We start from the raw sequence: 230,686 nt of genomic DNA on the forward strand, positions 1-230,686 counted from the left end.
ACCATCGGCAGCATGTAGGAAACCCCGGTTAACAGGTGACGATAGGCACCCGCAGACTCTTTCTTACCTTCGCCAGGCGTCTTAGCCGCACCGGTCGCCTGATAAGGTTTGGCTTCCGCCAGCGCTTTATCAAACTCCTGCGCAGTTTTCTTCAGCGCCAGGCCGGTTGAGGTGCGGAACATCGGCTTACCGGCAAACTTCGCCAGATCCACTTCGATATCGGCCGCCACGATCACCAGATCGGCTTCGGCCACCTCTTCCGGCGTGATGGCATTACCCGCGCCAACAGAGCCGCGAGTTTCAACCTTCACCCACCAGCCGCGTTTTTTCGCTTCGGTTTCAATGGCTTCAGCCGCCATAAAGGTGTGAGCCACACCTGTCGGGCAGGCCGTTACCGCAACAATGCGTTTCGGCCCAGCGGTTGCGACCGGCGCGGCCTCAACGGGTGAGCTGTAAACCGTCGCATGACCTTTTGCTTCGCTCAGAAACAGTTCAGGGTGTGCCACCGCGCGGTTAATATCGCCCAGCCATACTTTTTTGCCGTTCAGGGCGCTGTCCGCGGGGATTCTGTCGCCCAGAACAATCGCCATTTCAGCATCACCCGGGTTATCAATGATATCCAGGTGCGCTTTTTGTGCCGCCGCGCCCAGCAGGGTCTTCGCCATATAGGCACGAGCCTGTCCGAGACCGGAGTCAATGATCAGCAGCGTTTTCATTATTCCTCTCCTGCTGTTAGTTAAAAGGTTTTAAGTCAACGCGCGCCATCATCGCGGCTAACTGGGTACGATCGGTAATACCGACATTGCTCTGGCTCACGGCCAGGGCCGCAACGGCGGTAGCAAGGCGCAGGGTATGTTCACTGGATTCGCGCATCAGCAGACCGTAGATCAGGCCGCCAACCATCGAATCCCCGGCACCCACGGTGCTGACCACTTCCATAGAAGGCGGTTTGGCAATCCATTCCCCGGAGGCGTTAACCCACAGGGCACCTTCTGCACCCAGCGAAATCACCACATGAGCGATACCCTGCTCGCGCAGCGCATGGGCAGCGTCAATCACATCCTTTAATTCTGGCAGCTTACGGCCCGCCCAGATTTCCAGTTCACGGCGGTTAGGCTTAACCAGCCATGGCGAGGCTTTCAGACCGGCGACCAGCGCGTCGCGGCTGCTGTCAAAAATAATGCACGGGCACTGGCTGCGCAGGCGCGTCATCCAGTCGGTGAACGCTTCCGGGCTGACGCCGGACGGCAGGCTACCGCTGACGCACACCATGTCAAACTGGCCCAGCCAGCTCAGGGAATCGGCAACGAAGCGCTCCCAGTCAGCCGGGGTCACTTCGAAGCCGGAGAAGTTCAGATCGGTCACTTCACCGTCTTTCTCGGTCAGCTTAACGTTAATACGGGTACGGCCCTGCACAACCTGAAAACGGTTAGCGATGCCCAGTTCACTGAACAACTGCTGAAAACCGTCCTGGTTGTCTTTGCCAAGGAAGCCGCCAACGGTGACGTCGATGCCGAGATCTTTCAGCACCTTCGCCACGTTAATCCCTTTCCCTGCGGCATGCAGGCCGGTGGTTCGCACCAGGTTAACTTCGCCACGCTCAATTTCCGGGCAGAAGCCCACCAGATCGTAAGCCGGGTTCAGCGTAATGGTCGCAACACGTCTGCTCATTATGCGCCCTCCCCCAGACCGGCCGCGATGGCGTCGCCAATCGCTTTCAGCGCCTGTTCAGCATCAGCACCCTGCGCGGTAAAACGCAGACGATGGCCTTTCTTCACACCCAGCGCGACAACTTTCATCAGGCTGCGCCCGTTGGCTGGTTTACCCGAACCGTCCAGATTGGTCACGGTGATCTCACTTTCAAATTGTTTAATGGTATTCACCAGCATGGTGCCCGGACGGGCATGCAGGCCGTGTTCGTTACGCACCACGTACTCCGCGCTCAGCAGGTTGTCCGTCAGCGCATCGTCGCTGGTCAACAGGGCCAGCACCGTCGCCGCGTCTGCGTTCAGCAATTTTTCAGCTTTATTGTTCAGCAGCAGATCGCCAAGGCGCTTCAGCACGGAAACCGGCTGATCGTCAGCCATGGCAACGGTTACCAGCATCGCGGCGCGTTCACCGTCTGTCTCAAAGGCAACCGCAGCACGGCTGACCGCGATAGCACTGCGCAGGTTGCCTTCAGCACTGTCGTTCAGCCAGATGCCCTGACCCAGGTTTAAAGGCTTATCATTGATGGTGCGGGTCACAAAGGCGGTATCAGCCGCCCCCACCTCTTTCAGGCGAGCCGCGTTCAGCGCCTGGAGCGTCACCAGATCGGACGCGACGACGTCCAGCATCAGGGTTTCATTATCCAGCTTCAGCGCTTCGCTCTGTTTTTCGCCCATCAGCAGGGCACGCAGCTCTTCAGCAGTGGTGGCGGATTTAAGCTGTTCCGCGACGGCATCATCGCTCAGCACGTGCGTCAACTGACGCAGCAGGCCCAGGTGTTCGTCACCGCTGGCCGCGATACCGATCGCCACGTAAGCCACCTGCCCCTCGCCCCAGAGCACGCCCTGCGGGAACTGGTAAACCTGCACGCCGGTTTTCAGCACCTGATCGCGGGTGTCCGTGGTGCCGTGCGGAATTGCAATACCGTTACCGAGGAAGGTGGAGGTCTGCTGTTCACGCGCCAGCATGCCGTTGACGTAGCCGTCAGCCACGTTGCCAGCCTGCACGAGCGCAGCGGCGACCTGGCGAATAGCCTCTTCTTTATTCCCGGCCTGTTCGCCCGGGTGGATATCCTGAACAGATAACTGGAACATGATTCTCCTCTCCTGCTGAAATTGAATCGTTTCAGCTTAACTGAGAAAATATGCGCTAACCTGCTTCTACAGGACATGCAAGATAGCGCTGAAACGTTTCAAGAAGTCTTGTCTTTTCTACAAAAGGTTGCAAGAAAAGTTACATTTCTTGTTGCAGAATTTAGAAGTGCAGCACATTTCTTCTTCAATAGGGAGGTTTTTGCTGATGTTCAGCAAACATGTTCAGCACGCTTCAGCGAAACAGCGTTAAACTGAAATGCTATTTTGATTTATTGTGGCAATCTTGATTTTGCCCTCTGTTTATTTAATGACAGGCGGCGTAAACTCCGCCTCTCTCTGTTACTCGCAAAGACTGAACATGCATAACACCCCCGCTGCCGCCTCACCAAAGCCCTTTGATTTGACGTCAACGGCGTTTTTGATTGTTGCTTTCCTCACCGGTATTGCCGGTGCGTTACAAACGCCTACGCTGAGCCTGTTTCTGACCAACGAAGTCCACGCGCGTCCGGCGATGGTTGGCTTCTTCTTCACCGGGAGCGCCATCATTGGCATCCTGGTCAGCCAGTTTCTGGCCGGGCGTTCCGACAGAAAAGGCGATCGCAAAAGCCTGATTGTTTTTTGCTGTCTGCTGGGCGTTTTCGCCTGCGTGTTGTTTGCCTGGAACCGCAACTATTTCATTCTGCTGTTTGTTGGGGTGTTCCTGAGCAGCTTCGGCTCGACCGCCAACCCGCAGATGTTCGCCCTTGCCCGCGAGCACGCCGACCGCACCGGGCGGGAAGCGGTGATGTTCAGCTCGATACTGCGCGCGCAGGTGTCGCTTGCGTGGGTGATTGGCCCCCCGCTCGCCTACGCGCTGGCAATGGGTTTTGGCTTTACGGTAATGTACCTCAGCGCGGCGGTAGCCTTCGTGGTGTGTGGCGCAATGGTATGGTTCTTCCTGCCTTCCATGCGTAAAGAGCCGAAAGTGGCGACCGGTACGCTGGAAGCACCGCGGCGTAACCGGCGCGACGCACTACTGTTATTCATTATCTGTACGCTGATGTGGGGAACGAACAGCCTCTATATCATTAATATGCCGTTGTTTATTATTGATGAGCTGCATCTGCCGGAGAAGCTGGCCGGGATCATGATGGGAACCGCCGCGGGGCTTGAGATCCCCACCATGCTGATTGCGGGCTATTACGCGAAGCGCTTCGGCAAGCGCTTTTTGATGCGCATCGCCGCCGTTGCCGGGCTGCTGTTTTATATCGGTATGCTGACGGTTCATACGCCAGCGCTGCTTCTTGCTTTACAGCTGCTGAACGCCATTTACATCGGTATTCTGGCCGGTATCGGCATGCTCTACTTCCAGGATCTGATGCCGGGTCAGGCAGGCGCTGCCACCACCCTTTATACTAATACCACCCGCGTGGGCTGGATTATTGCAGGCTCACTGGCGGGCGTTGTGGCTGAAATCTGGAACTATCATACGGTGTTCTGGATTGCGCTGGTGATGTGCGTCCTGACGCTGAGCTGCCTGACGCGGATTAAGGACGTTTAAGGCGCGGTGAGCGCTTCCAGCTCAAGCAGGTAAGTGATGGCCTGCTGGCGCGTACTGCCGCACATTTCGGCGTCAGGCTGGAGCCCGGAGCACACCTTCGGGCGTAAAGGCGAGCCAAAGATCATGCACAGGTTAGATTCAGAGAGCTGAACGCAGCGGGTATTGGCAGGCTTGCCTTGTGGCATGCCTGGAATGGGGCTTGAGATGGACGGTGCGGTACAGCACGCGCCACAGTCGGAACGACAATCCATACATGCTCTCTGTTGGTGGCAGATGCCCGCGCAGTCGGGCATTGCGCGCACAGTAACACCTTTTATGTATTGATAGCAAAACCCACGAATTCCGCTTGCCTGAAAGGCCGCGCGCGAGTAATTTGGCGCGATATTTTTTACCTCCCGTAAACAGGATTACTGCAATGCCAAGAGCGAACGAAATCAAGAAAGGTATGGTACTGAATTACAACGGCAAACTGCTGATTGTGAAAGATATCGACATTCAGGCACCCAGCGCCCGTGGCGCAGCAACGCTGTATAAAATGCGTTTCTCCGATGTCCGTACCGGCCTGAAAGTGGAAGAACGTTTTAAAGGCGACGATATCGTGGATACCGTGACCCTGACCCGTCGCTACGTTGATTTTTCTTATATCGACGGCAACGAATACGTGTTCATGGATAAAGAAGATTACACCCCGTATATCTTCACCAAAGATCAGATCGAAGAAGAGCTGCTGTTTATTCCTGAAGGTGGAATGCCGGACATGCAGGTGCTGACCTGGGATGGCGTGTTGCTGGCGCTGGAGCTGCCGCAGACCGTTGATCTGGAAATCGTTGAAACGGCACCGGGCATCAAAGGCGCGTCTGCAAGCGCGCGTAACAAACCGGCTACCCTGACTACCGGTCTGGTCGTACAGGTGCCAGAATACCTGTCAGCGGGCGAGAAAATCCGTATCCATATCGAAGAAAAACGCTATATGGGTCGCGCTGACTGATTGTGGCGTTTGCCGGGTGGCGGCTGCGCCTTACCCGGCCTACAAAAACACAAAAACCGGCCTCAGAGCCGGTTTTTCGTAGGCCCGGTAAGCGTAGCGCCACCGGGCAATCAGGCTTACAGAAGCTCTGGATACTTCGTCATTTTCAGCGCCAGCTCGATACCGCGCACTTCCGCCATCCCTTTCAGACGGCCAATCGCCGAATACCCTGGATTCGTTTTCTTGCGCAGATCGTCCAGCATCTGATGCCCGTGATCCGGACGGAACGGGATAGGACGTACATCCCCCGCCTGCTTACGACGTACTTCTTCAGAGAGAATGGCATCCACCACCGCAACCATGTTCACGTCGCCGCCAAGGTGGGCTGCTTCATGGAAGGTTTTTGGATTCTCTTCACGGCAGGTTGCACGCAGGTGAGTGAAATGAATGCGATCCCCAAAGGTTTCGATCATCCGCACCAGATCGTTATCCGCACGCACGCCGTAAGAGCCCGTACACATGGTAAAGCCGTTGTAGATGCTGTCCACCGTCTCTTTTAGCCACTGCATATCCTCAATGGTCGACACGATACGCGGCAGGCCGAGGATTGGGCGCGGAGGATCGTCCGGATGGACCGCCAGCCGCACGCCCGCTTCTTCTGCCACCGGCACGATAGCGCGCAGGAAGTGCGCCATGTTTTCACGCAGCTGGTTTTTATCGATATCGCCATATTCCGCCAGGCGCGCGCGGAACTGATCGAGGGTATAGCCCTCTTCCGCCCCCGGCAGGCCCGCGATAATATTGCGAACCAGCTTCTCAATGTCCGCTTCACTGGCGGCATTGAACCACGCCAGCGCCTGCTGCTGCTCTTCGGCGGTGTAGTCTGCTTCCGCCCCCGGACGCTTCAGAATGTGTAGCTCGAAAGCCGCAAAAGCGATTTGATCGAAACGCAGCGCCTTCGAACCATCGGCCATTTCATATTCCAGGTCGGTACGCGTCCAGTCCAGAATTGGCATAAAGTTATAGCAGACGGTATCAATACCGCAGGCCGCCAGGTTACGAATGCTCTGCTGATAATTCGCAATCCAGGTTTCACACTCACCGGAGTGGGTTTTGATATCTTCGTGAACCGGAATACTTTCCACGACAGACCAGGTTAGACCCTTCTCTGCCAGCTGTGCCTGACGCTTTTGGATTTCCTCCACCGGCCACACCTGACCGTTCGGAATATGATGCAGCGCCGTGACCACACCCGTTGCGCCAGCCTGACGCACATCATCAAGAGAAACCGGATCGTTCGGCCCGTACCAACGCCAGGTTTGTTCCATTGCCCCACCCTCTCAAGTTGTTATACCAATATGGATTACCTCAATGACGACTACCATACATGTTTAATCGAAGTGGTCAACACAGCGCGCGACATTGATTGATCAAACTCACATAACCGGGATATTTACGGCTTACCAATTTAATTTGTTGTCATATAACTTTACACTGGCATTGTTAATTAATGGTTAATCAGGTGTGTACTACATGAAGACTATTGCCTCCACCGCGCTTCCTGCTCATGTCCAGCAGCCCCGCTACGATCGCGAGCAGTTACGCTCCCGCATCGTCCATTTCGGTTTTGGCGCGTTCCACCGAGCGCATCAGGCGTTGTTAACAAACCGGGTGCTGAACGCCAAAGGAGGCGACTGGGGTATTTGTGAGATTAGCCTCTTTAGCGGCGATGTTCTCATGCGCCAGCTCCGCGCGCAGGATCATCTGTTTACCGTGCTGGAGAAAGGTGCCGAAGGCAATCAGCCCATTATTATCGGTGCGGTAAAAGAGTGCCTGAACGCAAAACTCGACTCGCTGGCAGCCATTATTGAGAAGTTCTGCGAACCGCAGGTTGCCATTGTCTCCCTCACCATTACCGAAAAAGGCTACTGCATCGATCCGGCGACGGGGAAACTGGATATGCACAACAGCCGCATTCTGCACGATCTTGAGCATCCGTCTGAGCCGCATTCCGCGCCGGGTATTCTGGTCGAAGCGCTTCATCGCCGCCGCGAGCGCGGCCTGCCGGCGTTTACCGTGCTCTCCTGCGACAACATTCCCGATAACGGCCACGTGGTGAAAAATGCCGTTCTCGGCATGGCCGGAAAGCGTTCCGCAGAGCTGGCCGGATGGATCGAGGCGCACGTGAGCTTCCCTGGCACCATGGTCGACCGAATCGTGCCCGCCGCCACTGACGCCTCACTCGCGGAAATCACCCAGGAACTTGGCGTTGAAGATCCCTGCGCCATCAGCTGTGAACCGTTCATTCAGTGGGTAGTGGAAGATAACTTTGTCGCCGGGCGTCCGGAATGGGAGGTTGCAGGCGTACAGATGGTTGAGGATGTCCTGCCCTGGGAGCAGATGAAGCTGCGGATGCTGAACGGCAGCCACTCCTTCCTGGCGTATCTGGGCTACCTTGCCGGCTACGCGCACATAAATGAATGTATGCAGGACGACAGCTTCCGCGAGGCTGCCCGCAGGCTGATGCTGAATGAGCAGGCCCCTACGCTGCGCATCACCAACGTCGATCTGACAGCCTATGCTGACAGCCTGCTTGACCGCTTCGCCAACCCGGCGCTACAGCACCGCACCTGGCAAATCGCTATGGACGGCAGTCAGAAGCTGCCTCAGCGCATGCTGGATGGGATCCGCATGCATCTTGAGCGTAACACCGCCTGGCCATTACTGGCGCTGGGCGTCGCAGGCTGGATGCGCTACGTCAGCGGGACGGACGACCAGGGCAACGCCATTGACGTGCGCGATCCGCTGAGCGACAAGTTTCAGGCCATTGTCGCTACCAGCAGTGACGCAGAACGCGTTAGCGCCCTGCTGACGCTAAAAGAAATCTTTGGCGACGACCTGCCGCAAAACCCTGTCTTTGTCGAGGCAATCACCGGCGCGTACCAGCGCCTCGTCCGGCTCGGCGCGCGTCAGGCCGTTATCGAAACGTTAAAAATTTAGCGATTATTGCGTTTAAGGCGAACGGTTTTGCGCTCCGTTCGCCCTCCCTCTTCTCAATGCCCGATTTTTTCGTCAGGATGATAGATAGTTGTTACTACATCACAATTATTTATCGGAGCGCACGTGACCAAAACCAACCTGATCACCGGTTTTCTCGGCAGCGGTAAAACTACGTCCATTCTGCATTTGCTGGACAATAAAGATCCGGCGGAAAAGTGGGCCGTGCTGGTCAACGAATTTGGCGAAGTGGGGATCGACGGCGCGTTGCTCGCCGACAGCGGCGCGATGGTGAAAGAGATCCCGGGCGGGTGTATGTGCTGCGTGAATGGTCTGCCGATGCAGGTCGGGCTGAATACGCTGCTGCGTCAGGGCAAGCCTGACCGTCTGCTGATTGAACCCACTGGGCTGGGTCATCCGAAGCAAATTCTTGATTTACTGACCGCCCCGGTCTACGAGCCGTGGCTTGAGCTGCGTGCGACGCTTTGCCTGCTCGACCCCCGCCAGCTGCTGGATGAAAAAGCGATCAATAACGACAATTTCCGCGACCAGCTCGCCTCGGCAGACATCATCGTGGCGAATAAATCCGATCGCGCGACGGCTGAGAGTCAGGCCGCGTTCAATGCCTGGTGGCAGCAGGCTGGCGGTGGACGTCAGTACGTGCAGACCACCCAGGGCAACATTGATGGCGCCCTGCTCGATCTTCCCCGCCTCAACCAGACGCAACTGCCTGCCAGCGCAGAGCATTCACATAGCCACGGCGCGAAGCAAGGTCTGGCAGCGCTGAGCCTGCCGGAACATCAGCGCTGGCGTCGAAATCTGAACAGCGGCCAGGGACACCAGGCCTGCGGCTGGATCTTCGATGCCGATACGGTTTTCGACACCATTGGTATACTGGAATGGGCGAGACTGGCGCCGGTTGAGCGGGTAAAAGGGATCATGCGCACCCCGGATGGTCTGGTGCGCATTAATCGTCAGGGCGAGGATTTCTTTATAGAAACCCAGAACGTCGCGCCACCCGACAGCCGGATAGAGTTAATTAGTGCGGTTAATACCGACTGGAATGCCCTCCAGTCAAGCCTGTTGAAGCTTCGTTTAAGTTTGGGCGGCTAACGTTGCCCCTGATTTCACACATTGCTGAAGACTATGACGACTCGACTTCCTGCTATTTTATTGCTCAACGCTGCCGGTCTGGCGATCTTTTTCTCCTGGTATATCCCGGCGGATCACGGATTCTGGTTCCCGCTGGATTCCGGGCTGTTCCACTTCTTTAACCAGGCGCTGGCGAAGAGTGAAGCCTTCCTGTGGCTGGTGGCGATCACCAACAACCGCGCGTTTGACGGCTGTTCGCTGCTGGCAATGGGCTGTCTGATGCTCTCCTTCTGGCTGAAGGAGGACAAAACGGGTCGTCGCCGTATTCTGATTATCGGCCTGGTCATGCTGCTGGCAGCCGTGATTATCAACCAGCTGGCGCAGCATCTGATGCCGGTTAAACGCGCCAGTCCGTCGCTCTCTTTCCCGAATATTAACCGCGTCAGCGAGCTGCTTCATATTCCAACCAAAGACGCCTCGAAGGACAGCTTCCCGGGCGACCACGGTATGATGCTGATGATTTTTGCTGGCTTCATGCTGCGCTATTTCGGTAAAAAAGCCTTCGCCATCGCCCTGGTTATTGTGGTGGTATTTGCATTTCCGCGGGTGATGATTGGCGCTCACTGGCTGACAGATATCGCCGTAGGCTCCCTCACGGCGGTGTTAATTGGTTTACCCTGGGTGCTGATGACTCCCCTGAGCGATCGCGTAATAGGTATTTTTGATCGCTATCTTCCCGGCAAATTTAAACAAGTCTGAAACAAATAAATAACGCTAATTAACACCATTCATCAGGGATCGTTTTCGATCCCTGAGTCACTTCTTTCCGGCATCATTCAGCGCTGTCATCATTCCGTCATACAATTCGTGATAAAAATGAAGCAATTGCAGGGATTACCGGTATGAATGGCGGCATTTTGAGCAATTCCGCGCTGTAACGTTGTGTATCACATTTTCTTATAAAAAAACGGTCTTTTTTGCTCGCAATGCCCTTTGCAATCGGTTAACCTCGAACTCGTTTTGCCCCATTGAGATAATTATTATCGTGGTGAATAATTTTGTGCGTTGTGCCACAGATTTCACCATAAAGAATTGTCTCATTGTGAACAGATAATTAGTCTCGTCACGGTTGGCATTTTTATAACGATATTTTCGTTAAGGACTTCAAGGGAAAACAAACAAAATGGTCAAATCTCAACCAATTTTGAGATATATCTTGCGGGGGATCCCGGCGATTGCAGTGGCGGTTCTGCTTTCGGCATGTAGTACGACGAACACCGCGAAGAATATGCATCCTGAGACGCGTGTTGTGGGAATGGAAGATTCCTCTTCACTGCAAGCCTCTCAGGATGAATTTGAAAATATGGTACGTAATCTCGACGTTAAGTCGCGTATTATGGATCAGTATGCTGACTGGAAAGGCGTGCGTTACCGCCTGGGCGGCAGCACCAAGAAAGGCATCGATTGCTCCGCATTCGTACAGCGTACTTTCCGTGAGCAGTTTGGGTTAGACCTTCCGCGTTCTACTTATGAACAGCAGGAAATGGGCAAGTCCATTTCGCGCACTAAACTGCGTACGGGCGATTTAGTCCTGTTCAGAGCAGGTTCAACCGGTCGACACGTTGGCATCTATATCGGTAACGATCAGTTTGTCCATGCTTCCACCAGCAGTGGTGTGACGATTTCCAGCATGAACGAACCTTACTGGAAGAAGCGCTACAACGAAGCTCGCCGCGTTCTGAGCCGTAGTTAATATTGCTGTCGTATCGTTGGTTATCCCTTGGCTGGCGATACGATTAAAAAAGCACTGCTCCGGCAGTGTTTTTTTTTGCCCGTTACACTGATAGACATCCCGCGTCATTTCAGGAATCACGACATCTATGTTTACCCGCTACTTCTCCAGCAACCGCAAGATACTGTTTCTCAGTATTCTGACGGGGTTGTTTACCGCCCTGCTTCTGAGTGCATTACAGTTTTACTGGAGTTATCACAAGCGAGAAGTCAGGTACGATACCCTCATTACGGATTTAAGCGTCTACATGGAGAGCTTTTTCGACGAGCTTAAAACCTCTATTGATACGCTCCAGCCGCTCACGCTGAACAGCTGTGAAGAGGTCAGTGCGGCGCTCACCTCACGCGCGGCCTTCAGTATTAACGTGCGCGCCTTTTTGCTGGTCCGGGATAAACAGGCCTTCTGCTCTTCGGCAACAGGTCCGATGAATACCCCAATGGAAACGCTTATCCCTCAGCTACACATCAGCAAACCTGTTGATATCGCGCTCCTGCCGGGTACGCCCATGCTGCCGGATAAACCCGCGATCGCTATCTGGTATCGCAATCCGCTGGTAAAAGACGGCGGCGTATTTACCTCCGTGAACATCAACCTGACGCCTTACCTTCTTTATACGTCACGTCAGGATGAATTTTCCGGAATATCGATCGTCATTGGCGACTCCGCGTTATCCACCCAGTCCGGAATGCTGGTTCAGGCGGGGGATTTGCCTGAGGTCCCTGCCCGCACCGCCACGCTGAAAAATATTCCTCTGACCGTTAACGTCTATGCGCAAGCCTGGAAGACCGATGAACTGCTCTACGCCGTGTTCTTCGGCCTGGTCTGCGGTATTGCGGCAGGTCTGCTGAATTTCTATATTCTCACTATCCGTCTGAATCCCGGGAAAGAGATCCTTACGGCCATCAAGCACGACCAGTTCTACGTGGTCTATCAGCCCGTCGTGGATGCGCAGTCGCTCAGAATGACCGGGCTGGAAGTCCTGATGCGCTGGAAGCACCCGGTGATGGGCGAAATTCCACCGGATGCCTTTATTAACTTCGCTGAAGCGCAGAAGCTGATTGTCCCGCTGACGCTGCATCTTTTTGACCTGATTATCCGCGATGCCCCTGTCCTGCAAACGGTGCTCCCGCCTGGTGCCAAGTTTGGGATCAACATCGCGCCCGGTCATCTGCATGCGGAAAGCTTTAAAGAGGATATGCGCGCGTTTGCCGCTGCCCTTCCGCCCGATCACTTCCAGATTGTGCTGGAAATAACCGAGCGCGACATGATCAACCACCGCGAGGCAAATCAGCTGTTTGAATGGCTGCACAATGAAGGTTTTGAAATCGCCATCGATGATTTTGGCACCGGCCACAGCGCGCTGATCTATCTGGAACGCTTCACGATGGATTACCTGAAAATTGACCGTGGCTTCGTGAATGCCATCGGGACTGAAACCGTTACCTCGCCAGTGCTTGACGCGGTGCTGACGCTGGCAGAACGCCTGAATATGTTAACCGTCGCCGAGGGTGTTGAAACGCCCGAGCAGGCGGCGTGGCTGCGCGAGCATGGCGTGAACTATCTTCAGGGCTACTGGATCGGCCGACCAATGCCGCTGGAGCAGTTCAGGACGTGGCAACCCGACATCACGCTCGGGGAATAATTTCACAATCACGACGCTGTCCCTTATTATTCTCCTCAACCGAGCCTGCCTGTGAACAAAGGGATCCGCCGCACTATGATTATGCGCGTTGTATTGATGCTGTTGGCGCTGGTGAGCCTGTCGGGCCAGGCGCAGACCATCAAAGAGAGCACGGCCTTTGCCGTCATTGGCGAGCCGAAGTATGCGGTCAACTTTACTCACTACGATTATGTGAACCCCGCCGCCCCGAAAGGCGGGAACGTGACGCTTTCCGCGACCGGAACGTTTGACAACTTTAACCGCTTCGCCCTGCGCGGCGTGGCGGCAGCGCGTACCGAATCCCTCTATGACACGCTGTTCGTCACCTCCGACGACGAGCCCGGCAGCTATTATCCCCTGGTCGCTGAGAACGTGCGTTACGCCGATGATTTTAGCTGGGCAGAAATCGCGATTAATCCGCGGGCGCGTTTTCACGACGGTACGCCGGTTAGCGCCCGCGATGTGGCGTTCACCTTTCATAAATTTATGACCGAAGGGGTGCCGCAGTTTCGTCTGGTGTACAAGGGCACCACGGTGAAAGCCATCGCCCCGCTGACCGTGCGAATCGAACTCCCTGAGCCAAACAAAGAGAATATGCTGAGCCTGTTCTCCCTGCCCGTCATGCCTGAATCATTCTGGAAAAACCATAAGCTGAGCGATCCCCTCTCTTCCCCGCCGCTGGCCGGAGGACCGTATCGCATTACCGACTGGCGAATGGGCCAGTACGTGATCTATTCCCGCGTGAAAGATTACTGGGCAGCCACGCTGCCGGTGAACCGGGGCCGCTGGAACTTCGATACAATCCGCTACGACTACTACCTGGATGATAACGTGGCCTTCGAGGCGTTTAAGGCAGGCGCATTTGATTTACGTGTCGAGAACAGCGCCAAAAACTGGGCGACCCGGTATATCGGAAAAAATTTCGCGAAAGGCTATATCGTTAAAGACGAACATAAAAACGAATCCGCGCAGGACACGCGCTGGCTGGCGTTTAATATTCAGCGCCCGGTTTTTTCCGATCGTCGGGTGCGTGAAGCTATTACCCTGGCGTTTGATTTCGAATGGATGAACAAAGCGCTGTTTTACGGAGCCTACAGCCGGGCGAACAGCTATTTCCAGAATACTGAATATGCCGCCCGCGATTATCCCCACGCGGACGAGCTGGTTTTGCTGGCCCCAATGAAAGCGGAGCTCCCGCCGGAAGTGTTCACCCGCCTATTTGAACCGCCAAAATCCGACGGAAACGGGTTCGACCGGGACAACCTGCTGAAAGCCAGCAAACTGCTGGATGACGCTGGCTGGGTGTTGAAAAATCGGCTACGAGTAAATGTTAAAACTGGTAAGCCGCTCAGCTTCGAACTGCTGATTGCCTCCGGCGCAAACGATCAGTGGGTGCTGCCGTTTAAGAAGAACCTTGCCCGTCTTGGGGTGACCATGAATATCCGCCAGGTCGATATTGCCCAGCTGACCAACCGCAAGCGCAGTCGCGATTACGACATGATGCAAACCCTGTGGGCTGCCCAGCCGTGGCCGAGTTCAGACCTGCAAATCTCCTGGGCATCGGGGTATATCGACTCCTCCTACAACGCTCCGGGGGTAAAGAGTCCGGTGATTGATGCGCTGATCGCGAAAATCGTTGCCGCTCAGGGCGATAAAGAGAAACTTCTGCCGCTCGGGCGTGCGCTTGACCGGGTGTTAACCTGGAACTATTACATGCTGCCGATGTGGTACATGGGTGAAGATCGCGTGGCCCGCTGGGACAAATTCTCCCTGCCCGCCGTTCGCCCGGTTTATACGCTTGGTTTTGATACGTGGTGGTATGACGTGAATAAAGCCGCAAAACTGCCCGCAGCGCGGCGTTGAGGAGTGACGATGGGCGCTTATCTTATCCGCAGGCTGCTGCTGGTTATCCCGACGCTATGGGCCATCATTACCATTAACTTTTTTATCGTGCAGATTGCCCCCGGCGGCCCGGTGGACCAGGCGATTGCGGCCATAGAATTTGGTCACGCTGGCGGCATGCCGGGCGGCGGCGGTGAAGGAATGGGGGCCAGCCATGCCCGGACGGGCGTGGGCAATATCAGCGAAAGCCACTACCGGGGCGGTCGGGGACTGGATCCGGAGGTGATCGCCGAGATCACCCATCGCTATGGTTTTGACAAGCCGCTGCACGAGCGTTATTTCAGGATGCTCTGGGATTATGTCCGTTTCGATTTTGGCGACAGCCTGTTTCGCAGCGCCTCGGTGCTAACCCTGATCAAGCAAAGCCTTCCGGTTTCCATCACGCTCGGACTGTGGGGGACGCTGATTATTTATCTGGTCTCCATTCCGCTGGGGATCCGCAAAGCGGTCTACAACGGTAGCCGTTTTGATATCTGGAGCAGCACGTTCATTATCATCGGCTACGCTATCCCGGCGTTTCTGTTTGCCGTGCTGCTGATTGTCTTTTTCGCTGGCGGCAGTTATTTCGACCTCTTCCCGCTGCGCGGGCTGGTCTCTGCGGATTTCAGCACGTTGCCGTGGTATCAGAAAATCACCGATTACTTCTGGCACATCACGCTTCCGGTGCTGGCGACGGTTATCGGCGGTTTTGCGGCGCTTACGATGCTGACCAAAAATGCCTTTCTTGATGAGATCCGCAAACAGTACGTCGTCACCGCGCGCGCCAAAGGCGTCGGTGAAAAGCAGATTATGTGGAAGCACGTTTTTCGTAACGCCATGCTGCTGGTGATTGCCGGTTTTCCCGCCACGTTCATCAGTATGTTTTTTACCGGCTCTCTGCTGATAGAAGTGATGTTCTCTCTCAACGGTTTAGGGCTGCTCGGCTATGAGGCCACCGTCTCCCGTGATTACCCGGTGATGTTTGGCACACTGTACATTTTCACCCTGATCGGCCTGCTGCTGAATATCATCAGCGATATCAGCTATACGCTGGTCGATCCCCGTATCGATTTTGAGGGCCGCTGATGTTGCGTTTAAGCCCCGTCAATCAGGCCCGCTGGGCGCGCTTTCGCCACAACCGTCGCGGCTACTGGTCGCTGTGGATCTTCGCCGTCCTGTTCGCCTTAAGTCTGTGTTCCGAACTGATTGCCAACGATAAACCCCTGCTGGTGCATTTCAAAGATCGCTGGTACGTGCCGGTGCTTACTACCTATAGCGAAAGCGATTTTGGCGGTCCGTTTGCGACGCCAGCCGAGTATCAGGATCCCTGGTTACGTGAACAGATCGCGGAGCACGGCTGGGCGCTTTGGGCACCGATTCGTTTTGGCGCGAACAGTATTAACTACGCCACGTCCACCCCCTTCCCTTCCCCGCCTTCCTCGCAAAACTGGCTGGGAACGGACGCCAACGGCGGCGATGTGCTGGCGCGCATCCTCTATGGCACCCGCATCTCGCTCCTGTTTGGGCTGCTTCTGACGCTCTTTAGCAGCGTGATGGGCGTCGTGGCGGGCGCCATGCAGGGCTATTACGGTGGAAAAATCGATTTGTGGGGGCAGCGCGTAATTGAAGTCTGGTCCGGTATGCCGACGCTGTTTCTGATTATCCTGCTGTCCAGCGTAGTACAGCCTGGCTTCTGGTGGCTGTTAGGCATCACCGTCCTGTTCGGCTGGATGGCACTGGTCGGCGTGGTGCGCGCGGAGTTTCTGCGCACGCGAAATTACGATTATATTCGCGCCGCGCAGGCATTAGGCGTGAGCGATCGCGCAATTATCTTCCGTCACATGCTTCCCAATGCGGTGGTGGCGACCCTCACCTTCCTGCCGTTTATTTTGTGTAGCTCCATTACCACCCTGACGTCGCTCGATTTTCTTGGTTTCGGTTTGCCGCTGGGCTCACCGTCTCTTGGCGAACTGCTGTTGCAGGGCAAAAACAACCTCCAGGCCCCCTGGCTGGGCATCGCCGCATTCCTCTCCGTGGCGGTGCTGCTTTCCCTGCTGATTTTTATTGGCGAAGCCGTGCGCGATGCCTTCGATCCCAACAAGGCGGTATGACATGACCCGGCCTCTTCTGAGCATAGAAAATCTGTCGATTGCGTTTTCAAAGCAGGGCGAATCTCGCCCGGTGGTGACGGATTTATCGTTGCAGATCCAGCGCGGAGAGACGCTGGCGCTGGTCGGGGAATCCGGCTCCGGTAAGAGCGTTTCGGCTCTGTCGGTGCTGCGCCTGCTCCCTTCCCCGCCGGTTAGCTATCCGCAGGGGGATATTCTGTTCCATGGACAATCCCTGCTGAACGCTGATGAGCAAACCCTGCGCGGCATTCGTGGCAATAAGATTGCCATGATTTTTCAGGAGCCGATGGTTTCGCTCAATCCATTGCATACGCTGGAAAAACAGCTCTATGAAGTGCTGTCACTTCATCGGGGAATGCGTAAAGAGGCAGCGCGGGGGGAAATTCTGGACTGCCTTGAACGCACCGGCATTCGTAATGCGGCGAAACGGCTGAACGATTTCCCGCATCAGCTTTCCGGCGGCGAGCGCCAGCGCGTGATGATCGCGATGGCGCTGCTGACGCGCCCCGAACTGTTGATTGCGGATGAACCCACCACCGCGCTGGACGTCACGGTGCAGGCGCAAATTCTGCAACTGCTGCGTGAACTGCGCGACGAGCTGAACATGAGCCTGCTGTTTATTACGCATAACCTGGGCATCGTGAAAAAGCTCGCTGACGCGGTGGCCGTGATGCAAAACGGCCGCTGCGTCGAACAGAACAGGGCAACTGCCCTGCTGAGCGCGCCTCAGCACCCGTATACACAGCGCCTGCTCGATAGCGAACCCTCTGGCGACCCGGTTCCGCTTAACGCTGACAGCGCACCGTTGCTGAAGGTTGAGGACCTGTCGGTGTCATTCCCGATCCGCAAAGGCATTTTGCGTCGCGTGGTCGATCACAATCATGTTCTGAAAAACATGAGCTTCTCTCTGCGTCCGGGCGAGTCGCTTGGGCTTGTGGGCGAATCCGGTTCTGGCAAAAGCACCACCGGCCTGGCGCTGCTGCGCCTGATCGCCTCGCAGGGAAGCATTCTCTTTGACGGCATGCCGCTGCAAAACCTGAGCCGCCGGCAAATGCTGCCCGTCCGCCCGCGCATGCAGGTGGTCTTTCAGGATCCGAACTCTTCGCTGAACCCGCGGCTGAGCGTATTGCAGATTATTGAAGAGGGCCTGCGCGTTCATCAGCCCGCGCTGACGGCACAACAGCGTGAAATCGACGTTAAGCGAGTGATGGCGGAAGTGGGTTTAGATCCCGAGACCCGGCACCGGTATCCGGCTGAGTTTTCCGGCGGACAGCGGCAGCGTATAGCGATTGCCCGCGCGCTGATCCTGAAACCGGAGCTGATCGTGCTGGACGAGCCTACCTCTTCACTGGACCGCACCGTGCAGGCGCAAATTCTGGCGCTGCTGAAGGGGCTACAGGAAAAGCATCGGCTGGCCTATATCTTTATCAGCCACGATTTACAGGTGGTGCGTGCGCTTTGCCATCAGGTGGTGGTATTGCGGCAGGGAGAAGTCGTTGAGCAGGGAGAGTGCCAGCGCGTATTCACTGCGCCTGCGCAGGATTACACGCGCCAGCTATTGTCCGCTGACTAGCACTCAGAAAGGATATTGACCGGAGAACGGTTCGGCAATCGCCACGCCGAAGTTTTTCAGACGGCAGGTCGCAGCAAATTCATCCTGGCTGTTAACAAACAGGCACGGCTCACCTTCGCATTCCAGCACGGAGCTGTCTACTTCGATGTCCGTCAGCGCCTGGCTGAGACGTTCCATAACCGGCCACGCATTTTCATCGCTCGGGCTAAGCAGCTTGAGCGCCACCAGACAATTATCCTCCCCGGCAACGCTTTGCGGAATCGGTTCAACTTTCGAACCTGCAAAACCCGTCGACCAGCGATAGCTCTGGGGCAAGCGATGGACAATGGAGAGTTGTAATGTATTCACGTTCAGATCCCCGGAAGCAAATTTACTTCACAATTTATTTACATTTATAGTAACACATCATCGCCAACCTGCACTGTTTAGCGGATTTTATAGGCGTTGCAGGCTCGCGTCGGCGCTATATGTACCCGTTTCTGCGATCTAACTCAACCTTTTTAAATACAATGATGTGACTTTTTACATAAATAGATTTTACATAAAAGAAACAAACACCGGGTAAACGAACCGAGGGTTGGTTGATATGGGTCAACAAAAAGGCCTGTTTCGGGCCTTAAGTGCTCATTTATGCGCCGTCTTACGGGGCCGGCTGGCGTAAAGATAGAAGAGGATGGAGCAAGTCGCGCAGAGGGCAATCGCCCACAGCATCGGCCAGGCAGTATTAAACGTCGCCATTGAGAGCAGCGCCCCGACAATCGCGCCAATCCCGAAACGGAACGTCCCTGCCAGCGACGAGGCGGTGCCCGCCATATGCGGGAATTCGTCGAGGATCACCGCCATCGCGTTGGATGAGACCATCGAGACGCAGCCAACAAACGCCGCTACGCCCACCACCAGCGCCCAAAAACCTACGCCCAACAATGCACTCAATACCAGCCAGATAGCCATCACGAACTGGATCCACAGCCCGGCGCGGAACATATTCAGCGCCCCGACCCGCCGGACAAAGCGGCTGTTGATAATGGTCATCACAAACAGGAACACGATATTCAGCGCGAAGTAGTAACCAAAGTGCTGGGGTGACACATGGTTCAGTTCGATGTACACAAACGGCCCCGCGCTCAGGAACGAAAACATCCCGGCAAAGCTAAAGCCGCTGGCCAGCATATAGCTCAGCACGCGCTTATGGCGAAACAGCGAGGCAAAGTTGCCAAGCGTGGTGCGGACGTGAAACTTCTGACGGCGCTCGACCGGCAGCGTTTCATCGATAAAGACGAAGATCATCACCGAGGCCAGCAGCGCGGCAATCGCCAGGATCCAGAAAATCGCATGCCAGCTGAACCACACCAGCACCGCCCCGCCCACCATGGGGGCGACCAGCGGCGCAATGGTTGTGACCAGCATGACGAACGACATCATGCGTGAGAACTCTTCCTTCGGGTAGATGTCGCGCATCAGCGCGTTAATCACCACGCTTGCCGCAGCCGCAGCCAGGCCATGGAAGAAACGCATCACGATCAGCTGATCGATACTCTGCGCCAGCGCGCAGGCCACCGCCGCCGCGGCAAATATCAACGTCCCGCCCAGAATAACGGGTTTGCGCCCCAGGCTGTCTGCCATTGGGCCATAAAAGAGCTGGCCGAGCGCAAAACCAAGAATGTAGGTGCTGAGCGTCATCTGTGCGCTGCCTGCCGGTACGCCAAACTGCGCGGAAATCACCGGCAGCGCGGGCAGATACATATCGATAGACAGCGGCATCAGCATGGCCAACAGGCCAAGGATAAATACGATTTTAAACGACGAGTGTGGCCTGGTGGTCACAGGGTTCTCCTGAATTTAGCGTGAAAGCAGCCCGACGCTGGCAATCTCTTCTTCCGTCAGCGGGCGATATTCCCCTGGCGCCAGGTCTGGATCGAGTTCAATCGCGCCGATACGTTCACGATGCAGCCCCACAACGTGGTTGCCCACGGCGGCAAACATCCGTTTCACCTGGTGGTAACGGCCTTCACTGATGGTCAGACGGACGTCCGTTGGGGTAATGACTTCCAGCACCGCCGGTTTGGTCAGATCTTTTTCACTATGCAGCTGAACGCCTTTCGCGAATTGCTCTGCCGTGTCATCCGAGACCGGCGACTCAAGTGTCACCCGATAGGTTTTCTCACAGTGATGGCGCGGGGAGGTGATGCGGTGCGACCACTGACCGTCATCGGTCATCAGCACCAGGCCGGTGGTATCAATATCCAGTCGCCCTGCCGCATGCAGCTTGTGCGCCACAGGTTCGTCGAGGAAGTAGAGCACCGTCGGGTGATCCGGATCGTCCGTTGAACAGACGTAACCTTCCGGTTTGTTGAGCATGAAGTAGCGCGGGCCATTCTGCTGGGTCAGCGGGTTGCCGTCATACTCCACCTGGTGGTCAGGCTGGAGTTTAAAAGCGCTGTCTTTCACAATGTCGCCGTCCACGGTTACGCGGCTGGCGCGAATTTCACGCCCGGCAATAGCGCGGCTTACGCCGAGTTGCTGAGCGATAAACTTATCAAGTCGCATGAAATCTTTTTAGCCTTAATGGTGCTGGAAGTCGGACTACGCGTCCGAAAAAGAAGCAGTCAGAAACAGTTCAGTATAATGGTCTGGTTGCGCCACTCAAGGGAAAAAGTTTCGTGGCATACTATATGCGAGTTAACTGAATAGAGAAGCCATGACGTTCACACTACGCCCCTATCAGCAAGAAGCCGTTGATGCCACCCTCGCCTGGTTTCGCAAGCACCGGGAACCCGCCGCCATCGTGCTCCCGACCGGAGCCGGTAAAAGCCTGGTGATTGCCGAACTGGCGCGCCTGGCTCGCGGGCGCGTGCTGGTGCTGGCGCACGTAAAAGAGCTAGTGGCGCAAAACCACGCCAAATATTGCGCGCTCGGCCTGGAGGCCGATATTTTTGCCGCCGGGCTGAAGCGCAAAGAGAGCCACGGGAAAGTGGTGTTTGGCAGCGTACAGTCCGTTGCGCGCAACCTGGACCTGTTTTGCAGCGAGTTTTCCCTGCTGATTGTCGATGAGTGTCACCGCATCAGCGATGACGACGACAGCCAGTATCAGCAAATCCTCACTCATCTGAGAGAGGTGAACCCTCACTTACGCCTGCTTGGCCTGACCGCCACGCCATTTCGTCTGGGCAAGGGCTGGATTTATCAGTTTCATTATCACGGCATGGTGCGTGGCGATGAAAAGGCCCTGTTCCGCGACTGTATCTATGAGCTTCCGCTGCGCTACATGATCAAGCATGGCTATCTGACGCCACCGGAGCGGCTGGATATGCCGGTCGTGCAGTACGATTTCAGCCGCTTACAGGCGCAGAGCAACGGGCTGTTCAGCGAGGCGGATCTTAACCATGAGCTGAAAAAACAGAAGCGGATCACGCCGCATATCATCAGCCAGATTGAAGAGTTTGCGCAAACGCGCAAAGGGGTGATGATTTTTGCTGCTACCGTCGAACACGCGCGTGAAATCACGGGGCTTCTGCCCACCAACGACGCGGCGTTAATTACCGGTGAAACCCCCGGGCCGGAGCGCGACAGCCTGATTGAGGCTTTCAAAGCCCAGCAGTTCCGCTACCTGGTGAATGTCTCCGTATTAACCACCGGGTTTGACGCACCGCACGTTGACCTGATTGCGATTCTTCGCCCGACCGAATCCGTCAGCCTGTACCAGCAGATTGTCGGCCGTGGCCTGCGCCTGGCACCGGGCAAAACCGACTGTCTGATCCTCGATTATGCCGGTAATCCGCACGATCTCTACTCCCCGGAAGTGGGCACGCCAAAAGGCAAGAGCGACAACGTGCCGGTACAGGTGTTTTGTCCGGCCTGCGGGTTTGCCAACACTTTCTGGGGCAAAACTACCGCCGACGGCACGCTGATCGAACATTTTGGCCGCCGCTGTCAGGGCTGGTTTGAAGACGATGAAGGCCATCGCGAACAGTGTGATTTCCGCTTCCGCTTCAAAAACTGCCCGCAGTGCAACGCCGAGAACGATATCGCTGCCCGCCGCTGTCGGGAATGTGACACGGTGTTGGTCGACCCGGATGACATGCTGAAAGCGGCGCTGAAACTGAAAGATGCGCTGGTGCTGCGCTGTTCCGGCATGGTCTTACAGCCCGGTGCGGATGAAAAAGGCGAGTGGCTAAAGATTACCTATTACGACGAGGACGGCGCAGACGTCAGCGAGCGGTTCAGGGTCCAGACGCCCGCCCAGCGCACCGCGTTCGAACAGCTCTTTATCCGCCCGCATACCCGCACGCCCGGCGTGCCGCTGCGCTGGATAACCGTTGCCGATATCGTGCGCCAGCAGGCGCTGCTGCGCCATCCTGATTTTGTTGTCGCCCGTAAAAAAGGGCAGTTCTGGCAGGTGCGTGAGAAGGTCTTTGACTATGAAGGACGCTTTCGCCGGGCAAACGAATTGCGCGGTTAACGGGACTTTTCGTTGATGCGCGAGCCATTTGAGTATAAAATGCCGCCCGCTTCACATCCGTGAGGCAGAACACTCACCTGCTGCTGGGTCGCCTGTAGCAGGGTTTTAAATACAGAGAGAAATCAATGTTCACTATCGAAGCAGAAGTACGTAACGTGCAGGGTAAGGGTGCGAGCCGCCGCCTGCGTAACGCTAACAAGTTCCCGGCTATCGTTTACGGTGGCGAAGCTGCTCCAGTTGCAATCGAACTGGATCACGACAAAGTGTGGAACATGCAGAACAAAGCTGAATTCTACAGCGAAGTTCTGACCATCGTTGTTGGCGGTAAAGAAGAAAAAGTGAAAGTTCAGGCTGTTCAGCGTCACCCGTTCAAGCCAAAACTGTCTCACATCGACTTCGTTCGCGCGTAATCGCAAACCTGTCGAGAAAAACCCCGCTTCTGCGGGGTTTTTTTATGGCCGCTACTTACCGCCTGAGGTGCGACGCTGGAGCTGATCGCGCAGATTCGGCGGCGTGCCTTTAATGGTCAGCGTGTCGGTCGCCGGATCCCAGAAGATACGTTCCCCGAGCAGCATGGCATCAAAGTTAATGGTTAACCCACCGCCGCTCCCGGCAAATTTCGTCAGCTGACGCAGCGTACTGCGATCCGCCGGGAAGCTCTCTTCCAGCTCATAGCCTTTTTCCGCGGTAAATTCCTGGAAGCTGACTTCGCTGACGCCCGCCAGCTCTTTGGACAGCGACTCCAGCTCAATCTCTTCCCCGGCCTGTAACTGCTCGTTACAGTAGCTGTAAACCTGCTGACGCACGGTCTGACGCTCAGATTTATCCAGCTGCGCCTCAGCGGTAAAGTCATCCACCGCCTGGAGCAGACCTTTGTTCTGCGCTTTGGCGTTCAGCCCTTCACTGGCACCGAGGAAGTCCATAAAGAAATCGGCCACTTTGCGGCCCACGCGGCCTTTAAGGAAGGTCAGGTAGCGCGTCGATTCCGGATTGGTTTCCCATTCGGTTAAATCAATACGCGCCACAATATCCGCATGGTTGATATCCAGATAGTGCGTTGAGCTGATATCCAACTGCTCGTTCACACGCATGCTGCTTAAATTATTCAGCACGGTGACCAGCAGATACTCTACCGCCAGATAGCGGTAGTGGCAGAACAGGACGATACCGCCATCGGCGAAGGGATATTTCGCCAGTTCGTCACGAAGACGGCCGGTTGCAGCGCGGCTGAATGCCAGGAAATCCTCTTCGCCCTGACGTTGCAGGCGCAGGCTATCCGCCAGCTCGCTCTCTTCGCTGAACAAGCCATAGGCTTTATTTTTCGCGCTGTAGACGCGATGCAACTCCGCCATCATCTCGACAACGGTAGGCGTTGGTTCCAGTAACGAATCGCGTAGCACCACTTCAAGGGTTTGCTCATCACGCTTGATAAGCTGGTGCAAGGCAATCTGGTTGATTTCCAGACTCATGATAAACTCTCCTTTTAGACCGGGCGGTATTCAACCACCACCAACGCATGTGTGCAACAGAAGATAAAAAAGGGGAAAAAAAGCTGTTGCTACGGTAATATGTCGCCCTTCTCTCAACAAACTGATTTTGATTTATGCCACAACATTCCCGCTACAGTGACGAACACGTTGAACAACTGCTCAGTGAGCTGGTCAACGTACTGGAAAAACATAAAACGCCAACCGATCTCTCCCTGATGGTTTTGGGAAATATGGTTACCAACCTGATCAATACCAGCGTTGCTCCGGCTCAGCGTCAGGCGATCGCCAAATCTTTCGCCCAGGCTTTGCAGTCATCCGTTAGCGACGACCAGGCACACTAAGGGAAACGAACAACAGTTTATGGTGACGAATCGTCAGCGCTACCGTGAAAAAGTCTCCCAGATGGTCAGCTGGGGGCACTGGTTTGCCCTGTTCAACATTCTGTTGGCGATGGTGCTCGGCTGCCGTTATCTGTTTGTGGCGGACTGGCCAACCACGTTAACCGGGCGTATCTACTCGTGGATGAGCCTTGTTGGTCACTTTAGCTTTCTGGTCTTCGCCACCTATCTGCTGATCCTGTTCCCACTGACGTTTATCGTCATGTCGCAGCGGCTGATGCGCTTCCTGTCCGCCATTCTTGCGACGGCGGGCATGACGCTGTTGCTTATCGACAGCGAAGTTTTTACCCGGTTCCACCTGCACCTGAATCCTGTCGTCTGGGAGCTGGTGATTAACCCGGATCAGAACGAGACCGCCCGCGACTGGCAGCTGATGTTTATCAGCGTGCCGATTATCCTGCTGATCGAAATGTTGTTCGCGACGTGGAGCTGGCAAAAGCTCCGCAGCCTGACCCGACGCCGACATTATGCGAAGCCCGTCGCGGCGCTCTTTTTCGCCTCATTTATCGGTTCGCACCTGATGTATATCTGGGCAGATGCGAACTTCTACCGCCCTATTACCATGCAGCGCGCGAATCTGCCGCTCTCCTATCCGATGACGGCGCGTCGTTTCCTTGAAAAACACGGTCTGCTGGACGCGCAGGAATATCAGCGTCGTCTGGTCGAACAGGGTAATCCGGAAGCGGTCAGCGTGCAGTATCCCCTGAGCGATCTGAAATATCGCGACATGGGGCGCGGTCAGAACGTGCTGCTGATTACCGTCGATGGCCTGAACTATTCTCGCTATGAGAAGCAGATGCCTGCCCTGGCTGAATTCGCTGAGAACAACATCGTATTCACTCAGCATATGAGTTCCGGTAATTCGACCGACGCGGGTATTTTCGGTCTGTTCTACGGCATTTCACCGAGCTATATGGACGGCGTACTGTCGGCCCGTATTCCGGCTGCATTGATTACCGGGCTTAATCAGCAGGGCTACCAGCTGGGGCTGTTCGCCTCTGATGGTTTCAACAGCTCGCTGTACCGCCAGGCGCTGCTGTCTGATTTCTCACTGCCAGCCGCGCAGAGCCAGTCTGACGATCGGACTGCTGACCAGTGGATAGACTGGCTGAAGCGCTATGCACAGGAAGATAACCGCTGGTTCTCCTGGGTTGCGTTTAACGGCACAAATCTTGATGACAGCAATCAGAAAGGCTTCGCGCGCCGCTATAGCCGTGCGGCGGGTGATGTCGATGCGCAGATCGCTCGCGTGCTGACCGCCCTGCGCGACGCGGGCAAGCTGGACAATACGGTCGTCATTATCACGGCGGGGCATGGCGTGCCGCTCGGCGACGAAGCGAAGGGCATGGACTGGTCGCGTCCGAACCTGCATGTCCCGCTGGTGATCCACTGGCCGGGCACTCCCGCGCAACGCATCAACATGCTGACCGACCATAAAGACGTCATGACCACGTTAATGCAGCGGCTGCTGCACGTTAGCACGCCGGCAATTGAATACTCGCAGGGACAAGACCTCTTTAGCGCCACGCGGCGTCATAACTGGGTCACGGCTGCTGGCGAAAACACGCTGGTGGTGACCACGCCGACGCTGTCCCTTGTGCTGAACAGCAACGGCAATTACCAGACGTACAGCCTCGAAGGTGAGAAGCTGAAAGACCAGAAACCGCAGCTCAGCTTGCTGTTGCAGGTGCTGACAGACGAGAAGCGCTTTATCGCTAACTGATTATTTATGAATCAGTTAGCGTTGCTTCCCCCTTGCAATCAAAAAGGAATCGAGTAGTATTCCTTTTATGCGTCGGCACGTAGCGCAGCCTGGTAGCGCACCGTCATGGGGTGTCGGGGGTCGGAGGTTCAAATCCTCTCGTGCCGACCAAAACTACACAAAAAAACCAGCCGCTTATGGCTGGTTTTTTATTGCCTGTCTTCGCATGCACAATGCTTAGTGCTTCTCACGCCCACCGAGAAAGAAAATCCCCAGCGGAATCGCCAGCAGAACGGTGAACACCAGACTGTAAACAAAGATCATCGCTGATTGCAGGACAAACATGCTGGTTGTCCACGCAGAGAGCGGGATGTTGTACTGCTCAATCACGCCGACAATGGTTGCTCGCCCCACGCATGCAGCAGCAATCATAAACACAACCAGTAACGCCAGCAGGAACTTGCGGCCTTCAGGTGTCTTCAGTTTTTCCCGTACCATCTCTTCTCCCTTTACAGATGAATAACAATAATTAACGCGTAAAATAACACGATCTCTGCACCGACTCCACCTCAGCATTAAACACCAATAAAAGAGCATAAAAGCAGTGCTTTACTCCGTTTAAAATGAAAATGTGAGTAAATTACGCCAACCATTCACATACATTATGTTAGTCTTTCCGGGATCGTTTTAACAAAAAGGAATGACAGTGAAAAACGCACCTAAATTTGCCATCGCCCTTATCGCCGCTGCGTGCGCCAGCACCAGCGCTTTCGCCAGCGAAACCCCAAAAGAGCAGCCGCTGGAAAAAGTTGCCCCGTATCCGCAAGCGGACAAAGGAATGAAGCGCCAGGTTATTCAGCTCCCGGCTCAGCAGAATGAAGGGAATTTCAAAGTCGAGCTGTTAATCGGCCAGACGCTGGAAGTGGACTGCAACCAGCATCGTCTGGGCGGCCAACTGGAAAGCAAAACACTGGAAGGCTGGGGTTATGACTACTATGTCTTCGACAAAGTAACCTCGCCAGTCTCCACCATGATGGCGTGCCCGGACGGCAAGAAAGAGAAGAAATTTATCACCGCCTATCTGGGTGATAACAGTCTGCTGCGCTATAACAGCAAGCTGCCGATTGTCGTTTATACGCCGGAAAACGTGGATGTGAAATATCGCGTATGGAAGGCGGATGAGACGGTAGGACAAGCAGTAGTTCGTTAAAAATAAGTCGGGTGGCGCTCACGCTTACCCGACCTGGAAAGGGTGCGTTCTGGTGCCCTCACCCCAACCCTCTCCCGGTGGGAGAGGGAGAAAACACGAAAAACGGTAACGGATGTTACCGTTTTGCGTTTAGCTTACAGCGCGATATCCGCCACCGGCTTGCTTTCCGCCTGCGGCTTCAGCTCTGCCTTCGGCGCAGCATCCGCAGCCTGCGGTTTGACGTATTGCAGTTGCAGAACGCGGCTGGTGTATTCCAGCTCTTGTTCCGTGGCGTCAACGTTACCGTTCAGCTTCGTACCGTAGGATGGAATAATGGTTTTCAGCTTCGCCTGCCATTCCGGGCTGGATACTTTGTCCTTAAACACTTTTTCCATCAGGTGTAGCATGATTGGCGCAGCGGTAGACGCCCCGGGGATGCTCCCAGCAGCGCGGCAATAGTGCCATCCTTATCGCTTACTACTTCGGTACCCAGACGCAGCACGCCGCCCTCTTTCGGATCGCGTTTGATGATCTGCACGCGCTGACCCGCCTGCCACAGGCGCCAGTCTTCTTTCTTCGCCTGCGGATAGTACTCTTTCAGCGCCTCGAAGCGTTCTTCATCAGAGAGCATCACCTGGCTAATAAGGTATTTCACCAGATCGAAGTTATCCAGTCCCACGTCCATCATTGGCTTGACGTTTGACGTCGTGGTCGCGCTCAGCAGATCCCACAGGGAACCGTTTTTCAGGAACTTGGTAGAGAATGTAGCGAACGGCCCGAACAGCACTACGCGCTTACCGTCCAGCATACGGGTGTCGATATGGGGAACGGACATCGGTGGCGCACCAACAGAAGCCTGACCGTACACTTTAGCCAGATGACGGTTAACCACTTCAGGGTTTTCCGACACCAGGAACTGGCCGCCAACCGGGAAGCCGGCGTAGTCGTCCGCTTCCGGAATACCGGACTCCTGCAACAGTTTCAGCGCCGCGCCGCCAGCACCGATAAACACGAACTTCGCCTTAATCACATGCTCGGCTTCGTTGTTTTTCAGATCGGCAACGGTCACGCTCCAGCTGTTATCCGCGTTGCGCTTGAAACCACGCACTTCGGAGCTGAGTTGCAGGTTAAAGTTCTCTTTTTTCTTCAGAGAGGCCACCAGCTGACGGGTGATTTCACCGTAGTTAACGTCAGTACCAATTTCAGTGCGGGTCGCCGCCACTTTCTGGTTCGGATCGCGGCCTTCCATAACCAGCGGCGCCCACTCTTTGATTTGAGCATGATCTTCAGAGTATTTCATCCCGCGGAACAGCGTGCTCTGTTGCAGGGCTGCGTAGCGCGCGCGCAGGAAGTTGACGTTTTGATCGCCCCACACAAAGCTCATGTGCGGAACGGTGTTGATGAAGGAGTGCGGATTGTGCAACACACCGCTGTTCACCTGGTGAGACCAGAACTGACGTGAGATCTGGAACGCTTCGTTGATCTCTACCGCCTTCTCGATACTAATGGAACCGTCCTTTTTCTGCGGCGTATAGTTCAGTTCCATAAGTGCCGAGTGCCCCGTCCCGGCGTTATTCCAGCCGTTAGAGCTTTCCTGCGCCACGCCATCAAGGCGCTCGACCATGGTCATGGACCAGTTCGGCTCTAATTCCTGAAGATATGTGCCCAGCGTGGCGCTCATGATGCCGCCACCAATTAAAAGGACATCCGTTTCCTGCTCTTTTGGTGCGTCAGCCTTCGCCGCCAGCGAGACGGCGTTCAGCCCCACGGCCAGAGAAAAGAGCACGGCAGTCATTTTTTTCATCATTTATGCCTTAGTTGAATAGTGCTTGATGCGTAGAAATTACAGGTGAAACACGCTGCGGTGGCACGGTAGCAACTTTTAAATATTGTTTAAAGGTTACGAAATTATTGTAATTGTGAAATTTAATGATGGATTGTTTGTAGGGTTTTGGCATACAGGCTGGCACCCGACGATTTTCCTGGCTATGATGCTGCACTTTGTGATCGCGCGCACGGAAGCCTGCCCCTACCAGCGAATTGTTATGTCATTACCTCACTCGTCTGTACCCCAAGAAGGCCATGTCGCCACCGTTTTACGTTCGCCTCAACGTCTGATGCGCGAAACCCTGGCCGGCGTGATTACCGCGCTGGCGCTGATCCCGGAAGTGATTTCGTTTTCCGTGGTCGCGGGCGTGGATCCGAAAGTGAGCCTTATCGCCTCCGTGGTGCTCTGTTTCGCCCTTTCCCTGATCGGCGGGCGTCCGGCCATGGTGACGGCGGCGGCCGGTTCCGTCGCGCTGGTGATTGGCCCGATGGTCCATCAACACGGCGTACAGTACATTCTGCCCGCGGTGGTGATGGCTGGCGTGATTCAGATCCTGTTCGGCGCGCTGGGAATGGCGCGGCTGATGCGCTTTATTCCCCAGTCGGTGATGACCGGGTTTGTTAACGCCCTTGGCATTTTGATTTTCTTTGCCCAGGTGCCCCATTTCTGGAGCCGAAGCCCGCTGATAGTAGGCCTGTTCGTGCTGACGCTGCTGATTGTGCTGTGGGTGCCACGCTATATTAAAAGCGTACCCTCCCCGCTGATTGCCATTGTGCTGCTGACTTTGTTCACCGTCACCAGCGGGCAAATCCTGCCGACGGTAGGGGATGAAGGCTCCATGAGCGGCGGTTTGCCGGGCTTTACGCAACTGCTGGTGCCGCTCAATCTGGAAACCCTGAGCATTATCTGGCCGTGTGCGCTAAGTATCGCTTTTGTTGGCCTGCTGGAATCCTTGCTGACGGCAAAACTGGTGGATGAACTGACCGTTACCCCTTCAAGCAAGCGCCGCGAGAGCATCGGTCTGGGCGTGGGGAATATTATGGCCGGGTTCTACGGCGGCATTGCGGGCTGCGCGATGATTGGGCAGACCATCGTTAACGTTGAGATGGGGAAAGGCAGAAGCCGTATCTCCACCCTTGCGGCGGGTATCGTACTGCTTGTGCTGGTTACGGCGCTCAGTGAGGTGATGGCCAAAATCCCGATGGCGGTACTGGCGGGTATTATGGCCATTGTGGCCTTCAAGACCTTTAGCTGGCATAGCGTTCAGCCCGGAACGCTGAAAAACGCGCCGGTGGCTGAAACCGTCGTGATGCTGGTGACGGTTGTGGCAACGGTTTCCACCGGCAACCTGGCGATTGGCGTGCTGGGCGGGATTGTGATGATGTTCATCCTCCCTGCCCGACTTAAGCAAAAAGCACTGGCTACAGAAGAAAAATCGTCGCCAGTCCAAGAAAAATAAAGAAACCGCCGGTATCGGTAATGGCGGTGATCATTACGCTCGACCCCACCGCGGGGTCGCGCCCCAGCCGGGTCATCGTTAATGGGATAATCACGCCCATCATCGCCGCCACCAGCAGGTTCAGCACCATCGCCAGCATCATGACCCCGCCCAGCGCCATATCATCGTACAGCCACCAGGTAATGCCGCCCATGATGCCGCCCCAGACCAGGCCGTTAATCAGCGCGACGCCCATCTCCCTGAAAATCAGCCACGAAAAATTACCCGGCTGAATGTTTTCCAGCGCCAGGGCGCGAACGATCATGGTGATAGTCTGGTTGCCGGTGTTCCCGCCGATCCCCGCCACAATCGGCATCAACGACGCCAGGGCCACCAGCTGGGAAATGGTATGTTCGAAGCCGTCAATAACGCGGGACGCCACGAACGCGGTGCATAAATTGATGGCGAGCCACGCCCAGCGGGTTTTGACGGCCTTGCCGACGGAGGCATGAACATCGTCTTCGGCACTGATACCGCCAAGGGCACGCAGGTCGTTATCGGTCTCTTCATAGACCACGTCAACGATCTCATCAATGGTCAGACGCCCCATCAGCTTGCCCACCGAATCCACCACCGCCGCGCTCACCAGGTCATCACGTTCGAAGGTACGCGCCGCTTTTTCGGCATCGTCTTCCGGCGAGAAGACCATCGGCTCGGTTTCCATGACCTCACTTACCTGCTGCTGGGTGCTGTTCAGCAGGATCGTTTTCAGCTCCAGCTCCCCGAGCAGGGTTTTATCCCGCGAGGTGACGAACAGTTTATCGGTGTTGTCCGGCATACTGCCCAGGCGACGAAGATAGCGCTGCACCGTACCCAGGGTGACGTCCGGACGCACGGTGATGACGCCAAACTCCATGATCGCGCCGACGCTGTTTTTCTCGTAGTGCATCACCTGACGCACGCGCGCCCGCTCCTCGGCAGGCAGGGAAGCCAGCAGGCGTCCGGTCAGGTTGCGCGGAAGATGCTGAACGAGGTAAATCTGCTCATCGATATCCAGCGTTTGCAGGGCGTCAAGAATGTCCCGATCGCTCATCTCATCGATAAGGTCATCCCAGACGTTTTCCGAGGCTTCAAGCAGCACCTGACCGCGCTCGTGATCCTGCACCAGCCGCCACAGGGCGTGGCGCTCCTCGGAAGGCAATGCCTCCAGGGTGTCCGCCAGATCCGGAGGCGGTAAATGTGCAACCAGCGCACCTACCTCAGCAATATCGTCGGCCAGCGTGCCGACATCATATTGCTCAGCCAGGGTTAGCTTACCCAATAACGTTGACGTGACCGCTTTATCGGTCGTCAGGAGCCAGATGAGCCGCGCACGCTCCTGGTCACGCTGCCTGGCGCTGTTTTTCTTTAATACCGACATCAATCATAAATCCATTAAATGAGTTGGCGTTAAGCATAGCGCGGGGATATGTAAATAAGAATAAACGGCGGGTCGGGATGGAGAAAAAAACGGCATATATGAAAAATGAGTGTGCCGGGGGCCACCCGGCACAATTGCAATCAGGCCGTGCGCGCCACCGCGTCCCGTGACGCCGCATCGCGCTCATCGCCGGTCAGCTCGCTCAGTTTGCCGTCGCGCATCTCCAGCAGACGGTCGGCGTGAATGAAGTAGTGATCGTCATGGCTGATGGCAAAAATGGTTTTCCCCATCGCCTGCATCAGCGGCAGCAGGACCTGATAAAACTCGCGACGGAAGTGCGGGTCCTGATCGGCGGCCCATTCATCCAGCAGGATGATGTCGCGCTCTTCGGCCAGCGCCAGCAGCAGCGCCACGCGCTTCTTCTGCCCTTTCGACAGCTTGAGATTCAGGATTTTGCCATCCTGTAGCTCCAGCTTGTGTGACATTTGCAGATGCGCAAGCCACTTCTCCACCAGCGCCGGATCCGCCTGCTGCCCTTCCGGGCCCAGCAGCCGGTCGAACAGCCAGACGTCGGTAAATACCGCCGAGAAGAGCTTGCGGTAGTCCTCCGGTTTCTCCGCGCTCAGCGCTTTGCCATCCAGCAAAATTTCGCCTGACTGCGGCTGGTAGAGGCCCGTCAGCAGCATCGCCAGCGTGGATTTGCCGCTGCCGTTACCGCCGATCAGGAACAGCAGTTCGCCGCGGTGAATGGTCAGATTTATCGGCCCCACGGAGAAGGCGTTATCCTGATAGCGGAAGGTCACGTTACGCAGCTCAAGCGTTTGCCAGTTCGGGAAGGCCTGCGGGCGCGGGAACTCAGCCTTAAACGGCGCAAGGTCGAACTTCTTCAGCTTGTTGAAGGCCACCTGTGCGCTCAGCAGCGTCGGCAGTGCGCCAACGGCCGACAGCAGCGGCGTGCGTAAAAACAGCAGCGTCAGGGAGTACGTTGCCGCCACGTTGGTATCCGCCCACCCCAGGCTGTTCGCCATCCAGAATACCAGGCCAATGGCACCCAGCATCATGATGTTGGACCAGTTCACGGCGCTCAGGTGGAACGTATCGGCGCGAATAATGTGATGACGATATTCGTGCGCATCCGGGATATAGAGATGGTTGAAGATATGTTCGGCGCGCTCGCGGTTCAGCGTCAGCTCTTTGCGCCCTTCCAGCACTGTCTGATAATCGTTATAGAGCTTGTCTTCCGTTTCGCGCAGCACCGCCATGTGCTTATAGACGCGTGATACCAGCAGGAACCCGCCCCAGATGGTAATAACAATCCACAGCGCCGTTACCGCCAGCATTTTGCTGGAGAGCCAGGCGAGATAGGCTGCCGAGCCAAAGGTCAGGATGATCCCCTGCACCAGCTCCGGCAGGCGCACAAAGGCGATGGTAATGGCGCGCACATCGCTGGTCAGCCCCGCCAGCAGAGAAGCACTTCCCAGCTGTTCGATGCGTTCCACTTGAGTATCAAGGATCCGTTTGATGAACTCGCTGCGCAGACGGAAAACGAAGTGGTGGCCGAGCGCGGTCAGCGCCAGCTGTGACCCGAGCGTGACTGCCATCAGCAGCAGCAGTAAACCCAGAAATTCCGGCAGGACGGAGAGTGACGTGTCGACCATTTCGATCAAACGCACGTTAATGAAGGCAATCAGGCCGATCCCCAGCGCCGCGCTGGCAAGGCTTAGCGCCATCACCGCGATAAAAGGCCAGCGATACTGCCGCCAGACAAGAAGAAGTAGTTGCATGCAGAGCAATCCGGACAAGAAAAATCAGCCAGCAGTGTAAACTGCCTTTCACACACATCAAGAATAATTCTTATTTTTATTCTCTGTACGCTGCCTGGCGGAACGTGAGGTTGTAGCGAAACGCCCCCGCCACCGGGTGATCGCCATTTTTAAGCGGCTGAATGCCGTGATAAAAAAGCCGTGATTCACCGCCCCAGACCACCACATCGCCATGCTCCAGCATCAGCCGTTTGAGCGGGTCGTTGCGCCGCAGGCCGCCAAACTGAAAGACAGCGGGCAACCCAAGGGATACCGAGACAATCGGCGCGCGCAGGTCAGGCTCGTCCTTATCCTGATGCAGGGAGAGCTTTGCCCCGACGGCATAGCGGTTGATCAGACAGGCATCGGGACGAAAATCAGGATAGCCGGCCGCGACGGCGGCATCGTGACACAGCGCCTGAAACGCCTCCGGCATCGGCGGCCACGGCCGATCCGTCAGCGGGTCGTTCGCGGCATATACATAGCCCCGCTCATTCGTCGCCCATCCCAGTTCGCCGCAGTTGGTCATCGCCACAGACATGGTATACCCGCCCGGCGTGACCATATGGCGAAACGGCGAACGGGCGGTGACGTTATCAATACCGTCGAACAGCGCCGCCGCGCGGGAAAGCGCAAAACGTCTCAGGATCGTCGCCCCCGGCGCGAGCGGCTCCTGCCAGGGTTCAGCATCAGCAAAAAGATCGAGCATTATCCCTCCGGGTTGTTCGCCTCACGTTTCAACAATAGCACCTTACGCGCTGCGCCCCAGCGATAACCCGACAGCGCACCGTCGTTACGCACCACGCGGTGACAGGGGATAACTATCGCCAGTTTGTTGGCTCCGCAGGCTCCTGCCACGGCACGTACGGCATTGGGTTTACCAATGGCCTTCGCCACCTGCTGATAGCTCGCCGTTTCACCGCAGGGGATAGCCCGCAGCGCCTGCCAGACCTGCTGCTGGAAGGCGGTACCCCGGATATCCAGCGGCAGCGTCAACGGCGTCGCGCGGCTGTCGACAGAGGCAATCACCTGACGAACACGCCCGGCAAATGCGCCTTCCATCGGTTCGCGGACGGCAAGCGGAAACAGTGACAGCAGCTCAGCCGTCAGCCCGGCGTCGTCATCACCCAGCAGTATTGCGCAGATCCCGCGCTCGCTTTCCGCCACCAGACAGTGGCCCAGCGAGCAGTCGCTGATGGCATAGCGGACCGCAGCCTCTCCGTTACGGTACTGTTTCGCCGTCATGCCCAGCGCGCCGTTGGCTTTACGGTAGTAGCTGCTGCCGTCCGGGAAGCCAGCGGCCAGTACGGCGTCGGTGATTTTACCGCCCTGTGCAAGCAGGCTACGCAGGCGTTGTTCACGCGCGGCCTGCTGCCATGCTTTCGGCGTCATGCCGGTGACGGATTTAAACAAGCGGTGGAAATGGAACGGACTCATGCCAACCTGCTGCGCCAGGGCCTCCAGGTTCAGCGCGGCATCCTGCTCAAGCAGTCGGCAGGCCAGCGCAACGTTGGACTTTTTCTGCGCCATAGGGTCGACCTGGTCCGGCCTACAGCGCTTACAGGGGCGGAAACCCGCCTGCGCGGCCTGGTGAGCATCAGGATAAAAGCAGACATTTTTACGCAGCGCGTGGCGGGCACGGCAGGACGGACGACAATAAATGCCGGTCGTCTGCACGGCAAAGACAAACTGGTTATCCGCACGCGGATCGCGGGCCAGAACAGCCTGCCAGCGATCCTCATCGGTAAGATAGGTTGTGTTTTTCATCATCGGCTCCTCTTACAAGCATACGCTCAGCTTGCCTGAACGCCACCGAACAAAAACCCGCAACCTTGCTTTTTAATTTTTTTCGCTCACCAGGAAGCTGTTGAACTGCGGTGAACTCCAGGTTTTAAACCCGTCAGCCTCTTTGGTGATCATATAAACGGCCAGCCCTTCCTGACGCACCACCTCTTTGGCCTTCTCCGTGCCGAGCACCATCAATCCGGTATCCCAGGCGTCGGCTTCCAGCGCAGTTGGCGCTATCACCGTCACGGACACCAGGTTGTGGGTAATCGGGCGTCCGGTTTGCGGATCAATCACATGCGAGATACGTTTGCCATCCAGCTCGTAATAGTTGCGGTAGCTTCCGGAGGTGCTGATACCGTGCCCGTTGATGTCGACAATCGCCTGCACCGCGTTCTGCTGATCGGTTGGTTTTTGGATGGCCACTCGCCACGGCCTGCCGCTGGCGTTCATGCCCCGGCTGACGAGCGCGCCCCCGACGGAAACCAGATAACGGGGAATACCTTCCTGCGCCATCAGGGCCGCGAGATGATCCGCAGCATACCCCTCGCCTACCGTGGAGAGATCCACAAACAGGTCGGGAATGTCTTTTTGCAGGTATTGCTGACCGTACTGGGAGATCACCGCCAGATGCTGTAACCCTGTACGCGCGCGGGCGTCGTCGATGGCGGCTTGATCGGGTGTGGTCACCGGCTGCTTGTTGGGGCCAAATCCCCACAGGTTCACCAGCGGCCCCACGGTCACGTCCATTGCGCCGTTGGTTTTGTAGCCCACGCGCATGGCTTCCGTGACGATATCGGCCATTGCTTCGCTCACCGGCCACAGCGAGGTGCTGCTGGAGCGATTGAAACGCATCAGCGCTGAGTCATTTTTATAGGTAGAGAGTAGCTGATCGTCGGCATCCAGCTGCGCCTGAATTTTACCGCGTAGTTCTTCAGCGCGGGACTTATCAATATCCATCACGCTGACGCGCCAGAAGGTCCCCATGGTTTTCCCTTCCAGCACCGTCGCGGCGGGTGCGTCGATTTTTGCGGGCTGTGTAGAAGAGTCACACGCGGTCAGGAGTAAAAAAGTCGCCAGAACGCTGGCGCGTAAAAAAGTCATATCCATTGGTTATTATCCTCATGCCAGGGCGGCAAGAGTACACTAAAACAGCGTATTTGTAAGACCCTAAAAAAGCATGAAAAAAGGGGCCTGATGGCCCCTTTGTCGCTGTATGAGCAATTAGAACTGGTAAACCAGACCCAGCGCGACGATATCGTCAGTACCGATACCTGCTGCGCGAGTGAAGTCGTTCTCATCAACCAGGTTGATTTTGTAATCAACGTAGGTGGACATGTTTTTGTTGAAGTAGTAAGTCGCGCCAACATCAACATATTTCAGCAGATCCTGGTCGCCGTAGCCGTTTTCCAGGTCCTTACCTTTAGATTGCAGGTACGCCACGGATGGACGCAGACCGAAGTCGAACTGATACTGCGCAACCACTTCGAAGTTCTGCGCTTTGTTAGCCCAGCCCAGGTCGCCCGCACGGGTCGCGTTGTAAGTCTGAGTATACTGTGCAGCCAGGTAGATGTTGTTCGCGTCATATTTCAGACCACCGGTGTAGGTCTCTGCGCGATCGCCTTCACCGTAGTAGCCCGCAGCGTTCTGGTCAGCAGTACGTTTAGAACTGGTGACTGCCGTACCGATAGCGAAGCCTTCGCCCAGATCATAGGTCAGAGAGCCGCCGTAGCCATCACCGTTCTGACGCAGTGCCTCACGACCGTTGTTGGTCTGGCCTTCGCCGCTTGCGCTGCCGTTTTTACCCTGGTACTGCAACGCGAAGTTCAGACCATCAACCAGACCGAAGAAGTCCTGGTTACGGTAGGTCGCGAAGCCGTTACCACGCTGCTGCATGAAGTTGTCAGAACCGTAGGTGTCGCCGCCGAATTCCGGCAGAACGTCGGTCCAGGAAGTCACATCGTAAACAACGCCGTAGTTACGACCGTAGTCGAATGAACCCGCATCAGCGAATTTCAGACCTGCGAACGCCACACGCGTCCATGCATTCAGTTCTGAATGTCTGTTTATCCCTAATTGAACCGGATGCTCCGCATTCGGTTTTTTTTTACCTTTCTTTACGTCAACAGACATTTTATGTGCTACCCGTCTGTAATGATAACGACTATTAACTAAATCCATCGCCCGGCGTTTACAGATTTTCCTTTTCACTTTCAAAATTAATTTCTTGTTAATTCGTGCTATTTTACTGCCGTTGTAACAGCATATTTGTACATTTCACTGGGTTTTGTACATCTTTCACACGGATGACGTTGAAGCGGGTTGCGACAGATAAAAAGTCAAGGTCATACCGATAACGACGCTGGAAATTCAGTTATTACCCTTTATACTGCCCTATCCCATTACCGCGCGGCCATTACGGGTTAAACACATCGATGAGTCAGACTGAAACTACCGCCCCGAGCAAATTCTCCCTTCTACCGGGCAGCATCACCCGTTTCTTTCTTCTATTGATCGTTGTGCTGTTAGTCACAATGGGAGTGATGGTTCAGAGCGCCGTGAATACCTGGCTTAAAGATAAAAGCTATCAAATTGTCGATATCACCCATGCGGTGCATAAGCGCATTGATACGTGGCGCTACGCGACCTGGCAAATCTACGACAATATCGCCGCCACACCTGCCACCTCATCAGGCGAAGGGTTGCAGGAAACGCGCCTTAAGCAGGATGTGTATTACCTTGAAAAACCGCAGCGTAAGACGGAAGCCCTGATTTTCGGCTCGCACGACAGCGCAACGCTTGAGATGACGCAGCGGATCTCCTCCTATCTGGACACCCTGTGGGGCGCCGAGACCGTACCGTGGTCCATGTATTACCTGAACGGTCAGGACAACAGCATGATCCTGATCTCGACCCTGCCGCTTAAGGATCTCTCGTCGGGCTTTAAAGAGACCACCGTTGGCAGCATTGTCGATTCCCGTCGGGCAGAAATGCTGCAACAGGCCAACGCGCTGGACGAGCGCGAAAGTTTCTCGTCATTACGCCGTCTTGCCTGGCAGAATGGCCACTACTTTACGCTGCGAACCACCTTTAACCAGCCGGGCCATCTGGCGACCGTGGTTGCCTTCGATCTGCCAATTAACGATCTTATCCCGCCGGATATGCCGCTGGACAGTTTCCGACTGGAGCCAGACAACAGCACCCAAAATATGCGCACGCCGTCGGATAAAGAAGGCCCGGACAGCGTAGCGATCTCATTTAATGGCTCGAAGATTGAGATTGCCTCATCGCTCAACTCAACCGGTATGCGGCTGGTGTGGCAGGTGCCTTTTGGCACCCTGATGCTTGATACCCTGCAAAACATTATGCTGCCGCTGCTGTTGAATATCGGCCTGCTGGCGCTGGCGCTGTTTGGCTACAGCACCTTCCGTTTCCAGTCGGGCCGCCAGAGCGACTCGACGTCGGTATCAGCCGGGACCAGCAACGAGTTGCGTGTTCTTCGTGCCCTGAATGAAGAGATTATTTCCGTGCTGCCGCTTGGGGTGCTTGTTCACGATCAGGAAGCAAACCGGACGGTGATGAGCAACAAAATTGCCGATCACCTTCTGCCGCATCTTAACCTGCAAAATATTACGGCCATGGCGGACCAGCATCAGGGAGTCATTCAGGCCACCATTAATAATGAACTGTATGAGATCCGTCAGTTCCGCAGTCAGGTCGCCTCGCGCACGCAAATCTTCATCATCCGCGATCAGGATCGCGAAGTGCTGGTGAATAAAAAGCTCAAGCAGGCGCAAAGGCTGTATGAGAAAAACCAGCATGGCCGCGCGGCGTTTATGCAAAACATTGGCGATGCCTTTAAACAGCCGCTGAAGTCACTCGCCACGCAGATTGCTGATTTAAGCACGCCGGAAAGCCGACAGCTTAGCAGCCAGGCCGACTCGCTGGTTCGTCTGGTGGACGAAATCCAGCTTGCGAACATGCTGGAGAATGACATCTGGAAGGGCACCCCTACGCTCTTCTCCATCCAGGATCTGATTGATGAGGTGGTTCCGGAAGTCCTGCCGGTGATCAAGCGCAAAGGGCTCCAGCTGCTGATCAACAACCATTTACCGGCCAACGACGAGCGTCACGGCGATCGCGACGCCCTGCGTCGCATCCTGATGATGTTGATTCAGTATGCCGTCACCACGACACAGATCGGCAAGATCACCCTTGAAGTCAGCACCGATGAGTCCACCGACGATCGTCTGACGTTCCGTATTCTGGATACGGGCGAAGGCGTCACCGTGAGCGAAATCGATAACCTGCACTTCCCGTTCCTGAACGATACCCAGCGCGACCACTACGGTAAGGCGAATGCCCTCACCTTCTGGCTCTGCGATCAGCTGGCGCGTAAGCTGGGCGGTCATCTGAACATTAAGGCGCGCGAATCCCTCGGCACTCGCTACTCCTTGCATGTTAAAATGGCGGCGAATCCTCAGGAAGAGGATGAAGAGCGTCTGCTGGATGATGTGGTGGTGATGGTGGACGTGACCTCCAGTGAGATCCGTAATATCGTCGTTCGTCAGCTGGAAAACTGGGGCGCGTCCTGCATTACCCCGGACGAAAGGCTCGCGAGTCAAGAATTTGATCTATTTTTAACTGATAATCCGTCTAATCTTACTGCCTCCGGCTTGCTTTTAAGCGATGATGAGCCAGGCGTGCGGAAAATCGGCCCTGGGCAGCTGCGCGTCAACTTTAATATGAGCAATGCAATGCAGGAAGCTGTATTACAACTGATTGAAGAGAATCTGGCGCAGGAAGAGATCCTGGAGTCACCGTTAGGCGGCGATGAAAATGCCGAACTCCATGCCAGCGGATATTATTCGCTCTTCGTTGATACAGTACCAGATGATGTTAAGCGGTTGTATACTGAGTCCGCTGCGCAGGATTTTGCAGCGCTGGCACAGACAGCACACCGGCTTAAAGGGGTGTTTGCCATGCTTAATCTGGTTCCCGGCAAGCAGTTATGTGAAACGCTGGAACATCTAATTCGTGAGAAAGATGCCTCTGGCATTGAAAAATACATCAGCGACATTGACGCTTACGTCAAGAGCTTGCTGTAGCAAGGTAGCCTTATACATGAACAATATGAACGTAATTATTGCCGATGACCATCCGATTGTACTGTTCGGTATTCGCAAATCACTTGAACAGATCGAGTGGGTGAATGTAGTCGGTGAATTTGAAGATTCCACAGCCCTTATTAACAACCTGCCTAAACTTGATGCGCACGTGCTCATTACCGATCTCTCCATGCCTGGGGATAAATACGGTGATGGGATTACGCTCATCAAATACATTAAACGCCACTTCCCGGACATTTCGATCATTGTTCTGACCATGAACAATAACCCGGCGATCCTGAGCGCCGTTCTGGATCTTGATATTGAAGGGATTGTGCTGAAACAAGGCGCACCTACCGATCTGCCTAAAGCGCTGGCGGCGCTACAGAAAGGGAAGAAATTCACACCTGAGAGCGTCTCACGCCTGCTTGAAAAAATCAGCGCAGGTGGCTATGGCGACAAGCGTCTCTCGCCTAAAGAGAGTGAAGTTCTGCGTCTGTTCGCTGAAGGTTTCCTGGTTACTGAAATCGCCAAGAAGCTGAACCGCAGTATCAAAACCATCAGTAGCCAGAAAAAATCCGCGATGATGAAGCTGGGTGTGGATAACGATATCGCCCTGCTGAACTATCTCTCTTCCGTGACGCTGAGCGCAACGGACAAAGATTGATCGTCGCTGTCTACGCCGGGTGACCCTCGCGGTTACCCGGTCTAAAGACCCCGTAGGCCCGCGCAAGCGCAGTGCCGTCGGACACATAAAAAAGGCCCTTTCGGGCCTTTTTTATTGTCTCGCTTTTCGCACCCGCTCCGCATACACGGATAGCGTCTGCTTCAGTACATCCAGCGTGACCGGCTTCGACAGGCAGCTGTCCATTCCCGACTCCAGACAGCGCTGCTTCTCCTCCGCCAGTGCGTTGGCTGTCACCCCCACCACCGGCAGCGTCAGCCCCAGCTGTCGGATACGCTGCGTCAGACGATAGCCGTCCATGTTAGGCATGTTCACATCACTGAGCACAATATCAATATGATTCTTACTTAAGACATTCAGGGCATCCACGCCATCATTGGCCGTTTTACACTGATAGCCCAGAGAGCCAAGCTGGTCTGCGAGCAGACGACGGTTAATCGGATGATCGTCGACGACCAGAATCATCATATCGTCATTCACCGATGCCAGCTCATCAGGGGAAGCCAGCACGGTAGCGCCATCGCTGTCCTCAAGCTGTACGCTGTAAATACGCGCCAGCAAGCCCAACATTTCGTGCGGTGTCGCCACACTGTGCACCCATACCCCGGGCGAACGCTCAATCGGAATACCGATATGACGGCGGCAGAACATCACCACGCCCCGCCCCGCCCACGCCTTGTCTGGCTCAACGTCAGTAATCAGCATGTCATCTGCGTCCGGCGTCTGGCCTTCATAGCGTGAGACCCGCACACCGCTGCTGGTCAGCATCGAGGTCAGGAAATCATGTAAGGAGGCGTTGTGCACCGCCAGCCAGCAGTGCTTTTCGCTCAGCCCGTCGACCGTGGTTTTCACCGGATAGTGTGCCGAGTAGAGCGGGATACGGATGGTGAACTGGCTGCCCATACCCGGCTCGGTATCGACGGAGATATCCCCGTCCATCATGCTGATAAGCTTCTCGCAAATCGCCAGACCCAGCCCGGTCCCCTGGAAATTACGCTGGACGCCCGTCCCCACCTGGAAGAACGGATCGAACAGGCGAACGACCTCTTTCGCCGGAATGCCAACACCCGTGTCGCGTACGCGAATAGTCAGGTACTCCCCTGCCCGGCAGACATGCAGCACAATACAGCCGATATCGGTGAATTTGATGGCGTTGCTTAGCAGGTTCGAGATGACCTGTTGCAGACGCATCGGATCGCCATGCAGCGTCAGCGGCACATCCGGCTCGATAAAGCAGTACAGCCCCAGCTGTTTGCGCACCACCAGCGGCAGATAGTTGGCGCTGATATGGTTCATCACCTCGCGCGGGGAGAACTCACGCGGTTCTATTTTCAACTGCTCGGATTCAATTTTAGAGAAGTCGAGAATATCGCTGATAATTTTCAGCAGCAGGCTGGACGAGTTGTTCATCGCCGTCACCAGGCGGTCGACCCCTTTCGGCAGCTCTTTGGTCTGGAGAAGATCGAGGTTACCGATAATGCCGTACAGCGGCGTACGCAGCTCATGGCTGACGGTCGCGAGGAACATCGATTTCGACTGGCTGGCCTGCTCCGCCGCCTGCGCCATATCCTGCAATGACTCTTCCATCTTAACGCGCGCGGAGACGTCCACCAGCACGCAAATCGCCACGTTTTCATTGCGGTAGCGCGAATGGACGAAGCTGATTTGCAGGTTGGTGTGGGTGCTGGTCAGCACATCCACAAAGTTAACCTGTTGCCCACAGATGATCTGCGTTAACCGCTGGCGGTCTTCATGCGTGAGCATGTTCAGGTAGTTATGGGCAAGCTCGTTACTGAGGATATTTGTCCCGTCCTGAGTACGCAGGATACAGATCCCTACCGGCGCCGAGGCGACAATCTTACGGTTAAACTGCTCGTGCTCCTCCAGACGCTGAGCATCCGCTTCCGCCGGAATAAAGATCCGCCGCTCATACATTCTCGCCAGCATAAACAGCGCGACGCCTACCGCGATGTTCAACAAAATGGCGTTAAGGATCAGGATGCGAATGCGCTCCAGCACCTTGTCCACCGGCAGCGAATAGACAATGCTCAGCGACGATGGCGGTAAACTTTTCTTCAGCACCAGCTCGCGGAACCCGGAGGTATAGCCAAACCATGACCGCTCCTGCATCCAGCTGGGCTCCACTTTCAGGCGGTTTTCAGGCCCGGTAAGGGAGATGAGTGGGTGGCCGTTCTCATCCAGAATGGTCACGCCCATCGGCAGACTGCCCGGCGTGAAGAAGTTTTCCATGCGGATGGTTTGTTCAATCCCCAGCAGCGCTTGCAGACGGTTTCCGAGGTAAACCGGAGTCAGGGCATAGAAATAGCCGACGCCCATGCGCGGCCCCTGGCTTATCCAGAAGATGTTGTTCCCGCGCTCTTCCTGAGGCGCATTGCGGTATTTCACTATGCGCTCATGCAGGCTTTTCAGCGCGTCTTCGCGTTCGACGGGCATATCTCGCAGACCGAAGTCCGCCATGCAAAGATTTTCGTTGCCAATCAGGTAGACGCGGTTTAGATCGTAAGCGGCCGAAAAATTATCGCGCCAGTAGCGCATAAACCATGACAGGGACTCCAGTGAGCCACGCCAGGCTTTGCCCATCGCGGAACAATCGGAGTCCGGGAAGAGCGGTTCGAAATCAGGTACTTCGGTTTTTTCATCCCGACCGCGGAGGGCAAGAATGCCGTTCTCCGCCGTCAGTCGATTCTCAGCGATATACTTAAGCTCTTTCATCACATCAGACGTGCGCTGGATATAGCGCTGGGCCTGATCCGAGCTTAAGTTAAACTCCTGGCGGATCTCCGCTTCTTTCTGGTGTAACGCGTTAACGATGTAAAACACCGAGAGCAGTGCCACCAGCAACCATAGCAGTAGCGCAAGCGCCCGAAACAGATAGCGAGAGACTTTTAACGTGGTACGAAAGGAGACGAGGTATTTCAAAGGGGCGAGGCTCCGCCATCGGGGAAAAAAGAATGTGGTTAAGGTAGCGGTAAACGCGGCTTGTCGCAACGTTCACTTGTCTGCTTGCGCAAAACAAAAGGGCCGGAAACCGGCCCTTTATGCGTCAGGAGACGTTACTCGTCAGCGTCATCCGCTGCTTCATCATCGGTGTCCGCTTCCGGGACGATTTCATCATCCCCTTCCGCGACGCTGCCGTCGATAGAGTCGAGCTCTTCGTCATCCACCGGCTCAGCAACGCGTTGCAGACCGACGACGTTTTCATCTTCCGCAGTACGGATGAGGATAACGCCCTGGGTGTTACGACCCACCACGCTGATCTCTGACACGCGGGTACGCACCAGCGTACCGGCATCGGTGATCATCATGATCTGGTCCGCGTCGTCCACCTGTACCGCGCCAACAACGGAACCGTTGCGCTCGGTCACTTTGATGGAGATAACGCCCTGCGTGCCGCGAGACTTGGTCGGGTATTCGCTTTCCGCCGTACGTTTACCGTAGCCGTTCTGGGTGACGGTCAGGATTGCGCCTTCGCCACGCGGAACGATCAGGGAAACCACGCTGTCTTCACCCGCCAGCTTGATACCACGCACGCCGGTCGCCGTACGGCCCATTGCGCGCACGGCGTTCTCTTTAAAGCGCACCACTTTACCGGCCGCAGAGAACAGCATCACTTCATCGGAACCAGAGGTCAGATCCACGCCGATCAGCTCGTCGCCTTCGTTCAGGTTCACCGCGATGATCCCGGCGGAACGTGGACGGCTGAATTCGGTCAGCGCGGTTTTCTTCACGGTACCGCTCGCGGTTGCCATAAAGACGTTCACGCCCTCTTCGTACTCGCGTACCGGCAGAATGGCGGTGATACGTTCGTTCGCTTCCAGCGGCAGCAGGTTAACGATAGGTCGACCCCGCGCGCCACGGCTCGCTTCCGGCAGCTGATAGACTTTCATCCAGTACAGACGGCCCCGGCTGGAGAAGCAGAGGATCGTGTCGTGGGTGTTGGCCACCAGCAGACGGTCAATGAAGTCTTCTTCTTTAATACGCGCCGCAGATTTGCCTTTACCGCCACGACGCTGTGCTTCGTAGTCGGTCAACGGCTGATACTTCACGTAACCCTGGTGAGACAGCGTCACGACCACGTCTTCGCGGTTGATCAGATCTTCAATGTTGATATCGGAGCTGTTGGCCGTGATTTCGGTGCGACGCTCGTCGCCGAACTGATCGCGAACCAGCTCCAGCTCTTCACGGATCACTTCCATCAGGCGCTCTGCGCTACCCAGGATATGCAGCAGCTCGGCAATCTGCTCCAGCAGCTCTTTGTACTCGTCGAGCAGTTTTTCATGCTCAAGGCCGGTCAGTTTCTGCAAACGCAGATCCAGAATCGCCTGGGCCTGCTGTTCAGTCAGGTAGTACTGACCGTCACGCACGCCGAATTCCGGCTCCAGCCACTCAGGACGCGCGGCATCATCGCCGGCACGTTCCAGCATCGCCGCCACGTTACCCAGACCCCATGGACGCGCAACCAGCGACGCCTTCGCTTCTGCTGGCGTCGGCGCACGGCGGATCAGTTCGATGATCGGGTCGATGTTCGCCAGCGCAACGGCCAGTGCTTCAAGGATATGGGCACGATCGCGCGCTTTGCGCAGTTCAAAGATGGTACGGCGAGTCACCACTTCACGGCGGTGACGCACAAACGCGCTCAGGATCTCTTTCAGGTTCATGATCTTCGGCTGGCCATGGTGTAGCGCAACCATGTTGATACCGAAGGAGACCTGAAGCTGAGTCTGGGAGTAAAGGTTGTTCAGCACAACTTCACCCACCGCGTCGCGCTTGATTTCAATCACGATGCGCATACCGTCTTTGTCAGACTCGTCGCGCAGCGCGCTGATGCCTTCAACGCGTTTTTCTTTTACCAGCTCGGCGATTTTTTCAATCAGACGCGCTTTGTTCACCTGATACGGGATCTCGTGAACAATAATGGTTTCACGGCCGGTTTTGGCGTCCGCTTCCACTTCGGCGCGGGCACGGATGTAAATCTTGCCGCGACCGGTACGGTACGCTTCTTCAATACCGCGACGGCCGTTGATGATTGCCGCCGTCGGGAAGTCCGGGCCCGGGATGTGTTCCATCAGCCCTTCAATGCTGATGTCTTCATCGTCGATGTAGGCCAGGCAGCCGTTAATCACTTCCGTGATGTTGTGCGGCGGAATGTTGGTTGCCATACCCACTGCGATACCGGACGAACCGTTCACCAGCAGGTTTGGGATCTTCGTTGGCATAACGTCAGGAATTTTTTCCGTGCCGTCGTAGTTATCAACGAAATCAACCGTCTCTTTTTCCAGGTCAGCCATCAGCTCATGGGCAATCTTCGCCAGACGGATTTCCGTATAACGCATTGCCGCGGCGGAGTCGCCGTCGATAGAACCAAAGTTACCCTGACCATCTACCAGCATGTAACGCAGCGAGAAAGGCTGCGCCATACGGACAATGGTGTCGTACACCGCGGAATCACCATGGGGATGGTATTTACCGATTACGTCACCAACGACACGGGCAGATTTTTTGTAGGCTTTATTCCAGTCATTGCCCAATACGTTCATGGCGTATAGTACGCGACGGTGTACCGGCTTAAGGCCATCGCGGACGTCCGGCAGCGCACGGCCAACAATGACCGACATCGCATAGTCCAGATAGGAGCTTTTCAGCTCTTCCTCGATGTTAACCGGTGTAATTTCTCTCGCAAGGTCGCTCATCTAACCGCTATCCCTCTACTGTATCCCGGATTCAAAGGTCGCAAATTATAACACAGCCGCGGTGATACAGGTAAACCTATACGCTTTATTCACAGGGATTGCCTGATATACTCATTTGTCTTGCTAAATAAGGAGTAAAAGCGCCCATGAATGCCGAAAAATCCCCGGTGGCTCACAACGTTGACCACGAAGAGATTGCCAAATTTGAAGCGGTGGCGTCCCGCTGGTGGGATCTCGAAGGTGAGTTCAAACCTCTGCATCGTATTAACCCGCTACGTCTGGGCTATATCGCGGAGCGTTCCGGCGGTCTGTTCGGTAAGAAAGTGCTCGACGTCGGCTGCGGCGGCGGCATCCTGGCGGAAAGCATGGCGCGCGAAGGGGCCACCGTCACCGGTCTGGACATGGGCTTCGAACCTCTACAGGTTGCGCGTCTTCATGCGCTGGAGTCCGGCGTACAGGTAGAATATGTCCAGGAAACCGTGGAAGAGCACGCGGCTAAACATGCGCACCAGTATGACGTGGTGACCTGCATGGAGATGCTGGAGCACGTTCCCGATCCGCAGTCGGTCGTCAGCGCCTGTGCACAACTGGTGAAACCGGGTGGACAGGTCTTCTTCTCGACCATCAACCGCAACGGCAAAGCCTGGCTGATGGCCGTGGTAGGCGCGGAATATGTGCTGCGCATGGTGCCGAAAGGGACGCACGACGTGAAGAAGTTCATCAAGCCTGCCGAACTGCTGGGCTGGGTTGACCAGACATGGCTTAAGGAGCAGCACATGACGGGTCTGCACTACAATCCTCTGACGGATAAATTCAAACTTGCCCCGGGCGTGGATGTTAACTATATGTTGCACACAACCGCCAAAAACGACTAACGTCATTCGTTATTCTTATAAAGATTGCGCGACATCATGTTGCGCAATTCTGACCTCCCGTTGAAGAAATCAGCACTCGATCAAATTTTGAATTTTTTTTCTGGAATATTGACATCTCTTCCAGGCCTTACGGTACGAGGACTTAGCCTTTTTTACCCTTTCACAACCTCAATTTAACGTCAAAATCAACCCTTGTGCTGAAAAGATTCGATACTAGAATACTCACCATATAGCGTTCTTCTTATCGCAAAACCCCTATATGTAGTATTTATCCACAGAGTTAGTCACAAGACGGTCCTGTGGATAAGCGGGGGATATTTTTTTATTTCACGGACAGGTAAAAACCCACATGAATCAGAGTCTGCTGGTGACAAAGCGCGACGGTACTACCGAGCGTATCAATCTGGACAAAATCCATCGAGTTCTCGACTGGGCAGCAGAAGGACTGAGCAACGTATCTATATCCCAGGTCGAACTGCGTTCTCACATTCAGTTCTACGACGGCATCAAAACGTCTGATATCCACGAAACCATTATCAAAGCAGCGGCAGATCTGATCTCCCGCGACGCACCGGATTATCAGTACCTCGCTGCGCGTCTGGCGATTTTCCACCTGCGTAAGAAAGCCTACGGCCAGTTCGAGCCGCCAAAGCTTTACGATCACGTAGTGAAAATGGTTGAGCTGGGCAAATACGACACGCATCTGCTGGAAGACTATACGGAAGAAGAGTTCGAGCAGATGAACGGGTTTATCGATCACTGGCGCGACATGAACTTCTCCTACGCGGCGGTGAAGCAGCTCGAAGGCAAATACCTGGTTCAGAACCGTGTGACGGGCGAAATTTACGAGAGCGCTCAGTTCCTCTATATTCTGGTGGCCGCCTGCCTGTTCTCTAATTATCCACGTGAAACCCGTCTGGACTACGTGAAGCGTTTCTACGATGCGGTCTCTACGTTCAAGATTTCTCTGCCTACGCCAATCATGTCTGGCGTGCGTACCCCTACCCGTCAGTTCAGCTCCTGCGTACTGATCGAGTGTGGTGACAGCCTGGATTCCATCAACGCGACCTCCAGCGCCATCGTGAAATACGTCTCCCAGCGTGCTGGTATCGGCATCAACGCTGGTCGTATCCGTGCGCTTGGCAGCCCGATCCGCGGCGGTGAAGCGTTCCACACCGGCTGTATCCCGTTCTACAAGCACTTCCAGACGGCGGTAAAATCCTGCTCTCAGGGCGGCGTGCGCGGTGGCGCTGCGACCCTGTTCTACCCAATGTGGCACCTGGAAGTGGAAAGCCTGCTGGTTCTGAAGAACAACCGCGGCGTGGAAGGCAACCGCGTGCGTCACATGGACTACGGCGTGCAGATCAACAAGCTGATGTACACCCGCCTGCTGAAAGGTGAAGATATCACCCTGTTCAGCCCATCCGACGTCCCGGGTCTGTACGACGCGTTCTTCGCCGATCAGGACGAATTCGAGCGTCTGTACACCAAATACGAAAAAGACGACAGCATCCGCAAGCAGCGCGTGAAGGCGGTCGATCTGTTCTCCCTGATGATGCAGGAACGTGCCTCTACCGGCCGTATCTACATCCAGAACGTTGACCACTGCAACACCCACAGCCCGTTCGATCCGGTGGTTGCGCCAGTGCGCCAGTCCAACCTGTGCCTGGAGATCGCCCTGCCGACCAAACCGCTGGACGATGTGAACGATGAAAACGGTGAAATCGCCCTGTGTACGCTCTCTGCGTTCAACCTGGGTGCGATTAAGAGCCTGGACGAGCTGGAAGAGCTGGCCGTGCTGGCGGTTCGTGCGCTCGACGCCCTGCTGGACTACCAGGATTACCCAATCCCGGCGGCAAAACGCGGCGCAATGGGCCGTCGCACTTTAGGTATCGGCGTGATCAACTTCGCCTACTGGCTGGCGAAAAACGGCAAGCGTTACTCCGACGGCAGCGCCAACAATCTGACGCACCAGACGTTCGAAGCCATTCAGTACTACCTGATGAAAGCCTCCAACGAGCTGGCGAAAGAGCAAGGCGCGTGCCCGTGGTTCAATGAAACCACCTACGCGAAAGGCATTCTGCCGATCGACACCTACAAAAAAGACCTGGATGCGATCGTCAGCGAGCCGCTGCACCTCGACTGGGAAGGCCTGCGCGAGTCCATTAAAACTCACGGCCTGCGTAACTCCACGCTCTCTGCCCTGATGCCGTCCGAGACCTCTTCGCAGATCTCCAACGCCACCAACGGTATTGAGCCACCGCGCGGCCACGTCAGCATCAAAGCGTCGAAAGACGGCGTGCTGCGTCAGGTGGTACCGGATTACGAAACGCTGGGCAACAACTACGAGCTGCTGTGGGAAATGCCAAACAACGATGGCTACCTGCAACTGGTGGGTATCATGCAGAAGTTTATCGACCAGTCGATCTCTGCCAATACCAACTACGACCCGACGCGCTTCCCGTCAGGCAAGGTTCCGATGCAGCAACTGCTGAAAGACCTGCTCACCGCCTACAAATTTGGCGTGAAGACCCTGTACTATCACAACACCCGTGATGGTGCGGAAGACGCCCAGGACGACCTGGCGCCGTCAATTCAGGATGATGGCTGCGAAAGCGGCGCATGTAAGATCTAATAAATTCCCTCACCCTAACCCTCTCCCACAGGGAGAGGGAACTCTTTCCCCCTCTCCCTGTGGGAGAGGGCCGGGGTGAGGGGAAATAACACCACAGGACTCACCGCAATGGCATATACCACCTTTTCACAGACGAAAAACGACCAGCTCAAAGAGCCGATGTTCTTCGGCCAGCCGGTCAACGTGGCACGCTACGATCAGCAAAAATATGACATCTTCGAAAAGCTGATTGAAAAGCAACTCTCTTTCTTCTGGCGTCCGGAAGAAGTTGACGTTTCCCGCGACCGTATCGATTTCCAGGCGCTGCCGGAACACGAAAAGCACATCTTCCTCAGCAACCTGAAATACCAGACGCTGCTGGACTCCATTCAGGGTCGTAGTCCGAACGTGGCGCTGCTGCCGCTGATCTCGATTCCTGAGCTGGAAACCTGGGTTGAGACCTGGGCGTTCTCCGAGACGATCCACTCCCGCTCTTACACCCACATCATCCGCAACATCGTTAACGATCCGGCGGTGGTGTTTGATGATATCGTCACCAACGAACAGATCCAGAAGCGCGCCGAAGGCATTGCGCACTACTATGACGAACTGATCGAGATGACCAGCTACTGGCATCTGCTGGGCGAAGGTACGCACAACGTGAACGGTAAAACCGTCACCGTAAACCTGCGGACCCTGAAAAAACAGCTCTATCTGTGCCTGATGAGCGTCAACGCCCTGGAAGCGATCCGCTTCTACGTGAGCTTCGCCTGCTCCTTCGCGTTTGCCGAGCGCAAACTGATGGAAGGCAACGCCAAAATTATCCGTCTGATTGCCCGTGACGAAGCCCTGCACCTGACCGGGACTCAGCATATGCTGAACCTGCTGCGCAGCGGTGCAGACGATCCGGAGATGGCGGAAATTGCGGAAGAGTGCAAACAGGAATGCTACGACCTGTTCGTGCTGGCGGCCCAGCAGGAGAAAGAGTGGGCAGACTACCTGTTCCGCGACGGCTCCATGATTGGCCTGAACAAAGACATTCTGTGCCAGTACGTTGAGTACATCACCAATATCCGCATGCAGGCCGTCGGTCTCGACCTGCCGTTCCAGACGCGCTCTAACCCAATCCCGTGGATCAACACCTGGCTGGTGTCCGATAACGTGCAGGTCGCGCCACAGGAAGTGGAAGTGAGTTCTTACCTGGTCGGTCAGATTGATTCTGAAGTCAACACCGACGACCTGAGCGATTTCCAGCTCTGATGAGCCGCGTAACGCTGAGCCTTTCGGGTACAGAGGTGTTGTGCCAGGAAGAGCACCCTTCTCTGCTGGTGGCGCTTGAAGCACATCAGGTAGAAGTCGAGTACCAGTGTCGTGAAGGCTACTGCGGCTCCTGCCGCTGCCGTCTGGTCGCAGGCCAGGTAGACTGGCTGACCGAACCGCTAGCCTTTATCAGTGAAGGGGAAATTTTGCCCTGCTGCTGCCGGGCAAAAGGCGATATAGAGATCGAGATGTGATGTTGTCCTTATCCCCTCTCCCGGTGGGCTGAGGGTTCCCCACAAATTAATGCGAGAACTGAGCAATCCCCTCGCCCCTCCGGGGAGAGGGTTAGGGTGAGGGCATCAGGCCGCAGAGCCTGATTGTCGGGTGGCGGCTTCGCCTTACCCGACCTACAAAACCTACTTCCGGTGAATGAATTCGACCGCTTTATCCGTGAAATCCGTAAACAATCCGTCCACATCCGCCTGGTTATACAGCACGTCGTAAAGCTGATCCACGTCCGTCGCATAATCCGGCAGCTGGTCTGCACGCACGGTATACGGATGCACCTGCATCTTGTTCGCATGCGCCTCTTTCACCATCGCCGTCAGCTTCACGTGGCCCGGCGTTGAGCCTTCCGCCACCAGCATGTGGTAATCCGGCCCGATGCCGTCGGCGTACTGCGCAATCTGCTTCATCGCGCCCGGCTTAAACATCCAGTCGTAGCTGTAGTTCACCCACTTCCCGTCCGGCTGTTTTTCCTGAGTTTCATTCCAGTCGGTATAGGCAATCAGCTGCACCAGATTGAGATCCATCCCCATCTTCGGCTCCAGCTCAGTTTTGATGCGCTTCAGTTCCGCGGCATCGAAACATTGCAGGAAAACCTTATCCTTCTTGCTGGTGTAGCCGTACTTTTTCAGTACCTCCAGCGTCTTCGCGGCAATGTCTTTTCCTTCCTGATGGTGGAACCACGGCGCTTTGATTTCCGGGTAGATACCGATATTTTTGCCCGTCGAGTGGTTCAGCCCCTGAACAAACTCGATCTCCTCTTCGAAGGTGTGAATACGGAAGTCAGACTTGCCCATCGGGAAACGCCCCGGATAGACCTGCACCTTCTTACCGTTCTCAATCTCGAAGCCCTCGGTAAACTTCAGCGAGCGGATCTCCGCCAGCGTGAAGTCGATGGCGTAGTAGCGGCCATCTTTACGGGCACGATCCGGGAAACGCTCCGCCACGTCCGTCACGCGGTCAAGATAATGGTCATGCAGAACGACCAGCTGGTCGTCCTTCGTCATCACCAGATCCTGCTCCAGATAATCTGCGCCCTGGGCATAGGCCATCGCTTTTGCCGGCAGCGTATGCTCTGGCAGATAACCGCTGGCGCCACGGTGGGCGATCACGATTTTATCCGCCGCCAGCGCGGAGCCTGTCATCAGGCCCGCCAGCAGCAGGCCTGTCGCTAACTGAGTTAATTTCATCGCAATGCTCCTTACTGACGACGCGCCAGCACCTCGGCATGGTGACGTTTTTCACCGATCATCACGACGATCAACAGCAGAACCGCCAGCACGCTGCCGCCAATCATCACCATAAAGCCACCGTCCCAGCCGAAGAAATCGACGGTGTAACCGACGATGGCACTTGCCGCCACTGAACCGCCGAGGTAGCCAAACAGACCGGTAAAGCCTGCCGCCGTGCCTGCCGCTTTCTTCGGCGCCAGCTCCAGCGCGTGCAGGCCGATCAGCATAACCGGACCATAAATCAGGAAGCCGATTACGATCATACAGGCCATATCCACACCCGGATTACCCGGCGGGTTAAGCCAGTAAACGACCGTCGCGATGGTCACCAGCGTCATAAAGAACACGCCCGTCGCCCCACGGTTGCCCTTAAACACTTTGTCCGACATCCAGCCGCAGATCAGCGTGCCGGGAATGCCCGCGTATTCATACAGGAAATAGGCCCAGGAGGATTTATCCAGCGCGAAGTGCTTCACCTCTTTCAGGTAAGTCGGGGACCAGTCGAGGATGCCGTAGCGCAGCAGGTAGACAAACACGTTCGCCACCGCGATGTACCACAGCAGCTTGTTTGGCAGCACATACTTCATGAAGATCTGTTTCGCGGTCAGCTCTTCTTCGTGCTTCTCGCTGTAATCATCCGGGTAGTCGTTTTTGTACTCTTCAATCGGCGGCAGGCCGCAGGACTGCGGCGTGTCGCGCATCAGGGCGAAGGCGATAATCGCCACCAGAATGGCGCCAAAGGCAGGCATATAGAGCGCCGCGTGCCAGTCGTTGAACCAGGCCATCCCCAGCAGGAACAGCAGCGGCGGAAGCCCGCCCCCGACGTTATGCGCGCAGTTCCAGACCGATACAATCCCACCGCGCTCTTTCTGTGACCACCAGTGCACCATGGTACGTCCGCATGGCGGCCACCCCATCCCCTGGAACCAGCCGCAGAGGAACAGCAGCACGAACATGACGGCAATGCTGGAGGTCGCCCATGGCACAAAGCCCATGAACAGCATCACCGCTGCCGCGAGGATCAGACCGGCGGGCAGGAACACGCGCGGATTCGAGCGATCCGACACCGACCCCATAATGAACTTCGAAAAACCGTACGCGATGGAGATCCCTGACAGCGCAAAGCCCAGATCGCCGCGGGAGAAGCCTTGTTCCACCAGGTATGGCATGGCGAGCGCAAAGTTTTTACGTACCAGATAGTACGCCGCATACCCGAAGAAGATCCCGAGGAAGATTTGCCAACGCAGACGGCGGTAGAGAGGATCAATCTCTGCCTCTGGCAGTCGCGCCCGGTGTGGCGCAGGTTTAAAGATACTGAGCATAACAGCCTCCGTGGCCTTTCAAAAAATGACCGGGCATCTCGCGCCCGGCTACAGAGGCGGCGATGTTAAGAAATCACGGTGAATGTTACTGTGAATCAACGCACAGATTGTTACAGAAATATGACAGAATGCGCAAAAAAGCGCATGAAATCACGTTTCACTTTCGAATTTCGCGCGTTTATGTTCGAAATCAAACAAACCACACGATCAATGTGGCTAAATGCTAAAAAACGAACATAGAGGAAAGGCAATGACTATTCACGATCCACGCTTCAGCGATGTGATTATCATTGGCGGTGGCGCGACGGGTGCCGGCATCGCACGCGACTGCGCCCTGCGGGGATTGAGCGTCACGCTTCTGGAACGCCACGACATCGCCACCGGCGCAACGGGGCGTAACCACGGTCTGTTGCACAGCGGTGCCCGCTATGCGGTCACTGACGCTGAGTCCGCGCGCGAGTGTATTGCTGAAAACCAGATCCTCAGGCGCATCGCCCGCCACTGCGTTGAACCGACCAACGGCCTTTTTATCACCCTTCCCGAAGATGATCTCGGCTTTCAGCAAACCTTTATCACCGCCTGCACGGCGGCAGGCATTCAGGCCGAGGCGCTCGATCCTGCGCAGGCGTGCCGTCTGGAACCCTCGGTGAACCCGGCATTACTGGGCGCGGTAAAAGTGCCTGACGGAACCATTGATCCTTTCCGCCTGACCGCCGCCAATATGCTCGACGCGCGGGAACACGGCGCACAGATCCTGACCGGGCATCACGTCACCGGGCTTATTCGTGAAGGTAATACCGTGCGCGGGGTGCGCGTGTGTGATACGCAGTACAATGAACACCGCGAGCTGTATGCCACCGTCGTGGTCAACGCGGCGGGGATCTGGGGCCAGCGCATTGCGGAATACGCCGATTTATCCGTCCGCATGTTCCCGGCCAAAGGCTCGCTGCTGATCCTCGACCATCGCATCAATAACCATGTCATCAACCGCTGCCGTAAACCGTCTGACGCCGACATCCTCGTGCCGGGGGACACCATTTCGTTGATCGGCACGACCTCAATGCATGTGGACTACAGCGAAATCGATTACAACCGCGTTACCGCCGAAGAGGTGGATATTCTGCTGCGCGAAGGGGAAAAGCTGGCCCCGGTGATGGCGCAGACGCGTATTCTGCGTGCCTACGCGGGCGTGCGTCCCCTCGTCGCCAGCGACAACGATCCGAGCGGGCGTAACGTCAGCCGCGGCATCGTGCTGCTCGATCACGCCGAACGCGACGGCATGGACGGGTTTATCACCATTACCGGCGGCAAGCTGATGACCTACCGGCTGATGGCGGAGTGGGCCACCGATGCCGTCTGCCGTAAGCTCGGTAACACCGCGCCGTGCGTGACGGCGGAGCGGGCCCTGCCCGGCTCGCAGCAATCGACAGAAAAAACGCTGCACAAAATCATTTCACTTCCTGCCCCGCTTCGCGGTTCGGCGATTTACCGCCACGGCGACCGCACCCCGACCTGGCTTGGTGAAGGGCGACTCAGCCGCAGCCTGGTGTGCGAATGCGAAGCCGTGACCGCAGGCGAGGTGCAATATGCCGTGGAAAACCTGACGGTGAACAACCTGCTTGATTTACGCCGCCGCACGCGAGTCGGGATGGGCACCTGTCAGGGGGAGCTGTGCGCCTGCCGTGCCGCCGGGCTGCTGCAACGTTTTCATGCCACCACCTCAACCCAGTCGCTCGCCCAGCTCAGCGATTTTTTAAATGAGCGCTGGAAAGGCATTCAGCCCGTCGCCTGGGGCGATGCCCTGCGCGAAAGTGAGTTTACCCGCTGGGTCTATCAGGGACTTTGCGGTCTGGAGAAGGAGCACAACCATGAAATTTGATACCGTGATTGTGGGTGGAGGGCTGGCGGGCCTGCTTTGCGGTCTCAAACTGACGCAGCGGGGTCTGCGCTGCGCCATTGTCACTCGCGGTCAAAGTGCCCTGCACTTCTCTTCCGGCTCGCTGGATTTACTGGGCGCGCTATCGTTCGCCGATCTGCCGCCTGAACATCCCTACCGCCTGACGGGCGCAGAGAATATGGCCCGCTTTGCCTGCGAAACCGAACACCTGCTGACCGCCTGCGGCGCACGCATGCAGGGTGACGCCGAGCAAAATCATCAGCGCGTCACGCCGCTCGGCACTCTGCGCGCCGCCTGGCTTAGCCCGGAAGAGGTGCCTGTAGCCCCCATCGCTGCCGGGCACGTGCGGGTGGTGGGGATCAGCGGTTTCCTCGATTTCCAGCCGCATCTTGCCGCCGCGTCTCTCAGACAGCAAGGGATTCAGGTGGATACGGCGGAGATTGATCTCCCCGAGCTCGACGTGCTGCGCGAAAACCCCAGCGAGTTTCGTGCGGTGAACATTGCCCGCCTGCTGGATAATGAACGCTACTGGCCGCAGCTGTACGCGGCGCTTCAACCGCTCGGCGAGACCTGCGACGCCCTGTTTATGCCCGCCTGTTTTGGCTTAACGGACAACCGGCTCTGGCGCTGGCTCTCGGCGCGCCTGCCCTGTACGCTCGGTTTACTGCCGACGCTCCCCCCTTCCGTGCCCGGCATTCGTCTGCATACCCAGCTTCAGCGTCAGTTTGTCGCCCAGGGTGGCGTCTGGATGGCAGGCGACGAGGTGAAAAAAATCACCCTGGCAGAGGGCGCGGTAAGCGAAATCTGGACCCGCAACCACGGCGACATCCCGCTTCGTGCACGCTATACGGTGCTGGCAAGCGGCAGTTTCTTCAGTAACGGTCTGCTGAGCAGCCGGGATGGCGTGCGTGAGGCAATTCTCGGGCTGGACGTCCGGCAAAGCGCTTCCCGCGCGGACTGGTATCAAAGCGATTTCTTCACCCCGCAGCCCTGGCAGCAGTTCGGCGTGATCGTCGATACCCAGCTGCGCCCGCAGCTGGGCGGGGAACCGGTTGAAAATCTTTACGCCATCGGCTCGGTTCTGGGCGGGTACGATCCCGTGGCACAGGGCTGCGGTGGCGGCGTCTGCGCCGTCACCGCGCTGCATGTCGCGGAGCAGATTATCCAGCGCAGGGAGGGAGCACAATGAACGACACCCGATTTGAAAGCTGTATCAAATGCACGGTCTGCACCACGGTTTGCCCGGTCAGCGGCGTCGATCCGCGCTATCCCGGCCCGAAACAGGCCGGCCCCGACGGGGAGCGTCTGCGCCTGAAGGACGGCGCGCTCTACGACGAGGCGCTGAAATACTGTATCAACTGTAAACGCTGCGAAGTTGCCTGCCCGTCGGACGTGAAAATAGGCGATATCATCCAGCGCGCCCGCGCCCGCTACAGTACGCAAAAACCGACGCTGCGCGACGCGATACTGAGCCACACCGATCTGATGGGCAGCCTCTCGACGCCTTTCGCGCCGGTTGTCAATGCCGCCACCGCCCTGAAGCCGGTGCGCAGGCTGCTGGATGCGACGCTCAAAATCGACCATCACCGCAGTCTGCCGAAATATTCTCACGGCACCTTCCGCCGCTGGTATAAATCCGTGGCGGCAGAACAGGCGCAGTTCGCTGAGCAGGTTGCCTTCTTCCACGGCTGCTACGTGAACTACAACCATCCGCAGCTGGGAAAAGACCTGCTGAAAGTGCTGAACGCCATGGGGACGGGCGTTCAGCTGCTGAGCAAAGAGAAGTGCTGCGGCGTTCCGCTGATTGCCAACGGTTTTACCGACAAAGCGCGCAGGCAGGCGAAAAGCAACGTCACCTCTTTGCGCGAGGCGATCGTCGACAACGGGCTCCCGGTACTGGCGACGTCGTCAACCTGTACCTTCACGCTGCGCGATGAATATCCGCATCTGCTGGATGTGGATAACACCGGCCTGCGCGAGCACATTGAGCTGGCGACCCGTTTTCTCTGGCGCAAACTTGACAGTGGGCAGACGTTACCGCTGGGCAAATTGCCGCTGAAGGTGGTGTATCACACGCCATGTCATATGGAGAAGATGGGCTGGTCGATCTATACGCTGGAGGTGCTGCGGCTGATCCCGGGGCTGGAGCTGACGGTGCTGGACTCACGCTGCTGCGGCATCGCTGGCACCTACGGATTCAAGCGTGAAAACTACCCAACGTCACAGGCCATTGGCGCGCCGCTGTTCCGGCAGATTGAAGAGAGCGGCGCAGATATCGTGGTGACGGATTGTGAAACCTGCAAGTGGCAGATCGAGATGTCCACCAGCAAACGCTGTGAACATCCCATTACCTTGCTGGCAAACGCACTGGCGTAACCGTTGCCGGGGACACTGCCCCGGCACATCCTCACTCTACGAACAGCGATTCCACGACGTTGATCCAGCCGTGCTCGCTGGCGACCTCTTTCCCGTTCAGCCAGCGGCGCAGCATGTTCAGCGCCATCATCGCGCACACCTCCTGACGCACGGCCAGGCTGTGGCGGGTAATACTCATCTTCACCCGCAGGGCGTGGGTCCCTTCCGGCGTTGCCAGGGCGAAGTTGAGATGCTCCTCATCCAGCCCGCCTACAAAAAGCGCCAGTCCGGCGAAATGCTTCACTCTGCGCTCGGATGCCCAGCGCGCCGTCTGCGCCAGCGTCTCCTGCTGGAACGGCACCACTTCACTGGCCAGCAGCGGCGCACCCGCCCGGGTAAGCTGAAGCGCCAGAAGCCCACCGGTAAACTGCTCGCTTAGCGTCACGCTCAGCTGGCGGGACTGCAAATGCGCTGCGATCTGCGCCGGCAGCCCTTCCGTTCCTTCGAAAATCAGGCTTTCCCCGGCGACGCGCTGCACTTCCGGCCACAGCGCCAGCATAGCGGCTTTCTCTGACGCCGGTCCGGTCAGCTTCAGTTCAATAATCGGCATGGAGGAGCGATAGCCCATCGACACGCCGGGAGGCAGTTGCAGGTGATCGAGGCTCTGAGCCAGATCGCTTTCCGAGCGGCCAAAGGTGGTCAGACGCAGGCACAGCGGCGGTTCAGGCAGCGTGAAGCGCGCACGCAGGCGCGGCAGGATCTGCTGCTCGACCATCACTTTAAATTCCGACGGCACGCCCGGGGTGAAGAACATCAGGCAGCGGTTCAGCTGAACGGCAAACCCGCAGGCGGTGCCGACCGGGTTATCAATCAGTTCCGCGCTGGCGGGAATTTCAGCCTGCTTGCGGTTGCTGGGGGCCATCACGCGGCCACGCTCGGAGAAAAATCGCTCCATCTGTGCCAGCCACGCCTCGTGCAGGACCAAGCCTTCACCTCTGGCCGTGGCGGCGGCCAGCGCGCTGAGATCGTCGCTGGTGGGCCCAAGCCCGCCGTTCACAATCAGCACGTCGCAGCGTTCGCTGCGCTCGCGCAGAACGTTGACCAGCGACTCAAGATTGTCACCCACGGTGTTGCGGCGCGTTAACGGTAATCCTTGCTCAAAGAAGAGATCGGCAAGCCAGGCGGCATTGGTATCAATGATTTGCCCATGCAGCACTTCGTCGCCAGTGGATAACATTTCCACGTTTATCATTGTGTTCTCCCATTTCAATGGTCAAAACACTATAGCGCAATCGAAGACCGGGGGAAGAGAGAAACTGGCGCGACTGAACGCCGCGCCGAAAGGATTAGAAACCTGCGCTCACACCGATGTAGGGACCATCTGCCAGCGCGTTGTCGCGGTGGCCGTCTTTACCCGCCAGGTTCAGATAACGATAACCCGCTTCGATGGTGACAGGACGGATGATGGTCCAGCGTCCACCCACGTTGGCTTCCTCATAGCTATCGATACCGCTGGAGAGGGAATCCGGAGAGTAGTAGTACTCACCGAACAGGCCAAAGCTGTCGCCGATTTTCCACTGCAAACCGCCGCCCACTGCCGCCGCGTAACCTTCGTCGCCGTCGTTCGGGTTGGTGTAAATCCCTTTACCGCCGACTGTCGCCAGGAAAGGACCCAAAGGTACGTTGAAGCCCAGCCCCAGGCTTGCCGCATCCCCATCGTCGTCGTTATGCGTCCAGCCGCCGGTCATCGCCAGGCCTGCGCTATCCGTGCCAAGACCAAAGCCCAGGTGGGTATAATCTTCGCCCGCCGAGCCGTTGAAGGAAATAGCGTTGGCTGCTGCCGATACAAACATCAGGCCTAAGCCCATTAATGCCACTTTTTTCATTGTCGTGATCCCGCACAATATATTCAGAGATGTCCAAAAACCGCGAGATTTTAACCTGACTGTCTGTGGGATCAATGCGCTCAGTGGACATCGGGCAATTAGTTTGTAACGATTTGATAATATCGGTATTTATATCATCAATAAAAAACGCATTTTTACGCACAAGCCGCCCAGATTTTCACTGGGCATCAGCTGAAGATGGCTGCGGTGCAGGCGGGCAATATCGTTGGCCAGCGCCAGGCCAATGCCGGACCCGGCGGCATCGCCCACGTTATCCAGCCGATGAAACGGCAGCATGGCCTGGGAGATCTGGTCTTCGGCAATACCCGGTCCGCTGTCCTCCACGCTCAGCTCAACGGCATCGTTATCCATGCGCAGGTACACCGTCACGATGCCCTGCTCCGGCGTGTATTTGATCGCGTTCTCCAGCAGGTTAGCGCAGAGTTCGCCCAGCAAAACGTCATCCCCCTCAATCATTACCGGCTGCTGTACGCCGTCATAACCGAGATCGATACCCTTGCTGCGCGCCTGCGCCAGCCGCGAAAAGCAGCAGTTTTGCACCACCTGTACCAGATCGACAGGGGCAAACTGTCGCTCCCCCTGCTCTTTCCGCTTCACCGCCGAAAGCTGTAAAAGCCTTTCCGTCAGCACGATGGTGTTATCCAGCGTAACGTTCATTGCCCGTAAGCTTTCCTGCCACAGCGCCGGATCGTTACGCGTCAGAGCAACGGATACCTGCGTTTTTAGCACCGCCAGCGGCGTTTTGAGCTGGTGTGAGGCATCGGCATTGAAGCGCTCCTGCCGCGAAAGTACGCCGCGCAACCGGTCGATGTAACGGTTAAACGCCACAATCAGCAGCCGCGTTTCCGACCAGGGCAGCAGCTCCGGCAGCGGGGCCAGCAGCCCGGGCTCACGGCGCACCATCAGCGAAGAGAGTTGCCGCATTGGGCGCAGCACGCGGCGCAGCAGCCAGGCGGTCAGGACCAGCGTCAGCAGCACCAGCAGCCCCTGCGACACGAGTGAGGAAAACAGCAGCTGTGTGGCCAGATAGCGCCGCGACTGCAACGTTTCTGCGACATAAATTTCCGCCATCCCGAACACATTATCTTCGTTAACCGGCTGGAGCAGCTTCGCCACGCGGATCGCCTGCCCGCGATACTCGGTATGATAAAACCACGCCAGCGCCGGATAGTGAGTGGTGCGCGACGTGGAGGGAGGCATATTTGGCAGATCGTCATAGCCGGAGATCGTCCGCCCGTCAGGGTCAACCACCTTGTAGTAGAGGCGATCGTTCATGTTCAGCTCAAAGCTGTCGAGCACGACCCAGGGCACGTTCACCAGCAGCTTGCCCTTGTGCACCACCAGCCGCTCAGACACGGTGCGCGCCGAGGATAACAGCGTACGGTCATAGGCCTGCGTCGCCGCCTGTAGCGCGCTAACGTAGCTGTTAAAGGCTGACAGCCCCCATAACAGCAGCAGCGGCAAACCCAGAAAAAGCAAAAGTTGCAGGTAAAGCGACTGCGGCTTAACCCACTTCATCGCCGCACTCCAGCACGTAGCCCAGTCCCCGGAGGGTGGTGATCCGCACGCCGCTGCCGGTCAGCTTCTTACGCAGGCGGTGAATATAGAGATCGATACTCTCGGGGCTGACGTCGTCGTTCAGGCTGAACACCTGGTCGAAGAGCTGTTGCCGGGAGACGGGACGGGTCCGGCGGTGCATCAGCACCTTCAGCAAAGAGAGTTCGCGTGGCGTGAGGGAAAGGGGTTCATCGCGCAGCAGAAAAAAACCTTCATCATCGTACTCCAGCTCTCCCAGCCGCTGGCGCTCCTGGGTTCGTCCTTCACTGCGGCGCAGCAGCGCACGCAGGCGGGCATCAAGCTCCTCCAGCTCGAACGGCTTCGGCAGATAGTCATCCGCCCCGGCATTCAGCCCTTTCACCCTGTCTGCCACGTTGCTGCGGGCGGTGAGAAACAGCACCGGCAGCGTCTGCCCGCGCTTTCTCAGACGATGCACCACTTCCAGCCCGTCGAAGCCGGGCATGCCGATATCAAGGATCGCGACGGCATAGTTTTCCCCCTGTAAAAGGTGATCGGCCGCCCGTCCATCGTTGACGCAATCCACGGCAAATCCGTTTTGTACCAGCGCTTTCTCCAGCCAGTGAGCCAGCTCACGATTATCTTCCGCCAGTAAGAGACGCATATCACATCCTGTAAAGTTGGTGTCGCAGTGAAAGGGAAATGAAAGGTTATTGTTTTAACAATCACGCAACGGAACCGCTACACGGTGGTTCACATAATCAGAAAAAAGACACCCGTACTCGTACTCCCGGTTCTCCGGCGTGAGGATAAACGATGAAAAAACAATTACTTTCTACCCTTGCTGCAAGCGCATTGCTGTTGAGTGCCTCTGTCGTCCAGGCGCAGGACACCCCGTCCCGCACCGAGTGTATCGCCCCGGCCAAACCCGGCGGCGGCTTCGACCTGACCTGTAAGCTGATTCAGGTCAGCCTGCTGGAGACGAAGGCCATTGAGAAACCGATGCGCGTCACCTACATGCCCGGCGGCGTGGGCGCGGTAGCCTATAACGCCATCGTCGCCCAGCGCCCTGCTGAACCCGGCACCGTGGTGGCCTTCTCCGGCGGCTCGCTGCTGAACCTGTCGCAGGGGAAATTTGGTCGTTATGACGTGAATGACGTGCGCTGGCTCGCCACCGTGGGCACCGATTACGGCATGATCGCCGTTCGCGCCGACTCCCCGTGGAAATCCCTGAAAGATCTGCTGACCGCCATGGAAAAAGATCCGAACAGCGTGGTGATTGGCGCAGGCGCCTCTATCGGCAGCCAGGACTGGATGAAAGCCGCGCTGCTGGCGCAGCAGGCCAAAGTAGATCCGCACAAAATGCGTTACGTGGCCTTTGAAGGCGGCGGTGAGCCGGTGACGGCGCTGATGGGCAATCACGTGCAGGCAGTATCGGGCGATCTCAGCGAAATGGTGCCCTACCTGAGCGGGGATAAGATCCGCGTGCTGGCGGTCTTCTCGGAAAACCGTCTGCCGGGCCAGCTGGCAGACGTCCCAACCGCCAAAGAGCAGGGTTATAACCTGGTCTGGCCGATCATCCGTGGCTTCTTCGTCGGGCCAAAAGTGACCGACGCCGAGTACCAGTGGTGGGTGGATACCTTCGCAAAACTTCAGCAAACCGAGGAGTTCAAAAAACAGCGCGATCTGCGCGGGCTGTTTGAGTTCAACCTGAACGGCAAGCAGCTGGACGAGTACGTGAAAAAACAGGTGAATGACTATCGCGAACAGGCGAAAGCCTTTGGTCTTGCGAAATAACCGGAGGCGCTATGAGCGATCGCATTTTTGCCGGGATATGGCTGCTGCTCTGCATTGGCGGCCTGTTCGTCGCCTGGCAGATCCACAGCGAATACAGCTATGAACCCGTGGGGCCACGCCCCTTTCCCGTCGGCATTGTTGGCCTGATGCTGCTCTGTTCGGTGGCCCTGCTGCTGCGCCATCCGGACACCGTGGAGTGGCCGCCACGCCGCACGCTGCAACGTCTGCTGGTAATGGTGATTGTTCTGCTGATGTACGCGTGGGGCTTTGAGTGGCTCGGCTTCCCGATCGCCACCGCCCTGCTGACGATGGTGATTGGCATACTGTTTAACGCCTCGCTGCCTGCGGCGGGGATCTCCGGGGTCGTACTGGGCATTTTACTCTGGTACGCCTTCGACCGCCTGCTGGACGTGACCCTGCCGCTCGGCGCATGGTTTAACTAACGGAGCACGCTATGGATACCTGGATCTATCTCTCTCAGGGGTTCGCGGTAGCGATGACCCCGGAAAACCTGGTGATCGCCCTGATCGGCTGTTTCGTCGGGACGATCGTTGGCCTGCTGCCGGGCCTTGGGCCTATCAACGGCGTGGCGATTTTACTGCCGCTGGCCTTTGCGCTGCACCTGCCTGCGGAATCGGCGTTGATCCTGCTGGCGACGGTTTATATCGGCTGCGAATACGGGGGGCGTATTTCCTCGATACTGCTTAACGTTCCTGGCGATGCCGCCGCCATTATGACCGCGCTGGATGGCTATCCGATGGCACAGCAGGGACGCGGCGGCGTGGCGCTCTCTATTTCCGCCGTCAGCTCGTTCTTTGGCTCCCTGATCGCCATTGGCGGCATCATCCTCTTCGCCCCGGCGCTGGCCCAGTGGTCGCTGGCATTTGGTCCGGCCGAGTATTTTGCCCTGATGGTATTCGCCATCGCCTGTCTCGGCAGCATGATGGCGCAGAATCCGCTGAAGTCGTTTTTGTCTGCGTTGATTGGCCTCAGTCTGGCCACCGTCGGCGTGGATGCCAACACCGGGGTTTATCGCTTTACCTTCGACAGCGTTCATCTCTCCGACGGCGTGCAGTTTATCGTCGTGGTGATTGGTCTGTTCTCTGTCTCAGAAATCTTACTGATGCTGGAACATACCAGCAGCGGGCAGACGCTGGTGCGTAAAACCGGACGTATGCTCTTTAATGCCAAAGAGGGGGCGCAGTGTGTGGGTGCCACCCTGCGTTCGGCGGTGATCGGTTTCTTCGTCGGCATTCTGCCAGGCGCGGGGGCGACTATCGCCAGCGCCATCACCTACATGACCGAGAAAAAGCTGAGCGGTAACAGCGACAGCTTCGGCAAAGGCGATATCCGCGGCGTGGCGGCACCGGAGGCGGCGAATAACGCCTCGGCCTGCGGCTCGTTTATCCCGATGCTGACCCTCGGCGTGCCGGGCTCCGGCACCACGGCGGTGATGATGGGCGCGCTGACGCTCTATAACATCACTCCCGGTCCGGCGATGTTTACCGAGCAGCCCGATATCGTCTGGGGTTTGATTGCCGCCCTGCTGATCGCCAACGTGATGCTGCTGGTGATGAACATCCCGCTGATCGGGCTATTCACCCGTATGCTGACCATTCCCCTGTGGTTCCTGGTCCCGGCCATCGCCGCCGTCTCTGCGGTTGGGGTATACGCGGTGCACAGCACCACCTTCGACCTGGTGTTAATGGTGCTGCTCGGCGTGCTGGGCTACATTCTGCGCAAGATGCACTTCCCGATGTCGCCGCTGATTTTAGGGTTTGTGCTGGGCGAAATGCTGGAGCAGAACCTGCGCCGCGCCCTCTCCATCAGCAATGGCAACATGGCGATCCTGTGGGAGAGCAGCGTGACGAAGATCCTGCTGGCGATGGCGATCATGGTGATTGTCGTGCCGCCGGTGCTGCGCTGGATGCGTCGACGCCAGCAGAAACCGCAGCCGGATATCGGCTGATTAGCCCCTCAACAGGGCATTGACCCACTGCCTTAACGACTGGCGGGAGATCTTTATCCCGCCATTTTTCAGTTCTGACGGCAGCGCCAGCCAGTGTACCGGCTGCTCAAAGCGCGCCAGCCTGCCCTGAACCCACTCCGGCAACAGCGTGATATCCGTGCCCGGCTCACATTCCACTACCGCCACCGGGCGTTGCCCGTATTCGGCGTCATCCAGCGGGACGATAAACACCTGGCTAACCTGCGGATGTGAGACGATAACGCGCTCCAGCGCTTCCGGCTGGATCCCTTCTCCGCCGCTGAAAAAGAGATTGTCCATTCGGCCCAGAATGGTCAGGCGTCCGTCATGCCACTCGCCGCGATCGCGGGTGGCGAACCAGCCCTGCTCGTTGACAAGCGGCAGTAAGGCGCCGTCTCGCCAGTAGCCCGCCGCCATGCTTTCCGCCCGGATCCAGACTTCACCGTTCACCACCTGAAGGTCTCTGCCCGGCAGCGCGCTGCCCACGTCCGGCGCGCCGTCGGCCTCTTTGGCGCAGACGGTGGAGGCGAACTCGGTCAGACCGTAGCCGCAGAACGTGCGGATCCCCTGCTTGCGCGCCTGTTCGGTCAGCTCAACGGGGATTTCCGCCCCGCCGAGCAGCACGGCTTTCAGCGCAACGGGATGGTGTGAATTGAGCAGCCGCCACAGCTGCGTCGGCACCAGCGAGGCGTGGGTACAGCCCTGCAGGGCCTGCTCCAGCGGCTGTTTTTCACGCACGGTGAGACGGCCTCCGCCCTGCAACCAGCGCCACAAAATCCCCTGACCGGAGACGTGAAACAGCGGCAAGGACAGCAGCCAGTCGTCATCACCGCCATAAGGCATCAGCGACAACACGCCTTTTGCGCTGGCAAGGTGGGCGGCACAGGTGTGCACCGCCGCTTTTGGCAAGCCGGTGGAGCCGGAGGTGAGCGTCATCGAGGCCAGCCGTTCTGCCTGCCACGTCACGCCGCCCTGCCCCTCACCCTCTCTTAATGCCAGCGCGGGCAGACCGTCATACTCACCGTTAAGCACCAGCGCAAAGCGCAGGGTCATCTGCGGCAGGAGGACGTCCAGCAGCGGACGGGGAAGCTGAGGGTTCACCGGCAAAATGCGGGCGCCGCACTGAAGCAACGCCAGCCAGGCCAGCAGGGTCTGCGGATGGTTGTGGGCGAGCAGCATGACGCCGTCACCGTCCCTGACACCCTGAGACTGAAAACCGGCTGCCAGACGATCGATACGCTCGCCCAGCTGTGACCAGTTGAGCGTTATATCGTCTAAACGCAGCGCGAGTGTATCAGCACTCCTGGAGCGCCAGTGCCGCCACGGCCAGTCGGTAAAAGTCATTGCAGCGGCTCCAGCGTCCCGACATCGAGGCACGGCAAGGTGCTGTCCGGCCACTGGCGAATCAGCTGGGCCTGCATCAGGTTTAGCGTATCAAGACCGGGAACGGTGTCCGGCGTTAACCATGCAGCGATGCGCGCCAGTTGCGTCAGCCCGAGGCTGGATTCGATGGATGAACTGATCACCGCCGTCAGCCCTGCGGCATGGGCCGCCGCAACCTGCTCGCGCACCTTGTCGAGGCTGCCGGTCAGCGTTGGCTTAATGACCACGGCACCGACGCCCGGCTCGGCGGCAAACGTAAAACCGGCTTCGCGCAGGCTCTCATCCCAGGCAATGGCAATGCCGGTTTCCCGGGCGAAGGCGCGAGAGTCGTCGCGCGTTTTGCACGGCTCTTCGAGAAACGCGATGCGGTTGCGGTACGCCGGGTTGACGTACTTCGCAAACTGCTGCGCCCTGAGCGGCGTCCAGGCGCGGTTGGCGTCCAGGCGCAGGTGCAGATCGGGAATGGCTTCCAGTAACAGGTTAACCACCATTCCGTCGCGCACCGCTTCGTACAGGCCGACCTTAATTTTCGCCACCTTCTCGCCAGGCATCCCTGAGAGCAGCGCGAAAAGTTCATCCGGATCGCCGGAACAGAGTGGCGCGGCGCGATAATTCGCCGCATCCGGCAAACGGCCGTCCAGCTCTGCCAGCGCGCAGCTGATGCCGAACGCGACAGAAGGAACGTCCGGCAGCGACGGATCTGCCCCCTCACGCCATTCGTGCGTCCAGGCCATCAGCGCCGCCTGCGCCTCATCCAGCGTTTCCAGGCTAAAGCCCGGAAGCGGGGCGATTTCGCCCCACCCTTCCCGCTCGCCCTGCCGGAGATGCACGAAAAAGCCATCACGGGTTTTTAACCGCCTTTCACGCAGTACCACGCCCGCGTCCATCGGTATCTGCCAGCGGTAAACCTGCGCGCGACGCATTACGGGTTCCGTTTGTATTTGCTGAAGTCTGGCTGGCGTTTTTCGTTGAACGCGTTGCGCCCTTCCTGACCCTCTTCGGTCATATAGAACAGCATGGTGGCGTTACCCGCCAGCTCCTGAAGTCCCGCCTGACCGTCACAGTCGGCGTTGAGGGCCGCTTTCAGGCAGCGCAGCGCCATTGGGCTGTTTTGCAGCATTTCGCGACACCAGCGCACGGTCTCTTTTTCCAGATCGGCGATCGGCACCACGGTGTTAACCAACCCCATGTCCAGCGCTTCCTGGGCGTTGTACTGACGGCACAGGAACCAGATTTCGCGGGCTTTTTTCTGGCCGACGATGCGCGCCATGTAGGATGCCCCCCAGCCGCCGTCGAAGGAGCCAACTTTCGGGCCAGTCTGACCGAAAATGGCATTTTCCGCCGCAATAGTCAGGTCACACATCATGTGCAGCACATGACCGCCGCCGATGGAATAACCTGCCACCATCGCAACCACCGGTTTTGGACAGGTCCGGATCTGGCGCTGGAAATCCAGCACGTTCAGGTGGTGCGTGCCGGCATCATCCTGGTATCCGCCGTAGTCGCCGCGGACTTTCTGATCGCCGCCCGAGCAGAAGGCTTTCTCCCCTTCCCCGGTGAGGACGATGACGCCGATGTTGTCGTCGTAGCGTGCATCCGCCAGCGCCTGGATCATCTCTTTTACGGTCAGCGGACGAAACGCGTTGCGTACCTGTGGACGATTGATGGTGATTTTGGCGATACCATCGGTAGATTTGTGGTAGCGAATGTCGGTGTAGCCTTCGGAGCAGTCCTGCCATTCAACCGGCGCGTAAAGCATGTTTTCATCAGGATAGATCATAGCGTGTCCTTTGTTCGATAACGCAGTATCTGAGCCAGACTCGCGGCAACCGCTTCCGGGTTGTCCCGGTGGGCGTTGTGTCCGGCATGAGGGATAGCATGACGCATGGCGTTAAGTTCAGCAGCGATGGCTGCAAACTTCCCGTCACGTTCGCCATAGAGATAGTCGAAAGAAAAATCACGCGCGGTGAGCGCGGGACGTAAATCAGGCTGAACGGCAAGCGAGGTGGCTTCCAGCATCTCAGCCAGCCTCGGGCCGTTGTTCCGGCTACGCAGCGCGATCAGCGCGTTGCGCTGTTCATTCGTAAGGGAGGTAAAGACCGGCTGTTGATACCAGTCGGCAAAGACGGCTTCAAGCGGCTCACTGCGAAAACGTGACGCCCAGCGGCGGTCCGAGGTCAGCCGCGCCTGGCGCGCCTCGACGTCTTGCAGCCCAGGGTGTCCACCTTCCACAATCACCCCGTCTAACCCCGCAGGATGCTGGCAGGCATGGAACATCGCAATGCGGCCACCGAGAGAGTACCCTACCAGCCAGTAATTTAGTATGTTGTAACTAATTAAGGTATACGTGAGCAATTCACTTACCTCTGCAAACCCCGTCACGCCCGTATCCGCTGAACCACCGTGCCCGGGCAGGTCAAGGTAGAGTCTGGGGTAGTCATGCAGCGACGCCCCAACGGTCTGCCACTCACGACAGTCACCGGAAAAACCGTGCAAGAAAACCAGCCAGGGGTAGCCTGATTTTCCGGGCTGAGTGACGCCAGCGAGGATCACAGGTGACTCACCTGCGCCAGCAGATGTTGCAACTTCTGCGCGCCGTCAGAATCGTTTACCACCAGCTCAATCAGCGTCGCGCCAGGCTGCCGCCAGGCGGTGTTCAGCGCCGTCTCCAGCGCGTCCCAGTTTTCCGGGCGATGGTACTTCAGGCTGAACATGGCGGCGGCGTGTTCGAACTGCACGTTTTGCGGCATCAGATAGAAGCGCTCACGTTCGCTTTGCGGCGTCGGCAGCAGGGAGAAAATCTGTCCGCCGTTATTGTTAACAACAATCAGCACGAACGGAGCCGACGCCTGACGCAGGAGCGCCAGTGCGTTGAGATCGTAGAGGGCTGAGAGATCCCCCACAATCGCCAGCGTGGATTTTGCGCTGGCCCGCTGTACGCCAGCGGCGGTGGAGATCAGCCCGTCAATGCCGCTCGCGCCCCGGTTGCTGTATACCGGATAACCCGCGGGCAGCTGCGAAAAGGCGTCAATCAGGCGCACCACCAGGCTGTTACCGACAAAAAGTTGCCCCTGCTCGGGAAGATATTTGCGGATACGGTGCGCCAGCCCGGCTTCACTGAACTCCTCGCACTGCGCTTTGGTGAGTTCCCACGCCTGACGCGACAGCGCCGGGATCTCCACCGCCCAGGGTTTGCGTTTTTCCGCCGGATGCAATTCCAGCCAGCTGTCAATATCGCTCACCAGGCGGCGACCGCGATGGTGCGCCGGGTCAAGGCGTCCTTCGAGCGGATCCACCAGCCAGTACTCTTCTGGCGTACAGGTGGCCTGCCACTGGAGCAGTCGCTTGCCCGTCAGGCTCGAGCCCAGCTGGACGACAATTTGCGCCTGCGCCAGCTCGGTGACCGCTTTCGCGTTCCCCAGCCAGAGGTCAGCGCAGGGCAGCGGCTGGCCCGTCTGGGAAAGCACGTCACCAATCAGCGGCCAGCCAAGCGTTTGTGCCCACTCCGCCGCCAGCTTGCCTTCCGCCGCACTCATCCGCCCGGCAATCACCACCCCGCGCTTCTGGCGCCAGAAGAACCAGTCGCGCTGCTTAGCGCTTTCCAGATGCGTCTGCTCACGCAGCCAGGGCTTTTCGCTCTCCCACCATTCTCCCAGCTGCTGTTGCCAGGCTAGGCCGGTCTCGTTCATTTCGCCGTACAGCGGTTCGGCAAACGGGCAGTTAATGTGCAGCCCGCCGCTGCGCAGTGCGTTCATGGCGTGGTCGAGAGTTGAGACCAGCCAGCTGGCGGGAATATCCTGGGTGGGGCGCGGCAACGAGACCGTCTGTGAAGGATGCGAGGCAAAAATGCCAGGCTGACGAATCGCCTGGTTCGCGCCGCAGTCAATAAGTTCCGGAGGACGATCGGCGGTGAGTAAAATCAGCTTTTCGCCGGTTAACCCCGCTTCAATCAGCGCCGGATAGAGGTTTGCCACCGCCGTGCCGGAAGTCACTATCACCGCCACGGGCGCGTTGCTGACTTTCGCCAGCCCGAGCGCCAGGTGGCCGAGACCACGCTCGTCAAAATGGGTGTGATGAATAAAAACCCTGTTTTCCGCCGCAGCAAGGGTGAGCGGCGTGGAGCGAGAGCCCGGAGCAATACACACATGCCTGACACCATGGCGGGTCAGGGCTTCAAGGATCACCGTCGCCCAGCGTCGGTTAAAAGAACTTACTGACATGAGATTGTCCAGTATCAAGAATGCGACACAGTATAAATAATAGAAAAAGTCAGAATTTTGATATGAATCGGGATTGCACGAATCAGTATTAATCCCTCAGGAGGAGGGAACGCAGCCCGGCGGCCTTATTTTCGATCTCCTGCCACTCCTGCTCTGGATCGGAGCCGCTGACGATGCCCGCCCCCGCATAAAGACGCAGCGCGGCGTCATGAACGCGGGCGGAGCGTAATGCCACGCAGAACTCGCTTTGATCGCGCGATAAATAGCCCGCCGATCCGGCGTACCACTCCCGGTCAAACGGCTCCACTTTCGCAATAAATTCTCGCGCTGCCTGACGCGGCAGCCCGGCCACCGCCGCCGTCGGTTGCAGAATATGCAGACACTGCTCGTCATCAGATTGTTTGAGTTCGGTCCAGATACAGCGGCGTAAATGCTGCACCTTGCGCAGACGCAGCACCTGCGCTGGGAGGATCTCCAGCGTCCGGGTATGGTGCTGAAGACGCTGGCAGATATCTTCCACCACCAGCATATTTTCCCGCTGATTTTTGTCGTCGTTCATCAGCCAGTCGCCCAGACGCTGGGCCTGCTTATCGTCAGAATGGCTGGCGACGGTGCCTGCCAGCGCTTCAGTGCGCAGCAGCATGCCGCGTCGCCGCCAAAGTCGCTCGGGCGTCGAGCCGAGGAACGCGTTGCAGGCGTCAAAGACCATACAAAAATGATAGCAGTTGAGGTTCAGCGCGCGGCTGGCGGCCATTAGCGCGATGGCGTTCACGGGCTGCTGGCACTGCACGTCTGTAGCACGTGCGAGCACCACTTTCTCAAAATCGCCGCGAGCAAGGGTATCCGTCGCCTGACGAATCAACGCCAGCCATTCCGGTTTTTCCGGATGATGGGTTTCCTGCACAATCTGCACGGACAACGGGCGGATCGGCGCGGCGTCGCGCAGGTTATCAATAAACTTCAGTGCGTCACCGGCATCGTCACACAGCGACGTTTCGCTCCACAGTTGCAGGCGCAGCGTGGCGACCCCGCCAGACCGTCGCCAGAGAAGGCGCGGTAAAAACAGCTTTCCCTGTGCCGGGTTGAAGGCGTTCAGGCCGCAGATACGGGTATCATTGGCTACGTCATGGGTGTGCAAAAACCGGGAGGCCGAGGCCAGAGAGTCAAAATGGGCGAGGCTTCCGAGCGCGGCAAGTTCTTCATCACCGCTCCGCTGTTGCCAGTAAAACTGGGGATAGCATCGCTGCACACCCAGCCAGGCCAGCGGATCGAAGGCGTCGTTTAACGGGAAAGAGACATCGAAATGGCGTAAACCGGGTGTAGCGGGTAACGCTTGCGCAAGCTGAGTGCGCAGGCGTTCCAGCGCGATGGAAATCGAATGCACGCGAACCTCTCCCTGTTAAAACCTTACATTATACGGGGTACTGCTGATAAATAGCAGTACCCACGTGTAGGGAGGGGTTTACCGGCTTAACGACGGGCTAACAGCAGGCCCAGCACCAGCCCTACGGCCGCACCGACCCCAATGCCCTGCCACGGCTTTTCGTGCACATAATCGTCGGCACGATAAACCGCCTGTTTGGCGCGGTAGTAGTAATTGTCGGATGCGTTGCTGACGCGGTTTTTCACGTCATGCAGCGCCTGCTCGGCGCGGGCTTTGAGCTCAATGTACTTCTGATCGGCAGGATCGCCTGAAGAGCGCAGTACTTCTTCCAGCGTTTCGCTTAACAGCGTTAAATCGTCGTCTGCTCGGGTATCCCAGGATTGAAATGACATATTTTTCTCCATGTTAGTACACCAGTCCGATAACTATAGACAACGTCTCGCTATTGCGCCTGTTTCGCTTCGCGCGCCATAACGATGTGTGGGATGCCATCTTCATCGTAAATGTCCGTGACCGGGGTAAAACCAAAATGGCCATAGAATGATTGCAAATGCGCCTGCGCGCCCAGGTATAACGCCTTGTCTGGCCACCGTTTCAGGCATGCGTCCAGCGTTTTTTCCATCAGCTGATAGCCCAGCTTTTCACCGCGCGCGCTTCCGCTGATAATGACGCGGCCAATGACGACAGGGTCAAAATCCTCTTCGCTTTTCAGAATCCTCGCATACGCCACCAGCTCGTTATCGCGCCAGCCGAGGATGTGCCGGTTCTCGCCGACCAGGTCATCGCCGTCGATATCCTGATACGGGCAGGTTTGTTCAACCACAAAAACTTCGCAGCGCAGTTTGAGCAGGGCGTAGAGTGACTGAATAGTCAGTTCGCTGTGGTGTAGATCTTGCCACTGGATCATGTGTTTCTCCTTCCTGGGGTTCATCACGTTATACTAAACCCCTTCCCATTCGGCAAAGGGCTGATTGCGTTATGGAACTGATTTTTCTGGGTACGTCCGCGGGCGTGCCAACCCGCTCACGCAACGTGACGGCGATTCTGCTGGATCTTAAGCATCCTACCCGCGGCGGGCTGTGGCTGTTTGACTGCGGCGAAGGTACGCAGCATCAGTTGCTGCATACCTCATACCACCCGGGGAAAGTGGATAAAATATTTATCACCCATCTGCACGGCGACCATCTGTTTGGCCTGCCGGGCCTGCTGTGTAGCCGTTCGATGGCCGGTAACGCTAACCCGCTGACCATTTATGGCCCTGCGGGTATTCAGGCATTCGTTGAGACCACGCTGCGCCTGAGCGGCTCGTGGACCGACTATCCGCTGGAGGTGGTTGAGATCGGCGAAGGTCTGGTGTTCGACGACGGAGATTACCAGGTGCGCGCTTACCCGCTTAACCATCCGGTGGAATGCTACGGTTATCGCGTTGAGGAGCATGACAAGCCCGGGGCGCTGAACGCCGCCGCGTTGCAGGCCGATGGGGTGAAACCTGGCCCGCTGTTCCAGCGTCTGAAGCACGGCGAGACCGTCACGCTGGAAGACGGGCGCGTCATCAACGGTCAGGATTACCTTGCGCCGCCGCAGCCGGGCAAAAAACTGGCTATTTTTGGGGATACCGCCCCCTGCCCTTCGGCGCTCCGGCTTGCCGGGGGTGTGGATGTGATGGTGCATGAGGCAACGCTGGAAGCGGCGATGGAAGAAAAAGCCAATAGCCGGGGGCACAGCTCAACGCGTCAGGCCGCGCAGCTGGCGCGCGAGGCTGGCGTCCGGAAACTGATTGTCACTCACGTCAGCTCACGCTATGACGTCCGCGGCTGTGAAAGCCTGCTGGCAGAGTGTCGGGAGGTGTTCCCGGCATGCGAGCTGGCGGAAGATTTTGCTCAGGTCAGCGTTTAGTCCTTCATTTTTCCCTCAGGGTGCCGATAACGATTAAAAGGCAAGCATTTCTCTTGAGGGTAGAATGGATAATTTCCAGAAAGATATTGATGACAGGGCAAACCTGACCCAGTCCAACCGTTTTGAACTGTTGCTGTTCCGTCTTGGCACCTCTCTGAACGAAAATAAATCCGAGCTGTTCGGCATCAACGTGTTCAAACTGCGCGAAATTGTGCCGATGCCGACCTTCACCAAACCAGCGGGAATGAAGTCTCCGCTGATGGGGATGGTAAATATTCGCGACCAGGTGATCCCGGTGATCGATCTGGCCGCCGTCGCTGGCTGCAAGCCAGCCACCGGGCTAAACATTTTGCTGATCACCGAATATGCCCGCAGCGTGCAGGCGTTTGCCGTGGAATCGGTGGAGAATATCATGCGTCTCGACTGGAAGCAGGTGCACGCCGCGGAAACCGCCGTCAGCGGTCGCTACATCACCAGCATTGCCTGTCTGGACGAAAAGACCGATACCAACGATCTGGCAATGGTGCTCGACGTGGAGCAGATCCTGTATGACATCACCCCGGCGAACCACGATCTGCACGCCACCCATCTGGAAACCACCAAATTCAACATCAAGCCTGGCTCTGTCGCGATTGTTGCTGAAGACTCGAAAGTAGCGCGCTCAATGCTGGAGAAGGGATTGCAGGCAATGGAGATCCCGGCTCAGCTGCATATCACCGGCAAAGACGCATGGGAGAAAATCACTCAGCTGGCCGCGCAGGCTCAGGCTGAGGGCGTCCCCGTTACCGATAAGATTGCCCTGGTATTAACCGACCTCGAAATGCCGGAGATGGACGGCTTTACGCTGACGCGCAAAATCAAAACTGACCCGGTACTGAAAGATATTCCGGTGGTGATCCACTCGTCTCTTTCCGGCAACGCGAACGAAGATCATATACGCAAAGTGAAGGCTGACGGCTATGTGGCGAAGTTTGAGCTGAATGAGCTGTCGTCGGTGATTGAAGAGGTGCTGGACCGCTCGATGAAGAAGATTGACGGGCCGCTTATAAGCAGGAAGCAGTTAGCTTAGTCGGGTGGCGCTTCGCTTACCCGACCTACAAGACCTGTAGGCCCTGCAAGCGTAGCGCCGTTGGGCAATAAAAAACCCGCCGAGGCGGGTTTTTTGCTTTTACATCAGCGGCATCGCGCGCTGCACAATCTCAATCAGCGGCTGCGGATAGATACCGAAGATCAGCACCAGAAGCGCGGAGATCAGCACCACGATCCCCCCGGCGCTGTACTGCCAGTTGGACGGCGCATCACGGTTGAGCTGCTGAGGCGCGCTCAGGTACAGGCTCACAGCCACACGCAGGTAGTAGTAAAGACCAATCGCGGAGCCGATAACGACACCGGCAGTCAGCCACCACAGACCCGCCTGCACACCGACGGCCAGCACGTAGAACTTACCGATAAAGCCCAGCGTCATCGGGATACCCGCCAGAGAGAGCATCATCACGGTCATTACCGCAGACAGAATCGGACGGTGCCAGAACAGACCACGGTAGGAGAACAGGGAATCTGCATCCGGCCCACGGTACGGGCTGGACATCAGGCTCACCACGCCGAACGCGCCGAGGCTGCTGAACAGGTAACCGGCCAGATACACACCCACGGTTTCCATCGACATCTCACCGCTTTGCAGCGCAATCAGCGCCACCAGCAGGTAGCCCAGATGGGAGATTGAGGAGTAGCCCAGCAGACGCTTAATGTTGGTCTGGCTCAGCGCCATCAGGTTACCGAAGATGATGGAAACGAACGCGATAATGCCCAGCACCACGCGAACCGCTTCGCTGTCACCCACCGGGGCGTACAGGAACAGACGCATGACCACGCCAAAGATAGCGATTTTACTCGCCGTCGCCAGGAAGGTAGAGACCGGCGCTGGCGCACCCTGATAAACGTCTGGCGTCCACAGGTGGAACGGCACCAGAGAGAGTTTAAAGCCAAGGCCAACAATCATCATGCCCAGACCCGCCAGCAGCAGCGGCTCGTGCATCATACCGTCGCCGAGGCTCTTACCGAGCGCCAGGAAGGAGAGGTTACCCGTCTGTGCATACAGCAGCGCGATACCGAACAGCAGGAACGACGACGCAGCAGCGGACAAGATGGTGTACTTGATCGCCGCTTCCAGAGAGCGCTTCTGACGGAAAGCGTAACCAATCAGGCCGAACAGCGGCAGTGAGATCAGCTCAATACCGAGGAACAGCGCGGCCATGTGGTTCGCGTTCGCCAGCAGAATGCCGCCCAGTGCGGCAATCAGTACCAGCAGGTAAAACTCTTCTTTGTTGTCGTTGTACCCTTCGAGCCACGGGTACGCAAAGGTACAGGTTGCCAGGCTCGCCAGCAGCACCAGACCGGTGTAGAGCATGGCGTAGCCGTCAACGCGCATCAGCGGCGTGACGTCCATTGCGCCCGCCTGGCCAACAAACCAGAGGGAGACTAACGCAGCGTTCAGACCCAGAACGGACAGGGTCGCATTCAGGAAGTGATTGCGTCGCCACGCAATGGAGAGCATCACAACCACCACCGTCAATCCGACGATCAGCAGCGGTAGCAGCGCGATCAGTTGTTGTGGAGTTATTGTCATGGCGAATTACGGCCTTGTAGTAGAAGCAGAATTAACAAACCACTGCTGGATGTTACCCATCGCGGAGTGCGAGGTATCCAGAATCGGCTGCGGATAGAAGCCCAGCAGCACCAGCAGTACGACCAGCAGCAGGATGATGGACAGCTCACGCAGCGACATCCCCGGCAGTTCTTTAGCAGCAATTTCGCTCTTCGCTTTACCGAAGTAGGCGCGGTGCAGCATCGCCAGCGAGTACACGGAGGCGAACACCAGACCAAAGGTGGAGATGACGGTAATCATCGGAACCACTTTGAAGCTGCCGAACAGAATCATAAATTCGCCAACGAAGTTACCGGTACCTGGCATACCCAGGGTGGCAACCGCGAAGAACATGGAGAGTGCAGGCAGCCATTTCATTTTGCCCCACAGGCCGCCCATCATACGCATGTCGCGGGTATGCAGACGTTCGTACAGCTGACCACACAGGATGAAGAGACCGGCAGCGGACAGACCGTGCGCAATCATCTGGATCACCGCGCCCTGGTACGCCAGCTGGCTACCGGTGTAGATGGCAATCAGTACGAAGCCCATGTGGGAAACGGAGGTGTAAGCAATCAGACGTTTGATGTCGTACTGCGTGAAGGCCATCCATGCACCGTAGAAGATACCGATCACGCCAAGCCACATGGCAATCGGCGCAAACTCTGCGGAGGCGTTCGGGAACAGCGGCAGGGAGAAACGCAGCAGACCGTAGGCCGCCGTTTTCAGCAAGATACCCGCCAGGTCAACGGAACCCGCCGTTGGCGCCTGAGAGTGGGCGTCCGGCAGCCAGCCGTGCAGCGGAACCACCGGCATTTTCACCGCGAAGGCGATGAAGAAGCCGAGCATCAGCAGGTATTCCACGCCGTGGGACATCGGGGTCTTCAGCAGATCTTCATAGTTGAAGGTCCAGACGCCGGTGGCGTTGTAATGCACAAACACCAGCGCCAGGATGGCAATCAACATCACCAGACCACTCGCCTGGGTGTAGATGAAGAACTTGGTGGCCGCCGTGATACGCGTTTTACCGTCGGATGCCTTGTGGCCCCACAGCGCGATCAGGAAGTACATCGGCACCAGCATCATCTCCCAGAAGAAGAAGAACAGGAACATGTCGATGGCCAGGAACACGCCGATAACGCCGCCCAGGATCCACATCAGGTTCAGGTGGAAGAAGCCCTGGTATTTTTCGATTTCTCGCCAGGAGCAGAGTACCGCCAGAACGCCGAGCAGACCGGTCAGCACGACCATCAGCAGCGACAGACCGTCAATCGCAAGGTGGATCGTGATACCGAAACGTGGGATCCACGGCAGAATGAACTCAGACTGCCACTGCGGAAGGCCCGCAGACTGGGTCAATGAGTAGCCACCCTGCAACCACAGTTGCAGGCCAAGCGCGAGCGTCAATCCCATGGTGATCAGCGCGATCCAGCGCGGCATCTTCACGCCAAAGCGTTCAGTCTGCCAGCACAGGAAGCCGCCGATGAAGGGAATTAATATTAGCCAGGGTAATAACATGGCGATTTTTATTCCTTGTTAAAGTCCCTCAGGGACCGATTTTCAACGAATTCGACAAAATTCACGTGTTAGTGCGGTTTGTGGTGTCGGGTGACGCTCACGCTTACCCGACCTACGGTCTCGTAGGCCCGGTAAGCGCAGCGCCACCGGGCAAAAACCACTATCGCAACACCATCAGCAGCGCCAGCACGACAACCGCACCGATGCTCATGGATGCCACATACCAGCGCAGATAGCCGTTCTCGCTGTACAGCAGGCCTTTACCTGCAAAGCGAGAGAGGATCGCCGGGATATTCATCAGGCTGTTCAGCGGATCGCGCTTCAACAGCCACGCAATGCCCAGGAACGGCTTCACGAAGATCATGTCGTACAGCCAGTCGAAGCCCCATGCGTTGTACCACCAGGTGCCCAGCAGACGGCCCGGCGCGCTGTTGGCAACGGCAGTCACCAGCGTGCGTTTGCCCAGCCACAGCCATGCGGCAATCAGGATGCCCGCGATAGCCACAACGCCCGAGGTGATTTCAAGCGTCAGAACGCGACCGTGCTCAAGCTCGGTTGTTGCCGGCAGTACGCCCTGCAACGGTGGCACAATCATCGCGCCAACGAAGGTGGAGAGTACCAGCAGCACAATCAGCGGCAGGTGGTGGGTAATCCCCTTCCCTGCGTGAGCGTGAATTTGTTCTTTACCGTGGAAGACGATGAAAATCATACGGAAGGTGTACAGGGAGGTCATAAACGCACCGACCAGACCCGCAACCATCAGATTGATATGACCATTCGCCATGGCGCCCGCCAGGATTTCATCCTTACTGAAGAAGCCTGCGGTAATCAGCGGCAGTGCCGCCAGCGCCGCGCCGCCTACCAGGAAGCAGACATAGACGAGCGGGATGGACTTACGCAGTCCGCCCATTTTGAAGATATTCTGCTCGTGGTGGCAGGCCAGGATCACCGAACCGGATGAGAGGAACAGCAGCGCTTTAAAGAACGCGTGCGTCATCAGGTGGAAAATGGCTGCGTCCCACGCCTGAACGCCCAGCGCCAGGAACATGTAACCAATCTGGCTCATGGTGGAGTACGCGAGAACGCGTTTGATGTCGGTCTGCACCAGTGCGGCAAAGCCTGCCAGCACCAGCGTAACCGCACCGACGATACCCACCAGATGCAGAATTTCCGGGGTCATCAGGAACAGGCCATGGGTACGCGCAATCAGGTAGACACCGGCGGTGACCATGGTCGCGGCGTGGATCAGCGCGGAGACAGGGGTTGGACCCGCCATCGCGTCGGCAAGCCATGTCTGCAACGGCAGCTGTGCGGATTTACCCACAGCACCACCCAGCAGCATCAGCGTTGCCCACCACAGCATGTTGTTGCCTGCTTCGAAGTGCGCTGGCGCCAGTTCCACCATTTCGCGGAAGTTCAGCGTGCCCAGTTCGTTGTAGAGAATGAACAGCGCGAAAGCGAGGAAGACGTCACCCACACGGGTCACGACGAACGCTTTCATGGCCGCTGCGCCATTCTTCGGATCGGTGTAGTAGAAACCGATCAGCAGGTAAGAGCACAGACCCACGCCTTCCCAGCCCAGATACATCAGCAGCAGGTTATCGGCCAGCACCAGAACCACCATGCTGGCGATAAACAGGTTGGTGTAGGCGAAGAAGCGGGAGTATCCCTCTTCACCGCGCATATACCAGGAGGCGAACATGTGGATCAGGAAGCCCACGCCGGTGACCACGGAGAGCATGGTCAGAGACAGACCATCCAGCACCAGGTTGAAACCGATGTTGAAGTTACCGACCGACATCCAGTTCCACAGCGGCACGCTGTAGGCCTGACGTCCATTGTTAAAGAAATCGATACCCGCATACGCTGTCACCAGCGCAGCCAGACCGATTGAGCCAATGCCCACGGTGGCAGACAGATTCTCAGACCAGCGGCCGCGAGAAAATGCCAGCAGCACGAAGCCAATCAGCGGAAAAATAATGGTTAAGGCAAGCATGTTCATCCACGCAACTCACTTACTGAATCGATGTTCAGGTTCTGGCGGCGACGATGGAGCTGCAGCAACAGCGCCAGGCCAATACTCGCTTCGGCAGCCGCGAGGCTGATGGCGAGAATGTACATCACCTGACCGTCGGCCTGGCCCCAGTAGCTACCAGCGACCACAAAGGCCAGCGCGGAAGCGTTGATCATGATTTCCAGACCGATCAGCATAAACAGCAGATTGCGGCGGATAACCAGACCGGTTAAGCCCAGAACGAACAAAATCGCAGCGAGGATCAGTCCATGTGTTAAGGGGATCATGCGCGCTCCTCCGTTTTTCTTTTCGCACGGTCATCAGTGCGGTTGCTCAGCACCTCACCAACACGTTCTTCGCGACCGACGTGGAAGGCAACAACCAGGCCCGCCAGCAGCAGCATAGAGGCCAGTTCAACCGCCAGAACGTACGGACCAAACAGCGCAATACCAACAGCCTTGGCGCTGATTGGCGTGCCGTCAATGCCCTGGTCGTTAACGCCCAGAATAGCGTAAACAATCACCACCAGCATGATGGCCGACAAAATTGCCGGGCCAATCCACACCTGCGGTTTTAACCATTGACGTTCCTGCTCAATTTCAGAGCCGCCCAGGTTGAGCATCATCACCACGAACACGAACAGCACCATAATGGCACCCGCGTAGACGATAATTTCCAGCGCACCGGCAAAATGCGCGCCCAGCGCAAAGAACACCCCGGAAATAGCCAGCAGCGAAATGATTAAATACAGCAACGCATGCACCGGATTGGTGTGCGTGATCACTCGCAGCGTAGCCAGGATGGCGATAAGGCCACAGATATAAAAAGCGAATTCCATTGCCCTCTCCTTACGGTAACAGGCTCTTGACGTCGATAGGCTTAGCTTCGTTCTCTGCTTCGCCCTTATCTTTGCCGTCGATTGCCATACCCGCCATCCGGTAGAAGTTATATTCCGGGTATTTGCCCGGACCGGAAATCAGCAGATCCTCTTTCTCGTACACCAGGTCCTGACGCTTGTACTCACCCAGCTCGAAGTCTGGAGTCAGCTGAATCGCCGTGGTTGGGCACGCTTCTTCACACAGACCGCAGAAAATGCAGCGTGAGAAGTTGATGCGGAAGAACTCAGGGTACCAGCGGCCGTCTACCGTCTCGGCTTTCTGCAGAGAGATACAGCCTACCGGACACGCTACCGCACACAGGTTACAGGCTACGCAGCGCTCGGAACCGTCCGGGTCGCGCGTCAGCACGATACGGCCACGGTAGCGCGGCGGCAGATATACCGGCTCTTCCGGATACATCCGGGTTTCGCGTTTGGCAAACGCGTGCAGGCCGATCATCCAGATACTGCGTACCTGGGTGCCAAAGCCTACGAGTAATTCTTTTAAGGTCATGATCTCAAAGCCCCTTATGGCTGCTGCCAGAGAATGACAGCCGCCGTTACCAACAAGTTGACGAGCGTCAGCGGCAGGCACACTTTCCAGCCGAAGGACATTACCTGGTCATAACGCGGACGCGGTAAGGACGCACGAATCAAAATGAACATCATCATGAAGAACGCGGTTTTCAGCGCGAACCAGATGAACGGCGGTAAGAACGGGCCATGCCAGCCACCAAAGAACAGCGTTACCATCAACGCGGAAATGGTGACGATACCGATGTACTCGCCCACGAAGAACAGACCGAATTTCATACCGGAATATTCAATGTGGTAACCGTCGGCCAGTTCCTGTTCGGCTTCTGGCTGGTCAAACGGGTGACGGTGACACACCGCCACGCCCGCGATAGCAAAGGTCACAAAACCAAAGAACTGCGGGATAACGTTCCAGATGTCGGCCTGGTTGTTGACGATGTCGGTCATGTTGAATGAACCGGCCTGCGCCACCACGCCCATCAGGGAAAGCCCCAGGAACACTTCGTAGCTCAGCGTCTGCGCGGAAGCACGCATCGCACCCAGCAGCGAGTATTTGTTGTTACTGGACCAGCCTGCGAACAGCACCGCGTACACCGCGAGGCCTGCCATCATCAGGAAGAACAGAATGCCGATGTTCAGGTCAGCCACCACCCAGGTCGGGCTGACGGGAACGATAGCAAACGCCAGCAGCAGCGAGGTAAAGGCGATCATCGGCGCCAGCGTAAAGATCACGCGGTCCGAGAAGCGCGGAACCCAGTCCTCTTTAAAGAACATCTTGATCATGTCCGCCACCAGCTGGAGTGAACCACCCCAGCCCACGCGGTTCGGTCCGTAACGGTTCTGGAACAGACCGAGCAGACGACGTTCACCAAAGCTCATGAACGCGCCGCAGGTGACGACCACCAGCAGAATGACGACCGCTTTCAGAATGCTCAGCAGGATGTCGATAAGATCCGGCGTTAACCAACTCATGCTTTTGCCTCCTGAAGGTTATCAAGATGCGCACCCGCCAGGACCGGCGCGATGCCAGGCATACCCATCGGCAGACCCACCTGCCCTGCTGACAGGCTTTCAGAAATAATCAGCGGCAGGCTGATTGTCTGGCCGTCGTAGCTAAAGGCAATGTTCGCACCCGCGTTAACGCCAAGCTTCGCGGCATCCGCCGGGTTGAGCTTGATGTACGGCTGCGGCATACGCTGCTGGAATACCGGAGAACGCTGGGACATTTCGTCGCTACCGAACAGATGGTAGTACGGCGCAATACGCCAGTGGCCTTCCTGAGCCTGGAAACGTTCCGGAACGGTAGAGAAGAAGTCCAGACCGGTTTCGGAGGCTTCAATCAGACGCACGCCCGGATCGCCGTGGCGCAGATGACCACCCACTTCAGCCTGGAATTTGTTCCATGCCTGTGGGGAGTTCCAGCCCGGTGCCCATGCAAACGGGATTTGCGAACGCGGCGCAGACGGCTGGTTGTTCCCTTCCATCGAGAAGGCGAACATGGTGTCTTTATCCTGCGGCTGACGCGGTTCGTGCACGCTGATGTTGGCACGCATCGCAGTACGACCGCTGTAGCGGTGCGGCTCACGCGCCAGTTTCTGGCCGCGAATACGGAAGCTTGCGTCAGGCGCGGCGTCTTTAATGCCCGCCAGCTGAGGCAGTTTCTCAACAACCGCGTCGATTACGTGGTCGAGCTGCGTCCAGTCCACTTCACGACTCTGCACGGTGCTGTGCAGAGAGTGCAGCCAGCGCCAGCTTTCCAGCATCACGGTGTTGCTGTCGTAGTAGGCCGGGTCATAAACCTGGAAGAAGCGCTGTGCGCGGCCTTCGTTGTTGATCACCGTCCCGTCGCTTTCTGCGAAGCTTGCAGCAGAGAGCACCAGGTGTGCTTTGTCCATGATCGCGGTGCGCTGATGGTCGATAACCATCACCAGCGGTGCTTTGGAGAGCGCGGCGTCAACGCGAGCGGCCGAAGCGTGGCGATGCAGGTCATTTTCCAGCACTACCACCGCATCAGCAGAACCGGATTCCAGTTCGCTTAACGCTTCTTCCAGCGAGCCGCCGCCAATCATGCCCAGTCCGATGCTGTTCACCGCACGGGCAATCATGGTCACACCGACGTCAGCGCCACGGCCCTTCAGGGCTTTGGCAACGTTCGCTGCGGCCTGAATGATTTCAGCGCTACCGGCGTTGGTACCGGAAATGATCAGTGGTTTCTTCGCCCCCGCCAGCGCCTGAACAATCACGTCGACCTTGTTCTGCAGGTCGCGATCCAGTTCAACGGCCGGCGAGTTGCTGTCCAGCGCGTGGGCAATGGCAAAGCCGAGGCGCGCCTGATCTTCAACCGGTGCGCAGTAGGTCCACGCGGCGATATCGTCCAGACGGGTGTTGTCGACGTTAGTCACAAACAGAGGATGCTTCGCGCGCTGGCCGATGTTGAGGATCGCCGCAATCTGCCAGTCAGCCACTTTCTGCGCCGCTGCCATTTCACGTGCTTTACCCTTCACCGCCTGACGAACCGCCAGAGCCGCGCGTGCGCCGGTCTGCGTCAGGTCTTCCCCGAGCACCAGAACCGCATCATAGGATTCGATTTCGCGCAGCGCAGGCGTGTGTACACCGCCTTCACGCAGCACTTTCAGCACCAGTTGCAGACGTTCCTGCTCGCCATGGGCGATACCGGTATAGAAGTTTTCCGCCCCAACCAGCTCGCGCAGCGCGAAGTTGCTTTCGATGCTGGCGCGCGGGGAGCCGATGCCGATCACTTTCTTCGACTGGCGCAGAATATCTGCCGCGCCCTGCATCGCCTGTTCAGCGTTGAGGGTAATGACGTCGTCGCCACGGCGCTGAACCGGCTGACGCGGACGGTCTTTCAGGTTCACATAGCCATAGCCAAAACGACCGCGATCGCAGAGGAAGTAGTGGTTAACGGTACCGTTGTAACGGTTTTCGATACGACGCAGTTCACCGTAACGTTCACCCGGGCTGGTGTTACAGCCGAGGGAGCACTGCTGGCAGATGCTTGGCGCAAACTGCATGTCCCATTTACGGTTGTAACGCTCGGAGTGGGTTTTATCCGTGAACACGCCGGTCGGGCAGATTTCTACCAGGTTACCGGAGAATTCGCTTTCAAGCGTACCGTCTTCCGGACGACCGAAGTAAACGTTGTCATGCGCGCCATACACGCCCAGATCCTGACCGTCTGCATAATCTTTGTAGTAACGCACGCAGCGGTAGCAGGCGATGCAGCGGTTCATTTCGTGAGAGATGAACGGCCCCAGATCCTGATTTCGGTGGGTACGCTTGGTAAAGCGATAGCGACGGAAGCTGTGACCAGTCATGACGGTCATATCCTGAAGGTGGCAGTTACCACCCTCCTCACACACCGGACAGTCGTGTGGGTGGTTGGTCATCAACCACTCCACTACGCTTTCGCGGAACTGTTTGGCTTCTTCGTCATCAATCGAAATAAAAGTGCCTTCGGTGGCTGGCGTCATACAGGACATCACCAGTCGACCACGCGTGTCTTCCGCGTTTTGATATTGCTTCACCGCACACTGGCGGCAAGCACCGACGCTGCCCAGCGCCGGATGCCAGCAAAAGTACGGAATATCGAGGCCAAGAGACAGACAAGCTTCCAGCAGGTTGTCCGCCCCGTTGACTTCGTATTCTTTGCCGTCTACATGAATCGTAGCCATTAGCATGCTTCCAGTTGGCTCGGCCGAAACCGAGCGTTAATCAAAATTCTGTTTTTACCAGCGTGCTTTCAGCAGGTTCGGCTGAATACCATTGATAGAATGGGTATTGCTGAACGGCTGCTTGATGCCTGCTTCGAATTCGTCGCGGAAATATTTAATCGCGCTCTGCAGCGGCTCGACGGCACCCGGTGCGTGGGCACAGAAGGTTTTACCTGGCCCTAAGAATCGACACAGTTGCTCAAGTGTCTCGATATCGCCAGGCTGGCCTTCGCCACGTTCGATAGCGCGCAGGATCTTCACGCTCCACGGCAGACCGTCACGGCATGGTGTACACCAGCCGCAGGACTCGCGGGCGAAGAACTCTTCCAGGTTACGCACCAGGGATACCATGCCGATCTCGTGGTCGACGGCCATCGCCAGCGCGGTACCCAGACGGCTGCCTGCTTTACCAATGCTTTCGAACTCCATTGGCAGGTCAAGGTGGGCTTCGGTTAAGAAGTCTGTCCCTGCCCCACCCGGCTGCCAGGCTTTGAATTTCAGGCCATCGCGCATGCCGCCGGCGTAGTCTTCAAGAATTTCACGTGCGGTGGTGCCGAACGGCAGCTCCCAGACGCCAGGATTCTTCACGCGACCGGAGAAGCCCATCAGCTTGGTACCGGCATCTTTACTTGATGAGATGCCCTGATACCACTCCACGCCGTTCGCAAGGATAGCCGGAACGTTACACAGGGTTTCGACGTTGTTTACACAGGTCGGTTTACCCCACACGCCGGAGCTTGCCGGGAACGGTGGCTTGGAGCGCGGGTTCGCGCGGCGGCCTTCCAGGGAGTTAATCAGCGCGGTTTCTTCACCGCAGATATAACGCCCGGCACCGGTGTGCACGAACAGCTCGAAGTCAAACCCGGTGCCCAGGATGTTTTTACCCAGCAGTCCGGCTTCAGTGGCTTCGGCAATCGCGCGACGCAGGTTTTCAGCCGCTTCGATGTATTCACCGCGCAGGAAGATGTAGCCACGGTACGCTTTCAACGCGAACGCTGAGATCAGCATGCCTTCCACCAGCAGGTGCGGCAGCTGTTCCATCAGCAGGCGGTCTTTATAGGTACCCGGCTCCATTTCATCGGCGTTACACAGCAGGTAACGGATGTTCATGGATTCATCTTTCGGCATCAGGCTCCACTTCAGACCGGTGGAGAAGCCCGCACCGCCGCGCCCTTTCAGGCCAGAATCTTTTACCGCATTAACAATGTCGTCTGGCGCCATGCCGCCGAGGGCTTTACGCGCACCGGCATAGCCGTTTTTGCTCTGATATTCGTCGAGCCAGACCGGCTGTTTGTCATCGCGCAGACGCCAGGTCAGCGGATGCGTCTCAGCAGTACGAATTACAGTTTTCATTTGTACTGCTCCAGCAGGTCAGGAATCGCTTCCGGCGTCAGATGGCTGTGAGTGTCCTCATCAATCATCATGGTCGGTCCCTTGTCGCAGTTACCCAGGCAGCAGGTTGGCAGCAGGGTAAAGCGTCCGTCGAACGTGGTCTGGCCCGGCTTAATATTAAGTTTCTTCTCAATCGCAGCCTGAATGCCCTGATAACCGGTAATGTGGCAGACAACGCTGTCACAGTAGCGGATCACATGGCGGCCGACCGGCTGACGGAAGATCTGGCTGTAGAACGTGGCTACGCCTTCTACGTCACTTGCCGGAATGCCCAGCACTTTTGCGATCTCATAGATCGCCCCATCCGGCACCCAACCACGCTGTTTCTGTACGATTTTCAGCGCTTCAATGGACGCCGCACGCGGGTCTTCGTAGTGGTGCATCTCGTGCTCAATGGCGGCACGCTCTGCTTCACTCAGCTCAAAAGCCTCGGTTTGTGGTTGTTGATTCTCGTGCATAATTAGCGGTCCACATCTGACATAACAAAATCGATACTACCCAGATACACAATCAGGTCGGAGACCAGACTGCCGCGAATGGCGGCCGGGATCTGCTGCAGGTGCGCAAAGCTTGGCGTACGCACGCGGGTACGGTAGCTCATGGTGCTGCCGTCGCTGGTGAGGTAGTAGCTGTTGATACCCTTCGTCGCTTCAATCATCTGGAAGGATTCCTGTGCCGGCATGACCGGGCCCCAGGAAACTTGCAGGAAGTGGGTGATCAGGGTCTCGATATGTTGCAGCGTGCGCTCTTTCGGTGGCGGCGTCGTCAGCGGGTGATCCGCCTTGAACGGGCCTTCCGGCATGTTGTTGAGGCACTGCTCAAGGATGCGCAGGCTCTGGCGCAGCTCTTCCACTTTCAGCATCACGCGGGTGTAGCAGTCGGAAACGCCGCCGCCAACCGGGACTTCAAAGTCGAAGTTCTCGTAGCCAGAGTAAGGACGGGCTTTACGCACGTCGAAATCAATACCGGTTGCGCGCAGGCCAGCACCTGTGGTTCCCCACTCCAGCGCCTCTTTCGCGCCGTAGGCAGCAACGCCCTGGGAGCGGCCTTTCAGGATGGAGTTACGCAGCGCGGCTTTCTCGTAAGACGCCAGACGTTTCGGCATCCAGTCGAGGAATTCACGCAGCAGGCGGTCCCAGCCGCGCGGCAGATCGTGCGCCACGCCGCCGATGCGGAACCAGGCCGGGTGCATACGGAAACCGGTAATCGCTTCCACCAGATCGTAGATTTTCTGACGGTCGGTAAAGGCGAAGAAGACCGGCGTCATCGCACCAACGTCCTGAATGAACGTGGAGATGTACAGCAGGTGGCTGTTAATACGGAACAGTTCAGACAGCATCACGCGAATCACGTTAACGCGATCCGGGACGGTGATGCCTGCCAGTTTCTCAACGGCCAGCACGTATGGCATCTCGTTTACGCAGCCGCCGAGGTATTCGATACGGTCGGTATACGGAATGTAGCTGTGCCAGGACTGACGCTCGCCCATCTTCTCAGCACCACGGTGGTGGTAGCCAATGTCAGGCACGCAGTCGACAATCTCTTCGCCGTCAAGCTGAAGAATAATACGGAATGCACCGTGCGCAGACGGGTGGTTTGGACCGAGGTTAAGGAACATGAAGTCCTCGTTTTCGGTGCCGCGCTTCATGCCCCAGTCTTCCGGCTTGAAGGTCAGCGCTTCCATCTCCAGATCCTGCTTGGCTTTGGTCAGCTCAAACGGGTCGAATTCGGTGGCGCGTGCCGGGTAGTCTTTACGCAGCGGGTGGCCGGTCCAGGTCTGCGGCATCATGATGCGCGTCAGATGCGGGTGGCCGTCGAAGGTCATGCCGAACATTTCCCAGGTTTCACGCTCGTACCAGTTAGCGTTCGGGAAAAGTTTGGTGATCGTCGGCAGATGCATGTCGTTTTCAGACAATGCCACCTTGAGCATGATATCCGTGTTGCGGTCTATTGAGATCAGGTGGTAGAAAACGGAAAAATCCGCAGCAGGGAGACCCTGGCGGTGCGTTCTCAGACGTTCGTCCATGCCGTGTAAGTCAAACAGCATGACGTAAGGTTTTGGCAATTTCTTGAGGAAATCGACAACTTCCAGTAATTGCTCACGCTTCACCCAAACAACGGGTACCCCGGTGCGGGTGGCCTGAACAGTAAAGGCATCCGGCCCAAAACGGTTGCGCAGTTCGCCAATGACGGGATCATCGAGATGATCCCGGGTCTGCCAGGCGGCTTCTTGCGCGGTTAAGTCGGTCATATTGTTCACCATTGCAAATGGTCCGTGGTGACTGTTAAGCCTGGCTTCGCGCTATTTGAGTAGTGATATGCAAAGGTGTTCTCCAGGCCCACAGGCGCAAATTAAATTTCGTCAGGCGTACGCAGGTTGGTGACGGCAATACGTTCACCACGTTTACGCTCGCGCTCAGACTGCATGTTCGCGCGATAGACACCTTGATCGCCAACAACCCAGGAGAGCGGACGGCGTTCTTTACCGATTGACTCCTGCAGCAGCATCAGCGCCTGCATATAGGCCTCTGGACGCGGCGGGCAGCCCGGGATGTACACATCCACCGGAATGAACTTATCAACGCCCTGCACAACGGAATAAATGTCGTACATACCGCCGGAGTTTGCACATGCGCCCATGGAGATTACCCATTTTGGCTCCAGCATCTGGTCATAAAGACGCTGAATAACCGGTGCCATCTTGGTAAAGCAGGTCCCGGCCACCACCATCAGGTCAGCCTGACGTGGAGAAGCACGCAGTACCTCGGCCCCAAAACGCGCAACGTCATGCACCGCAGTGAATGACGTCACCATTTCAACGTAGCAGCAAGAAAGGCCAAAGTTGTATGGCCAGATGGAGTTCTTACGACCCCAGTTGACCATATCGTGCATGGCATGTTCGAGTTTGCCCATGTACACGCTTTTGTTGACTTCTTGCTCCAGGGGGTCGGTTACGATCTCCTGTTTTTGCAGGGGGTAACGGTCATTCTCACCGTTAGGATCTATGCGGGTGAGCGTATAATCCATCTTATTGCCTCGCTGTTACTGCTGACGATTAGAGATACTGTTTTCCGGGTTGATGTGTTCACGGCGTGAACGCACAGGTGTCCAGTCCAGCGCGCCAATACGCACCAGATAAACCAGACCGGCCAGTAACACTAAAATGAAAATTGCGGCCTCGACAAAGCCCACCCAACCACTTTCGCGAATGGAGGTAGACCACGCGAAGAGGTAAAGCGCTTCCACGTCGAAAATGACGAAGAACATGGCTACCAGGTAGAACTTGGCAGACAGGCGTAAGCGAGCGGTACCTACTGAATCAATACCTGATTCGAAAGGTGTGTTCTTGTGCCTTGCGCGGGCGCGACCGCCCAGGAACCAGCCGCCGACTAACATCAGGCAGCACAGGCCAATGGCTACAATAAGAAAGATTGCGAATGCCCAGTGATGAGCGATGACTTCTGTGGATGTTGACATACTCATTGCTTACTCATCAAAAGTGATACCGACGACACTGCTCTTGCTGGCAGATGGGCATCACATCGATTCATGGGGAGGAACAAAATAACCTTACACTAACTGTCAGAAATGAGACATAGACAGCAAAATGATGGGGTTTTTTACTCCTTTCTATAACCTTTTGTCAACTTTAACAAAGGTTTCTTCACATTAAATTACAACGTGCGATTCTCATTAACATTTGGTGCCCTTTAACCCTGGTGGGTACATGACTTTACGTCAAATGCATCTTGTTGAATCGTGTCCGTTTTGGAAGTAAAAAAAATAACCCTCCTATTTTGACAGGATTTGCCAACGATTCCTCCCCCCAAATGGGAGTATTTTCTTGATCTGAGACACGCTTTTGTTAATTCAATCAAAAAAACAGCAACATATTTCCTGTTTTTTTAACATCGGCGGGGTATTAGGCAAGTTAGAAGAGGTATCGTTTATAACTTAACCAAAAGCATTTTCTGCATTGATAAATAAGCGGTATTTGCTTTAACCCTGCTCCGTTCGCGGTTATGAATAGCAAAAAAAACCACTCGCAGGAAAAAATCATGCGAGTGGCTCTTTTTTGCACTTACATTTTGTTACGAGAATTTTGGGGGAATGATCACTCAAAATCCCTTTCCACAATCAGGGAGTCATCCCCTCCTTCCGGAGTAACAGGCGCGTACTGCCATGGATTGTGGTAGTTTTCCATTGCCTCGAATACCACTTTCGCTAGCTCGTTGTTGCTGGCGGCATTATGGCACAGCAGGTACTCCGTATCCGGCAACGCCGGGAGTCCCTCAGATTGACCCAGCACACGCAGATCGGGGCTCATCATCTCCACCGGACGGGCTGTTACGCCAAGTCCGGCCTTCACTGCCGCTCGTACCGCAGGCAACGTTGACGCAACGTACGCCAGGCGCCACGGAATACTGGCTTCGTTGAGCGCAGTCAGCACCATATCGCGGAACGGACTAGGATCGTCCAGCAGGACCAGGGGTATTGGCTCACCTTTTTGCAATACGTACTCCGCGGCACAGTACCAGTGCGTAGGAGAAGTACGCAGCGTCAGGCAGTCATACTGGCCAGGTCGATGCGTGGTGACCACCAGGTCAACCTCGTTTTCTTTCAGCATCTCAACCATGAAGGCATTGCGTTTAACGCTAACGTCCAGGGCAAGCTTCGGATAAACCGAGCTAATTCGGTTGAGAAGGAAGGGCAAAATGGTATCTGCTGATTCATCTGACGCCCCTAATGTTAACACTCCTTGAAGGTTGCTAAACATTAATGACATACAGGCTTCATCATTAAAGCGCAGTATCTTTCTGGCATAACCCAGAAGCTGAATACCATGTTCTGTTAAAAGCTTATTACGTCCATGACGCGCAAAAAGCTCTTTACCAACCAGTTGTTCCAGCCGCTGCATTTGCTGACTCACGGCGGACTGGGTACGGCAAACGGCGGCAGCAGCTGCTGCAAAAGTGTTGAGATCGGCGACCGCAACAAACGTTCTCAGCAGATCGAGGTCGAGATTCATTATCGGACGATTTGCATTTATCATATCTTTTCACTTTCAGGTTGCTCGTGCGGAGCTGCCCGGGTTGAAGCTGTGTGTAACAGTTAAGCAATTCCTTCTGAAGAGTTTCCCTCGCGTCCCGGCCCGGCAGACTGCCTGACAGATAGTTATTGTACTTTGGTATATCAACAGTCAGAAATCACGTTTCATGACGTTATTTTTATTCTCTTGCGTTCAGGATATTTCGTTATCTGAAGGTAGATGTAAATTCCATTAAGAGTAAGACATGTTTTCTGCCATCTATATCGCAGCGTTGCCAGCGTAGCAAGATGTGACTTACCCAATCAGCCAGAGATTACTTTAACAATAACAATCGATTAATACAGGAAGGCAGAAGCTGATATACGTAACAAGCCTATCGCTACGCTGCATTCCCAAAACACATCTTAACCCAAATCCACTATATTTATAAGTCTTATTGCAATATAACGGATTTAACGCCAATGATAAGCAACTACACTCTTTTTATTAAAATTAACGAAAGTTGCATTTTCGTCGTTAATAATAAATAAAGTTTAATTTAGATTCAGGCCATTCATTAATAACACTTAACATTAATTTCACATGAGTAACTTTTAACCTGGCTTTGCTAATAGAGCAAACTGTATCTCAGCATTCAGGTTTTACGAATGGTCACTCAGGGGGACTAACGCTTCAGCCCGGATCGTCTTTTTATTTAAATCAGAATAATATTAATATTTATGTGAAACTTTCAGCATAAAAAACCCAACAATAAGCGTTTTCACGGTAATTTCAGGCGCAAAATCACTCCATCATTAGATTAAGCAATCACAGCAGTGCTGCCTGGTTGGACAAAATCTTCTTCTGTGCGCCCTTCAAAACGAAGCGCGGTGGGAGTACATTGTTCCGTGCTGCTTCCACGGCAGGAAGTTGCAATAATAGCGAAAAGGTTAAAGGTTCATGTCCCCTATCGAAAAATCCAGCAAGCTCGACAACGTCTGTTACGACATCCGTGGCCCGGTACTCAAAGAGGCAAAACGCCTTGAAGAGGAAGGCAATAAGGTCCTGAAACTCAACATCGGCAACCCCGCGCCATTTGGTTTTGAAGCGCCGGATGAGATCCTGGTGGATGTGATCCGTAACCTGCCCACTGCACAAGGCTACTGCGATTCAAAAGGGCTCTACTCCGCCCGTAAAGCCATTATGCAGCATTATCAGGCTCGCGGTATGCGCGACGTCACCGTTGAAGATATCTACATTGGCAACGGTGTCTCGGAGCTGATCGTTCAGGCGATGCAGGCGCTCCTGAACAGCGGCGATGAAATGCTGGTTCCCGCTCCAGACTATCCGCTGTGGACGGCTGCGGTATCACTCTCCAGCGGTAAAGCGGTGCACTATCTTTGCGATGAATCGTCGGACTGGTTCCCGGATCTGGATGACATTCGCGCCAAAATAACACCGCGCACCCGGGGAATCGTGATCATTAACCCGAATAACCCGACGGGCGCGGTCTATTCAAAAGAGCTGCTGATGGAGATCGTCGAGATCGCCCGCCTGCACAACCTGATCATCTTTGCCGACGAGATTTACGACAAGATCCTGTACGACGCGGCGCAGCACCACTCTATCGCCGCGCTGGCGCCCGATCTGCTGACGGTCACCTTTAACGGACTGTCTAAAACTTACCGCGTTGCAGGTTTCCGTCAGGGCTGGATGGTACTGAACGGTCCGAAAAAACATGCGAAAGGCTACATTGAAGGGCTGGAGATGCTGGCATCCATGCGTCTGTGCGCCAACGTACCGGCGCAACATGCGATCCAGACAGCACTCGGGGGCTATCAAAGCATCAGCGAGTTTATCGTTCCAGGCGGCCGCCTCTATGAACAGCGCAACCGTGCATGGGAATTAATTAATGATATTCCGGGCGTCTCCTGCGTGAAGCCTAACGGCGCGCTGTATATGTTCCCGAAAATCGACGCGAAGCGCTTCAATATTCACGACGACCAGAAAATGGTGCTCGACTTCCTGTTGCAGGAAAAAGTGCTGCTGGTTCAGGGGACGGCGTTTAACTGGCCGTGGCCGGATCACGTGCGTATTGTAACCCTGCCGCGCGAAGACGATCTCGAAATGGCCATCAGCCGCTTCGGGCGATTCCTCTCGGGGTACCATCAGTAACGCTGACTTTCCGCCGGGTGGCGCTGCGCTTACCCGGCCTGTAACATCTGCAAATTTGCATCTTCCCTCCCCTCCCCGCACAATGAAGTCCGTCGCAGTGAAGACATAAGGTAACCTATGAGTCAGAGTCATTTCTTTGCCCACCTCTCCCGCCTGAAACTCATCAACCGCTGGCCGCTGATGCGCAACGTGCGCACTGAAAATGTGTCTGAGCACAGTTTGCAGGTTGCCATGGTCGCTCATGCGCTGGCCGCGATTAAAAACCGCAAATTCAACGGGCAGGTTAATGCCGAACGTATCGCCCTGCTGGCGTTGTACCACGATGCATCGGAAGTGCTGACCGGGGATCTGCCTACGCCGGTGAAATATTTCAACTCGCAGATTGCCCAGGAATATAAGGCCATTGAGAAGATTGCCCAGCAGAAGCTGATCGATATGGTGCCTGATGAGCTGCGTGATATCTTCGGGCCGCTGATCGACGAGCATCAGTATACGGAAGAGGAGAAATCCCTGGTTAAGCAGGCCGATGCGCTGTGCGCCTACCTGAAATGTCTGGAAGAGTTATCCGCGGGGAATAACGAGTTCCTGCTGGCGAAAACGCGCCTGGAGAAAACGCTCGACTCCCGCCGTAGCGAAGAGATGGATTACTTTATGCAGGTGTTTGTGCCGAGCTTCCATTTGTCGCTGGATGAGATCAGTCAGGATTCACCGCTGTAGTTTTTCGCCCAGCGGCGCTGCGCTTGCAGGGCCTACGAATCACGTAGGCCGGGTAAGGCGTAGCCGCCACCCGGCGATGTTCTCAGAACGGGAATAACACCGGAATCAGCACCACGCATACCAGCATCACCAGCACGGTGAACGGCACGCCCAACTTTACAAAATCGCTGAATCGATAGTTTCCCGGCCCCAGCACCAGGGTATTGACCGGGGAAGATACCGGCGTCATAAATGCCGCGGACGCCGCCATCGCTACCACCATCGCAAACGGATAGGGCGAAACGCCCATCGATTTTGCCATCGCCAGCGCAATAGGCGCCATCAGCACCGCCGTTGCGGTATTGGAGATGAACAAACCAATGGTGGCGCACATGACGAACAGGCAAACCATCATCAGGTACGGACCATATCCCCCGCCCGCGTCCATTAAGCCTTTTACGATCAAATCCACCCCGCCGGTTTTCTGTAGCGCCAGGGCGAAGGGCATCATCCCAACGATGAGAATGATGCTTGGCCAGTGAATCGCTTTGTAAGCGCTTTCGGCGTCGATACAGCGGAATTTGCCCATTAACAGACAGGCGATTATCGCCGCCACCGGGTTAGGGATCTCGTCCGTCAGCATCAACGCGACCATCAACACCAGGCAAAAAATCGCATGGGGCGCCTGGCTGTGCGCCGGTGACGCGTCGCTCTCTTCAATCGGCATATTCAGCACCACAAAATCGCGGCCTTTCTGCCCGAGCTGGCTAATCAGTTTCCAGTTGCCGACCACGAGGAAGATATCCCCCAGCAGGATCGGCTCATCCACCACCGCCCCTTCAAGGGCTACGCCATCGCGCTTCAGGCCCACCACGTTGAGGCCATAGCGGGTACGAAAGCCGATTTCGCGCACGGTTTTGCCCAATAACTCCGATTCCGGGATCAGCGACACCTCGGCCATTCCCACATCCAGCGCCCGGTCGGAGAAGTACTCGCCGCGCAGCACCATCGGCTCCAGCAGCTGCTCGCTACAAAACTCTCGCAGATCCACGTCCGCGGTGGACATATCAATCAGCAGGACGTCACGCGCGCGAAACTCTGACACCCCATTCACGTTAACGATTACCCGACGAAAACGACGCCAGCGCTCAACCCCGATGACGTTCGCGCCATAGCGTTCGCGTAGCTTAAGGTCGTCCAGCCGCTGGCCTATCATCGGCGAACCGGGGCGGATAGCCAGCCGACGGGCGCGCCCGGTCAGACGGTACTCTTTGATCAAATCGCGAAAAGTTCGCCGCTTCCAGCCCTCTTTGGCTTTGTCCTGCTTCTCCCCTTTCAGCGCGAAACGGGTCAACAGCATATAGATAATGCCCATCACCAGTACAACCAGCCCGATCGGCGTGACGCTGAAAAAGCTAAACCCCTCAAGCCCCTCACGGATCAGTTCGCTGTTTACGACGAGGTTCGGCGGCGTCGCGACCAGCGTCATCATGCCGCTGATGAGCCCGGCAAAGCTCAACGGCATCATCAGCCGCGACGGGGAGATCTGCATCCTCATGCAGACGCTCAGCACAACCGGAATAAAGATGGCCACGACCCCCGTCGAGCTCATAAACGCACCCAGTCCGGCGACCGTCAGCATCAGGTAAATCAGCATTTTGGTTTCGCTGCTGCCCGCCACTTTAACCAGCCACGACCCCATCATTGTCGCCACGCCGGTGCGTACCAGCCCGTCGCCAATAATAAACAGGGCGGCAATCAAAATAACGTTGGGATCGCTAAACCCGGAAAAGGCTTCCGGCAGGGAAAGGGTACCGCTCAGAACGAACGCGACAATCACAAACAGGGCGACGGCATCCATGCGCACCTTGCCCGTGGCAAAAAGAATGATGGCGATTAACAGCAGGCTCAGGACCCAAATCAGTTCACCGTTCACAACATGTCCTTGTCAGTGGAGGAGAAGCAATTCTGCCATAAAAAAGCCCCGGTAATGCGGGGCTATATCATGGGATTACATTTTTAGCGAGACGGTTACAACGCCGTCTGATGCCTTCGAGACGTCGATGGCGGTCAGAGTATTAAGCACAAAATCCGCCTCCTCCAGCCGGGGGGACCCCGCCGGGACGTTAACGGCAATGACGTGGCTTCCGGCGTTCAGCCCGGCCAGCACGCCTGCCGCCGCGTCTTCCACCACCACGCACTCCGCTGGCGCAAGGCCGAGCAGTTCAGCGCCGAGCAGAAACGCATCCGGTTCGGGCTTGCCGCGCTTTACGCGCTCAGCGGTAATGAAGACGTCCGGCGTCGGTAAACCGGCCGCCTTATGGCGGGCATGCGCGACAGGAACCGAGCCGGAGGTGACGATAGCCCACGGGATCTGCGCTTCATTCAGATGCTCAAGCAATTCGCGCGCACCGGGCAGCGCGGTGATGCCCTCAGTGTCGGTAGCTTCAATCTGCTCCAGATATTTGAACTCCGCCTGAATCTCTTCCTCAGAACGTCCCGCCAGGAAGTGCCGCAATGAGGTAATGGCCTGTTTGCCATGGATGAAATTCAGTACATCCTGATGGTCGATGCCGTGCCTGTCGGCCCAATGACACCAGGAACGCTCCACTACCGGCAGCGAATCCACCAGCGTACCGTCCAGATCAAACAGAAAACCTTTACACTGCACACGCACCTCCGTCAGGCATTAATGATTTGTTGAATTTCGTTGCTGCTTAAATGGTACTGACGCGGACAGGCGTGCCACGCGCTCAGCATACGTTGATACTTATCCCACATTGGGGTCTGGGCGTTGAAGCCGTGCGTACCCGCATCAAAATGAGTGTAGCGCCCTTCGGTGTTCACCATAAAGCGCACATAGCTCAGATAGCGCGCCTCCGTCGCGGCATCAAAGCCCAGGAACGTTACGCGGCGCTCATCAATGGACTGCTGGTCTTTCAGATTGGTCCAGGACACATGCAGCGCATGGTACATCTCCATGATGTCGATAACGATACGGCAGGTTTCCTCTTTCAGTTCGCCAAATTCGCGATCCAGTTCGCGCATCTGCAAGCCAAAACCACGTTCAACAATGGTTTGCAGGCGGCTGTAGCGCGCAGCGTTATCGGGATCAAGCATAGTCATCATCTTGTACTGGTTAGACAAAATCAGACGTTGAGCATGGGTCATTTCCATCTTTCGACTCCTGTAGCGCATTGCACTGTAAAAAAAAGACACGGTAACTGATTGTTACTGTGCCTTCTTTTGGTCGTCGTTTCGATGATCAATCACAAGTCATCGAGGAATGTTTTATCAAGCTGTTTAAACGCGCGCTTGAGGGTGTCCGCCAGCGCCTGATAATCCGGCTTGCCTTCAACCGGGGCGAGCGCCTGGCCGGCCTCCTCCAGTTTTCCACGCACTTCATAAAACCAGTGTAAAATAGAAGGCGGAAGTGGCGTGACGGAACGTTTACCTAACCACCACAATCCCTGCATAGGCAGGCTTAACGCAAAGAGCGCCGTCGCGACGGCAGGTCCAAGCTGTCCACCCAGCGCAATTTGCCAGCAAAGAGTAAAGACGGCGATCGGGGGCATAAAGCGAATCGCATAGCGCGTGGCGCGAATAGTGCGATTTTCAATAAACATGGGCGCGAGGCGCTTTTCCATCGGCCATGTCTTTGCGTAATGCTGTCCCCGACGAAACAGACTAAAAAAGTTCACGGACGGGATTTCAGGTGTTGACATGGCTGTACCTCAACTTCACATATAAAAATTAAAATTTTCGTGCAAAACCACAACAGGCTATGACAACGTTCAAAATATTTTGTCATCGCTACCCCGTATCGGGTATCCTGTGCCAGCCTGATAGGCCGTAGACGAGAAGCGTTAACTCGTCAAATTATCGCATATTATGCCATTGTCTGAAAAATGTTCAAAATGGCTTAAAATCATAGGTATTTCTTCCATCCTGCCAGAATGTTCGTTTGGCATGATGTTAATCATAAATGTCTGAGTCAGCATGCGTTACGCTTTAGACTCATTGACGTTTTTTTAGCCACGTATCAATTATAGGTACTTCCATGTCGAGTAAGTTAGTACTGGTTCTGAACTGCGGTAGCTCTTCACTGAAATTCGCCATCATCGATGCGCTCAACGGTGATGAGTACCTCTCTGGTTTGGCCGAATGTTTCCATCTGCCTGAAGCACGTATCAAGTGGAAGATGGACGGCAGCAAACAAGAAGCGGCTTTAGGTGCAGGCGCCGCTCACAGTGAAGCGCTGAACTTTATCGTTAACACTATTCTGGCACAAAAACCAGAACTGTCTGCTCAGCTGACTGCGATTGGTCACCGTATCGTCCACGGCGGCGAAAAATACACCAGCTCCGTGGTAATCGACGACTCTGTGATTCAGGGCATCAAAGACTCTGCGTCTTTCGCACCGCTGCATAACCCGGCTCACCTGATCGGTATCGCTGAAGCACTGAAATCCTTCCCGAATCTGAAAGATAAAAACGTGGCCGTGTTTGACACCGCGTTCCATCAGACCATGCCGGAAGAGTCTTACCTCTATGCCCTGCCATACAGCCTGTACAAAGAGCACGGCGTACGTCGCTACGGCGCACACGGCACCAGCCACTTCTATGTGACTCAGGAAGCCGCAAAAGTACTGAACAAGCCGGTTGAAGAAGTCAACATCATCACCTGCCACCTGGGCAACGGTGGTTCTGTTTCTGCTATCCGCAACGGTAAGTGTGTTGACACCTCTATGGGTCTGACCCCGCTGGAAGGTCTGGTGATGGGTACCCGTTCCGGTGATATCGACCCGGCGATCATCTTCCACCTGCACGACACCCTGGGCATGAGCGTTGACGACATCAACAAAATGCTGACCAAAGAGTCTGGCCTGCTGGGTCTGACCGAAGTCACCAGCGACTGCCGTTACGTTGAAGACAACTACGCAGAAAAAGCTGACGCTAAACGTGCAATGGACGTTTACTGCCACCGTCTGGCGAAGTACATCGGTTCTTACACCGCGCTGATGGACGGTCGTCTGGACGCGGTTATCTTCACCGGCGGCATCGGTGAGAACGCGGCAATGGTACGTGAGCTGTCCCTGGGCAAACTGGGCGTACTGGGCTTCGAAGTCGATCACGAGCGTAACCTGGCTGCCCGCTTCGGCAAGTCTGGCTTCATCAACAAAGAAGGCACCCGCCCGGCTATCGTTATCCCAACTAACGAAGAGCTGGTCATCGCGCAAGACGCGTGCCGCCTGACTGCCTGATTCCACACCGCCAGCAATGCTGGCGGTGCTGTTTTGTAGCCCGCCCAACGCGGCGGTAACGAAAGAGGATAAACCGTGTCCCGTACTATTATGCTGATCCCTACCGGAACCAGCGTCGGCCTGACCAGCGTCAGCCTCGGCGTGATCCGCGCTATGGAACGCAAAGGCGTTCGTCTGAGCGTCTTTAAGCCTATCGCCCAGCCACGTGCCGGTGGCGATGCGCCAGACCAGACCACCTCCATCGTTCGTAAGAACTCCAATCTGCCAGCGGCTGAACCGCTGAAGATGAGCCACGTTGAATCTCTGCTCTCCAGCAACCAGAAAGACGTGCTGATGGAAGAGATCATCGCCAACTACCACGCAAACGCGCAGGACGCTGAAGTGGTGCTGGTTGAAGGCCTGGTCCCGACCCGTAAACACCAGTTTGCCCAGTCTCTGAACTTTGAAATCGCGAAAACCCTGAACGCAGAGATTGTTTTCGTGATGTCTCAGGGCACGGACACCCCAGAGCAGCTGAAAGAGCGTATCGAACTGACGCGCAGCAGCTTCGGCGGTGCGAAAAACACCAGCATCACCGGCGTGATTGTTAACAAGCTGAACGCACCGGTTGATGAGCAGGGCCGTACGCGTCCTGACCTGTCCGAAATCTTCGACGACTCTTCCAAAGCGAAAGTCATCAAAGTTGACCCGGCTAAGCTGCAGGATTCCAGCCCACTGCCGGTGCTGGGTGCGGTGCCATGGAGCTTCGATCTGATTGCCACCCGTGCAATCGATATGGCGCGTCACCTGAATGCCACCATCGTTAACGAAGGCGATATCAACACCCGCCGCGTGAAGTCCGTGACCTTCTGCGCGCGCAGCATTCCGCACATGCTGGAACACTTCCGCGCAGGTTCCCTGCTGGTGACCTCTGCTGACCGTCCAGACGTGCTGGTTGCAGCGTGCCTGGCTGCGATGAACGGCGTGGAAATCGGTGCGATCCTGCTGACCGGTGCCTACGAGATGGACCCGCGCGTCAGCAAGCTGTGCGAACGTGCGTTCGCCACTGGCCTGCCAGTCTTCATGGTGAACACCAACACCTGGCAGACCTCCCTGAGCCTGCAAAGCTTCAACCTCGAAGTGCCGGTTGATGACCACGAGCGTATCGAGAAAGTTCAGGAATACGTTGCGGGCTACATCAACGCAGACTGGATCGAATCCCTGACGGCGACGTCCGAGCGCAGCCGTCGTCTGTCTCCTCCAGCCTTCCGTTACCAGCTGACCGAGCTGGCGCGTAAAGCGGGCAAACGCGTGGTTCTGCCAGAAGGTGACGAACCACGTACCGTTAAAGCGGCGGCCATCTGTGCAGAGCGCGGTATCGCGACCTGTGTGCTGCTGGGTAACCCGGATGAGATCAACCGCGTTGCGGCGTCTCAGGGCGTTGAGCTGGGCGCTGGCATTGAGATCGTTGACCCGGAAGTGGTTCGCGAAAGCTACGTTGCCCGCCTGGTTGAGCTGCGTAAGAACAAGGGCATGACCGAAGCCGTTGCGCGCGAGCAGCTGGAAGACAACGTCGTGCTGGGTACGCTGATGCTGGAGCAGGACGAAGTTGACGGCCTGGTTTCCGGTGCGGTTCACACCACCGCGAACACTATCCGTCCACCGTTGCAGCTGATCAAAACCGCACCGGGCAGCTCTCTGGTCTCCTCCGTGTTCTTCATGCTGCTGCCTGAACAGGTTTACGTTTATGGCGACTGCGCGATCAACCCGGACCCAACCGCAGAGCAGCTGGCAGAAATCGCTATCCAGTCTGCGGACTCCGCGACTGCCTTCGGCATCGAACCGCGCGTAGCGATGCTCTCCTACTCCACCGGTACTTCTGGTGCAGGCAGCGACGTAGAGAAAGTCCGTGAAGCAACCCGCATTGCGCAGGAAAAACGTCCGGATCTGATGATCGACGGCCCGCTCCAGTACGATGCCGCGGTAATGGCTGACGTTGCGAAATCTAAAGCGCCTAACTCGCCGGTTGCAGGTCGCGCTACCGTGTTCATCTTCCCGGATCTGAACACCGGTAACACCACCTATAAAGCGGTACAGCGTTCAGCAGACCTGATCTCCATCGGGCCAATGCTGCAAGGTATGCGCAAGCCTGTGAACGACCTGTCTCGTGGTGCGCTGGTTGACGATATCGTCTACACCATCGCGCTGACGGCGATCCAGTCTTCGCAGCAGCAGTAAGCTAAAAAGCCCGGTGGCGCTAGCGCTTACCGGGCCCAGGGTTTTGTAGGCCGGATAAGCGAAGCGCCATCCGGCAAAAAAGGCGACCATTCAACGGTCGCCTTTTTTATTACAGCAACTCTCGTGCCGCCGACACAATGTCATGTGCCGTCAGGCCATACTCCTTCTGCAGGAAGTCCTGCGTGCCTACCTGACCGTAACGCTCCTTCACCCCAACCCGCCGCATCGGCACCGGACAGGTTTCCACCAGCACTTCCGCCACCGCCGACCCCAGCCCGTTGTGAATGCTGTGGTTTTCGCAGGTCACAATACGCCTGGTTTTCTCGGCATGATTTTTCACCAGCATCCGATCGATGGGCTTCAGGGTAAACATGTCGATGACCGCTGCGCTTACCCCCTCCTGCTCCAGCTGGCGCGCCGCCTCCAGCGCTTCCGCCACCATAATGCCGTTAGCAATCAGGGTAATATCGGTTCCCTCGCGCAGCACGTTGCCCTTGCCGATGGTGAAGGTTGACCCCGGGGCATAGACGCTCGGCGCCTGTTTACGGATGGTCCGCACCCAGTAGAAGCCTTCCAAGTCGATAAGCTGACGCAGCACATCTTCGAACATCACCGCATCGGTCACCTCCAGCACTACTGAATGCGCCAGACCGCGCACGATGCCCATATCCTCAAACGACATATGCGTCCCGCCGTTGTGGCAGGCCGTCACGCCCGCATCCGAGGCAATCACCTTCACGTTATTGCGCTGGTAGTCCAGGGACATAAACAGCTGGTCGAAGCAGCGACGGCTGGCAAAGGCGGTAAAGGTATGGACGAACGGCTTACGTCCGGTGAGCGACAGCCCGGCGGCCGTCCCAATCACGTTAGCCTCCATAATGCCGCAGTTGATGACGTGCTGTGGATAATCACGCGCTACGCCGTCCATCGCCATCGAACTCATCAGATCCGCTTCGAGCGCAATAATCTCGCTCCCGGCCTCAATCTGTTTTGCCACAAAACCCGCATAGACCTTACGCATCTCAACCGAATCTTTCTGTCCTGTCGGTGCAACCTTAATCATGTGAAGCCTCCAGTTGGCGAATCGTCTCGTTGAGCGCCGCTTTGCTCTCCTCAGTTAATCGCAGGTGATGCGAGTTGCTGAGCTGTTCCAGGTATGGCACCCCCTGCCCTTTGATGCTGTCGAGGAGCACCACCCGCGGACGCGCATCGGTCGCAGGGATCGGCGCGGTCACCTCCAGCAGCGCCGGAATGTCGTCCCCTTTCACCGTCACCACGTCAAAACCAAAGGCCCGGAATTTGCCTTCCAGATCGAAGGCGCTGATGATTTCGTCCAGCTCGCCGTCGAGCTGTTGTTTGTTCCAGTCCACGAACACCGTCAGATTGTTCAGTCGATGGTGAGCAATAAACTGGAAGGCTTCCCAGCACTGCCCTTCGTTCAGCTCCCCGTCGCCAACGATGCAAAACACCCGGTTTGGCCTTCCTGCCAGCTTGTGCGACAGCGCCATGCCGCCTGCAATGGAGATCCCCTGCCCCAGCGATCCGGTGGTGGCATCCACGCCGCGTGTTTTCAGGCGATCCGGGTGGCTTGGCAGACGCGTTCCGTTCTGGTTTAGCGTGCTCAGCTCTTCAATCGGGAAGTAGCCCTTAATCGCCAGCGTGCTGTACAGCGCCGGGCCCGCATGTCCCTTCGACAGCACAAAGTAATCGCGCTCTGGCCAGTCCGGATCGGCCGGGTCAATTTTCATTACCGCGCCGTACAGAACGGCCAGTGTTTCAACGACTGACATGCTGCCGCCGTAGTGACCAAAACCCAGCTGCGTCAGGGATTTCAGCGTCTCAAGGCGGATCTGACGCGCCAGTTCGGTTATTTCATTTTCATTCATGATTTGGCTCCGGGGTTTTCCTGCGCGTTACCGCTGGCAGGTTTGTTTTTAGCGAAGACGTTGTAGGCCACCAGCAGCGCAAACAACACAACAACCAGTCCGGTGATGGCAAGCGGCGACAGGAAGCGCGCCAGGTTGCCGAGCACAATCCCGACGGCGCCAAAGTCGGCGTCCGAGAAGGTCGTATTCGCAAAGCCAATCGCGCCCAGAACAGGCAGCAGCAGGACCGGCAGGAAGGTGATCAGCAGGCCGTTAGCAAAGGCGCCAATCATCGCCCCGCGACGTCCGCCGGTGGCGTTCCCAAACACGCCCGCCGTTGCACCGGTGAAGAAATGCGGCACGACGCCCGGCAGGATCAGCACCCAGCTAAACTGACCGCAGATGAACAAGCCTACAATCCCGCCGAGGAAGCTGAACAGGAAGCCAATCAGCACCGCGTTTGGCGCATACGGGTAGACCACCGGGCAGTCCAGCGCAGGTCGCGCATTGGGCACCAGTTTTTCCGAGAAGCCGGTAAAGGCCGGGACAATTTCCGCCAGAATCAGGCGCACGCCCTGCAAGATGATAAACACGCCTGCCGCGAAGGTGATGGCCATAATGATGGCGTACACCAGGTAGTTCTGGCCGCCGCTGAAGGTGGCCTCCACGTACTCACGCCCGGCGCTCACCGCCATAATCAGGTAGATAATCATCATGGTCAGTGAGATGGAGATCGAACTGTCGCGCAGGAAGCTGAGGTTCTTCGGCAGGTTCATCTCTTCGGTGGAGCGCGAGCCTTTACCGACCTTGCTGCCAATCCAGCCGGACAGCACGTAGCCCAGCGTGCCGAAATGACCGAAGGCGATATCATCGTTGCCGGTAATACGCTTCATATAGCGCTGCGCAATCGCCGGGAAGAAGGCCATAATCAGGCCGAGGATCAACGAACCGGTGAAGACCAGCCCTACCCCTTCGAAGCCTGCGACCGTCAGGATCACGCCAATCATGCACGCCATGTAGAAGGTGTGATGCCCGGTCAGGAAGATGTACTTCAGGCGGGTAAAGCGCGCGACAATAATATTCGCCACCATCCCGAAAGCCATAATGAGCGCGGTGGAGGCACCATATTTTTCCAGGGCAATTGACACAATAGCTTCATTGTTGGGAATAATGCCCTGAATATTAAAGGCGTGCTCAAACATACCACCGAGCGGATTTAAAGAGCCCACCAGCACGGTTGCGCCGCCGCCCAGTACAATAAAGCCGAGAATGGTTTTAATTGTGCCTTTTACCACATCTGAAAAGGCTTTTTTCTGCGCCACCAGACCAATCAGGGCAATTAACCCGACCAGGACTGAAGGGACTTTTAAAATATCAACAACGAAATTCAGCGTTTCAAGGATAAACATATCCACCTCGCCTTTTCAGGATTATTGTCTTTCGAACCAGGCGCGCAGCTGCGCTTCGAGTTCGTTGATATCGATAATATTGTTGATCACCACCAGCTGGCTTTCCGGCACGCTGGCGCTGGCGGCAATGTCTTTCGCCATTACAAACAGGTCCGCCGCGCCCGGCGTGGCCGAGGAGAGATCGGAGTGTTCAACCTCTGCCTCAATTTCCAGTTTTTTGAGCACCTTTTTAATATTCATTTCGACCATAAAACTGCTGCCCAGGCCGGAGCCGCAAATAGCCATAATTTTCATTGTTATCCCCTTTTTTGAGTAGAGTACGCCCCATCACGCTGACGCGTAATGTTGAAATGAATCGGATTAAATAATTAAATCAGAAGCGATTGATAACGGTTTTTATCTCCTCCAGCGTATTCGCCCGATGTAATTCAGCCATATCTTCGTCGCTGGAAAATAATTCTGCTAAGGCGGAGATCATTTCGATATGGCTATGTTTGTCCGGCGCCGCCAGCATCACAATCACATCGACGGGGTCAAACTCACCAGCACCAAATGAGACGCCCTGTTTCAGTTTTAATAATGACAGGCCAAGTCCTTTCGCCCCTTCTTCCGGTCGCGCATGTGGCATTGCCAGCCCAGGAGCCAGCACATAGTAGGGACCTAACCTGTGATGCTGCTCAATGATAGCCGTGACATATTCCGGCGCAATGACCTGCAAATCCAGCAGCGGTTTCGCGCACAGTTCCAACGCCTGGGGCCAGCTTTCAACGCTATCCTGTAGGATGATGGTTGTATCATATATCCACTTTTTGAGCATTTTTCACTCCCGCTAAAGACCAGACATGGGCAAACTCTATTCAACCCATCAATTAATGACTGCGATCGCGATCACAAAGATAGCGCTACCAACGACAAACATGCAGAACTGTGATAGCGCTATCAAATTGCTATCCTGGTGCGAAATCACAGCAAAAAAAGGGATTTAAGGCGTATACTGCCTGTCACGTAAAATGAAGGATGAAACTAAATCGCGTCCTGTCAGCAGGAAGATGTATGTCTTTAACCCGAAAACGGCGCAGTACCGGAAAAGTAACGCTCGCGGATGTCGCGCAGCTTGCCGGCGTAGGCACGATGACTGTTTCCCGTGCCCTCCGCACGCCCGAACAGGTTTCCGATAAACTGCGTGAAAAAATTGAAGCCGCGGTGCAGGAGCTGGGTTACATGCCCAATCTTGCCGCCAGCGCACTGGCATCGGCATCGTCATGGACGATTGCGATGGTTGTACCCAATCTTTCCGAAGCTGGCTGTTCCGAGATGTTCGCCGGGCTACAGCAAGTGCTCCAGCCAGCCGGATATCAGATTATGCTGGCGGAATCTCAGCATCGTCTTGAACAGGAAGAGAAACTGCTTGAAACGCTGCTGGCCTCGAACATCGCCGCGGCGATACTGCTCAGCGTCGAGCACTCCGATACCGTGCGACACTGGCTAAAAAACGCCTCTATCCCGGTGATGGAAATGGGTGCAATGCGTGCCGATCCTATTGATATGAATATCGGGATTGATAACGTCGCCGCCATGTATGAACTTACCGAAATGGTGATTCAGCGCGGCTACCAGAATATCGGCCTGCTGTGCGCTAACCAGGAGCAGTGGATTTTTCAGCAGCATTTGCAGGGCTGGTACAAGGCGATGCTGCGCCACCACCTGGCGCCAAACAGAGTGATTAATGCCGCCATGCCGCCGAACTTCTCCACCGGTGCGGCACAATTGCCGGAGTTTCTGCTGGCGTGGCCGGAGCTGGATGCGCTGGTGTGCGTATCAGATGAACTGGCCTGCGGCGCGCTGTATGAGTGCCAGCGTCGGCGCATCAAGGTGCCGGACGATTTAGCGGTCGTGGGCTTTGGCGACAGCGACGTCAGCCGCGTCTGTCAGCCGCCGCTGACGACGATGGCAGTACCGCATCGCAAGATTGGGATTGAAGCCGGGAAAGCGTTACTGGAACGTCTGAATGACGGAGACTGGCGCGACCATAAACCCATCGCGTCCAGCCTGTGTCTGCGGGAAAGCTGTTAAGGCTTACTCAGCCTCTTCCTCTTTTTCCGCCTTATTTTCCGGTTTAGCGGATTCGTTTTTGGCGTTGCGGGTCATCCACAGCGCCAGTGCTTTAAGGGAATCCGGCGTGAATTCGTCGCAACGCGCGGTGATCTCTTCCGGCGTCATCCAGCACACTTCGCTCACTTCCTCTTCCTGCAAGGCGAAAGGTCCGTGGGAAACGCAGCTAAACAGCCCGCCCCAGACGCGACAATGCTCATCTTCGAAATAAAACTGTCCGTGCTCGGCAAACGGCACGCCAGCGATACCTAACTCTTCTTCCGCTTCACGACGCGCGGAATCCAGCAATACTTCATCGGCCTGCACGACGCCACCCGCTGTGGCATCCAGCATACCAGGAAGAAAATCTTTGGTGTCAGTGCGACGCTGGACCAGAATCTTGCCCATGCCGTCATGAACAACGATGTAAGTCGCGCGGTGACGCAGACGCTCCGCACGCATTTGTTCGCGGCTGGCCTGCGCGATCACTTCATTCTCTTCGCTGACAATGTCAACCCACTCAGTACTTGCCAAATGATTCTGCTCCACCATCGGGAAACCTTCTCGTCTAAGCGCTCTTTCGGCGCGTTTGCAGTTGTGGTGTAACTTACGGATTAATCGCTATCTGCGCAATAACTTGCTGATCATTAAGTGCGATAACGCTTAATGTCCCGTCTTCATACATGCCGTAGCTTGCCGGGTTACCGCCTTTAGGAATGCTGACAGACCCGGGGTTAAAGTGGTAAAACGCCCCGCGTTTTTCCGCCACCGGAATATGAGTATGACCATAAACCAGGACATCGCCAGCGGCGAGTGACGGCAGGTTATCCGGGCCGAACAGGTGCCCGTGGGTCAGGAACAAACGGCTGTTTTCCATCAACACCTGTTGCCAGGGAGCGGTGATGGGAAATTGCAGCAGCATCTGGTCAACTTCGCTGTCGCAGTTGCCGCGAACGGCGATAATGCGCGAGGCAAAATGATTAAGTTTTTCCGCCACCTGCGCGGGAGCATACCCTTCCGGCAACGCATTGCGTGGGCCGTAGTTTAACACATCGCCCAGGATCACCAGCCATTGCGCCCCGCTTTGGGCAAACAGAGATAACACGCGTTCGGTCGCGGGCAGCGATCCATGAATATCCGACGCAAACATCAGTTTCATCAGTTACTCCTCGGGAATTCAGACTGCCCCTATCATACCTCAAGCGCCCCGTCTTATCAGCCCGCGCGCTTAGCAGAGAGTGCCAGATAGCGCTGTACCGACGCGCGTTGCCACTGGAATGTGGCGTAATCCACCAGTAGCTGTGGGACGTCATCGCCGTTGAGGATAAGGCGATTGAGCATCAGCGCCAGATCGGTGTCGGCAATACACCACTCGCCAAACAGGTTTGGGTTACCCTGTGACAGCAGCGATGACGCGGTATCAATCAGCTTCCGGGCGCTGGATAAGCCTTCCTCGCTGAGGGCGGGCTTTTTGACGCCAGCGAACACCACGTCCGTGGAGCGTTCTGTGCGAATCGGCACCAGGTCGCTACGCAGCCACGCCTGGATCTGGCGGGCGCGGGCGCGCTTTTGCAGATCGTGAGGATAGATGCGTTCCCACTCTGGTGGGGCAAAGCGGTCTTCAAGGTACTCGTCAATCGCTGAGGATTCACTCAACTCAAAACCGTCAATCTCCAGCACAGGGACACGGCGGGTGAGCGCGTAGCCCTGCCACTGAGGCTTTAGATGTTCGCCGCTGTCCAGGTCAACGGTTTTCAGACTAAAAGTTAGCCCCTTTTCTGCCAGCGCCACATAAACGCTCATGACATAAGGAGAAAAAAAGTTCGCATCGGACCACAACGTTATTACAGGCTGGCTCATAACATCCTCATCGGCTGATCGGTTTTCACTCAACATATAATCTCTTTGCCTCGCTGTCACTTGATGAAAACTCACGATTTACAACAAGCACCTATACTGATTTTTCATGGCAACACTATTCGCACTGACAGGAGTTGAGAATGATAGATCTCTATTATGCCCCCACCCCTAATGGCCATAAGATCACCCTCTTTCTTGAAGAAGCCGAACTGGACTACCGGATCATTCGCGTGGATATCAGCAAAGGCGATCAGTTCCGCCCCGTTTTTCTGGCCATCTCGCCCAACAATAAAATTCCGGCCATCATTGATAACCTGCCTTCTGACGGGGGCAAACCGTTAAGCCTGTTTGAGTCCGGAGAGATTTTGCTTTATTTGGCAGAGAAAACCGGCAAGCTCCTGAGCGGGGAGTTGCGCGAGCGTCATCACACGCTGCAATGGTTATTCTGGCAGTCGAGCGGCCTGGGGCCGATGCTGGGGCAGAATCATCACTTTACCGCCTATGCGCCGCAGACGATCCCTTACGCCATTGAGCGATATCAGGTCGAAACCCAGCGCCTGTACGGGGTACTGAACCGTCGGCTGGAAAAATCACCATGGCTGGGAGGTGAGCATTACAGCATCGCAGATATCGCCTGCTGGCCGTGGATCAACACCCATGAACGCCACCGGATCGACCTGGCCACTTATCCGGCGGTGAACAACTGGTTTGAGCGCATCCGGACCCGCCCGGCAACCGAACGCGCCATGCAAAAAATCCATCAGATTTGAGCCTGTGCCCCGTTGGGTGCAGGTGTTCTCCTCATGTATGATGAGGTAAAAATACTGACACGGAGAAGACCTGCAATGTCCCAGCATGACGCTATTATTCGTATAAAAAACCTACGCTTACGCACATTCATTGGTATCAAAGAGGAGGAGATCGCGAATCGCCAGGATATCGTGGTGAATGTCGTGATCCATTACCCGGCAGACAAGGCGCGCGCCAGCGAAGACATCAATGACGCGCTGAACTATCGCACGATCACCAAAAGCATCATCCAGTACGTTGAGAACAACCGTTTTGCGCTACTGGAAAAATTAACTCAGGATGTGCTCGACATCGCACGCGAACACCACTGGGTCACTTATGCTGAAGTGGAGATCGATAAACTTCACGCCCTGCGCTACGCCGACTCCGTCTCCATGACGTTAAGCTGGCAGCGCCAGGCGTAAACCTGGAGGTTGTATGAAGATCCTGCTCACCGGCGGTACGGGGCTGATTGGTCGCCATCTCATTCCACGTTTGCAGGCGTTGCATCACGACATTACCGTGGTCACGCGCAGCCCGGAGAAAGCGCGCCAGGTGCTGGGGGCAGGTGTCGACATCTGGAAAGGTCTGGCTGAGCAGCAGAATCTGGACGGCTTTGACGCCGTCATCAACCTCGCGGGTGAACCCATTGCCGACAGGCGCTGGACCGAAGAGCAGAAGCAGCGGTTGTGCAGCAGCCGCTGGACTATCACCGAGAAGCTGGTCGAGCTGATTCGCAACAGCCATACGCCGCCATCGGTGCTCATTTCAGGCTCTGCGACGGGCTATTACGGCGATCTCGGCGAAGTGGTGGTGACCGAAGAGGAGCCGCCGCATAATGAATTTACCCATAAACTCTGCGCCCAGTGGGAGCGTATCGCCTGCGCGGCGCAGAGCGATCGTACCCGCGTCTGCCTGCTGCGTACCGGCGTGGTACTTGCGCCGAAAGGCGGCATTCTGGGTAAAATGCTTCCTCCCTTCAAGCTGGGGCTCGGCGGGCCAATTGGCAACGGGCGTCAGTATCTGGCGTGGATCCACATCGACGATATGGTGAACGGCATTATCTGGCTGCTGGATAACGATCTGCGCGGGCCGTTTAACATGGTTGCGCCCTATCCGGTGCGTAATGAACAGTTTGCCCACGCGCTGGGGCATGCCCTGCATCGTCCGGCGATTTTACGCGTGCCTGCGACGGCGATCCGGCTGTTGATGGGAGAATCATCGGTGCTGGTGCTGGGCGGGCAGCGCGCGCTGCCAAAACGTCTGGAAGCGGCCGGGTTTGCCTTCCGCTGGTATGATTTAGAAGAGGCGCTGGGGGATGTAGTCTAATAATATCATTTAAGCCTCAATGCTAATAGTAAATTAACTGAGGCTTATTTCGTTTTTAATGTTAATTAATAAACCCCAACTCAAGCCAACACTCTTTATATTTAGCCTTGAAACTATCCTCAGTACAACTTAATATATTTAATGATATATAAAAATTTAAAAGTAAAGATAACTGCTGTTCCAAATCAAACTCACTTGAAGGTGAAGAAATCATTGGCGTGAACATGAACTTATCAACCCAACGATTGAAAGATGAGCCAACATTAATATTTAATGGTATATCTCCCTCACAAATAGATATGTCGCTGTAATATTCGTTATAGCACGGAATTAATCTTCTCGTAGGTGGTTCAGAAACATTCAACTCAATTTCTTTTCTTAATAATGCTGACGGACAGGTAAAAGTTTTTAACCCATCATTTTTAAATTTGAATATAAAACCAATACCATCATCTTCATCATAGCTTTCAGATTCATCAAATGGCAAATCGCCATAATATTCTTCAACAACTAGAGATAATGATTCTTTTTTGAAAATACCAGACAGTATTTGCATGACATTCAAATCAATGTCATTAAATTTAGTATTATATAAAAACCATATTTGTGTTCATAAACAAACAGATCGTTTTCACCAGATATATACTGCTCTAATTTTATCCCATTTATCTCATATTGTTTCCATTCATAGTTAATAGACTTTCCAGTCACGGAATATAAATAAAAATCAGATAACTTATCATCTTTAGTATTTTCCCTCAAGTTTGATGAATGATTCTCAAGTATATAAGTGATGATTTCTTCAATTTCTTTATGCCTGTCTGTTCGACCTTTTTTTCTATCTATCGTTAACCAATATCCAGCACTGTTTTTGAAAATATCCAGTTCGCCAACCAAGCATTTAACATTAAAACTTGTATCAAATTCAACGCCTTTATATTTGAAGGTTAGATTAGCAAAAATGTAATCTTCCATGTTTATTTTTATGCTAAAATCTGCACCAAGAGAATAGTCTGACATAAAAACATTACCTTCTTTATTTTCAACGTCAACTCTCCTTTCTAATTTAGTTTTATTGATTATTAATGGAATATGGGACTTTTTAAAATCTGAGGTTAACATCTGCATTACATTTTGATAAAAATCGTTTTTTTGTTCTAAAAGCAATGGATCTTCATAGTTTTCAATACGGCGACCTCTGTAATTTATAAAATTCTCATTTTTGCTTTTAAAAATTGATTTGATTTCAGTTCCTTCAAATCGTCTATCATCCAATTCTTTTATTGAGATATCAAAGAATTCATTATCGGCATTATTTATAACCTTTATTTCATAGCAAGGATTTTCCTTTTTCCTAGTTTTAATTACAACCTCATCACATAATTTAAAAACTGTCTGAAGGCCAATACCGAAATATCCAGACGGCTTTGCCCAATCTGGCATTGTTCTATTTAATTTTTTTATTAATTCAACTGACTCCGATCCTACTACTAGAATCTTCCTTATATCATTAATATCCATGCCAAGGGCAAAATCTTTAATAATGAAACTATTAAATTTCACACCTTCTTCACTGTCATATTCTTCAATTAACAATTCTATTTTATATTTCTCTAATTCATTTATAAAAAACTCTCGATCTTTTACATCATCATGAGATAAACTGCTATTAGAAATCAGCTCATCCCAAACTTTATAATATGTTGCATCAATAGAATTTTGTAACAATTCACGAACGAAAGGATATTTCTCACTATATATCTGAGAGCCTGTAATATATTCATAAACTCGTTTAGGATTTAAAGTTATTTTTGGTACTTTGCCATCAATAGCTATATAGTCTTTTATTCTACACTCAAGTATACCGATGGTCGGCAAAGCCCTGAAATCACTATCGGGAACTATTTCATTCCAAACCCTCTTCTGATAATCGAATTCATTTTGTATATAATTAAACCAACCTTGTTGTGCGTGATATGCTCCATATTGTTCGCACTCAGCTTTTATTTCAATTACTTCGCTATTTATAAATAAGTGTTTTATTGATGCATGTTTTTCTTGATGATTTTTAGAGGAAACAGGTACATTCCCAATATTTGCTAATAAAGTAGGGCAAAACCTGCCATCATCAATATCCAATAGATCTCCTATTCTTAATAAAGCTGCTATATATCGAGGGTGAGCATAATCTTCTGCATCCATTCCATCATTATACTTTGCAAGCTCCAAAATGGCATCGGGATTTCTTCCATGGCACTGAACTATTTGCGCCACAAAATTAAACAGCCTTTGTGGAATTAATGAAGTTCTAGGTGAAAATACATTTATCTTTGATGGTTCTTTTACAAAGTGTCCAGATCTATCTGCGTGTAATTTCCTGAAATAATCAGCTAAAACAAATGTCAAAGAATTAGATATAGAAAGTGCTTTTATGATATCATTTTCATTTTTACGTTGTAATATTTCTTTTGCATGTTTTGATAGTTCACTTTCATTTTGGGATAACTCCTCAAGATAAAAATGAAATGACGGATCTCTTAAGAGTTCCTTTTTTTCTTCATTAGTAATTACCATACCAGCATCATGCCAGTAGCAAGACTCTAACAGCAACCAACAATCTGTTGCGGTCAATTTATAAATATTTGGAGAAATAACTTTCTCTATTTGTGTAATTATTGTGGATGAATGTGATGCGTCATGTAAACTGTAATGAGGGAAATCTCTTGATACTGTATTAAGCGCTCTTGATAATAATTTTTTATCAAATTCCCACTGCGCCCATAATAATGAGTAATTAGGGTTACCTTCAGCAAGCTGCTTTAATCTCTGCTCTATTCTCATAACTCGATTCCTAATTAAAATTTATTTAATAAGATAAGTGTAAATATACTCAGCCAAATCATCCTCAACAGTATAAAAATAACAAGCCGGGATATTCAGCACCTCAGCCAATTTACACGCCAGTACGAAATCAGGCGTGTGGATCCCCTTTTCATACTGGTTCATACGTGCGCTAGCAGTCGCTTCATCAATCCCCGCGAGGATCCCAAGTTTTTGCTGTGATAGTCCGGCTTTCAGCCTAGCCGCTTTAAGTCGATGGGGAAGCATGATAACTCTTCAAAATCTGGAAGTAGAGTCATGATTCTGGTATTCCGTTATTGAAATTAAACTAAGTATTACTTAGCATTTGTGTCTGCAATTTGAACAAAATTATATATAAAGGAAAATATATGAATAGAGATCAGGACATGCACCCAGCGGATATCATCGCCATGCTCCATAAGCGTAAACTTTCACTGGCAGCTCTTTCCCGCCAGGCTGGTTTGAGTTCTTCTACTCTTGCAAACGCGCTCTCCAGGCCGTGGCCCAAGGGGGAAAAGATCATCGCGGAGGCACTAGAAAAAGATGCGGCGTCGATCTGGCCCAGTCGCTACTACGATCAATATGGCAACTATGTTGATCGTTCTCAGTTAATGAGGACCAAACGCTAACCTCCATCACCAAAATCCATTCTGTCCGCCAGTTACATTCCGGTGTTAAGGTAATAAGCCAATTTCATCGGAATGGCGTAACAATGGCAACCATCACCACTCCCCGGCTTCACCTCACCCCTTTCGAACCCTCTGACTGGGCGTTCTTCCGCTCGCTGCGCGAAAACCGCGACATCATGCGCTATATGGCCGCTATTGCACCCGAAAAAGAGACCCGACGCGTGTTTGCCGCACGTCTGATGGCGGAGCATGTTTTCGTGATTCGTTTTCAGAATGACGATACGCCGCTGGGCGATATCGGCCTGCAAATCAGCCCTGAGAACCGTGAAGAGGCGGATATCGGCTACACGGTTGTGCCTGCCGCACAGGGAAAAGGCATCGCCAGCGAGGCGCTGCGCGCGGTATGTGACTATGCGTTTAGCCAGACCAGCGTAAAAGCGATTAACGCGTACGTGCTGGCGGACAACGGCGGATCTGTGCGGGTACTGGAGAAAGCGGGGTTTGTGCGTACGCAGGTGCTGGAAAAGGCGTATGAGATTGACGGCGTACGGTATGACGACTGGGTGTATCGGCTGGAGTGTGGTGCGGTCTGAATGCCGGGCGGCACTGCGTTTGCCCGGCCTACGGTTTTTGTAGGTCCGGAAAGCGAAGCGCCACCGGGCAATTGGGCGGCTCTGCGGCCTGATGCCCTCACCCCGGCCCTCTCCCACAGGGAGAGGGAGAAAGGCCAAACCTACTTCAACGAGCCTTTCAGGAACTGCTGCAAACGCGGGCTTTGCGGGTTCGCCAGCACCTCGTCCGGATGCCCCTGCTCCTCAATCTTGCCCTGATGCAGGAAGATAACGTGGTTAGAAACGTTACGGGCAAAGCCCATCTCGTGCGTCACCACCACCATCGTTTTGCCCTCTTCCGCCAGCTTCTGCATGATGCGCAGCACTTCGCCAACGAGTTCAGGATCCAGCGCGGAAGTCGGTTCGTCAAACAGCAATACTTCCGGCTCCATCGCCAGCGCGCGGGCGATGGAAACACGCTGCTGCTGTCCCCCTGACAGGTGCACCGGATATTTGATCTGCTGCCGCTCGTCGATACCCACTTTCGCCAGGTATTTGACCGCACGCTCGCGGGCTTCCTGCTTGCTTAAGCCGAGCACCTGAACCGGCGCTTCCATCACGTTCTCCAGCACCGTCATGTGGCTCCAGAGATTAAAGTGCTGGAATACCATGGTCAGGCGTGTGCGCAGCAGGCGCAGCTGGTTTTTATCCGCTACTTTAAGCTGACCGTCTTTATCACGGACCATGTTGATGTTCTGTCCGCTCACCACAATCGATCCTTCGCTCGGCTTTTCGAGGAAGTTGATGCAGCGCAGGAAGGTACTTTTACCCGAACCTGATGAGCCGATAATACTGATCACGTCGCCCGCGTTAGCCTCCAGCGACACCCCTTTCAGCACTTCATGTTCGCCGTAGCGCTTGTGCAAATCAATTACGTTTAATTTGTTCTCAGCCATCATAAATTCTCAGTGCGTCGACGGTTTTATATGCTGCAACCAGCGTTTTTCAGCCTTACGGAACAGGCTGATCAGGACGTAAGAAATGATCAAATAGAGCACTGCCGCAATACCAAACGCCGTAAACGGCTGGTAGGTGGCAGAGTTAATATCGCGGGCAATCTTTAACAGATCCGGCACCGTGGCGGTAAACGCCAGTGCCGTCGAATGCAGCATTAAAATCACTTCGTTGCTGTACGCCGGCAGCGCAATGCGCAGCGCTGAAGGCAGAATAATACAGCGATAGAGCTTCACGGAGGAGAAGCCGTACGCGCGCGCCGCCTCAATCTCACCGTGCGGCACGGAACGAATGGCCCCGGCGAAGATTTCGGTGGTATAGGCGCAGGTATTAAGAGTCAGCGCCAGCACCGTACAGTTCAGACCGCTGCGGAAGAACGCGTTCAGCATCTCGGTGCCTTTCACGATCTCCAGCGTGTACATTCCGGAATAGAACACCAGCAGCTGCACGTACAGCGGCGTACCGCGAAACACGTAGGTGAACAGCCAGATCGGAAACTGGATAAATTTATTGTTCGACACGCGGCCAATGGCGAGAAACACCGCCAGAATGCCGCCCATGACCACCGAGGAGATCAGCAGCCACAGCGTGATCGCCACGCCAGTAAAGCGGTAGCCATCCGTCCACAGCAGGGATTTCCAGTACTCCTGAATAATCTCAATCACAGGTCAGCCCTCTTCACACCCACGGAGTAGCGACGTTCGAGCAGAAGCAGCACACCATTGGAGACGGTCGTAAAGACCAGATAGATTACGCCGCAGACCACCGCAAAATAGAACGGTTCCCAGGTACTTTTACCCGCCAGCTGCGTGGCCTTCACCACATCTTCCAGACCCAGCAGGGAGACCAGCGCCGTTGCCTTGAGAATAACCTGCCAGTTGTTACCGATGCCCGGCAGCGCGTAGCGCATCATGGCCGGGAACATGATCCGGCGAAACGTTTGTGAGGAGGTAAAACCGTAGGCGGTCGCCGCTTCAATGTGCCCTTTCGGCACGGCCATGTAAGCGCCGCGAAAGGTCTCAGTGAAATAAGCACCGTAGATAAAACCAAGGGTAATAATACCGGCCACCATCGGGTCGATATCGATCTGATCCATGCCGATGGCATCCGTGACGCCGTTAAGTGCGATTTGCAGGCCATAAAAGATCAGCAGCATCAGCACCAGGTCAGGCACGCCGCGAATCAGCGTGGTATAGCCTTCAAATATCAGCGCCAGCGGTCTGTTGGCGGATAACTTTGCCCCCGCGCCCGCCAAGCCTATCAGCACCGCCAGCACCACGGAGCTGATAGCCAGCTCAAGGGTGACAAGCGCGCCCTGTAAAATAACGCCAGAAAATCCGTACAGCATACCGCGTGCCCTGTCGTCTCGTGAGTGGTGGAACCGTGTCTTTTCCCCTCCCGCAACGGGAGGGGCCGCACGTTATCAGACGGGGCGATTAGCCGCCGTAAACATTAAAATCGAAGTACTTTTTCGCCAGCTTGTCGTAGGTGCCGTCCGCGCGCATCTCGGCGAACGCTTTGTTCAGGGCTTCACGCAGTTCGTTGTCTTCTTTCCGCAGGCCCATACCGGTGCCAACGCCAAAGAGTTTTTCGTCCTTAATGGACGGACCGCCGAACTTGTAATCTTTACCCACAGGCTGTTTCAGGAAGCCTTCGCTTGCCGCCACTTCATCCTGGAATGCCGCGTCAATACGGCCTGCCGTCAGGTCTGCGTAGATGTTTTCCTGACCCTGGTAAGAGACAATTTCAATCCCCTTTGGCGCCCAGTGCTCGTTACCGTAGGTTTCCTGCGTCGTACCCTGCAACACGCCCACGCGTTTGCCCTTCAGAGATTCAAGGGTTGGCTGAATGTCAGAGGATTTCGCCACCACCAGACGTGAGTCAGCCGCGTAGAGTTTGTCCGTGAAGGCAATCTCCTGCTGACGTTTTTCGGTGATAGACAGGGAGGACATGATCACGTCAATTTTTTTCGCTTTCAGGGACGGGATTAGCGCGTCCAGCGGGTTTTCAACGTAGGTACATTGCGCTTTAATGCGTTTGCACAGCTCGTTAGCCAGATCGATGTCAAAACCGACCAGTTCCCCCTTCGCATTTTTCGATTCGAAAGGCGCGTAGGTTGGGTCAGTCCCAATACGAATTTTCTGCGGAATGGCTGCGAATGCTGCGGTGGCGCTGGAAAAGGCCAGTACCAGAGAAAGTGACAACACCAGTTTTTTCATATCTGTCCTCAACAAACTGTCTAAATACGAGATTTTACGACCACGGGGTGCCGTTAATGTGCCATTAATCCCCTCACTCAGGCAAAGATTAATGCCTCTGAACGGGAATTTTTGCATTTAAAATGCTTAACTATGCACAAAGCGTTCCAATATGGTGCATTGCTTGCACCATACTGGAACACTCCCCCTAAAGATGCACCACATCAGTGCATCTCATTCAGGTATTAATCACCGTAGACGTTGAAATCGAAGTATTTCTTCGCCAGTTTGTCGTAGGTACCGTCTTTACGCAGCGCATTAAACGCTTTGTCGAAGGCGGCTTTCAGCTCGGTATCATCCTTACGCAGGCCAATACCGGTACCGTCGCCAAAGTATTTTTTGTCTTTTACCGACGGGCCGGCAAAGGCGTACTCTTTACCCGCAGACTGTTTCAGGAAGCCTTCGCTCGCGGCGACTTCATCCTGAAACGCGGCATCCAGACGGCCTGCCGCCAGGTCAGAGTAGATCAGATCCTGGTTCTGGTAAGCGACCACATCGACGCCTTTCTCGCGCCAGTTAGCATTGGCGTAACCTTCCTGGGTCGAGCCCTGAAGCACGCCAACATGTTTGCCTTTCAGCGAGTCGATGGTCGGCTGGATTGGCGAGCCTTTCGCGGCAATCAAACGTGAGTCGGCAGCGTAGAGCTTCTCTGAGAAGGCGATCTCCTGCTGACGTTTTTCCGTGATGGAGAGAGAAGAGATAATGGCATCAATTTTCTTGGCTTTCAGCGACGGGATCAGCGCGTCAAAGTCACTGCCCACCCATGTGCATTTCACTTCCATGCGTTTGCACATCTCATTTCCCAGATCGATATCAAACCCCACGAAGTCGCCTTTCGCATCCTTGGAGGAGAATGGCGCGTAGGTTGCGTCTGTACCGATACGAACTGTCTGTGGTAGCGCTGCATAGCTACTTGCTGCTGCACTCAAGCCCACGAGCAAAGACAGAGCCAGAACCGTCTTCTTCATACATTTACCCTCAAGAACCGTGATTTTATTATGGTTTATGTTGTGTGTTGTGTTGCAGGCTGCTCTTGCAGGTCTTATGCCACATTGTCGTCGGGTTAAAACTACGACGTTAAATATGTTAATAAAACGTTGCGATACTGCCTTAATGGTGAAAGATAGCAGGTCTGCCGAACGAACCGGAAAGAGAAAAAGGGAAAAAGCGAATTAAATGTCGAGGATATGATCGCGGTTGCAGTTTTGCCCTGAAACAGGGCAAACAGTCATTTCATGCACCTTGTTTGTGCACAGCCTCACGCCCCCTGCCAGCGGGTAAAGAGATCTTCCGGCAGGTCTATATCGAACTGATCCAGCACGCGGTTAACGGTCTGGTTGATGACATCGTCCAGCGTTTGCGGACGATGATAGAACGCGGGGACCGGCGGCATTATCACAGCTCCCAGTTCGGCTGCCTGCGTCATTAAACGCAGATGTCCCAGGTGCAGCGGCGTTTCCCGCACGCAGAGCACCAGAGGACGACGCTCTTTCAGCACCACGTCCGCCGCACGCGTCACCAGCGTGTCGGTATAGCTGTTTACAATGCCGGAGAGGGTTTTAATCGAACAGGGCAAAATAACCATGCCGGCCGTTTTGAACGAGCCCGAAGAGATGCTGGCGGCGATGTCGCGGGCATCGTGGACAACGCCAGCCAGGGCCTGAACGTCGCGCAGAGAGAGATCGGTTTCAAGAGAGAGGGTCTGACGCGCCGCCTGGCTCATCACCAGATGGGTTTCTACGCCTGCAACGTCACGCAGCACCTGTAACAGCCGGACGCCATAAATCGCGCCGCTGGCACCGCTGATCCCTACAATGAGTCGTTTCATGATTTTCGCCCTTGCTGATTTCAGGGCAGACTGTGCAGGATTTTACGGGGAGTTGCAAGTGAGGGCGAACGCCCTCACCTGCATACGCATCAACCTTCGTTGTGCATCTCTAAGCTTTCGAGATCGTTTTGCAGCTGGACGGCTTTCGCATCGTCGTTACGCAGCGAATCCAGATAGTCGAGATACTGCTGGTCAACGTCTTTGGTCACGTAGATCCCATTGAATACCGAGCATTCGAACTGCTGAATATCCGGGTTCTCGGCGCGCACCGCGTCAATCAGATCGTTCAGATCCTGGAAAATCAGGCCGTCGGCACCGATGATCTGGCGGATTTCGTCTACTTCACGACCGTGAGCAATCAGCTCGTTAGCGGTTGGCATATCAATGCCATACACGTTCGGGAAGCGAATTTCCGGCGCTGCGGAGGCGAGATATACTTTCTTCGCCCCGGCCTCACGCGCCATCTCGATGATCTGCTCAGACGTCGTGCCGCGCACAATGGAGTCGTCCACCAGCAGCACATTCTTGTCGCGGAACTCGGCACGGTTAGCGTTTAGCTTACGACGTACGGACTTACGACGCAGCTGCTGGCCCGGCATGATAAAGGTGCGGCCAACGTAGCGGTTTTTCACGAAGCCCTGACGGTACGGCTTGTCCAGAATACGGGCAATTTCCAGCGCGATATCACAGGAGGTTTCAGGGATTGGGATCACGACGTCGATGTCGAGATCGTCCCACTCGCGGGCAATCTTCTCGCCCAGCTTCGTCCCCATGTTGACGCGCGCGCTGTAAACGGAAATTTTGTCGATGAACGAGTCCGGACGCGCGAAGTAAACGTATTCGAACAGGCACGGGTTGCTCACCGGATTGTCGGCGCACTGGCGGGTAAACAGCTGGCCCTTCTCGGTGATGTAGACCGCTTCGCCTGGCGCGACATCACGCAGGAATTCGAAGCCCAGCGTGTCCAGCGCCACGCTTTCGGAGGCAACCATGTACTCGGAACGGCCATCGCCGAGGTCACGTTTGCCGAGCACCAGCGGGCGAATGCCATTTGGATCGCGGAAGGCCACCATGCCGTGACCGATAATCATCGCCACGCAAGCGTACGCGCCACGGATCTGGCGATTAGTCGCGGCAACGGCGGCAAAAATGTTGTCTGCTTCCAGCGGATAATGGCGGAAGTTATCCAGCTCGCTGGCAAAGATATTGAGCAGGATTTCAGAATCAGACGTGGTGTTAATGTGGCGACGTTTCTCTTCAAACAGCTTTTTACGCAGCTCGTGGGCATTGGTCAGATTGCCATTGTGGGCAAGCGTGATGCCATACGGGGAGTTAACGTAAAAAGGCTGAGCCTCAGAGGCGCTGGAACTACCAGCAGTAGGATAACGAACGTGACCGATCCCCATATTACCTTGCAGACGCTGCATATGGCGGGCTTCAAACACATCGTTTACCAGGCCGTTCGCCTTGCGTAAACGGAAGCAGTTGTTTGCATCAATGGTGATGATACCCGCAGCATCCTGCCCACGGTGCTGAAGCACCGTTAACGCGTCATAAATCGACTGGTTTACCGGCATGAAACCGGCGATACCGACAATACCGCACATTCGTCTTTTCCTCGTTAAGCCACATCTCAGGGTTTATGCCCTGGGCAAGAAACTCGACGAGCTTTGCAGATAGTCAAAGAACCATCTGATGATGAAGCTGAACTCCGGAATGAGCTGCGATTTTTGCCAGTCTTCACTTTTGGAGAACCCGGTAAAGGTATCCAGGAAGAACAGGATCGCGGCCACAATGAGCACGCCTCGCAACGCGCCGAAACAGATGCCGAGCACCCTGTCCGTTCCTGACAGACCGGTTTTCTCGACCAACTGACCTATCACGTAATTGACGATAGCGCCGACAATCAGCGTCGCGATAAACAGCACCGCGATGGCGATTCCGTTTCGGACCAGTTCATCTTCAAAGCCCGTGAACCAGACAGACAGGTAAGTGTAGTAATGACTGGCAACAAAGAAAGCACAACCCCAGGTTACCAGCGATAACGCTTCACGAACAAAGCCACGGATCAGGCTAACCAGACAGGAAAAACCAATCACCGCAATGATGGCGTAATCAATCCAGACCATATGTGTCCCACGATTAAACGCCCTGTCATCCAGTTCGGGGCGAATTCTAACAGAAAAAGAAAACGTTTGCGTAGGGATTTCCTTCCCACGCGTAAATAAAAAAGGCGCTGAAAAAATGCTCAACGCCCCTCCGCCTGACGTCTCTGTGGACGTCTGCTTTCTCCCCCTCACCCTAACCCTCTCCCCAAAGGGGAGAGGGAATTATTTGCACCCTCTCCCCTTTGGGGAGAGGGCCGGGGTGAGGGGAGCCTTATCAGTTTGCGCTGTAGTTCATCACCACACCGCTCAGGCCGGAGATTTGCTTCAGCTCGCCAAGCGAACCTTTGAGCTTATCTTTAGACGCATCCGGCCCCACGAGGATACGGGTAATTTTACCCTGTACCGGCGTGGTGGGTGAAGTATAAACACGGTATCCCGCGCCGCGCAGTTTACTCACAATCTCATTGACCTTATCTGCATTTTTCAATGCACCGAGCTGAACGACATAGGCTTTGCCGGTAGGGGCCGCGTCCTGTTTCGCCGGCGGTGGCGTTTCTGAAGCGGCTGCCAGTTGCTCGGCAGCTTTATCCCGCTGCGGTTTCGGCTGCGGCTTCTCCACCGGTTTCGGCTTCTCAACAGGCTTAGGCTGTTCTACCGGCACCGGATCAATCTCGATGTTATTGTTCGTCGCCAGACGCGACGGGTCAAGAGACGGCGCGGCTGCATCACCTGCGCGCACCTCTTCCGCTGCGCCTTCAGGCGGCTGGGCTGGCAGCGCCTGCGTTGCCGCTGGCAGCATATCGGGCTCGTCGCGATCGCCCGGTTTGGGTACCAGCGGAATGGCCGCAAATTCATCCTGGTAATGCTTTTTCTGCCCGTCGAGCAATCCCGGGAGAATAATCACCCCGAGCGCGACCAGCACAATGGTTCCTGTTAAACGGTTCTGAAACTTACTCGCCACCGGTTCTCCCCGCGTCCATCACTTCCATGACATGTGCCACCGTGTGGAATGACCCACACACCAGCACGGTATCTTCTGGTTTAGCCTCCGCCATCGCGGCACGCCAGGCCGAAACCACACTGCTGTAGATTTCGCCTTTGCCGAGATGTTCCATCAACTGCTCAGCAGTCGCGCCGCGCGGCCCTTCCAGAGGAGCACAATACCAGCTATCGACCACACTCTCCATGCAGGCCAGCGTGCCGCCGATATCTTTATCATGAAGCATACCGATAACCGCCAGCACGCGCCCGGTTTTTGGTAACGATTTGAGACGTCCTGCGAGGTACGCCGCCGCATGCGGGTTATGTGCAACATCCAGAATCAGACGCGGTGACTCACTCACAATCTGAAAACGTCCCGGTAACAGTGCGTTCTGAATGCCATCGCGGATTGCCTGCTCGCTTACCGCTAATCCGCTGGCGCGCAGGGCTGCCAGCGCAGTCGCCGCGTTAGGCTGTGGCACCTGCGGCAGCGGCAGATTCTCCAGTACGCCCTGTGCGTCGCTAAAGCGCCAGCCGTTGTCCTGCACCTCATACTGCCAGTCCACGCCGCGACGCAGCAGTCGAGCCCCCTTCTCTTTCGCCACTTCAGCGATGGTATGCGGCATGTCCGGTTCGCCAACCACGGCAGGCTTATTGGCCCGGAAAATACCGGCCTTCTCACGGCCAATGCTTTCGCGGTCGGGCCCCAGCCAGTCGGTGTGATCCAGCGCGATGCTGGTGACGACGGCGACATCCGCATCTACCATATTGGTGGCATCCAGACGCCCGCCCAGCCCCACTTCCAGGATCACCACGTCCAGCTGCGCCTGCTTAAACAGCCACAGCGCCGACAGGGTGCCGTATTCGAAATAGGTTAATGAGGTATCGCCGCGCGCGGCTTCGATAGCGGCAAACGACGCCGTATGGGCCGATTCGGCCAGCTCGGTGTTTTGCACCCGCACGCGCTCGGTGTAGCGCACCAGATGCGGCGAGCTGTAAACGCCTACCTTATAACCGGCTGCCATCAGGACAGATTCCAGCGTGCGGCAGGTGGTGCCTTTACCGTTAGTGCCAGCCACGGTAAACACGAAAGGCGCAGGTTTCAGCACGTCAAGGCGCGCGGCAACCTGGCTTACGCGCTCAAGGCCCATGTCGATAGTTTTACTGTGCAGGTTTTCCAGATAAGAAAGCCACGCGGCCAGGGGCGACGTGGCTTGAGGAATGCTTTTATTTTCCATGATGCCCGGTTGTCATTAACGGTTTAGAAAGCAAAAGGGCAGCGCCATTTGGCCCTGCCCTTTTCAGTTATCAGGCCTCGGGTTCCTGATCCGGTACCACCACGCCTTCGCGCGGCTCGTCCGGGCTCGGCGACGGCAGATTCATCAGCTTCGCCAGGACGCTTGCCAGTTTGAGGCGCATCTCCGGGCGGCGGACGATCATGTCGATAGCACCCTTCTCAATGAGGAACTCACTGCGCTGGAAGCCCGGCGGCAGTTTCTCACGTACGGTCTGCTCGATAACGCGAGGACCGGCAAAGCCGATCAGCGCTTTTGGCTCAGCGATGTTCAGGTCGCCCAGCATCGCGAAGCTTGCAGAAACGCCGCCCATGGTTGGGTCGGTCAGTACCGAGATGTACGGCAGACCGCGCTCCTGCATTTTCGCCAGCGCGGCAGAGGTTTTCGCCATCTGCATCAGGGACATCAGCGCTTCCTGCATTCGTGCGCCACCGGAGGCAGAGAAGCAGATCAGCGGGCAGTTGTCTTCCAGCGCCTGCTCAACGGCACGCACGAAACGCGCACCAACCACAGAGCCCATTGAGCCGCCCATAAAGGCGAACTCAAACGCGGCGGCAACCACCGGCATCTCATGCAGGGTGCCTTTCATGACGATCAGCGCGTCTTTCTCGCCGGTCTCTTTCTGTGCAGAGGCCAGACGATCTTTGTATTTTTTGGAGTCGCGGAACTTAAGCACATCTTTTGGCTCCAGTTCGCTGCCCAGTTCTACCAGAGAACCTTCGTCCAGCAGGCTATGCAGGCGGTTGCGCGCCGACATACGCATATGGTGGTCACACTTCGGACACACCTCAAGATTGCGTTCCAGCTCTGCGCGATACAGAACCTGGCCGCAGCTATCACACTTCGTCCATACCCCTTCAGGAATGCTCGCTTTACGCGTTGGGGTAATGTTGCTTTTAATTCGTTCAATCCAGCTCATTGATAACCTTTCTGCCTGAACCTGGTCGTATGCCAGTTTTGCTGTAAGAGGCGAATAATGCCATTTTTGCCTCCAACAGACCATGAATGTTGCACATTAAAACATAACAGCCCGAAACTTTGGATAAAAAAGTGGTCGAACCGCCAGCGTGCATTTACTTCGCTTGTTTTGCCGCCGCGCGTTTGTGACGAATAATTTCGATCACACCCGGCAGAACGGAAAGCACAATAATCGCTACAATCAGTAACTTAAGGTTTTCCTGAACCACCGGCAGATCGCCAAACAGGTAGCCCGCATAGGTAAACAGCAGTACCCACAGCAGCGCGCCCACCACGTTGTACATGGCAAAATGACGATAGGACATGTGACCCATTCCCGCCACAAACGGTGCAAATGTGCGCACAATAGGCACAAAACGGGCAAGGATAATGGTTTTACCGCCATGGCGCTCATAGAACGCATGGGTCTTATCTAAATAACTGCGGCGGAAAATCTTCGAGTCCGGATTACTGAACAACCGCTCGCCAAACACCCGCCCGATAGTGTAGTTGACCGCATCACCAATAATCGCGGCGATGATCATCAGGACGACCATCAGGTGGACATTCAGGTCATTCGTTGGCAGTGCGGATAACGCGCCCGCCACGAACAGCAGTGAATCTCCCGGCAGGAACGGCGTAACCACAAGGCCGGTTTCACAGAACAGAATGAGGAACAGAATGGCGTATACCCAGACGCCGTACTGCGCGACCAGCTCCGCCAGGTGAACATCAATGTGCAGGATGAAATCAATCAGAAAACGTATTACGTCCATATTGTCTAAGCCCTAATTGCGCCTTTGTTTAGTCCGCTAAAAACAGCGGGCCCATTGGCGGTTTTGGCAGGTCGAACCGGTCCGGATAATCCACCGAAACCAGATACAGACCTTCCGCTTTCGCCGTTGCTGCCGCAAGCGTTCTGTCCTTCGCTGCCAGCAGTTCTGCAATCCAGCTCTCCGGCTGGTGTCCGGCGCCCACTTCCATCAGGCTGCCTACAATATTCCGCACCATATGATGTACAAAGGCATTGGCTTTGATATCCACCACCACATACGCGCCATAACGACTGACGTTAATGTGCATGACGTTACGCCACGGCGTACGGGACTGACACTGCACCGCACGAAACGACGTAAAATCATTCTCTCCAATCAGACACTGCGCCGCACGCTGCATACGTTCTGCATCCAGCGGTTCATAAAAATGCGTCACGCCCTGGCTTAACACCGCCGGGCGCAGGCGCTGGTTGTAGATGACATAACGGTAGCGCCGCGCCGTCGCGCTGAAACGCGCGTGAAAATCATCCGGCACAGCTTTCACCCAACGCACGGCAATGTCACCAGGCAAATTCGCATTTACACCCAGCGTCCAGGCCGCGTCTTTGCGCACGGCGGTGGTGTCAAAATGCACCACCTGCCCCGTGCCGTGAACGCCGGCATCGGTGCGGCCCGCACAGAAGACGCTTATCGGTTCATTCGCCACCTGAGAGAGCGCTTTCTCCAGCTTCTCCTGGACGCTGCGCACCTCATTCTGCCGCTGCCAGCCATAGTATTTACTGCCATCGTATTCAATGCCGAGGGCAATTCTGTGGACCGGCTTTTGTTCCACATCTGACATCAGTACAGATACTCCTGCACCAGTTTTTCCGCGATTTTGACCGCCATCAGCGCGCCGCCAAAACGCACGTTGTCGGCAACGGACCAGAACTGCACCTGCTCAGGCATACCGTAATCGTTACGCACGCAGCCCACAGAGAGATGCGCGCTGCCGGTAGCGTCGCCCACCTGCGTCGGGAATTCACTCTCTTCGGACAGGACAAGGTCCTCTCCGCGGCCAAACGCGTCGCGGGCTTCTTCAGCCGCCAGCGGACGCAGGGCTTCAAACCCGACCATCTGCGCGTGGCCGTAAAAGACCGGAGACTGCACGACGTTCGCGGAGATCATCAGACCGTCATCCTGCAGAATTTTGCGTGCTTCATCGACGATACGACGCTCTTCCCGCACCGAACCTTCACGATCCGGCAGCAGCGGCAGCATGTTGAACGCCAGCTGGCGGCCAAAGAAATCATCTTCGTCGATCGGGATACCGTTCAGCAGCTTCGCGCTCTGCCCTGCCAGTGCGTCTACGGCTTTTTTGCCGTTAGCGGAGGCTGACAGCAGGCTGGTCACGGAAATACGCGACAGGCCACCGTCGTCGATCAGCGGCTTCAGCGCGGTCAGCAGCTGGCTGGTGAGGCTGTGCGGTACTGCAATGATATTGCGGTTGCGGTAGTCAGCCAGCACAAACGGGTTGACGTCCGGCACCACCAACGGCACATCCGGCTCCAGGGAGAACAGACCGCTCAGGTCGATCACCAGACAGCCTGAATTGGTCGCTTCTTCAATGTAGGATGCCGTGGCTTCCGCACCTGCGGCAAAAAACGCCAGCTGAGCCTGTGTCCAGTCAAACGCGGCGGCATCCTGCACCATCACGGATTTCCCGCCGAAACGCAGATGTTCTCCTGCGCTGTCGGTACGCGCCAGCGCGTAAATGTCGCCCACCGGGAACTGACGCTCAGCAAGGGTTTCAAGCAGGGCTTCGCCCACGGCGCCAGTGGCACCCAAAATGGCAATGTTCCAGCCTTCAGACATGGTGGTTTACTCCAGAAATAAAAAAGCGTCCCTGCCGGAATATCCGACAGGGAGCATTAAGAAGACATTAACGTGCCGGGTGGTGAACGGCGTTAAATCCCAGCTGATGCAACAGCGCCGCCGCGGGGGCGTCATCGCACATCACATACAGGGAGGACCACTCGCGGCGCTCAAGGTAATTTTTGCGCAGCTTGTCAAACTCACCCGGAATACCCGCCACTTTACGCAGCAGCGCGTCATCGCGGCGCACATCATACACCAAATGCACCAGTCTTTTCAGCGTTGCCTCATCCAGCGGTCCATGAAGGGTAATGCGACCAAATTCCGGGGCGGGCAGCAGCGTATCCAGCGCTACCTGCTGCGGATGGCCGATAAAGGCGCTGTAAGTCTCAAACACCTGGGTTGTGCCACGCGCTTTGCCTTCAAGGGTATAACCCGCGATATGCGCGGTACCCACGTCCACCTTATTCAGCAATGCGACGTTGAGATCCGGCTCTGGCTCCCAGACGTCCAGTACGACGCTAAGATCTTGACCCTCGTCGAGACATGTCAGCAGCGCCGCGTTATCCACCACCGGTCCCCGGCAGGCATTTATCAGAATAGTGCCAGCCTTCAGACGGCGGATCAGCTTTTCGTCGGCCAGGTGCAGAGTCTTGTACGGCCCTTCTTTAAAGAGCGGCGTATGGAAGGTGATGACGTCGCACTCGTCGACCAGCTCATCCAGCGTGCGGAAATCGCCCTCATCGCCGTTATCCTTACGCGGCGGATCGCACAGCAGAGTGCGGATGCCCCAGGCTTCCAGACGCTTTTGCAGACGTCCGCCCACGTTGCCCACACCCACAATCCCGACGGTGCGGTCTTTCAGCGCAAAACCATCGCGCTCGGCCAGCATCAATAGCGAGGAGAATACATATTCCACGACGGCAATGGCGTTACAGCCTGGTGCCGCGGAAAAACCAATCCCCGCCTGCTTAAGCCACTGGTCATCCACATGATCGGTCCCGGCCGTTGCCGTCCCGACAAATTTAACCCCTTTGCCGGTGAGCAGCGCCTCATTTACTTTGGTCACCGAGCGCACCATCAGGGCGTCTGCATCGTCCAGTTCGCTGACCGGAATCGGGCGACCAGGGACAGCCTTAACCTCACCCAGGCGGCTGAACAGCTCACGGGCGTAAGGCATATTTTCATCAACGAGGATTTTCACGTCTGAGTACCTGTTTGAGAGGAAGTAAACCTGCCAAGTGTGCCATAATCTCGCCGCCGGGCATATATCTCCGCCCGGTTACGCAGAGTTTGACTTTAAGGATTTTTGACGATGCAGCCCATTTCAGGTACGCCTCCGCGCCCTCCGGGTGAAGGCCCCGTAACGCCCAACACGCCAGGCGAACAACCGCTCTCCACGCAGCAACGCACCGTACTGGAGCGTCTTATCACGCGTCTTATTGCGTTGACCTCACAGCAAAACGCAGAGGTATGGGCCGGCGTTAAGCACGATTTGGGCGTCAGAAACGATGCGCCGCTACAGTCGCGCCATTTCCCTGCCGCCGAACAAAACCTGAACCAGCGTCTTACCAGCGCACAGCAGCAACATACTACCCGCCAGATTATCTCGCAGCTGACCGAGCTGTTGGGCCAGGGGAATAATCGTCAGGCGGTGAGTGATTTTATCCGTCAACAGTACGGTCATACCGCCCTGAGCCAGCTTTCGCCGGAACAGCTGAAAACCGTGTTGACCCTGCTGCAAAGCAATCAGCTTTCTATCCCGCAGCCGCAACAGCGCCCGTCTACAGAGCGGCCATTACAGCCTGCGGAGCATAATACGCTCAAGCAGATGGTCACTAAGCTGGCTGCCGCCACCGGCGAACCGACAAAGCTTATCTGGCAATCCATGCTGGAACTTTCCGGTGTGAAAGCGGGCGAAATGATCCCGGCAAAACAGTTTACCCATCTGGTCACCTGGCTCCAGGCGCGTCAGACGCTCAGCACCCAGAGCGCTCCGACCCTGCACAGCGTACAGGCGGCACTGAAACAACCGCTGGAACCGCACGAGTTCGATATGATCCGGGATTACGCCCAGCAGAGCTGGCAGGCGACACCGCAAACCGTGCTGACCACCGCGCAGGTACAGGATTTACTGAATCAGATCTTCGTTCGCCGCGCCGAGCGGGAAGGCGGCGTGCCGGAGGTAAGAAACATTCAGCCGATCTACAACCCGCTGTTTGCCCCCGTTGTTGACACGTTCAAGACGCTTTCTGCCCGTCCGGGATTGATGTTTATCGCGTTGCTGATTGCGCTGGCGATTTTCTGGCTGGTTGCTTAAAACTGCCGGGTGGCGGCTACGCCTTACCCGGCCTACGGTTCGCGCGGTTGTAGGCCCGGTAAGCGGAGCGCCACCGGGCAAAAACTACGACCTGCGAAACGCCACCAGCGTCACCACAATCCCCACTACCGCTGACACCGCACCGGCGAGAAATACGGAAGGATAGCCAAACGACGTTGCAAGCAGCCCCGCCAGCGGCCCGGTGATGCCGTAAGAGATATCCTGAAACGCCGCATAGCCGCCCAGCGCCGTGCCGCGCACCTGCGGAGCCACGCGCTTCACCACTTCAACGCCCAGCGCCGGGAAGATCAGCGAGCAGCCGCAGCCGGTTAACGCCGCACCCAGCAGCGCAACGGATGCGGACGGCGCCTGCCAGAGCAGTACCAGACCCACGGTCTCAATGACCAGTGACGCCACCGCCACCTTCACGCCGCCAAAGCGATCCGGCATCCAGCCAAACAGCACGCGCATAAATACAAACGCGCCGCCAAAGGCCGTCAGCGTAAAGCCCGCCATCGCCCAGCCGCGGCTCATGAAATAGAGGGAGACAAAGGTACCGATAACCGCAAAGCCCACTCCCTGAAGCGCCAGCCCAAGCCCCGGTTGCCAGATTTGCCCCACCACGCTCCACAGCGAAGGACGCTCGCCTTTATGGGCGGGCACCTTGCGCACCGAACCGTTAAACGCCCACGCCAGCAGCGGTAATACCATGGTGGTGCCTGCCAGCACCGCAAAACCAAACTGGCTGTGGATCAGCAGCCCCAGTGGTGCGCCTGCCGCCAGCGCGCCGTAAATCGCCATCCCGTTCCAGGACATCACTTTTCCGGAACGCGCAGGTCCCACCAGCCCCATTCCCCAGGTCAGGGTGCCGGTCAGCAGCTGGCTTTCGCCAAAGCCGAGGATCAGGCGCCCTGCCACCAGCAGCGCGAATTTATACGCTGCATCTATCGGCAACAGCGCCGCCAGCAGCCAGGCTCCCCCCGCCAGCCCGCAGGCAAACATGCCCTGCAACGCCGAGCGTTTTGCGCCGTGCTGATCCGCGAGGCGACCGGCGTAGCCCCGGGTTAATACCGTCGCTAAAAACTGAATGCCCACCGCAATACCGACCATGGTGTTGCCATAGCCCAGCTCCTGGTGAACGAACAAGGGGATCACCGGCAGCGGCAGACCAACGGTCATGTAGGTCAGAAACACCGCAAAGGCGATGCGGAAAAGGGAAAGGTTCCCGGAAGGAGCGCTCTTCTCAGGGGTAACAGCCGTCATGCATAACTCCGTGTTCAGGCATAAAAAAAGGGAGCCGCGTGGCTCCCTTCTACTATATCTTCAAACGCTTACGCTTTCAGCTTACGCATCACCAGCGTGGCGTTGGTGCCGCCGAAACCGAAGCTATTGGACATAACGGTCGTCAGCTCACGTTCGGTGGTTTCGGTCACGATGTTCAGGCCTGCCGCCTGCTCGTCCATCTCGTCGATGTTGATGCTTGGCGCGATAAAGCCGTTTTCCAGCATCAGCAGAGAGTAGATCGCTTCCTGCACGCCCGCAGCACCCAGAGAGTGACCGGTCATGGCTTTGGTTGCAGAGATCGCCGGACTGTTGTCGCCGAACACTTCACGGATCGCACCCAGCTCTTTCACGTCGCCTACCGGCGTAGAGGTGCCGTGAGAGTTCAGGTAGTCGATTGGGGTATCAACGCCGTGCATCGCCATCTTCATGCAGCGCACCGCGCCTTCGCCGGATGGAGCAACCATGTCAGCGCCGTCAGACGTTGCGCCGTAGCCCACGATCTCAGCGTAGATGTGCGCGCCACGCGCCAGCGCGTGTTCCAGCTCTTCAACCACAACCATACCGCCGCCGCCAGCGATAACAAAACCGTCGCGGTGTGCATCATAGGTACGGGATGCTTTGTCTGGCGTTTCGTTGTATTTGGTGGACAGTGCGCCCATCGCGTCGAACTCACAGGCCATTTCCCAGCCCAGCTCTTCGCCGCCGCCAGCAAATACGATGTCCTGTTTGCCCAGCTGGATCTGCTCAACCGCATTACCGATACAGTGTGCGGAGGTCGCACATGCAGAGCTGATGGAGTAGTTCACACCGTGGATTTTGAACGGCGTTGCCAGGCACGCGGAAACCGCTGAACCCATCGCTTTGGTCACAACGTATGGACCGACCGCTTTCAGGCCGCGCGGGCTGCGCATGGCGTCAGCACCGAACACCTGAGCTTTAGAGGAACCGCCGGAGCCTGCAATCAGGCCCACGCGTGGGTTGTTCTGGTAAGCGTCTTCGCTCAGACCAGAATCCTTGATCGCTTCCTGCATGGAAAGATAGGCGTAGATAGAGGCATCGTTCATGAAACGAACCACTTTACGGTCAATTAAACCGGTGGTATCCAGTTTAACGTTACCCCATACGTGGCTACGCATTCCAGAATCTTTAAACTCTTCAGAGAAAGTGATCCCGGAGCGTCCTTCACGCAGAGATGCCAGGACTTCCTGCTGGTTATTACCGATGCTGGAAACGATGCCCAGGCCAGTAATCACTGCACGTTTCATTCAATACCTCTGTAAGTCGCACTATAAAAAGTTTCGAGTCGCACAATAGCGTACACTTGTACGCCGAACAAGTCCGATCAGCGATTTTCTGTGGAAATTTGCACCGATGGGCTCACATCGCTAAGATCGTGCCACTGCCTGTCGGACGAGTAACTTACGTGAAACAAAACGCCATACAACCTGCCAACCTCGAATTCAACGCTGAGGGTACACCTGTTTCCCGAGATTTTGATGACGTCTACTTTTCTAATGATAACGGACTGGAAGAGACGCGCTATGTCTTCCTCGAAGGAAATCATCTCAGCACCCGCTTCCCTGAGCATCCGCGCAGCCTGTTTGTCGTCGCGGAGAGCGGTTTCGGCACCGGGCTGAATTTTTTGACCCTCTGGCAGGCCTTCGATCAGTTTCGCGCTGCACACCCCGAAGCTACCTTACAAAGATTACATTTCATCAGTTTTGAAAAATTTCCGCTTACCGCGCACGATCTGCGGCTTGCCCATCAGCGCTGGCCGGAGCTTGCCCACTGGGCGGAACAGCTTCAGGCCCAGTGGCCACCGGCTATCGGCGGCTGTCATCGTCTGATTCTGGACGACGGACGCGTCACGCTCGACCTGTGGCTTGGCGACATTAACGACCTGACCGATAAGCTCGATGACTCAATGCATCAGAAAGTGGACGCCTGGTTCCTGGACGGTTTTGCGCCCGCCAAAAACCCTGACATGTGGAGTCCGCACCTGTTCAGCGCAATGGCACGTCTGGCACGCCCGGGCGCGACGCTTGCCACCTTCACCTCGGCGGGCTTTGTCCGCCGTGGGTTGCAGGAGGCGGGGTTTACCATGCGGAAAACCAAAGGCTTTGGCCGCAAACGCGACATGCTGGTGGGGGTGATGGAACAGGATCTGGCGATCCCGGCACAGGCACCCTGGTTTGCTCGCCGCCCCAGTGCGTCGCGTGAGGTCGCCATTGTGGGCGGAGGTATTGCCAGCGCCCTGCTCTCACTGGCGCTGCTGCACCGTGGCTGGCAGGTGACGCTCTACTGCGCTGACGAGGCACCGGCGATGGGTGCATCAGGCAACCGTCAGGGGGCGCTTTATCCCTTATTAAGTTCACACGATCCCGCACTGTTCCAGTTCTTCCCGGCTGCGTTTACGTTTGCTCGTCGCCTTTACGATAGCCTGCCGGTTGCGTTCGACCACGACTGGTGCGGTGTGACGCAGTTGGGCTGGGATGAGAAGAGCCAACAGAAAATCACCCAAATGTTGTCGCTGGGGCTGCCGGAAACCATCGCCCATGCAGTGACGGCTCAGCAGGTTGCTGAGACCGCTGGCGTCGACACCGGCTGCGGCGGAATTCAGTATCCACTCGGCGGCTGGCTGTGTCCGGCTGAACTGACTTCTGCGGCGGTAGCCCTCGGGCAGTCGCGTGGGTTGACAGTGCATTATGCCCATAAGGTTCAATCGCTAAGCCGCAGTGCGCACTGGGAACTGCGTTTTGCTGACGGCAAAGCGTCGCAGCATGCCAGCGTTGTGCTGGCCAACGGACATCACATCACTCAGTTTACCCAGACAGCGTCATTGCCGGTTTATCCAGTCGGCGGCCAGGTGAGCCATATCCCGACCGCGCCCGAACTGAGCAAACTGCGTCAGGTGCTGTGTTACGACGGCTACGCGACGCCGCAAAATCCGTCCAACGGCCATCACTGCATCGGTGCCAGCTATCATCGCGGTGAAACAGATATTCAGTACAGCGAAGCGGATCAGCAGCAAAACCGCCAGCGCCTGCTCGACTGTTTCCCGGATGCGTCGTGGGCAAAAGAGGTGAATGTCAGTGAGGGTCAGGCGCGCTGCGGCGTACGCTGCGCGACCCGCGATCACCTGCCGATGGCGGGAAACGTGCCGGACTATGACGCCACGCTTGAAGTCTATCAGGATCTTGCAGACAACAAAGAAACGGCGGTAAGTGCGCCCGTTTATCCGGAACTGTTCATGTTGGGTGGCTTAGGCTCGCGGGGATTATGCTCCGCGCCATTGCTGGCTGAAGTGCTAGCCGCGCAAATGAGCGATGAGCCGGTTCCGCTGGACAGGGTTACGCTCGCGGGGCTTAATCCGAACCGACTGTGGGTGCGGAAATTGCTGAAGGGGAAAAGGGTTAAGTAGGGCGCGGTCTGGTGTCCTCACCCTGGCCCTCTCCCCAAAAGGGAGAGGGAAGAGAAGGCGGCAACTTAGCGTTTAGCCTGCTGGAACAAATTGTCCCACATGCCCAGCACTAAAGACTGGTCGCGTGGAGACAGTTCCCCGGCCAGAATGGCTTTTTCAAGGCTGCGAGTAACTTCCGCGTGAACGGCGTCGGCAGAGTGATCGTCCCCGGCTTCCAGCGCGGCTACCGCCAGCGTCAGGTGACCACGCAGATAACCGCTGGCGAACAGCTCATCATCGCTGGCGTGTTCCACCATGTCATCAATTAACGCCAGAATGCGTGATTCAAATTCTGCGATCATCTTATTTCCTCTGTTATAAATCTTCCGGCCACGGGAAGCATTCCGCCGTGATCTCCGGCGTATGGTAATAATTTTGTAAAGCCTCGATCAGGCGTGCCGGACGTTCCGGGATGCCTTTCTCAAGATATTCCATCACCTGCGCATGCACGCGGCGCTGGAAGACGATACGGTCTGGCTCGAAGTCGCCTTCAAGGTTGTCACAGCTGACGTTGAACGGGAAACCCGCCGCCACGCAGAACAGCCACTCCAGCGCCTGCGGTTTCACCTCCACATCTTCGAACTGCCCCTGGGTGGCGGCGTCGCGCCCGTCCGGGCAGTACCAGTAACCAAAGTCCACCAGCTCGCGACGCGCTTTCCCCGCGATGCACCAGTGCGAAATCTCGTGCAAACCGCTGGCGTAAAAGCCGTGGGCAAAGACGATGCGGTTGTATGAAACCTGGTCATCAGCAGGAAGATAGATCGGTTCGTCGTCGCCTTTAATCAGACGGGTATTAAAATCATCAGCAAAACAGCTGTCGAAGATCTCAATCAGCTGTTCGTATTTATGCGTACTGTTCATTAGTTCATCCCCAACCAGGTGAGGATCTCCTGTCCATGGCTGTCATAAAGAAGTTTGGCGCTCATCACCGCCGAGACGACAACAATCATCGGGCGGATCAGCTTTTGCCCTTTGCTTAATACCAGACGCGAGCCTGCGCGCGCGCCCAAAAACTGCCCCGCCATCATCACAAATCCGGTAGCCCAGATAACCTTGCCGCCAATGATAAACAGCAGCAGACCGCCAACGTTGGAGGTTGCGTTGAGGACTTTGGCGTGGGCGGTGGATTTGGCGAGGTTGAACCCGGCCAGCGTCACGAATGCCAGCGCGTAAAACGAGCCTGCCCCCGGACCAAAGAAGCCGTCGTAAAAACCGACGCAGCCACCGGAAATCAGCGCAAACGGCAGGCCGTGCAGTCGCCGCGCCCGGTCTTCCTCGCCGAGCTTTGGCATCAGTAAGAAATAGAGGCCAATACAGATAACCAGAATCGGCAGGATCTGGCGCAGAATGTCGGACTGTACGTGCTGGACCAGCAGCGCGCCCGCCGTCGAGCCAATAAACGTCATCAGGATATTGAGCTTCTGATCGGCGAGATTCACCACTTTGCGCCGAACAAAGTAGAGCGATGAGGAGAGCGAACCGCCGCATGCCTGGAGTTTGTTGGTGGCAAGCGCCTGGGCAGGGCTCATGCCTGCCGCCAGCAGCGCCGGAACGGTGAGCAACCCGCCACCGCCCGCCAGGGCATCGATAAATCCGGCTAACATCGCAACAAAAAAGAGCACCGCCAGCAGCAGCGGTGACACCATAAACAGATCGACGAAATTATCCATTAAAGTACATGCTCATCCAGTAGCGCCTGGCAGGAAGGCGGCAACGGAGGCGGTGTCTTCTTCTCAGGCTTAGAGGTTCCAGGCTTGGCCGGTTCAAACCAGCTTTGCAGTTCGTAACCACAACCATCGCCAGGCGGTGGCAGCGGCTGATCTTCACATTCCAGGCTGTTCGCCGGGCAGCGCAGGCGAACATGCATATGCGCCCGGTGCTGGAACCATGGGCGCACTTTACGCAGCCAGTCGCGATCCGTTCCCGCATCCAGGCAAAGCTGCTGCTTGATGGCCGGGTTAACAAAGATCCGTGTGACGTCGTTATCCTCTGCCGCCAGCTTAATCATGCTGGAAATTTCCGGCGACCAGCGCGAGGCCACGACCCGTTTACCGTCGGCCGAGACCAGATCCAGCGCCTGCGGTTTCAGCAGCTGCGCTGGGCTCCAGCGCGTTTTCGGCAGTTGCAGGAAGATGTCCACATCCAGTCCGGTCTGGTGGCTGGCGTGACCGCCGTTGAAGCGACCACCTGCAGGCATCCCCATATCGCCAATCAGCATCGTCCCCAGCCCCAGGTTATGCACCTGGTTGCCAAGACGCTGAATAAACAGCACCAGGTCAGGATGGCCGAAGTAACGGCGCTGGTCGGTGCGCATCACCTGATAGGTGTCCGACTGCAGCGGAAGTTCCTGCGCGCCGACGATACACCCGTTGGAGAAAGCGCCAATGGACTGCGCGCTTCCCGCTACCGGGTGGGTGATTTTCTGCCACGGCGTGGCGGCCAGGCTTGCTCCACTGGCCAGCAGCGCCAGCAGAGCGATTGCGGTTTTTTTCATAGTTACCAGCGTGGAATGGTGGTCGACACATCCGCATTCTGCGCGCGCTGGCGCAGGAAGTGATCCATCAGCACGATCGCCAGCATCGCTTCTGCGATCGGTACCGCGCGGATCCCCACGCATGGATCGTGCCGTCCTTTGGTGATCATCTCTACTTCATCGCCTGAGCGGTTAATCGTGTGGCCCGGCACGGTAATGCTGGACGTTGGCTTCAGCGCGATATTGGCAATAATTTGCTGCCCGCTGCTGATGCCGCCCAGAATGCCGCCCGCATGGTTGCTCTGGAAACCCGCCTTCGTGATTTCGTCGCGGTTCTGGCTGCCGCGAAGCTTAACCACGTCAAAACCGTCGCCGATTTCAACGCCTTTCACCGCGTTGATGCTCATCAGCGCGTGGGCGATGTCAGCGTCGAGGCGGTCAAATACCGGCTCGCCCCAGCCAGCCGGCACACCGTCGGCCACCACGGTGACTTTCGCACCAATGGAGTCGCCCTCTTTTTTCAGGCCACGCATCAGCTCGTCCAGCGCGTCCAGCTTGTCGGCATCTGCGCAGAAGAACGGGTTAAGTTCTACCTGATCCCAGTCTTTGATTGCCAGCGGAATGTCGCCCATCTGGGTCAGACAGCCGCGGATAACGATGCCGAATTTCTGCTGGAGATATTTTTTGGCAATCGCACCTGCCGCCACGCGCATCGCGGTTTCACGCGCGGAAGAACGTCCGCCGCCGCGATAGTCGCGAAAGCCATATTTTTGTTCGTAGGTATAGTCGGCGTGGCCCGGACGGAAGACGTCTTTAATCGCGCCGTAGTCCTGGGAGCGCTGATCGGTGTTTTCAATCAGCAGACCAATGCTGGTCCCGGTGGTACGGCCTTCAAAAACGCCGGAGAGAATTTTGACCTGGTCCGGCTCGCGACGCTGCGTGGTGTAGCGAGAGGTACCCGGACGACGGCGGTCAAGGTCATGCTGTAAATCGGCTTCGGTCAGTTCGATGCCTGGCGGGACGCCATCAACGATACAACCCAGTGCCAGACCGTGCGACTCGCCAAAGGTGGTCACACGGAATACCTGTCCAATACTGTTTCCTGCCATCACGGCTCCGATGTTGTTGTTTGTGTTTGAGCGTTGTGAAACGGGCCGAAGCCCGCTGGATTAATCTTTGTAAATGCTGAAGTATTCGCGTGCATCAAGCAGTTGCGTTTTGGTCAGCATAAAGACGCCGTCACCGCCATTGTCGAACTCAAGCCAGGTGAACGGCACATCCGGGTACTGCTCTATCAGATGTACCATGCTGTTACCCACTTCACAAATCAGAACGCCATCGTCGGTCAGATAATCCGGCGCGCAGGCCAGGATGCGGCGGGTCAGCTTCAGCCCGTCAGAGCCTGACGCCAGGCCCAGCTCCGGCTCGTGACGGTACTCGTTCGGCAGATCGGACATGTCTTCGGCATCCACGTACGGTGGATTGGTGACGATCAGGTCGTATTGCAGCGTCGGCAGGTCGCGGAACAGGTCAGAGCGGATAGGCGTGACGTGATGGATCAAGCCGTGCTCTTCAATGTTATGTTCGGTGACGGCCAGCGCGTCGGTGGAGATATCGACGGCGTCCACTTCCGCTTCCGGGAAGGCGTACGCGCAGGCAATCGCGATGCAGCCGCTGCCGGTGCACATATCAAGTATGTGCTGCGGCTGATGGTTAATCAGGCCGTCAAAGTGGTTGTTGATCAGCTCGCCAATCGGCGAACGCGGCACCAGCACGCGCTCATCAACATAGAACTCATGGCCGCAGAACCAGGCTTTGTTGGTCAGGTAAGCCACGGGAATACGCTCGTTCACGCGACGGATCACGCGCTCAACGATGCGGTGTTTTTCACTGGAGGTCAGGCGCGCGGTGCGCATGTCTTCCGGAATATCCAGCGGCAGATAGAGTGACGGCAGCACCAGCTGAACGGCCTCATCCCATGGGTTATCCGTACCGTGACCGTACCAGATATTGGCGGCGCTGAAGCGGCTAACCGACCAGCGCAACATGTCCTGTATGGTATGCAGCTCGTTTACTGCTTCATCGACAAAAATTTTATCCACTCTTTCCTCCAGGGCATGCTCGCATAATTTTCGGCGGCTAGTTTGCCATGAAGACGGCGATAAATCAGCAATGACGCATACCGCTTGAGGTTAAAAAATGCGTTTAGTCGGGTACACTATCGGAAATACGAGATGAGAATGACGAATGAAAAAGAAAACATCGCTCAGCGAGGAGGATCAGGCTCTCTTCCGCCAGCTGATGACCGGGACGCGTCAAATCACGCACGACACCATTGTCCATCGCCCGCAGCGTAAAAAAGTCAGTGAGGTACCGGTCAAACGGTTGCTTCAGGAGCAGGCCGATAACAGCCACTATTTTTCAGATGAGTTTCAGCCGCTGCTCAATACTCAGGGTGCGGTGAAATACGTGCGTGAAGACGTCAGCCATTTTGAGCTGAAAAAGTTACGCCGGGGAGATTATTCGCCGGAGCTGTTCCTCGATCTGCACGGGTTGACCCAGATGCAGGCGAAACAGGAGCTTGGGGCGTTGATCGCGGCATGTCGTCGCGAACATGTTTTCTGCGCCTGCGTAATGCACGGTCACGGCAAACATATTCTTAAGCAACAGACACCGCTGTGGCTGGCTCAGCATCCGCACGTAATGGCTTTTCATCAGGCACCGAAAGAGTACGGCGGAGATGCCGCATTGCTGGTATTGATTGAGGTGGAGGAGTGGCAGCCGCCAGAGTTGCCCTGACAGGATGGCGGGAGGCACGCGGCACCCCGCCATATCGCACGTCACGTCAGATGGCTTTAGCCATCTTCAGGTTGCACGGACTCATTTGCCAGTTAAAGACCCCTTTGCCGGTTTCGTCGAGGGTGACGTTGGCAATGGCGGACGTTGTGAACATCGGCGGCGTTTCGCCCGGGCACAGCTCAGATACCAGATAGCCGACCAGCGGCAGGTGGGAAATGACCAGTGCGGAAGCGACACCTTCGTTGCACAGCGCCTGAAGGTAAGCACTGACAAGGCCAACATCGCCACACGGCGTGAGTTCAGGGAGAACATCCACACTGGAGGGCAGGTTCATACACTCCCCTACCACATCCAGCGTCTGTTCTGCCCGCAGGAACGGACTCACCAGAACGCGTTCAATGTCCACTTTTTGACCTTTAAGCCATGTCGCCATCTGACGGGATTCGTCGCAGCCACAGACGGTTAAAGGACGTACTGAGTCACTGGCGGCATCGAGTGCCGCGTCGCCGTGACGCATGATAAAAACTTGCATATTGCACCGCTTTTGTTAACCAGAATCACCGGCGTTAACTACCCGCGATTAATGCTCTGAGGTAGAAAACCCGATGGCCGGGCATTGTGCCTGATCCATTCGGTGAATGAAACGCTGTTTTTTACCTCAATGGCGTAAGTATAGTCAATCTCTGTTTACAATTTCGCCAGAACAGGTTCCATCACCTCAGGATTTACCCTTCTTTGACTTCAGTTTACGCAATCAGTTTCCCTTGCGGGCCAGAATGTCTGACCCCGTTCCGCCATCTGCAATAATTCGTCACAAGGTGTAAACCGTGGACCGTATTGCGAGGCCAGACGTTGCAGGATCGCAACCACTTCACCCGCCCCGAGGGTATCCATATACCGGAACGGGCCGCCAAGGAATGGCGGAAAACCGATACCAAACACGGCACCGATGTCGCCGTCGCGCGCGCTTTTGATCACCTGCTCACCAAAGCAGCGCGCCGCTTCATTGAGCATCATCATCACGCAGCGCTCAGCACACTGAACCGCCGACAGTTTTCCCTGACCCGTGACAGGAATAAGCGCATAAACCGAAGGGTCGACCTGTTTCTTGCTTTTACGCCCTTTCGCGGCGTAAAGATAGAAACCGCGTTCATTTTTTCTGCCTTTGCGATCGTCCTTCAAAATTGCGGAAACAAAGTTTGCAGGCGGCGCAAAACGATCGCCATAAGCCGCTTCCAGCACAGGGATAATTTTAGTCCCCGTATCAATTCCTACCTCATCCAAAAGTTGGATTGGGCCGACGGGGAAACCAAACTTCACCAGGGCGTCATCGACGTGCTCAATTTTCTCCCCTTCCGTCAGCAACCGCATCGCTTCGTTAATATACGGCGCCAGAATGCGGTTGACGTAGAAGCCGGCTTTGTCCGCGACCACAACAGGAGTTTTGCCCTGTTTTTTCGCCAGCTTCACCACGGTGGCAATAGTTTGCGGGCTGGTTGTGGCATGAGGGATAACCTCCACCAGCGGCATTTTTTCGACAGGACTGAAATAGTGCAGCCCTATCACCTGCTCCGGGCGCATGGCTTTCGCCGCGATGTCGCCGATCGGCAAAGACGAGGTGTTTGACGCGAAAATGGTGTGCGGCGCGCAATGCTGTTCAACGTCCGCTACCATCTGCTGCTTAAGGGCCAGATCTTCGAACACGGCTTCAATCACCAGATCGCGGTGTGCAAACCCACTGTAGTCGGTGGCGCCAGTGATCATCGCGAGGGTTTTATCGCGATCGCTGGCCTTGATATGGCGGCGTTTCACTTTGCGATCAAGGTTCTGCCAGCTGTACTGCAACGCGTGGTTGATGCCCTTAGGATTGATATCTTTGATACGTACGGGCAATTTGCCTTTGCTGGCGGTGACAAACGCGATGCCGCCGCCCATCAGCCCACCACCCAGAACCCCAACGGCGCGCAGCGGAGCCGGTTCAGCTTCACTGCCCGGATCTTTTTTAACCTCCGTGCTGGCAAAGAAAATGCCGCGCAACGCCTGCGACTGCGGCGTCATCGCCAGCTCGCCAAACGCTTTCGCTTCCGCGGCATAACCGCTGCTGCTGCCCTGCGATAAACCGGTTTCAATCACCTTCAGAATGCGCGTCGCTGCCGGATAGTTCCCTCTGGTTTTTTGCTCGGTTTTTTTACCCACCATATTAAACAGCAGCGTGCGCCCCAGCGGCCCGGCGAGGATACGCTCACGCACCGGCAGGGGGCGTTTCGCCTGACGACCTTTCAGCGCCCGCTCAACGGCAGCCTCAAGCAAGATTGCGTGCGGAACGACCTCATCAACCAGACCCGCCTTTAACGCCTGACGGGCGCGCAGCTGTTTACCGGTTAAAATCATCTCCAGCGCAGTACTGACGCCCACCAGCCGCGGCAAGCGCTGCGTGCCACCTGAACCGGGCAGCAATCCAAGCTGTACTTCAGGCAGTCCGAGTACGGTTTTCGCATCGTCGGTACAGATGCGACTGTGGCAGGCCAGCGCCAGCTCAAGCCCGCCGCCCAGGCAAGCCCCGTGGATCGCAGCGACAACGGGTATCGACAGCGCATGGATCTCCGCCATCACCTGCTGCCCCTGACGCGCCAGATCTTCTGCTTCCTGAGCGCTTGTCGCCCGGGCAATCATGTTGATATCGGCCCCGGCAATAAAGTTATCCGGCTTTGCCGAGATAAATACCAGGCCACGTATCGCTTTGTTTTCGCGGATCTGTCTGAGCATCGCACGCACCTGAACGCCGAACTCCGCCTTCAGGGTATTCATTTTTTCGTCGGGCACATCAATGGTGATAACGGCCACGTTATCAAGGCGAACAACAAGGTTAAATGCAGATGTCGTTTCCATTATTCAGCCTCCAGAACCATTGCTGCGCCCAGGCCGCCCGCCGCACAGGCGGTGACGAGACCAAAGCCGCCGCCACGGCGACGCAGTTCGTGCAACGTCTGGGTAATCATTCTCGCCCCGGTCGCTGCAAACGGATGACCGTAGGCAATAGAGCCGCCCAGCACATTGAATTTACTTTGATCCACTTCGCCTGTGGCATGCGCGCGGCCCAGCACGTCGCGGGCAAAACGTTCGCTCGCCATAAGCTGCACGTTTGCCAGCGTTTGTGCGGCAAAGGCTTCGTGCATATCAATTAGCGTGAGATCGGAGAGCGTTAGCCCCGCGCGCTCCAGCGCCAGCGGCGTGGACCAGGCCGGTCCGAGCAGCATGTCCTGCCAGACATCGATGGCGGTAAAGGCATAGCTGCGCAAATAGCCCAGCGGTGTGATGCCCAGCTCTTTCGCCCGGGATTCCGTCATCAGGATCACGGCGGCGGCACCGTCCGTCAGCGGCGTACTGTTGGCCGCCGTAACGGTGCCATGTTTACGGTCAAAGGCCGGGCGCAGTTTTGCGTAATCTGCCAGGGTTGAGGTGCCGCGAATGTTGTTATCTTCCGCGAGCGGTTCCCGGTAAGGCGGTACATAGGCGGTCATCACTTCGTTGGTCAGTTTGCCCTCCGACCAGGCTTTCGCTGCCAGCTGATGCGAGCGATGCGCCAGCGCATCCTGCTGTTCGCGGGTAATACCATAGGTTTTTGCCATCTGCTCGGCTGTATCGCCCATGCGCAGGCCGGTGGAGTATTCAGCAACGGCAGGTGGCACGGGCATGAGGTCGCGCAGGCGTAAACGCGAGAAGAGTTTAAGCTTTGCACCGGTAGTGCGAGCTTTGTTGGCATCCACGAGGATGCGGGCCAGCTGTTTGCTGACGCCGATGGGCAGCACGGAGGAGGAATCCGCGCCGCCGGCAATTCCCGCGCGAATGGTCCCCGCCATCAGGCTTTCCGCCACGTTCGCCACCGCCTGGAAACTTGTGGCGCAGGCGCGGCTGACGCTGTAGGCGTCGGTATGAACATTCATGCCGGTACCCAGCACGATTTCACGCGCGATATTGGGTGCTTCCGGCATCTGTACCACCTGGCCGAAAACCAGTTGCTCAATAACCTCTGGCGGGATCTCGCTGCGAGCCAGCATCTCCCCCACCACCATTTTTCCCAGATCGACAGCCGGTATACCGTGAAACGCGGTTGCCTGACGTGCAAACGGCGTACGTAACCCGCTGACAATGGCAATGCGGTCACCGTGTCGGGTGATAAGCGGTAATGCCTGACTCATAACACTCCCCTGTAAAAAAATTTTGCGCGCACGTTAAGTGGTCTGACCTGATAATAGTCTTAACTATTTTTTTACATTGAGCCAATCGGGGAAGCGAAAAATTGCGAGCTAAGGCACAGAGAAGAAAAAGAAAATGCCCAGGGTAAAAGCAAAACGGTAACCCGTGGGTTACCGTTTTTAGTGTTTGCGCCCTCTCCCGTGGGAGAGGGTTGAGGTGAGGGCACCAGACCGCAGGAATTAACGCAGGCCCAGCTGGAAGATCAGCGTTTCTGCCTCGCAGGCGAACACAAAGTCGATATCCAGCTGTACGCCGCCTTCCACTTCCGTGAAGGTAGATTTGATTTCACATGGATCGGATTCGACTTCACGCGCACGCTTGCTCAGCGCGGCCAGCGTCTCTTCCGCTTCAGCGCGGTTAGGGAATACGCGGCTGTAAGAGGCGGTGCAATCGGTGTTGTCCATAATGGTGCCAACATCCATACAGCAGCAAACCGGGGTTTCATCAGCACTGCATTTACTCATAGCTCAATTTCCTCTGTATTCGCGCAGCGCGCGAGATAAACACGATGCGACTATTTTACGCCCCCGGACGAGCCCCCTCCAGCCGTTAATGGCGCAAAACCGGATAAGTGAGCAATATCACACTAAAAAATGATCTAAAACAAAATTCACCTTTTCGGATGAATCGTACTGGTCACAATTTTGCCAACCAGATCTCGTTTCATGAAACATGTTTGAAAATATTAATAAACAAACTTGCAACATCCCAGCTGGTCAGACCTATACTCTCGCCACTGGTCTGATTTGTATGTCATACCTCAGACCCTACACTTCGCGCTCCTGTTACGGTATGTAACAATTATTGAATAAAAATAACTCAATGAGGTTATGGTCATGAGCCAGAAAACCCTGTTCAAACAAACTGCTTTAGCAGTTGCAGTGGCAATCGTCTCAACGTCCGCCTGGTCAGCGGGCTTCCAGTTAAACGAATTTTCTTCCTCTGGCCTTGGCCGTGCGTATTCCGGGGAAGGTGCGATTGCCGATGACGCAGGCAACGCAAGCCGTAACCCGGCGCTTATCATGATGTTTGATCGCCCTACCTTCTCTGCCGGTGCGGTTTACATCGATCCTGATGTCAACATTTCTGGCAAATCTCAGTATACCGGCGCAGATCTGAAGGCGGATAACATTGCACCAACGGCGTGGGTGCCTAACCTGCACTTTGTTGCGCCAATCAATGAACAGTTTGGTTGGGGTGCCTCTGTCACCTCAAACTATGGCCTGGCAACGGAGTTCAATAACAACTACCCGGCCGGGGAATACGGCGGTAAAACCGACCTGACGACCCTGAACCTTAACCTGAGCGGCGCATATCGTCTGAACGATAACTGGAGCTTTGGTCTGGGCTTTGATGCTGTCTACGCTGATGCAAAAATCGAGCGTTATTCCGGGGAGCAAACTGCTGCGCTGCCGAAAAACAGCAATAAAATTGCCAGCCTGAAAGGTGACGAGTGGGGTTACGGCTGGAACGCCGGTATCCTGTATGAACTGGATAAAAACAACCGCTGGGGTCTGACCTACCGCTCAGAAGTGAAGATTGATTTCGATGGCGATTACAAAAGCGGCATCCTGAGCCCGGTCAACGGTATGGTGCCGGGTGCAGGCACCACCATTCCATGGGGTACCTCGAATCAAACCGTACCGGGTTCACTGTCACTGCATCTGCCAGAAATGTGGGAAGTGTCAGGTTATAACCGCGTTGCGCCGCAGTGGGCTATTCACTATAGCCTCGCGTATACCAGCTGGAGCCAGTTCCAGGAGCTGAAAGCCACCGGCAGCAACGGCCAGACGCTGTTCTATAAAGACGAAAGCTTCCACGATGCTTACCGTATCGCACTTGGTACGACCTATTATATGGATGACAACTGGACGTTCCGTACCGGCGTGGCATTTGATGACAGCCCGGTACCGGCAGATAAGCGTTCTATCTCCATTCCGGATCAGGACCGTTTCTGGGTAAGTGCGGGTGCAACCTACGCGTTCAACGAGAATGCCTCTATCGACGCGGGTGTGTCGTACATGCATGGACAGAAAGTGACCTTCCAGGAAGGCCCTTACGAGTTTACCTCTGAAGGTAAAGCCTGGCTGTTTGGTACCAACTTCAACTACGCGTTCTAATCCCAACACGATTGAAAAAGGTGAGCATCGCTCACCTTTTTTATTTATTCCGAATCGATATCTTTTAATTCGTTCTCGATGGCTTTCGCGTTCGGATTATCTTCCGGCTTCAGCTTACCGCCGTTGGCAATAAAGTCATGGTTCTGGAAATAGGCCTCGCGGACCATGATGTACGGATCGGAAGACTGACGCAGCAGACCGTCAGAGTCCAGCAGTTGCGCACGCGTTTCAATCCCTTCCACGGTCCATTTACCAATCGACAGCGGCCAGGTGAGCCATGACAGCACCGGATACAGCGTATCCACCATATCGCCGCCATCATCACGCACGGTAAAGCTGCCGTAGAATGGCAGGTGCACATACGGCCCATAACCTACGCCATAATGCCCCAGTGTGCTGCCGAAACGATGCGGCTGTTCACGCTGTAATTTCGGGTTCGCCATGCCTGCGACATCTATTAAGCCGCCCATACCCAGCAGAGAGTTCAGGAAGAAACGGGTGAAATGCACCATCCCCTGATACGGGTCGCCCTGGAGGAAGTAGTTCACCATCACCGCTGGCTCTTCCAGGTTACTGGTAAAGTTGCTCAGCCCGTTACGCGCTGGCTGCGGAACGTAGTCACGCCATGCCACGGCAACCGGACGAACCAGATATGGATCCAGCACATTATAGTTAAAGTTGTACATTGAACGGTTAAATCCTTCGAGAGGATCGGAGCGTCCCGTTTGCTCGCCAGAGCTGGCGCAGCCCACAAGCATCGTTACGCCCAGCGCAAGCGCCGACAGCCGAAGCTTCATATATTTCTCCCTGTTCAATATGGCTATCGTTGAATGCCATCTGTGACGGAGCCTGTGATGCTCCGCCTGAAACGTGCAAGTGATTGTAACAGCACGCTTACCGATGTCTACGAGGACAATGACGACCCGCTCGCGTCATCACGCTAATTTCAGCATAGCCTGTCTTTAAGAATTCGTTTCGCTGGCAATTTTATATTGGCTTTGAAAGAGATGTCTCACCTTTATTGCCCTTTTCAGCAATTTAAGAGCTTCCCCACGGGCAAGGCGCCAAAAGTCGCTACGCTTAAATGAGCGATTACCCCGAAGGAGCAGTTATGAAAGATATTAACGAAGAAAAAATTGGCGAGAACAATGAGGAACATGAGATTGAAAGTGAGGAGAAAGACCGGGGAGAAGAGATAGAAGTCGATGAGGATCGCCTGCCGTCGCGCGCCATGGCCATTCATGAGCATATTCGCCAGGATGGCGAAAAGGAGATGGAGCGTGATGCAATGGCCCTGCTGTGGTCGGCCATCGCAGCCGGTCTGTCGATGGGCGCCTCTCTGCTCGCCAAAGGTATATTTCACGTTCAGCTGGAAGGCGTGCCGGGCGGTTTTTTGCTGGAGAATTTAGGCTACACGTTCGGCTTTATTATCGTCATTATGGCGCGACAGCAGCTTTTCACGGAGAACACCGTCACTGCCGTACTGCCCGTCATGCAAAATCCGACCCTTGGTAATTTTGGTTTACTGATGCGCCTCTGGAGCGTCGTGCTGCTGGGGAACCTGATCGGTACGGGCGTTGCAGCCTGGGCCTTCGAGTATATGCCAATCTTTGATGAACCGACCCGCGACGCATTCGTGAAGATTGGCATGGATGTAATGAAAAATACGCCGGTTGAAATGTTCTCTAATGCCATTATCTCCGGCTGGATCATCGCCACTATGGTCTGGATGTTCCCGTCAGCGGGCAGCGCGAAAATCGTGGTGATTATTCTAATGACCTGGCTTATCGCACTCGCCGATACCACGCACATTGTTGTCGGGACCGTTGAAATCCTTTATCTGGTATTTAACGGCACACTCCACTGGAGCGACTTTTTCTGGCCGTTCGCCCTGCCTACTCTCGCAGGCAACATTTGTGGCGGAACCTTTATCTTTGCACTGCTGAGCCATGCGCAAATCCGTAACGACATGTCCAACAAGCGTAAGGCCGAACTTAAGGCTCAGGAAAAAAAGGATAAAACTGCCGAAAAATCGGCGTGAACGGTGACTCTTTGACCAGTCAGGCGGCAATGCGCTTAACGAGAAGTGTAAATAACGCTATACTCTTGCCGCTTCGTCCCCTTAGTTAAATGGATATAACGAGCCCCTCCTAAGGGCTAGTTGCAGGTTCGATTCCTGCAGGGGACACCATTACCATCTCTCAATAAGTCCAAGACATTCCATAACTCACTGATTTAAAACCTAATAACTAATATCGCTCGTCCAATAAGGTGCCATTATTTCTAATGGAATCTATACATTTTTGCGTATAAGATTGTGTATAACTGAGTTCGATCTTTTTTCTATACACATGCTGCTATCTGACATCCAAATAAAACGCGCAAAACCAAAGGATAAGCCCTACACATTGAACGATGGTATGGGGTTATCACTACTTATTGACACCACTGGCAGTAAAGGTTGGCGCTATCGTTACCGCTTTGCAGGAAAGCCCAAGATGATTTCCTTCGGCGTATATGGCGATGTATCGCTTGCACAAGCGCGTGCTAAACGTGATGAAGCTCGTTCGATGTTGGCCAAAGGGATCAACCCCAGCGAGGCCAGAAAGGCTGAAAAAATTGCGTTGCAGTTTGCACATGAGAACAGTTTTGAATCGGTAGCAAGGGAATGGCATGGTTCAAAAAAAACCACTTGGTCAGAAGGGTACGCGAAAGAAGTTATCAACTGCATGGAAAAGGATATTTTCCCGTTTATCGGCCAACGCCCAATCGAACAGATTGAACCGCTAGAACTGCTCACCGTTCTGCAAAAGATCGAGAAAAGAGGTGCTTTGGAGCAAACCAGTAAGATCCGCCGCCGTTGTGGTGAAGTTTTACGTTATGCCGTAGCCACCGGGCGAGCTAAATATAACTTTGCTCCTGATCTGGCGATTGCGCTCAACAAGCCTAAAACTCAACACTTCCCGTTCCTGACTGAAAGTGAATTACCTGCTTTTGTCAGCGCTCTGAAGAACTATCAAGGCAGTTTAGTAACCAAGTACGCCACACAGCTGCTGATGCTAACAGGTGTGAGAACAATAGAGCTACGTGCTGCGGAATGGGCCGAGTTTGATTTAGATAACGCCCTCTGGGAGATTCCTAAAGAGCGAATGAAGAAACGCCGTCCTCATCTAGTTCCTTTATCTACTCAGGCGCTCATTATATTAAGGAGGTTGCAAGTAATTACGGGGAATTACAACCTCGTTTTCCCAGGCCGCAATGATGTCAGGAAGCCGATGAGTGAAGCCAGTATCAACAAGGTGATTAAGCTGCTGGGCTACCATGGACGCTTAACTGGCCACGGTTTCAGGCATACAATGAGCACGATTCTGCACGAACACGGATTTGAGAGCGCTTGGATTGAAATGCAACTTGCGCATGTTGATAAGAACTCTATTCGTGGAACTTACAATCATGCGCAATATTTAGACTCAAGACGAAAAATGCTTCAGTGGTACGCTAATTATCTTAATTGATGAATAAGATGATCTATTTCATCAATAAAAGCCAATAAAATGCGTTGAAGAGCTTCTGATTCTTGGAAGTTTTTCATTCCTTTATATTCCTTAACCGCACTCGACATAAGCTCTACAAAATCATGTCCCCTAATGCACAATCGAGGATCACAATCTAATTTATCTAACCAATCACTATGCAGTTTTACGAATTCGGCTTCTCTAGCTTTGAGACCAAAGGTAATCAGATTCTTATTTATATATCCACTGAAATCAAAAATAAGCGTACTGTTTTTAGATGAAAGAGATTTCTTAATATCACACCATTTACCATTCAGATTAAGTTGACGATCAGCAAGTTTAATACTATAAAGTTGCTTGAGAACGGTTAAAAAGGATGCGTAAAAAACTCCCCAATTATTAATTTTGCTATTAGAAATATCGACTAGTATACGCTTAATAAGTTGCTCTGAGAAAAAGTACATTTCAAGGGAGCTAAAATCAGTCCAAATAAGTTGCGGGATATCTTCAATAGCATCAAACCAATGATCTAAGTCCTTATCTACTAAACATTTATAACTATTACAATGTAACTCTTCCAACTCTTTTGCTAATGCGATAACCCTCTGTTTATTTCCATCGGTCAACCCATACTTTTCAAGAATCTCGAATGGAATATCTACGCTATCAATTACGTATGAAACAATTGATTTTTCATCATTTTTTTCACACCATGAATTCAGCACTAATTTATCAAACACCCCTTCAACATATACATCCTGAAGAGTAGGCTCAACAAAATAGCGAGTTTTAATATCTTCAATAGTTCTTCTTGGTAAATCAGACATTTTCATTTTCCAATTTAACCACACGATGACGATGTTGAGAAATAATTTCCAGTGAGTGTGATGCGAATATAAATTGAATATTTGCACCATCAGTTATATCTAATAAAGAATTAATAATTATACGTTGCCACTTTATATTCAATGAAATTTCTGGCTCATCAATCATAAATATACTAGGTGTATCTCTCGCTACTAGTACATAGCAAAAAAGCAGTAATAACTGCTGCTCCCCAGAAGAAAGCTGAGCTGGTTGTAAAATATCTCCAAATCTATTTATTATCATAAACCCCTGACTCAACTGAAAGCGTATCTCTTTATCAGTCAACAATCCATTTATTGTAGAAATAAATTTATTCAATATTTTATATATGGATCTCACACCAGCTAATCGGCCTTCTAAACTTTCAATATAAGGCTTTAATAACTCAGCTGACAATGCTCTTTTGGAGTGTGATGCGGTGGACAAGATCTTTTCAAACTCAGACATTTCTAAAAATGAAGTTAATTCATATTTAGCCAAATCTTGTGTTTCTGAACCTATTTTTTTTAGATTACCTCGTAATATATCAATATCATCATCTTGAAAAATAACTTCGGTTCTATCAGTGCTTGAGACTAATTGTTTGAGAATTCTAACATATGTTGAATGGACATTATCGGTGCCCTGATTTGTTCCTTGAACTGCTTTTCTTGCTATCCACTTTGTCGCGGCACTCAACGCTTGACTAAGAGCTATCTCTCTCGAACGTAAAACAAGATCATTTATTCTTTTAGGTGTTCCCATTCTAACAGCTTGACGTAACTCAACTTCATCGTCAGGATCGCTAATAGTATCACCATCTAAACGTCTATCTGCATTTAAAATAAACGTGATAGGTGTGACTTTCTTTAAAGTTTCGATATAAAGGCGCTCACTAGTAACTTTTCTAAGCGGATCTTTTACCGTTGATTTCTTAGCTTGTCTAGGCAATAGCTCTATAATATCTCGATCATGAAAGTAAACAACTTCATCATCAACAATAACTCTTCGTGATTCATTAGAACTTTTTCTATAATTCCACCTAGCGATTACTTCGTCACCTTTTAATATATCTAACACCATCAAACTATCTTCACCTCTTTGTGAATCATGTTTTGCTGTTAGTACATAACCAGAAGTTAGTTCTACCTTCAATAATGAAAAACTCGTACGGTACAGAGCCGTACGATGCCCACTCCGATTATCTGGTGAAAGTAAATGAAAGGCTAATCTTAAGAGTGTACTTTTCCCAACTCCATTGTCACCATATAAAATTACAGCACTACTATTAATTTTTTCACTGTCGAAATCATAAGTATATAAACCAAATAACTTTTCAACATAGATAGACTTTATCAATTGCTGATCCATAAACTCTTCCTTAAAGATAATTTATTACACATATTATTCAACAACCAAACTATTAAGCATTATAAACATATGGCATATAACAAATTTTACTAGCGCACTTCAACTTTACAACACTGGGGCTCGCAAATTCTAGGAAATTATCATCAAAATCGCACTACACCGCACCCGCCTGCGGTTTTCAGATCGCAAAAATTTTTCAGTTGGGATTTTTTACAAATGATAGCGCCAGACCGCGCCACAACTGGGGATTTACAGCGAGCAGAGAACTGAAAAAAGTGAAAAGAATTTCAGCTTTTTTCAGTTTAGCTTTACTCCAAAATCGTAAGCACTTGAATTAAGCTATTGATAGTAAAGGGATATAAATTTTTAGGTGAGATTTTTCATGATAATTGATGGCACACTTAAAAGTTAACAAACTGATTCTTATAGACATTTTTTCTTAAGCAGCTGAAATTTAATGAACCGAAGCCGGGAAAATTTTAGTTACTCCCGGCGAACCGTTCAGTGACTCTCTTTGGCTGCCATCAGGAGTTCTAATGCTTTTTGTCGCTCGTCCGGTGGCAGGGCATCCATTAGCTCTTTAATCCGTCCCTGGCCGCGCAAAGCGCTGGGACTAATCGTGTGTGAGAAGGAAACGTTCATCACAAACGTGTGCCCACACTCTACATTTGAGCAATAACAGTACACATCTGATAATTTGGGGTGCTTTCGGTTTGTTTTCCTCACCGTTGCCGCAGACATACACTCCGGGCAGTAAATTTTCATCACTCGCATAGCTAAACCTCTGTTGCCTGCCAGAAGAAGGGATTTTGGTTCCCTCCCTCTTGTTCTGAACGTGTAACACTGGTAACACGTGTAACATCGTTGATTTAATTGAAATTAATCTGTTACCAGTGAGCCAAATAAAGAGGTAACGCGTGGTAACACACTGATTTTTGTTACCACTGTTACCAGTGGATATTTCTGACTGGTAACAGTGGCAAGCCTCGTCATTACTGCCTGTTACCTCTGTTACCAGTGTTACCTCATAAAAATAAGACTCACGCGATAACTATTCTGGATCGGCGCTACCCAGTACTTGCGTATTAAACTGGTAAACGCGCTTAAGCCCTATTTCTGGCAGGCGAACGTTGTTTTGCGTTCTCCCGTCTTCCCCGGCTTTCAGCCAACCCGCCTCAACACACAATCTGGCTACCTTTCGCGAATCGAACCCTTTACAAATTTCTTTCCAGCCAGATGGCAATACGTAGAAGGTCACAGTGGATTCTGTCACGTTGTCGCCCTTGTCCACTTTCCTGAACCCCATCATCGACAGTGGACGGTTCCTGTCGTCGTGCCAGTCAGCAAAGCGGCTGAACTGGTTACGTGTCATATAATCCCTGACCTGCTCCAGTGCGGTTTTATCCTCCTGGTTCGCGGTATGCCCTCGATCAGCCATCCATGAGGCCAGGCAACACTCAGCAGCCTTGAACGCCTCACCTTCAGGCCATCCGGTTATCCCGGCTTGTGTGGCAAGTTCTCCAGCCATAGCAACCAGCGCAAAACGGGTAACGGCACGCCCAACTTGGTTTCCTGCATCCGCTGGGGTCAGCCTGCGGGTGTAGTCCTTCAGCAGCGCTTTCGCCTGGCTGGTCAGTTCCTGGAGATCGGCTGTCAGACAATGCAGCCAGTCGCGGAAGGGTGAGCCATGATAATGAATAACGGCGTGTTCCAGATGCTCCGCCAGCGCTTTACCACCACTAAAGCCGTGCAGCTCCTCAAATACCCCATGCTTGCCCGAATCACTCGGGATCTGGATCATGCGTACTTCAACCCCGGCGTAGGTTCGCTCTCCAGCATTGGCGGCATGCTCGACCAGTGACAGCTCCCCCGTGGAAAGAAACAACAAATTCCAGCGGTTTGTTTCCCGTACCGAACCATCAGTTCGGGCGCGGGCTTTGCCCTGGCCGTTCGCCAGCATGTAGGCAATATTCCCCGCCTCTCTGCCATCCACCTCGCGGATCTCATCAAGCATCAGTGTGGCATCATTGCGGCGGCTGGCCGTTCCTTCCAGCGCGTTCCCGGTAGCACGCCATGTATGCCAGAAATCCGTACCACCGCACACCGAAGCAGCCACTTTCATGGTCGTGGTTTTACCGTCTGTAGATTCACCTTTCAGGTGATAACCGCCGCCACCTATGCCAACCAGCTTCAGAAGCGGCGCGGCGAATGCCAGGCTTACGGCAAAGGCCAGTCGGGCATTATTGACGCAATAGCGACCTATATTTTCCCGCCATTCTTCCGTGGTGCCCGTAACCCGAAAATCACGCCCCTGAACGCTGGAAGTCTGGAGAATGACAGACTGTGACTCTTTGCCGATCACTTCATCCTGAAGAACATAAACCCCGCCATGCCAGCCTGTTTTATTTACACAGGTCACTTTTCTGTCGGGTTTGCACAGGGAGATATATTCCATCAGGTGTGCTCTGGCCATCCCGTTGATATTGATATAAGAAAGCCCATTGACCAGCAGCACGCGCCGCAGTTCTTCCCCGCTGCCGCCCAGCATTTCCATCGGCATTGCCCATTTTCGGCTCATACCGTTGGTGTCCTCCCATTCCAGCAGTCGGCCATAGTTGCTGCCGTCAGCATCGCTGGTGATAGCTGTCACACGCAGCGGGCTGCAAATCTTGATATTGCGGATCTCAGTGTCACCATCTGATTTGTTCACCAGCTTGTCGTACCACAAATATTCTTTCGTGAGCCTGAACCCCTGCGGCAATCTGGTTTGCCCTTTTCCGTGTAATGTCATTTCCTCCCGGAAGGCTTCACGCGCCCTTTCCTTCCCGGTTTCCTGGCGATAATCATCCCAGTCGGCTTTATGACGTACCGGAGGCAGCGTTACCCAACCATCTACGGCTTTCGCCGCTTTTTCAGCCCATATCCGGCCAGTGTTCTCTTTCCCGTCAACAAGATCGTTATCTCCAGCCAGGATAATCCGGGTGTCAGGCCATCGAATGCGGATTTGCTCAGCGACCTTTACCAAATTTGTGGCCGCAATAGCTGCAACGATCCAGCCGTCAGCCAGGAGGCTGACCGTCAACGCAGTGGCATATCCTTCAGTGATAATGACCTGTTCCGGAGCATCAGACGGAACATCAGCCACGGCAATAAAAGCACCTGACAGCTGACTGCCGGGTAAAAGACTTTTATCACCATCAGAGTTAATAAGCTGGCCGCCTGTAACATTCCCGGTAATGTCAGTTAAGGGCAGCAGCAGCGACCCGGCTGGAAAAGACATCCCCGCCAGATTGATGGTGGCAGTAAGAAGCGGTAAAGAGTAACCCTGTAATCCCTTTCCGGTCAGATAGGCTGATTCACCGTTTTGAGACAGCTTTTTAAGTTTCTGATAGCGGTCTGCCCCGGTCTCGTTTCCCCCCGTCTTTTTCCTGGCTGGCATAGCGGGTTTATCCTGTACTTCAGGCAATGCCAGAACCTCACAGACCATTCCCGCGACCTCCTTCACTGAGCGTCCAGTCACCAGACGGACTAAATCAAGGCCATCGCCATTGCCGCACTGATTACAGAACCATGTTCCGCGCCCCTCTTTGTCATCAAGACGAAAGCGATCTTTTCCGCCGCAGGCCGGACAGGCACCGTGGCGTCGGGCGGAAGGAACATTAATCCCTAACGCGGAAAGGATATGTGGCCAGCGCCCGTTTGCTGCCCCCGAAACCGCAGATACAGACTGAACTTTCATAGCAGTACCTCCCCGACTCCCGCAGTGGTAATGCTGAAACCCGGAGGTACTTCTCCATCGGGCGCACCGAAAACGATGTCCCGGTACACTTCACGTAGCTCAGAGACACCAAATGCGGAAAGGCGAATATTTTCAGCCATGTAACCAGGTGACAGCATTCGCTCCAGAACGTCACACGCCAGACGATGCCCCTCTTCCTGGCCGAATTCGTTAATCCATGGCGCTTCAATGTGATAAAGAATATTCATGGCCACGCGATCAGGTGTAAGCTCGATACGCTCGCCATCCTCGATATACACAGCCTCCCCATTAATTCGCACCATCAGGGAAATATAGGCATCAGCAATGCAGGAACGCAGAAATGCCGCCCGAAACTCAGGTGAATGGACTACGAGATTAGCGTTCATGCTTTTCTCCTTTAATGGTACTAGTTTCTCTCACCACACCCTCCAGCTGTTCTGCAATACAGGCCATGATTGCTGCGGCTCCCTCAGCAGAAACTGTTCTCTGCCCACTCATCGCAGGAAATGACAGAACTTCGGCCAGGAACTCGCTCGCCAGCGCAGCCCGTAAAAGACGGTTCTCGCCTGCTTCAGTCAAGGTGCAACCGTGGTTAGGGATGGGTAAATGACTCATGCGCTCACCTCCCCGAGTTTGTTCATCGGAATACGTGCGGCGAAGCTCAGTACAAAATCGGCAACGAGTTTCATGCGGGCAGCACGCTCGCAGGTTGCAACAGTACGCACAGCGAATGGACGCGCGGCATAATCAGTACGGCGAACAGCGAGAAATACAAAGGTATATTGGGGGTGAGACAAAGCAGGGATCGTAGCCATGGCGGCAATCTCCGTTAGATAGCGGGTAACGCTACCACCGGAGTTCCTACGCTCATGGGTGGTAGCCCAGACGGGGGTAGGAATACCGGCTCTAACGGATACCGGCCAGCCCGAAAGCTGCCCCGCCTGGACTACCATAATTTGGATGATGTGGCGTAAATAACGAATAGATACGGTTAACCACCACACCATAAAATAAGGGTGAGTCAAAGCTACGACACAAAAAAACACGCCTGGCGCGTGTGGTGTCGCCGTTAGATTACTCGGGTTCCTACGCCCGGTTGCCGATTTTGCGGCAACGCTGCGAATATAGCCCGAGCAATTAGCATGGCGCAAGAATTTTATAACCGAATTTTGTTTGTTGAACATAAAGATAAACCCAGGCATTCTTGAACCTCAGACCGAAGTTACGGTTTTTCATTATCCTGTTGCTGTGCATAAGACCCGCTTTTTGCGGGTCTTTTTGTTTTTCAGTCTCAGTCAGAAAAAGTCACTGCACTCTCATCAACAGCCGCATAAAGCTCTGGTTCACCCAGCGCATATCCTTCATTCCGCAGATAAGAATTAACGTATTCACTTTTCTCATCATCAAACTCGGCGCGAAATGATCGTGTTCGGGACTGGGTATAAATGTGCAGATTATCCAGCGTAGTGACCGCAAGACGTTTTCCCGGCATGAACGGCGGGATAAAAGCAAACCGTCCGGCAACCGAACTGACTGCCATTTGCGCAGCTTCCACATCAGCCGGGCGATCAGCCGCGTTGAAGAGCTTAAGACGCTGTTTAGCAGCAAGCTCGGCACCCACGAGAACCACCAGACGCGGATCTTCCCGATAAGGCTCTGCAATCAACTCAGTGATGAGGTGATTAGCAAGCAGATCGAGGTTTTTCCATTCCCCGGTATCTCCGAGGGTTACAGGAGTAGTTAAGACTTGTTGACCACCCTGATAGTTTTTTGCCAACGCATGCCACCCGATATTTACGTCTTCACCTTTTTTATTCATCTCTGGATCAGTCGTATCGGCAATTGACTCTCCATTAAAACCAACCCGCAACATATCAAGTGCATAAGCCTGACTAAAAAACGCACTGACCGATTTATCAAATTCGCCCTGAGCACCTGTATGATAAATATGTGACATATCTAAATAGCTGATTCGTGCACACGTGTCAGTTTCGGACAGAAAAAATTCAGTGCCATTTATCGCTAACATCTTACGGAATCTGCCACCGTGAACTCGTCCTGTATGTAACTCGCTGGCTCCAATATTAATGGCATTACCTGAAACAGCATTAACGTCACGCAAAGTGATATTATTGATTAACCAACCAGACTCAAGAATTGAGCTTCGCAAAATATTTTCTGTTGGTTTGCTTAATGCAAATCTTCTGTTTGAAGATTCCTGGTAATTTGTGCCAGATACAAATTTACTGTGATAACGGCGTGCAGCGTCCGGCCTTTCGGCTTTGAATGCGTACATGATTTATCCTTTTATTATTTACGAAATATTTTTTTCTTGTATTCAGAGAGCTGATTATATTTAACAGCATGCTCTGCATATTCACGATCGCTTACTACGGAGCGAAGAATGGCATTTTCAGCGCGGTAGTACTCCCGATAGGCCATAGTTCGACTTATCCCACCTCTTTCCAGTTCGTAACGGTCATTTGGGTATGCGCAACATTTAAGAATGTGCTCAACAGCATTATCCAGTGCGCATAGAGCATCCAAGATAAATCTCACATCCCGAACTAAAGTCGCATCGTTTAAAACGTTAATAAACTCATCGGGAGAAGTTAACGGTCTGGAAAAAGAGTTAAGATATTTTTTACTAACGTTCTTCCCGATATGTTCAGCCTCTTCAAGTAACAAACTTCCGAATCCTCTGAAGAGACTTACTCGCGTTTGCTGCTCTTTCTGCCGTAAAAATGCAGAATGGTACTGTCGTTCATAAGCATCACGCGCCCCTTTAACGGCATTTTTGTTTTTTACTTCAGAAACTGTTCTGGAGTTAACATTCAACCCTGCATTTTTTAATGCGTACTCGGCAGTTTTAACCTCTCTTTGCCGGAAGGATAACTCTTCTTCTTCACGGTGACAGAGCACCTCAAATCGGCTCAGTAAGAGATTAGTTTCTTCGGCAGTCGCCTCTGTATCTGGGATCATTAGACCAGTTAAAGAACATAGTTTCTGTCCTTTACTGCGAAGTTTATTCAAAAAATAAATCTCAATCATTCTTGCGATACATGCAGCATCACTATATCCATCTTTGAATATACTTACCTGATATGCTTCTAATAGTGATGTGCTTTCATTCTTGATTGAGAGTATTTTATTAGCATTCCTTGGGTTAATCATTTCATACCTCTTATGAGCAATTATCTTTCCTGTTCTGAATATTCTTCTCTATCCAGTCATTAATCTCGGCTTCGACCCATGCTACAGATCGAGCACCGATAGACACCTGTCTAGGAAACTCTTTGCTTTTCATTTTTAAATAAATAGTTGACTTTGGTAGACCCGTTAAATCAATTACATCCGACATCCGTAAAAGTCTTAATTTTTTATAGGATGGTTCACTGTTAAGCATAAAACTCATAACTCCCCCACTTATTAATTACTATTTCTTCTATATTGGTCTCGATTGGATATTTATATACTTACACAGATGAATTTATTCGTAAAGTTAGCCCCATGATAATTGATTCAAATTTATTGAATAAGAATAAGTGGTGAATAATATTGAGGAGTACTGAATGTTAACGAGCGAAAACCATTGAAAACAGTTGTTAACTACTGATAATCATCAAATTTGACGAATGCATTTGTAACATTTTGTAAAATAGAGGCTGGAGGCTGGAGGCTGGAGGCTGGAGGCTGGAGGCTGGAGGCTGGAGGCTGGAGGCTGGAGGCTGGAGGCTGGAGGCGTTGCAGAATGCCTCCATCTCGGATGACAACACAAGCATTTATTGATGTGTATAATTAGGTGTATAACCTTATATAAGACAAATTAAATTAATAATATATTTCAAGACTATACACTCTAGGTTCTATTTATGCAGGGGACACTTTTAATTTCCCCCTATAATGCCTGATTTATCAATCCGCTTTGCAATTGCCGCTTTTTTAAGCAAAAACGAGTAATAGCTCGTAATGTATAACGGTGCTACATTAAGCCGCCCACCCAAGTCAGCAATGGCCAGGCAACGTCGTAAAGAACGGTAAAGCCTGCAACCATGACCTCGTCCTACGGTCTCAATGGCACGTGGTATCGCGAAGTCTGCGCTACCTTCACAGGCTTTACAAAGGTTCCACTATTTTGTCTCAATCCAAATTTCAGCGGGCGTTTCTGCACCCGCGCTACTGGTTTACATGGTTCGGCCTTGGCGTACTTTGGCTGCTGGTCCAGCTTCCTTATCCCGTGATTCGCTTCCTGGGTTCGAAGCTCGGCAGCGCATCGCGTCACTTTCTTAAGCGTCGCGAGTCCATTGCCCGAAAAAATCTTGAACTTTGCTTTCCGCATTACAACGCGCAGCAGCGTGAAACGCTGATCGCTGAAAACTTTAAATCTATCGGTATGGCGCTGCTTGAAACCGGTATGGCCTGGTTCTGGCCAGACGAGCGTGTCCGTAAATGGTTTGACGTTGAAGGTCTGGATAACCTCAAACATGCCCAGATGCAAAAACGCGGCGTGATGGTTGTGGGTGTGCATTTTATGTCGCTTGAGCTGGGCGGCCGCGTTATGGGTCTTTGTCAGCCGATGATGGCAACCTATCGCCCGCATAACAGCGCACTGATGGAATGGGTACAAACGCGGGGCCGCATGCGTTCAAATAAGGCGATGATCAGCCGTAACAATCTGCGCGGTATGGTTGGCGCCCTGAAAAAAGGTGAAGCCGTCTGGTTTGCCCCGGACCAGGACTACGGCCCTAAAGGCAGCAGCTTTGCCCCTTTCTTTGCGGTTAAAGATGTCGCTACGACGAACGGTACCTTTGTGATTTCACGTCTCTCTGGCGCCTCGATGTTAACGGTGACCATGGTCAGAAAAGCGGATAAGTCAGGCTATCGTCTGCATATCTCACCGGAGATGGCGAACTATCCTGAGGATGAGAGTGAAGCCGCGACCTTTATCAATAAGGTGATTGAGTTTGAGATTATGCGAGCACCTGAGCAGTATCTGTGGATGCACCGCCGCTTTAAAACCCGCCCTCTGGGCGAAGCCTCACTTTATATCTAACCCCTTTCGAAGGTTAGTTTCGCTAAGAAACTAACCTTTTCAAGCACCTGTAATCGCAGTGCGTAACGGCTTTTTTCGACCGTCGCTCAACAGGCATTTATTGCGTACCGAAATCAAACTGTCGCCGTTCCACGACACTCGTAAGTATCGGAAATTATTTAAAAAAATGCCTCTTGTCACTCCTGAAATTTAGGCGTACATTAGCGCCGTCTGGCGACAGGAAAGCACAGAATTCAGAGCTGAAGTTAGCGACGTAACGGGATAATTCCGATTTCCCCTTTCGCATGATTTCAACTCTCTATACTCAGTTGGACTCTGTTTTTTTAATGCGTACCGGAAGATACGCGGAGCGATGAAACGTGAAATATTTCTTTATGGGCATTTCGGTTATTGTTTTAGTTTGGGCCGGAACGTTTGCTCTGATGATCTAGTTAAGAAAATGCAGTCAAAAAAACAGGCGCCGTTGGCGCCTGTTTTTTTGGTGTCCGTTACGACTCGGGTTGTTCCACGACGCTCTTCACTGCGAGCAGGCCATCCGCGCGGAACATGCTTTTAATCCCCCGCACAGCCTGACGGATACGGTCGCTGTTTTCGATCAGCGCGAAACGCACATGCGTGTCACCGTAGTCACCAAAGCCAATGCCTGGAGAGACGCAAACCTTCGCGTCCTGAAGCAGTTTTTTGGCAAATTCCAGAGATCCCATCGCCGCATACGGCTCGGGGATTTTCGCCCAGACGTACATGGAAGCTTTAGGCATTTCAACCATCCAGCCCGCTTCGTGAAGCCCTTTTACCAGCACATCACGGCGGCGCTTGTACTGGGCGGCAATATCAAGCACGCACTGCTGATCCCCTTCCAGCGCCGCGATGGCCGCGACCTGCAATGGCGTAAACGTACCATAGTCATGGTAACTTTTAATACGCGCCAGGGCGCTCACCAGCGTTTTGTTTCCCACCATAAATCCAATTCGCCAGCCCGCCATGTTGTAGCTTTTCGACAGGGTGAAAAACTCAACCGCCACATCACGGGCACCCGGTACCTGCATAATTGACGGCGCTTTCCAGCCATCATAAACGATATCAGCATAGGCGAGATCGTGTACCACCAGCACGTCGTAACGCTTAGCCAGCGCGACCACTTTCTCAAAGAATTCGAGTTCGACGCATTGTGCCGTTGGGTTGGACGGGAAACCGAGGATCATCATTTTCGGCTTCGGATAGCTTTCACGAATCGCCCGTTCCAGCTCGTTGAAGAAGTCGACGCCTTCCACCAGTGGAACAGAACGCACCTGCGCGCCAGCAATCACCGCCCCATAAATATGAATTGGGTAGCTCGGATTCGGCACCAGGACGGTATCGCCGTGATCGAGCGTCGCCAGCATCAGGTGGGCCAGCCCCTCTTTGGAGCCAATGGTCACAATCGCTTCGCTTTCAGGATCGATATCCACCTGATAACGATCCTGATACCAGCGGGAGATCGCCCGACGCAAGCGTGGAATGCCGCGTGAGGTTGAATACCCATGGGTATCGGGACGCTGGGCAACTGTGCAGAGTTTCTCAACGATATGCGGCGGCGTTGGGCCGTCAGGGTTACCCATACTGAAATCGATAATGTCTTCACCGCGCCGACGCGCAGCCATTTTCAGTTCAGCAGTGATATTGAAAACATAAGGGGGGAGACGATCGATACGCGTAAAACGGCGTTCAGGACTGAATTCAGTCATAGATTCCTCAGAGTCACGTTAGCGCCCGGACCGTCCGAGCGACGCTGCCACCCGTGTGGCATGCTTAGAAAATAACCTGAAGAAAAAGACGCTGTCGAGGGGATAACGGCAAAACAATATATTGCGCTAAAACGGGAATGCGATTGCAGTGAAAAGCGGAACTCTTATCGTGAACAGGCAGTTTTAAGCGCTGCGATTTAACACATTATTTTCAGTATCGTTACCTGACGCTTCTCCCCAAACGAAAAAGCAGCGACTTTCAGTCAAAAGCCAGCAATCCCCTTTGAGAATTATGGTTTTTCCCCATTTGATAAATCTGATGGATAGCTGGTCATCTGGCCCTATGTTTTCTATCATAGATTTTTCCCGTTTTCCCAGGCCTGACCGTGCACGAAATCTTCAATATGCTCCTGGCGGTGTTCGACCGCGCGGCATTAATGCTGATCTGTCTCTTTTTCCTTATCCGCATCCGCTTGTTTCGCGAACTGTTGCATAAATCTGCCCACTCGCCAAAAGAGCTGCTGGCCGTTACGTTTATCTTTTCGATGTTTGCCCTGTTCAGCACCTGGTCCGGCGTGCCGGTAGAAGGCTCGCTGGTGAACGTGCGCATCATCGCCGTAATGTCAGGCGGGATCCTCTTTGGTCCCTGGGTCGGGATTATCACAGGCATTATCGCCGGCACCCATCGATACCTGATTGATATTGGCGGCGTGACGGCAGTTCCCTGCTTTATCACCAGCATTATTGCCGGGGTACTCTCCGGCTGGATTAACCGCAAAATCCCAAAAAAACAGCACTGGCGTGCGGGGATAATCGCGGGGATGGTCTGCGAAACGCTGACCATGATCCTGGTCGTCGTCTGGGCACCGACCACTGCGCTGGGGCTGGATATCGTCTCGAAGATCGGTATTCCGATGATCCTCGGGAGCGTCTGTATAGGCTTTATCGTGCTGCTGGTGCAAAGCGTGGAAGGCGAAAAAGAGGCCAGCGCCGCGCGTCAGGCGAAGCTGGCACTGGATATTGCCAACAAAACGCTGCCGCTTTTCCGACACGTTAACACCGAATCTTTACGTCAGGTTTGCGATATCATCCGCCGGGATATTCACGCCGATGCGGTCGCCATCACCAATATTGACCACGTGCTGGCCTATGTTGGCGTCGGTGAGCACAATTATCGCGACAGCGACGATACCATCAGCCCGACCACCAGACAGGCGATCAACTACGGAAAAATCATCATTAAAAACAATGATGAAGCCCACCGGACGCCAGAGATCCACTCAATGCTGGTGATCCCGCTGTGGGAAAAAGGCGTGGTCACGGGGACGCTGAAAATTTACTACTGCCATGCGCACCAAATCACCTCCTCGCTCCAGGAGATGGCGATTGGCCTGTCGCAGATCATCTCCACCCAACTCGAAGTTTCGCGTGCGGAGCAGTTGCGCGAGATGGCAAATAAGGCAGAGCTGCGTGCCCTGCAAAGCAAGATCAATCCCCATTTCCTGTTTAACGCGCTGAATGCTATCTCCTCTTCCATTCGTCTTAATCCGGATACCGCGCGGCAGCTGATTTTTAATCTGTCGCGCTATCAGCGCTACAACATTGAGTTAAAAGACGACGAGCAGATCGACATCAAAAAAGAGCTGTATCAAATCAAGGATTACATCGCAATTGAGCAGGCACGCTTTGGCGATAAGCTGACGGTCATTTACGATATTGATGAAGAGGTCAACTGCGTGATCCCAAGCCTGCTGATCCAGCCGCTGGTGGAAAACGCCATTGTTCACGGCATTCAGCCGTGTAAAGGAAAAGGCGTGGTCACGATTAGCGTGACGGAAAGCGGTAACCGCGTGCGAATCGCCGTGCGCGATACCGGACACGGCATCGATCCGAAAGTGATCGAGCGCGTCGTATCAAACGAAATGCCGGGAAATAAAATCGGGCTGCTGAACGTACACCACCGGGTCAAGCTGCTGTACGGTGACGGGCTGCACATTCACCGCCTTGAGCCGGGCACCGAGATTGCTTTTTATGTCCCGAACGAACGAACGCCCGTTAATGCCCCCATATCCTTGTTGCCGTAGGCCGGAGTAACAGATGAAAGTCATCATCGTAGAAGATGAAATTCTGGCTCAGCAGGAGTTGAGCTGGCTTATCAAAACCCACAGCCAGATGGAGATTGTTGGCTGTTTTGAGGATGGTCTGGACGTGCTGAAATTTTTGCAGCATAACCGGGTCGACGCGATTTTTCTCGATATTAATATTCCGTCTCTGGACGGCGTTCTGCTGGCGCAAAATATCAATCAGTTCGCCCACAAGCCGTTTATTGTGTTTGTCACCGCGTGGAAAGAGCATGCCGTGGAAGCCTTCGAGCTGGAGGCGTTTGACTATATTCTCAAGCCGTATCAGGAGTCGCGTATTATCAGCATGCTGCATAAGCTGGAAGCCGCATGGCAGCAGCAGTCGCTGCCCACCAGTGCCAGTCCGGTAGCGCGTGAAAACGACACCATTAATCTGGTGAAGGACGAACGGATCATCGTCACGCCTGTCGACGATATTTACTATGCTGAAGCGCACGAAAAAATGACGTTTGTCTATACGCGGCGTGAGGCCTACGTAATGGCGATGAACATCACCGAATTTTGCAACAAACTCCCGGCAGCGCACTTCTTCCGCTGCCACCGCTCGTTCTGCGTCAATCTGAACAAGATCCGCGAGATCGAACCCTGGTTTAATAACACCTATATTTTGCGTCTGAAGGATCTGGATTTTCAGGTGCCGGTAAGCCGCAGCAGAGTGAAAGCGTTCCGCCAGCTCATGCACCTGTAGCGCGTTCCCTCTCCCGCAGGAGAGGGAGACGGATGTCAGAGGATCTGGCCAAGTACCTGACGCAGATGCGCCCCGGAGCCAAGCAAGCCCGGATTGTCGTGGACAATCAGGTAAACCGGAATGTCCTGCACGTAACTCTTGAAGCGGCCTTTGTCTTCAAAGCCACCACGGAAACCGGAGGCGGTAAAGAAATCGAGGAAGCGCGGCACGATCCCGCCCGCAATATAGACCCCGCCAAAGGTGCCGAGATTCAGGGCCAGGTTGCCGCCGAAACGCCCCATAATGACGCAGAACAACGACAAAGCACGACGGCAGTCAATACAGCTGTCGGCCAGCGCGCGTTCGGTCACATCTTTAGGCTGCAGATTTTCCGGCAGACGTCCGTCTGATTTTACAATCGCCCGATACAGGTTCACCAGACCCGGACCAGAAAGCACGCGCTCGGCCGACACGTGACCAATCTCGGCGCGTAGCTCCTCAAGAATAATGCCCTCTTCTTCGCTGTTCGGCGCAAAATCCACGTGGCCGCCCTCACCCGGCAGGCTGACCCAGCGTTTGTCGACATGAACCAGGTGCGCCACCCCCAGACCGGTTCCGGCACCGTAAACAGCAATGGGTTTGCCTTCAACCGGGGCCGTACCGCCGAACTGAATCAGATGCTCAGGTTTAAGCATTGGGATAGCCATGGAAACCGCAGTGAAATCGTTGATAATTTCAAGGTGCGAGAAGCCGAGGTTTTTCCGCATTTCGGCAATTGAAAAGGCCCACGTGTGGTTGGTCATCGCCACCCAGTCGCCGGTGATCGGACAGGCGATGGCGATACAACCGTCTTCAACGCTCACTTTATGCTCTTCAAGATAGACGCGAACTACCGCTTCCAGGCTTGGGTAATCCAGCCCTGAATAGGTTTTCGCCTGAGAAATTTCACCGCTGTTTACATCGCACAGGGCAAGGCGCGCGTTGGTGCCGCCTACATCACCTACCAAAGCATACTTTGTCATTCTTCTACTGCTCCGCTAAAGTCAGAATAAATCTTTGGGACACTGTAAATTCAAGGCGTGATAACAACAACGACCAGAAGGTGACTGCCCATGGATTATCGATCTTCGTCACATAATAACTTTACCGTTTCAGCACCTTTTGCACTATTGCCACAATGCTGATTGTGCAAAGTAACGTTAAGCCGTTTTGTACAAGGAAATCATCATGCTCCATCCGCGAGCCAGAACCATGCTGTTATTGGCTGTCCCGGCGCTAATTATTGGCGTAGCGTCGAGCCTGGTGCTCATCGTCGTCATGAAAGTAGCGGCAGTGCTGCAAACGATTTTATGGACCGCGCTGCCGGTTAAACTTGGCATCAGCACTGACTCGCCAGGGTGGATCATGATGATGCTGACCCTGACCGGAATTGCCGTAGGTCTGGTGATCCGCTATAGCCCGGGCCATGCCGGGCCGGACCCGGCACTGGAACCCTTGATTGGTGCGCCAGTATCTCCCTCTGCTCTGCCGGGGCTTGTTATCGCGCTGATTATCGGTCTTGCGGGCGGCGTAAGCCTCGGGCCTGAACATCCCATTATGGCGGTTAATATCGCGCTGGCGGTCTTTCTGGGAGCGCGTCTTTTCCCGCGCGTTGGCGCGCTGGACTGGACGATTCTGGCTTCCGCCGGTACCATCGGGGCACTGTTTGGTACCCCAATAGCGGCTGCGCTCATCTTTTCGCAAACGCTCAGCAGCGACAATGATGTGCCGCTGTGGGATAAACTCTTTGCGCCATTGATGGCCGCCGCAGCAGGGGCCCTCACGACCAGCCTGTTTTTCCATCCTCATTTTTCACTCCCCATCCCCCACTATGGCCAGATGCAACTCACCGATATTGTCAGCGGTGCCGTCGTCGTCGCGATAGCCATTGCGCTGGGAATGATCGCAGTGTGGTGTCTTCCGCGCCTGCATCGTCTGATGCACAGGCTGAAGCATCCGGTGCTGATTCTGGGTATGGGCGGTTTTATTCTGGGCGTTTTAGGCGCTATCGGCGGGACGGTTACGCTGTTTAAGGGTCTGGACGAGATGCAGCAACTGGCCTTCAGCCAGGTCTTTAGCGTCTCCGATTATCTGCTGTTCGCGCTGGTAAAACTGGCGGCGCTGGTGATCGCTGCAGCCTGTGGTTTCCGGGGAGGACGGATCTTCCCGGCGGTATTTGTTGGCGTCGCGCTGGGGCTGATGCTGCATGAGCACGTCGACGCTGTCCCTGCGGCGATTACCGTCTCCTGCTCCATTCTGGGGCTGGTACTGGTGGTAACGCGCGATGCATGGCTGAGTCTGTTTATGGCGGCCGTTGTGGTGCCGGATACCACGCTTCTGCCGCTCCTTTGTATCGTGATGTTGCCCGCCTGGCTCCTGCTGGCGGGCAAACCGATGTTGATGGCATGGCGAAACGACAGGTAATCAGGCGTTATTGCGCGCCTCCAGCGCTTTGGTCAGCGCGCTCAGCAGCGGCGGAATATCGGCTTTCGGCAGCATCACCTCGATCAGCGATAGTCGCTCGTGGTGTGCTACTTTATCCAGCACCTCCGCCAGTGTTTCCGCTTCGCTGACGCGCCAGCATTCTGCCTCTGGCGCCAGGCTCAGCGCCTGCGGGATCTGCGTCCAGTTCCAGAGGGCAATATCGTTATAGCGCTGCTCCGGCCCGTGGATGGCTCTCTCAACCGTGTATCCCTCGTTGTTAAGCACCAGAATAATCGGGCGCTGCTTGTCGCGCAGCATCGAGCCCAGCTCCTGAATGGTCAACTGCGCGGCACCGTCACCCGTCAGGACAATCACGCGTCGGTTCGGACACGCTGTTTGCGCGCCAAACGCCGCCGCGAGCGTGTAGCCGATCGATCCCCAAAGCGGCTGGACGATAAAGTTCACGTCTGCCGGTAAACGCAAATCGATAGCGCCGAAAGCAGACGTCCCCTGGTCAGCCAGAATAATGTCTCCGGGGCGAATAAACGTTTGCAGGGTACGCCAGAAGCTCTCCTGAGTCAGCGCCCCTTCGATAGTGGGGAAAGAAGAGCTGCTGTGATCCGATGGCGCTCGCGTATCACGTACATGCGTTTTGCACAGCGCTGTCAGCGTTTCAATGGCCTCCCTCATCGGGATACCCGTAAACCAGACGTCGCCGACGCGGGACGCGTGGGGCTGAACCTCTATCGTCTGATCTGGCGTCAGCTGGTGGGTAAACCCGGCTGTGAGCGTATCGGTAAAGCGCGTGCCAATGCACAGCACCGTATCAGCCCCCTCGATTGCCTCTTTGACCGCCGCGGCGCTCGCCGATCCGCTGTAGGTGCCATAAAAACCGCTCTGTCGTTCGTCAAAAATGCCCTTGCCCATCAGCATGGTGGCGTGTGCCATCGGCACCTCTTTCACCCACGTCTGAAGGGCCGCGCGCAAACCGTGGCGCAGCACCAGGAAGTCCGCTAACAGCGCGGTGCGTTTGCTCGTTGACAAACGCTTTTCGGCAGCCTCACGGAACGCTTGCATGCAGGCTGAATCGGCCGGTGCGGAGTTAAGAGTGAGAGCGCTTACAGGGGGCGTAGCGGCTTTTTTCGCCACATCGGCGGGCAGCATCAGGTAGCCCGGACGGCGCTCCCGCAGCATGGTGGTCAGGACTCTGTCAATTTCATAGCAGGCGTTTTGTTCGGTAAGCACCGCCTGTGCAACGGTGATGGGTTCGCTCATGTGGTAGAAATGGCGGAACTCGCCGTCGCCTAAGGTGTGGTGCAGTAACTCTCCTCGCTGCTGCGCCGCCATACCCGGAGCCCCCACAATATGGAGCACGGGGACATGTTCGGCAAAGCTGCCCGCCACACCGTTCATGGCGCTTAACTCCCCAACGCCGAAAGTCGTCAGGAGTGCGGCAAATCCCTTACAGCGGGCATAGCCGTCTGCGGCGTAAGACGCGTTCAGCTCGTTGGCACAGCCCACCCAGCAGATGTCCGGGCTGTCTATCACATGGTCGAGAAACTGCAGGTTATAGTCGCCCGGCACGCCAAACAGATGATCGGCACCGCAATCTGTTAGTCGGTCCAGCAGGTAATCGGCGACGCAATAGGGGGTACGCATATTATAGGTGTCCTTCTGACGTTGACCTCACTCTGAGTATTAAATAAGCGTGAAGGGTGTCCAGAATTGGCGACAATCAGGGGCTGGAAAGAATGCTTTACGAAAAAAGCTGAGCTATGCTCATTTTCTTCAGGTTAGTGTAAACGCATACACTGATTTTTCTTTCCAGCGCCAGAGGTCTCGCTCATGGGTTATCAACCTGACAAAAATCGTTACCAGACAATGCAATATCGCCGCTGTGGACAAAGCGGCCTCAAGCTTCCCGCCATCTCGCTGGGGCTTTGGCATAATTTTGGCGACGCGACGCTGCTCGAAAACAGCCGTCAACTTTTACAGCGCGCCTTCGATTTGGGTATTACACATTTTGACCTTGCTAATAATTACGGCCCACCTCCTGGTTCAGCCGAACGCAACTTCGGGCGCATCCTGCAGGAGGATTTCCTGACCTGGCGCGATGAGCTAATCATCTCCACCAAAGCGGGCTACACCATGTGGGACGGGCCTTACGGCGACTGGGGCTCGCGTAAATATCTGATTTCCAGCCTGGACCAGAGCCTCAGGCGTATGGGGCTGGAGTACGTTGATATCTTCTATCACCACCGCCCCGATCCACAAACGCCGCTACGTGAAACGATGAAAGCGCTTGACCATGTGGTGCGCCAGGGCAAAGCGCTGTACATCGGCCTGTCCAACTACCCGGCAGAACTGGCGCGGCAGGCGATTGAAATACTGGAGGATCTGGGCACGCCCTGTCTAATCCACCAGCCGAAGTACTCCATGTTTGAACGTGCGCCTGAAGAGGGGTTGCTGGACGTGTTGCAGCAAAAAGGGGTGGGATGTATCCCCTTCTCTCCCCTGGCGGGCGGACAGTTGACCGATCGCTATCTGAACGGCATCCCGGCGGATTCTCGCGCAGCAAGCGGCAGTAAGTTCCTTAATCCGGACCAGATCACCGACAAAAAGCTGGAAAAGGTACGCAAGCTGAATGCGCTGGCGGAAAAACGGGGGCAAAAGCTTTCGCAAATGGCACTGGCCTGGATCCTGCGCCACGATGCGGTGACATCCGTGCTCATCGGCGCAAGCAAAACCGGACAAATTGAAGATGCTGCAGGCATGCTTGAAAATCGTCATTTCTCCGCAGAAGAGCTGAAGACGATAGAAGCGATCCTGTCCAGTTCAGATTAAAAACACTTTTAGCAAAAAGTGCTCTCGTTCATGATTTAGGAGTTGAGGCGATGAAACGAATGTTTACCAACTCGTAAAATTGCGTTAACAGGTCGCACAGCGGCCCCGATCGTGAAGGAGAAGAGTATGTTCAGGTCACTGATTCTTGCAGCGGTACTACTGGCTTCGGCCCCGCTGGTCGCCAATGCGGGCGAAATCACCCTGTTGCCATCGATTAAATTACAAATTGGCGATCGTGATGACTACGGCAGATACTGGGACGGTGGCTACTGGCGCGACCGTGACTACTGGCACCGACATTATGAGTGGCGTAAAAACCGCTGGTGGAAACACGATAACGGCTATCACCGTGGCTGGGATAAGCGTAAGGCTTACGAGCGCGGCTACCGCGAAGGCTGGAACGATCGTGACGACCGCCGTGGCGGCAGGGGTCACGGAAAAGGCAGAGGCCATGGTCACGGCCATCACCATTAACAGCTAAAAGGAGCCTCACGGCTCCTTTTTCTTTTACAGGCCTGCGGCTGTGCCTATCAGCAACCACATGTTTAACGCCACCACCACGACCACAATGGCCCACCCGGCGCGTTTCACCCACGTCGAATTCACCAGATCGCCCATCAGCGATTTGTTGCTGGTGAATATCAGTAGCGGCACCAGCGCCAGCGCAATACCGAAACTCAGCAGCACCTGACTCATCACCAGAATGCGGGTCGGATCCAGCCCCATCAGAATTACAATAAAGGAAGGCAGCATCGTTACCGAACGGCGAACCCACAGTGGAATATGGAAACGTACGAACCCCTGCATCACCACCTGCCCGGCCAGTGTCCCCACAACCGTAGAGGAAAGTCCCGCAGCAACCAGGCTTAAACCAAAAATAGTGGCAGCGGCATGGCTCAGCAACGGCTCCAGCGTCAGGTACGCCTGGTCGAGATCGGCAACCCCGGTATGCCCGTTAAAGTGAAACGCGGCGGCGGCAGTCGCCATCATCGCCAGATTCACAAATCCGGCAATGGTCATCGCAATTGCCACATCCCATTTCGAGGCGGAGTAGCGCTCTTTACTCGTCCCGCCGTGCAGATTTTGGGTTAAAGAAGAGTGCAGATAAATTACGTGCGGCATAATGGTCGCCCCCAGCACCCCGGCGGCCAGAAATACGGCTTCAGAGGTGGGTAACGACGGGATCACCATCCCTTTCGTCAACTGCACCAGATTCGGCTGGGAGAAAATCAGCTCAACAATATAGGCGGCAGCGACGAACAGCAGCAGGCCGCCGATGACTTTCTCCAGCGGTTTTTGTCCCCGCCTCTGGAGCATCAAAATAAGGAACGTGGCGATACCGGTCAGCACGGCGCCCTGTAGCAGGGAGACGCCCAGAATAAGCTTAAAGCCGATCGCCGCCCCGATAAACTCGGCGAGATCGGTGGCCATGGCGATAATTTCCGCCTGGACCCAGTAAAACCATACCGCCGGACGCGGATAGTGATCGCGGATTTGCTCCGCCAGGTTTTTCCCGGTGGCAATACCCAGCTTCGCGGAAAGCATCTGAATCAGCATCGCCATCAGGTTGGCCCACACCACAACCCACAGCAGCTTATAGCCGAAACTGGCCCCGGCCTGAATATTGGTCGCAAAATTACCCGGATCGATGTAGCCAATCGCGGCAATGAATGCAGGTCCCATTAATGCGAACCGCAGCTTGCGTGCCGCCCTGCCGCTGCTACTCTCTACGCGACTATTCGTCATTTCTGCCTCTGGAAATATAGCCTGTGCTATGTTTTATGCTATCAAAATGAGAATGATTATCAAGTTCATTTGTAATGGTTAACATGATTACTCTGATAGCCAGGGACAATAGACAGGCAGGTGGAGCAAGGTCACAGAATGTGAAAATGCGCAGACATTTGTGAAGCGTAGCACACAAACTTAACTTTTCACTCATTTACCTAACATAACAAAAATGTATTGTTGATCACTATTTTTGAGACTCGTCACAGGATGTAACTATAGTGTGGGCTTGATCTCGTTTTCTTTGTGCTTGTTACATAGAATGTGCACGGAAATTAAACCTGCCTCATATTTGGAGCAAATATGGACCGCGTCCTTCATTTTGTCCTGGCACTCGTTGTCGTTACTGCACTCGCATTGCTGGTCAGCACTGACCGCAAAAATATTCGTATTCGCTATGTTGTCCAGCTGCTGGTCATTGAAGTTTTACTTGCGTGGTTCTTCCTGAACTCCAACGTAGGCCTCGGCTTCGTGAAAGGCTTCTCCGAAATGTTCGAAAAACTGCTCGGATTTGCCAACGACGGGACTAACTTTGTCTTTGGCAACATGAACGATCAGGGTTTGGCCTTCTTCTTCCTGAAAGTGCTCTGCCCTATCGTCTTCATCTCTGCCCTGATCGGGATCCTCCAGCACATTCGTGTTCTGCCGGTGGTTATCCGTGCAATCGGCTTCCTGTTATCGAAAGTTAATGGCATGGGCAAGCTGGAATCCTTTAATGCAGTCAGCTCGCTGATCCTGGGTCAGTCTGAGAACTTCATTGCGTATAAAGATATCCTCGGCAAGATGTCCCGTAACCGCATGTACACCATGGCGGCGACAGCAATGTCTACCGTTTCCATGTCTATCGTGGGCGCGTATATGACTATGCTGGAACCTAAATACGTGGTTGCAGCGCTGGTTCTGAATATGTTCAGCACCTTTATTGTTCTTTCGCTGATTAACCCGTACCGCGTGGATGCCAGCGAAGAGAACATTCAGATGTCAAACCTGCACGAGGGACAGAGCTTCTTCGAAATGCTGGGTGAATACATTCTGGCGGGTTTCAAGGTTGCGATTATCGTTGCCGCGATGCTGATTGGCTTTATCGCACTGATCGCTGCGCTGAACGCCCTGTTTGCGGCCGTACTTGGTATTTCGTTCCAGGGTATTCTGGGCTATATCTTCTACCCGGTCGCCTGGGTAATGGGTGTGCCCGCTCACGAAGCGTTGCAGGTGGGCAGTATCATGGCAACGAAACTGGTATCCAATGAATTCGTGGCGATGATGGATCTTCAGAAGATTGCCAGCACGCTCTCCCCGCGTGCGGAAGGGATCCTGTCCGTCTTCCTGGTCTCCTTCGCGAACTTCTCTTCCATCGGTATTATCGCTGGTGCGATTAAAGGCCTGAACGAAGAGCAAGGTAACGTCGTTTCTCGCTTTGGCCTGAAGCTGGTTTACGGTTCAACGCTGGTGAGCGTCCTGTCTGCCTCTATCGCAGCATTGGTGCTGTAATCCATACCGCTCAATGAAAACCGGGAGCCATCGCTCCCGGTTTTTTTATGTCTCCAGCGCCGTCAGGGGCAGTGGTTTACCAATCAAATAGCCCTGCAAATAATCAACGCCGTATCGCAGCAACATCTCGCGTTGTTCAGCCGATTCCACATATTCAGCCACCACACAAAGCGATTTCGTTTTTGCCATGTTGCAAATGGACTGCACGATCATCGCATCCATGCTGTCGGTGCAGATATCTTTCACGAAGCAGCCATCGATCTTAATGATATCGGCCTCCAGTCGCTTCAGGCGCTCAAAGTTGGCATAGCCGGTACCAAAGTCATCGATAGCAATGCGGAAGCCATAATCCCGCAGCTGCTGGATATTGTTGATGCTGCTTCCCGAGTCAGAGAAAGCCTGTTCCTCGGTGATCTCAATGACGATATCTTGCGGTGCAACGGCGTAGCGTTCAAAAAGCGCGATGATCTCAGCTGCAATCTCGTTCTGCATCAGCGTCAGCGGCATCAGATTAACGGAGAACCGCGTTCCGGCCCGTCCGGATGGATGACTGCGCATCCACATCAGCAATTTTTCCACCACGTTCAGGTCGAATCGGTGGCTCAGGTTGAACTGAGCAATCAGCGGAATAAAGCGGTCAGGGGTGATGATCTCACCATCACTTTCAAGACGCGAAAGGATTTCAAAGTACCCTTCTCCGCGCGCGTTGTGAATTGGCTGCGCGTAAAGATGGAGACCACCGATATCAAGGGCGCGTTTTATACGGGCCAGCATTAGCACCCTGTCAGTCGTATGACCAGAAACATCATCCAGACTGTTGGTTAACGCAAGGACGTTATGCCCGGAACAGGACTGCTCGGACAGCCAGCTCAACTGACCCAGCGTGTGATGCACGCTTTCTCCATTTGGCACTTCCCCCCAGGAGGCACCAAACTCAATGTCGAGCTCAGTCTTGTTCCAGATAATTTTACGGCTGTTCAGATGGTCAACCATAAATTGCAGACGTTCAGCCGTGCCCGGTCCCAGCAAGACCAACATCAGTTCACTGCCTGGTAACTGGAAGAGCTTCTCGTCTTTTTGCAATAACGGCTGCAGCGACGCGGTGATCATCTTTTTACAGTGCACACGCATGAGGATGCCGTAGTGACGGCTCAGGAATTCCAGATTATCCAGACGCAAGCAGCAGACTTTGGCCTCAGGATGATGCTGTAGAAAAACTTCCAGCGCACGAATGTTAGGCAGACCGGTGAGCGGATCGGTAAGCGCCCTCTCCTGCCACCCCTGTTTCAGCCATTCACTTTTCTGATAGATCTGCGACATGTAAAGCAGGCAGATAGCGAAAGAGATGAGTACCGACAGAATAAAGGAGAGCGAGTGGCCCGATTCAACGCCATTGAGAAAATTATAATTATAGGTCAACAACATGAACGCTGAGGCTGCCCAGAATAAAGAGATGAGCGCATAGCTCAAACGACCAATACCCAGGGTAAAAAGAATGAAAACGGTCGGCATCAAATAACCCGCAATAAACTGCGACTCAAAAGGCGCGCATAAAATAGCGATCATTGAGACCAACAGCATCAGCCACACAACGATAAATAACGCTTTTTTGTTGCAAAAGAGGGGCTTCACGCTTCGCCGCCAGAATGTTCGGGCATAGCGAGGATTAATAATCATTCTTAATGGATAATAGAACATCATGGTGAAAATCAGGGCGGCGCAAATCAGACTCTGAATATCGATAACGTTATAAATTGCAGAGCCTTCGCCGAAATAGGAGGAGATTGTTACCGGGAAATCAAATAAATACCCCGCCAGATACATCGATAATTTGATGCCCACAGGCACCATAAATCCGAGCCATAAAATACGTATACCAATGTACTTATTCGGCATGCTGTGGCGCCAGCGCTTGCCCAGCATCAAACGGATAACGCCACAGGCGGCGAAGACGGAAAACGTCTGACAACATAATAAAACGATAGATTGTAGCGGGGCTAAATCAAAGTAATAAGCATTAGTAACACTAAAACTTAGCAACAAAGGAATGATTGCCCATCGTCCAAATAACAACACGATGGCGAGCATGGCGCTTAAGGGCAGCCACGCTAAATAAACATCATTTTCGTTAACGATAGCGCGCGGAGAGATATAACGGGAAAAGGGGATCGCAATCAGGCTTAGCGCCAGGGCAATCATAAATATTTTTACATTATTGTAAATTTTTCTATTCATTAATCCGGGTAATCTATTTAACCATCGTCTTATTGACCGGATCGATAATAGGTTTATTAATTGGACGAATCAAGTTTAGGTCTATTTATGGACTTAATTATTGATTTGGATTGAGGTGAGGTATAGAAAACGACGTTAATTGCAACAAAAACAGTCTAAATATTTTACAAGATATAAAAAACCCCCGTCTGACGACGAGGGTTTAAATTTTGGTGGAGCTAAGCGGGATCGAACCGCTGACCTCTTGCATGCCATGCAAGCGCTCTCCCAGCTGAGCTATAGCCCCACATGTTACTTTACCTACCGTACTCTGTTGGGTTCAGAGTTTGGTGGAGCTAAGCGGGATCGAACCGCTGACCTCCTGCATGCCATGCAGGCGCTCTCCCAGCTGAGCTATAGCCCCATCGTAAAGCTGTCATGTTGACGGGCGGCATAATATGAATTCCGCCGCACAGTGTCAACGGCAAATTCAACCTCAGCCTTTCAACCGCCGAAAAATCATGCAAATGAATCACTTTGCGAGTCTGCTCGCAGCCAGGAGTTAAGCTTGTCACGTTTTCACGTAAAACGGTGCTATAAAATGAACCACTAATTAACCCCACAGATATTCAGGAAATTGTATGATCAAGGAACGAATGACGCCAGAAGAGTTAGCCCTGCTGACTGGCTATAGCCGACAGACCATCAATAAATGGGTACGCAAAGAGGGTTGGATTACATCGCCAAAACCAGGCGTTCAGGGCGGCAAGGCGCGTCTGGTACACGTCAATGAAAAAGTGCGCGACTTTATTCGCAGCGCACGCAGGGTAACAGAGTCGCCGGAAATGCCAGAAAAGGCGTACCACGAAGGCTCGCTTCACGCCCTGCTCCTGACGCTGGCGAATGAAATGACGCCGGATGAGCAAAAGCAGATGACATCTCTGTTACTGCGGGAAGGGATTACCGGATTGTTACAACGCTTAGGGATTCGCGACCAACGCTAATATGAAAAGATTACGCAGCAAAATGACCACGGAAGAGCTGGCGGACAGTCTGGGCGTCGCCCGACAAACCGTTAATCGCTGGATACGACAGAAAGGATGGAAAACGGAGGGTATCAACGGTGTAAAAGGCGGAAGAGCGAGGGTGATATGTATTGATGCGCACGTTAAGGAGCACATCATTAGCCTTCCCGCCATTCGTAACTGTCGGGCTGTTTACCATGTGGCAGAAAGCCCTTCACTCTATGGCGTGGCGACCTCATCCAGCCTGCTTCCACAAATTATCGACTCGCTGGAAAACATGACAACTGTCGAACAGGAACGTTTGCACAAGCTGCTCGCTCGCGAAGGTTTGCAGGGTTTTCTCACGCGTCTTGGTATTGCTGAATAACAGACATAAAAAACGGCAGGTTACCCTGCCGTTATTTGTATTTCACGAGCATTACTGCTGGCTTTCGCGCTCAGCAATAAAGCCCAGCGCCTTGTTGATACGCGCAACGCTACGTGATTTGCCAATGGCATGAACGGTCACGTCCAGCGCCGGAGACTGGCCTGCCCCCGTCACCGCAACGCGCAGCGGCATACCGACTTTACCCATGCCAATTTCCAACTCATCAGCGGTTGCCTGAATCGCGTGGTGAACATTTTCTGCAGTCCATTCGGTAATGGCTTCGAGTTTATCTCGCACCACTTCCAGCGGCTGACGCGCAACCGGACGCAGGTGTTTCTTGGCCGCGTCGGCGTCGAACGCGTCAAACTCTTCATAAAAGTAGCGGCAGCTCTCGGCGATCTCTTTCAGCGTTTTGCAACGCTCGCCAAGCAGCTTCACCAGATCCGCCAGTTCAGGGCCCGTACGGGTATCGATGTTTGCCTGCTCAATATGCCATTGCAGATAAGTCGCCACATACTCTGGCTGCATGGTATTGATGTAGTGATGGTTCAGCCACAGCAGTTTGTCAGTGTTGAACGCGCTGGCTGATTTGCTTACCGAGTTCAGAGAGAAAAGCTCGATCATCTCTTCGCGGCTGAAGATCTCCTGGTCACCATGAGCCCAGCCCAGACGCACCAGATAGTTCAGTAGCGCTTCCGGCAGATAGCCGTCATCACGGTACTGCATCACGCTCACCGCGCCATGACGTTTGGACAGCTTTTTACCGTCGTCACCGTTGATCATCGATACGTGCGCATACACCGGTACAGGCGCGTTCAGCGCTTTAAGAATGTTGATCTGACGCGGGGTGTTATTGATATGGTCTTCACCACGGATCACGTGAGTGATTTCCATATCCCAGTCGTCCACAACCACGCAGAAGTTATAGGTTGGCGAGCCGTCAGTACGACGAATGATGAGGTCATCCAGCTCCTGGTTGCTGAATTCGATCGGGCCACGGATCTGGTCATCAAAGATAACAGAGCCATCCTGCGGGTTAGCAAAACGCACTACGCAAGGCTCATCAGCAGCATGCTCGCTGTGGTCATGACGGCAACGACCGTCATAACGCGGTTTTTCGCCTTTTGCCATTTGCTCTTCGCGCAGCGCATCCAGACGCTCCCTTGAGCAGTAGCACTTATAGGCCGTGCCTGCGACCAGCATCTCGTCAATTACGGCGTTATAGCGGTCAAAACGTTTGGTCTGGAAATATGGGCCTTCGTCCCACTCCAGATTCAGCCAGTTCATCCCATCCATAATGGCTTCAATTGCTTCCGGCGTTGAGCGCTCCAGGTCGGTGTCTTCAATACGCAGCACAAACTCACCTTTGTTGTGGCGTGCGAAAAGCCAGGAGTAGAGAGCGGTACGTGCACCACCGACATGCAGATAGCCTGTCGGGCTCGGCGCGAAGCGAGTTTTGATTTTCATGAAATGGCCTTACGTTATAAAGATGCCGGTAATCGGCAAATCCTGGGAAGAAAACAATGGGCAATATTCTATCACTGTGGGCCGATTCCTCAATGTCGATCACTTTATCCGGTTCGAGATTGCTGTTTTTGTTTAGAAATCATGCACCACAGTCCGTTTTGCGATCGTTTTGACTAATTTTACGACGAACGAATAAAAACTTTAGAAAATGCGTTGACTCATTTTCAACTCTCCCTATAATGCGACTCCACACAGCGGGGGTGATTAGCTCAGTTGGTAGAGCATCTCCTTTACACGGAGGGGGTCGGCGGTTCGAGCCCGTCATCACCCACCATCTACTTCGGTAGACTCGCAGTGTAGATAAGAATTGAGATTGGGCGATTAGCTCAGTTGGTAGAGCATCTCCTTTACACGGAGGGGGTCGGCGGTTCGAGCCCGTCATCGCCCACCATTCTCACCTTATCGTAGCAGTTCCGAAATGGGCGATTAGCTCAGTTGGTAGAGCATCTCCTTTACACGGAGGGGGTCGGCGGTTCGAGCCCGTCATCGCCCACCATTTCGGGTCGTTAGCTCAGTTGGTAGAGCAGTTGACTTTTAATCAATTGGTCGCAGGTTCGAATCCTGCACGACCCACCAATGTAAAAAAGCGCCCTAAAGGCGCTTTTTTGCTATCTGCGATATAGCACATCCCCATTACAGCCAAACCGCTTGTTTTACTCAAGCTCACGCCTTCTTTGCCGATACCTCTATTTTATGGCGAAAAGGATCTCAATATGACAACTCTTAAGCCCGTTTCTCTGTCGGCGATGGAAATCGGCAGCGTAGATAACAGCTCCGGCGGAAACGACATTGCTTCCCAGATCACCCGTCTGACCAAACAGATAACGAAAGTCACTCAGCAACTTAAAGAAGTCGCCATGGGTGATGCCACAGCGGAAGAAAAGCAAAAGCAGCAAGAATTGCTCGAATCTCAGCTGGCTATGTTGCAGGCACAGCTGGCGCAATTGCAGCGTCAGCAGGCAGAAGAGGCGATGCCAAAACAGGAAAGCGGTCAGGCCGTGGCGGAAGGCGTCAATAAACCCTCCGCAGAACATCAGATTGATATCTATATCTGATCATTGGTTTCGTTAAAAAGTGGATCGCGCGTGCGGGCCTCCATCAGACGCCTGGCCTGCATACGCACCACATCCCAGCAGGCATGAGCCGCTCCGGAAAGAGACCTGTTTTTACGGCGTACCAGCATCAGCTGGCGTTCAATACAGGGCAGGAAACGCTTCACCGTTAAACGACTTCCCTGCGGCAGTGGCAGCGCCAGCGCAGGCAGAACGCTGATCCCAATCCCCGCTTCGACCATGGGGAAGAGCGTGGCAGGATGCCCAATCTCCTGCACAATGGTTGCCTTTACGCCCTGTGCGGCCAGTGCGGCATCTATAAGCGGGCGGCTACCTGATGCATAATCCTGTAACACCAGGTTTGCCCCCTGTAAGGCTTGCCAGGCCACCTGCGACAGCGATGCCAGAGGATCATCATCGCGGCAGAGCAATAAAAAGGGTTCCGAGAGTACCACTTCACATTCCAGGTCGCTTACCGCTCCGGGATCAATAACAATCCCGAAATCCACATCCCCCTGACGAATACTCTCCAGTACCCACTGCTGCGGCCTGTCGTGCAAAACAAAATCGATATCCGGATAGCGGTGATTACTTTCAGCGATGCACTGGGGAATAAGATGCGCCGAAATCGTCTGGCTCGCCGCCACTCTCACGGTACCGGAAAGCTGTTGTCCAAGCCGTCCGACGTCCCTCAGCGTACTGTTCAGTTCATCCAGCAGCCTTTCCAGACGCGTTGCCAGCTGATGTCCCGCTTCGGTGAGCACCACTTCGCGCGTAGTGCGGTCGAGCAGTTTCACGCCGGTTTGAGTTTCCAGCTCTTTCACGCTATGGCTCACCGCCGACTGGCTGAGGCCAATCATCTCCCCTGCCCGACTGAAGCTGTGGGCCTGCGCGACGGTGACGAAAACACGAAGCTGACGTAGTGAATAATTCATCTGTTTAATTCATGAATGGATGCAATAAATCAATTTTATTTCTCAAAGGGAAGAAAGCACAATAGCGGCATCTGTTTTCAGGAGTGATTATGAAACTTTTTCGTATCCTTGATCCGTTTACGCTGACCCTGATTGGTGTCGTCTTGCTGGCCTCGTTCTTCCCGGCGCGGGGCGGTTTCGTTCCGGTCATTGAAGGGCTGACCACGGCAGCCATTGCCCTGTTGTTCTTTATGCATGGCGCCAAACTCTCCCGGGAAGCCATTATTGCAGGCGGTAGCCACTGGCGACTGCACCTCTGGGTAATGTGCAGCACCTTTATCCTCTTCCCTGTTCTGGGCGTGCTGTTTGCCTGGTGGGCGCCGGTGAATGTCGATCCGGCACTCTATACCGGTTTCCTTTATCTGTGCATTTTGCCGGCCACCGTGCAGTCTGCTATTGCCTTTACCTCGCTGGCGGGCGGCAACGTCGCGGCGGCGGTATGTTCTGCTTCGGCTTCCAGCCTGCTCGGGATCTTTGTTTCACCGCTGCTGGTCGGTCTGCTGATGAACATGCATGGTGCAGAAGGTAATCTGGAGCAGGTGGGTAAAATTTGTCTGCAACTGCTACTGCCGTTTGTGCTCGGACACTTATCCCGCCCCTGGATTGGGGCGTTTGTGGCGAAACACAAAAAATGGATCGGGAAAACGGACCAAAGCTCCATTCTGCTGGTGGTTTACACGGCCTTCAGCGAAGCCGTGGTGAACGGCATCTGGCACAGGGTGGGCGCAGGATCGCTGCTGTTTATTGTGGTGGTAAGCATTGTTCTGCTGACAATTGTGATCGCGGTTAACGTCTTTGTGGCCCGCAAATGCGGCTTCAATAAGGCCGATGAAATCACCATCGTATTCTGTGGATCGAAAAAGAGCCTGGCCAACGGGATCCCGATGGCCAATATTCTGTTCCCGACGTCGGTCATTGGGATGATGGTACTGCCGCTGATGATTTTCCATCAGATCCAGCTGATGGTGTGTGCGGTACTGGCGCGGCGTTACAAGGCACAGACTGAAAAGCTGGCGCAGGAAGAGACCCGCGCCGCGAAAGTTTAAGGACGTTTCAGGGGCTGCACCAGCTGGGTCAGCCCCTCTGTTTTGATCAGTAATGTGATAGCCATCAGCTCGCCAAGACGCCCGGCAGGAAACTCATCCTTACGGGCAAACCACAGCAGATATTCTTCCGGTAAATCAATCAGCCTGCGGCCCTTATATTTACCGAACGGCATCTCCGTATTGGCGATCTCAACGAGCTGCTCTTTTTCCACATCACTCTCCTAAAAGGCGCATCATTTCCGCTTCATCGATCACCTCGATGCCGAGCTCCTGCGCTTTTGCCAGCTTCGAACCGGCCGCTTCCCCGGCGATCACCAGGTCGGTTTTCTTTGACACGCTTCCCGCCACTTTTGCCCCAAGCGCCACCAGGCGCGCTTTCGCGTCATCACGCGAGAGCTGGCTCAGACTGCCGGTCAGCACCACCGTTTTACCGGCAAACGGGCTGTCGATCTCTTCTGCATTAACCACTACCGGTGCGGGCCAGTGAATGCCCTGTTCCAGTAATTTACCGATCACTTCACGGTTGCTCTCTTCGGCGAAGAAGTTGAAGACGTGGGTAGCGACCACTATACCAACGTCAGGGACTTTCTGTAGTTCGTCGATGGTGGCTTTCTCAAGAGCCTCCAGCGTGCCGAAATACGCCGCCAGCCCTGCCGCCGTCGCCTCTCCGACTTCACGAATGCCGAGCGCGTAAAGGAAACGGGCAAAGGTAGTATTTTTGGCCGCCTCAAGCGCATTGACCACGTTCTGGGCAGATTTCGGCCCCATACGGTCAAGACCGGTCAGCTTACCTGCCGTCAGGGTAAAGAGGTCCGCTGGCGTATGGACATACTCTTTCTCAACTAACTGGTCGATGATCTTGTCACCCATTCCGTCGACGTCCATCGCCCGGCGGGAGACAAAGTGCTTCAGGGACTCTTTACGCTGCGCGCCGCAGATTAACCCGCCCGTACAGCGCGTTACCGCTTCACCTTCCACGCGCTCAACATCCGAACCACATACCGGACAATGGGCAGGAAACTCGATGGCACGGGTATCGGCAGGACGTTCTGATTCCACTACGTTAACCACCTGCGGGATCACATCGCCCGCGCGGCGAATCACCACTTTGTCACCAATTCGCAGCCCCAGACGGGCAATTTCATCGGCGTTATGCAGCGTAGCGTTACTGACCAGCACGCCAGCCACCTGCACAGGCTCCAGACGCGCCACAGGCGTAATCGCACCCGTACGTCCTACCTGAAATTCCACGTCGCGAACGAAGGTCATCTGCTCCTGCGCCGGGAACTTAAAGGCCACTGCCCAGCGTGGCGCCCGGGCAACAAAACCCAACTGTTCCTGCAATGCCAGGGAGTTAACCTTGATCACTACGCCATCAATATCAAACCCAAGCGTGGGACGATCTTCTTCAACCTTGTGATAGAACGCCAGCACCGCCTCTGGAGAGTCGCAAAGCTGCACGCGGTTGCTTACCGGCAAACCCCACTCTTTGAACTGCATTAAACGACCCAGGTGGGTATCCGGCAGGTCACCGCCTTCCAGGATCCCGACGCCGTAGCAGAAGAAAGTAAGCGGTCGCTTCGCGGTGATACGCGGATCGAGCTGGCGCAGCGAACCTGCCGCCGCGTTACGCGGGTTTGCAAACACTTTACCCCCGGTACGACGCGCTTCTTCATTGATATTCTCAAAGCCCGCCTGCGGAAGGAAAACTTCCCCGCGCACTTCCAGCCGCGCAGGAATGTTATCGCCACGCAGCTTCAGCGGGATCGCACGAATGGTGCGCACATTGGTGGTGATGTCTTCCCCGGTGGTGCCGTCGCCGCGCGTTGCGGCACGTACCATCACGCCGTTCTCATAAAGAATGCTGACGGCCAGACCATCCAGTTTTAGCTCGCAGCACCAGCTCAGATTGTCGACGCTCTTCAGGCGATCCTGCACGCGCTTGTTGAAAGCCAGAAAACTCTCTTCATCAAACACGTTATCCAGCGACAGCATCGGCACTTCGTGGCGCACCTGGCTGAAAGCACCCAGCGGTTCCGCGCCGACGCGCTGCGTTGGGGAATCGGGCGTAATCAGTTCGGGGTGCTGCGCTTCCAGCTCGCGCAGTTCACGCATCAGGCGGTCATATTCCGCATCCGGCACTTCCGGTGCGTCCATAACATGATAGAGATATTCATGATGGCGAAGCGTGGTTCGCAGTTCAGTAAGTTGTTGTTCGATTGAGTCCATATCGCACCATCAATGAGAAAAACCCCCGACAGGCGGGGGTTGAGGAGGAGTTGAAGTAAACGCGACGATTACGCGTTAGCTTCCTTAACTTCGCGGATGCGGTCCTGATATTCGCGCAGTTTCTGCGGCGTCATCATACGACGCTGATCGTCGAGCACCACACCGCCCACTTCGTCGGCGATGTGCTGAGCGGACTGTAGCATCAGCTTAAAGTTTTGCAGCTCGTCACCGTAGGACGGCACCTGCATAAAGATCGTAACCCCAGGCGTGACGAAATCACCGGTCATTTCCGGGTCAAACGTGCCTGGATTGACCATATTGGCCAGGCTGAACAGCGCCGGACCGCTGCCGTCAGGACTCAGGTGGCGATGGAAAATATTCATGTCGCCGAACTTGAAGCCTGCCTGTTGGATGCTGTTGAGCAGCACGTCACCGTTCAGATGGGTGCCATGATGAGCAGCCACATTCATGATGATTACCGCTTCTTTACGCTGCGGCTTTTCAACAACCGGTTCTGGCTCAACAACAGGCTCTGGCTCAACGCGCGGAGCGGGCTGTGGCGCAGGCGGTGCAGATTCAGGCTGCGGTTGTTCTACCGGCTGCGGCTGTTGCACTGGCTGTGGCTGATGCACTGGCTGTGCAGGCTGTTGCACAGGTTGCTGCTGTACAGGCTGTGGCGCAACGGGCTGCTGTTGCACAGGCTGCTGCGACGGATGACGAACAGGTTCTTCCACTGGCGGCGGCGCTGGCTGGCGCGGCTGGGCAGAGGCATACGGTGGTTGATACTGGTGCTGCGGAGCGCGGGGAGCTTCATGCTCTCCATGCGCTGCGCCGGGCGCAGTATTGACCCGATGAACACGAACTTCACCCACGCCGTCGTCGTCAAGACCGTCGATGTCGTCTTCAACGTCATCGTCTTCGCGACTGGACTTCATGCGCTTCAGTGGACGATCGCGAAACATAGAGGAACGCTCTTTACGGCTGGTCCAGAAACCATGTACCAGTAAAGCGATTATGGCGATCGCGCCAACAATGATTAATATCAGACGCAAATCCTGCATCATTATATTCTCTGTTGTTCTAACACCTTGCCACCACGGCAAACATTTACTCACTAAGAGTATTTGCCGTTTACGTCAAGTGCAAGTGTATGCAGAGCATTCACAGCATAAAGATGAACTAAATCGTGCTTTTTGCTGGTTTTTCGAACATTTCCGAACTGGTCATTGGCCCGTAACTGGATAATATAGGCGGGCAATTCCACTGGTTGTGTAAAAAGGAGTACAGCCTGGTATGGTTTCAACATCTTCTTCTGCCCCACGTAGCGGGGTCTGGTACTTTTCTCAGGGCTGGAAACTGGTCTCCCTGCCGGGCATTCGACGCTTCGTTGTTTTGCCGTTACTGATCAACATTATTCTGATGGGGGGCGCGTTCTGGTGGCTGTTCACCAGGCTGGAAAGCTGGATCCCTTCCCTGATGAGCTATGTGCCGGACTGGTTACAGTGGTTGGACTACCTGCTCTGGCCGATTGCGGTTATCTCCGTGCTGCTGGTTTTCGGCTATTTCTTTTCGACGATAGCTAACTGGATAGCCGCGCCGTTCAACGGTCTGCTGGCCGAACAGCTGGAAGCGCGCCTGACCGGTGCGGCGCCGCCTGACACGGGCGTACTGGGGATCGTGAAAGATGTCCCCCGCATCATGAAGCGCGAATGGCAGAAGTTTGCGTGGTACCTGCCGCGGGCGATTGTGCTGCTCATCCTTTATTTTGTACCCGGGATCGGCCAGACGGTCGCACCCGTGCTGTGGTTCCTGTTCAGCGCCTGGATGCTTGCTATCCAGTACTGTGATTATCCGTTCGATAACCACAAAGTGCCGTTTAAAGAGATGCGCACTGCCCTGCGCACTCAGAAGGTTGCCAATATGCAGTTTGGTGCCCTTACCAGCCTGTTCACCATGATCCCTTTCCTGAATCTGTTCATCATGCCCGTTGCCGTTTGCGGCGCGACGGCGATGTGGGTGGACTGCTACCGTGCTAAGCACGCGTTATGGAAGTAATGCAAAAATGTGTAAAAGAGGGGTGGCTTATGCCGCCCCTTATTCCATACTGATCCCCATTATTTCCTTGCAGCATATAGATATGCGATTTCCTTACTTCCCCATACCTGTTCAACAGGTATGCTGGGTCGGTATCCCAATTTCATACAGTTAAGGACAGGCCATGAGTAAGATTTATGAAGACAACTCGCTGACTATCGGTCATACGCCCCTGGTTCGACTGAACCGTATCGGTAATGGACGCATTCTGGCGAAGGTGGAATCTCGTAACCCAAGCTTCAGCGTTAAATGCCGTATCGGTGCGAATATGATTTGGGATGCTGAAAAGCGTGGCGTGCTGAAACCTGGCGTTGAGCTGGTTGAACCCACCAGCGGCAATACCGGTATCGCCCTGGCCTATGTTGCGGCGGCGCGCGGCTATAAGCTGACGCTGACTATGCCTGAAACCATGAGTATTGAGCGCCGTAAGCTGCTGAAAGCGTTGGGTGCGAATCTGGTCCTCACGGAAGGCGCGAAAGGCATGAAGGGCGCGATTCAGAAGGCCGAAGAAATCGTCGCCAGCGATCCTGCAAAGTATCTGCTGCTCCAGCAGTTCAGCAACCCGGCCAACCCGGAAATTCATGAGAAAACCACCGGCCCGGAAATCTGGGAAGATACCGACGGTCAGGTTGATGTGTTTATCTCCGGCGTAGGCACCGGCGGTACGCTGACCGGGGTGTCTCGCTATATTAAAGGCACGAAAGGTAAAAAAGATCTGATTACCGTTGCCGTTGAGCCAACCGACTCTCCGGTTATCGCTCAGGCGCTGGCAGGCGAAGAGATCAAACCAGGTCCGCACAAAATCCAGGGTATCGGCGCTGGCTTTATTCCAGGCAACCTCGATCTGAAGCTGATCGATAAAGTGGTCGCCATCACCAATGAAGAAGCCATCTCCACGGCGCGTCGCCTGATGGACGAGGAAGGCATTCTGGCGGGTATCTCTTCCGGTGCGGCGGTTGCTGCAGCTCTCAAACTGCTGGAAGACGAAACCTTTACCAACAAGAATATTGTGGTTATCCTACCGTCTTCGGGTGAGCGTTACTTAAGCACAGCACTGTTTGCCGATCTGTTCACAGAGAAAGAACTGCAACAGTGATGCCAGTATGTTAAAAACGCGTAAAAAAGCACCTTTTCAGGTGCTTTTTTGTGGCCTGCTTCAAAGTTTTACCCCTCCTGGCATTGCTTCACCCCGTTGGGTCTGGTATTTAAACCAGCAATTATTTTGATGCGCGAAATTAATCGGTGAACGAAATAGCGCTGCTGAATCGATTTTATGATTTGGTTCAAGTCTTGCTTTCACTGCATAATGTTTAATGACGATTGAAACGTCAGCGCTAACTATACAGGCTAAAGTTAAGTCGCCAGGCTAGACTTTAGTTCCACAACACTAAACCTATAAGTTGGGGAAATACAATGTTCCAGCAAGAAGTTACCATTACCGCTCCGAACGGTCTGCACACCCGCCCTGCTGCTCAGTTTGTTAAAGAAGCGAAAGGCTTCACTTCTGAAATCACTGTGACTTCCAACGGCAAAAGCGCTAGCGCAAAAAGCCTGTTCAAGCTGCAAACTCTGGGTCTGACTCAGGGTACCGTTGTTACCATCTCCGCTGAAGGTGAAGACGAGCAGAAAGCAGTTGAGCATCTGGTTAAGCTGATGGCTGAACTCGAGTAAGTTTACCGGGTTCTTTTCAATATCAGTCACAAGTAAGGTAGGGTTATGATTTCAGGCATTTTAGCATCCCCGGGTATCGCTTTCGGCAAAGCATTGCTGCTGAAAGAAGACGAAATCGTCATTGACCGGAAAAAAATTTCTGCCGACAAGGTTGATCAGGAAGTTGAACGTTTTCTGAGCGGTCGTGCCAAGGCATCTGCGCAACTGGAAGCGATTAAAACTAAAGCTGGCGAAACTTTCGGTGAAGAAAAAGAAGCCATCTTCGAAGGGCACATTATGCTGCTCGAAGATGAGGAGCTGGAGCAGGAAATCATAGCCCTGATTAAAGATAAAGGCATGACGGCCGACGCGGCTGCGCATGAAGTTATCGAAGGTCAGGCAACTGCCCTGGAAGAACTGGACGATGAATACCTGAAAGAGCGTGCGGCTGACGTACGTGACATCGGTAAGCGCCTGCTGCGCAACATCCTGGGTCTGGCCATCATCGATCTGAGCGCGATTCAGGACGAAGTCATCCTGGTTGCCGCTGACCTGACCCCGTCTGAAACCGCACAGCTGAACCTGAACAAGGTGCTGGGTTTCATTACTGATGCAGGTGGACGTACCTCCCACACCTCTATCATGGCGCGTTCTCTGGAGCTGCCAGCCATCGTGGGTACCGGTAGCGTCACCTCGCAGGTGAAAAACGACGACTATCTGATTCTGGATGCCGTAAACAACGTGGTTTACGTCAACCCAACTAACGATGTGATCGAGCAGCTGCGTTCCGTTCAGGAGCAGGTTGCTACCGAGAAAGCGGAACTCGCTAAACTGAAAGATCTGCCAGCCATCACGCTGGACGGCCATCAGGTTGAAGTGTGCGCTAACATCGGTACCGTACGTGACGTTGACGGCGCTGAGCGCAACGGTGCGGAAGGTGTAGGTCTGTATCGTACTGAATTCCTGTTCATGGACCGCGACGCCCTGCCAACGGAAGAAGAGCAGTTTGCAGCGTACAAAGCGGTTGCGGAAGCGTGCGGCTCGCAGGCCGTTATCGTCCGCACCATGGATATCGGTGGCGACAAAGAGCTGCCGTACATGAACTTCCCGAAAGAAGAGAACCCGTTCCTGGGCTGGCGTGCCGTACGTATCGCCATGGATCGCAAAGAGATCCTGCGTGACCAGGTTCGCGCTATCCTGCGTGCATCCGCTTTCGGTAAGCTGCGCATCATGTTCCCGATGATCATCTCTGTTGAAGAAGTGCGTGCACTGAAGAAAGAGATTGAAATCTACAAGCAGGAACTGCGTGACGAAGGTAAAGCATTTGACGAGTCAATCGAGATCGGCGTGATGGTGGAAACACCGGCAGCCGCGACCATTGCACGTCATTTAGCCAAAGAAGTTGATTTCTTTAGTATCGGTACCAATGATTTAACGCAGTACACCCTGGCAGTTGACCGTGGTAATGATATGATTTCACATCTCTACCAGCCAATGTCGCCGTCTGTACTGAATTTGATCAAGCAAGTTATTGATGCTTCTCATGCAGAAGGTAAATGGACTGGCATGTGTGGTGAGCTTGCAGGCGACGAACGTGCTACACTTCTGTTGCTGGGTATGGGTCTGGACGAATTCTCTATGAGCGCCATTTCCATCCCGCGCATCAAGAAGATTATCCGTAACACGAACTTCGAAGATGCGAAGGTATTAGCAGAGCAGGCTCTTGCTCAACCGACAACGGACGAGTTAATGACGCTGGTTAACAAGTTCATTGAAGAAAAAACAATCTGCTAATCCACGAGATGCGGCCCAAATTACTGCTTAGGAGATAAGTCTAATGGGTTTATTTAGTAAACTGTTCGGTGACAAAAGCAATAGCGACTCCGGAACTATTGAGATTGTTGCTCCGCTCTCCGGCGAGATCGTCAATATCGAAGACGTGCCGGATGTAGTGTTTGCTGAGAAAATTGTTGGTGATGGCATTGCTATCAAACCAACTGGCAACAAAATGGTTGCTCCAGTTGACGGTACCATTGGTAAGATTTTTGAAACCAACCATGCGTTCTCTATCGAATCCGATAGCGGTATCGAACTGTTCGTTCACTTCGGTATCGACACCGTTGAACTGAAAGGCGAAGGCTTCAAACGTATCGCGGAAGAAGGCCAGCGTGTTAAAGTTGGCGACCCTGTAATTGAATTCGATCTGCCACTGCTGGAAGAAAAAGCGAAGTCTACCCTGACTCCGGTTGTTATCTCCAACATGGACGAAATCAAAGAGCTGATCAAACTGTCTGGCAGCGTTACCGTGGGTGAAACCCCGGTTATCCGCATCAAGAAGTAATTCTTGCCGCACGGTAAAATGGCGCCTTCGGGCGCCATTTTTGTTTATGCAGGCAGAATAAGCTCGTCGTAGCCTTTCGACTGCGTATAGATCATCACGTCAGTCACCCTGTCGCCCGCCATGCGAATGGCGTCGGCCACGGTTTTACCGCCGACGATACCGCTCACCAGCTCCGAACAGAACAGATCCCCCGTCCCTTTCAGGTCCGTCTCAACGCGCGGGTGTGCGCTTACGGTAACGCCCTCCTCGCTCACCAGCACGACGTGGATATTTTGCGGATCGTCAGCCACTGGCGCGCTGGTGATCGCCACCCATTTAAGCGTGTCAGACAGCAGTCCCTGCGCGGCGGCAATGGCGCTCTCCGGCGTACGGCACGGTTTGCCGCTCAGCACTTCCAGCTCAAACACGTTGGGCGTAATGCCCTGGGCCAGCGGGAGCAGGTGCTCACGGTAGGCTTCAGGAATATCCGGCTTCACGTACATCCCGCTGTCGATGTCTCCGATTACCGGGTCGACCAGCACCAGCAGATCGGGATGTTGAACTTTGATCGCCTTCAGCCACTGCGCCAGCAGCACGATCTGGCTGGCGCTGCCCATATAGCCGGTAGTGACCGCTTTTAGCTCGCGCAGGATCTCGCGCTCTTCCAGCGCCTTCAGGTAGCCGCTGAACCACTCGTCCGGGATCACCCCGCCGTAGAAGGTGTCGTAGTGCGGCGTATTGCTGAACAGCACCGTCGGCACGGCGGTAACGTTCAGTCGATGGGTGCGAATATTTGGCACCGCGATGCTGTTTCCCACACTGCCGTACACCACCTGCGACTGAACGGCGACAATATCGGTTTGCTGCGCCCGGGTGTTATCCCGGAATAAAATCATCTCCATGACGCTTAAATCCCCGCCCCCTGCGAATAACTCTCTTCACCAAAGACGCCGGTCGACAGGTAGCGATCGCCGCGATCGCAAATAATCGCTACCACTACTGCACCTGGGTTTGCCTTAGCCACCCGAATCGCCCCCGCTACCGCGCCACCCGAACTGACGCCGCAGAAGATGCCTTCACGCACGGCCAGCTCACGCATGGTATTTTCCGCCTCGCGCTGATGAATATCCAGCACCTGGTCCACAAGCTGCGCATTAAAGATGCCCGGCATATACTCCGCGGGCCAGCGGCGAATGCCCGGAATACTGCTTCCCTCTTCCGGCTGGAGGCCGACAATCGTCACCGGCTGCTCCTGCTCGCGCAGAAAACGTGACACACCGGTGATCGTGCCCGTGGTCCCCATGCTGGAGACAAAGTGGGTGATGCGCCCGCCGGTTTGCTGCCAGATTTCCGGGCCGGTGGTGGTGTAGTGCGCGTACGGGTTGTCCGGGTTATTAAACTGGTCGAGCAGCTTGCCTTCCCCGCGCTCCGCCATCGCTAACGCTAAATCTCGCGCCCCTTCCATACCCTGCTCTTTGCTCACCAGAATCAGCTCGGCCCCGTAGGCACGCATGGCGGCACGGCGCTCCTGGCTCATGTTATCCGGCATCAGCAGCTTCATACGATAGCCTTTCAGGGCGGCTATCATCGCCAGTGCGATACCGGTGTTACCGCTGGTGGCTTCGATCAGCACGTCGCCGGGCTTTATCTCGCCGCGCTTTTCGGCCTGAACAATCATCGACAGCGCCGCCCGGTCTTTCACCGACCCCGCCGGGTTATTGCCTTCAAGTTTGACCCAGATTTCGCTGCCGTTGTCACACCCCATGCGCTGAAGTTTGACCAGAGGGGTGTTGCCGATGGTGTGTTCGAGTGTATTCACGTTTTTTACTCAATAAAAAGCCCGGTAAGCATCACGCCACCGGGCGAAAAACATACTCAATAACCTATCAGGCTGACTCCGCCAGAGCAATATCCTCGCGCGTCTCGATGCGCTCGTTCCCGTGATAAATGCGCGCGTGTTGCAGCCCCACAAACAGGCGTTCCCCCCGGTGCGGCGGCTCGTCGTCACGCATAACCACGGTCAGCGGCTCGGTGTACCAGCCCAGGGGCTGTACCACTAATTGGGTGTAGTGACCTTTAGGGCTAGCTTCCAGCACCTGCACCGGAAGCGGTGAGTCCAGGCTGGTACGGCGGCTGACGTCCACTTCCCACGGGCGCAGGAACAGATCCACCGGCCCCTGGTGCGCGGAGGTATACCCCAGCGGCCAGCGGTGCGCGCCAACGTGGAACTGACCGCCGCGAATAGTACCCTGAAGGCGGTTTACTTCCCCCATAAACTCCAGCACAAAGCGGGTCGCCGGTTCACGCCAGAGTTGCTCTGGCTCGTCAACCTGCTCAATGTTGCCCTGACTCATCACCACCACGCGGTCGGCTACTTCCATCGCCTCTTCCTGATCGTGGGTCACGAAAACGCTGGTGAACTGGAGTTCCTCATGAAGCTGACGCAGCCAGCGGCGGAGCTCTTTACGCACCTGCGCATCCAGCGCGCCAAACGGTTCGTCCAGCAGCAGGATTTGCGGTTCCACGGCTAACGCACGCGCCAGCGCCACGCGCTGTTTCTGCCCGCCAGAAAGCTGTGCCGGGAAGCGGTCCGCCAGATGAGCCAGCTGCACCATCTCCAGCAGTTTGGTCACTTTCGCTTTGATGGCGGCCGCATTCGGACGCTCACGACGCGGCAGTACGGTCAGACCAAACGCGATGTTGTCGAATACCGTCAGGTGGCGGAACAGGGCGTAGTGCTGGAATACAAAACCCACTTTACGGTCGCGGGCATGCAAACGGCTTACGTCCGTACCGTGGAAGCGGATATGTCCGCTGGTCTGGTGCTCAAGCCCGGCGATAATACGCAGCAGCGTGGTTTTACCGGAGCCAGACGGCCCCAGCAGCGCCACCATTTGTCCGGAAGGGATATCCAGCGAGATATCATTCAGCACCTGGGTGCGACCAAAAGACTTCTTAATATTGGCAATCTCAATGCTCATGATTTCCCTCCTGATGCTGACGTTTTTCCTGATTCTCTAAACGCCACTGCACCACACTCTTCAAAAACAGGGTCAAAATCGCCATCAGCGTCAGCAACGCTGCGGCAGTAAAGGAACCGACGGTGTTGTAGTCCTGTTCCAGTAATTCAATCTGTAACGGCAGCGACAGGGTTTCGCCGCGAATCGAGCCGGATACCACCGACACCGCGCCAAACTCACCGATCGCACGGGCGTTGGTCAGCACCACGCCGTAAAGCAGTGCCCAGCGGATATTCGGCAGCGTGACGCGGCGGAACATCTGCCAGCCGGAAGCGCCGAGCAGCACCGCGGCTTCATCTTCATGGCTGCCCTGGCTGAGCATCACCGGCACCAGCTCGCGTACCACGAACGGACAGGTGACAAAGACGGTCACCAGCACCATCCCCGGCCAGGCGAACATGATCTGCAGGTCGTGTTCATCCAGCCAGCCGCCCAGCGGGCCATTGGAACCGTAGAAGAGCAGATAAACCAGACCCGCCACCACCGGTGACACCGCAAACGGGATATCCAGCAGGGTCAGCAGCAGCTGACGCCCCGGGAAGTTAAAGCGCGTTACCAGCCAGGCCAGCAATACGCCAAACACCAGATTCACCGGGACGGTGATCAGGGCAATCATGACCGTCAGCCAGATGGCGTGGAGCATGTCCGGATCGGCCAGGTTTTGCAGCGCGGGCATAATCCCTTTGCTGAAGGCCTGAACGAAGATGTACACCATCGGCACGACGAGAATGAATGCGGAGACCAGCACGCCGGTACCAATCAGAAACCATTTGCCCCAGTTGATGCGGGGCGCGTCATAGCGCTTCAATTGCCTAACTTCCGCCATCAGTGACCTACCACACGTCGACCAAAGCGACTTTGCAGAGTGTTAATCGAGAACAGCAGTAGCAGCGACGCGGCAAGGATCACCGAGGCAATCGCACTCGCGGCCGGATAATCAAACTCCTGCAAACGGACAAAAATCATCAGCGAGGTTACTTCGGTTTTCCACGCGATGTTCCCGGCGATAAAAATGACCGCGCCAAATTCACCGAGGCTGCGGGTAAAGGAGAGCGCGATACCCGCCAGCAACGCCGGAGAGAGTTCCGGCAGCACGACCTTGCGAAAACTCTGCCAGCGCGTGGCGCCGAGCGTTTCTGCGGCCTCTTCGTATTCGGGTCCTAACTCTTCCAGCACCGGCTGCACGGTACGTACCACAAACGGGATGCTGGTAAAGGCCATGGCCACCGCGATACCGAGCCAGGTATAGGTCACTTTGATATCAAACTTCGCCAGCCACTCACCGTAAAAGCCGTTCACGGAAAACAGCGACGCCAGCGTCAAACCGGCAACCGCCGTCGGCAGGGCAAACGGCAGATCCATCAGCGCGTCGAGCAGGGTGCGGCCCGGGAAGCGATAGCGAGTTAAGATCCACGCCATCAGCAGGCCAAACACGCCGTTAAAAATCGAGGCCACGAACGCAGACAGCAGGGTGACCTTGTAGGCCGCCACCACCTGCGGGTTAGTAATCACTTCCCAGTACTGGGACCAGCTCATCTCAGCGAGCTGCATCACCAGCGCGCTGAGCGGTAATAACAAAATCAGACAGACGAACAGCAGGCTGGTCCCGAGGCTTAAGGTAAAGCCCGGCAGCACACGTCTGGAGGACACTGCAAACATTACTTACGCCCCGCTGCCAGCAGTTTGTCCAACTCACCGCCGCTGACAAAATGCGTTTTCATGACCTCAGGCCAGGCGCCGAAATGATCTTCCACGCGGAACAGCTCGGTCTGCGGGAATTTGTCTTTCAGCTTGCTCATCACGTCCGGGTTGTTGACACGGTAGTAGTAGTCGGTGATAACGGTCTGCGCCTGCGGGCTGTACAGATAGTTCAGGTAGGCTTTCGCCGCCTTTTCTGTGCCGTTAGCCTTAACGTTTTTATCCACCCACGCCACCGGGAACTCGGCCAGAATGTTCGTTTTCGGGATAACCACTTCGAAGCCCTGCGCTTCGTACTGTTTACGAATATTGTTCACTTCGGATTCAAAGCTGATCAGCACGTCGCCCAGCCCGCGCTCGGCGAAGGTAGTGGTTGCGCCACGACCGCCGGTATCAAACACCTCGACGTTTTTCAGGAACTGGGTCATAAACTGTTCGGTTTTCGCTTTATCGTTACCGTCAGCTTTGTCCGCCGCGCCCCACGCCGCCAGGTAGGTGTAACGTGCGTTGCCGGAGGTTTTCGGATTCGGGAAGATCAGCTTTACGTCTGAACGCACCAGGTCGTTCCAGTCGTGGATGTTCTTCGGGTTGCCCTTGCGCACCAGGAAGCCCATGGTGGAGTAAAATGGCGAACTGTTGTTCGGCAGGCGACTCTGCCAGTTCGCCGGGATCAGTTTGCCTTTGTCGTGCAGGATCTGCACGTCCGTGACCTGGTTGTAGGTCACCACGTCCGCTTTCAGCCCCTGCAAAATGGCCAGCGCCTGCTTAGATGAGCCAGCGTGCGACTGCTTGATGGTCAGCTTGTCGCCGTTGTTCTCTTTCGCCCACTGCTGTTCAAATGCGGGATTAAGGGCGGCAAACAGCTCGCGCGAAACATCATAAGAACTGTTCAGCAACTCGGTTGCCTGCGCCTGCGCCACCAGCAGTAAACCTGCCAGTGCCAGCGATCCTTTTTTCAGTACAGTAACGGCCATTGCGCACCCTTATAAATGTGATGACTATCTTATAGTCATAATATTTATAACGGAGTCTAAAGGAGTAACGGTTTTATATACCGTTTGGTGATTTAGAAGCAGAAAAGGGAATAAGAGGTGCAGGAGAAATTGCCGGGTGGCGCTCACGCTTACCCGGCCTACGAATAGAGAGCGATTTACAACGCCAGCAGGCGCTCAACGGACGGCGCAAAGTAGTAGCCGCCGGTCACCGGGCGGGTGAAGCGCAGCATGGCGTCACGCTTACCGTCGGTATCGCCAAACATGCTCAGCAGCTGCTGTTCGATGTTGTAGAGGCGTGCGCAGTAAGCGCAGAAGTACAGGCCGTGCGTACCGCTCGCGGTGCCGTACGGCAGGCTCTGGCGAACAATCTTCAGCCCCTTACCGTCTTCTTTAAGGTCAACGCGGGACAGGTGGGAAGTGACCGGACGCGCATCGCCGTCAATCTCTTCATTGGCATCTTTGGTACGGCCAATCATCATCTCCTGGTCATGCACGCTCATACGGTTAAGCTGCCTGAGGTTATGCTCCCAGCGCTGGACGAACACATAGCTGCCGCCCGCGTCCACGCCATCCTTGATTACAGCCACCTCGCGACGCGTCTCTTCCCCGGCCGGGTTTTCGGTGCCGTCGACGAAGCCGCTCAAATCGCGCTCTTCCACCCAGCGGAAACCGTGGATCTCTTCCTGCACGTCGATACTGTCACCAAAGGCCTCAATCGCAGCCTGAGCGACAGAAAAGTTCACGTCGTGACGCAGGGAGAGGATATGGATCAGAACGTCATACTGGGTGGCGGGCGCAAGACCTTTGCCATAAGGAATAAAGTCTTTCAGCTCTTCTGCGCCTTCGCCGCCGCTCAGATGACGCCAGACGGTGCTGCCAAAGGCAACCACCGCGCCCAGATGGGCTTCGGGGAATTTGGCCTGGAAGGTAGCCAGTTTATCAACGAAAACTTTGCTGGCCGCGCGCAGGGCATCCACGTCCCCTTTGACGTTGGCTTCAATCCAAATCGCCGCCCGGCAATGTTCTGGCAAAATGCCACTCTGTACCTGAGACATCGCTCCTCCTGAAATAAAGATGCCACGACAGCGTGGCATTGATGGCGGCTATTATACCTGGATTTCAGCGAGGCGGCTTGCTCAGGCGCAAATTACTGCTTCCAGATAATTTTGCTCACTTTCCACTTTTTCAGGTTGTCGTCAGACGGCATTAACCCTTCCGGACCGTTCCAGGTGCCGCTGAACACATAGCTAATGTGCTGGCTGCCGTCGGCCTTACACTCGACCGCCACGCTCTCCTCCGATGGCACACTGGCGCAGTGGCCAAACGCTTTCTGATAGAGTTCGCCAAACGGCGTTCCCACCTTCACGCCACCTGAGGTCGGGATCTCTTCATCCATCACCGCAATGCGGTTGACCGTACCTTTATCGCCGTTGATGACCATTGCCACCTTGTCATCTTTCAACGCTTCGAAATAGCGCACGATGTTGCCGTTCTCGGTTTTCATGCCGCTGCGCAGGCGATAATCACTGCCGATGGCATCCTGAATGGCATCCTGATCCAGCGCCGTCGAGGCGGTGATTTTGCCCACGCCCTGCTCGGTCACTTCCATTGAGGATCCAAACCAGTTCCACGGATAGGCCGCAGACCAGTTGATGGATGAGAGCGTGGAACAGCCGGTAAACGCCAGCGGGAGAGCGCATAAAAGTAAACGCAGCGATTTCATTGAGACGTCCTTACGTAGTAAATCAACGCTTGTTGGAGTGCAGTATCGACAAAAAGTGCCGTTTTAATCTGGCTCATGCGTAAAACAGGCGCGTAAACGGGGATTCGTGACCAGCCACAGCAGCGCGACAATATCCGCCACCACCAGTGCAATCCCGATACCCGAAAGCGGCTCGCCGTACAGCCAGAGCAAGGGTTGCCAGACCAGAAGCACAAACTGCGCCAGGATCAGCAGCCAGCGAAGCGCGCGCCAGAAGCGCGGAATGGCTTGCCGCCGTCCGCTGCACAGAAACGCCAGGACCGCCGGTACGCCCGGCAGTAACCCCAGCCAGAACGCATCGTGATCGGGATAAAAGAGATTCAGTAACGTATCGCCCTGCCCGCGCGACGCGCCAGCCATCACGAACAGCACCCAGGTGCGGGCCTGCAACAGCAGAACGCACCAGAACAAAAAAGGCAGACGCAGACGACCGTGAACGTCGTAGTCGCCAGGGTGGAACTCAGTACTCTTCATCTTCGATCAGGCGCTTACCCAGCGTCAGTACATCCGCGTGCTCGTAGCCCAGACGTTCATACATGCCCAGCACCACGTCGTTATCTTCCCGGACCATAATCTGGATTTTCGGGCAGCCACGGGCGATCAGTTTCTTTTCCAGACGGTTAAGCAGCGCGTTGGCGATGCCGCGCGCGCGGTATTCCGGGTGCACGCCCAGATAGTAGGCCGAGCCGCGGTGGCCGTCGTACCCACCCATCACCGTCCCGACCACTTCGCCGTTGACCTCAGCGACCAGAAACAGACTGACGTCGTGATTCACCTTCCGTTCGATGTCCATTTCCGGATCGTTCCACGGACGCAGCAGATCGCAGCGCTCCCAAAGGGTGATCACCTCTTCGAAATCTTCCTGGCGAAAAACGCGTATCTCCATGGTATTAACCGCCTTTTCGGGTTTAAAAACAGTGATTATGGCGTGAACAGGGCGTTTAGCCAATAACCGGGGAAAAACTCGCCAAAATTTGGCATAATGTCACTTTGTCACGTATTGAAATGAAAAGTAAAACAATTCTCAATAAGGACTGTCGTAACGGGAAACACGATACGATATAACACCAGGACCCCAATTTTTACAATTCAGGCCGCATGAGCACATTCAAACCATTAAAAGCACTCACATCGCGTCGTCAGGTTCTCAAAGCGGGGCTGGCGGCCTTAACGTTATCGGGTATCGCAAAGCAGGCTCAGGCAAAAGAAGAGAGCACGCTTAAAACCAGTAACGGACACAGCAAGCCGAAAACCAAAAAAGCTGGCGCAAAGCGTCTGGTCATGCTCGATCCGGGCCACGGCGGGATCGACACCGGCGCCATTGGCCGAAACGGGTCGAAAGAAAAACACGTCGTGCTGGCAATTGCAAAAAATGTACGCGCAATTTTACGCAGTAACGGTATTGACGCCCGCCTGACGCGCACGGGCGACACGTTTATCCCGCTGTACGATCGCGTGGAGATTGCCCACAAGCACGGCGCAGATCTGTTTATGTCCATTCACGCGGATGGCTTCACAAACCCTTCCGCCGCAGGCGCCTCGGTATTTGCGCTCTCCAACCGTGGCGCCAGTAGCGCCATGGCGAAATACCTCTCCGATCGCGAAAACCGGGCGGATGAAGTGGCCGGGAAAAAAGCCACCGACAAAGACCATCTGTTACAGCAGGTTCTGTTCGATCTCGTGCAGACCGATACCATCAAAAACAGCCTGACGCTCGGCTCTCATATCCTCAAACGGATTAAACCCGTGCACCGTCTGCACAGTAAAAGCACCGAGCAGGCCGCGTTTGTGGTGCTGAAGTCACCGTCTATTCCGTCCGTGCTGGTGGAAACCTCGTTCATTACCAACCCGGAAGAAGAGCGTTTACTCGGCACTAAGGCGTTTCGTCAGAAGATCGCGAACGCCATCGCCTCCGGGGTCATCAGTTATTTCAACTGGTTCGATAATCAAAAAGCGCACTCCAGGAAACGTTGATGAAACCGAATGCACAGCTGGTCAAAACTTTCCTGATGCAGCTCCAGGACGCGATTTGCCAGAAACTGACCGCCGCAGACGGCGGTGAATTCCAGGAAGACACCTGGCAGCGCGAAGCGGGCGGCGGCGGGCGCAGCCGCGTGCTGCGTAACGGCGGTATTTTTGAACAGGCCGGGGTCAACTTCTCCCACGTCCACGGTGATGCAATGCCAGCGTCCGCCACGGCGCATCGGCCTGAACTGGCGGGCCGCAGCTTCGAGGCGATGGGCGTCTCGCTGGTGGTGCATCCGCATAACCCGTTTGTGCCAACCAGCCACGCCAACGTGCGCTTTTTCATCGCGGAAAAACCGGGAGCCGATCCGGTCTGGTGGTTTGGCGGCGGTTTCGACTTAACGCCTTACTATGGCTTCGAAGAGGACGCCGTGCACTGGCACACCACCGCGCGCGACCTCTGTCTGCCGTTTGGCGAAGACGTTTACCCGAAATACAAAAAGTGGTGCGATGACTATTTTTATCTGAAGCACCGCGACGAGCAGCGCGGCATCGGCGGGCTGTTCTTTGACGATCTCAATACCCCGGATTTTGATACCGCGTTCAGCTTTATGCGCGCGGTGGGTGAAGGCTTTACCAACGCCTATCTTCCGATTGTCGAACGCCGCAAAGACACCGACTACGGCGTGCGCGAGCGTGAGTTCCAGCTCTACCGTCGCGGGCGCTATGTGGAGTTTAATCTGGTGTGGGATCGCGGGACGCTGTTTGGCCTGCAAACCGGCGGGCGCACGGAGTCCATTCTGATGTCGATGCCGCCGCTGGTGCGCTGGGAATACAGCTACGCGCCAAAAGAAGGCAGCCCGGAGGCTGCCTTGAGTGAGTTTATTAAGGTTCGGGACTGGGTTTAACCCTTACCCCTCACCCCGACCCTCTCCCCAAAGGGGCGAGGGTGAAAAGACGGCTCAGAGCAGTCCCCTCTCCCCTATGGGGAGAGGGTTAGGGTGAGGGGCGAGGGCAATAAATTACAGCGGCTGCGTCTGCGCCTCAACCACCGCCAGCGCCACCATGTTGACGATACGACGCACGGAGGCAATCGGCGTTAACACATGTACCGGTTTTGACACCCCCATCAGTACCGGCCCGACGGTCACCCCTTCAGAACTCGACACGCGCAGCAGGTTATAGCTAATACGCGCCGCTTCCACGTTCGGCATAATCAGCACGTTCGCCGAGCCTTTCAGCGGACTGTCCGGCATACGTTCATTACGAATACTCTCCACCAGCGCGGCGTCGCCGTGCATCTCGCCGTCGATCATCAGCTCCGGCGCGCGCGCTCGCACCAGGTCCAGCGTCTGGCGCATTTTGCACGCCGCCGCGGATTTGGATGACCCGAAGTTTGAGTGCGACAGCAGCGCCACTTTCGGCTCGATACCAAAGCGGCGCACGGTTTCCGCCGCCATCACGGTGATTTCCGCCAGTTCGTCCGGGGAGGGATCGTCGTTGACGTAGGTATCGGCGATAAAGGTGTTACCGCTTGGCAGCAGCAGCGCGTTCATTGCGCCGGCAGTATGGACGCCCTCGCGATAGCCGAAGATCTCCTGTACCACGCTGAAATGCTCATGGTACTCGCCGATGGTGCCGCAGATCAGCGCATCCGCCTCACCGCGATGAACCATGATCGCGCCGATCACCGTGGTGTTGCTGATCACCGCCCGCTGCGCCTGCTCCTGGGTGATCCCGCGACGCTTCATGATCGAATAGTATTCGTTCCAGTACTCTTTGAAGCGCGGATCGGATTCGTTGTTAACGATCTCAAAGTCCACGCCCGGCTTTATTTGCAGGCCGAGCTTCTGAATACGCATCTCGATCACGCTCGGACGACCAATCAGGATCGGTTTCGCCAGCCCTAAGGTGATCAGCTCCTGCGTGGCATGCAGCACGCGCGCCTCTTCCCCTTCCGCCAGCACCACGCGCTTCGCGTCGGCGCGCGCCTGGGAGAAGATCGGCTTCATAAACAGGTTGGTTTTGTAAACGAACTCGGTGAGTTTATCGACGTAGGCATCGAAATCTTCAATCGGCCGCGTCGCCACGCCGGAGTCCATCGCCGCTTTGGCCACCGCTGGCGCGATCTTCACGATCAGACGCGGGTCAAATGGTTTAGGGATGATGTAGTCGGGGCCGAAGCTCAGATCCTGATCGCCGTAGGCGGAGGCCACCACTTCGCTCTGCTCGGCGTGCGCCAGCTCTGCGATAGCATGAACGGCAGCCAGCTTCATCTCTTCGTTGATCGCCGTGGCGCCGACGTCCAGCGCCCCGCGGAAGATGAACGGGAAGCAGAGCACGTTGTTCACCTGGTTCGGGTAGTCCGAACGTCCGGTGCAGATGATAGCGTCTTCACGCACCGCCTTCGCCAGCGGCGGCAGAATTTCCGGCTCCGGGTTCGCCAGAGCCAGGATCATTGGCGCGCGCGCCATCTTCTGCACCATCTCCTGGGTCAGCACTTTCGGGCCTGAACAGCCGAGGAAAATGTCAGCACCGTCAATCACGTCTTCAAGCGTGCGCTTGCCGTCGTCTTCCACCGCATAGGCCGCCTTGGTTTCCGCCATGTTTGGCTCGCGGTCTTTGTAGATCACGCCCTTGGAGTCGCAGACCACAATATTGTGCTTCTGCATGCCCAGCGCCACCAGTAGGTTCATACAGGCGATGGCCGCGGCGCCTGCGCCGGAGACCACCATGCGCACGTCGGAGAGATTTTTCTCCACCACGCGCAGGCCGTTCAGAATGGCGGCGGTACTGATAATCGCCGTGCCGTGCTGGTCGTCATGGAACACGGGAATGTTCATACGCTCGCGCAGCTTCTGCTCGATATAGAAACATTCCGGCGCTTTGATGTCTTCCAGGTTGATGCCGCCGAAGGTCGGCTCCAGCGCCGCCACCACGTTGATGAATTTATCCGGATCCAGTTCGTCCACTTCGATATCGAAGACGTCGATACCGGCAAATTTCTTAAACAGAACGCCCTTCCCTTCCATCACCGGCTTACCAGCCAGCGCACCGATGTTCCCTAACCCCAGCACCGCCGTACCGTTAGAGATAACGGCCACCAGGTTACCGCGCGCGGTGTATTTGTACGCTGCCAGCGGATCTTTTTCGATTTCCAGGCACGGAGCAGCCACGCCCGGCGAGTAGGCCAGCGCCAGATCGCGCTGGGTCGCCAGCGGTTTGGTCGGGGATACCTGGATTTTACCCGGAACAGGAAACTCGTGAAAATCGAGAGCGCTTTGTTTTAACTGATCATCCATCTTGTTATTCCTTTCACGTTTCGGTCAAAAAGGGTGATGTCGACGTTCCTATGCACACCCTGGTGTGCCGCATAGTATCGCCGCAGGCAGGCTCCTAAACTTTGAAGGCTGCCAAACTCTCACCATTGCAGAATAAAAATTGTTATCAATTTATAACAGCCATGTTACCCGTCTCAGAAAGCAATGCCTCCCCCGTCTGCTATGCTTTTTTGTTAAGTCCATCATGATTTTCTCAGAAGTGTGAACTAACGCACTCGACTAACTCTTTTATTTCCAAGGAGTAATTATGAACCAGCTAGACGGCATCAAACAATTTACCACCGTGGTTGCAGACAGCGGCGACATCGAGTCGATTCGTCACTACCAGCCGGAAGACGCGACCACCAATCCCTCTCTGCTGCTCAAGGCGGCCGGTCTTGCGCACTTTAGTCATCTGATTGATGACGCCCTTGCCTACGGCAAACAGCGCGGGAAAACGCAGGAACAGCAGGTCGCCGAAGCCAGCGACAAGCTGGCGGTCAATATTGGTGCGGAAATTCTTAAAAGCATACCGGGGCGGGTCTCTACCGAAGTGGACGCCCGCCTCTCGTTCGACCAGGAAAAAAGCATTAACAAGGCCCGCCGCATAGTGGAACTCTACCAGGAGCAGGGGATCGATAAGTCACGCATTCTGATCAAGCTTGCGTCTACCTGGGAAGGCATCCGCGCGGCGGAAGTGCTGGAGAAAGAGGGGATCCACTGCAACCTGACGCTACTGTTCTCCTTCGCCCAGGCGCGTGCCTGCGCCGAAGCGGGCGTGTTCCTGATTTCACCGTTTGTTGGGCGTATCTACGACTGGTATCAGGCGAAACAGCCAATGGATCCGTACGTGGTGGAAGAAGATCCTGGCGTAAAATCGGTGCGTAATATCTACGATTATTACAAGCAGCATCGCTACGAGACCATCGTGATGGGGGCCAGCTTCCGCCGCACCGAGCAGATCCTGGCGCTCGCGGGCTGTGACCGTCTGACCATCTCTCCTGACCTGCTGAAAAAGCTTCAGGAGAGTGAAGAGACGGTGATCCGCAAGCTGGTACCGACCTCTACCGTTCTGCCAAAACCGAAACCCATGACCGAAGCGGAATTCCGCTGGGAGCACAATCAGGATCCAATGGCCGTGGAAAAACTGGCAGATGGCATCCGCCAGTTCGCCGTCGACCAGCGCAAACTCGAAGATCTTCTCGCCGCCAAACTTTAACCTTGCCACGGAGTGAACTATGTCCCGTAAAGAGCTCGCCAACGCCATTCGCGCCCTCAGCATGGATGCCGTACAAAAAGCCAATTCCGGCCACCCTGGCGCCCCCATGGGTATGGCTGATATTGCCGAAGTGCTGTGGAACGACTTCCTGAAGCACAACCCGACCGATCCGACCTGGTACGATCGCGACCGTTTTATTCTCTCCAACGGTCATGCCTCGATGCTGCTCTACAGCCTGCTGCACCTCTCCGGTTACGATCTGCCGCTTGAGGAGTTAAAAAACTTCCGCCAGCTGCACTCCAAAACGCCGGGCCACCCGGAGATCGGCTATACGCCGGGTGTTGAAACCACTACCGGCCCGCTGGGCCAGGGGCTGGCGAATGCTGTCGGCCTGGCGATTGCAGAGCGTACGCTGGCCGCGCAGTTCAACCAGCCCGACCACGAGATTGTCGATCACTACACCTATGCCTTTATGGGTGATGGCTGCCTGATGGAGGGGATCTCCCACGAGGTCTGCTCGCTGGCGGGCACCCTGGGGCTGGGCAAGCTGATTGGCTTCTACGATCACAACGGTATCTCCATTGACGGGGAAACCGAGGGCTGGTTTACCGACGACACGGCGAAACGCTTTGAAGCCTATCACTGGCACGTGGTTCACGAGATCGACGGTCACGATCCTGAGGCGGTGAAAAAAGCGATTCAGGAAGCGCAGAGCGTAAAGGACAAACCGTCCCTGATCGTCTGCCGCACCACCATCGGCTTCGGCTCGCCGAACAAAGCGGGTAAAGAAGAGGCGCACGGCGCGGCGCTGGGTGAAGAGGAAGTGGCGCTGACCCGCCAGAAACTGGGCTGGAAACACCCGGCCTTTGAGATCCCAAAAGAGATCTACAGGGCCTGGGATGCTCGCGAAACAGGTGAAAAAGCGCAGCAGGCCTGGAACGAGAAGTTTGCTGCCTACAAAAAAGCGTATCCGGAGCTGGCGGCCGAATTTAACCGCCGCATGAGCGGTGGCCTGCCGGAAGACTGGGAAGAGAAAACTCAGGCGCTGATTGAAAACCTGCAATCTAACCCGGCGAAAATTGCTACCCGTAAGGCGTCACAAAACACCCTGAACGCGATTGGCCCTGTCCTGCCCGAACTGCTGGGCGGCTCGGCGGATCTGGCGCCAAGTAACCTCACCATCTGGTCTGGCTCTAAATCCCTGAAGGAAGACATTGCCGGAAACTATATCCACTACGGCGTGCGCGAGTTCGGGATGACCGCCATTGCCAACGGTATCGCCCACCATGGCGGCTTCGTGCCGTACACCGCCACCTTCCTGATGTTTGTCGAATATGCCCGTAACGCGGCGCGTATGGCGGCCCTGATGAAGGCGCGGCAAATCATGGTGTATACCCACGACTCCATCGGACTGGGTGAAGATGGGCCGACGCACCAGGCGGTAGAGCAGCTGGCGAGCCTGCGCCTGACGCCAAACTTCAGTACCTGGCGTCCGTGCGATCAGGTTGAAGCGGCTGTTGGCTGGAAGCTGGCCGTAGAGCGCCATAACGGACCCACAGCGCTGATCCTGTCGCGCCAGAACCTGGCGCAGATTGAGCGCACGCCGGAGCAGGTGAAAAATATCGCCCGCGGCGGGTACATCCTGAAAGACAGCGGCGGTAAACCGGACGTGATCCTGATTGCCACCGGTTCAGAGGTGGAAATCACGGTAAAAGCGGCCGAGAAACTGACCGCCGAGGGTCACGCAGTGCGCGTGGTTTCCCTGCCTTCAACGGATATCTTTGATGCCCAGGATGAGGCGTACCGCGAATCGGTGCTGCCTTCAAACGTCGCGGCGCGCGTGGCGGTTGAAGCTGGCATTGCCGACTACTGGTACAAATATGTGGGTCTGAAAGGGGCGATTGTCGGCATGAAGGGTTACGGTGAATCCGCCCCGGCCGATAAGCTGTTCCCGTACTTCGGCTTTACCGTTGAGAACGTGGTGGAGAAGGCGCTGAGCGTGCTGTAGTGCAGTCTTCGTGCCCGGTGGCGGCTAAGCCTTACCGGGCCTACAAATCGTAAAACGTAGGCCCGGTAAGCGACAGCGCCCTACCTTGTGATCCACAGCGTGGGCCAGGCATCTGGCCCATTCCAGTTATCGCAGCTTGGCTCTTCCGCGTAGCGCACCAGGCGGAAGCGCTGGCCGTTAAAACGCCAGCGGGTCTGGATCCCACAGTCGCCAATCCCGCGTCCCAGTGCCAGCGTGGTCAGCTCGCGCGTTTTTTCATCGAAGCTGGCATTCATCAGCTCCATGTCGCTACTCTGGCTGGAAGGGGTAAACGGCAGGCGCAATCTCACGCTTCTGGCAGCAAACGGTTTTTTACGCGACACCAGCCACGCCAGATCGACGGTGTTGTACGCCCCCGCCTCACAGCTGATGATCATCAGCGCTTTGTCATCGGTCAACGCGGTCACGCGCACTTCACGCCGGTTCGGATCGAGGGAGCACTGGCTGTGGTTCATGCGCCAGGTACCGTAATCCAGCAGATCGTTAAGTTCGTTATGCGTCAGCGGCGTTGGCGTGGGGTTCACCACTGCCACCTTTTTTAATGCCGGCGCAGGCGGCACGCTCAGCGGTGGACTATCCCCTTTTTTAATCCATGCCGTTTCACTTCCGACGCGTTTTTGCTGGGCATCAATAAACAGCAGCGCCGCTTTCAGACCGGCCAGAGAGATCGTCTGCTTCCCCTCGCGCAGGGTCAGCGCCTGCCCCTCCTGAATGGTTTTCAGAAACGTGGTGATGGTGCCCGTATCGTCTGTTTTAAGATGCCAGGGGGTTAACTGCCAGTGTTGCGACGTGAGCTGAAGCGGCACATTGTCGAGCAGCAGGCGCGGGGCAATGTCAGGCTCTTTCACCGGAGGCGTCGAAAGACCGCCGAGATCGATGCGCAGGCTGGCGTCTGTTTTTGCCCCCGCACTGCGGCTCAGCGTCATGACCAGACCGCGATGCTCGCCGGTGTTGCGCGCTACGCAGAAATTCTGGTTATTGCAGGTCACCTGCCAGTCTGAAAAAGACTGCTGCGCAGGCGCAGCCCACACCAAAGGTGCGGGAAGCACGCAAATGAAGAAGAGAAGAAAAACGCAGTAGCGCATGAACGGCACAGCCCCGGAAACGAATAGGTCAATCTGGGGCGTATCTTCGTGCCCTGGGCGGGCTGGCTCAATCGGATTTATCGGATAGATTTATCTGAAATACAACTTATCACGCTACCGACGCAGCATTCATCAAACCGCTGGTTTGCAGATACTGCAACAGGATCACCGCTTTACCGTCGCGGATCTCGCCGCTTTTCACCATGTCGACAGCCTGAGCGAAAGGCATTTCCAGCACTTCAATGTCTTCATCGTCCACGCCACCGCCCCGGTGCGTGCGCTGGGCATCGGTGTACTCCGCAATGAAGAAGTGAACCAGCTCGGTAACCCCGCCAGGGGACATAAACAGCTCAAAGACTTTCTGCACCGCCCCCACCTCAAAGCCCGTCTCTTCAATGGCTTCTTTGCGGATACACACTTCCGGCTCATCGTCGTCCAGCAGACCTGCACAGGTTTCAATCAGACGTCCGTCCGCGTTGCCATTGACCCATGTCGCGATGCGAAACTGGCGGATCAGCACCACGCTTTGCTTTTCACGGTTATACAGCAGAATGGTTGCACCATTGCCCCGGTCGTAGACTTCGCGTTTATGGCGAATGACGTCCCCGCTCTTACGGGTGAGATCGTAAGTGATGTTACGCAGGACAAAGTAATTTTCAGAAAGGATTTTGTCTTTAATAACGGTAATGTTCAGGGACATACGGGCTCCACGGCAAAATGAGTCTGTTTATACTACGCCGTGATGCCCGCTTTGTCGCCCGTCTGCGTTAATGCATATTGCGCGGCGGCACGCCAAGCCAGTCCATGATCCCCTGCGCGGCATGGCGCCCTTCCGCCATCGCGGTGACCACCAGATCCGCACCACGTACCGCATCACCGCCAGCAAAAATCTGCGGATTCGAGGTCTGGTAACGATAACGGCTCTCCACGGAGGCCCTGATGCGCCCCCAGTCGTCGGTGTCGACGCCTTGCGCCTGAAGCCACGGCATGGCGTGCGGATTAAACCCAAACGCCATGATCACCGCATCCGCTGGCATGACAAACTCACTGCCCGCCACCGGGACAGGACGACGCCGCCCCTGCGCATCCGGCTCGCCCAGACGGGTGCGCAGCATCCGGATACCCTTGACCTTCCCGTCGGTATCCAGCGTGAGCTCAACCGGCTGGACATTAAATTCAAACGCCGCGCCCTCTTCTTTCGCGTTTTTAACCTCTTTCTTTGAGCCCGGCATGTTGGCCTCGTCCCGCCGATAGGCGCAGGTTACTTTCGCCGCGCCATGTCGCAGCGCGGTGCGCACGCAGTCCATCGCCGTATCGCCCCCGCCGAGCACCACCACGTTTAACCCCTGCGTGTCAATAAACGGCTCGTCTGCGGCAGGGTCAAGGCCCATCACGTTCCGCGTATTTGCCACTAAAAACGGCAGCGCGTCGTACACGCCCGGCGCGTCTTCATGAGGGATACCTGCTTTCATGGAACGATAGGTCCCTACGCCGATGAACAGGGCATCGTAGTCGTTTTGCAGTTGGGCCATCGACACGTCTTTTCCCACCTCGCAGTTCAGCTCGAAGCGGATGCCCATCGCACTGAATATCTCTCTGCGCCGCGCTAACAGGGATTTATCCAGCTTGAAGGCCGGAATACCAAAGGTCAGCAATCCGCCGATTTCCGGATGGCGATCGTAGACCGTCACACCGATGCCGCTGCGCACCAGTACGTCGGCACAGGCCAGCCCTGCCGGACCGGCACCAATGATGGCGACGCGCTTACCGACCGGTGTAACGTGGCTGACGTCCGGCGTCCAGCCCATCGCCAGCGCCCGATCCGAGATATATCGTTCGATATTACCGATGGTTACCGCCCCTGACGCATCCCGCAGGGTGCAGGCGCCTTCACATAATCGATCCTGTGGACAGACGCGGCCGGTAATTTCCGGTAAACAGTTAGTCTGGTGAGAAAGCTCAGCCGCACCGATGATATCCCCCGCCCTGATCCGCTCAATCCACTGCGGAATATGGTTATGCAGCGGGCAGGTCCACTCGCAAATGCTGTGGTCGCCACATTTCAGGCACCGGGATGCTTCGCGCTGCGCCTGTTCCGGGCGAAACGGCAAGTAGATCTCGTTAAAATGGCCGGCGCGCGCGTCGGGGCTGAGCTTATCCGGCTCACCGCGCGCCGGGGTGTTTTGCATCTGTTGCCGTTTGGTTTGCGGAGGGGCTGACTGAACCGCCTCGCTGTGCCACGGCAGCGCGTCCAGCCTTGCGCTGCGCTGTCGGCGCTGTTTAACCAGCTTATCCAGCACGGCTGGGGTGGCGAGCGTAAGCACCTCCGCCGGGCAGTTTTCAACGCAGGCCGGGCCTTGCGGCCTTTCCAGGCAGAGGTCGCATTTGTGCGCCGAGGCCTTTACGCTGTCGTTTTCAAGCGGGGTGATCAGCATGTCCATCGTGCCAAACGGGCAGGCCACCACGCAGGCTTTACAGCCAATGCATTTTTGTTGATTGACCTGTACGCTGTCGCTGTGTTGCGTGATGGCTCCGTTCGGGCAGCTTTGCGCGCAGGGCGCATTTTCACAGTGGTGGCAGGTCACTGGGCTTTTTCGCAAGCCAGAGGTAAGGACCGTAATGCGGGGATGAAAATGGCGCTCGCTCAGCGCGTGCTGCTCCCCGTTGTGCGCCATCACACAGGCAACTTCGCAGGCGCGACAACCGATACACTGTTGAGCGTTGGCCATAATAAAACGATTCATAACAACACCTGTTTTTGGTTCAATAACCTTATTCTTTATATTGTTATCGTATTTACCCACAGTGGCATGGCGACGCAATGTTCAAATGCCCAGGAAGGCGAACTATTTCCAGTGAACCTGTGGCAGATCAATTTAATTCAGGAAGCTGATGAGTGACCGTTAAACGCCCCGTATCGGGAAGCCTGGCTCGGGCTTTCTTTTCGATGATTGTCTTGTCCGTTCTGATCAGCGCCATTGCGCTGGTTACACTCGCCAGCAGCCAGCGCGACGCCGAGGCGATTAACATCGCCGGATCGCTGCGCATGCAGAGCTACCGCCTGGGCTACGAAATGCAGCGCGCCAGCCCGTCACTGGCAGAGCACCGCGCGGTCTGGCAGAAAACGCTGAGCGCGCCTGCGTTGCAGAAGCTCAACCGCTGGTATGTGCCAGAGGACGTCAAACAGCGTTACCAGCAGTTGCAGCTTGGCTGGCAGGAGATGGACACGCGTATCGCCAGCGGCGATACCGGGTGGTATCAGAGCCACATAGAGGATTTCGTGGGCCGGATAGATGCCTTTGTGCTGGCGCTACAGCACTACACCGAACATAAGATTCAGCTGGTGATTTTCATGTCGCTGACGGGCGGCCTGGGCATCCTGCTGCTGGCGGTGATGACCCTGCGGCGCATCCGCCGTCAGGTTGTGCTGCCGCTGAATAATCTGGTGGCAGCGAGCGAGCGTATCGAACAGGGGCAGTTCGATACCCCCGCGCCGGATATTATGCTTCCCAACGAGCTGGGCCAGCTTTCCCGCGCCTTCAACCATATGTCGGCGGAATTACACACCCTGTACCGTTCCCTGGAGCACTCCGTTGCCGAAAAAACCCGCCACCTGAATGAAGCGCATCAGCAGCTTGAAATGCTGTTCAAATGCTCACAGGCGTTGAATACCGGGCAGATAGACAGCCACTGCTTCCGGCATATTTTGCAAATTGTGCATGACTATACGCAGATGAATTACCTGCAATTGCGCACCAGTGACGACTGGCAGCTTTACGAAGGACAGGAGTCCCCGGGTGAGAAAATGCACAATTTACCGGTATTAATGCAGGACACCCTGTACGGCGAACTGCGCTGGCAAAGCGCGACCGGGGATGTTCCGCTGCCGCTCATGGAAAGCGTGGCGACGATGCTGGGCCGGGGGCTCTATTTCAATCAGGCGCAGAAACATTATCAGCAGTTGCTGCTGATGGAAGAGCGCGCCACCATCGCGCGCGAGTTGCATGATTCGCTGGCGCAGGTGCTCTCCTATTTGCGTATTCAGCTTACGCTGCTGAAGCATGCCGTGCCGGGCGACAATGCCCCGGCGCAGACCATCATTACGGACTTCTCCCGCGAGCTGAATAACGCCTGGCATCAGCTACGCGAGCTGCTCACCACCTTCCGCCTGACGCTCAACCACGCCAATCTTCCTGCCGCGCTACAGGAGTCTCTCGACGGTTTGCAAAGCCAGACCAGCGCGAAGCTGGTGCTTGACTGCCGTCTCTCATCGCTTGCGCTGGACGCGCAAAAACAGGTGCACCTCTTACAGATTGTGCGTGAGGCAGTGCTGAATGCGATTAAACATGCCGACGCCAGCGAGATTGTGGTCAGTTGCGTCACCACCGCGGACGGTACTCACACGGTCACGATCCGCGACAACGGTATTGGTATCGGCGACGCCAGTGAACCGCCGGGGCATTACGGGCTGAATATCATGCGCGAACGCGCGGGACGGCTAGGCGGAACATTACACTTTTCTCAGCCGCCACAGGGCGGTACACAGGTCAGCGTGACGTTCCGGACACCTGCGGCGCAGGCTGAAAAATAGCGGGAAAGAAGGCGCGCTGAAAAAAGCGCATGATAATTTACATTATCTCCTTTATTTCTCCACGTTTGACCTGGGCCTTACCGCTAAAGTTAGGCGGGCAATAAACAATAATGACGTGCAGCAAAACGAGGTCACATTTTAATGGCGAATTTTTTCATCGATCGCCCCATTTTTGCCTGGATGCTAGCAATCCTGTTGTGTCTGACGGGTGTCCTGGCGATTACTTCCCTTCCTGTTGAGCAATACCCCGACCTCGCCCCCCCTAACGTGCGTATCACGGCGAACTACCCTGGCGCCTCGGCACAGACGCTGGAAAATACCGTCACGCAGGTTATCGAGCAGAACATGACGGGTCTTGATAACCTGATGTACATGTCCTCGCAGAGCAGCGCCACGGGCCAGGCGACGGTAACCCTGAGCTTTACGGCAGGCACGGATCCGGACGAAGCGGTGCAGCAGGTGCAAAACCAGCTGCAATCGGCCCTGCGTAAACTGCCTCAGGCGGTGCAGAACCAGGGGGTGACCGTGCGTAAGACCGGTGACACCAATATTTTGACCATCGCGTTTGTTTCAACCGATGGCTCGATGGATAAGCAGGACATCGCGGACTACGTCGCCAGTAATATTCAGGACCCGCTCAGCCGTATCAACGGCGTGGGTGATATCGACGCCTACGGCTCGCAGTATTCCATGCGTATCTGGCTGGATCCCAACAAGCTGAACAGCGTGCAGATGACCGCCAAAGATGTCACCGACGCCATCGAATCGCAGAACGCTCAGATTGCCGTGGGGCAGCTCGGTGGTACGCCGTCCGTGGATAACCAGGCGCTTAACGCCACCATCAACTCCCAGTCGCTGCTCCAGACGCCTGAACAGTTCCGCAATATCACTCTGCGCGTGAATCAGGACGGTTCGGAAGTGCGTCTGGGGGATGTCGCCACCGTGGAAATGGGGGCGGAAAAATATGACTACCTGAGCCGCTTTAACGGCAATGCCGCGTCCGGCCTGGGGGTGAAACTGGCCTCCGGCGCTAACGAAATGGCGACCGCGCAGCGGGTGTTAGAGCGTCTGGATGAGCTGTCGCATTACTTCCCGCACGGACTGGAGTACAAAGTCGCCTACGAAACCACCTCATTCGTAAAAGCCTCCATCGAAGATGTGGTGAAAACCCTGCTCGAAGCTATCGCGCTGGTGTTCCTCGTGATGTACCTGTTCCTGCAAAACTTCCGCGCCACGCTGATCCCCACCATTGCGGTGCCGGTGGTGTTGCTGGGAACCTTTGCGGTGCTGTATGCCTTCGGTTACAGCATCAACACCCTGACCATGTTTGCCATGGTGCTGGCCATCGGCCTGCTGGTGGATGATGCCATCGTGGTGGTGGAAAACGTCGAGCGCATCATGAGCGAGGAAGGGCTTTCGCCCCGCGAGGCCACGCGCAAATCGATGGGACAAATTCAGGGTGCGCTGGTCGGTATCGCCATGGTGCTGTCGGCGGTATTTATCCCGATGGCGTTTTTTGGCGGCACTACGGGCGCGATTTATCGCCAGTTCTCGATCACCATCGTCTCTGCGATGGTGCTCTCCGTACTGGTGGCGATGATCCTTACCCCTGCTCTGTGCTCGACGCTGCTCAAACCGCTGCATAAGGGCGAACACCACGGTCAAAAAGGCTTCTTCGGCTGGTTTAACCGCATGTTTAACCGAAATGCGGCGCGCTATGAAGCGGGCGTGGGTAAAGTACTGCACCGCAGCGTGCGCTGGATGGTGGTTTATGTCCTGCTGCTCGGCGGCATGGTCTTCTTATTCCTGCGGCTGCCAACCTCGTTCCTGCCGCTGGAAGATCGCGGCATGTTTATCACCTCCGTACAGTTACCGAGCGGCTCGACCCAGCAGCAGACCCTGAAAGTGGTGCAGAAGGTTGAGAACTACTTCCATACTCAGGAGAAGGATAACGTGGTCTCCGTCTTCTCCACCGTCGGCTCTGGCCCTGGTGGTAACGGGCAGAACGTGGCGCGTATGTTTGTGCGCCTGAAAGACTGGGACCAGCGCGACAGCGATAGCGGCTCCTCCTTTGCCATCATTGAACGTGCAACTAAAGCGTTCAACAAAATCAAGGAAGCGCGCGTTTTCGCCAGCAGCCCGCCCGCTATCAGTGGCCTGGGCAGCTCAGCCGGATTTGATATGGAGCTTCAGGATCACGCGGGTGCCGGGCATGACGCGTTGATGGCAGCTCGCGATAAACTGCTCGAGCTGGCCGGGAAAGATCCGCAGCTTACCCGCGTTCGTCATAACGGTCTGGATGACAGCCCTCAGCTACAGGTGGATATCGACCAGCGTAAAGCGCAGGCGCTGGGCGTCTCCATCGACGACATTAACGACACCCTGCAAACGGCATGGGGCTCAAGCTACGTGAATGACTTTATGGATCGCGGTCGCGTGAAAAAGGTCTACGTTCAGTCTGCTGCCAAATACCGCATGCTGCCGGACGATATCAACCGCTGGTATGTGCGCAATAACACCGGCGGCATGGTGCCGTTCTCGGCGTTTGCGACGTCACGCTGGGAGACCGGTTCGCCGCGTCTGGAGCGTTACAACGGCTATTCGGCGCTGGAGATTGTCGGTGAAGCCGCGCCTGGCGTCAGTACCGGTACTGCAATGGACATTATGGAAAAACTGGTTCAGCAGTTACCGACCGGCTTTGGCCTGGAGTGGACGGCGATGTCCTACCAGGAACGGCTTTCCGGCGCGCAGGCGCCTGCCCTGTATGCCCTTTCGCTGCTGGTGGTGTTCCTCTGCCTGGCGGCGCTGTATGAAAGCTGGTCAGTGCCGTTCTCGGTAATGCTGGTGGTGCCTCTCGGGGTCATCGGCGCGCTGCTGGCAACCTGGATGCGTGGCCTGGAAAACGATGTCTATTTCCAGGTCGGACTCCTCACCGTAATCGGATTGTCGGCGAAAAACGCCATTCTGATCGTCGAATTTGCCAATGAGATGAATGCCAAAGGTCACGAACTGATGGCCGCCACGCTGCACGCCTGTCGTCAGCGCCTGCGCCCGATCCTGATGACTTCTCTGGCGTTTGTATTTGGCGTCCTGCCGATGGCCACCAGCTCCGGCGCAGGCTCCAGCAGCCAGCACGCGGTGGGAACGGGCGTTATGGGGGGAATGATTTCCGCGACGATTCTGGCTATCTATTTCGTACCGCTGTTCTTTGTGCTGATACGCCGTCGTTTCCCGCTGAAGGATAAGCCGGAATAACCCGTTGAAATAAAAAAAGGCGGCTTTACAGGCCGCCTTTTTATTGTGTGATTCTTTCACACTATGGTTATTTTAGTTAATTAAGTGCTCTTGCATTTCTTACCGGAAATTCATTTACGAAGCATGCCTTCGATAAAATCTTTCCAGTTCCCCAGTTCATGTTCAATCATAACAACCTCTCTTATTATTATGTGCATTCTACGAAAACGTATCATCATTGTGAAGCCACTTTAACCGATTGCTGTGATTGAGCCCCGCTGTGCTGGTAGATTTAGGATCACTATGAGCGTTGCCGGGTAAATTTTATGTGACCTACAGCAATATTTTGAAATAGTCAGAAAAATGACAGCATTTTTAATTTCCCCCTGAGTTTATTGGCAATTTATACAGAGTGGACAACTATGCTTAAAAGATGGAACACTATTCAGCGTACAGCTGTTCGTTGAATTATGGAGAATTGTAAATCACGAAAAATTCCGAATATGTTATATTCCACTTAAGGATATATCTACGAAAATATTGAACATTTAACCCCCACAAGAACAAAAGGATTCACTATGGTTGTGATGTACGGCATTAAGAATTGCGATACGATTAAAAAAGCCCGCCGCTGGCTGGAAGCACACAACATCGACTATCGCTTCCATGATTACCGTGCCGACGGGCTTGACCCCGCGTTTCTCCATTCCGCCATCAACGAACTGGGCTGGGAAGCGCTGCTGAACACCCGCGGGACCACCTGGCGAAAACTGGATGAATCTCTCCGGGCCACGATCAACAACGCCGACAGCGCAGCCAAACTGATGCTTGAAATGCCGGCAATCATCAAACGCCCATTGCTCTGCAAGCCAGGTCAGCCTATGCTGCTGGGTTTCAGTGAAACCCTTTATTCAGATTTATTCGTTGAGGTGTAGTCTATGTCATGCCCGGTCATTGAGCTGACTCAGCAGCTTATTCGCCGTCCTTCCCTTAGCCCGGACGACGCAGGTTGTCAGGCATTAATGATTGAGCGCCTGCGTGCCATCGGTTTTACCGTCGAGCACATGGATTTTGGCGATACGCAGAACTTCTGGGCATGGCGCGGTCAGGGGGAGACGCTGGCGTTTGCCGGACATACCGACGTAGTTCCCGCAGGCGACGCAGACCGCTGGATCAACCCGCCTTTTGAGCCAACCATCCGCGACGGCATGCTTTTCGGACGCGGCGCTGCGGATATGAAAGGTTCCCTGGCTGCGATGGTCGTGGCGGCAGAGCGTTTCGTCGCCCAGCATCCGAACCATAAAAACCGTCTTGCGTTTTTGATTACCTCCGATGAAGAAGCCAGCGCCCACAACGGCACCGTGAAGGTCGTTGAGGCGCTGATGGCGCGCAATGAACGTCTGGACTACTGTCTGGTGGGCGAACCGTCCAGTACCGAAGTGGTGGGCGATGTGGTGAAAAATGGCCGCCGTGGATCCCTGACCTGCAATTTGACCATTCATGGCGTGCAGGGCCACGTTGCCTATCCGCACCTGGCGGATAACCCGGTACACCGCGCCGCGCCGATGCTGAACGAACTGGTGGGCATTGAATGGGATAAAGGCAACGAATTTTTCCCGCCAACCAGCATGCAAATAGCCAACATCAAGGCCGGCACCGGCAGCAACAACGTCATTCCCGGCGATCTCTTCGTCCAGTTTAACTTCCGCTTCAGCACCGAACTGACCGACGAGATGATCAAAGCACGCGTGATTGCGCTGCTCGAAAAATACCAGCTGCGCTATACCCTCGACTGGTGGCTGTCTGGCCAGCCGTTCCTGACGCAGCGCGGTAAACTGGTGGATGCGGTAGTGAACGCCATCGCGCACTATAATGAGATTAAGCCACAGCTGCTGACAACGGGCGGCACGTCTGACGGACGCTTTATCGCCCGCATGGGCGCACAGGTTGTCGAACTGGGTCCGGTTAACGCGACGATTCACAAAATCAATGAATGCGTGAACGCTGCCGATTTACAACTGCTGGCCCGCATGTATCAACGTATTATGGAGCAGCTCGTCGCCTGACGGGTGCTTAAAGAGGATTAGCGAATGGACTGGCTTTCAAAGTACTGGTGGATTCTGGTGTTGGTGTTTCTGGTAGGCGTGCTGCTTAACGTGATTAAAGATCTCAAGCGCGTTGACCACAAAAAGTTCCTTGCCAACAAACCGGATCTTCCGCCGCACCGTGATTTTAACGACAAGTGGGACGATGAAGACGACTGGCCGAAGAAGGACCAGAAGAAGTAATTGCTCTGTTTCCCCTCTCCCTAAGGAGAGGGGAAACCTCACATAAACTCGACGATATCATCGTCATTCGGCTTACCGCCGCTGAGCGCTTCATCAAAGTAGTGCTTAGGTACGGTATAACGCAGATGATTGAGCGCGAACTGCATGCTGCGATCGTCAATGGCATGCCCCAGATCGTCCACGATATCCAGCGTCACATCCCCGCCCTCGCGCATCAGCGTCTCCTGGCCCGCAACCGCATGCGAAAGCTCAATTACCCGGTCTTCACCCCCATGAATGAGATGGATCGTGGTCTGCGTGGTCGCGCTTTGCGGTAACGTCGCAAAACGCCCGTTGAAGGCAATCACGCGGGACACCAGTCCGGGCTGCGCTTTTACGCTTTCCAGCGACATGATTGAGCCCTGAGAGAAGCCAATCAGCGCTGTTGCATTGGCACCTACGCCGCTCTGCTGCTGCCAGTAACGCACGGTATTGATAAAGGCTGGCATAACGGCATCAATACGTGCCTGACGATTTTCCTCCGTCACGCCCTCGACGGAAAACCACTGCCGCCCGTCCGGACCGCAGGGCTCCACGCCGCCGATACTGACGATCAGCGCGTGTGGGAAAACGGGTGCAAACCAGCTGCCAATCTGTCCCATATTGACGGCATTGTCGCCCACGCCATGAAACAGAAGCAGTAGCTGTTTAGCAGGTGTATCCGGGCTTTGCACAACAAAATGGTCATGTTTCATGGCGATCTCCTTAATTGATAAGCAGGATTTTACGCCTCTGCGGGGTAATGACCATGCCACTTTACTGAAGAAGTCATTGAAAAAATTGCCATTGCAAAATGTCGGCTTTCAGCCGCTGGCTACGGGAGTAATCAAGCCTTTCAAGCGCGTGAGCGGTTTCCTCGCGTAGCTTCGCCAGCAACGCTTTGCGCCCGAAATCGTGCGTATTCCCTTCCATTTTCCCGCGCAGCGCCGGGAGCGGCATATCCACGGCTAACAACAATCGCGTTAGCGCCGCAACCGAGGTTGAAAACGCCCGGTGCGCAAAGGCAAACCCCGCCAGCTCCAGCCAGTCGTCACTATTAAGGGTAGCTTCCCATGCATCCATCACCGGGATCTTTTCGCCATTCCAGGCCGACAGGACGCGCATATCACGACATAAACGCTGATGCGCCTCTTCGCAGAGCTGATGCCCCGCCTCGCTCAGCGGCAGCAACGCCATCGCCGTATAGCACCCGCTGCTGGCCTCCCGGTGGCTGCCCATTCGCACCAGCACAAACCCGCACTGCCGCCAGAAACGCCACAGCTCGTCGGTATAGCCAAAGCTGACCGAGAGATAATCTTCTCCGCTGGCACTGCGGATCAGCCCCTGGCCGATGCCTTCCCGCTGGCGATGAGGATGAACCGCAATACGGCTGACGCGTCGGCCTTTCAGCGTCGCCGCGAGAGGCGATCCGCCGTGGGCAGCCAGCGACTGTGCCACCAGATTTCCACGCGGCCGACGAAACCCCGCCCACACCGCGCGACTAAGCTCTGGGGATAAGCCGCCCTCCTCCACCAGCCAGAGCGCGCCAGCGATCTCCGCGCCCGCCTGAGCAACAGCAAAATGCTGTCCCGGCGCGTCCATCATCCGGCGTAAATCGAGGGGGGACGTCCGGTAGTGCGCGGCACACAGCAGTTCATACACGCCTGCCCCGCGCGCCGGATCGCTCTCCCACACCCCGGGCTCCAGCGACGTTAAACTTACCTCCCCTGCCGGTTTGCGATCGATAAGCGCATCGTCGAACAGCAGCGCGTTCGCCACGATTCGCTCAAGAGGACATCCGGCAGCCCAGCGTACAGGGGTTGATAAGGTATATCGCCGCAGACCGCTGAACCGGGCGCAGAACTTCAGCAGGAATCCCCTGCCCGTGCCTTCATAACCCTGCACCGTAGTGGTCAACAACACGCGGGAAAAGCGCATCGTCAGTTTCTCGAGCAGCGGGCCGGGGATGGCGGCCGCCTCATCGACAATCAGCCAGTCAGCTTCTGTTGTGGAGGCCAGCAGCGCATCCGGGGCCATAAAGTGAAAATGTTCCCCGGCGAAACGCGCGATGACATCCGTCGCCCCTTTTGCCGGTGCGGTCACTACAGCACTACCCTGAATGCCGTTGAGCAACATGCCCGCCAGGGCGGACTTTCCTCGTCCGCGCGGGGCCGTCACGGCAGCCACGCCAGCAGGCATGGTCAGAAGCGCGTCGAGGATCGCAGCCTGCTCGCGCTGCGGTTCACCGCTGGCGGGCTGCCAGGCGGGTAAATCTGGCGCAACGGGAAGGCACAGAGGACGATGTTGATGCCAGACGATAGCATCTGAATCGGCGGCCAACGTCCGGCAAAAATGGTAAACAAAGTGCGGGGTGGCGATCGGCTCGGCGCTGTCGCTCCAGCGTAGAGAATCCGCGTCGGGCCTGTTAGCCCAGACGGAGAACGGCGGCACCAGCAGCACCAGAAGGCTTCCGGCGCGCAGGGTCCCGCTGAGGGCGGCGAAGGCCGAGACGTCAAACCCGCGACGCGCGTCAAAAACGGCGTGCAGATATTCACGTCCCAGCAGGCCGCTGATGGCCTTAGAGGGGTTTTCCTCCAGCCACAGCCAGTCTCCTGGTAACGTATCGCGCAGGATGGTCGCCTGGCTCAACGTCCACGCTTCATCGCCGCTAAGCACCACCAGCCGGCGGTGCCCGGTACGCTGAAGCTGGTTAACCAGCTGTTCAACCCCCAACATCACATAGCTTTGCCGAAGGTATTACACTGCGACGGGTTGCCGCTGTCAAAGCCACGCTTAAACCAGCTGTAGCGCTGCTCTGAGGTGCCATGGGTAAAGCTGTCCGGCACAACGCGCCCCTGGCTTTGCTGCTGCAAGCGATCGTCACCAATCGCCTGTGCGGCATTCAGGGCCTCTTCCAGATCGCCTGTTTCCAGCACGCCCTGCTGCTGCATGCTGTGTCCCCAGACGCCAGCGAAGCAGTCGGCCTGAAGCTCCATGCGTACGGAGAGATGATTCACCTCCGCCTGAGACGCATTCTGCTGCATCTGACGCACTTTAGGTTCAATGCCGAGGAGCTTCTGCACATGGTGGCCGACTTCATGCGCGATCACGTAGCCCTGGGCAAAATCGCCGTCGGCGCCCAGCTTGCTTTTCATGTCGTCATAGAAGGAGAGATCGATATAGACGGTGCTGTCCGCCGGGCAGTAGAACGGCCCCATAACGGACTGCCCGGTGCCGCAGCCCGTGCGGGTTGCTCCCCGGTACATCACCAGTTTTGGCGGCTGATAAGTCCGCCCCATTTTCTCGAACTGCTGACCCCAGGTATCTTCGGTCGTCGCGAGAATAACGGAAGTAAATTTCGCCGCTTCATCTTCATTCGGGCTGATGGAGCGCTGAGAATACTGCTGCTGTTGCCCGGTTTCACCGGTCATCAAACCGGTCAGGTCGACACCGTAGTAGCCCGCTACCAGCACGACGACCAGCAGAATAATACCGCCCTTGCCGCTGGGTAACCGGAAACCTGGCCCGCCCATAGACGGACCACCGCCACCACTGCTGCGTCTGTCTTCTACGTTGTCACTTTCACGACGCCCTTGCCAGCGCATAAACACCTCGAACTATTCCATTTATAATAGCTATGATCGTAGGCGGTTAATGAAAGGATTACCATAGTAAACAAGGATAAGACGCCAAAGGATGCCAACATCCTTTGGCAAATGCGCAGTTTAGTCGAGCTTAACGCCTAAACGGTGAGCAACCGCTTCATACGCTTCGACCACGCCACCCAGACTCTGGCGGAAACGGTCTTTGTCCATTTTATCCAGCGTCTCTTTGTCCCACAGGCGGCTGCCGTCAGGAGAGAACTCGTCGCCCAGCACCACTTCGCCTTTGTACAGACCGAACTCCAGCTTGAAGTCGACCAGGATCAGGCCCGCGTCATCAAACAGCTTTTTCAGCACGTCGTTGGCTTTGTAGGTCAGTTCCTGCATGCGCGCCAGGTTCTCTTTGCTGACCCAGCCGAAGGTTTCGCAGTAGGATTCGTTGACCATCGGGTCATGCATGGCGTCGTTTTTCAGGAACAGATCGAACAGCGGTGGATTCAGTTCGATACCCTCTTCAATGCCCAGACGCTTCACCAGGGAGCCTGCGGCACGGTTACGGATCACGCACTCAACCGGCACCATATCCAGTTTTTTTACCAGACATTCCGTATCGGACAACAACGCTTCCATCTGAGTCGGGATACCGGCTTCGGCCAGTTTGGTCATAATGAAGTGGTTGAACTTGTTGTTCACCATGCCCTTACGATCGAACTGCTCAATGCGTGCGCCGTCTCCTGCTGACGTATCATTGCGGAATTCGAGCACCAACAGATCCGGGTTTTCCGTGCTGTATACGGTTTTCGCTTTGCCACGATACAACTCAGCTTGCTTCTGCATCTTCATTACTCCTGGTGTGATGATTTGTATTCAAAACTGGCTATATTATGCCACGCACACGTTTGCGTGGCACGAAAATAAAAAGGGCTGGATTAACCAGCCCTCACTATTATTTGCTGAATGCGGCCTGGAAGGCAGCGACCAGCGCATCGTTCTGCGCCTGGGTCAGCGTGTGTCCTTTCGGATCGATAAACTGCAGGCTGCTGCGGTTATCGAGGTCGCCGACCTGGATTTTGTAGTCACCGGAAGGCAGCTGTGGATCGCTTGCCCCCAGCTCCTGCCAGGCACTTTCAGACAGCGGCTTATAGGTCGCTGTGATGCTGCCCGTTGAACGGGTGCTGTCGGTCACCTTCATGCCCACTTTTTCCAGCGTGGCTGGCAGACGCTGCCAGGTCTGGTTAAACGGCGCACGCACCACCAGCATTGGCAGGCCGGTATCGTCTGCACCGCTCTGCACGTCAAACGTTGAGCCGTTACGGTTCTGCGCGGCGTTTGCGGCATCAGCAGCGTTCTTATCCAGACCCGCTGCAATCACGTTCAGCATTTCGGTACTGTAGCGCTGCATGGCGGACGGATCGGCAACCGGTTTACCTGCCTGCTCAAGATTCAACAGCTTAACGGTAACCGCCTGCTGATAACCCTGCGGCTTAACGGAGACTTGATAACGACCACGATACTGCTGGTCTTCATCGAGACGGTTCCACTCAATCCAGTCGGTGGTTAAGGTCTGGCTGGCGTCGTCGCGTTTATCAATCGTATAATTTTTCGACTGAATGACGCTCACAACCTGCGGCCACAGCGTGGTACCGCGTGCGCTTTCCACCAGCAGAGAAGCTGTATCACCGGTGAACTGCGTGCGCGCGCCACTCACCAGCGCCAGAGGCTGAGCTGGCGGACGAATATCGAGCGCTTTACCCACCAGGCCGCTGCCGTTGGTAACCGGAATATTATAATCACCGTTCTGGATCGGCAGGATCATGCCGGCAGGCGCGTGAAGTTCAGCAAGCGGCGGCGCATCCAGATAGGATTCATCACCGCTCACCTGGCGCTTGTAGCGCGAGTCTGAACTACAGGCAGCGAGGAGCATAACAAGCGAAACACCCGCAACCTTGGCCAGGCGCGACTTCTGTACTGAATAAGCCATCAAATCTCCCTAAACTTTACAGCAAACCGGCATGCTTCAGCGCGCCAGCGACAATTTCACGACCATGGTCGGTAATCGGTGTCATTGGCAGACGCAGCGTGTCGGTTGCTACAAGCCCCAACTCCTTACATGCCCATTTCACTGGGATCGGATTGGGTTCGACAAATAATTTATTATGCAACGGCATCAGACGCTGATTAATCACGCGAGCTTCATCAAAGTGACCGGCTGCGGCCAGTTTGCACATGTCAGCCATATCACGCGCCGCCACGTTCGCCGTCACGGAAATAACGCCGTTACCACCGAGCTGCATAAAGTCCAGTGCGGTCGCATCATCACCGCTCAACAGGATAAAGTCGTCTGAAACCAGCTCTTTGATCTGATGAACGCGGCTTAAGTTCCCTGTCGCCTCTTTAATCCCGATAATATTTTTTACTTTCGAGAGACGGCCAACGGTTTCCGGCAGCATATCGCAACCGGTACGGGACGGCACATTATACAGAATTTGTGGCAAGTCAGTATGTTCAGCGATGGCTTTGAAATGCTGGAACAAACCTTCCTGAGTTGGGCGGTTGTAGTAAGGGGTCACCGTCAGACAGCCAACAATGCCGCTGTCGTTAAAACGCTGAGTCAGGCTAATGGCCTCTGCCGTTGCGTTTGCGCCCGTACCCGCGATGACCGGAATACGCCCGTCCGCCAGTTCCAGGGTCAGCATCACAACGTCGCCGTGCTCTTCGTGGCTCAGCGTGGCGGATTCACCGGTAGTCCCTACCGAAACGATCGCCGAGGTTCCATTGGCGACATGGTAATCAATGAGCTTCTTCATGCTTGACCGGCAGACATTACCTTTTTCATCCATCGGTGTAACAAGCGCGACAATACTTCCCGTGAACATGAGCCATCCTCTGTGCGAACAAGAGCCTCAATGTTACGTTTGGAACTGTAATAAAAGCAAGCGACCTGAGGCTCTCAGGCGGTTGTATGCATGTTTTTTTTATGCTTTCCTTAGGAAGACTTAACCACGCAAAGGAAGAACAGGTTTGACAACCTCATCACAACATTACCTGGTTATCACTGCGCTGGGTGCTGACAGGCCGGGTATCGTGAATACCATCACTCGCCACGTGAGCAGCTGCGGCTGCAATATCGAAGACAGCCGGCTGGCTATGCTTGGCGAAGAGTTCACGTTCATCATGCTGCTTTCCGGAACATGGAATGCCATTACCCTCATCGAATCTACCCTGCCGCTGAAAGGCGCAGAGCTGGATTTACTGATTGTGATGAAGCGCACCACCGCGCGCCCGCGTCCGGCTCTGCCTGCCACAGTCTGGGTACAGGTTGAAGTGCCTGATTCACCTCATCTGATTGAACGTTTTACGGCGCTGTTTGACAGCCATCAGATGAACATTGCCGAACTGGTTTCCCGCACGCAGCCTGGCGATGAAAACGCCATCCCGACGCTGTTTATTCAAATTACCGCCCACAGCCCTGCCTCGCAGGATGCGTCAAATATCGAGCAAGCGTTCAAAGCCCTCTGTACAGAATTACACGCGCAAGGCAGTATAAGCGTCGTCGATTATTCGCAGCACGAACAGGATGGAGTTGAGTAATGAACCCACTGAAAGCCGGTGATATCGCACCGAAATTTAGCTTACCGGATCAAGACGGCGAGCAAGTAAATTTGACCGACTTCCAGGGACAGCGTGTTCTGGTCTATTTCTACCCGAAAGCCATGACCCCGGGCTGTACCGTACAGGCCTGCGGTTTACGCGACAACATGGATGAGTTGAAAAAGGTCGGTGTGGAAGTGCTGGGCATCAGCACCGATAAACCAGAGAAGCTGTCACGTTTTGCGGAAAAAGAGCTGCTGAACTTCACGCTGCTTTCCGATGAAGACCACCAGGTTTGCGAGCAGTTTGGCGTCTGGGGTGAGAAGTCCTTTATGGGCAAAACGTACGACGGTATTCACCGCATCAGCTTCCTGATTGACGCTGACGGTAAAGTTGAGCACGTGTTTGATGATTTCAAAACCAGCAACCACCACGACGTGGTGTTGAACTGGCTGAAACAAAGCGCCTGATAAACAGCAAAACGGCAACCCAGGTTGCCGTTTTTAGTGTTTGCCCCCTCTCCCCGTGGGCTGAGGGTTCCCCACAAATTAATGCGAGCACTGAGCAATCCCCTCGTCCCTCCGGGGAGAGGGTTAGGGTGAGGGGAACATACGGCGGTGGTGGTCATTCCGTTCACTTTATGTTCCTTGCTACTCTGTAACGATATGACCGGTGAACGTGCCAGGGTGGCTCAGTCGCCACCACCCTGGCGACCCGGGCTCCCGGCGGTAAATCGCCGCTTCGCGGTGCCCTCGGCTTATTCCTTCCGGCTTATCGGGTACGGGCGGAGGCAACGTCCCTGTAAAGCCGCCCTCTCGGCGCATCCCTGCGCCTCGCCCCGGCCGGAAGGCAAACGCCTCAGCGATTTACAGCCGGACCAGGGCATCGCTGACAGCCCTCAGTCATTTAGAAAGCAACTTTATTGCTTCTGCATAAAAAAATTACTGGGGATCCCTCAGCCCTTTGGGAGAGGGTTGGGGTGAGGGCATCAGCCCGCACTAAATCTACTTCTCTTCCACCGCCGGCACATCCGGCCACGCGTGGACCACGGCTTTAATCAGCGTCGCCAGCGGAATGGCGAAGAACACGCCCCAGAATCCCCACAGCCCGCCGAAAATCACCACTGACAGGATAATCACCAGCGGATGCAGGTTAACTGCTTCTGAGAACAGCACCGGTACCAGCAGGTTCCCGTCCAGTCCCTGAATAATCAGGTATACGGCGAAACAGCTCCAGAACTCCGTACCCAGACCAAACTGGAACAGCGCCACACCGACTACCGGAATGGTCACCACAAACGCGCCGATATACGGGATCAGAACCGAGAATCCGACCAACACCGCCAGCAGCAGCGAGTAGTTCAGCCCGAAAATCACGAAGCCAATCCAGGTCGCCACGCCCACCACAATCATCTCCAGCACTTTGCCGCGAATGTAGTTGGTGATTTGCTGGTTCATCTCCTGCCAGACCTGTCCTGCGAGACCGCGATTGCGCGGCAGCACGCGGCGCACCGCATTCAGCATCTGCTCTTTATCTTTGACCAGGAAAAACACCATTAGCGGCACGAGAACAAGGTAAACCGCCAGCGTCAGCAACCCCACCAGCGAGGCCAGAGAGTATTTCACCACCGAGTCACCCATGGTCATGATGCGGGCGCGCATGTTTTCGGCCATCGCATCGATGATCCCGGCGTCCATCAGCGCAGGATAGCGGCGCGGCAGCGTGGCGGCAAAATCAGAAAGTTTATTCAGCATGCCGGGCATGTCGCGGATCAGGTAGATCCCCTGTTGCCAGGCGATGGGCATCACCACGAAGGACATCAGCAGCAGAATGCCGACAAACAGCACCAGAACAATGCTGGTCGCCCAGCGTCGGGAACAGCCGATATGTTCCAGACGCGCGGTGGGCCACTCCAGCAGATACGCCAGCACAATCGCCACCAGAAGCGGTGCCAACAGGCCACTAAAGAAGAACAGGATACCGAATCCGGCAACCAGAATGACCAGCAAAGCAATGGCTTCCGGATCGCTAAACCGACGCCGATACCACTGCATTAACATTTCGAGCATACAACCCTTCCCTGAATCGAATGGCGGGAGTGAGACGGTGAATTGTATCTAACTGTCACAAAAAAGACTTTCCTTTTTGTTTCACTGTCAGGTTTCGCAAAACCCTGATGAATGGGATTTTCTTCATCTCTTAACACGGCTACACTCGCAGAGCAGCGGAGATGAACGTTATGCGGGTTCATCGGTCAAATTAGCACATCCAACATACAGGACAGTGGTTATGTTCAGGCAGTTGAGAAAAACACTGGTTGCGACACTGATTGCCGCCGTGACGGTGGGTCAGGTGTTGCCCGCTTTCGCTGACTCGTCCGATTCATTGCCGGACATGGGCACCACGGCAGGAAGCACGCTCTCCATCGGGCAGGAGATGCAGATGGGTGATTATTACGTACGCCAGCTGCGCGGCAGTGCTCCGCTGATTAACGACCCTTTGCTGGTGCAGTACATCAACGGTCTGGGGATGCGATTGGTGGCGCACGCAGACTCGGTAAAAACGCCCTTCCACTTCTATTTAATCAATAACGACGAAATCAACGCCTTCGCCTTCTTTGGCGGGAACGTGGTGCTGCATTCGGCGTTGTTCCGTTATTCCGATAACGAAAGCCAGCTGGCGTCCGTCATGGCGCACGAAATTTCGCACGTCACCCAGCGCCATCTGGCGCGTGCGATGGAAGATCAGAAGCGTAACGCCCCCCTGACCTGGGTGGGCGCGCTGGGCTCTATTCTGCTGGCGATGGCCAGCCCGCAGGCCGGAATGGCGGCGCTTACCGGGACGCTGGCGGGAACGCGTCAGGGGATGATCAGCTTTACCCAGCAGAACGAGCAGGAAGCAGACCGCATCGGCATTCAGGTTTTACAGCGTTCCGGCTTTGACCCGCAGGCCATGCCGAGCTTCCTGGAAAAACTGCTCGACCAGGCACGCTACTCGTCGCGCCCGCCTGAAATTCTGTTGACCCACCCGCTGCCGGAAAGTCGTCTCTCGGATGCGCGTAACCGTGCTAACCAGATGCGTCCGGTCGTCGTGCAGTCCTCGCAGGATTTCTACATGGCCAAAGTGAGAACGCTTGGCATGTACAACTCCGGACGTAATCAGCTCACCAGCGATCTGCTGGACGCGCTGGCGAAAGGCAACGTGCGCGAGAAGAACGCCGCGCAGTATGGTCAGGCACTCCAGGCGATGGAGGCCAGCAAGTACGATGAAGCGCGTAAAGCCCTACAGCCGCTGCTGGCGTCGGCGCCTGACAATCCGTGGTATCTCGACCTCGCAACCGATATCGATTTAGGACAGAAAAAAGCGACCGATGCGATCAACCGTCTGAAAGGGGCGAAAGACATTCGCAACAATCCGGTATTGCAGCTAAACCTGGCGAACGCCTACTTACAGGG

Annotated in this window: 206 protein-coding genes, 8 tRNA genes and 2 pseudogenes (2 of these 216 only partly in view); 82 read left to right on the forward strand and 134 right to left on the reverse strand. The window is 55.1% G+C overall.

Features of this window, described 5'->3' with window-relative positions; genetic code table 11:
• The 3 genes in view from fruA to fruB are tightly spaced (at most 16 nt apart) and all read right to left on the reverse strand, a layout consistent with a single transcriptional unit that may run on beyond the window.
• Nucleotides 1-716: the start of a PTS fructose transporter subunit IIBC gene (fruA, locus tag HWQ15_RS00480; protein ID WP_063148500.1), read on the reverse strand. It extends 970 nt beyond the left edge of the window; only the first 716 of its 1,686 coding nucleotides appear in the window; it begins with the start codon at nt 714-716; its stop codon lies off the left edge, out of view.
• A gap of 16 nt (nt 717-732) precedes the next feature.
• Nucleotides 733-1,671, reverse strand: coding sequence for a 1-phosphofructokinase (fruK, locus tag HWQ15_RS00485; protein WP_006811313.1), 939 nt, complete (start codon nt 1,669-1,671; stop codon nt 733-735).
• Entirely contained in the window at nt 1,671-2,801 is a 1,131-nt protein-coding gene (gene fruB, locus HWQ15_RS00490; protein WP_045308656.1) for a fused PTS fructose transporter subunit IIA/HPr protein, read from the reverse strand. Before fruB ends, fruK begins: the two co-directional genes overlap by 1 nt.
• A gap of 358 nt (nt 2,802-3,159) precedes the next feature.
• Here fruB and setB point away from each other — a divergent pair, with 358 nt between their 5' ends.
• On the forward strand, nt 3,160-4,341 hold the full coding sequence (gene setB, locus HWQ15_RS00495) for a sugar efflux transporter SetB (protein ID WP_038416423.1): 1,182 nt from the start codon (nt 3,160-3,162) through the stop codon (nt 4,339-4,341).
• Here the strand turns inward: setB and HWQ15_RS00500 are convergent.
• A complete protein-coding gene (locus HWQ15_RS00500; protein WP_048966258.1) occupies nt 4,338-4,592 on the reverse strand; it encodes a YkgJ family cysteine cluster protein in 255 nt (84 codons plus the stop codon). The genes setB and HWQ15_RS00500 overlap by 4 nt on opposite strands.
• Nucleotides 4,593-4,756: 164 nt before the next feature.
• On the opposite strand from HWQ15_RS00500, the gene yeiP reads away from it, so the two are divergent.
• Nucleotides 4,757-5,329 carry an elongation factor P-like protein YeiP gene (gene yeiP, locus HWQ15_RS00505; protein ID WP_003859355.1) on the forward strand — a complete coding sequence of 191 codons (573 nt, stop codon included), beginning with the start codon at nt 4,757-4,759 and terminating at the stop codon, nt 5,327-5,329.
• A gap of 116 nt (nt 5,330-5,445) precedes the next feature.
• On the opposite strand, the gene uxuA is transcribed toward yeiP, so the two are convergent.
• Complete coding sequence (uxuA, locus tag HWQ15_RS00510; protein WP_022648722.1) at nt 5,446-6,636, reverse strand: mannonate dehydratase; 1,191 nt, start codon at nt 6,634-6,636, stop codon at nt 5,446-5,448.
• Between the two features lie 205 nt (nt 6,637-6,841).
• Here uxuA and HWQ15_RS00515 point away from each other — a divergent pair, with 205 nt between their 5' ends.
• The 9 genes from HWQ15_RS00515 (at nt 6,842) to yejF (ending at nt 18,432) form a co-directional block, all read left to right on the forward strand.
• Nucleotides 6,842-8,308 (forward strand): mannitol dehydrogenase family protein, encoded by a 1,467-nt coding sequence (locus HWQ15_RS00515; protein WP_032623900.1) that lies wholly within the window; start codon nt 6,842-6,844, stop codon nt 8,306-8,308.
• Between the two features lie 123 nt (nt 8,309-8,431).
• Nucleotides 8,432-9,418, forward strand: a complete 987-nt coding sequence (locus HWQ15_RS00520; protein WP_063148499.1) for a GTP-binding protein — start codon at nt 8,432-8,434, stop codon at nt 9,416-9,418.
• 33 nt (nt 9,419-9,451) lie between these two features.
• Complete coding sequence (locus HWQ15_RS00525; RefSeq protein WP_063148498.1) at nt 9,452-10,156, forward strand: phosphatase PAP2 family protein; 705 nt, start codon at nt 9,452-9,454, stop codon at nt 10,154-10,156.
• Nucleotides 10,157-10,580: 424 nt separating this feature from the next.
• Nucleotides 10,581-11,150 carry a bifunctional murein DD-endopeptidase/murein LD-carboxypeptidase gene (mepS, locus tag HWQ15_RS00530; RefSeq protein WP_003859364.1) on the forward strand — a complete coding sequence of 190 codons (570 nt, stop codon included), beginning with the start codon at nt 10,581-10,583 and terminating at the stop codon, nt 11,148-11,150.
• A gap of 127 nt (nt 11,151-11,277) precedes the next feature.
• Nucleotides 11,278-12,831: a cyclic di-GMP phosphodiesterase gene (locus tag HWQ15_RS00535; RefSeq protein ID WP_063148497.1), complete on the forward strand. Its 1,554-nt coding sequence runs from the start codon at nt 11,278-11,280 to the stop codon at nt 12,829-12,831.
• Nucleotides 12,832-12,906: 75 nt separating this feature from the next.
• Entirely contained in the window at nt 12,907-14,712 is a 1,806-nt protein-coding gene (locus tag HWQ15_RS00540; RefSeq protein ID WP_063148496.1) for an extracellular solute-binding protein, read from the forward strand.
• Between the two features lie 9 nt (nt 14,713-14,721).
• Entirely contained in the window at nt 14,722-15,816 is a 1,095-nt protein-coding gene (locus HWQ15_RS00545; protein ID WP_003859369.1) for a microcin C ABC transporter permease YejB, read from the forward strand.
• Nucleotides 15,816-16,841, forward strand: coding sequence for a microcin C ABC transporter permease (locus HWQ15_RS00550; protein ID WP_063146219.1), 1,026 nt, complete (start codon nt 15,816-15,818; stop codon nt 16,839-16,841). The genes HWQ15_RS00545 and HWQ15_RS00550 overlap by 1 nt, the downstream gene beginning before the upstream one ends.
• A 1-nt stretch (nt 16,842) precedes the next feature.
• Nucleotides 16,843-18,432, forward strand: coding sequence for a microcin C ABC transporter ATP-binding protein YejF (gene yejF / locus HWQ15_RS00555; protein WP_032623895.1), 1,590 nt, complete (start codon nt 16,843-16,845; stop codon nt 18,430-18,432).
• A 3-nt stretch (nt 18,433-18,435) separates the two neighbouring features.
• On the opposite strand, the gene HWQ15_RS00560 is transcribed toward yejF, so the two are convergent.
• The 3 genes from HWQ15_RS00560 to rsuA form a co-directional block, all read right to left on the reverse strand.
• Nucleotides 18,436-18,780: a YejG family protein gene (locus HWQ15_RS00560; protein ID WP_003859372.1), complete on the reverse strand. Its 345-nt coding sequence runs from the start codon at nt 18,778-18,780 to the stop codon at nt 18,436-18,438.
• 276 nt (nt 18,781-19,056) lie between these two features.
• Nucleotides 19,057-20,256 (reverse strand): Bcr/CflA family multidrug efflux MFS transporter, encoded by a 1,200-nt coding sequence (locus tag HWQ15_RS00565; protein WP_022648730.1) that lies wholly within the window; start codon nt 20,254-20,256, stop codon nt 19,057-19,059.
• Nucleotides 20,257-20,271: 15 nt separating this feature from the next.
• Complete coding sequence (rsuA, locus tag HWQ15_RS00570) at nt 20,272-20,979, reverse strand: 16S rRNA pseudouridine(516) synthase RsuA (protein WP_063215895.1); 708 nt, start codon at nt 20,977-20,979, stop codon at nt 20,272-20,274.
• A 151-nt stretch (nt 20,980-21,130) separates the two neighbouring features.
• On the opposite strand from rsuA, the gene HWQ15_RS00575 reads away from it, so the two are divergent.
• Entirely contained in the window at nt 21,131-22,891 is a 1,761-nt protein-coding gene (locus HWQ15_RS00575) for a DEAD/DEAH box helicase (RefSeq protein ID WP_063148495.1), read from the forward strand.
• A gap of 125 nt (nt 22,892-23,016) precedes the next feature.
• Nucleotides 23,017-23,301 carry a 50S ribosomal protein L25 gene (gene rplY / locus HWQ15_RS00580; protein WP_022648733.1) on the forward strand — a complete coding sequence of 95 codons (285 nt, stop codon included), beginning with the start codon at nt 23,017-23,019 and terminating at the stop codon, nt 23,299-23,301.
• 51 nt (nt 23,302-23,352) lie between these two features.
• Here the strand turns inward: rplY and yejK are convergent, their stop codons facing one another.
• A complete protein-coding gene (gene yejK / locus HWQ15_RS00585) occupies nt 23,353-24,360 on the reverse strand; it encodes a nucleoid-associated protein YejK (protein WP_017693031.1) in 1,008 nt (335 codons plus the stop codon).
• 134 nt (nt 24,361-24,494) lie between these two features.
• Between yejK and HWQ15_RS00590 the strand changes: the two genes are divergently transcribed.
• The 3 genes from HWQ15_RS00590 to HWQ15_RS00600 all read left to right on the forward strand — a co-directional run bounded on the left by HWQ15_RS00590 (nt 24,495) and on the right by HWQ15_RS00600 (nt 26,652).
• A complete protein-coding gene (locus HWQ15_RS00590) occupies nt 24,495-24,722 on the forward strand; it encodes a YejL family protein (RefSeq protein WP_001135586.1) in 228 nt (75 codons plus the stop codon).
• Between the two features lie 19 nt (nt 24,723-24,741).
• Nucleotides 24,742-26,502: an LPS biosynthesis-modulating metalloenzyme YejM gene (gene yejM, locus HWQ15_RS00595; protein WP_022648735.1), complete on the forward strand. Its 1,761-nt coding sequence runs from the start codon at nt 24,742-24,744 to the stop codon at nt 26,500-26,502.
• Between the two features lie 73 nt (nt 26,503-26,575).
• A tRNA-Pro gene (locus HWQ15_RS00600) sits at nt 26,576-26,652 on the forward strand.
• Nucleotides 26,653-26,718: 66 nt separating this feature from the next.
• Here the strand turns inward: HWQ15_RS00600 and HWQ15_RS00605 are convergent.
• On the reverse strand, nt 26,719-26,979 hold the full coding sequence (locus HWQ15_RS00605; protein WP_006811332.1) for a DUF2534 family protein: 261 nt from the start codon (nt 26,977-26,979) through the stop codon (nt 26,719-26,721).
• Nucleotides 26,980-27,181: 202 nt separating this feature from the next.
• Between HWQ15_RS00605 and eco the strand changes: the two genes are divergently transcribed.
• Nucleotides 27,182-27,691 (forward strand): serine protease inhibitor ecotin, encoded by a 510-nt coding sequence (gene eco / locus HWQ15_RS00610; protein ID WP_032622478.1) that lies wholly within the window; start codon nt 27,182-27,184, stop codon nt 27,689-27,691.
• Nucleotides 27,692-27,825: 134 nt separating this feature from the next.
• Here the strand turns inward: eco and mqo are convergent.
• Nucleotides 27,826-29,474, reverse strand: a pseudogene (mqo, locus tag HWQ15_RS00615) (malate dehydrogenase (quinone)).
• Between the two features lie 187 nt (nt 29,475-29,661).
• Between mqo and HWQ15_RS00620 the strand changes: the two are divergent.
• Nucleotides 29,662-30,957 carry a SulP family inorganic anion transporter gene (locus HWQ15_RS00620; RefSeq protein WP_063148603.1) on the forward strand — a complete coding sequence of 432 codons (1,296 nt, stop codon included), beginning with the start codon at nt 29,662-29,664 and terminating at the stop codon, nt 30,955-30,957.
• Here HWQ15_RS00620 and mgtE read toward each other — a convergent pair.
• The 6 genes and pseudogenes from mgtE to ompC all read right to left on the reverse strand — a co-directional run.
• Nucleotides 30,920-32,356 carry a magnesium transporter gene (mgtE, locus tag HWQ15_RS00625; RefSeq protein WP_063148494.1) on the reverse strand — a complete coding sequence of 479 codons (1,437 nt, stop codon included), beginning with the start codon at nt 32,354-32,356 and terminating at the stop codon, nt 30,920-30,922. The two genes, HWQ15_RS00620 and mgtE, sit on opposite strands and share 38 nt — an antisense overlap.
• 140 nt (nt 32,357-32,496) lie before the next feature.
• A complete protein-coding gene (locus HWQ15_RS00630) occupies nt 32,497-34,140 on the reverse strand; it encodes a multidrug ABC transporter permease/ATP-binding protein (RefSeq protein WP_003859392.1) in 1,644 nt (547 codons plus the stop codon).
• A 76-nt stretch (nt 34,141-34,216) separates the two neighbouring features.
• On the reverse strand, nt 34,217-34,867 hold the full coding sequence (gene alkB / locus HWQ15_RS00635) for a DNA oxidative demethylase AlkB (protein WP_022648795.1): 651 nt from the start codon (nt 34,865-34,867) through the stop codon (nt 34,217-34,219).
• Entirely contained in the window at nt 34,867-35,925 is a 1,059-nt protein-coding gene (ada, locus tag HWQ15_RS00640; RefSeq protein WP_022648796.1) for a bifunctional DNA-binding transcriptional regulator/O6-methylguanine-DNA methyltransferase Ada, read from the reverse strand. Before ada ends, alkB begins: the two co-directional genes overlap by 1 nt.
• Nucleotides 35,926-35,997: 72 nt before the next feature.
• Nucleotides 35,998-37,053, reverse strand: a complete 1,056-nt coding sequence (gene apbE / locus HWQ15_RS00645; RefSeq protein ID WP_023300605.1) for an FAD:protein FMN transferase ApbE — start codon at nt 37,051-37,053, stop codon at nt 35,998-36,000.
• Between the two features lie 114 nt (nt 37,054-37,167).
• A pseudogene (gene ompC, locus HWQ15_RS00650) lies at nt 37,168-37,998 on the reverse strand (porin OmpC); the annotation flags it as partial.
• A 380-nt stretch (nt 37,999-38,378) separates the two neighbouring features.
• Between ompC and rcsD the strand changes: the two are divergent.
• Both rcsD and rcsB read left to right on the forward strand, forming a co-directional pair.
• Nucleotides 38,379-41,051 carry a phosphotransferase RcsD gene (gene rcsD, locus HWQ15_RS00655; protein WP_022648798.1) on the forward strand — a complete coding sequence of 891 codons (2,673 nt, stop codon included), beginning with the start codon at nt 38,379-38,381 and terminating at the stop codon, nt 41,049-41,051.
• Nucleotides 41,052-41,067: 16 nt separating this feature from the next.
• Entirely contained in the window at nt 41,068-41,718 is a 651-nt protein-coding gene (rcsB, locus tag HWQ15_RS00660; RefSeq protein WP_003859405.1) for a response regulator transcription factor RcsB, read from the forward strand.
• 111 nt (nt 41,719-41,829) lie between these two features.
• Here rcsB and rcsC read toward each other — a convergent pair whose 3' ends face one another.
• Nucleotides 41,830-44,676, reverse strand: coding sequence for a two-component system sensor histidine kinase RcsC (rcsC, locus tag HWQ15_RS00665; protein ID WP_023300607.1), 2,847 nt, complete (start codon nt 44,674-44,676; stop codon nt 41,830-41,832).
• A gap of 134 nt (nt 44,677-44,810) precedes the next feature.
• Nucleotides 44,811-47,447 (reverse strand): DNA topoisomerase (ATP-hydrolyzing) subunit A, encoded by a 2,637-nt coding sequence (gene gyrA, locus HWQ15_RS00670; protein ID WP_063215894.1) that lies wholly within the window; start codon nt 47,445-47,447, stop codon nt 44,811-44,813.
• Between the two features lie 146 nt (nt 47,448-47,593).
• Here gyrA and ubiG point away from each other — a divergent pair, with 146 nt between their 5' ends.
• The 4 genes from ubiG to yfaE all read left to right on the forward strand — a co-directional run bounded on the left by ubiG (nt 47,594) and on the right by yfaE (nt 52,450).
• The gene (gene ubiG, locus HWQ15_RS00675) at nt 47,594-48,322 is read left to right on the forward strand and encodes a bifunctional 2-polyprenyl-6-hydroxyphenol methylase/3-demethylubiquinol 3-O-methyltransferase UbiG (protein WP_023300609.1); all 729 of its coding nucleotides are present in this window, start codon (nt 47,594-47,596) and stop codon (nt 48,320-48,322) included.
• A gap of 349 nt (nt 48,323-48,671) precedes the next feature.
• Nucleotides 48,672-50,957, forward strand: a complete 2,286-nt coding sequence (nrdA, locus tag HWQ15_RS00680) for a class 1a ribonucleoside-diphosphate reductase subunit alpha (RefSeq protein WP_063149093.1) — start codon at nt 48,672-48,674, stop codon at nt 50,955-50,957.
• A gap of 108 nt (nt 50,958-51,065) precedes the next feature.
• Entirely contained in the window at nt 51,066-52,196 is a 1,131-nt protein-coding gene (nrdB, locus tag HWQ15_RS00685; protein WP_022648802.1) for a class Ia ribonucleoside-diphosphate reductase subunit beta, read from the forward strand.
• Entirely contained in the window at nt 52,196-52,450 is a 255-nt protein-coding gene (gene yfaE / locus HWQ15_RS00690) for a class I ribonucleotide reductase maintenance protein YfaE (protein ID WP_003859419.1), read from the forward strand. Before nrdB ends, yfaE begins: the two co-directional genes overlap by 1 nt.
• Nucleotides 52,451-52,612: 162 nt before the next feature.
• Here yfaE and glpQ read toward each other — a convergent pair whose 3' ends face one another.
• Both glpQ and glpT read right to left on the reverse strand, forming a co-directional pair.
• On the reverse strand, nt 52,613-53,671 hold the full coding sequence (glpQ, locus tag HWQ15_RS00695) for a glycerophosphodiester phosphodiesterase (protein WP_063149094.1): 1,059 nt from the start codon (nt 53,669-53,671) through the stop codon (nt 52,613-52,615).
• Between the two features lie 11 nt (nt 53,672-53,682).
• Nucleotides 53,683-55,035 carry a glycerol-3-phosphate transporter gene (gene glpT / locus HWQ15_RS00700; RefSeq protein WP_022648804.1) on the reverse strand — a complete coding sequence of 451 codons (1,353 nt, stop codon included), beginning with the start codon at nt 55,033-55,035 and terminating at the stop codon, nt 53,683-53,685.
• A gap of 250 nt (nt 55,036-55,285) precedes the next feature.
• Here glpT and glpA point away from each other — a divergent pair, with 250 nt between their 5' ends.
• From glpA to glpC, 3 genes are read left to right on the forward strand one after another with little or no spacing between them, the layout of a single operon-like run.
• The gene (gene glpA / locus HWQ15_RS00705; protein WP_063149095.1) at nt 55,286-56,914 is read left to right on the forward strand and encodes an anaerobic glycerol-3-phosphate dehydrogenase subunit A; all 1,629 of its coding nucleotides are present in this window, start codon (nt 55,286-55,288) and stop codon (nt 56,912-56,914) included.
• Nucleotides 56,904-58,121 carry a glycerol-3-phosphate dehydrogenase subunit GlpB gene (glpB, locus tag HWQ15_RS00710; RefSeq protein WP_058677674.1) on the forward strand — a complete coding sequence of 406 codons (1,218 nt, stop codon included), beginning with the start codon at nt 56,904-56,906 and terminating at the stop codon, nt 58,119-58,121. The genes glpA and glpB overlap by 11 nt, the downstream gene beginning before the upstream one ends.
• Nucleotides 58,118-59,308 carry an anaerobic glycerol-3-phosphate dehydrogenase subunit GlpC gene (gene glpC, locus HWQ15_RS00715; RefSeq protein WP_063149096.1) on the forward strand — a complete coding sequence of 397 codons (1,191 nt, stop codon included), beginning with the start codon at nt 58,118-58,120 and terminating at the stop codon, nt 59,306-59,308. The genes glpB and glpC overlap by 4 nt, the downstream gene beginning before the upstream one ends.
• Before the next feature lie 31 nt (nt 59,309-59,339).
• Here the strand turns inward: glpC and HWQ15_RS00720 are convergent, their stop codons facing one another.
• The 4 genes from HWQ15_RS00720 to tctD form a co-directional block, all read right to left on the reverse strand.
• Nucleotides 59,340-60,539, reverse strand: a complete 1,200-nt coding sequence (locus HWQ15_RS00720) for a nicotinamide mononucleotide deamidase-related protein YfaY (RefSeq protein WP_023300615.1) — start codon at nt 60,537-60,539, stop codon at nt 59,340-59,342.
• Nucleotides 60,540-60,633: 94 nt separating this feature from the next.
• Nucleotides 60,634-61,173, reverse strand: a complete 540-nt coding sequence (locus HWQ15_RS00725; protein ID WP_022648809.1) for a YfaZ family outer membrane protein — start codon at nt 61,171-61,173, stop codon at nt 60,634-60,636.
• Nucleotides 61,174-61,302: 129 nt separating this feature from the next.
• Entirely contained in the window at nt 61,303-62,712 is a 1,410-nt protein-coding gene (locus HWQ15_RS00730) for a sensor histidine kinase (RefSeq protein ID WP_023306632.1), read from the reverse strand.
• Entirely contained in the window at nt 62,699-63,373 is a 675-nt protein-coding gene (gene tctD / locus HWQ15_RS00735; protein ID WP_017693014.1) for a transcriptional regulator TctD, read from the reverse strand. Before tctD ends, HWQ15_RS00730 begins: the two co-directional genes overlap by 14 nt.
• A 152-nt stretch (nt 63,374-63,525) precedes the next feature.
• Between tctD and HWQ15_RS00740 the strand changes: the two genes are divergently transcribed.
• The 3 genes from HWQ15_RS00740 to HWQ15_RS00750 are packed head-to-tail and all read left to right on the forward strand — an operon-like array spanning nt 63,526 to nt 66,475.
• Complete coding sequence (locus tag HWQ15_RS00740) at nt 63,526-64,506, forward strand: tripartite tricarboxylate transporter substrate binding protein (protein WP_022648812.1); 981 nt, start codon at nt 63,526-63,528, stop codon at nt 64,504-64,506.
• Nucleotides 64,507-64,517: 11 nt separating this feature from the next.
• Complete coding sequence (locus HWQ15_RS00745) at nt 64,518-64,949, forward strand: tripartite tricarboxylate transporter TctB family protein (RefSeq protein WP_022648813.1); 432 nt, start codon at nt 64,518-64,520, stop codon at nt 64,947-64,949.
• Between the two features lie 11 nt (nt 64,950-64,960).
• Nucleotides 64,961-66,475, forward strand: coding sequence for a tripartite tricarboxylate transporter permease (locus HWQ15_RS00750; RefSeq protein WP_022648814.1), 1,515 nt, complete (start codon nt 64,961-64,963; stop codon nt 66,473-66,475).
• Here the strand turns inward: HWQ15_RS00750 and menE are convergent, their stop codons facing one another.
• From menE to HWQ15_RS00790, 8 genes are all read right to left on the reverse strand, one after another.
• The gene (menE, locus tag HWQ15_RS00755; RefSeq protein ID WP_063149097.1) at nt 66,476-67,837 is read right to left on the reverse strand and encodes an o-succinylbenzoate--CoA ligase; all 1,362 of its coding nucleotides are present in this window, start codon (nt 67,835-67,837) and stop codon (nt 66,476-66,478) included.
• A complete protein-coding gene (menC, locus tag HWQ15_RS00760; RefSeq protein ID WP_023300619.1) occupies nt 67,834-68,799 on the reverse strand; it encodes an o-succinylbenzoate synthase in 966 nt (321 codons plus the stop codon). The genes menE and menC overlap by 4 nt, the downstream gene beginning before the upstream one ends.
• Nucleotides 68,799-69,656: a 1,4-dihydroxy-2-naphthoyl-CoA synthase gene (gene menB / locus HWQ15_RS00765; protein ID WP_014832749.1), complete on the reverse strand. Its 858-nt coding sequence runs from the start codon at nt 69,654-69,656 to the stop codon at nt 68,799-68,801. The genes menC and menB overlap by 1 nt, the downstream gene beginning before the upstream one ends.
• On the reverse strand, nt 69,653-70,429 hold the full coding sequence (gene menH / locus HWQ15_RS00770) for a 2-succinyl-6-hydroxy-2,4-cyclohexadiene-1-carboxylate synthase (protein ID WP_063149098.1): 777 nt from the start codon (nt 70,427-70,429) through the stop codon (nt 69,653-69,655). The genes menB and menH overlap by 4 nt, the downstream gene beginning before the upstream one ends.
• Complete coding sequence (gene menD / locus HWQ15_RS00775) at nt 70,426-72,096, reverse strand: 2-succinyl-5-enolpyruvyl-6-hydroxy-3-cyclohexene-1-carboxylic-acid synthase (protein ID WP_063149099.1); 1,671 nt, start codon at nt 72,094-72,096, stop codon at nt 70,426-70,428. Before menD ends, menH begins: the two co-directional genes overlap by 4 nt.
• An 88-nt stretch (nt 72,097-72,184) precedes the next feature.
• Nucleotides 72,185-73,480, reverse strand: a complete 1,296-nt coding sequence (gene menF / locus HWQ15_RS00780) for an isochorismate synthase MenF (protein ID WP_045620909.1) — start codon at nt 73,478-73,480, stop codon at nt 72,185-72,187.
• An 86-nt stretch (nt 73,481-73,566) separates the two neighbouring features.
• Nucleotides 73,567-73,872 carry a stress response protein ElaB gene (gene elaB, locus HWQ15_RS00785; protein ID WP_022648821.1) on the reverse strand — a complete coding sequence of 102 codons (306 nt, stop codon included), beginning with the start codon at nt 73,870-73,872 and terminating at the stop codon, nt 73,567-73,569.
• 50 nt (nt 73,873-73,922) lie between these two features.
• The gene (locus HWQ15_RS00790) at nt 73,923-74,387 is read right to left on the reverse strand and encodes a GNAT family N-acetyltransferase (protein WP_063149100.1); all 465 of its coding nucleotides are present in this window, start codon (nt 74,385-74,387) and stop codon (nt 73,923-73,925) included.
• A 71-nt stretch (nt 74,388-74,458) separates the two neighbouring features.
• Here HWQ15_RS00790 and rbn point away from each other — a divergent pair, with 71 nt between their 5' ends.
• Together rbn and HWQ15_RS00800 are read left to right on the forward strand one after the other, a co-directional pair.
• The gene (gene rbn / locus HWQ15_RS00795) at nt 74,459-75,376 is read left to right on the forward strand and encodes a ribonuclease BN (protein ID WP_022648823.1); all 918 of its coding nucleotides are present in this window, start codon (nt 74,459-74,461) and stop codon (nt 75,374-75,376) included.
• A 64-nt stretch (nt 75,377-75,440) separates the two neighbouring features.
• Nucleotides 75,441-76,445 (forward strand): chemotaxis protein, encoded by a 1,005-nt coding sequence (locus HWQ15_RS00800; RefSeq protein WP_022648824.1) that lies wholly within the window; start codon nt 75,441-75,443, stop codon nt 76,443-76,445.
• Between the two features lie 99 nt (nt 76,446-76,544).
• Here HWQ15_RS00800 and nuoN read toward each other — a convergent pair whose 3' ends face one another.
• From nuoN to lrhA, 14 genes are all read right to left on the reverse strand, one after another.
• Nucleotides 76,545-78,002, reverse strand: coding sequence for an NADH-quinone oxidoreductase subunit NuoN (gene nuoN / locus HWQ15_RS00805; protein WP_022648825.1), 1,458 nt, complete (start codon nt 78,000-78,002; stop codon nt 76,545-76,547).
• 6 nt (nt 78,003-78,008) lie between these two features.
• Nucleotides 78,009-79,538 carry an NADH-quinone oxidoreductase subunit M gene (gene nuoM / locus HWQ15_RS00810; RefSeq protein WP_023300624.1) on the reverse strand — a complete coding sequence of 510 codons (1,530 nt, stop codon included), beginning with the start codon at nt 79,536-79,538 and terminating at the stop codon, nt 78,009-78,011.
• 160 nt (nt 79,539-79,698) lie between these two features.
• Nucleotides 79,699-81,540: an NADH-quinone oxidoreductase subunit L gene (gene nuoL, locus HWQ15_RS00815; RefSeq protein WP_022648827.1), complete on the reverse strand. Its 1,842-nt coding sequence runs from the start codon at nt 81,538-81,540 to the stop codon at nt 79,699-79,701.
• Nucleotides 81,537-81,839 (reverse strand): NADH-quinone oxidoreductase subunit NuoK, encoded by a 303-nt coding sequence (gene nuoK / locus HWQ15_RS00820; protein ID WP_006176506.1) that lies wholly within the window; start codon nt 81,837-81,839, stop codon nt 81,537-81,539. The genes nuoL and nuoK overlap by 4 nt, the downstream gene beginning before the upstream one ends.
• Nucleotides 81,836-82,390 carry an NADH-quinone oxidoreductase subunit J gene (gene nuoJ / locus HWQ15_RS00825; RefSeq protein ID WP_006176507.1) on the reverse strand — a complete coding sequence of 185 codons (555 nt, stop codon included), beginning with the start codon at nt 82,388-82,390 and terminating at the stop codon, nt 81,836-81,838. Before nuoJ ends, nuoK begins: the two co-directional genes overlap by 4 nt.
• 10 nt (nt 82,391-82,400) lie before the next feature.
• A complete protein-coding gene (nuoI, locus tag HWQ15_RS00830) occupies nt 82,401-82,943 on the reverse strand; it encodes an NADH-quinone oxidoreductase subunit NuoI (protein WP_003861491.1) in 543 nt (180 codons plus the stop codon).
• A gap of 14 nt (nt 82,944-82,957) precedes the next feature.
• Nucleotides 82,958-83,935, reverse strand: coding sequence for an NADH-quinone oxidoreductase subunit NuoH (gene nuoH / locus HWQ15_RS00835; protein WP_022648828.1), 978 nt, complete (start codon nt 83,933-83,935; stop codon nt 82,958-82,960).
• Nucleotides 83,932-86,655 carry an NADH-quinone oxidoreductase subunit NuoG gene (gene nuoG / locus HWQ15_RS00840; RefSeq protein ID WP_058677681.1) on the reverse strand — a complete coding sequence of 908 codons (2,724 nt, stop codon included), beginning with the start codon at nt 86,653-86,655 and terminating at the stop codon, nt 83,932-83,934. Before nuoG ends, nuoH begins: the two co-directional genes overlap by 4 nt.
• A gap of 54 nt (nt 86,656-86,709) precedes the next feature.
• Nucleotides 86,710-88,047, reverse strand: coding sequence for an NADH-quinone oxidoreductase subunit NuoF (gene nuoF / locus HWQ15_RS00845; protein ID WP_006811381.1), 1,338 nt, complete (start codon nt 88,045-88,047; stop codon nt 86,710-86,712).
• The gene (nuoE, locus tag HWQ15_RS00850) at nt 88,044-88,544 is read right to left on the reverse strand and encodes an NADH-quinone oxidoreductase subunit NuoE (RefSeq protein WP_006176513.1); all 501 of its coding nucleotides are present in this window, start codon (nt 88,542-88,544) and stop codon (nt 88,044-88,046) included. Before nuoE ends, nuoF begins: the two co-directional genes overlap by 4 nt.
• A gap of 2 nt (nt 88,545-88,546) precedes the next feature.
• Nucleotides 88,547-90,349, reverse strand: a complete 1,803-nt coding sequence (gene nuoC / locus HWQ15_RS00855) for an NADH-quinone oxidoreductase subunit C/D (protein ID WP_003861484.1) — start codon at nt 90,347-90,349, stop codon at nt 88,547-88,549.
• A gap of 89 nt (nt 90,350-90,438) precedes the next feature.
• Nucleotides 90,439-91,113: an NADH-quinone oxidoreductase subunit NuoB gene (nuoB, locus tag HWQ15_RS00860; RefSeq protein WP_003861482.1), complete on the reverse strand. Its 675-nt coding sequence runs from the start codon at nt 91,111-91,113 to the stop codon at nt 90,439-90,441.
• Between the two features lie 15 nt (nt 91,114-91,128).
• Nucleotides 91,129-91,569 carry an NADH-quinone oxidoreductase subunit NuoA gene (gene nuoA, locus HWQ15_RS00865; protein WP_003861475.1) on the reverse strand — a complete coding sequence of 147 codons (441 nt, stop codon included), beginning with the start codon at nt 91,567-91,569 and terminating at the stop codon, nt 91,129-91,131.
• 631 nt (nt 91,570-92,200) lie between these two features.
• Nucleotides 92,201-93,139 carry a transcriptional regulator LrhA gene (gene lrhA / locus HWQ15_RS00870; protein ID WP_063149101.1) on the reverse strand — a complete coding sequence of 313 codons (939 nt, stop codon included), beginning with the start codon at nt 93,137-93,139 and terminating at the stop codon, nt 92,201-92,203.
• Nucleotides 93,140-94,075: 936 nt separating this feature from the next.
• Between lrhA and alaA the strand changes: the two genes are divergently transcribed.
• Together alaA and yfbR are read left to right on the forward strand one after the other, a co-directional pair.
• Nucleotides 94,076-95,290, forward strand: coding sequence for an alanine transaminase AlaA (gene alaA, locus HWQ15_RS00875; protein ID WP_022648831.1), 1,215 nt, complete (start codon nt 94,076-94,078; stop codon nt 95,288-95,290).
• A gap of 117 nt (nt 95,291-95,407) precedes the next feature.
• Nucleotides 95,408-96,007, forward strand: a complete 600-nt coding sequence (gene yfbR / locus HWQ15_RS00880; protein ID WP_022648832.1) for a 5'-deoxynucleotidase — start codon at nt 95,408-95,410, stop codon at nt 96,005-96,007.
• An 82-nt stretch (nt 96,008-96,089) separates the two neighbouring features.
• Here yfbR and HWQ15_RS00885 read toward each other — a convergent pair whose 3' ends face one another.
• From HWQ15_RS00885 to yfbV, 4 genes are all read right to left on the reverse strand, one after another.
• The gene (locus HWQ15_RS00885; protein ID WP_022648833.1) at nt 96,090-97,922 is read right to left on the reverse strand and encodes an SLC13 family permease; all 1,833 of its coding nucleotides are present in this window, start codon (nt 97,920-97,922) and stop codon (nt 96,090-96,092) included.
• 75 nt (nt 97,923-97,997) lie between these two features.
• Nucleotides 97,998-98,657, reverse strand: coding sequence for a sugar phosphatase (locus HWQ15_RS00890; protein WP_023300628.1), 660 nt, complete (start codon nt 98,655-98,657; stop codon nt 97,998-98,000).
• A gap of 11 nt (nt 98,658-98,668) precedes the next feature.
• On the reverse strand, nt 98,669-99,163 hold the full coding sequence (locus HWQ15_RS00895) for a YfbU family protein (protein ID WP_008502874.1): 495 nt from the start codon (nt 99,161-99,163) through the stop codon (nt 98,669-98,671).
• 92 nt (nt 99,164-99,255) lie between these two features.
• Nucleotides 99,256-99,711: a terminus macrodomain insulation protein YfbV gene (gene yfbV, locus HWQ15_RS00900; protein ID WP_003861459.1), complete on the reverse strand. Its 456-nt coding sequence runs from the start codon at nt 99,709-99,711 to the stop codon at nt 99,256-99,258.
• Nucleotides 99,712-100,046: 335 nt separating this feature from the next.
• On the opposite strand from yfbV, the gene ackA reads away from it, so the two are divergent.
• On the forward strand, nt 100,047-101,249 hold the full coding sequence (gene ackA, locus HWQ15_RS00905; RefSeq protein WP_022648835.1) for an acetate kinase: 1,203 nt from the start codon (nt 100,047-100,049) through the stop codon (nt 101,247-101,249).
• A gap of 75 nt (nt 101,250-101,324) precedes the next feature.
• Nucleotides 101,325-103,466, forward strand: coding sequence for a phosphate acetyltransferase (gene pta, locus HWQ15_RS00910; RefSeq protein WP_022648836.1), 2,142 nt, complete (start codon nt 101,325-101,327; stop codon nt 103,464-103,466).
• A gap of 109 nt (nt 103,467-103,575) precedes the next feature.
• Here the strand turns inward: pta and HWQ15_RS00915 are convergent, their stop codons facing one another.
• From HWQ15_RS00915 to HWQ15_RS00935, 5 genes are all read right to left on the reverse strand, one after another.
• On the reverse strand, nt 103,576-104,529 hold the full coding sequence (locus HWQ15_RS00915; RefSeq protein WP_063149102.1) for a transketolase family protein: 954 nt from the start codon (nt 104,527-104,529) through the stop codon (nt 103,576-103,578).
• Nucleotides 104,522-105,352 carry a transketolase gene (locus HWQ15_RS00920; RefSeq protein ID WP_063149103.1) on the reverse strand — a complete coding sequence of 277 codons (831 nt, stop codon included), beginning with the start codon at nt 105,350-105,352 and terminating at the stop codon, nt 104,522-104,524. The genes HWQ15_RS00915 and HWQ15_RS00920 overlap by 8 nt, the downstream gene beginning before the upstream one ends.
• Nucleotides 105,349-106,740, reverse strand: a complete 1,392-nt coding sequence (locus HWQ15_RS00925) for a PTS ascorbate transporter subunit IIC (protein ID WP_063149104.1) — start codon at nt 106,738-106,740, stop codon at nt 105,349-105,351. Before HWQ15_RS00925 ends, HWQ15_RS00920 begins: the two co-directional genes overlap by 4 nt.
• A gap of 21 nt (nt 106,741-106,761) precedes the next feature.
• A complete protein-coding gene (locus HWQ15_RS00930; protein WP_003861447.1) occupies nt 106,762-107,034 on the reverse strand; it encodes a PTS sugar transporter subunit IIB in 273 nt (90 codons plus the stop codon).
• Between the two features lie 79 nt (nt 107,035-107,113).
• Entirely contained in the window at nt 107,114-107,557 is a 444-nt protein-coding gene (locus HWQ15_RS00935) for a PTS sugar transporter subunit IIA (protein ID WP_022648839.1), read from the reverse strand.
• 236 nt (nt 107,558-107,793) lie between these two features.
• Here HWQ15_RS00935 and HWQ15_RS00940 point away from each other — a divergent pair, with 236 nt between their 5' ends.
• A complete protein-coding gene (locus HWQ15_RS00940; protein ID WP_003861441.1) occupies nt 107,794-108,813 on the forward strand; it encodes a LacI family DNA-binding transcriptional regulator in 1,020 nt (339 codons plus the stop codon).
• A gap of 3 nt (nt 108,814-108,816) precedes the next feature.
• Here HWQ15_RS00940 and yfcD read toward each other — a convergent pair whose 3' ends face one another.
• From yfcD to yfcF, 3 genes are read right to left on the reverse strand one after another with little or no spacing between them, the layout of a single operon-like run.
• A complete protein-coding gene (yfcD, locus tag HWQ15_RS00945; protein ID WP_006811396.1) occupies nt 108,817-109,383 on the reverse strand; it encodes an NUDIX hydrolase YfcD in 567 nt (188 codons plus the stop codon).
• A gap of 55 nt (nt 109,384-109,438) precedes the next feature.
• Nucleotides 109,439-109,990 (reverse strand): phosphodiesterase, encoded by a 552-nt coding sequence (yfcE, locus tag HWQ15_RS00950; RefSeq protein ID WP_063215892.1) that lies wholly within the window; start codon nt 109,988-109,990, stop codon nt 109,439-109,441.
• A gap of 56 nt (nt 109,991-110,046) precedes the next feature.
• Nucleotides 110,047-110,691 carry a glutathione transferase gene (gene yfcF / locus HWQ15_RS00955; protein WP_023300634.1) on the reverse strand — a complete coding sequence of 215 codons (645 nt, stop codon included), beginning with the start codon at nt 110,689-110,691 and terminating at the stop codon, nt 110,047-110,049.
• Nucleotides 110,692-110,831: 140 nt separating this feature from the next.
• Between yfcF and yfcG the strand changes: the two genes are divergently transcribed.
• The 3 genes from yfcG to HWQ15_RS00970 all read left to right on the forward strand — a co-directional run bounded on the left by yfcG (nt 110,832) and on the right by HWQ15_RS00970 (nt 112,809).
• A complete protein-coding gene (gene yfcG, locus HWQ15_RS00960; protein WP_022648841.1) occupies nt 110,832-111,461 on the forward strand; it encodes a GSH-dependent disulfide bond oxidoreductase in 630 nt (209 codons plus the stop codon).
• Between the two features lie 75 nt (nt 111,462-111,536).
• On the forward strand, nt 111,537-111,905 hold the full coding sequence (gene folX / locus HWQ15_RS00965; RefSeq protein WP_003861432.1) for a dihydroneopterin triphosphate 2'-epimerase: 369 nt from the start codon (nt 111,537-111,539) through the stop codon (nt 111,903-111,905).
• A gap of 13 nt (nt 111,906-111,918) precedes the next feature.
• Nucleotides 111,919-112,809 carry a TIGR01777 family oxidoreductase gene (locus HWQ15_RS00970; RefSeq protein ID WP_063149105.1) on the forward strand — a complete coding sequence of 297 codons (891 nt, stop codon included), beginning with the start codon at nt 111,919-111,921 and terminating at the stop codon, nt 112,807-112,809.
• A 61-nt stretch (nt 112,810-112,870) separates the two neighbouring features.
• On the opposite strand, the gene HWQ15_RS00975 is transcribed toward HWQ15_RS00970, so the two are convergent.
• Genes HWQ15_RS00975 through HWQ15_RS00985 form a run of 3 tightly spaced genes read right to left on the reverse strand, consistent with a single transcriptional unit; the run spans nt 112,871 to nt 115,917 of the window.
• A complete protein-coding gene (locus HWQ15_RS00975; RefSeq protein ID WP_139153367.1) occupies nt 112,871-113,365 on the reverse strand; it encodes a hypothetical protein in 495 nt (164 codons plus the stop codon).
• A 5-nt stretch (nt 113,366-113,370) separates the two neighbouring features.
• Nucleotides 113,371-115,650 carry an ATP-binding protein gene (locus tag HWQ15_RS00980; RefSeq protein WP_139154048.1) on the reverse strand — a complete coding sequence of 760 codons (2,280 nt, stop codon included), beginning with the start codon at nt 115,648-115,650 and terminating at the stop codon, nt 113,371-113,373.
• A gap of 21 nt (nt 115,651-115,671) precedes the next feature.
• A complete protein-coding gene (locus tag HWQ15_RS00985; RefSeq protein ID WP_022648845.1) occupies nt 115,672-115,917 on the reverse strand; it encodes a helix-turn-helix transcriptional regulator in 246 nt (81 codons plus the stop codon).
• 122 nt (nt 115,918-116,039) lie between these two features.
• Between HWQ15_RS00985 and HWQ15_RS00990 the strand changes: the two genes are divergently transcribed.
• A complete protein-coding gene (locus HWQ15_RS00990) occupies nt 116,040-116,300 on the forward strand; it encodes a helix-turn-helix transcriptional regulator (RefSeq protein ID WP_022648846.1) in 261 nt (86 codons plus the stop codon).
• Between the two features lie 83 nt (nt 116,301-116,383).
• Nucleotides 116,384-116,893: a GNAT family N-acetyltransferase gene (locus HWQ15_RS00995; protein ID WP_022648847.1), complete on the forward strand. Its 510-nt coding sequence runs from the start codon at nt 116,384-116,386 to the stop codon at nt 116,891-116,893.
• 140 nt (nt 116,894-117,033) lie between these two features.
• On the opposite strand, the gene hisP is transcribed toward HWQ15_RS00995, so the two are convergent.
• The 15 genes from hisP to pdxB all read right to left on the reverse strand — a co-directional run bounded on the left by hisP (nt 117,034) and on the right by pdxB (nt 131,126).
• A complete protein-coding gene (gene hisP, locus HWQ15_RS01000; RefSeq protein WP_003861426.1) occupies nt 117,034-117,807 on the reverse strand; it encodes a histidine ABC transporter ATP-binding protein HisP in 774 nt (257 codons plus the stop codon).
• 9 nt (nt 117,808-117,816) lie between these two features.
• Nucleotides 117,817-118,530, reverse strand: coding sequence for an ABC transporter permease (locus tag HWQ15_RS01005; protein ID WP_003861424.1), 714 nt, complete (start codon nt 118,528-118,530; stop codon nt 117,817-117,819).
• Nucleotides 118,527-119,213 (reverse strand): histidine ABC transporter permease HisQ, encoded by a 687-nt coding sequence (locus HWQ15_RS01010; RefSeq protein ID WP_006811404.1) that lies wholly within the window; start codon nt 119,211-119,213, stop codon nt 118,527-118,529. Before HWQ15_RS01010 ends, HWQ15_RS01005 begins: the two co-directional genes overlap by 4 nt.
• 88 nt (nt 119,214-119,301) lie before the next feature.
• Nucleotides 119,302-120,084 carry a histidine ABC transporter substrate-binding protein HisJ gene (gene hisJ, locus HWQ15_RS01015; protein WP_003861421.1) on the reverse strand — a complete coding sequence of 261 codons (783 nt, stop codon included), beginning with the start codon at nt 120,082-120,084 and terminating at the stop codon, nt 119,302-119,304.
• 224 nt (nt 120,085-120,308) lie between these two features.
• The gene (gene argT, locus HWQ15_RS01020; RefSeq protein ID WP_063215890.1) at nt 120,309-121,091 is read right to left on the reverse strand and encodes a lysine/arginine/ornithine ABC transporter substrate-binding protein ArgT; all 783 of its coding nucleotides are present in this window, start codon (nt 121,089-121,091) and stop codon (nt 120,309-120,311) included.
• Nucleotides 121,092-121,381: 290 nt separating this feature from the next.
• Complete coding sequence (locus HWQ15_RS01025) at nt 121,382-121,951, reverse strand: UbiX family flavin prenyltransferase (protein WP_063149108.1); 570 nt, start codon at nt 121,949-121,951, stop codon at nt 121,382-121,384.
• A gap of 89 nt (nt 121,952-122,040) precedes the next feature.
• Nucleotides 122,041-123,558 carry an amidophosphoribosyltransferase gene (purF, locus tag HWQ15_RS01030; protein WP_008502595.1) on the reverse strand — a complete coding sequence of 506 codons (1,518 nt, stop codon included), beginning with the start codon at nt 123,556-123,558 and terminating at the stop codon, nt 122,041-122,043.
• A gap of 33 nt (nt 123,559-123,591) precedes the next feature.
• Nucleotides 123,592-124,080, reverse strand: coding sequence for a colicin V production protein (gene cvpA, locus HWQ15_RS01035; protein WP_000262116.1), 489 nt, complete (start codon nt 124,078-124,080; stop codon nt 123,592-123,594).
• 253 nt (nt 124,081-124,333) lie between these two features.
• Entirely contained in the window at nt 124,334-125,020 is a 687-nt protein-coding gene (dedD, locus tag HWQ15_RS01040) for a cell division protein DedD (protein ID WP_023300639.1), read from the reverse strand.
• A complete protein-coding gene (folC, locus tag HWQ15_RS01045) occupies nt 125,010-126,278 on the reverse strand; it encodes a bifunctional tetrahydrofolate synthase/dihydrofolate synthase (protein ID WP_063146677.1) in 1,269 nt (422 codons plus the stop codon). Before folC ends, dedD begins: the two co-directional genes overlap by 11 nt.
• Before the next feature lie 70 nt (nt 126,279-126,348).
• A complete protein-coding gene (accD, locus tag HWQ15_RS01050; protein ID WP_022648854.1) occupies nt 126,349-127,254 on the reverse strand; it encodes an acetyl-CoA carboxylase, carboxyltransferase subunit beta in 906 nt (301 codons plus the stop codon).
• 154 nt (nt 127,255-127,408) lie between these two features.
• The gene (locus HWQ15_RS01055) at nt 127,409-128,068 is read right to left on the reverse strand and encodes a DedA family protein (protein ID WP_006811410.1); all 660 of its coding nucleotides are present in this window, start codon (nt 128,066-128,068) and stop codon (nt 127,409-127,411) included.
• Between the two features lie 28 nt (nt 128,069-128,096).
• Nucleotides 128,097-128,909, reverse strand: coding sequence for a tRNA pseudouridine(38-40) synthase TruA (gene truA / locus HWQ15_RS01060; RefSeq protein ID WP_001286071.1), 813 nt, complete (start codon nt 128,907-128,909; stop codon nt 128,097-128,099).
• The gene (locus tag HWQ15_RS01065) at nt 128,909-129,922 is read right to left on the reverse strand and encodes an aspartate-semialdehyde dehydrogenase (RefSeq protein ID WP_032623846.1); all 1,014 of its coding nucleotides are present in this window, start codon (nt 129,920-129,922) and stop codon (nt 128,909-128,911) included. The genes truA and HWQ15_RS01065 overlap by 1 nt, the downstream gene beginning before the upstream one ends.
• A 67-nt stretch (nt 129,923-129,989) precedes the next feature.
• Complete coding sequence (pdxB, locus tag HWQ15_RS01070; protein WP_063149109.1) at nt 129,990-131,126, reverse strand: 4-phosphoerythronate dehydrogenase PdxB; 1,137 nt, start codon at nt 131,124-131,126, stop codon at nt 129,990-129,992.
• A gap of 111 nt (nt 131,127-131,237) precedes the next feature.
• Here pdxB and flk point away from each other — a divergent pair, with 111 nt between their 5' ends.
• Nucleotides 131,238-132,242, forward strand: a complete 1,005-nt coding sequence (flk, locus tag HWQ15_RS01075; protein ID WP_045621148.1) for a flagella biosynthesis regulator Flk — start codon at nt 131,238-131,240, stop codon at nt 132,240-132,242.
• A gap of 84 nt (nt 132,243-132,326) precedes the next feature.
• Here the strand turns inward: flk and HWQ15_RS01080 are convergent, their stop codons facing one another.
• Both HWQ15_RS01080 and fabB read right to left on the reverse strand, forming a co-directional pair.
• Entirely contained in the window at nt 132,327-133,505 is a 1,179-nt protein-coding gene (locus HWQ15_RS01080; protein ID WP_063149110.1) for an MFS transporter, read from the reverse strand.
• A gap of 68 nt (nt 133,506-133,573) precedes the next feature.
• Complete coding sequence (fabB, locus tag HWQ15_RS01085) at nt 133,574-134,791, reverse strand: beta-ketoacyl-ACP synthase I (RefSeq protein WP_022648859.1); 1,218 nt, start codon at nt 134,789-134,791, stop codon at nt 133,574-133,576.
• Between the two features lie 158 nt (nt 134,792-134,949).
• Between fabB and mnmC the strand changes: the two genes are divergently transcribed.
• Nucleotides 134,950-136,947: a bifunctional tRNA (5-methylaminomethyl-2-thiouridine)(34)-methyltransferase MnmD/FAD-dependent 5-carboxymethylaminomethyl-2-thiouridine(34) oxidoreductase MnmC gene (gene mnmC / locus HWQ15_RS01090; protein WP_063215889.1), complete on the forward strand. Its 1,998-nt coding sequence runs from the start codon at nt 134,950-134,952 to the stop codon at nt 136,945-136,947.
• A gap of 65 nt (nt 136,948-137,012) precedes the next feature.
• Here mnmC and HWQ15_RS01095 read toward each other — a convergent pair whose 3' ends face one another.
• From HWQ15_RS01095 to prmB, 6 genes are read right to left on the reverse strand one after another with little or no spacing between them, the layout of a single operon-like run.
• Nucleotides 137,013-137,288 carry a YfcL family protein gene (locus HWQ15_RS01095; protein WP_022648861.1) on the reverse strand — a complete coding sequence of 92 codons (276 nt, stop codon included), beginning with the start codon at nt 137,286-137,288 and terminating at the stop codon, nt 137,013-137,015.
• A gap of 13 nt (nt 137,289-137,301) precedes the next feature.
• On the reverse strand, nt 137,302-137,847 hold the full coding sequence (locus HWQ15_RS01100) for an elongation factor P hydroxylase (RefSeq protein WP_023300646.1): 546 nt from the start codon (nt 137,845-137,847) through the stop codon (nt 137,302-137,304).
• Nucleotides 137,847-138,656, reverse strand: a complete 810-nt coding sequence (locus HWQ15_RS01105) for a sulfite exporter TauE/SafE family protein (RefSeq protein WP_063149113.1) — start codon at nt 138,654-138,656, stop codon at nt 137,847-137,849. The genes HWQ15_RS01100 and HWQ15_RS01105 overlap by 1 nt, the downstream gene beginning before the upstream one ends.
• Nucleotides 138,656-139,480, reverse strand: coding sequence for a penicillin-insensitive murein endopeptidase (gene mepA / locus HWQ15_RS01110; protein WP_063149114.1), 825 nt, complete (start codon nt 139,478-139,480; stop codon nt 138,656-138,658). Before mepA ends, HWQ15_RS01105 begins: the two co-directional genes overlap by 1 nt.
• Before the next feature lie 2 nt (nt 139,481-139,482).
• The gene (gene aroC, locus HWQ15_RS01115; RefSeq protein WP_022648864.1) at nt 139,483-140,568 is read right to left on the reverse strand and encodes a chorismate synthase; all 1,086 of its coding nucleotides are present in this window, start codon (nt 140,566-140,568) and stop codon (nt 139,483-139,485) included.
• A 60-nt stretch (nt 140,569-140,628) separates the two neighbouring features.
• Nucleotides 140,629-141,561, reverse strand: coding sequence for a 50S ribosomal protein L3 N(5)-glutamine methyltransferase (prmB, locus tag HWQ15_RS01120; protein ID WP_022648865.1), 933 nt, complete (start codon nt 141,559-141,561; stop codon nt 140,629-140,631).
• 145 nt (nt 141,562-141,706) lie between these two features.
• Here prmB and smrB point away from each other — a divergent pair, with 145 nt between their 5' ends.
• A complete protein-coding gene (gene smrB, locus HWQ15_RS01125) occupies nt 141,707-142,258 on the forward strand; it encodes an endonuclease SmrB (protein WP_015572246.1) in 552 nt (183 codons plus the stop codon).
• Between the two features lie 46 nt (nt 142,259-142,304).
• On the opposite strand, the gene sixA is transcribed toward smrB, so the two are convergent.
• The 4 genes from sixA to HWQ15_RS01145 all read right to left on the reverse strand — a co-directional run bounded on the left by sixA (nt 142,305) and on the right by HWQ15_RS01145 (nt 146,979).
• Entirely contained in the window at nt 142,305-142,790 is a 486-nt protein-coding gene (gene sixA, locus HWQ15_RS01130; RefSeq protein ID WP_003861375.1) for a phosphohistidine phosphatase SixA, read from the reverse strand.
• Nucleotides 142,791-142,999: 209 nt separating this feature from the next.
• Nucleotides 143,000-145,147, reverse strand: coding sequence for a fatty acid oxidation complex subunit alpha FadJ (gene fadJ, locus HWQ15_RS01135; protein ID WP_038416465.1), 2,148 nt, complete (start codon nt 145,145-145,147; stop codon nt 143,000-143,002).
• On the reverse strand, nt 145,147-146,457 hold the full coding sequence (fadI, locus tag HWQ15_RS01140) for an acetyl-CoA C-acyltransferase FadI (protein WP_023300649.1): 1,311 nt from the start codon (nt 146,455-146,457) through the stop codon (nt 145,147-145,149). The genes fadJ and fadI overlap by 1 nt, the downstream gene beginning before the upstream one ends.
• A 237-nt stretch (nt 146,458-146,694) precedes the next feature.
• A complete protein-coding gene (locus HWQ15_RS01145; RefSeq protein WP_022648869.1) occupies nt 146,695-146,979 on the reverse strand; it encodes a YfcZ/YiiS family protein in 285 nt (94 codons plus the stop codon).
• 372 nt (nt 146,980-147,351) lie between these two features.
• Between HWQ15_RS01145 and fadL the strand changes: the two genes are divergently transcribed.
• Entirely contained in the window at nt 147,352-148,635 is a 1,284-nt protein-coding gene (fadL, locus tag HWQ15_RS01150; protein WP_022648870.1) for a long-chain fatty acid transporter FadL, read from the forward strand.
• A 44-nt stretch (nt 148,636-148,679) separates the two neighbouring features.
• Here fadL and mlaA read toward each other — a convergent pair whose 3' ends face one another.
• Nucleotides 148,680-149,432 carry a phospholipid-binding lipoprotein MlaA gene (gene mlaA / locus HWQ15_RS01155; protein WP_022648871.1) on the reverse strand — a complete coding sequence of 251 codons (753 nt, stop codon included), beginning with the start codon at nt 149,430-149,432 and terminating at the stop codon, nt 148,680-148,682.
• Between the two features lie 314 nt (nt 149,433-149,746).
• Between mlaA and HWQ15_RS01160 the strand changes: the two genes are divergently transcribed.
• The 3 genes from HWQ15_RS01160 (at nt 149,747) to HWQ15_RS01170 (ending at nt 152,150) form a co-directional block, all read left to right on the forward strand.
• Nucleotides 149,747-150,676, forward strand: a complete 930-nt coding sequence (locus HWQ15_RS01160; RefSeq protein ID WP_022648872.1) for a formate/nitrite transporter family protein — start codon at nt 149,747-149,749, stop codon at nt 150,674-150,676.
• A 75-nt stretch (nt 150,677-150,751) separates the two neighbouring features.
• Nucleotides 150,752-150,826 (forward strand) — tRNA-Arg (locus HWQ15_RS01165).
• 160 nt (nt 150,827-150,986) lie between these two features.
• On the forward strand, nt 150,987-152,150 hold the full coding sequence (locus HWQ15_RS01170; RefSeq protein WP_063215908.1) for a tyrosine-type recombinase/integrase: 1,164 nt from the start codon (nt 150,987-150,989) through the stop codon (nt 152,148-152,150).
• Here HWQ15_RS01170 and HWQ15_RS01175 read toward each other — a convergent pair.
• The 10 genes from HWQ15_RS01175 to HWQ15_RS01220 all read right to left on the reverse strand — a co-directional run bounded on the left by HWQ15_RS01175 (nt 152,138) and on the right by HWQ15_RS01220 (nt 161,542).
• Nucleotides 152,138-152,977: a DUF4435 domain-containing protein gene (locus tag HWQ15_RS01175; protein ID WP_063215888.1), complete on the reverse strand. Its 840-nt coding sequence runs from the start codon at nt 152,975-152,977 to the stop codon at nt 152,138-152,140. The genes HWQ15_RS01170 and HWQ15_RS01175 overlap by 13 nt on opposite strands.
• Nucleotides 152,970-154,367, reverse strand: coding sequence for an AAA family ATPase (locus HWQ15_RS01180; protein ID WP_063215887.1), 1,398 nt, complete (start codon nt 154,365-154,367; stop codon nt 152,970-152,972). Before HWQ15_RS01180 ends, HWQ15_RS01175 begins: the two co-directional genes overlap by 8 nt.
• 501 nt (nt 154,368-154,868) lie before the next feature.
• On the reverse strand, nt 154,869-155,141 hold the full coding sequence (locus HWQ15_RS01185) for an ogr/Delta-like zinc finger family protein (RefSeq protein ID WP_023325787.1): 273 nt from the start codon (nt 155,139-155,141) through the stop codon (nt 154,869-154,871).
• A gap of 277 nt (nt 155,142-155,418) precedes the next feature.
• Nucleotides 155,419-158,106, reverse strand: coding sequence for a DUF927 domain-containing protein (locus HWQ15_RS01190; RefSeq protein WP_063215886.1), 2,688 nt, complete (start codon nt 158,104-158,106; stop codon nt 155,419-155,421).
• Nucleotides 158,103-158,513 carry a hypothetical protein gene (locus HWQ15_RS01195; RefSeq protein ID WP_042713599.1) on the reverse strand — a complete coding sequence of 137 codons (411 nt, stop codon included), beginning with the start codon at nt 158,511-158,513 and terminating at the stop codon, nt 158,103-158,105. The genes HWQ15_RS01190 and HWQ15_RS01195 overlap by 4 nt, the downstream gene beginning before the upstream one ends.
• Nucleotides 158,503-158,742 carry a hypothetical protein gene (locus tag HWQ15_RS01200; RefSeq protein ID WP_042713601.1) on the reverse strand — a complete coding sequence of 80 codons (240 nt, stop codon included), beginning with the start codon at nt 158,740-158,742 and terminating at the stop codon, nt 158,503-158,505. The genes HWQ15_RS01195 and HWQ15_RS01200 overlap by 11 nt, the downstream gene beginning before the upstream one ends.
• A complete protein-coding gene (locus HWQ15_RS01205; RefSeq protein ID WP_074143522.1) occupies nt 158,739-159,311 on the reverse strand; it encodes a host cell division inhibitor Icd-like protein in 573 nt (190 codons plus the stop codon). Before HWQ15_RS01205 ends, HWQ15_RS01200 begins: the two co-directional genes overlap by 4 nt.
• A 107-nt stretch (nt 159,312-159,418) precedes the next feature.
• Nucleotides 159,419-160,423 carry a P2 family phage major capsid protein gene (locus HWQ15_RS01210; protein WP_063215885.1) on the reverse strand — a complete coding sequence of 335 codons (1,005 nt, stop codon included), beginning with the start codon at nt 160,421-160,423 and terminating at the stop codon, nt 159,419-159,421.
• A 14-nt stretch (nt 160,424-160,437) separates the two neighbouring features.
• A complete protein-coding gene (locus HWQ15_RS01215; protein WP_063215884.1) occupies nt 160,438-161,301 on the reverse strand; it encodes a hypothetical protein in 864 nt (287 codons plus the stop codon).
• Between the two features lie 10 nt (nt 161,302-161,311).
• A complete protein-coding gene (locus tag HWQ15_RS01220) occupies nt 161,312-161,542 on the reverse strand; it encodes an AlpA family transcriptional regulator (RefSeq protein ID WP_042713604.1) in 231 nt (76 codons plus the stop codon).
• A gap of 717 nt (nt 161,543-162,259) precedes the next feature.
• Here HWQ15_RS01220 and lpxP point away from each other — a divergent pair.
• Both lpxP and ypdK read left to right on the forward strand, forming a co-directional pair.
• Nucleotides 162,260-163,180 carry a kdo(2)-lipid IV(A) palmitoleoyltransferase gene (gene lpxP, locus HWQ15_RS01225; RefSeq protein ID WP_168713920.1) on the forward strand — a complete coding sequence of 307 codons (921 nt, stop codon included), beginning with the start codon at nt 162,260-162,262 and terminating at the stop codon, nt 163,178-163,180.
• A 359-nt stretch (nt 163,181-163,539) separates the two neighbouring features.
• Nucleotides 163,540-163,611 carry a membrane protein YpdK gene (gene ypdK / locus HWQ15_RS01230; RefSeq protein ID WP_099458937.1) on the forward strand — a complete coding sequence of 24 codons (72 nt, stop codon included), beginning with the start codon at nt 163,540-163,542 and terminating at the stop codon, nt 163,609-163,611.
• 57 nt (nt 163,612-163,668) lie between these two features.
• On the opposite strand, the gene alaC is transcribed toward ypdK, so the two are convergent.
• Nucleotides 163,669-164,904 carry an alanine transaminase gene (gene alaC, locus HWQ15_RS01235; protein ID WP_063215883.1) on the reverse strand — a complete coding sequence of 412 codons (1,236 nt, stop codon included), beginning with the start codon at nt 164,902-164,904 and terminating at the stop codon, nt 163,669-163,671.
• Nucleotides 164,905-165,290: 386 nt separating this feature from the next.
• On the opposite strand from alaC, the gene HWQ15_RS01240 reads away from it, so the two are divergent.
• The gene (locus tag HWQ15_RS01240; protein WP_063149140.1) at nt 165,291-166,988 is read left to right on the forward strand and encodes a sensor histidine kinase; all 1,698 of its coding nucleotides are present in this window, start codon (nt 165,291-165,293) and stop codon (nt 166,986-166,988) included.
• Between the two features lie 13 nt (nt 166,989-167,001).
• On the forward strand, nt 167,002-167,733 hold the full coding sequence (locus HWQ15_RS01245; protein WP_032623833.1) for a LytTR family DNA-binding domain-containing protein: 732 nt from the start codon (nt 167,002-167,004) through the stop codon (nt 167,731-167,733).
• A 35-nt stretch (nt 167,734-167,768) separates the two neighbouring features.
• Here the strand turns inward: HWQ15_RS01245 and glk are convergent, their stop codons facing one another.
• Nucleotides 167,769-168,734, reverse strand: a complete 966-nt coding sequence (glk, locus tag HWQ15_RS01250; protein ID WP_022648928.1) for a glucokinase — start codon at nt 168,732-168,734, stop codon at nt 167,769-167,771.
• Between the two features lie 205 nt (nt 168,735-168,939).
• Here glk and HWQ15_RS01255 point away from each other — a divergent pair, with 205 nt between their 5' ends.
• A complete protein-coding gene (locus tag HWQ15_RS01255; protein ID WP_038416469.1) occupies nt 168,940-170,175 on the forward strand; it encodes an ion channel protein in 1,236 nt (411 codons plus the stop codon).
• Here HWQ15_RS01255 and ipdC read toward each other — a convergent pair whose 3' ends face one another.
• The gene (gene ipdC, locus HWQ15_RS01260) at nt 170,176-171,834 is read right to left on the reverse strand and encodes an indolepyruvate decarboxylase (RefSeq protein WP_022648930.1); all 1,659 of its coding nucleotides are present in this window, start codon (nt 171,832-171,834) and stop codon (nt 170,176-170,178) included.
• Nucleotides 171,835-172,020: 186 nt separating this feature from the next.
• Here ipdC and mgrA point away from each other — a divergent pair, with 186 nt between their 5' ends.
• Both mgrA and ypeC read left to right on the forward strand, forming a co-directional pair.
• Nucleotides 172,021-173,019 (forward strand): L-glyceraldehyde 3-phosphate reductase, encoded by a 999-nt coding sequence (mgrA, locus tag HWQ15_RS01265; protein ID WP_063149141.1) that lies wholly within the window; start codon nt 172,021-172,023, stop codon nt 173,017-173,019.
• A 126-nt stretch (nt 173,020-173,145) separates the two neighbouring features.
• The gene (gene ypeC / locus HWQ15_RS01270) at nt 173,146-173,493 is read left to right on the forward strand and encodes a DUF2502 domain-containing protein YpeC (protein WP_022648932.1); all 348 of its coding nucleotides are present in this window, start codon (nt 173,146-173,148) and stop codon (nt 173,491-173,493) included.
• Between the two features lie 33 nt (nt 173,494-173,526).
• Here the strand turns inward: ypeC and HWQ15_RS01275 are convergent, their stop codons facing one another.
• Nucleotides 173,527-174,765: an Nramp family divalent metal transporter gene (locus HWQ15_RS01275; protein WP_023300656.1), complete on the reverse strand. Its 1,239-nt coding sequence runs from the start codon at nt 174,763-174,765 to the stop codon at nt 173,527-173,529.
• A gap of 345 nt (nt 174,766-175,110) precedes the next feature.
• Here HWQ15_RS01275 and nupC point away from each other — a divergent pair, with 345 nt between their 5' ends.
• On the forward strand, nt 175,111-176,298 hold the full coding sequence (gene nupC / locus HWQ15_RS01280) for a nucleoside permease NupC (protein ID WP_022648934.1): 1,188 nt from the start codon (nt 175,111-175,113) through the stop codon (nt 176,296-176,298).
• A 45-nt stretch (nt 176,299-176,343) separates the two neighbouring features.
• On the opposite strand, the gene HWQ15_RS01285 is transcribed toward nupC, so the two are convergent.
• The 3 genes from HWQ15_RS01285 to HWQ15_RS01295 all read right to left on the reverse strand — a co-directional run bounded on the left by HWQ15_RS01285 (nt 176,344) and on the right by HWQ15_RS01295 (nt 178,936).
• Nucleotides 176,344-178,533 carry an EAL domain-containing protein gene (locus HWQ15_RS01285; protein WP_063850307.1) on the reverse strand — a complete coding sequence of 730 codons (2,190 nt, stop codon included), beginning with the start codon at nt 178,531-178,533 and terminating at the stop codon, nt 176,344-176,346.
• A 210-nt stretch (nt 178,534-178,743) separates the two neighbouring features.
• A tRNA-Ala gene (locus tag HWQ15_RS01290) sits at nt 178,744-178,819 on the reverse strand.
• A 41-nt stretch (nt 178,820-178,860) separates the two neighbouring features.
• A tRNA-Ala gene (locus HWQ15_RS01295) sits at nt 178,861-178,936 on the reverse strand.
• A gap of 217 nt (nt 178,937-179,153) precedes the next feature.
• Here HWQ15_RS01295 and HWQ15_RS01300 point away from each other — a divergent pair.
• Both HWQ15_RS01300 and HWQ15_RS01305 read left to right on the forward strand, forming a co-directional pair.
• Nucleotides 179,154-179,516, forward strand: coding sequence for a YfeC-like transcriptional regulator (locus HWQ15_RS01300; RefSeq protein ID WP_022648936.1), 363 nt, complete (start codon nt 179,154-179,156; stop codon nt 179,514-179,516).
• Between the two features lies 1 nt (nt 179,517).
• On the forward strand, nt 179,518-179,904 hold the full coding sequence (locus HWQ15_RS01305; RefSeq protein WP_063149142.1) for a YfeC-like transcriptional regulator: 387 nt from the start codon (nt 179,518-179,520) through the stop codon (nt 179,902-179,904).
• A 51-nt stretch (nt 179,905-179,955) separates the two neighbouring features.
• On the opposite strand, the gene gltX is transcribed toward HWQ15_RS01305, so the two are convergent.
• Entirely contained in the window at nt 179,956-181,371 is a 1,416-nt protein-coding gene (gene gltX, locus HWQ15_RS01310; RefSeq protein WP_022648938.1) for a glutamate--tRNA ligase, read from the reverse strand.
• A 258-nt stretch (nt 181,372-181,629) separates the two neighbouring features.
• Between gltX and HWQ15_RS01315 the strand changes: the two genes are divergently transcribed.
• The 5 genes from HWQ15_RS01315 (at nt 181,630) to HWQ15_RS01335 (ending at nt 182,486) form a co-directional block, all read left to right on the forward strand.
• Nucleotides 181,630-181,705: transfer RNA gene (locus HWQ15_RS01315), tRNA-Val, on the forward strand.
• Between the two features lie 41 nt (nt 181,706-181,746).
• Nucleotides 181,747-181,822 (forward strand) — tRNA-Val (locus HWQ15_RS01320).
• Between the two features lie 29 nt (nt 181,823-181,851).
• Nucleotides 181,852-181,927, forward strand: a tRNA-Val gene (locus tag HWQ15_RS01325).
• Between the two features lie 4 nt (nt 181,928-181,931).
• Nucleotides 181,932-182,007, forward strand: a tRNA-Lys gene (locus tag HWQ15_RS01330).
• A gap of 137 nt (nt 182,008-182,144) precedes the next feature.
• Nucleotides 182,145-182,486, forward strand: a complete 342-nt coding sequence (locus HWQ15_RS01335) for a FlxA-like family protein (RefSeq protein WP_022648939.1) — start codon at nt 182,145-182,147, stop codon at nt 182,484-182,486.
• On the opposite strand, the gene HWQ15_RS01340 is transcribed toward HWQ15_RS01335, so the two are convergent.
• The gene (locus tag HWQ15_RS01340; protein WP_032676151.1) at nt 182,477-183,418 is read right to left on the reverse strand and encodes a LysR family transcriptional regulator; all 942 of its coding nucleotides are present in this window, start codon (nt 183,416-183,418) and stop codon (nt 182,477-182,479) included. The genes HWQ15_RS01335 and HWQ15_RS01340 overlap by 10 nt on opposite strands.
• A gap of 89 nt (nt 183,419-183,507) precedes the next feature.
• Between HWQ15_RS01340 and HWQ15_RS01345 the strand changes: the two genes are divergently transcribed.
• Entirely contained in the window at nt 183,508-184,503 is a 996-nt protein-coding gene (locus tag HWQ15_RS01345) for a bile acid:sodium symporter family protein (RefSeq protein WP_022648941.1), read from the forward strand.
• Here the strand turns inward: HWQ15_RS01345 and HWQ15_RS01350 are convergent.
• From HWQ15_RS01350 to zipA, 3 genes are all read right to left on the reverse strand, one after another.
• Complete coding sequence (locus HWQ15_RS01350) at nt 184,500-184,715, reverse strand: DUF3820 family protein (protein ID WP_003861328.1); 216 nt, start codon at nt 184,713-184,715, stop codon at nt 184,500-184,502. The genes HWQ15_RS01345 and HWQ15_RS01350 overlap by 4 nt on opposite strands.
• Before the next feature lies 1 nt (nt 184,716).
• A complete protein-coding gene (gene ligA, locus HWQ15_RS01355; protein WP_063215881.1) occupies nt 184,717-186,732 on the reverse strand; it encodes an NAD-dependent DNA ligase LigA in 2,016 nt (671 codons plus the stop codon).
• Nucleotides 186,733-186,800: 68 nt separating this feature from the next.
• Nucleotides 186,801-187,796, reverse strand: coding sequence for a cell division protein ZipA (zipA, locus tag HWQ15_RS01360; RefSeq protein WP_022648943.1), 996 nt, complete (start codon nt 187,794-187,796; stop codon nt 186,801-186,803).
• Nucleotides 187,797-188,025: 229 nt separating this feature from the next.
• Between zipA and cysZ the strand changes: the two genes are divergently transcribed.
• The 5 genes from cysZ to crr all read left to right on the forward strand — a co-directional run bounded on the left by cysZ (nt 188,026) and on the right by crr (nt 192,817).
• Nucleotides 188,026-188,787 carry a sulfate transporter CysZ gene (cysZ, locus tag HWQ15_RS01365; RefSeq protein WP_022648944.1) on the forward strand — a complete coding sequence of 254 codons (762 nt, stop codon included), beginning with the start codon at nt 188,026-188,028 and terminating at the stop codon, nt 188,785-188,787.
• A 163-nt stretch (nt 188,788-188,950) separates the two neighbouring features.
• On the forward strand, nt 188,951-189,922 hold the full coding sequence (gene cysK / locus HWQ15_RS01370) for a cysteine synthase A (protein WP_006811453.1): 972 nt from the start codon (nt 188,951-188,953) through the stop codon (nt 189,920-189,922).
• Between the two features lie 317 nt (nt 189,923-190,239).
• Nucleotides 190,240-190,497 carry a phosphocarrier protein Hpr gene (gene ptsH, locus HWQ15_RS01375; protein WP_000487600.1) on the forward strand — a complete coding sequence of 86 codons (258 nt, stop codon included), beginning with the start codon at nt 190,240-190,242 and terminating at the stop codon, nt 190,495-190,497.
• 45 nt (nt 190,498-190,542) lie between these two features.
• On the forward strand, nt 190,543-192,270 hold the full coding sequence (ptsI, locus tag HWQ15_RS01380; protein ID WP_022648945.1) for a phosphoenolpyruvate-protein phosphotransferase PtsI: 1,728 nt from the start codon (nt 190,543-190,545) through the stop codon (nt 192,268-192,270).
• A 43-nt stretch (nt 192,271-192,313) separates the two neighbouring features.
• Complete coding sequence (gene crr, locus HWQ15_RS01385) at nt 192,314-192,817, forward strand: PTS glucose transporter subunit IIA (protein WP_022648946.1); 504 nt, start codon at nt 192,314-192,316, stop codon at nt 192,815-192,817.
• A 44-nt stretch (nt 192,818-192,861) separates the two neighbouring features.
• Here crr and pdxK read toward each other — a convergent pair whose 3' ends face one another.
• From pdxK to HWQ15_RS01435, 10 genes are all read right to left on the reverse strand, one after another.
• Nucleotides 192,862-193,698, reverse strand: coding sequence for a pyridoxine/pyridoxal/pyridoxamine kinase (pdxK, locus tag HWQ15_RS01390; protein ID WP_022648947.1), 837 nt, complete (start codon nt 193,696-193,698; stop codon nt 192,862-192,864).
• Nucleotides 193,699-193,703: 5 nt separating this feature from the next.
• Nucleotides 193,704-194,615, reverse strand: a complete 912-nt coding sequence (gene cysM, locus HWQ15_RS01395) for a cysteine synthase CysM (RefSeq protein ID WP_022648948.1) — start codon at nt 194,613-194,615, stop codon at nt 193,704-193,706.
• A 67-nt stretch (nt 194,616-194,682) separates the two neighbouring features.
• Entirely contained in the window at nt 194,683-195,777 is a 1,095-nt protein-coding gene (gene cysA, locus HWQ15_RS01400; RefSeq protein ID WP_155019866.1) for a sulfate/thiosulfate ABC transporter ATP-binding protein CysA, read from the reverse strand.
• Nucleotides 195,767-196,642, reverse strand: coding sequence for a sulfate/thiosulfate ABC transporter permease CysW (cysW, locus tag HWQ15_RS01405; protein ID WP_063215880.1), 876 nt, complete (start codon nt 196,640-196,642; stop codon nt 195,767-195,769). Before cysW ends, cysA begins: the two co-directional genes overlap by 11 nt.
• Nucleotides 196,642-197,475: a sulfate/thiosulfate ABC transporter permease CysT gene (gene cysT, locus HWQ15_RS01410; RefSeq protein WP_022648951.1), complete on the reverse strand. Its 834-nt coding sequence runs from the start codon at nt 197,473-197,475 to the stop codon at nt 196,642-196,644. The genes cysW and cysT overlap by 1 nt, the downstream gene beginning before the upstream one ends.
• Nucleotides 197,475-198,488: a sulfate ABC transporter substrate-binding protein gene (locus HWQ15_RS01415; RefSeq protein ID WP_022648952.1), complete on the reverse strand. Its 1,014-nt coding sequence runs from the start codon at nt 198,486-198,488 to the stop codon at nt 197,475-197,477. The genes cysT and HWQ15_RS01415 overlap by 1 nt, the downstream gene beginning before the upstream one ends.
• Before the next feature lie 176 nt (nt 198,489-198,664).
• Nucleotides 198,665-199,564, reverse strand: a complete 900-nt coding sequence (locus HWQ15_RS01420; RefSeq protein WP_022648953.1) for a Dyp-type peroxidase — start codon at nt 199,562-199,564, stop codon at nt 198,665-198,667.
• Between the two features lie 92 nt (nt 199,565-199,656).
• Complete coding sequence (locus HWQ15_RS01425) at nt 199,657-200,232, reverse strand: RpoE-regulated lipoprotein (RefSeq protein ID WP_063215879.1); 576 nt, start codon at nt 200,230-200,232, stop codon at nt 199,657-199,659.
• Nucleotides 200,233-200,295: 63 nt separating this feature from the next.
• A complete protein-coding gene (locus HWQ15_RS01430; protein ID WP_032623818.1) occupies nt 200,296-200,745 on the reverse strand; it encodes a DUF2919 domain-containing protein in 450 nt (149 codons plus the stop codon).
• The gene (locus tag HWQ15_RS01435) at nt 200,732-201,157 is read right to left on the reverse strand and encodes a GNAT family acetyltransferase (protein WP_003861292.1); all 426 of its coding nucleotides are present in this window, start codon (nt 201,155-201,157) and stop codon (nt 200,732-200,734) included. The genes HWQ15_RS01430 and HWQ15_RS01435 overlap by 14 nt, the downstream gene beginning before the upstream one ends.
• A 212-nt stretch (nt 201,158-201,369) precedes the next feature.
• Here HWQ15_RS01435 and amiA point away from each other — a divergent pair, with 212 nt between their 5' ends.
• Nucleotides 201,370-202,245 (forward strand): N-acetylmuramoyl-L-alanine amidase AmiA, encoded by an 876-nt coding sequence (gene amiA / locus HWQ15_RS01440; RefSeq protein ID WP_023306670.1) that lies wholly within the window; start codon nt 201,370-201,372, stop codon nt 202,243-202,245.
• Nucleotides 202,245-203,144, forward strand: a complete 900-nt coding sequence (gene hemF / locus HWQ15_RS01445; protein ID WP_048965751.1) for an oxygen-dependent coproporphyrinogen oxidase — start codon at nt 202,245-202,247, stop codon at nt 203,142-203,144. The genes amiA and hemF overlap by 1 nt, the downstream gene beginning before the upstream one ends.
• A gap of 114 nt (nt 203,145-203,258) precedes the next feature.
• On the opposite strand, the gene maeB is transcribed toward hemF, so the two are convergent.
• Nucleotides 203,259-205,538, reverse strand: coding sequence for an NADP-dependent oxaloacetate-decarboxylating malate dehydrogenase (gene maeB, locus HWQ15_RS01450; protein ID WP_022648958.1), 2,280 nt, complete (start codon nt 205,536-205,538; stop codon nt 203,259-203,261).
• A 286-nt stretch (nt 205,539-205,824) separates the two neighbouring features.
• Between maeB and tal the strand changes: the two genes are divergently transcribed.
• Together tal and tkt are read left to right on the forward strand one after the other, a co-directional pair.
• Complete coding sequence (tal, locus tag HWQ15_RS01455) at nt 205,825-206,775, forward strand: transaldolase (protein WP_022648959.1); 951 nt, start codon at nt 205,825-205,827, stop codon at nt 206,773-206,775.
• 19 nt (nt 206,776-206,794) lie between these two features.
• Entirely contained in the window at nt 206,795-208,783 is a 1,989-nt protein-coding gene (tkt, locus tag HWQ15_RS01460; protein ID WP_063215878.1) for a transketolase, read from the forward strand.
• A gap of 80 nt (nt 208,784-208,863) precedes the next feature.
• Here tkt and HWQ15_RS01465 read toward each other — a convergent pair whose 3' ends face one another.
• The 3 genes from HWQ15_RS01465 to aegA all read right to left on the reverse strand — a co-directional run bounded on the left by HWQ15_RS01465 (nt 208,864) and on the right by aegA (nt 212,651).
• Nucleotides 208,864-209,907, reverse strand: coding sequence for a DUF1176 domain-containing protein (locus HWQ15_RS01465; protein ID WP_022648961.1), 1,044 nt, complete (start codon nt 209,905-209,907; stop codon nt 208,864-208,866).
• A 109-nt stretch (nt 209,908-210,016) separates the two neighbouring features.
• The gene (gene nudK, locus HWQ15_RS01470; protein ID WP_022648962.1) at nt 210,017-210,607 is read right to left on the reverse strand and encodes a GDP-mannose pyrophosphatase NudK; all 591 of its coding nucleotides are present in this window, start codon (nt 210,605-210,607) and stop codon (nt 210,017-210,019) included.
• Between the two features lie 67 nt (nt 210,608-210,674).
• Entirely contained in the window at nt 210,675-212,651 is a 1,977-nt protein-coding gene (aegA, locus tag HWQ15_RS01475; RefSeq protein WP_074143517.1) for a formate-dependent uric acid utilization protein AegA, read from the reverse strand.
• Nucleotides 212,652-212,803: 152 nt separating this feature from the next.
• Here aegA and narQ point away from each other — a divergent pair, with 152 nt between their 5' ends.
• Nucleotides 212,804-214,498 (forward strand): nitrate/nitrite two-component system sensor histidine kinase NarQ, encoded by a 1,695-nt coding sequence (narQ, locus tag HWQ15_RS01480; RefSeq protein WP_032623807.1) that lies wholly within the window; start codon nt 212,804-212,806, stop codon nt 214,496-214,498.
• Between the two features lie 141 nt (nt 214,499-214,639).
• Nucleotides 214,640-217,753 carry a multidrug efflux RND transporter permease AcrD gene (gene acrD / locus HWQ15_RS01485; RefSeq protein ID WP_063215877.1) on the forward strand — a complete coding sequence of 1,038 codons (3,114 nt, stop codon included), beginning with the start codon at nt 214,640-214,642 and terminating at the stop codon, nt 217,751-217,753.
• Between the two features lie 110 nt (nt 217,754-217,863).
• Here acrD and ypfM read toward each other — a convergent pair whose 3' ends face one another.
• Nucleotides 217,864-217,923, reverse strand: coding sequence for a protein YpfM (gene ypfM / locus HWQ15_RS01490; RefSeq protein ID WP_100181659.1), 60 nt, complete (start codon nt 217,921-217,923; stop codon nt 217,864-217,866).
• A 387-nt stretch (nt 217,924-218,310) separates the two neighbouring features.
• Between ypfM and HWQ15_RS01495 the strand changes: the two genes are divergently transcribed.
• The 3 genes from HWQ15_RS01495 to HWQ15_RS01505 are packed head-to-tail and all read left to right on the forward strand — an operon-like array spanning nt 218,311 to nt 220,020.
• Nucleotides 218,311-218,667, forward strand: a complete 357-nt coding sequence (locus HWQ15_RS01495) for an ArsC family reductase (protein WP_045309148.1) — start codon at nt 218,311-218,313, stop codon at nt 218,665-218,667.
• 3 nt (nt 218,668-218,670) lie between these two features.
• Nucleotides 218,671-219,798, forward strand: coding sequence for a succinyl-diaminopimelate desuccinylase (gene dapE, locus HWQ15_RS01500; protein WP_017383496.1), 1,128 nt, complete (start codon nt 218,671-218,673; stop codon nt 219,796-219,798).
• Between the two features lie 24 nt (nt 219,799-219,822).
• Nucleotides 219,823-220,020 (forward strand): YpfN family protein, encoded by a 198-nt coding sequence (locus tag HWQ15_RS01505; protein WP_000383991.1) that lies wholly within the window; start codon nt 219,823-219,825, stop codon nt 220,018-220,020.
• Nucleotides 220,021-220,058: 38 nt separating this feature from the next.
• Here the strand turns inward: HWQ15_RS01505 and ypfH are convergent, their stop codons facing one another.
• From ypfH to dapA, 6 genes are all read right to left on the reverse strand, one after another.
• A complete protein-coding gene (ypfH, locus tag HWQ15_RS01510; RefSeq protein ID WP_063149146.1) occupies nt 220,059-220,754 on the reverse strand; it encodes an esterase in 696 nt (231 codons plus the stop codon).
• A 73-nt stretch (nt 220,755-220,827) separates the two neighbouring features.
• Nucleotides 220,828-222,774: a tRNA(Met) cytidine acetyltransferase TmcA gene (locus HWQ15_RS01515; protein WP_063149147.1), complete on the reverse strand. Its 1,947-nt coding sequence runs from the start codon at nt 222,772-222,774 to the stop codon at nt 220,828-220,830.
• Nucleotides 222,774-223,643 carry a neutral zinc metallopeptidase gene (locus HWQ15_RS01520; protein ID WP_022648970.1) on the reverse strand — a complete coding sequence of 290 codons (870 nt, stop codon included), beginning with the start codon at nt 223,641-223,643 and terminating at the stop codon, nt 222,774-222,776. The genes HWQ15_RS01515 and HWQ15_RS01520 overlap by 1 nt, the downstream gene beginning before the upstream one ends.
• A gap of 120 nt (nt 223,644-223,763) precedes the next feature.
• The gene (gene purC, locus HWQ15_RS01525) at nt 223,764-224,477 is read right to left on the reverse strand and encodes a phosphoribosylaminoimidazolesuccinocarboxamide synthase (RefSeq protein ID WP_001171626.1); all 714 of its coding nucleotides are present in this window, start codon (nt 224,475-224,477) and stop codon (nt 223,764-223,766) included.
• Nucleotides 224,478-224,586: 109 nt separating this feature from the next.
• On the reverse strand, nt 224,587-225,621 hold the full coding sequence (bamC, locus tag HWQ15_RS01530) for an outer membrane protein assembly factor BamC (protein WP_022648971.1): 1,035 nt from the start codon (nt 225,619-225,621) through the stop codon (nt 224,587-224,589).
• A 16-nt stretch (nt 225,622-225,637) separates the two neighbouring features.
• A complete protein-coding gene (dapA, locus tag HWQ15_RS01535) occupies nt 225,638-226,516 on the reverse strand; it encodes a 4-hydroxy-tetrahydrodipicolinate synthase (protein ID WP_003860542.1) in 879 nt (292 codons plus the stop codon).
• Between the two features lie 145 nt (nt 226,517-226,661).
• Between dapA and HWQ15_RS01540 the strand changes: the two genes are divergently transcribed.
• On the forward strand, nt 226,662-227,231 hold the full coding sequence (locus HWQ15_RS01540; protein ID WP_000213743.1) for a glycine cleavage system transcriptional repressor: 570 nt from the start codon (nt 226,662-226,664) through the stop codon (nt 227,229-227,231).
• Nucleotides 227,231-227,701, forward strand: a complete 471-nt coding sequence (gene bcp / locus HWQ15_RS01545; RefSeq protein ID WP_022648972.1) for a thioredoxin-dependent thiol peroxidase — start codon at nt 227,231-227,233, stop codon at nt 227,699-227,701. The genes HWQ15_RS01540 and bcp overlap by 1 nt, the downstream gene beginning before the upstream one ends.
• 534 nt (nt 227,702-228,235) lie before the next feature.
• Here the strand turns inward: bcp and HWQ15_RS01550 are convergent.
• Nucleotides 228,236-229,300 carry an AI-2E family transporter gene (locus tag HWQ15_RS01550; protein ID WP_003860546.1) on the reverse strand — a complete coding sequence of 355 codons (1,065 nt, stop codon included), beginning with the start codon at nt 229,298-229,300 and terminating at the stop codon, nt 228,236-228,238.
• A gap of 220 nt (nt 229,301-229,520) precedes the next feature.
• Between HWQ15_RS01550 and bepA the strand changes: the two genes are divergently transcribed.
• Nucleotides 229,521-230,686, forward strand: partial view of a beta-barrel assembly-enhancing protease gene (gene bepA / locus HWQ15_RS01555; protein ID WP_003860547.1) — the 5' portion only. 298 nt of this gene lie beyond the right edge of the window; only the first 1,166 of its 1,464 coding nucleotides appear in the window; the start codon lies at nt 229,521-229,523; the stop codon falls past the right edge of the window.

This window comes from Enterobacter sp. DSM 30060 (assembly GCF_013375955.1).
Lineage (GTDB): Bacteria > Pseudomonadota > Gammaproteobacteria > Enterobacterales > Enterobacteriaceae > Enterobacter > Enterobacter intestinihominis.

Coding starts and splice junctions, on each gene's coding strand:
- fruK (WP_006811313.1), bottom strand. CDS start 1,671: ATGAGCAGACGTGTTGCGACCATTACGCTGAACCCGGCTTACGATCTG.
- fruB (WP_045308656.1), bottom strand. CDS start 2,801: ATGTTCCAGTTATCTGTTCAGGATATCCACCCGGGCGAACAGGCCGGG.
- setB (WP_038416423.1), top strand. CDS start 3,160: ATGCATAACACCCCCGCTGCCGCCTCACCAAAGCCCTTTGATTTGACG.
- HWQ15_RS00500 (WP_048966258.1), bottom strand. CDS start 4,592: ATGGATTGTCGTTCCGACTGTGGCGCGTGCTGTACCGCACCGTCCATC.
- yeiP (WP_003859355.1), top strand. CDS start 4,757: ATGCCAAGAGCGAACGAAATCAAGAAAGGTATGGTACTGAATTACAAC.
- uxuA (WP_022648722.1), bottom strand. CDS start 6,636: ATGGAACAAACCTGGCGTTGGTACGGGCCGAACGATCCGGTTTCTCTT.
- HWQ15_RS00515 (WP_032623900.1), top strand. CDS start 6,842: ATGAAGACTATTGCCTCCACCGCGCTTCCTGCTCATGTCCAGCAGCCC.
- HWQ15_RS00525 (WP_063148498.1), top strand. CDS start 9,452: ATGACGACTCGACTTCCTGCTATTTTATTGCTCAACGCTGCCGGTCTG.
- mepS (WP_003859364.1), top strand. CDS start 10,581: ATGGTCAAATCTCAACCAATTTTGAGATATATCTTGCGGGGGATCCCG.
- HWQ15_RS00535 (WP_063148497.1), top strand. CDS start 11,278: ATGTTTACCCGCTACTTCTCCAGCAACCGCAAGATACTGTTTCTCAGT.
- HWQ15_RS00540 (WP_063148496.1), top strand. CDS start 12,907: ATGATTATGCGCGTTGTATTGATGCTGTTGGCGCTGGTGAGCCTGTCG.
- HWQ15_RS00545 (WP_003859369.1), top strand. CDS start 14,722: ATGGGCGCTTATCTTATCCGCAGGCTGCTGCTGGTTATCCCGACGCTA.
- HWQ15_RS00550 (WP_063146219.1), top strand. CDS start 15,816: ATGTTGCGTTTAAGCCCCGTCAATCAGGCCCGCTGGGCGCGCTTTCGC.
- yejF (WP_032623895.1), top strand. CDS start 16,843: ATGACCCGGCCTCTTCTGAGCATAGAAAATCTGTCGATTGCGTTTTCA.
- rsuA (WP_063215895.1), bottom strand. CDS start 20,979: ATGCGACTTGATAAGTTTATCGCTCAGCAACTCGGCGTAAGCCGCGCT.
- HWQ15_RS00575 (WP_063148495.1), top strand. CDS start 21,131: ATGACGTTCACACTACGCCCCTATCAGCAAGAAGCCGTTGATGCCACC.
- rplY (WP_022648733.1), top strand. CDS start 23,017: ATGTTCACTATCGAAGCAGAAGTACGTAACGTGCAGGGTAAGGGTGCG.
- yejK (WP_017693031.1), bottom strand. CDS start 24,360: ATGAGTCTGGAAATCAACCAGATTGCCTTGCACCAGCTTATCAAGCGT.
- HWQ15_RS00590 (WP_001135586.1), top strand. CDS start 24,495: ATGCCACAACATTCCCGCTACAGTGACGAACACGTTGAACAACTGCTC.
- yejM (WP_022648735.1), top strand. CDS start 24,742: ATGGTGACGAATCGTCAGCGCTACCGTGAAAAAGTCTCCCAGATGGTC.
- HWQ15_RS00605 (WP_006811332.1), bottom strand. CDS start 26,979: ATGGTACGGGAAAAACTGAAGACACCTGAAGGCCGCAAGTTCCTGCTG.
- eco (WP_032622478.1), top strand. CDS start 27,182: ATGACAGTGAAAAACGCACCTAAATTTGCCATCGCCCTTATCGCCGCT.
- HWQ15_RS00620 (WP_063148603.1), top strand. CDS start 29,662: ATGCTGCACTTTGTGATCGCGCGCACGGAAGCCTGCCCCTACCAGCGA.
- mgtE (WP_063148494.1), bottom strand. CDS start 32,356: ATGTCGGTATTAAAGAAAAACAGCGCCAGGCAGCGTGACCAGGAGCGT.
- HWQ15_RS00630 (WP_003859392.1), bottom strand. CDS start 34,140: ATGCAACTACTTCTTCTTGTCTGGCGGCAGTATCGCTGGCCTTTTATC.
- alkB (WP_022648795.1), bottom strand. CDS start 34,867: ATGCTCGATCTTTTTGCTGATGCTGAACCCTGGCAGGAGCCGCTCGCG.
- ada (WP_022648796.1), bottom strand. CDS start 35,925: ATGAAAAACACAACCTATCTTACCGATGAGGATCGCTGGCAGGCTGTT.
- apbE (WP_023300605.1), bottom strand. CDS start 37,053: ATGGATATGACTTTTTTACGCGCCAGCGTTCTGGCGACTTTTTTACTC.
- rcsD (WP_022648798.1), top strand. CDS start 38,379: ATGAGTCAGACTGAAACTACCGCCCCGAGCAAATTCTCCCTTCTACCG.
- rcsB (WP_003859405.1), top strand. CDS start 41,068: ATGAACAATATGAACGTAATTATTGCCGATGACCATCCGATTGTACTG.
- gyrA (WP_063215894.1), bottom strand. CDS start 47,447: ATGAGCGACCTTGCGAGAGAAATTACACCGGTTAACATCGAGGAAGAG.
- ubiG (WP_023300609.1), top strand. CDS start 47,594: ATGAATGCCGAAAAATCCCCGGTGGCTCACAACGTTGACCACGAAGAG.
- nrdA (WP_063149093.1), top strand. CDS start 48,672: ATGAATCAGAGTCTGCTGGTGACAAAGCGCGACGGTACTACCGAGCGT.
- nrdB (WP_022648802.1), top strand. CDS start 51,066: ATGGCATATACCACCTTTTCACAGACGAAAAACGACCAGCTCAAAGAG.
- yfaE (WP_003859419.1), top strand. CDS start 52,196: ATGAGCCGCGTAACGCTGAGCCTTTCGGGTACAGAGGTGTTGTGCCAG.
- glpQ (WP_063149094.1), bottom strand. CDS start 53,671: ATGAAATTAACTCAGTTAGCGACAGGCCTGCTGCTGGCGGGCCTGATG.
- glpT (WP_022648804.1), bottom strand. CDS start 55,035: ATGCTCAGTATCTTTAAACCTGCGCCACACCGGGCGCGACTGCCAGAG.
- glpA (WP_063149095.1), top strand. CDS start 55,286: ATGACTATTCACGATCCACGCTTCAGCGATGTGATTATCATTGGCGGT.
- glpB (WP_058677674.1), top strand. CDS start 56,904: ATGAAATTTGATACCGTGATTGTGGGTGGAGGGCTGGCGGGCCTGCTT.
- glpC (WP_063149096.1), top strand. CDS start 58,118: ATGAACGACACCCGATTTGAAAGCTGTATCAAATGCACGGTCTGCACC.
- HWQ15_RS00720 (WP_023300615.1), bottom strand. CDS start 60,539: ATGATAAACGTGGAAATGTTATCCACTGGCGACGAAGTGCTGCATGGG.
- HWQ15_RS00725 (WP_022648809.1), bottom strand. CDS start 61,173: ATGAAAAAAGTGGCATTAATGGGCTTAGGCCTGATGTTTGTATCGGCA.
- HWQ15_RS00730 (WP_023306632.1), bottom strand. CDS start 62,712: ATGAAGTGGGTTAAGCCGCAGTCGCTTTACCTGCAACTTTTGCTTTTT.
- tctD (WP_017693014.1), bottom strand. CDS start 63,373: ATGCGTCTCTTACTGGCGGAAGATAATCGTGAGCTGGCTCACTGGCTG.
- HWQ15_RS00740 (WP_022648812.1), top strand. CDS start 63,526: ATGAAAAAACAATTACTTTCTACCCTTGCTGCAAGCGCATTGCTGTTG.
- HWQ15_RS00745 (WP_022648813.1), top strand. CDS start 64,518: ATGAGCGATCGCATTTTTGCCGGGATATGGCTGCTGCTCTGCATTGGC.
- HWQ15_RS00750 (WP_022648814.1), top strand. CDS start 64,961: ATGGATACCTGGATCTATCTCTCTCAGGGGTTCGCGGTAGCGATGACC.
- menE (WP_063149097.1), bottom strand. CDS start 67,837: ATGACTTTTACCGACTGGCCGTGGCGGCACTGGCGCTCCAGGAGTGCT.
- menC (WP_023300619.1), bottom strand. CDS start 68,799: ATGCGTCGCGCGCAGGTTTACCGCTGGCAGATACCGATGGACGCGGGC.
- menB (WP_014832749.1), bottom strand. CDS start 69,656: ATGATCTATCCTGATGAAAACATGCTTTACGCGCCGGTTGAATGGCAG.
- menD (WP_063149099.1), bottom strand. CDS start 72,096: ATGTCAGTAAGTTCTTTTAACCGACGCTGGGCGACGGTGATCCTTGAA.
- elaB (WP_022648821.1), bottom strand. CDS start 73,872: ATGTCATTTCAATCCTGGGATACCCGAGCAGACGACGATTTAACGCTG.
- HWQ15_RS00790 (WP_063149100.1), bottom strand. CDS start 74,387: ATGATCCAGTGGCAAGATCTACACCACAGCGAACTGACTATTCAGTCA.
- rbn (WP_022648823.1), top strand. CDS start 74,459: ATGGAACTGATTTTTCTGGGTACGTCCGCGGGCGTGCCAACCCGCTCA.
- HWQ15_RS00800 (WP_022648824.1), top strand. CDS start 75,441: ATGGATAATTTCCAGAAAGATATTGATGACAGGGCAAACCTGACCCAG.
- nuoN (WP_022648825.1), bottom strand. CDS start 78,002: ATGACAATAACTCCACAACAACTGATCGCGCTGCTACCGCTGCTGATC.
- nuoM (WP_023300624.1), bottom strand. CDS start 79,538: ATGTTATTACCCTGGCTAATATTAATTCCCTTCATCGGCGGCTTCCTG.
- nuoL (WP_022648827.1), bottom strand. CDS start 81,540: ATGAACATGCTTGCCTTAACCATTATTTTTCCGCTGATTGGCTTCGTG.
- nuoK (WP_006176506.1), bottom strand. CDS start 81,839: ATGATCCCCTTAACACATGGACTGATCCTCGCTGCGATTTTGTTCGTT.
- nuoJ (WP_006176507.1), bottom strand. CDS start 82,390: ATGGAATTCGCTTTTTATATCTGTGGCCTTATCGCCATCCTGGCTACG.
- nuoI (WP_003861491.1), bottom strand. CDS start 82,943: ATGACCTTAAAAGAATTACTCGTAGGCTTTGGCACCCAGGTACGCAGT.
- nuoH (WP_022648828.1), bottom strand. CDS start 83,935: ATGAGTTGGTTAACGCCGGATCTTATCGACATCCTGCTGAGCATTCTG.
- nuoG (WP_058677681.1), bottom strand. CDS start 86,655: ATGGCTACGATTCATGTAGACGGCAAAGAATACGAAGTCAACGGGGCG.
- nuoF (WP_006811381.1), bottom strand. CDS start 88,047: ATGAAAACTGTAATTCGTACTGCTGAGACGCATCCGCTGACCTGGCGT.
- nuoE (WP_006176513.1), bottom strand. CDS start 88,544: ATGCACGAGAATCAACAACCACAAACCGAGGCTTTTGAGCTGAGTGAA.
- nuoC (WP_003861484.1), bottom strand. CDS start 90,349: ATGGTGAACAATATGACCGACTTAACCGCGCAAGAAGCCGCCTGGCAG.
- nuoB (WP_003861482.1), bottom strand. CDS start 91,113: ATGGATTATACGCTCACCCGCATAGATCCTAACGGTGAGAATGACCGT.
- nuoA (WP_003861475.1), bottom strand. CDS start 91,569: ATGAGTATGTCAACATCCACAGAAGTCATCGCTCATCACTGGGCATTC.
- lrhA (WP_063149101.1), bottom strand. CDS start 93,139: ATGATAAATGCAAATCGTCCGATAATGAATCTCGACCTCGATCTGCTG.
- alaA (WP_022648831.1), top strand. CDS start 94,076: ATGTCCCCTATCGAAAAATCCAGCAAGCTCGACAACGTCTGTTACGAC.
- yfbR (WP_022648832.1), top strand. CDS start 95,408: ATGAGTCAGAGTCATTTCTTTGCCCACCTCTCCCGCCTGAAACTCATC.
- HWQ15_RS00895 (WP_008502874.1), bottom strand. CDS start 99,163: ATGGAAATGACCCATGCTCAACGTCTGATTTTGTCTAACCAGTACAAG.
- yfbV (WP_003861459.1), bottom strand. CDS start 99,711: ATGTCAACACCTGAAATCCCGTCCGTGAACTTTTTTAGTCTGTTTCGT.
- ackA (WP_022648835.1), top strand. CDS start 100,047: ATGTCGAGTAAGTTAGTACTGGTTCTGAACTGCGGTAGCTCTTCACTG.
- HWQ15_RS00915 (WP_063149102.1), bottom strand. CDS start 104,529: ATGATTAAGGTTGCACCGACAGGACAGAAAGATTCGGTTGAGATGCGT.
- HWQ15_RS00920 (WP_063149103.1), bottom strand. CDS start 105,352: ATGAATGAAAATGAAATAACCGAACTGGCGCGTCAGATCCGCCTTGAG.
- HWQ15_RS00925 (WP_063149104.1), bottom strand. CDS start 106,740: ATGTTTATCCTTGAAACGCTGAATTTCGTTGTTGATATTTTAAAAGTC.
- HWQ15_RS00930 (WP_003861447.1), bottom strand. CDS start 107,034: ATGAAAATTATGGCTATTTGCGGCTCCGGCCTGGGCAGCAGTTTTATG.
- HWQ15_RS00935 (WP_022648839.1), bottom strand. CDS start 107,557: ATGCTCAAAAAGTGGATATATGATACAACCATCATCCTACAGGATAGC.
- HWQ15_RS00940 (WP_003861441.1), top strand. CDS start 107,794: ATGTCTTTAACCCGAAAACGGCGCAGTACCGGAAAAGTAACGCTCGCG.
- yfcD (WP_006811396.1), bottom strand. CDS start 109,383: ATGGTGGAGCAGAATCATTTGGCAAGTACTGAGTGGGTTGACATTGTC.
- yfcE (WP_063215892.1), bottom strand. CDS start 109,990: ATGAAACTGATGTTTGCGTCGGATATTCATGGATCGCTGCCCGCGACC.
- yfcF (WP_023300634.1), bottom strand. CDS start 110,691: ATGAGCCAGCCTGTAATAACGTTGTGGTCCGATGCGAACTTTTTTTCT.
- yfcG (WP_022648841.1), top strand. CDS start 110,832: ATGATAGATCTCTATTATGCCCCCACCCCTAATGGCCATAAGATCACC.
- folX (WP_003861432.1), top strand. CDS start 111,537: ATGTCCCAGCATGACGCTATTATTCGTATAAAAAACCTACGCTTACGC.
- HWQ15_RS00970 (WP_063149105.1), top strand. CDS start 111,919: ATGAAGATCCTGCTCACCGGCGGTACGGGGCTGATTGGTCGCCATCTC.
- HWQ15_RS00975 (WP_139153367.1), bottom strand. CDS start 113,365: ATGCAAATACTGTCTGGTATTTTCAAAAAAGAATCATTATCTCTAGTT.
- HWQ15_RS00980 (WP_139154048.1), bottom strand. CDS start 115,650: ATGAGAATAGAGCAGAGATTAAAGCAGCTTGCTGAAGGTAACCCTAAT.
- HWQ15_RS00985 (WP_022648845.1), bottom strand. CDS start 115,917: ATGCTTCCCCATCGACTTAAAGCGGCTAGGCTGAAAGCCGGACTATCA.
- HWQ15_RS00990 (WP_022648846.1), top strand. CDS start 116,040: ATGAATAGAGATCAGGACATGCACCCAGCGGATATCATCGCCATGCTC.
- HWQ15_RS00995 (WP_022648847.1), top strand. CDS start 116,384: ATGGCAACCATCACCACTCCCCGGCTTCACCTCACCCCTTTCGAACCC.
- hisP (WP_003861426.1), bottom strand. CDS start 117,807: ATGGCTGAGAACAAATTAAACGTAATTGATTTGCACAAGCGCTACGGC.
- HWQ15_RS01010 (WP_006811404.1), bottom strand. CDS start 119,213: ATGCTGTACGGATTTTCTGGCGTTATTTTACAGGGCGCGCTTGTCACC.
- hisJ (WP_003861421.1), bottom strand. CDS start 120,084: ATGAAAAAACTGGTGTTGTCACTTTCTCTGGTACTGGCCTTTTCCAGC.
- argT (WP_063215890.1), bottom strand. CDS start 121,091: ATGAAGAAGACGGTTCTGGCTCTGTCTTTGCTCGTGGGCTTGAGTGCA.
- HWQ15_RS01025 (WP_063149108.1), bottom strand. CDS start 121,951: ATGAAACGACTCATTGTAGGGATCAGCGGTGCCAGCGGCGCGATTTAT.
- purF (WP_008502595.1), bottom strand. CDS start 123,558: ATGTGCGGTATTGTCGGTATCGCCGGTTTCATGCCGGTAAACCAGTCG.
- cvpA (WP_000262116.1), bottom strand. CDS start 124,080: ATGGTCTGGATTGATTACGCCATCATTGCGGTGATTGGTTTTTCCTGT.
- folC (WP_063146677.1), bottom strand. CDS start 126,278: ATGGAAAATAAAAGCATTCCTCAAGCCACGTCGCCCCTGGCCGCGTGG.
- accD (WP_022648854.1), bottom strand. CDS start 127,254: ATGAGCTGGATTGAACGAATTAAAAGCAACATTACCCCAACGCGTAAA.
- HWQ15_RS01055 (WP_006811410.1), bottom strand. CDS start 128,068: ATGGACGTAATACGTTTTCTGATTGATTTCATCCTGCACATTGATGTT.
- truA (WP_001286071.1), bottom strand. CDS start 128,909: ATGTCAGATGTGGAACAAAAGCCGGTCCACAGAATTGCCCTCGGCATT.
- HWQ15_RS01065 (WP_032623846.1), bottom strand. CDS start 129,922: ATGTCTGAAGGCTGGAACATTGCCATTTTGGGTGCCACTGGCGCCGTG.
- flk (WP_045621148.1), top strand. CDS start 131,238: ATGCAGCCCATTTCAGGTACGCCTCCGCGCCCTCCGGGTGAAGGCCCC.
- HWQ15_RS01080 (WP_063149110.1), bottom strand. CDS start 133,505: ATGACGGCTGTTACCCCTGAGAAGAGCGCTCCTTCCGGGAACCTTTCC.
- fabB (WP_022648859.1), bottom strand. CDS start 134,791: ATGAAACGTGCAGTGATTACTGGCCTGGGCATCGTTTCCAGCATCGGT.
- HWQ15_RS01095 (WP_022648861.1), bottom strand. CDS start 137,288: ATGATCGCAGAATTTGAATCACGCATTCTGGCGTTAATTGATGACATG.
- HWQ15_RS01100 (WP_023300646.1), bottom strand. CDS start 137,847: ATGAACAGTACGCATAAATACGAACAGCTGATTGAGATCTTCGACAGC.
- HWQ15_RS01105 (WP_063149113.1), bottom strand. CDS start 138,656: ATGGATAATTTCGTCGATCTGTTTATGGTGTCACCGCTGCTGCTGGCG.
- mepA (WP_063149114.1), bottom strand. CDS start 139,480: ATGAAAAAAACCGCAATCGCTCTGCTGGCGCTGCTGGCCAGTGGAGCA.
- aroC (WP_022648864.1), bottom strand. CDS start 140,568: ATGGCAGGAAACAGTATTGGACAGGTATTCCGTGTGACCACCTTTGGC.
- smrB (WP_015572246.1), top strand. CDS start 141,707: ATGAAAAAGAAAACATCGCTCAGCGAGGAGGATCAGGCTCTCTTCCGC.
- sixA (WP_003861375.1), bottom strand. CDS start 142,790: ATGCAAGTTTTTATCATGCGTCACGGCGACGCGGCACTCGATGCCGCC.
- fadJ (WP_038416465.1), bottom strand. CDS start 145,147: ATGGAAACGACATCTGCATTTAACCTTGTTGTTCGCCTTGATAACGTG.
- fadI (WP_023300649.1), bottom strand. CDS start 146,457: ATGAGTCAGGCATTACCGCTTATCACCCGACACGGTGACCGCATTGCC.
- HWQ15_RS01145 (WP_022648869.1), bottom strand. CDS start 146,979: ATGAGTAAATGCAGTGCTGATGAAACCCCGGTTTGCTGCTGTATGGAT.
- fadL (WP_022648870.1), top strand. CDS start 147,352: ATGAGCCAGAAAACCCTGTTCAAACAAACTGCTTTAGCAGTTGCAGTG.
- mlaA (WP_022648871.1), bottom strand. CDS start 149,432: ATGAAGCTTCGGCTGTCGGCGCTTGCGCTGGGCGTAACGATGCTTGTG.
- HWQ15_RS01160 (WP_022648872.1), top strand. CDS start 149,747: ATGAAAGATATTAACGAAGAAAAAATTGGCGAGAACAATGAGGAACAT.
- HWQ15_RS01170 (WP_063215908.1), top strand. CDS start 150,987: ATGCTGCTATCTGACATCCAAATAAAACGCGCAAAACCAAAGGATAAG.
- HWQ15_RS01175 (WP_063215888.1), bottom strand. CDS start 152,977: ATGTCTGATTTACCAAGAAGAACTATTGAAGATATTAAAACTCGCTAT.
- HWQ15_RS01180 (WP_063215887.1), bottom strand. CDS start 154,367: ATGGATCAGCAATTGATAAAGTCTATCTATGTTGAAAAGTTATTTGGT.
- HWQ15_RS01185 (WP_023325787.1), bottom strand. CDS start 155,141: ATGCGAGTGATGAAAATTTACTGCCCGGAGTGTATGTCTGCGGCAACG.
- HWQ15_RS01190 (WP_063215886.1), bottom strand. CDS start 158,106: ATGAAAGTTCAGTCTGTATCTGCGGTTTCGGGGGCAGCAAACGGGCGC.
- HWQ15_RS01195 (WP_042713599.1), bottom strand. CDS start 158,513: ATGAACGCTAATCTCGTAGTCCATTCACCTGAGTTTCGGGCGGCATTT.
- HWQ15_RS01200 (WP_042713601.1), bottom strand. CDS start 158,742: ATGAGTCATTTACCCATCCCTAACCACGGTTGCACCTTGACTGAAGCA.
- HWQ15_RS01205 (WP_074143522.1), bottom strand. CDS start 159,311: ATGTTCAACAAACAAAATTCGGTTATAAAATTCTTGCGCCATGCTAAT.
- HWQ15_RS01210 (WP_063215885.1), bottom strand. CDS start 160,423: ATGTACGCATTCAAAGCCGAAAGGCCGGACGCTGCACGCCGTTATCAC.
- HWQ15_RS01215 (WP_063215884.1), bottom strand. CDS start 161,301: ATGATTAACCCAAGGAATGCTAATAAAATACTCTCAATCAAGAATGAA.
- HWQ15_RS01220 (WP_042713604.1), bottom strand. CDS start 161,542: ATGAGTTTTATGCTTAACAGTGAACCATCCTATAAAAAATTAAGACTT.
- alaC (WP_063215883.1), bottom strand. CDS start 164,904: ATGACTGAATTCAGTCCTGAACGCCGTTTTACGCGTATCGATCGTCTC.
- HWQ15_RS01245 (WP_032623833.1), top strand. CDS start 167,002: ATGAAAGTCATCATCGTAGAAGATGAAATTCTGGCTCAGCAGGAGTTG.
- glk (WP_022648928.1), bottom strand. CDS start 168,734: ATGACAAAGTATGCTTTGGTAGGTGATGTAGGCGGCACCAACGCGCGC.
- HWQ15_RS01255 (WP_038416469.1), top strand. CDS start 168,940: ATGCTCCATCCGCGAGCCAGAACCATGCTGTTATTGGCTGTCCCGGCG.
- ipdC (WP_022648930.1), bottom strand. CDS start 171,834: ATGCGTACCCCCTATTGCGTCGCCGATTACCTGCTGGACCGACTAACA.
- mgrA (WP_063149141.1), top strand. CDS start 172,021: ATGGGTTATCAACCTGACAAAAATCGTTACCAGACAATGCAATATCGC.
- ypeC (WP_022648932.1), top strand. CDS start 173,146: ATGTTCAGGTCACTGATTCTTGCAGCGGTACTACTGGCTTCGGCCCCG.
- HWQ15_RS01275 (WP_023300656.1), bottom strand. CDS start 174,765: ATGACGAATAGTCGCGTAGAGAGTAGCAGCGGCAGGGCGGCACGCAAG.
- nupC (WP_022648934.1), top strand. CDS start 175,111: ATGGACCGCGTCCTTCATTTTGTCCTGGCACTCGTTGTCGTTACTGCA.
- HWQ15_RS01285 (WP_063850307.1), bottom strand. CDS start 178,533: ATGAATAGAAAAATTTACAATAATGTAAAAATATTTATGATTGCCCTG.
- HWQ15_RS01300 (WP_022648936.1), top strand. CDS start 179,154: ATGATCAAGGAACGAATGACGCCAGAAGAGTTAGCCCTGCTGACTGGC.
- HWQ15_RS01305 (WP_063149142.1), top strand. CDS start 179,518: ATGAAAAGATTACGCAGCAAAATGACCACGGAAGAGCTGGCGGACAGT.
- gltX (WP_022648938.1), bottom strand. CDS start 181,371: ATGAAAATCAAAACTCGCTTCGCGCCGAGCCCGACAGGCTATCTGCAT.
- HWQ15_RS01335 (WP_022648939.1), top strand. CDS start 182,145: ATGACAACTCTTAAGCCCGTTTCTCTGTCGGCGATGGAAATCGGCAGC.
- HWQ15_RS01340 (WP_032676151.1), bottom strand. CDS start 183,418: ATGAATTATTCACTACGTCAGCTTCGTGTTTTCGTCACCGTCGCGCAG.
- HWQ15_RS01345 (WP_022648941.1), top strand. CDS start 183,508: ATGAAACTTTTTCGTATCCTTGATCCGTTTACGCTGACCCTGATTGGT.
- ligA (WP_063215881.1), bottom strand. CDS start 186,732: ATGGACTCAATCGAACAACAACTTACTGAACTGCGAACCACGCTTCGC.
- zipA (WP_022648943.1), bottom strand. CDS start 187,796: ATGATGCAGGATTTGCGTCTGATATTAATCATTGTTGGCGCGATCGCC.
- cysZ (WP_022648944.1), top strand. CDS start 188,026: ATGGTTTCAACATCTTCTTCTGCCCCACGTAGCGGGGTCTGGTACTTT.
- cysK (WP_006811453.1), top strand. CDS start 188,951: ATGAGTAAGATTTATGAAGACAACTCGCTGACTATCGGTCATACGCCC.
- ptsH (WP_000487600.1), top strand. CDS start 190,240: ATGTTCCAGCAAGAAGTTACCATTACCGCTCCGAACGGTCTGCACACC.
- ptsI (WP_022648945.1), top strand. CDS start 190,543: ATGATTTCAGGCATTTTAGCATCCCCGGGTATCGCTTTCGGCAAAGCA.
- crr (WP_022648946.1), top strand. CDS start 192,314: ATGGGTTTATTTAGTAAACTGTTCGGTGACAAAAGCAATAGCGACTCC.
- pdxK (WP_022648947.1), bottom strand. CDS start 193,698: ATGGAGATGATTTTATTCCGGGATAACACCCGGGCGCAGCAAACCGAT.
- cysA (WP_155019866.1), bottom strand. CDS start 195,777: ATGAGCATTGAGATTGCCAATATTAAGAAGTCTTTTGGTCGCACCCAG.
- cysW (WP_063215880.1), bottom strand. CDS start 196,642: ATGGCGGAAGTTAGGCAATTGAAGCGCTATGACGCGCCCCGCATCAAC.
- cysT (WP_022648951.1), bottom strand. CDS start 197,475: ATGTTTGCAGTGTCCTCCAGACGTGTGCTGCCGGGCTTTACCTTAAGC.
- HWQ15_RS01415 (WP_022648952.1), bottom strand. CDS start 198,488: ATGGCCGTTACTGTACTGAAAAAAGGATCGCTGGCACTGGCAGGTTTA.
- HWQ15_RS01420 (WP_022648953.1), bottom strand. CDS start 199,564: ATGTCTCAGGTACAGAGTGGCATTTTGCCAGAACATTGCCGGGCGGCG.
- HWQ15_RS01425 (WP_063215879.1), bottom strand. CDS start 200,232: ATGAAATCGCTGCGTTTACTTTTATGCGCTCTCCCGCTGGCGTTTACC.
- HWQ15_RS01430 (WP_032623818.1), bottom strand. CDS start 200,745: ATGAAGAGTACTGAGTTCCACCCTGGCGACTACGACGTTCACGGTCGT.
- HWQ15_RS01435 (WP_003861292.1), bottom strand. CDS start 201,157: ATGGAGATACGCGTTTTTCGCCAGGAAGATTTCGAAGAGGTGATCACC.
- amiA (WP_023306670.1), top strand. CDS start 201,370: ATGAGCACATTCAAACCATTAAAAGCACTCACATCGCGTCGTCAGGTT.
- hemF (WP_048965751.1), top strand. CDS start 202,245: ATGAAACCGAATGCACAGCTGGTCAAAACTTTCCTGATGCAGCTCCAG.
- maeB (WP_022648958.1), bottom strand. CDS start 205,538: ATGGATGATCAGTTAAAACAAAGCGCTCTCGATTTTCACGAGTTTCCT.
- tal (WP_022648959.1), top strand. CDS start 205,825: ATGAACCAGCTAGACGGCATCAAACAATTTACCACCGTGGTTGCAGAC.
- tkt (WP_063215878.1), top strand. CDS start 206,795: ATGTCCCGTAAAGAGCTCGCCAACGCCATTCGCGCCCTCAGCATGGAT.
- HWQ15_RS01465 (WP_022648961.1), bottom strand. CDS start 209,907: ATGCGCTACTGCGTTTTTCTTCTCTTCTTCATTTGCGTGCTTCCCGCA.
- nudK (WP_022648962.1), bottom strand. CDS start 210,607: ATGTCCCTGAACATTACCGTTATTAAAGACAAAATCCTTTCTGAAAAT.
- aegA (WP_074143517.1), bottom strand. CDS start 212,651: ATGAATCGTTTTATTATGGCCAACGCTCAACAGTGTATCGGTTGTCGC.
- acrD (WP_063215877.1), top strand. CDS start 214,640: ATGGCGAATTTTTTCATCGATCGCCCCATTTTTGCCTGGATGCTAGCA.
- HWQ15_RS01495 (WP_045309148.1), top strand. CDS start 218,311: ATGGTTGTGATGTACGGCATTAAGAATTGCGATACGATTAAAAAAGCC.
- dapE (WP_017383496.1), top strand. CDS start 218,671: ATGTCATGCCCGGTCATTGAGCTGACTCAGCAGCTTATTCGCCGTCCT.
- HWQ15_RS01505 (WP_000383991.1), top strand. CDS start 219,823: ATGGACTGGCTTTCAAAGTACTGGTGGATTCTGGTGTTGGTGTTTCTG.
- ypfH (WP_063149146.1), bottom strand. CDS start 220,754: ATGAAACATGACCATTTTGTTGTGCAAAGCCCGGATACACCTGCTAAA.
- HWQ15_RS01515 (WP_063149147.1), bottom strand. CDS start 222,774: ATGTTGGGGGTTGAACAGCTGGTTAACCAGCTTCAGCGTACCGGGCAC.
- HWQ15_RS01520 (WP_022648970.1), bottom strand. CDS start 223,643: ATGCGCTGGCAAGGGCGTCGTGAAAGTGACAACGTAGAAGACAGACGC.
- purC (WP_001171626.1), bottom strand. CDS start 224,477: ATGCAGAAGCAAGCTGAGTTGTATCGTGGCAAAGCGAAAACCGTATAC.
- bamC (WP_022648971.1), bottom strand. CDS start 225,621: ATGGCTTATTCAGTACAGAAGTCGCGCCTGGCCAAGGTTGCGGGTGTT.
- dapA (WP_003860542.1), bottom strand. CDS start 226,516: ATGTTCACGGGAAGTATTGTCGCGCTTGTTACACCGATGGATGAAAAA.
- bcp (WP_022648972.1), top strand. CDS start 227,231: ATGAACCCACTGAAAGCCGGTGATATCGCACCGAAATTTAGCTTACCG.
- HWQ15_RS01550 (WP_003860546.1), bottom strand. CDS start 229,300: ATGCTCGAAATGTTAATGCAGTGGTATCGGCGTCGGTTTAGCGATCCG.